Raw genomic sequence first — 222141 nt, 5'->3', positions numbered from 1 at the left:
GCCCTGCCGAACCGCGGCGTCCAGTTTCCCTTGAAAAAGGCCCAGATCATCACCGCCAGCAGCGGCAGGCTGTAGAGCGGATCGATGATGAAGATCGATCCGGCGCCGACGGGGTCGGGAAAGACCGGCCAGAAGATTCTTGTGCCGTAGACCGTCAGGGCGTCGATGATGGCGTGGGTCACGAAGATCAGGTAGACGGCCAGGTAGGTCCGCAGCCGCTGCTCGCGCAGGCCCTCGAACAGCCGCAGCAGCGCTTCGCCGATGACCGGCGTCGCCAGCGCCTGGACGAAAAACGAGTGCGTGGCGCCGCGGTGCAGGGTGAAGGCATCGATGGGGTCGTCGAAGGGGTAGAGCACGTCCAGGTCGGGCAGGGTGCCCAGCAGGCCGCCGGCGATGGCGGCCTTGCGCGGGCCGATGCGCGGCCCCAGCAGGGCGGCGCCGACACCGGCGCCCAGCGCGAATTGGGTGAGGGAATCCATGGGGTCGGGTGGGCTTCCGGGTGGTGGCAGGGACGTCCTTGGGTGGTTCCGGCGGCAAAGCCGGAGGCCCTGCATTGATCGCCCTCAAAGACATATAGCGCGGTCCCTGCCATTGTCACGGCTGAACTGCCGGTCCTTTCGGGGCCGCCCCTGCCTGTTTCGACAGCGGCCCGGCGGGCCTGATAGAACGATACCGGAGCGTGAACCCCGTTACAGTCAGTTATGGGAGAACAAGATGCCTGAAGCCAGCAAGACGACCGCAAGCTGCCTCTGCGGCGCGGTGAAGATCACGGTGAGCGGAGACCCCAAGGAGGTCGGCGCCTGCCACTGCACCATGTGCCGGCGCTGGGGCGGCGGCCCGGGCATCGCCGTCTATGTGGGCAAGGACCCGCTCACCATCGAGGGCGAGGACAACGTGGGCGTCTACCGCTCCTCCGACTGGGCGGAGCGGGGCTTCTGCAAGACCTGCGGCAGCAACCTCTTCTACCGCGTCGTCGAGTCGGGCGACCACTACCTCTACGCCGGCCTCTTCGACGAGCAGGACGACTTCGAGATGACAACTCAGGTCTTCATCGACGAAAAGCCCGGCTACTACGCCTTCGCCAACGAGACCAAGAACATGACCGGCCCCGAGATCTTCGCCATGTTCGCCCCGCAGGCGGAGCAGCCGTAGGGTCGGCAGACCGGAACGCGCAGCGTCCTCGCTGCTTTCTCTTTTCGTCATACTCGGGCTTGACCCGAGTATCCATGATGGTGGCCGTCCGGGTTTCGCCGGGAGGGGTTCCAGCGAACGGTCCAGTGGACCCTCGGGTCAAGCCCGAGGGTGACACTGTGGCGGAGTGGCGGCGGCGCGTACCCCCTCACCCAGCTTCGGCTAGGTTCGCTGCGCTCACCAAGCCTGCACAACCCTCTCCCACCAGGGGAGAGGGGTCTCTTGAAGGGGAGAGGCATCCCGTTACGACGTTGCCGTTCGTTTCCCTCTCCCCTGGTGGGAGAGGGAGGGGCCCACGCAGTGGGAGGGTGAGGGGGAGCCACCTCCATCGATGTCAACGGCCCCGCAAAGAAAACGCCCGGTCCTCGTTATGAGGGCCGGGCGTTTGCGTTCTTGGGACGGGCGGTTGCCTGTCAGTGCTGGCGGTCAGTGCAGCTTGGCGCCGAGGTCCCTGATGGCCTGGTCGACCATGGCCTGGTCGCGGCCGGGGTCGACGTTCTCGGAGAGCAGCTTGGCCGTCGCGGTCATGGCGATGTCCACCGCCTGGCTGCGCACTTCCTGCAGCGCCTGGGTCTCGGCCTGGGCGATCTTGTCCAGGGCCGCCTTCTCGCGGCGCGCCAGCACGGCCTTCAGCTCTTCGCTGGCCTGGTTGCGCAGCAGTTCGGCCTCGTGCTTGGCGTTGGCCAGCATTTCCTCGGCCTCCTTGGCGGCGTCGCGCTGCTTGCGCTTGTACTCGGCCAGGGTCTTCTGCGCGTCCTCGCGCAGGCGCTGGGCCTCGTCCAGTTCCGCCTTGATGCGCTCGGCACGGGAGTCGAGCCCGGCCAGGATCGGCTTGCCGGCCTTCCAGGCGATCAGCCCCATGAAGAGGACAAAGGCGACCGCGACCCAGAATGTCGGATCCTGGAACATCAGTGCGCGCCCCCTTTGGTCTGGTCTCCCATCACCTGGCCGACCACGCGGGTGACCTCCTGCTCGCCGGCCTTGACGCCGATCAGCTTCTCCGTGGCGGCGACCACCACCTCGGAGACCGTGCCCTCCAGGCTCGCCAGCGCGGCGGACTTGGCCGCGGCGATGCGCGCTTCGGCCTCCTCCGTCTGGCTGTTGAGCCTGGCGGCCAGCGCCTGGGTTTCCCGCTCGGCCTCTTCTTTCAGGGCGTCGTGGGCGGCCCGCAGCTCTTCATGGGCCGAGGCCTGGGCGTCGGCGCGCATCTTCTCGTACTCCGCCAGGATGGCTTCGGCCTCTTCTTTCAGGGCCGTCGCCTTCTTCAGGTCGTCGTCGAGCTTGCGTTGCCGGGCCTCCAGCACCTCGCCGATGCGCGGCAGGGCGACCCGCCAGATCACCAGGTAGAGGATGGAGAAGGTCAGCACCAGCCAGAACAGCTGGGTCGGCCAGACGGAAGGATCGAGTTGGGGCATGGCCCGCGTCCTCTCTCAAACGGTTCTGCAGGGCTTCGGGAGAAGCGCCCCGGGAAACCCCCGGGAAGCGCTCCGCCGTCGGCCTGTTAGCCGAAGAGAATCAGCAGTGCGATGACCAGGGCGAAGAGCGCGATGGCTTCCACCAGGGCGAAGCCCAGCATGGTCATGGTGAAGACTTCACCGCGGGCGGCCGGGTTGCGGCCGACGGCAACGATGAAGGAGGAGAAGATGCTGCCGATGCCGACACCTGCGCCGATAACGCCGATCACGGCGAGGCCGGCGCCGATCATTTTGGCGGCTTCAAGTTCCATTGATAAAGCTCCCTTTGAGGTAAACCGAAAACGGATGGTGGATGGGGCGGCTGCCGGTCTGCTGGTCCCCGGGATCAGTGCAGATGCAGCGCGTCGTTGATGTAGAGGCAGGTCAGAATGGCGAAGACATAGGCCTGCAGGAAGGCGATGAGGATCTCCAGGCCGGTCAGCGCCACGACCAGCGCGAAGGGCAGGATGCCGAACACGCCCATTACGCCGATGAAGCCGGCGATCACCTTCAGCAGGGTATGGCCGGCCAGCATGTTGGCGAACAGACGGACCGAAAGGCTGATCGGGCGCGAGAGGTAGGAGATCACCTCGATCGGGATCAGCAGCGGCCACATCGCCACCGGCGCGCCCGGCGGCACGAAGAAGGAGAAGAAGTGCAGCCCGTGCTTGGCGATGGCCAGGATGGTGACGCCGGTGAAGACGGTGATGGCCAGGGCGAAGGTGACGATGATGTGGCTGGTGAAGGTGAAGCTGTAGGGCACCATGCCCAGCATGTTGCCCACCAGGATGAACATGAAGAGGGTGAAGATGATCGGGAAGTAGCGCCGGCCCTCCGACCCCACGGTCTCCGATATCAGTCCGGCGATGAACTCGTAGGAGAGCTCCGCCAGGCTCTGCATGCGGCCCGGCACCAGGGCGCCGCGGCGCATGCCGAGGATCAGAAAGGCCGAGATCAGCACGACCGCGATCACCATCATCAGCGATGAATTGGTGAAGTCCAGGGTACCGATTTCTCCGGGGTCGCGGGCGGGGAAAATGCCCTTGATCTCGAACTGCTCCAGGGGGCTGTGCGCGCCGCCTTCCGCCATGACTTAACCCTTATCCGTCCTTGTCCCGCTCTTCGTCGGGGTTTTGCCCAATCCCGGACTCGGTTGGCTCGCTTTTCTTGCGGTATCCGACCTGTCCCCCCAGGCCCCCGACAATCCTGAAAACGTTCATAAATCCCGCGGCGGCGCCGAGCACGAAAAACAGCAGCAGAAACCAGGGTTTGGTTCCCAGCCACCGATCGAGGAAGTATCCGATCGCCACGCCGACTATCAGCGCCGCGACGATCTCCACCCCGATCCGCATTGCAAAGGCCAGTCCTTGTCCGCGCTCGCGCGGGTCCGGCTCTGCACTGCGCCGCTTGGCTTTCGCCGCACGGAGTTTCTCGTCCAGCTGTTCGAGGGATGGCGGGGGAGAGTCGTCTTGCATGCGCGCTTTCGTCCCACTCGCCGGGTGACCGTTCTCCCCAAGAATTGATGGAGGTCTGAGCTGAATTCGCGCGCACAGTATGAAGACTCCTCCCCCCTGTCAAGGCGAAGAGAACCCACGATTCTCCTGGCCTCCGGCGGTCTTTCCAGCCGTCCGCAAGCGCCCTGCGGCGGGCGTGGAAAACCGTCTCTTGCCGCTGGCTTCCGCCCCTGGATTCCGCCCCTGGATTCTGCCTGTGGATTCCGCCCGGGGAGTCCACCCTCGGACTCTGCTCCTGGCCCGGGCCCCGGCCCCGGCCTGGCGGAGCGGCCGGATGCGCGCCGCAGCATCAACCACAGGGCGCATGGACACCCTGCCGGCTGCTGCCCGCCCGCTAGCTGCCCGCCCATCGGGGGGCAAGCGCGCGCGGCCCGGTCCTGCCGCGGTGGCCCGGCGCCAGTGGCCCGGCGCCAGTGGCCCGGTGCCAGTGGCCCGGTGCCCTGGGGGCCTTGGATTCCGCCGCAGACAAGCAGTCCCTAATCAGGGTTGTAGGTATTCTAAACGTATCAATTATCAATTGTTTAGGGAGTTTCTTGTAGAGGTAGCACAGCCTGAAAGGATGCTCTCGTCTCTGCCATGTCACGTACTCTGTCCAAGCCATTGGCCTTAGGCCTCGTCTTCGCGGCCCAGTTCGGCATCTTCGTCCTGCTGGCCGTGATGTCCTATGAGCGCACGATAGAGCAGGAGCGGCTGCGCCTGACGGTGGATGCCCGGGCGACGGCGGAGCAAATCGCCTATGCGATGCGGCTTGTCGATTCAGAGCTCGACCATCTGGAAGAACTGGTCGAGCAGAACCCCACTTGGACGGAGGAGCTCACCCCGGACGCTTTGACCGTCCTGGGGCGTACGGCGGAATCGGGAGAGCATGTCACGGGGGCCGCGCTGGCGGATCGCTTCGGGATCGTCCGGGGCCTGGTCACCGCAGGCGGCGGCACCAAGGTCAGCGGCCTCGATATCTCCGACCGTTCTTACTTCATCGCGCAGCGGGACGGCTTGGCCCAGGGTTCCTTTCTCAGCGAACCGATCGTCAGCCGGGTGCGCGGCGAGTGGATCCTTGTGGTTTCACGCCGCCTTTCCGCCGCCGACGGCAGCTTCCAGGGCATCGTGATGATATCGGTGAAGCCGTCTTACTTCGCCCAGAAGTTCGCGCTGTTGGGCGATTTTCCCATCACCCGCCGCGTGCTCATGAACGGTGGCGAGCTTGTCGCCATCAGTCGGCCCGGCAGCGAAGGCGAAGCGGCGGCGGAGGGGGAAACGCCGCCACGCCTCGATCGGGCCTACCTGGGCAGGACCGGGGTGTTTTGGGAAGCGGGCACCAAGGGCCGTTACGTTCTGACGGCTTCTGTCCCGGTGGTTGGCTGGTCCCTGACCGCCGCCGCCTCGATGAACATGGGCGCCATCCTGTCTGATTGGAGGTCGAACGTCGCGGGCAAAGGCATAGCGCAGCTGCTGTCGTTGCTGGCGATGGTGGTGCTGATTCTTCTTGTCTACCGGCAACAGGATCGCGGCATACGCTTGGAGCGCCGCTTCCGGTCGCTGATCGAGGACGCCATCGACGGTGTCATCATCCACGACCGCGGCCAGGTACTCTTCGCCAACGACGCCGGGGCTCAGGTTCTCGGTCTCGAACACGGGACGGAGCTGCGCGGCCGCGCTCTTGCGGATTTCATGCCCGAGGCAAGCCAGGCCCCGGCGCGCACGCGCTGGCGCCACGTTCAGGAAAGCGGCGAACCGGAGACAACGCGCCAGTTCGCCATGCGGCGTGTCGACGGCAGGCTCATTTACATCGATGTCTTATCACAGGCTGTCGATTGGGGTGGCAAGAGCGCGGTGCGCGCCTCGCTCAACGAAGTCACAGAGCAGGTGCTGCTGGCCGAGCGCGACAAAAGGCGGGCGGCGGTGCTGGCGGCGGTCAACGATGCGCATTCGATCTATCTCAACCAGACCCGCAACCGGGCTGCCTTCGAAGAGCTTCTGGAGAAGATCCTGGATCTCAGCGGCGCCGACTACGGCATGATCGCGGAAAAAATGCAGGACGAGGGAGACATGCCCTACCTCAAGACGCTGGCGATCTCCAACATCGCCTGGGATGAGGAAACCCGCCTCTGGTACGAGAGTTCGGCCAGGGGCGGCATGGAGTTCCGCAACATCGACAACCTGCGCGGCGAACCCTTGCGGACGGGCAAGGTGCTGATCGCCAACGACCCCAAACGCCATCCTGCTTCGACCGGCATTCCCTGCGGCCATCTGGCCATGGACAACCTGATGATCCTGCCCCTGGCCCTGGAAGACGAAATCCTGGGCGAGGTGGCTCTGGCCAACCGGGACGGCGGCTTCGACAGGAACCTCGCCGACGAACTGGGGCCGATCGTGCAGGCAATCACCCGGATTGTCTCCGATTATCGCTCCGTGCGTCTGCGCGAGGCGGCGGAGCGGGCCTCCCGGTCCAAGTCGGAGTTTCTGGCGCACATGAGCCACGAACTGCGCACGCCGCTGTCGGGCGTGATCGCCAACCTCGAACTCCTCAGCGGCACGCAACTCGAGCGCGAGCAGGCCGACCTCGTGGAAGCCTCGATGAGCGGCGGCAAGGCCTTGCTGGGCATTATCGGCAATACCCTCGACTTCTCGAAGATCGAAGCCGACGAGCTCGTGCTCGACATGACGGCCTTCGATCCGGCCGTCCTGATGCGGGAAGTCCAGTCGATTTTCGCGGCGGCAGCGCTTGAAAAGGGGCTTCATATCTCGGCCACCATCGATCCGCAGGTGCCGCGGGAGGTGATGGCCGACGAGAAACGGCTTCACCAGGTCCTGGCCAATCTTGTCGGCAACGCCATCAAGTTCACTGACCGCGGCCGCGTGGAGATGAGCCTCTCGGCACAGCGGATCGGTGGCGATCGGGTCCAGCTGCGGTTCTCGGTAGATGACATGGGCATCGGGTTCGATCCGGATAAGGCCGAGACCCTGTTCAAGCCCTACGGTCAGGAAAGCCACTCAACAACCCGTTTCTTCGGTGGTACGGGTCTGGGCCTGACGATCGCGCAGCGGCTCGTCGGCCTGCATGGAGGCACCATCGATTGCAGGTCGCGTCCGGGCTGGGGCAGCAGCTTCGTCGTCTCTCTTCCGGCAAGGGTTGCGGATTGGGGATGCCCGCAAGTCGCGCCGCTGCAGGGGCACAGCCTGACCTTCCTCTTTCCAAACGAGCCCCCCGGCAGTGCGCTTGTCTCGGAACTTCGGGATGCAGGGGCCGACGTGCGGATCATGGCCGCGCCTGCGGGCCTCGGCGACGGACCGTCAGGTGGCGATGCGGGCAAGCGAACGCTGCTGATCGATTGGGACTCCGCCGAAGGTATGGACGTCGGCGCCGTGCTGGCGCGCTACGGCGAGGACTTCGAGCGGATCTATGCGGCTGTTTCCTGCGACGATCCGGACTACCGGCGTCAGGCGTTGTTTCACCCTTTGCTGCGGTTGCTGGACAAGCCGTTGAGCGCCGTGAACGTCTCCCACGCGGTTTCAGGCGAACGGTACAGATTCGACGACCGCGGCTTTGAGCCCGCGTTTCCGGCGGATGAGAGCTACCAGGTCTTCGCGCGGGGGCAGGTGCCTAAGATCCTGGTGGTCGAAGATCAGCCGATGAACCAGCTTGTTCTGCGCCGGCAGCTGCGGCGCCTCGGCGCAGACTGCGATCTGGCCGAGCATGGCGCGGAGGCCCTGGACCTGCTCGACCGGGGCTCCTACGACCTCATCATCACGGATTGCTCCATGCCTGTCATGGACGGCTTCGAACTGAGCCGCGCGGTCCGCGCGCTGGAGGACGCGGGCCGCCCGCGCAGCGCCATCATCGCGCTCACCGCCAATGCCGTCACCGGCGACGCGCAGCGCTGCTACGACGCTGGGATGGATGCCTATCTGTCCAAGCCGGTCGGCCTCTCCGAGCTGTCGCGGGCGTTGGAGCAGTGGTGGCATCCCTCCCTCAAGGAAGACACGCTGCCGGCCCCTGCCGCATCGCCGGAGTCCTCCGAAGAGAAGCAGCCGCCGATCGACCGCCAGGGTCTCGCGGAGCTGATCGGCGAGGACGACGAGGACACCATCAACGCCCTGATCGCCGATTTCTTCGACAACTGGCAGGCGGCGCTCTTTGCGCTGCATGAGCCCTGGTCGAGCCGGGATGCAGTGCGCTTGCGCGCCGCCGCCCATGCGGCCAAGGGAACCGCGCGCTATGGCATGGCACCGCTGCTGGCGGCGACCTGCGAGACCCTGGAGAAGCAGGCCGAAGACGGCGATTGGGACGGTCTGCGCAACCTCATCGAAACACTGGAGGCGGAGACGGACCGTCTTCAGACCTTCCTGCGTAACCAAGGACAGATAAGCGATGTCGAACGCCAAAGCGCCTAAGTCGGTCCTGGTCGCCGACGACCAGGCCTTCGTCCGCAACCTCATGGTGCGCATGCTCAACGACCTGGGCTATGCGACGCAGACCGCCAGCAACGGCAAAGAAGCGATCATGGCGCTCGACTTCGTCAACGGCGCCCTGATCCTCGACCATCAGATGGGCGGCATGACCGGTCTGGAAATCCTCCACGCCGTGCGCACCGGGGAGACGCCGCTGGAGCGGGACTTTCCGATCCTGATGCTCACCGGGCATGCGGAGTCCGACCTGGTGATGCGGGCTAGCGCCCTCGACGTCTCGGCCTTTCTCTCCAAGCCGGTTTCCAAGGCCAAGCTGGGCGAGCGCATGAGCTATGCCATGCAGCGAACGCTGGTGCTGAAGCCTTCCGTGGAGTACGCCGCGATCAAGGTTCTCAAGACCGACGGCGAGGCCGCGGACGCGGATCACGACCCCGCGAAGCGCCTGAAAGAGATGCTGGAGTCGACCTCTGCCGTGGCGGTCGAAGGCCCGACGCAGCAACTGCATTACACCCTCGTCGAACCGGGCATGGTTGTCGTCGAAAACTTCTACAGCGCCGGCGGCACGCTGCTGCTGGAGGCGGGCACCGAACTGACCGTGGAACTGATCGACCAGATCGCCATCAAATGCGCCGCGAACACCGACATTGCCGTCATCTCGGTCGCCCAGGGGCGCCCGCGCGGCTGAGGCGGAGTTGCCGGGTCTGGTTCAGGCGCTTTCGCGCAGGCTTTCCGCCGCCTGCAGGTCGACGGAGACAAGCTGGCTGATGCCGCGTTCGGCCATGGTCACGCCGAACAGGCGGTCAACCCGGGCCATGGTCATGCGGTGATGGGTGATCACCAGGAAGCGGGTTTCCGTCGCCTTGGTCAGTTCGTCGACCAGGCTGCAGAAACGGTCGACGTTGGCGTCGTCCAGCGGGGCGTCGACCTCGTCCAGCACGCAGATCGGCGCCGGATTGGTCAGGAACACCGCGAACAGCAGAGCCAAGGCGGTCAGGGCCTGCTCGCCGCCGGACAGCAGTGACATCACCTGCAGGCGCTTGCCCGGGGGGCTCGCCATGATCTCCAGGCCGGCGGCCAGCGGGTCCTCCGACTCGGTGAGCTTCAGATGCGCCCGGCCGCCGCCGAAGAGGCGGACGAAAAGCTCCGAGAAGTGGCTGTTGACGGCTTCGAAGGCCGCCACCAGCCGTTCGCGGCCTTCGCGGTTGAGGCTGGCGATGCCCTGGCGCAGGCGGCTGATGGCGGCGATCAGGTCGCTGCGCTCCGACTGCATGCCGACGATCTGCTCGTCCAGCTCGCGCGCCTCCGCCTCGGCGCGCAGGTTCACCGCGCCCAGGTTCTCGCGCTCGCGGATCAGGCGGGCCAGCTTGGTTTCCACCTCTTCGCGCGGCGGCAGCTCCTTGTCCGGATCGACCTCGGCCACGGCCAGGGCCTGATCCAGGGCGCAGTTGAGCTTTTCGCGCACCTTCTCGACCACCGTGTCCAGGCTCTGGCGGCCCTGGGAGACCGCGCCTTCGCAGCGGATACGGTTTTCCCGCGCATTGGTCAGGCGCGCCTCTTCGGCCTTCAGGGCCTTGTCGGCGGCGCTCAAGCGATTTTCACCTTCGGCCAGCGCATCGGCGGCGCTGCGGCGGCGCGCTTCGGCCTCCTCGATCAGCGCGGCCAGGGCCTCGCGCCGCTCGGCCAGCGCCAGCGGAATGGCCGCCAGGGTCTCGATTTCGCTTTCGGTGGCGCCGCGCCGGGCTTCCAGGTCGGCCAGATGGGCCTTCGCCTCTTCGGCGCGCCGCTGCCAGGACTGGCGCTCGGTGGCGATATCCTGTAGCCGCCGGCCGCGCGCCTCGGCCTCGCGCTTCAGCTGGTTCAAGCGGCCCTGGCGTTCGACCAGGGCATCGCGCGCCGCGCTCAGGGCCTCGCGCAGATCGTCGGCCCGCTGGTGTTCCAGGTTGAGGTCGGGCAGGCCCGCTTCCTCGCCGCGCGCCTGGGTCAGGGCGCTTTCAGTTTCCGCCTCGTCGGCCTGCAGGCGTTCCACGCTCTCGTCGAGAGCCGCCAGGCGTGAGGCGACGGCACTCGCCTTGCCGGCGAGGTCGGCGTGATGCTGGCGGGCTGCGTTGACGCTGTCGAAGGCTTCGGCTTCACGCTCGCGCGCGGCCTTCTCCGCCGCGGCGGCCTGTTCGACCGCGGTTTCCAGGCTGCCGTGGTCCGCCGCCGCGCGGGCGGTTTCGCGCTCGACGCCGTCCAGCTCGCCGCGCAGCTCGGCCAGGCGGTTGCGCTGGGCCATCCGCTGGGCGGCGGCGGTCGGCGCGTCGGCCTTGGCCGTGAAGCCGTCCCAGCGCCAGAGATCGCCCTCCCTGGTCACCAGGCGCTGGCCCGGCTGAAGGGCGCCTTGCAGGCGCATACCGTCTTCGGCTGAGGCGACGACACCGATCTGTGACAGCCGGCGGTCGAGGGCGGCCGGCCCCTTGACACTCTCGGAAAGCGGCCGGGCGCCCGGCGGCAGGGCGGGCGCTGCGGCCAGCGGGGCCAGCTGCTGCCAATGCACCGGCGCGGCCTCGTCGGCGGAGAAGGTGAGATCGTCGCCGAGGGCGGCGCCCAGGGCGGCCTCAAACCCCGGCGTCACGGAGACCGCATCGACGACCGGCGGCCACATGTCCGTCTCCGTCGGCTCCAAAAGGGCGGTCAAGGCGGAGATTTCCGCCTCCAGCTTTGCCTGGGCGGCCTCGCGCTCCCGCAGCCCCTGACGGGACTCGGCCTCCGCCGTGCGCGCGGCGGCGGTCGTTTCCGCCGCGGCGGCGCTGGCCGCGCGGCACGCGGTGAGGGCGGCTTCCGCCTCGGCAAGGCGGGCCTCGGCGGCGGCGAGAACCTGCGGGTCGATGGTTTCGTCCTGCAGGCTGCGGCGCTGCGCCAGGGCTTCTTCGCTTTGTCCGCGCAGGCGCTGCAGGCGTTGCGCCAGTTCCTCGCAGCGTCTCTGCAGGGCTGCAGCCCGGGCTTCGTCCTGGGCGATCTTGCTGGTCACCGCGCCCAGCATCCGCTCCTGCTCGCCGGCTTTCTCGGCGGCCTCGGCGCAGTCGCCTTCGGCGGTGGCCAGGGCTTCGCGTTCACCCTCGGCGGCGCGGGTCAGGGTCTCACGCTCGCTGTCCAGGCGCTCCTGCGCGGCCTCGGCATCTCCGGCCAGGGCCCCGGCGCGGCTTTGGTCGCCCTGAAGCTGGGCCAGACGCTCTTCGGCACGGCCCTTTGCCTCGACGGCCTGGGCCTCTTCCTTGTCCAGGGTGTCGCGGTCGACGGTCAGCCGGTGCAGGGCCGCCGCGGCCTCCGCCTCGCGTTCGCGCAGCGGCGGCAGGGCGGCGGCGGCCTCGGCCTGTTCGCTGGCCCGCGCGGCGGTCTCCTGGGTCACCTCCGCCACCGTGCGCTCCGCCGCCTCATAGGCGGTTTCGGCGGCGGCCAGGGCCTCCTTGGCCTCCATGCCCTCCAGGTGCAGCACGATGGCTTCGGAGCGGCGGATGTGTTCGTTCACGTTGCGGTAGCGGGTGGCCTGGCGCGCCTGCTTCTTCAATCCCTGGAGCTGGGTCTCCAGGGTTGCGATCACATCGTCCAGCCGCTCCAGATTGGTCTCCGCCGCCCGCAGGCGCAGCTCCGCCTCGTGACGGCGCGAATGCAGCCCGGTGATCCCCGCCGCTTCCTCAAGCAGCGACCGGCGGTCCGACGGCTTGGCATTGATGAGGGCGCCGATGCGCCCCTGGCTGACCAGAGCGGTGGAATGGGCGCCGGTCGCGGAGTCGGCGAACAGGAGCTGCACATCGCGGGCGCGCACCTCCTTGCCGTTGACCCGGTAGGTCGAGCCTTCGCCGCGGTCGATCTGGCGCGTGACCTCGATGTCCTCGAAGTCGTTGAACATGGCCGGCGCCTTGCGCTCGGCATTGTTCAGATAGAGCGTGACGTCGGCGACATTGCGCGACGGCCGGTTGGCGCTGCCGGCGAAGATGACGTCGTCCATCTCCTTGCCGCGCATGCTCTTGGGCGAGGTCTCGCCCATCGCCCAGCGCAGCGCCTCCACAAGGTTGGACTTGCCGCAGCCGTTCGGACCGACGACGCCGGTCACACCCGGTTCGATCACCAGCTCGGTGGCATCGACAAAAGACTTAAACCCGCTCAAGCGAAGCTTGGTGAACTGCACCACGCGCGGCTATTCCCCCTTTGCCGTCGAACCAGAAATCATACGCCCCCCTGCAAGCCGCCGCGCCGCCTCCGCTATCCGATCACGCTCTTCCCACCGCGCCCTGGACTCAGGCGTCCGGAGCGAACTGGGTCAGCACGGCAGCGAACTCGTCGTAACTGCGGGCGCCGATGACGCGCTGTCCGTTGATCACAAAGCTTGGAGTCGAGGCAACCTCGTAGGTGTCGCGACCGTCTCTTTGAACTTCGAGAATGCGGGTGATCGTCGTCTCATCGACGATGCAGGCCTGGAAGGCTTCGGGGCTGAGACCCGCCAGCGCCGCGAACTGCTGCAAAGCGCCGATCGGATCCTGGCTGCGGCTCCACTGCGGCTGATTGTTGAACAGCACGTCGAGGAAGCCGAAGAAGCCATCGCCTTCGATGCAGTTGGCCGCGGCTGCGGCGCGCAGCGCCAGCTGATCGAGCGGGTAGTGCCGGTAGACCAGGCGCGCCTTGCCGGTGTCGATCCAGTCGGTCTTCACCTGGGGCAGGGTGCCGCGATGGAAACTGGCGCAGTGGGGGCAGGTCAGTGAGGAGTATTCCAGGATGGTGATGGGCGCGTCTGGCGCACCGAGAATACGATCATCCTCGAACAGCTGCATGTCGCCGGCGGCCGCCAACTGCGGAGCCGGCGTATCCGCGGCGCCCTGCGGGCCGCCTTCCGGCCGCTGGACCAGTGCGTAGGCGCCGCCGACGCTGACGCCGAGGGCCACGGCCCCCATTCCGATCAGTATGTTCCGTCTCTTCATGGTTTTACCTACCATATGTTGTGCATGCTAGTGGGCCATCTGCGATTCCACAAGCGCCCATTTACCCCGGATTACCGGGCTTTGGCAGGGCTTCGCCAGGTCTCCCAGACCTGAGGGATGTGGGCTCCGAAAGACGCGTTTTTAAGCCCTTTCCGGCCTTCGGTCATGCTTTTGTCGGACTGCGCGGCCAAGCCGTTCAAGGGCTTCGCGCAGTTCGGGATCGTCAATGCGGGCGAGCTTATCCACAAGACCCTTGTCGGGCGGCGGCGGGGTGGCGGCGGGCCGAACCTCGCTGAGGCGCGCGGCCTGGGGCAGGGGGCCCTGCTGCAGCGTCAGCCGCTCGACCGCGCGGTAGCCGAAGAAGCCGTTCACCCGCTCCAGAAGCAGCGTTTCCAGGTGCTGGATCTCCAGGGCCCAGCCGGGAGCCACCCTTAGCGTCAATTCACCCTCCCGCGTTTCGCCCGGACGGCGAAACCGCAGCCGCCGGGGGCGGCAGTGGCGGGAAAGGTCGGCCCCGACAATGGCCGGCCACTGGCGGGCGAGTTCCGCCCCGCTGAGGCCGCGGCGGGCAAAGGCGCGCTTGGTCACGGCCGGCAGATCGCTGGCCAGGGCGCGCAAGCCGCTGCGGCGCTTGCGATCCGCGCCGCGGCCCTCTGCCTGCTGCCGCCGGCCCTTGCGGTTGGGATCCTGGGGGCCGGTGCGGGTCTGGCCATTAGGGGTCTGGCCTTTGGGGGTCTGGGAGGTCGCCTTGGCCATTGTCGCGGTGACAAAACCTCGCTTTGCCGTGTTGCGGCGGCTCAGTATATGAAGAGACCGACTATAGAGACCTTTATGCCCTCTGTCGCATCTTCTCCGGCTTCGGCGCCCGCTGCGGACGCCGTTCATGCCACCCTGCTGACGTGGTACGACCGCCACGCGCGGCGTCTCCCCTGGCGTTCGCCGCCGGGCGCCGCCGCGCCGGACCCCTATCACGTTTGGTTGAGCGAGATCATGCTGCAGCAGACCACGGTCGCCGCGGTCGCGCCCTACTATGCCGACTTTCTCGCCCGCTGGCCTGATGTCGAGGCCCTGGCCGCAGCGCCCCTGGACGCGGTCCTCACGGCCTGGGCCGGGCTCGGCTACTACGCCCGGGCGCGCAACCTGCACCGCTGCGCCCAGGTGGTGGCTGGCGACCTCGGCGGGCGCTTTCCCGACAGCGAGGCCGAGCTGCGCCGCCTGCCGGGGATCGGTGTCTATACGGCCGCCGCCATTGCGGCCATCGCCTTTGGCCGGCGGGCGGTGGTGGTCGACGGCAATGTCGAGCGTGTGGTCGCCCGTCTGTTTCAGGTCGAAACCCCGCTGCCGACAGCGAAGCCGGAACTGAAAGCCCTGGCCGACCGCATCACGCCCGATCAGCGCGCCGGCGACTTCGCCCAGGCTATGATGGACCTTGGTGCCACCGTCTGCCTGCCCCGCCAGCCCAAGTGCCTGCTCTGTCCGCTGGAGGAGCGGTGCCAGGGGCGGGCGGCCGGTGTCGCGCCGGACCTGCCGCGCAAGCTGGCCAAGGCGCCGAAGCCGACCCGCCATGCGGTGGCCTTCTGGATTACCGGGGCGGACGGGGCGCTGCTGCTGCGCCGGCGGCCTGAGAAGGGCCTGCTCGGCGGCATGATGGAGGTGCCCTCGACCCCCTGGCGCGAAGGCGCATGGGACGCCGCGGCGGCCGGGGCGGCCGCGCCGCTCCAGGCCGACTGGCGGGTGCTGCCCGGCATCGTGCGCCACACCTTCACCCACTTTCATTTCGAGGTGACGGTCTGGGCCGCCAGGGTGGACGAGGCGGGCGCTCCCGAAGTGGCCGGCCGCTGGGTCGGACTTGACGCCCTGGATGGCGAGGCGCTGCCCACGGTGATGCGCAAGATCATCGCCCACGGCATGAAGCAGACAGCGACCAGCCCGTCAGGCGACAGCGATGGCTGATCGGCCGGAGGGCGCGGCCTCCGACACAGCCGACGCCGACGGCCCCCTGCGCCGGGAGGCGAAAGGGCTGCTGCTGGGTTTCGTCGGGGTCGCCATCTTCAGCCTCACCCTGCCGGCAACCCGCATTGCCGTGGTCGACTTCACGCCCGTCATGATCGGGCTCGGCCGTGCCATCCTGGCCGCCGCAGTGGCGGCGACCATCCTGCTGGCGACGCACCAGCGGCTACCGCGGCGCGGCGAGTGGCGCAGCCTCGTCGTCGTCGCGCTGGGCGTTGTGCTCGGCTTCCCGCTGCTCTCGGCCTGGGCGATGCAGACCGTGCCCGCCGCCCACGGCGGCGTGGTCCTCGGCATCCTGCCGCTGGCCACTACCCTGGCGGCGGCGGTGCTGCTGCGCGAGCGGCCCTCGGCGGCCTTCTGGCTGGTTGCCCTTGTCGGCGGCGGCGCGGTGGTCGCCTTTTCCCTGCTGCGCGGCGGCGGCAGCATCGGGCCCGGCCATCTGGCGCTGCTCGCCTCGGTGGCCTGCGCGGCCATCGGCTATGCGGAGGGCGCGCGCCTGACCAGGACCCTGGGCGGCTGGCAGGTGATCTGCTGGGCGCTGGTGATCGCCGCGCCCTTCCTGGCGGTCCCGGTCGGCCTGTCCTTGGCCGAGCACGGCATGCAGGGCTCGCCGGCCAGTTGGGGCGCTTTCCTCTACGTCGCCCTGTTCAGCCAGCTCCTGGGGTTCTTCGCCTGGAACCGGGGCCTTGCCATCGGCGGCGTCTCCCGGGTCAGCCAGGTCCAGTTGCTGCAGACCTTCCTCACCATCTTCGCGTCGGCGGTCCTGCTCGGCGAGGCGGTGGACGCAATCACCCTGGGCTTCGCTGTCTTCGTGGTCGCCAGCGTCGCCCTCGGCCGGCGCATGCCGGTGAGATAACGGGCCGGTGCCGTCACAGCCAGAAACACCCTAATTGGAGGCGCCGCGGGCCTCGATGGGCCAGAGCGCCACCAGGGCATCGCCGCGGATGCAGTGGTAGAAGTCGAAGAGGTTGATGGTGGTGTCGCAGTGCGGGACCTGCAGGCCGATCAGGTCGCCGACCGCCGGCTTCGCACCGCCCGGGCCCAGGGTGAGCTGGCCGAACTCGTCGCCTGAGATCGCGTAGCGCGTACCCGCCGCGGCGCCGAAGACCACCTCCGGCAGCGGCCCGTCGGTGGAGAGTGTCTTGGAGCCGGCATCGATGGTGACGAAGTCCGCGTGGCTGGCACTGATCACCCGGCTGTAGACGAAGAGCCCGGCCGTGAAGGGCGCCACGTCCGCACCGGCCAGGTCCACCGCGCCGTACTGCACGTCCGAGACGATGTAGGAGCCGGCCTGCAGATCGGTCAGCAGTCCGGCCTCGTGATCGAAGGCGTGGCTGCCGGTGCCGCCGCCGGTGACGATGGGGCAGGGGTGGCCGGCGTTCTCCAGAGTATCGCGCACCTCCGCCAGCGCCTGCAGCGCGGCATGGGAGGCGCGGCGGCGTTCCTCGAAACCGGCAACATGCTGCAGGTGCCCGGCGTAACCCTGCAGGCCCCGAAGCGTGAGCCGCGGATGCGCGGCAATGGCCTCCGCCAGCGCCAGGGCGCTTTGTGCGCCTGCAACGCCGGTGCGGTGTTGTCCGATGTCGACGTCGATCAGAAGATCGAGGTTCTGCGCCCGGGCATCGGCGGCTTCACCCAGGTCGTGCAGATTTCCCGGGTCGTCGACCACCGCCAGCAGCTCCGCGCAGCGCGGCTGCAGATCCAAGAGGCGGGCGATGCGCCGGGCGCCGGTGACCGGCGAGGTGAGCAGCAGGCGATCGAGCCCGCCGGCGGCCAGCGCTTCCGCCTCGGCCAGCTTGGCGCAGCACAGCCCGACGGCACCCTGATCCATCTGGCGCCTGCCGATGGCCACCGACTTGTGGGTCTTGGCGTGGGGCCTGAGGCCGATGCCCTGCGCCTTGGTGATGGCCGCCATGGCCGCGATGTTGCCTTCCAGCGCGTCGAGGTCCAGCACCAGCGCCGGCGTGGTGATCTCCAGGCGGCTGCCCGGGCGGGCAATGAGGTCCTGGTCGTTAGGGGCCTGGGTCATGCGGGTCCTTGCAGAATCCGGGAAGCCCAAGCTTACCGCGAGTTCGAGCGCTGGTACAAAGCCCCCCACTCCGGCCCACTCCATCCCACTCCATCACAGAAAAAATGGGCGGTCCTTTCGGACCGCCCAGGAGGCAAGCTTCAAGAGGGAAGCTTCGGGAGGAACTCAATTCGTGGGGCGGCTCGGTGCAGGGCGGGCCTTGGGGATGCGCTTCTGCTTAAGCGGCAGCACCTTCACGTTGCCCTGTGGCGCCAGCACGACCACGCCATCGCAGTCGAAGGGGACTTCCACGGTCGTGTTGTAGACGTTGTTCTTCTCGTTCTGCTCGGCGACCTGGTTCTTCGGGTCGATCTTCACCACCACCTTGTTGGTGCCTTCGTTCAGGCGCAGATCATAGTTGACCCACTTGTCCTGGCCCTTCTTCAAGGAAACGGTCTTGGTGGCCCGCAGTTTTCCGTCGTCGAAGACCTGAACCTTGAAGGTGCCGCTGTCGGCCTGGCCGATGTTCATCAGGCGCACCTTGGACGGGATCACGCACTCGTCCTTGTTGCGTCCGACCTGTGTCTTCTTTACGTGACCCGGCCGCACGGTCTGAACCTGGTTCCAAAGGCTGTGATCGCCACCGATGTAGGTGCCCAGCGAAGTCGACATCAGGTCGGGTTTGCCCAGTTCGGCGACGAAGACCTGGACGGCTGTTTCGTCGCGGGACTGCCTCTGGCCCGGCCTGGCCTGCAGCGGCAGCTGCGGCTTCTGGCCGACGCCGGGCTGGGGCAGTTGGGTGTAGCTGGTCTGGGTGCCGTTGTTGGCCTCGTTGGCCTCCACGGCTGCGTTGCCGGCATCGGCAGTGACGCTGAAGATGTAGGTGCCTTCCGGCCAGACCATGTCGTCCCAGACGCTCAGAACGTGATTGTAGCTTTCACCAGGGGCCAGTTCCGGCACTTCGATGGTCGCGTGGTAGGGATAGGCCGGGTTCTCGTAGATGCCGAGGTCCGGGGCGTCCGGGCAGCCGCCGCCGCCGGCCTTGCCGAGCTTGTCGCAGCTGATGATCAGCTGGCTGGCCGGTGCCGGGCTGGCGCCGACATTCTGTACGCCGACGTTGGCGGACATCGGGGCGGTCACGATGGGGACCAGGTCGGGTTGGGCGGCGGCGTGGCCGACCCCGACGACGGTCAGGGCGGCGATCAGGCTGACAGAGGCCAGAAGGCCCTGGACGCGGTACTTAGGCACGGTTCTCTCCTGCGAGAAAGGGTCAGATTGACCATTGGTCGCAGGGACTACGCAAATAGTTCAAACAGCCTTGCACGGCTGCAGAGGAGGATCAGCTGCGCGAGGCTGCCAGGTGCACCCCGAGCGCCACCAGAATGGAGCCGCCGATGGCCCGCACCACCCGCTGGCCGGCGGCGCTTTTGCGCACCAGCCCCACCATGGTGGAGGTGGCGGCCACGGTGATGAAATCGACCGTCGAGAAGGCCACGTTCACGAAGGTGCCGAGGATCAGCAACTGGACCCAGAGCGGCCAGGCGGCGGCGGGATCGACGAACAGCGGCAGGAAGGCGATGAAGAACAGCGCCGCCTTGGGGTTCAGCACCTCGACCAGCATGGACTGCGCGAAGGCGCGCCGGGCGTTGCGCTGGGTCACTGTCGGTAGGTCTTCGGTCTGCGGCTTGCGGAAGAAGGAGATGCCGAGCCAGATGAGATAGAGCGCCCCGGCGATCTTCACCGCGAGATAGGCCTCCGGCACGTAGCGGAAGACGGCGGAGAGGCCGGCCGCCGCGGCGATCACGTGCACATAGCCGCCGACATGGATACCAAGCGCTGCCATGGCGCCGCCCCGCCGCCCGCGCGCCATGGTCTGGGCGGCGGTGTAGAGGATGGCCGGGCCCGGCATCACCGCGAAGAGCAGTGTCGCCGCGAAGAAGGGGAGGAGCAGATCGAAGGCGGGCATGGGCGTTCCTTTCGCTGTGCAGCCTAGCAGATTGCCCGCGCTGTCTCACCCCGTGAAACGTCGTCGAAACACGATGGCCCTTGGTGTGGACAATGCCGATGATAATGATGTCGGCTCTTTGTCGAACAGCCGTGACTGCGGATTCTGCATCCAAGCGAAGAGAGGGGGCATGCGTCAACACCTCGGCCTGATCGCGCTGCTGGTGCGCGACTACGACGAAGCGATCGGCTTTTACGTCGGTAAGCTCGGCTTTGATCTGATCGAGGACAGCGATCAGGGTGGCGGCAGGCGCTGGGTCGTGGTCTCGCCGCCCGGGGCGAAGGAGACGCGGCTCCTGCTGGCACAGGCCGCGGGCGGATCGCAGATTGAAAGGGTCGGCGATCAGACCGGCGGGCGCGTCTTCCTGTTCCTGATGACCGATGACTTCGAGCGTGACCACCGGGCCATGCAGGCGGCCGGCGTGGTCTTCCTGGAGGCGCCGCGGCGCGAGACCTACGGCAGGGTGGCGGTCTTCGAAGACCTCTACGGCAACCGTTGGGACCTGCTGCAGCCGAGCGACCCTTAGGCGGCCTCAGCCAAGCCGCGCCTTCAGCTTGTCGATGGCGCCGCCCCAGCCCCAGCTGACCAGTTCCGAATAGCTCGGGTTCAGTCCGTCCTGGGTGAGGACGATCTCCGACTGGTCGCCGTGGCTGATGAACTCGACGGTCACCGGCGTCGGGGCGATCTGCGGTTCCACCTCCGGCGGCAGGTCTTTCGTGCAATGCTCCGTGATCTCGAAGACCAGCCGGGTCGGCGGGGAGATCTCCCGGTACACCCCGGTGATGCGGCTGGCCTCCCCGTCCTCGGCGGTCATCTCGATTTCGAAGCGTCCGCCGGGATGCAGTTCCATCACCAGGACCTCGCTGCGAAAGCCTTCCGGCCCCCACCACTCGGCCAGCATCTCCGGGTCGGTCCAGGCGGCGAAGAGTTCTTCGACGCTGGCGTTGAAACGGTAACGCAGAACGACGCTGCGAAGATCTTCCGCAACTGCTTGGCTCATCGCTTCTTTCTCCTCTGTACCGCCTTGTCGAGGCGTTGCAGCTTGCCGGCCCACATGCGGCGGTAGCGCTCCATCCAGTGATCGATCTCCGCGAGCGTTTCCGCGCGCAGGGCGCAGAGCCGGCGCTGGCCGTCCCGCCGCCTTTCGATCAGAGCGGCCTGCTCCAGCACGTTCAGGTGCCGCGAGACGGCGGACTGGGTAATGGGGAAGTGGTCGACCAGCTCGCCCACCGAGTGTTCCCGATCGGCCAGCAGGTCCAGGATCGTGCGCCGTGTCGGGTCGGACAGGGCCGCGAAGGTTGCATCCAACATACATCACCTATTGATCATATGTTGATTAAAAGATATCAAAGAGCGAGTTGGTTGTAAAGAGACCAGAGGAGACCTGACCGTGAAACTCTACAATGCTGCGGCGGCGAGCCCGCGCCGGGTGCGCATCTTTCTGGCGGAGAAGGGTATGGACCTGCCGCGCGTCGATCTGAGTCTCGATGCCGAGGGCACCCGCGGCGAAGCGCTCCGGAAGAAGAACAGCCTGGGCGAGGTTCCGGTCCTGGAACTCGACGACGGCACGATCATCTGCGAGTCTCAGGCGATCTGCCGTTACCTTGAATCCTTGCAGCCCGAACCGAACCTCTTCGGGGAGGGTGCGGTCGAGCAGGCCCTGGTCTACATGTGGGACCGCCGCATGGAGCTGGAGATTCTGACTCCCCTCAGCCTGATCGCGCGCCACAGCTTCGATTTCTTCAAGGACAAGCTGACCCAGGTGCCGGCCATTGTCGAGGCGCAGCGCCGTGACCTGCCGGCCAAGCTGGCCTGGCTGGACAGCGCACTGGCCGACGGCCGACCCTTTGTTACCGGAGAGCGCTTCACCGTCGCCGACATCACCGGCATGACGGCGCTGTTCCTGTCCGACTTCGTGAAGGTGCCGATTCCGGAGGGCCTGGATCATCTCAGACGGTGGAACGACGCCCTGCGCGCCCGGCCCAGTTGGAGCGCCTAGACCGGCGGGCGAGAAAGGAACGAGGGCCCGGCGTTGTAACTGCCAGGCCCTCGCAAGAAGCGCAGCTGCTTGCTCTCGATCAGAGACCCGTGCGCTTGGGCAGCGGGACGTAGAGGTGGACGTGGGTCCGGGTGGAGAACTCACCCGGTTCATGACCGTAGGTCCGCCCGTCGCTGTGCCAGGCGATGGCCAGTTCCGCGATCAGCTGCTCGCCGCTCAACTGCAGGCAGGGGGTGATCGCCTTCTTGAAACGGGCGTCGCCCGAGGCATCGGCGACGAAAACGTTCTCCGATCCGTCGCGCGCGCCGAAGGGCAGATCATAGGTACCGATGAAGGGTTCGGTCGGCGGCCAGACGAAGAAGTCGTGCCACATGGTGTAGACGCCGTTGGGCACCAGGCTCTCGAAGGAGACGTCGAGCAGGCCCTTGCCGTTCTCGCAGGTATAGGTGCCCTGGCCCTTGGCGGCGAACCACTGGCCGAGGGTAATGCCCAGCGGTTTGCCCTTGGGCCAGGGGCCGATGTTGTCGGTCTGCAGTGGCGTGTGGTCGACCGGCACGGCGGGGGCGTAGAGCGGCGCATCCATGTTGCGGGTGGCGCCGTTGGGCCGCCAGACCTCGCCGCTGCCGGGCACCTTCTCGTAGAACACGTCCTGCTCGGCCAGTTCTTCGTCGATGTGGAAGATGAAGGTGAGCGACATGTACTCCTTCACATCGAAAACGGTGTCCTTGGCGGCGACCTGCTGGGCTGTCTGCGGGGCCGGGCTGCCGGACTCCGCCGTGGCCGCGACGGGCAGCAGGGCGGCTGTTGCGGCGAGGGACCAAAGGAAACGGCTTGTCATTCTCTCTCTCCAGTCAAAATGGCTTTGGATCAAAGCGTGGAGCGGCGACTGGGCTGCGGGGTGAGCCCGCTGGGCAGGGACTCCGGAATGAGGTGGGAGAGGTCGGCGGCGGCGGGATCGGTGAGCGCCTCCAGAAAGGCGACCAGCGCGGCGACTTCGGCATCGCTCAAGGCCAGCGGCGTCAGTTCGTTGGCCGCGGCGATCCGCCCGCGCAGCTTGTCGGAGCGCTGGACCCAGACATCGCGCAGCAGATAGTCCGCCCGCCGGGCCGGATTCAGGGGGCGGAAGATCAGTTGTGATCCGCGCCCGGTCTGCTCGATCACCTCGCCCAGCGGCGGCAGGGCCGCCGCGTCGGCTGCATAGGCGGCCAGTGCGGCCTCGGGATCGAGGTGGTGGCGGATCACGGCCTCCAGGCTGTCATAGGCGCCGGCATGGCCCCAGGGGCCGGTCAGCGCGACGTTGCGCAGCGAGGGCGTGCGGAAACGGAAGAGGTCGGCGCGCTCGAAGGTTACGCGGTAGCGCCCCTCGTCCTCCAGCCTGTCGGCGAAACCCGAGGCGCGCCAATAGGCCGTGTCGCTGCCATGGCCCTTGCCCGGGCCGATCTGCGGCATGGCGATGGCGTGGAAACCCTGGTCGGTCAGCAGCGGGCCTGCGTGGCAGGCCACGCAGTGCGCCTTGCCGTAGAACAGGGTCATGCCGGCCTGCGCCGCCGGGCTCAGGTGGTCCGCCCTGCCGCTCTCCAGCACGCGGTCGAAGGGGCTGTTCTGGGAGCGGAAGGCGCTGGCCTGAAAGGCGGCGAGCGCGCGGGCGGCCTGGACGAAGGTGATGTCCTCGGCCCCGCGCACCTCTACGAAGGCGGCGGTGAAGTGCGCCACGTAGCCGGGTATCTCGCGCAGGCGCCGGGCGAGCAGGTCCCAGGCGCCGCCGGGCCCCGCGAGGCGGTCTTCGGCCACCGCCGTCGCCACCGGGTTCTCGCCTTTGTGTCCGGCCATCTCGATGGCGGAAGTGACCGGGAACATGGCCTGGGCGGCCAGCAGGCTGTCGAGGCCGGCGGGCAGCTGCTCGCGCGCCGGGCTCCAGAAGCCGCTTTCGAAGGTGCCTGCCGGGTCGGGCTCCAGCCGCCCGTCGTGGAACATCGCACCATACTCCCGGGCGCCGATGTTATAGAGCGGTTGGGCGTTGCGCGGCACCCGTCCGGTCACGCCCTCCCGGTTGCGCCGCGCCGTGCCGCGGCCCTGGGCGCCTTCGCCAAGAGAAAGGGCCACCGCGTCCCCCGTGCCGTGGGCTGGGTCGTGGCAGCTGGCGCAGGAGATGTTGCGGTTGCCGCTGAGGATCGGGTCGAAGAACAGCAGGCGGCCGAGTTCCACCTGTGCCGGCGCGGGCTTTCCGTCAAATAGGAAGTCGCTGTCTTGGAGCGGTTCGGGCAGGCTGCCGGAGCTGGCCGGTGCGCTTGTCAGGAGAAGGAAAACACAGGCGAGAGCCTCGGCGAAGCGGCGAACTTCGGCGCGACAGGTCATGGTCGGTCTTTCTCACGAGGTTGTGCCGCCATCTACGGCATCGGGCGGCCGGGGGTTTCACACTGCGGCGGTTGTTTGCGGCGATGACTTGCGGCGATGGTCGATGAAGCGCAGCCTTCTGAAGACTCAGCAGTTGCGCACCAGAAGCAGCGCGTCTCCGTCGGCGTAGTGCAGGCTGGGATGGGGCACCAGAGGCCGCCGCGCGATCTCGCGGTAGCCGCGGCGGCGGTAAAACGCCAGGGCCCCCGTGTTGCGTTCGAAACAGATCAGCGAGACGCGCGGCAGACTCTTGGCGCGGGCCAGTTCCTCCACGCAGTCCATCAGCTCCGCGCCGATGCCCGCGCTCCGGTAGCCCTCCTCGACCGCCAGGCCGGAGAGGTAGAGCGAGCCCGGGTCTTCCAGCTCCGCGTAAGGGCGCAGCACGGGGTCTTCTTCCCCGACGGGTCCGGGATCGGCGTCCATGGGAAAGGCATGGGCCATGCCGACGACGATCCCGCCGGCCAGGGCGAGCAGGCAGTTCTCGTAGGAAAATGCCGTGCCGCTGCGCGCGTAGCGGGCAGCCCCGATCTCCTCCAAGTCCACTTCCTCCGGATTGAGGTCCGGCACGTCGATCCGGCTCCAGATGTAGGTGGCCAGACCGTCGGAGGAGATGAGGAAGAGGCGCGCGATCGCACGCGCCTCCTCCGCCTTCGCCCAGCGGATGTCGAGATCGGCGCGGGAGGGTTGCGGCAACGCTCCCTTGGCGGTGTCGCCGGATTGCATGGTTTGCTCCCGTCAGAGGCCGGCCGCGGCCTAGGCGGCCTGCTCGCCGCCGGAACCGCCGGCCCGGGCGCGCTCCAGGAAGCCGCGGTTGACCGGGCTGTGGGGCTTCAAGGCCAGCCGTTCGTTGGCCAGCGCCGTCGCGACGTCCCGGAAGTCACCACGCAGGGCTGCCTCGGTCAGGGTCCAGTCGATCACGTCGCGCTGCGCGTGGCTGCCCCCGAAACGGTTGGCGATGTAGCGCGCGCCGTGCAGGCGCTCGACGGCGGTCTCGTAGTCGCCGCGCCGGAAGGCCGTGAAGCCCTCCACCAGCGCAAGCCCCGTGGTCCTGGCCCAGCCGCTGGTTTCTGCTGCCGGGTCGGCCGCGTTGCGCAAAGCATCCGTGATCCGGCTCACGTCGGTTTCGCGGCCGGCGCCCAGATAGGCCATGACCGCATGCCAGTCGTTGAAGGCATAGAGCCGCCCGTCGGCATGCTGGTCCCAGGCGGTGGCGACCTCGTTCCAGCGTTCGCCCACGTCGTGGCCGGCCAACTGCAGCCGCCACAGCAGCGCCGAGGCATCCACCAGATCGAGCGCGACGGCGCTGCGCTCCTCACGGATCGGGCCGTCGTAGAGGGCGAAGACCTGGTCGACCTGGCCGAGGTCGAGGTGGTAGAGCGCGCGGTGCCACCAGTTGTGAACCTTGAAGAAATTGTCGTCGCCCGACCAGTGGGGCTCGCGGGCGATCATCCAGCCGATGCCGTCCTCGGCCCGGCCCTGCATCTCCATCACATGGGCGACGGCATGATGGGCCCAGCAGTCGAGCGGCTGCAGTTCGACGGCCTTGCGGCCCATCTCTTCGGCGCGGGCATAATCACCGCTTTCCTCGAGCCCGAAAGCATACATCCCCAGCACGATGGAATAGCCGGGCACCTCCGGCGACCACTGGGGCAGGGTGCGGGCGATACGGTCGCGCATGTCGCGCGCGTTGGCGCGGTAGAAGTCCATAAGATGGCCCGACTGCAGGGCCACGAGGTCGCGGGGGTAGCGCAGGAGGTGATGGTCCAGGGCGACAGCCGCCGCCGTCCAGTTGCCCTGCAGCAGCAGATCCAGGGCGTCGAGGTGGGAGGCTTCGCGCTCGTTCAGGGAGCGTTTCTTGACCTCGGCCACGATGTCGCGCGCCTCTGCCGTGGCTTCCGGCTCGGTCGCGAGACCGTAGAGGTGCGCCTTCAGGATGCGCGCCATGGCGAAGTCCGGCGCCTGCGCGATGGCTTCGTCGACAAGGGCGATGGGATCGCCGCGGTAGATGTTGAAGGCCTCGACGGCCTGCTCATAGAGCGTGAGGGCCGCCGGCGTGGCGCCGGAAAGCGTGTTTCCCTGGCGGTCGCTGGACATGCGTGATCTCCTTTTTCGGCTGACGCCAAACTCATAAAACAATACGCGCGCCGGGGGTGGCGCGGTGTCGATTATTTTTCAGCGGCGGCAGGGACCTTGCGGCGGAGAGCCCCCTATACCCGGTAGGGCGTGAGGGGCCGCCTCACGATGTGAGGGCGGGCGCATTTTCCTGAAGCCCGGCTTGCGCTATGCTCGTAGATAAGGCCGCTGATCAGACGAAAAGACCGAGACATGACCGGCCCAATGCCCGGCGCCACGACCGGCCCCAACTCAGGCCAGAATCCAAGCCAACCCCCTGTCCTGGCTGTGCTTCCCTTTCAGGTTGCGGGCACCGACCCCGCGGCCGACCCGCTGGCGCAGGGCCTGCTGGAAGACATCTGCGGCGAACTCACGCGCTTCCGCAGCCTGCAGGTCATCTCCTGGATGTCGGGCTTGGCCGTGGCCGGCCTCTCCGACCGGGAGGCCGGGGCGCGCCTGGGGGCCAGCCGCCTGCTGCGCGGCAGCCTGCGGCGCGCCGGCGGGCGGCTGCGGGTGACCGCGGCTCTGGTGGACTGCGGTGGCGGCCGCCAGCTCTGGAGCGAGCAGTACGACTTCTCGGCCGGCGATGTCTTCGCCATTCAGGACGAGGTCGTGGCCCGCATCGCCGCCACGCTGTCCACGCGGCTGGAGGAGACGGCGCGCGACGATCTGCGGCGCAAGCCGACGGACTCCCTGGCCGCCTACGAGCTCACCCTGCGGGGCCTCGCCCTGCTGCGGCAGGGCAGCCCCAGCGCGGACGAAGAAGCCCGCGGCCTTTTCGAGCGCGCCATCGATCTGGACCCGCACTACGCCCGCGCCCATGCGGGCATTTCGCTCTCCTGGTTCAACGAGTGGAGCTGCCATTTCTGGGAGCGCTTCGAGGAGAACGGCCAGCGTGCCTACACCCATGCCCACCGCGCCCTGGAGATCGACGACCGCGACGCGCTTTTGCACGTCGTCATCGGCAAGGTCCTGAACTACCGGCGGGAGTTCGACCGCGCCGCCTGGTACTTCGACCGCGCCCTTGCACTCTGCCCGAACGACGCCGACATGCTGATCGAGATGTCGATCGGCGAGGCCTTCCTGGGCCGGCCCGAGCTTGGCGCCGATCATGCGGAGCGGGCCCTGCGCCTCAATCCCTGTCATCCGAACCATTACTTCGCCTACGCCGCCATTGCCCATGCTGCTGCCGGCAACCACGAGCGGGCCGCCGCCCTGGCTGCGGCCATCGACGGCTTTCCCATCGTCGATGTGCCTGCCTTTGTGGCCATCGCCTATGCCAATCTCGGCCGAATGGAAGAGGGACGGGCGATGCTGGCGGTCTACGAGCGGGAGTACCGCGACTGGATCAACGGCGGGCGCGAACCCCTGCCGGGCGAGGCCTGCCGTTGGCTGCTGACGGTCAATCCCTACCGCCGCGCCGAGGACCGCGCGGTTCTGGCCGAGGGTTTTCGCCTGCTGGACGATGCCTGTGGGAAAGCGTCCGAGGCTGCGGCCTCCGATGCCGTCTTGGCGAGCCATCCCGAACCGACGGAAGCGGCGGCGCTGGTGCCGGAAGCGGGGCAATGGCGTTTGGCGTTTGGCGGACAGACGGTGCGGCTGCCCGACCTCAAGGGGCTGCACGACATCCGCCGCCTGCTGGAGCGTCCGGGGACCGAGGTGCACTGCCTCGATCTGGCCGAACGCGGGGACGAGCACTTCGCCGGCGATGCGGCGCTCGACGAGCCGGCCCGCCGGGCGCTCAAGGCGCGCATCCGCGACCTGCAGGAAGACCTGGCCGAGGCGGAGGACCGCAACGACCCGCTGCAGGCCGAACGGCTGCGCGGCGACATCGACGAACTGGTCGATACCCTGGCCAAGGCCCTGGGCCTGGGCGGGCGCAGCCGCCGCCTCGGCAGCCTGGCCGAACGGGCGCGCACCACCGTCACCTGGCGCATCCGCCACGCCCTGCGCAAGGTCGAGGCCGCCCACCCGGCCCTCGGCCGCCACCTCGCCAACAGCCTGCGCACCGGCACCTTCTGCGCCTACCGCCCGGAACGGGCGATCGCCTGGCAGCTCTCAGACAGTCGGGAAGCTGGGGAAACGCGGCCGCCCGCCCGCTTAGGCGCCGCGACCTAGAGCGGACCGAGGTTCAGTTCAGCGTCTTGCCGAGATTGGCGCGCAGTTTCTGGCGCAGCACGTCGATGGAGACGGGCTTGCCCTCCGCTTTCACATGCCAGAACGACCAGCCGTTGCAGGAGGGGGCGCCCTGCAGGTGGGCGCCGACCTGGTGGATCGAGCCTTTGAAGTCGCTGGTGATGAGGGTGCCGTCGGCGCGGACCTTGGCGCGCCAGCGCTTGTCGGGCCCGTGCAGCACGGTGCCCGGCTCCAGCAGACCGTGTTCGATCAGCCAGCCGAAGGGGATGCGCGGCTCCTGGCGTTTGGCCGGCGTCTCCACCAGCTCCAGGTCCTTCACCGGCTGCACCTGGGCGATGCGCTGCTCGGCCAGCTTCACATAGCCCGGATCGCGTTCCAGCCCGATGAAGCGGCGGCCCAGCTTCTTGGCGACGGCGCCGGTGGTGCCGCTGCCGAAGAAGGGATCGAGGACCACCTCGCCCGGCTTGGTGGCGGCCATGATGACGCGGTGGAGCAGGGCTTCGGGCTTCTGGGTCGGGTGCCCCTTCTCGCCCTGGTCGTTCTTCAGCCGCTCGCCGCCGCTGCAGATCGGGATCAGCCAGTCGCTGCGCATCTGCAGGTCGTCGTTCAGCCGCTTCATGGCGTCGTAGTTGAAGGTGTAGCGTGTGTCCTTGTCCTTGGCCGCCCAGATCAGGGTCTCGTGCGCGTTGGTGAAGCGCCGGCCGCGGAAGTTCGGCATGGGGTTGGACTTGCGCCAGACCACGTCGTTGAGGATCCAGTAGTCCAGGTCCTGCAGCGCCGTGCCGACGCGGAAGATGTTGTGGTAGCTGCCGATCACCCAGAGGGTGCCGCTGTCCTTCAGCACGCGGCGCGCGGCGCGCAGCCAGCGGCGGGTGAAGTCGTCGTAGGCGGCGAAGCTGTCGAACTGGTCCCAGGCGTCGTCCACAGCGTCGACGCGCGTATTGTTGGGCCGGTAGAGCTCGCCGTCGAGCTGGAGGTTATAGGGCGGGTCGGCGAAAACCATGTCCACCGAGGCTTCGGCCATCTCCTCCATCAACGCGATGCAGTCGCCCTGCTTGACGACATCTTTCTGCACGCCGGTCGGTCCCCCCTCTCTTGCGCGAAAGCGGGCATCCTGAGTCACCCGGCGACTCGCGTCAAGAGTCTTTGGGACTCAAGATGTTAGGGCTGATTGTTAAGAAACCCCGGTTATTTCGATTGTCGGACGATTGCCTCGCGGATCGGGCGAAAGGAGCGGCGATGCTGCGGTGTGACGCCCAGGCTGGCGATGCCCTGGCGGTGCTCGGCGGTGCCGTAGCCCTGGTTGCGCTCCCAGCCGTAGCCGGGGTGGGCGCGGGCGAGGGCGGCCATGGTGCGGTCGCGGCTGACCTTGGCGACGATCGAGGCCGCGGCGATGGAGAGCGAGCGGGAATCGCCCTTCACCACGGTGCGCAGGGGGCAGGGCAGGTCGGGCTTCTGGTTGCCGTCGACCAGGGCGGCATCGGCCCTCAGCGGCAGCGCCGCCGCCGCGCGCCGCATGGCCAGCAGCGAGGCCCGGAGGATGTTCAGGCAGTCGATCTCCTCGACGCTGGCCTCGCCGGTTGCGACGGCGCCGACATCCGGCGGCAGCGCCAGCAGCGCATCGAAGAGGGTTTCGCGCGCCCGCGCCGTCAGCTTCTTGGAATCGTCCAGGCCCTCTTGCAGGCCTGCGGGCAGGGCATCGCGGCGCAGCCAGACCGCGGCGGCCACCACCGGCCCGGCCCAGGGGCCGCGGCCGGCCTCGTCCAGGCCGATCACCCGCGGGCCGTGGCCGGGATCATCCGGGCGCAGTTCTTCGCTGATCTGGTGTTCGAGGGAGAAGTCCGGCACGGGAGGCAGGGGGTCCGGCAGGGTTGAGACGATGGCCGTCGCCCCGGTTTACGGTCAGTCCGCTTCCGCCGCGCCGGGATTGAGGGGCGGTGCGGGGCTGCGCCGGGGCGGGGCCGACACCGCGCTATCATGGTCGCTGCCGGCATCCGGCGCCAGGGGCTTTTGATCGCGCCGGGAGGCCTCGGCCGTCTCCGGCAGCAGCGGCTTGGCGGCGAGCCGCAGCCAGTCGCCGATGCGCCCGCCGATCCGGCCGCCGGAACGGCCGAGGGCCATCGCCTCCGGCCCCAGGGTGAGGCGCAGGGTCTCGCGGCCGGAGGTGATGCCGAGCAGGGCGATGCGGTGCAGCCGCCGCGCCGCCTCCAGCCAGATGGGGCTGCCGATCAGCGACAGCACGGTGACCGCCACCAGCAGGCGGTGTTCTTCCGGCGAGATCACGCCGGCGGTCAGGCCGAGGGCGGCGAGGATGAAGGAGAACTCGCCGAGCTGGGCAAGCATCACGCCGGAGAGAAAGGCGCGCGGCCAGGTCTCCCCCATGGCGCGGATGACGACGATGTTGAGGGCCGTCTTCAGGATCGCCACGAAGGTGACGATGAGGACCACGGTGCCGAGGTTCTCCCAGATGTAACCGAGATCCATCAGCAGACCGATGGTGAGGAAGAAGACCATCAGCAGGACGCTCTGGATCGGCGCAGTGTAGTGCATCATCACCCGCCGGCTGGTGGAGTTGCCGATCACCAGTCCGGCCAGGAAAGCGCCGTAGGAGGCGGAGAGTTCCATCAGGCCGGCCAGCGCCGCGGCGCCGAAGCAGAAGGCGAGACCCGCCAGCGGTGTCAGGTCGACATTGCGGCCGACGCTCTTGGCAAAGGGCAGGCGCAGGCGCCGGCCGCGACCCAGGTAGACCAGCAGGATTGCCAGGAAGGCGATGGAGAGAACGAGCTTGATCAGCGTCCCGGCGCCGATCGACGCGTTGCCGCCGGTAAAGGTGCTGACCACCAGCATCATCGGGATCACCGCCAGGTCCTGGGCGATCAGGATGCCGATGGTGACGTTGCCGACACGGGTGCCTTTCTCGCCGATCTCCTCCAGCATCTTGATGGCGATGGCGGTGGAGGAGAGGGCGACGACGAAGCCCAGCACCACCGTCAGGCCGATGGGCCAGTCGAGGTAGAAGCCGAGCAGCGACATGGCGAGGACGCCGACGGCGATCTGGAAGAGCGTGGTCATCAGCGCGATGCGCCAGACCGCCTTCAGGCTGCGCAGCTGCAGCTCCATGCCGATGAAGAACAGCAGCATGAGCACGCCCAGTTCGGCGAGCAGCTGAACCTGGTCGCGATTTTCCACGAGGCCCAGGCCGGAAGGGCCGAGGGCGGCGCCGGCCAGGATGTAGCCCAGCAGGATCGGCTGCCGGAAGGAACGGACGACCAGCCCGCAGCACAGCGCGGCGACCACCACGATCGCCAGCTCGGTGATGCTGCTGGTATGACCCTCCATGACCGGTCTCTGATCTCGCCAATTCGCCGCCTTGGGCCGCCGCAGGCCGCCTCCTTCCTGTTTAGCAGGGCGCTGCTTTCAAAAGGGTGAAGGCGGGCCGCGGCGTTCGCCTTGGCGTCCTGGACCGGCAGGCAGGGTTCCGCGGCGGCGAGATGCCGGGTCTTTGCGCTAAAAGCTAAAGGGCCAAAAGCTAAAGGAACGAGAGCTGACGCTTGTCGGCCTTGGGCTTGGCGGGGGGCGGCTCGAACTGGCTGCAGTCCAGGTCGCCGAGGCCCCTGTGCCTGAAGCCCCCGCGATTGAGGCCCAGGCGGCGCTCGGCCCGGCTGAAACGCTGGGCCAGCAGGTCGGCATAAACTCCGCTGCCGCGCTGGCGCAGGCCGAATTCCGGCTGATAGAGGGCGCCGTCGCGGGTCTCCCGCACCAGCTTCAAGACCTTGGATTTGCGGTCCGGGAAGTGCGCCTCCAGCCACTCGGCAAAGAGGTCCTTGATCTCCAGGGGCAGGCGCAGCAGCACATAGCCCGCCGTGGTGGCGCCGGCCCGCGCGGCTGCTTCGAGCAGCGCTTCCAGTTCGTGGTCGTTGATGGCCGGGATCATCGGCGCGGTCAGCACGCCGGCCGGCACGCCGGCGGCGTTGAGGGTGCGCAGCGCCTGCAGGCGCCGCTCCGGCGTCGGCGCGCGCGGCTCCATCACCCGGCTCAGCTTGCGGTCCAGGGTGGTGACCGAGATCATCACCCGCACCAGCCGCGCCTGCGCCATCGGCGCCAGTATGTCGAGATCGCGCAGGATCAGGTTGGACTTGGTGACGATGGTGAAGGGGTGGCGGGTGTCGCGCAGCACCTCCAGGATCTGGCGGGTGATCTTCAGGCGCTTCTCGATGGGCTGGTAGGGATCGGTGTTGGTGCCCAGCCCTATGGGTTCGGGCTTGTAGTTCTTGCGCGCCAGCTCCGCCCGCAGGAGGCTCGCCGCCTCCGGCTTGGCCAGCAGCTTGGTCTCGAAATCGAGCCCGGGCGAATAGCCCAGCCAGGCATGGCTCGGGCGCGCAAAGCAGTAGATGCAGCCGTGCTCGCAGCCCCGGTAGGGGTTGATGGAGCGATCGAAGGGCACGTCGGGCGAGGTGTTGCGGGCGATGATCGTGCGCGTCGCATCCCAGGTCACCTCGGTCGGGCGCGGCGGCGGATCGGCCCCGAAACCGGGCTCGCCGAAGCCGCTGCTGCCGGGGTCCTGACCCCAGCCGTCGTCGATGGCGACGCGGGTGAAGGGCTCGTAGCGCCCGCTGGCATTGCTGACGGCGCCACGGCCCTTGCGTGGTTTATCGGGGATCAGATCAACCATGTGCAAAGGGTAGCGCTGTGATGAGAACAAAGCAAGAACAAACTAGTGTTCCGACAGCACCTCCGTCAGGACGCCGGGGGTCTGCCACTCGCCCCGCATCCGCGCCAGAATCTGCGGCGAAAGGTAGAGCGCGACGCGCCCGGCGACATGGGCGATGAGCGCGGGATCGCTGTTTTCGGCGGACCAATCCTCGGTGCTTTCCGCTTCCGCCTTGTCGGCGGTACGGGCCCGGGCGTGCAGCACCTGCCACTTGGCGCACCAGGTAATGGCGCGCAGAAAGAGGAGCCGGCGCAGCGGCAGCAGCCAGGGGCGCAGCCGCTCCGCCCAGGCGGCACCGCAGAGCTCGCCGGCGACCGCCAGATAGCGGGCATAGAAGGCGGCGACGTCGCCGATCTCCAGCTCCGCCGAGGTCGCGACGTCCCAGGTGGTCGAGGAATAGACGCTGGCGTGGGCGAGATCGATGCCCGGCGCGCCGTAGAGCGCCTTTTCCAGGTCGACGATGATGGCCTTGCCGTCCCGGTCGATCAGGAAGTTGCCGGGGTGGGTGTCGGTCAGCACCAGCGCGCGAGGCTGCGGCACGCCGGACTCCGCCACCCGCGCCGCATAGCCGTGCGCCCAGTTCAGTTCCTCCGCGATGGCCCGGGCGCTCTCAGGGGTGAGACCCGCCTCCGGCAGGAAGGCGGCCTGGGCTTCGATCTCGGCCAGGGCGCCGGAGACCGCGTCGCGGTGGTCGGCCAGCGGCGCCCGGGCGCCCTCCGGCGGCAGCGGCAGGCTGTGCACCCGGGCCATGGCTTCGGCCAGGGCCGGCAGATCATCCGGCAGGCGCGGCGGGCGACCGTCGATATGCTCCACCGCCAGCGCCCCCATGGGCAGGCCCTCCTGAGGGGCCAGCACGCCGAACAGCCGGGGTCCGCGGGCGCTGGCCGCGACCCGTTCGAAGCAGGCGGCCTGATAGTCCAGATTGTCCGCGGCGTTGAAGGCGAACTGGCTTTGCCGCGGCACCCGCAGCAGGACGGCCCGGCCCTTGAGGCGCAGGCCCGCGACCGTCACGTGGTCGTGTGCCAGGCCGGTGGTCGGCATCACTGCGAGCTGTTCCCGTGCGACGCCGGCAAAGGCCGGCAGCGCCGTCAGGCCGCACAGGATAGCATCGAGATCGGGTCCGTCAGGCAGCGCCGGCTCCGGGTTCGGGAAAGACGCCGCGACGGCTAGCACGGGCGGTGCCGCGCCGCCAAGCCTGCGGCGGCTTCGATCACGAAAACTTGGTCCGTTCCGGGTCTTTCCCCTGTGGCCGCTGTGTTCGGCGTCCGGGGCGCCGTGCTAAGTCTTGGCCATGCGCCGCCCGCTACTCTCCGTGGTCATCCCGACGCTCGACACTGCCGCTGGGCTGGGACCTTGCCTTGCTGCGCTGGCGGAAGCGCGCAATGCGGGTCTGCCGGTGGAGGTCGTTATCGCCGCCGCGGGCGACGCCACGGCCAGCCGGGTTCTTGCCGCGCGAGCGGATGCCAGTGTCATCGAGACGCCGCGTGGCCGCGGCTCCCAACTCCGCGCCGGGGCCGAGGCAGCAGTGGGCGACTGGCTGCTCTTCCTGCACGCCGACACGGTGTTGCAGCCCGGCTGGACGGCCGAGGCTGCCGCCTTCATGGCCGCCGAAAACGCGGGGGAGCGGGCCGCCTGCTTCCGCTTCGCCCTGGACGACACCGCCCCGCAGGCGCGGCGCATCGAGCGTTTGGCCAACTGGCGCAGCCGGCGTCTCGCCTTGCCCTACGGCGACCAGGGCCTGCTGATCGCCCGCGCGCTTTACGACCGGCTCGGCGGTTTTCGCCCGCTGCCGCTGATGGAGGATGTGGATCTGGTGCGGCGGCTGGTCCGGCGGCAGGGGCGCAGCGGCCTTGTGATGCTGCACTCCGCCGCCGTAACCTCCGCAGTGCGCTATCGCAGCGGCGGATGGCTGCTGCGGCCTTTGCGCAACCTCTCGATCCTCGCGCTCTACTTCGCTGGAACACCGCCGCGCGTGCTGGCGCGGCTCTACGGTTAGGGAAGCGGGCGGGGTGTTGCAGAACCATCTTGTCGTCATGGCCCGTGCGCCGCGCCTGGGCACGGTGAAGCGGCGTCTCGCGCGCGACCTCGGCGCCGCCGCCGCGCTGCGCTTCTACCGCAGCCACACCGGCGGCCTGCTGCGCCGCCTGTCGTCCGATCCGCGCTGGCGCCTCTGGCTCGCGGTGACGCCGGACAGTGCCGTGCGCGACGGCAGAGGGCTCTGGTCCTTCGACGGCACCCTGGTGGCCCAGGGCGGTGGCGATCTCGGCCGGCGCATGGCCCGGCTGTTCGAGGACCTGCCGCCCGGCCCGCTGGTGCTGGTGGGCAGCGACATCCCCGGCATCCGCCGGGACCACATCGCCACCGCCTTTCGTGCCCTGGGGGCCAACGACTGGGTCTTCGGCCCGGCGGCGGACGGCGGCTACTGGCTGGTCGGCGCCCGCCGCCGGCCGCGCATCGTGACGCCCTTCGGGGGCGTGCGCTGGTCCAACGCCGCAACCCTGAACGATACGCTGGCCAATCTCACGGGCTGCGACGTCGCCTTCGTCGAGACGCTGCGCGACGTCGACACGGCATCGGATCTCGACGCCTTGATCCGCTAAGCGGCGCGGTAGCGGTCCAGCCAGTGGGCGTAAGGCGCCGGCAGGGTCCAGGCCGGCTTTTCGACGCCAAGGGCGCGGGCGGCGTCATAGGGCCAGTGCGGATTCTCCAGCAGCCTGCGGCCCAGCATCACGAGATCCACCTGGCCGTCGCGGATCAGGGCATCGGCCTGCTCCGGATCGCTGATGTACCAGCTTGTTGCGGTGGGGATATCCGCTTCGCGCCGCACCCGTTCGGCGATGGGCGCCATGAACGCGGGCCCCCAGGGGATCTTGGCGTCGGGCGTGTTGAAACCCAGGCTGACGTCGACCAGATCCAGGCCCAGCGCGGAGAGGCGCCGCACCAGTTCGATGGATTCCTCCAGGGTCTCTTCGCGGCCGTCGAACTCGATCACGCCGAGGCGCGCCGTCAGCGGCAGGTTTTCCGGCCAGACCTTGCGCACCGCGGCAAAGGTTTCGATGAGAAAGCGGCTGCGGTTCTCGAAACTGCCGCCGTAGTCGTCGTTGCGCCGGTTGGCGTGGGGCGAGAAGAAGGACTGGGCCAGGTAGCCGTGGGCGAAATGCAGTTCCAGCCACTCGAAGCCCGCCTGCTGCGCGCGCTCGGCGGTGGCGGCAAAGTCGCTCTGGACTTTCGCGATGTCGTCCTCGGTCATGGCCTGTGGCCTGCGCGGCAGATTGGCGCCATAGGGAATGGCGGAGGGGCCGAGCGGCGTCCAGGCGCGGGGGTCGTCGGCGGGCAGGTGGTCATCGCCCTCCCAGGGGCGGTTGGCGCTGGCCTTGCGGCCGGCATGGGCGATCTGGATGCCCGGCACCGCGCCGGCGGCCTTGATGGCGCGCACCGCCGGTGCGAAGGCCGCGGCCTGATCGTCGGTCCAAAGACCGGCACAGCCCGGGGTGATGCGGCCTTCCGGCGAAACCGCGGTGGCCTCGGCGATCACCAGCCCGGCGCCGCCGCGCGCCAGCCCGGCCAGATGGGCGTGATGCCATGCGTTGACCACGCCGTCCTCCGCCGAGTACTGGCACATGGGCGAGACGGCGATGCGGTTGCGCAGGGTTGTGTCCTTGAGAGTAAGAGGCGTGAACAGCGACGACATGGGGGACCCCTTGTTGCCTGCGCGCTTCAGGGAGCCGGGGCGCTGGCGCCGGCTTGCGCGGTCAGGCGGTTGGACCATATAAAGATCAGATGTTCGCTTGTTCGATAAATTTCGAACAAGCGAACAGATAGGTGCTCAAATCAGAGGTTCAAGGCATGAGGGCCCAGCGCCATCCAAAGCCGCAGGATATCGAACTGACGCGCGTGCTCTATGCGCTCAGCGATCCGGTGCGTCTTGATGTCGTGCGCCAGCTCGACCGCGAGGGCGAGGCGACCTGTGCGGCGCTCGATTGCGGCCGGCCCAAGTCCAGCATGTCGCACCATTTCCGCGTGTTGCGGGAGTCCGGCGTGATCCGCACCCGCACCGACGGCACCGCGCATATGAACGAACTGCGCCGCGCCGACCTCGACCGGTTGTTTCCCGGCCTGCTGCAGGCGGTGCTGAGCACGTCAAACGGTTGAGGAGAGGCGCGCAGACCCGGATCTGCGCTAGCGGAAGGTCGCGATCTCGTCCAGGGACTTCTTGCGCTTGGCGTGCCTGGGCACGGTGGCGTCTTCCGTGGCATGCCCGGCCACCAGGATCATGTAGGGTTTTTCGTTCTCCGGCCGGCCGCAGATCTCGTTCAGGAAGCGCATCGGATTGGGCGTGTGGGTCAGGGTCGCCAACCCGGCGCAATGCAGGGCGGTGATCAGCATGCCGGTGGCGATGCCCACCGATTCGTTGATGTAGTAGTTCTTGACGATCTTGCGGTCGGCGGAGACGCCGTAGCGCTCGGCGAAGATCACGATCAGCCAGGGCGCGGTCTCGAGGAAGGGCTTCTCGTCGTCGGTGCCGAGCGGTGCCAGGGCGGCCAGCCAGTCGTCGCCCGCCTTGCCGTCGTAGAAGGCGCGCTCCTCGGCCTCCGCCGCCTTGCGGATGCGGTGCTTGATGTCGGGATCGCTGACGGCGACGAAGTGCCAGGGCTGGCGGTTGGCGCCGCTGGGCGCACGTCCGGCGGCCAGGATGCAGCTCTCGATTACCATGCGTGGCACCGGTGTCGGGGCGAAGTCGCGGATCGAATGGCGGGTCTTCACCTCCTCCAGGAACTTCGCGGCGCGTTCGGCCATCTCCACGTCGGTGAAGCTGCGGCGGTCGGGCAGGGGAATGGCCTCGTAGGCTGCAGTGACCAGCCCGGCGTCGCTGGTGCCGGCGCCGTTGCCCGTGCCGTCGTTCATGGTGCCGTCGTTCATGACTGTCTCCTCCAGTCGCGCGCCTGCCCTGCGCGTACCCCAGGGGAGAGTAAAGCCTCTCGCCCCCGGCTTTCAAAGCGGAAAGGCGAATGCGCGCGCAATCGTGTTGCGCAGCAGGGTCGGTTGCTTGGGGGTTCCCGGGCCCTAGGGGCGCCGCGGGGCGCCGCGATCAGCTCGCCGCCTTCAGGTGCTCCTTCAGGCGCGGCATCAGTTCGACGAGGTTGCAGGGCCTGTGGCGGGAGTCGAGCTGGTATTTCAGAATCTCCTCCCAGCCGTCCTTGCAGGCCGAGGGGGAGCCGGGCAGGGCGAAGAGATAGGTGCCGTCGGCGACGCCGCCGATGGCGCGGCTCTGGATTGTCGAGGTGCCGACCTTCTGATAGCTGATCCAGCGGAACAGCTCGCCGAAGCCCTCGATCTCCTTCTCCATGACTTGCTTGAAGGCCTCCGGCGTGACGTCGCGGCCGGTGACGCCGGTGCCGCCGGTGGTGATCACCACGTCCACCGTCGGGTCCGCGACATGCTTGCGCAGGGCGGCGATGATCTTGTCGCCGTCGTCGGTGACGATCTCGCGGGCCGCCAGACTGTGGCCGTCGGCGATGAGCATCTCCTGCAGCCGCTGTCCCGACTTGTCGTCCGCCAGCGTGCGGCTGTCGGAGATCGTCAGGACGGCGATGTTGACTGGCAGGAAGGGCAGGCTTTCGTCAATTCTGGCCATGTTGCGCGACCTCGGCACGGGTTCCGTCCAAGGCTACGTAATGCGGCCAGTCGCCGCCTGCAAGACGTTCCAGCGAGGGCGCGGGCTGGCCCAGGCGCTGGCGGTAGATCCAGAGGTTGGTCAGAACCCGCTCGATGAACAGCCGGGTCTCCCGCGACGGCAGGGCCTCGATGAACAGCAGCGGGTCGTCGCCGGCCTTCATGTGGCGCTGCCACTTGCCCAGGTTGCCGGGCCCGCCGTTGTAGGCGGTGGTCAGCCGGAAGAGGTCGCCCTGCACCCGCTCGTGGCGCAGCAGATAGGCGATGTAGCGCTGGCCGAGTTCCATGTTCAGGCTGGGCTCGAAAAGCTCGTTGCGCCCCTTCTTGCCGCGATAGCGGCGGTCCCGGGCCATGTAGCTGGCGGTGCGCGGCATCAGCTGCATCAGGCCGCGGGCACCGTCCGGGCTCTTGGCCCGGGTGTTGAATCCGGATTCCTGGCGCATCAGGGCGTAGATCAGGGCGCGGTCGACCTGGAAGCCGCTTTCCGGCTGCCAGGGCGGGATCGGATAGAGCGCGGCGTCCAGGGCGCCGGGGGTCGCCCGGTTGTCGCCCAGGCGGGCCAGTCGGGTGCCCATGCGAAAGGCCAGCGACGGCATGCGCGCATGCTGGGCCAGCGCCAGCAGCGCCTGGCTCATGCGCGGGTCGTTCCAGGACCCGGCCTTCACCAATTCGCGCTCGGCGGCCTCGCGGTCGCCGACCTGCATCAGCGCCAGGGCGCGGCTGCCGACCCGGTTGTTCTTCAGCAGCGCCGCCATCTGCGGGTCCATGCGGTGGGAGCCGAAGTCGAACTCGATCGGCATGCCCAGCGCGCGGCGCGCCAGCAGGCCGTAGAAGGTATGGGGGTAGAGCGCGGCGCGCTGCAGCAGCGGGCTGATGCGCTCCGGCCGCTGCAGGCGCAGGTGCGCGCGCGCGGCCCAGTAGGCGCCGGCGGCGATGTTCCAGCCGGCGGCGCGGTCGGTCTGCCCCAGGACCTCGAAGAAGCCGGCGGCCGCTTCCAGTTCACCGAGACGCCAGGCGGCAAGTCCCGCGGTCCAGTTGATCATCGGCGCGGCGCGGCCCGAGCGCTTGGCGGCGGGCGCCGCCAGGGCGTAAGCCCGCTCCGGCCTGCCGTAGTAGAACCAGCCGGCTGCGACCCGGGCGCGGGCCTGATCCAGTTCCACCTGGTCCAGCAGCTTCTGCGTGGATTGTCTGTTCAGCAGGTCTTCGGTCACGGTGAAGCGCTGGCGCAGCACGTTGCGGCGCACCTGGCGCTTGATCTTGGCGACCCGGCTGCGGGTGGCCTTGCTGCGCTTGCGCGGCGAGACATACTCGCTGCTGGCGCGCTTGGACGAAGAGAGAATGCCCCTTCCCGGCGTGATCGGCGGCTGCGGGCGGCGATAGTTCGCCGGGCGCCGCTTCAGGGCCAGCTTATAGATGCGCGGGGCCTGAGGATGGTCGGCATAGTCGTCCATCCAGGCCTTCAGTTCCTTGTAGCGGGAGCGGTAGGCCGTGGGATGCAGATAGCGCTGCGCCAGGACGTGGCCCATCAGCAGGCGGCTGTCGAGGGCGGCGATCAGAGCGTCCGCTTCCTTCCAGCGGCCCTTTTCCTGCACGGCGAAGATGCGGCGGTAGCGCTCGGCATCGGCGGGCGAGAGCACCGCCGGCAGGCCGTCCGGCCCGGGCAGGATGCCGCCAGGCAGCGCCGCGGAATTGCCGGAAAGCCCGGCGCCGTTGTCCGGTTGCAGGTCGCCCGGCTGCAGCACCTGTGCCTGTGCGGCGATGCCGCCTGCCAGGGTGCCGGCAAGTGCGCCGGCTGCGAAGGTGCCGGCGAGGCGCAAGCGAGACCGCGCCGCGCCGGCCTTTGCGCGGGCGATCAGACGGGTGATCGAAAAGAAGACCCGCGCCCCGGAAAACTGGGCGCGGACCTGGCTCCTGGACTGCACTACCTCTCCCGGTGTTCTCATGGCCCCGGTGTTCTGTGAAGGTTAATGAAGCGCTAAAAAGACTGCAACCGCCGTGGCCTTCAGAAAGCCACAGGGCAGGTTAAATCCGCGTTAAGCTTTGCGGCCGTTCGGGCCGGCTACTGAGGCGCGGAGGCAGCGGGGTCGGGCTGTCAGGGCTCTTTGGGTTCGGGGGGGTCTTGGGATTCCGGGGATTCCGGGGGCTCCGAGGGCTCCGGGGTCAGCCCTGCCCGCGTCATCGCCTCGCGAAAGGCGAGCAGATCGCGCCAGGCTTCGCGCTTCTGGGCCGGCTGGCGCAGCAGATAGGCCGGGTGCAGGGTCGGCAGGGCGGGAATCGGATCATCGAGGCGGGGATGGCGATAGTCGTCCCAGCGCCCGCGCAGCTTGAGGATGCCCTGGCTGCGGTTCAGCAGGGTCTTGGCCGACATGCCGCCGGTCAGAAGCAGCAGCTTCGGTTCCAGCAGCTCGACCTGACGCTCCAGAAAGGGCAGGCAGACCGCAATCTCCGCCGGCGTGGGGTTGCGGTTCCCCGGCGGGCGCCAGAACAGGAGGTTGGTGATGAAGACCTGGCTGCGGTCCAGGCCGATGGCTGTCAGCATACGGTCGAGCAACTGGCCGGCCGGTCCGACGAAGGGCTTGCCCTGGCGGTCTTCCTGGCCGCCCGGGGCCTCGCCGATGATCATGATCTTCGCGTCGGGATTGCCGTCGTAGAGGCAGAGCTGGGTGGCCGTCGCCTTCAGCGGGCAGCCGTCGAAACCTTCCAGCGCCTGGCGGATCTCCTCGATCGAAGTGGCGGCCAGGGCAAGGCGCTGGGCGTCCGCCTGGGTTTCACTGGCGGGTGTCAGGTTGGTCGGTCGGCGGCTGCGCGGCGGCGCTGCCGGCGCGTCGCCGAGGCCCGGTAGGCCCGGTGAGGCCGGCTGTCCCGATGCCGCTTCCGCTTTGGTTGCTCGCGGTTTTGCTGCTGCCGACGCCTGGCGCGGGCGCGGAGGTTCGGGGAGTTGGGTGCGGTCCAGCGCGGCCTCGCCGACAGCCTCGTCGGCGCCGGCCTCGATCAGCCACTGGAGTGCGGCCAGGGCCTCGGCTTGGCTGGACGCTGGGTTTGCCATGGGGCCAAGCTAACAGAACCGCCCCTTGGCCAGAAAGCCCGCAATGCCAGCGGTGAGCGGTGTCCCAGTCTGCTGGTGTCCCAGTCTGCTGGTGTCCCAGTGTGGCGGTGTCCCGGTGTGGCGGTGTTCCGGTCTAGCGGTAGAGCGGCGAGACGAAGAGCACGAGCATGGCGTTGCCCATCAGCACGCTGGCAATCATGAACACCAGCAGCGTGTAGCGATGGACGTTGGCCTCGCGGGACGACTTCACGGCGCGAATCGCCTTGGCGTAGCTGGACAGGTGCGCCCCGATCTCGCGCAGCTTCCTGCGCTCGGTGTTCTGCCAGGCCTGATAGAGCGCCATGGAGTAGATGACGCCACCGCTGCAGAGAAAGCTGAGGGCGATGATGAGGTTGCTCAGCAGCGGCTTCTGTGCGGCGAACTGGGAGAGCCCGATCAGGGCGACGAAAACCACCAGAATGGCCCCCAGGGATTTCCACTGCTGGGTCTTGGCAAATCGAATGACCTCCACGGACTCCGCATAGAGCATGCGCATCTCCGCGTGGGTCAGATCGTCGAGCTCGCTGGGGACGTTCTCCGGGCGCTCGTCGAGGTCGGATCTTGCAAAGTCTTGCACGGCCATGGTTTTTCTTCTCCTGGCCGCTGAGAATGCAGAGGATTGGTAAATCCTCCGTAAAGCCGGGGTTTCCGGGGCCGGGAACGGCGGAAACGGGCGAAAAAGCGGCGTCTCTGCCGCGCGCGGAGAGGGGTCGGCTTCTGTACTCTGGCGGCCTAGATCTATAGGACGGTACAAAACCGTGCGTCAGTCACGGCAGTTGAGGAGTGAGGGATCTTGGAACGCGAGTTCATGGAATACGATGTGGTCATCGTCGGGGCTGGCCCGGCGGGGCTGTCAGCCGCCATCCGCCTGCGTCAGATGGCGCAGGAGAGCGGCAAAGAGGTCACCGTCTGTGTGCTCGAGAAAGGTTCCGAGGTCGGGGCGCATATTCTCTCCGGCGCGGTGCTGGAGCCGCGCGCCCTCAACGAGCTGATCCCCGACTGGAAAGACAAGGGCGCCCCCCTGAACGCGCCGGTCGGCGACGAGAAGTTCATGCTGCTCAGGGAAAAGGGCAGCCTCTCGCTGCCGGTCTGGATGCTGCCCGGCCAGATGCACAATCACGGCAACTACGTGGTTTCGCTGGGCAACGTCTGCCGCTGGCTGGCCGAGCAGGCGGAGGCCCTGGGCGCCGAGATCTATCCGGGCTTCGCCGCCGCCGAGGTGCTCTATCACGACGACGGCCGGGTGAAGGGCGTGGCCACCGGCGACATGGGCATCGGTCGCGACGGCGCGCAGAAAGCCTCCTACCAGCAGGGCATGGAACTGCATGGCCGCTACGTCTTCTTCGGCGAGGGCTGCCGCGGCTCGCTCACCCGGCATCTGGAGCAGCGTTTCGGCCTGCGGGACGACGCGGACCCGCAGACCTATGGCATCGGCATCAAGGAACTCTGGCAGCTCGACCCGGCCAAGCATAAGACCGGCACGGTCATTCACACCGCCGGCTGGCCGATGAACACCACCACCTGGGGCGGCTCCTTCATCTATCACCTGGAGGACAACCAGGCCTATGTCGGCTATGTGGTCGGCCTCGACTACGACAACCCGCATCTCTCGCCGTTTGAGGAGATGCAGCGCTTCAAGACCCATCCGGCGATCCGACCCATGCTGGAGGGCGGCAAACGTGTCGCCTACGGCGCCAGGGCGCTGAACGAGGGCGGACTGCAGTCCTTGCCCAAGCTCACCTTTCCGGGCGGCCTGTTGATCGGCTGCGGCGCCGGATTCCTCAACGTGCCCAAGATCAAGGGCAGCCACAACGCCATGAAGACCGGCATGCTGGCGGCCGAGGCCGCCTTCGAGGCGCTGACCGGGGAAGGCGAGGCCCCGGCGGAGCTGGAGGCTTTCACCCGGAAGGTCGAAGGGTCATGGGTCCACGAGGAACTCCACAAGGCCCGCAACTTCCGCCCGTCCTTCACGAAATGGGGGCTCTACGGATCGATGCTCTACGGCGCTCTCGATCTGAAGCTTCTGGGCGGCCGCGCGCCCTGGACCTTCCGCCACGGCCATGCCGACCACGAGAGCCTGAAGCCGGCGGCGGAGATGCCGAAGATCGACTATCCGAAACCGGACGGCGTTATCACCTTCGACCGCCTCTCGTCGGTCTTCATCTCCAATACCAACCACGAGGAAGACCAGCCGGTTCATCTGACGCTGAAAGACGAAGCCGTGCCGGTGGAGCACAACCTGAAGCTCTACGACGAGCCGGCCCAGCGGTACTGTCCCGCCGGGGTCTACGAGATCCTGCGCGACGACGACGGCGGCAATCCGCGCTTGCAGATCAACGCGCAGAACTGCGTGCACTGCAAGACCTGCGACATCAAGGACCCGACCCAGAACATCGTCTGGGTGACGCCGGAGGGCGGCGGCGGGCCGAACTATCCGAACATGTGACAGCCGCGGCCTGCCGGCTCCGGCCGATGTCGCCCGACGTCAGGTTCTCCGGCGTGAGGCTTGCTAGCGTAAGGCTTACCGGCGGGAGGCTTGCCGGCGCCTGAAACAGGGAGGTAATCCCTCCGTTCCCTTGCGGGCCGCCCTCTGCGGCCCATGTTTTTTCAACAGGTGTGCTCGCAAAGGCGTGACAGCCGCCCTAAAGCTCGCCGTTGTGACCCCCAGGCGGCCTCAGGTAGACTGGCCCCCAAGCGAACCCGAGCGCGCCCCCGAGCGCCCCCACGAGCGCCCCCCGAGGGACTGGGGGACTGAACCGCCAGGAGACTGCTTTGTCACAGACACGTACGTATGGAAGGCGCGGCTATGAAAGGCGCGGCTTCTGGGCCCGCACGGTCGTGGCTGTGCTGGCGGCCACCCTGGTTCCCGCCGCCTGCGCCGCGGACGGCCCGCTGCGTCAGGCGGATCTCTCGCCGCAGCTCGCCGCCAACACGCTGCCGCAGAGCGCGAACGCTTCGGGCGGATCTTCTCCCTACGGCTCCTATCTGGCCGGCCTTGTCGCGCGCCGTGACGGCGATCTCCAGTCGGCGGCGGACTACATGGTTCAGGCGCTGCGCTTCGATCCCGACAATCCGGCGGTGCTGCTGCCGGCCCTCGAACTGGCGGCCGCGACGGGCCGCCAGGAAGAGGCGGCGGGCCTGGCGCAGCGCGTCGCCGCCCTGCAGCCCCAGAACTCGGTCGCCAACCTGATCCTCGCCGTAGAGGCTGCGCGGGCCGGCGACCTGCAAAAAGCCGACGAGATCCTGGACGGCCAGGCTGAGCGGGGCATCAGCCAGATCGTCGTGCCGATGCTGCGGGCCTGGATCCAGGCTGGGGCGGGCGATCCGGACGGCGCGCTGGAAACCCTCTCGGTGTTGCAGCGCGAGCGCGGCTTTGCGGTGCTGCACGGCCTGCATGCGGCGCTCATCAACGAGGTTTCCGGGCGCAGCGAGGCGGCCTCGGCGGCCTACGAACAGCTTTTGACCGACGCCAGCCGGCCGACCCTGCGTCTGGCCTGGCTGGCCGGCAGCTTTTTTGAGCGCCACGGCCAGCGGGAGCGTGCAGCGGCGGTTTACCGTGAGTTCCTGACCGAAAACCCCGGCTCCGACATTCTCTCGCCGAGGCTGGAAACGGTGGAGCAGGGCGGCACCAATGCGGTCGAGGTGGCGCAGGCCACCGACGGCATGGCCGAGGTGATGTTCAATATCGCCAGCCTTCTGAGCCAGGAATCCGTCGGTGACGCCGCCCTCATCCATCTCCATCAGGGCCTGGCGCTGCGCCGCGATTTCATCCTGGCGCAGGTGCTGCTCGGCGAGATCCTGCAGAGCCAGGGCCGCAGCGAAGACGCCATTACCGCCTACCGCGCCGTCCCCGAAGGCTCGCCCTTTTCCTGGATCGTGCGGCTGCGCGTTGCCGACGAACTGCAACGGATGGATCGGATCGAGCGTGCCTTGCAGGAACTCGATACCCTGGCGGCGGAGCGGCCTGACCGTTTCGAGCCGCTGATGCGCAAGGGCAACGTCCTGCGCGCGGAGGAGCGTTTCGAGGAGGCGGTGGTCGCCTATGACGCCGCGGTGGAGCGGCTGCCGGAGATCCTGCCGCGCCACTGGTCGCTGCTCTACTTCCGCGGCATCGCGCTGGAACGCTCCGACCAGTGGGAGCGGGCGGAGGCCGATTTTCTGAACGCCCTCGGTCTGCAGCCCGAACAGCCCTATGTCATGAATTACCTGGCTTATTCCTGGGTGGAGCAGAAGCAGAACCTGGAAGAGGCGGAAGAAATGCTGGTGCGGGCCGTCAAGCTGCGCCCGCGCGATGGGTACATCGTTGACAGCCTGGGCTGGGTCTATTACCGGCTGGGCCGCTTCGAGGAGGCTGTGACGCAGTTGGAGCGCGCGGTCGAGTTGCGGCCCCAGGACCCCGTCATCAACGATCACCTGGGCGACGCGCTCTGGCGTGTCGGGCGCGAGATCGAGGCGCGGTTCCAGTGGAAACGGGCGCTCAGCCTGGAGCCTGAAGAAGACCAGATCCCGATCATCGAAAAGAAGATCAAAGAGGGTATGGAGGTTCTGCCGCAGGACATCTAGCGCGGCCCTCAAATCCTGGCTTTCGCCTCCCTATGACGGCGGCGCGTTCGGGCGGATTGCTGTGAAACCGATTGAAACCAAGGCCGAACCGCACGGTCCGCTGCTGGCGGCCGAGACCGCCTGGGCCAAGGTCAACCTCTCCCTGCAGGTGACCGGGCGGCGCCGTGACGGCTACCACGAACTCAGCAGCCTCGTGGTCTTCGCCGAGACAGGCGACCGCCTCGCGATTTTCGACGCCGGGGCGCCGGGTCTTACGATCGAGGGCCCCTTTGCGGCAGCGCTCGACGCCGGCGAAGACAATCTGGTGCGCCGCGCGGCGCGCGGCTTCTCTGCGCTGGCCGGCATTCCCGACCGCTTCGCCATTGTTCTCACCAAGACCCTGCCTGTGGCTGCCGGCATCGGCGGCGGCTCGGCGGATGCGGCGGCGGTGCTGCGCGGCCTCGCGCGGGTTGCCGCAGAGATGCCGGAGTGTGAGATGCCGGCGTGTGAAATGCCGGAGGCTGAAGCTCTGCACGGTCTGGCGCTGGAACTGGGCGCCGACGTCCCGGTCTGTCTGACGGCGCGGCCGGTGATGATGGCGGGGATTGGCGAGGTCCTGGACCCGCTGGGCCCCCTGCCGCCGCTCGCCATGGTGCTGGCCAATCCCGGCGTGCCGCTCTCCACCGCCGCGGTTTTCAGCCGCCGCGACGGCCCCTTTTCCCCGGCCGATCCCACGCCGCCGCCGGCGGACCTGGAGGGGCTGCTGTCGTGGTTGGCCCGCCGCGGCAACGACCTGGAAGGTCCGGCCCGCGCGCTCTGCCCCGAGGTCACGCAGGTTCTGGATGCGCTTGCCGCAACCGCCGGCTGCCGCCTGGCCCGGATGTCCGGCAGCGGGGCGACCTGCTTCGCGCTTTACGAGAGCCCGGCGCAGGCGGAGGCCGCCGCCCGGGCGCTGAAAGCCCGCACAGACTGGTGGATCGTTGCTACCGCTTTGCGGAACGAGAGAGCGTCAGCCGCCGCCGTAGAGTGACGCGACGGCGCGCAGGTCTTGGAGCAGCGCCGGACTGGCCTGGCCGTCGACGGTGAGGCCGGCCATTTCCTGATAGCTGCGAATGGCATCTTCGAGGGCAGCGCCTTCCTGGGCCCCGCGGCCCGGCTCCAGGCCGATGGCGCGCAGCAGATCGCCGATCTCCCGCATTTCTGCGGCGGTCAGTGCCGCGGTCTCGCCCGGTGCGCCCGTCCTGCTCTGGTTTGGGCTGGTCTGGTTCGCGCCTACCCCATCTGAAGTTGCGCCCTCCGAAACTGCGCTCTCTGGGGTTCCTCCGTTTGCGGAGGGGCGGCTGGCGATATCGTATCCGGCTTGCGGGTCCGGGCTCGGCATGGTTGCGATCCACCAGGCGAGGCCGATGCCCGCCAGCGCGATGCCCAGCAGCAGCAGGGGGTTCGAGCGCTGGCCGGAGCGCTCGATCAGCGGCCCGTGGCTCTGGGGTGCGATGGCCGGCTTTGTACCGCCCAGCGGGATCGGCTGTGTCTTGCCGTCGCCGGGCGAGGTCTTGCCTGCCGGTGCCCCGCCTTTGACCTGGGACTGTTTGCCGTCGGCCTTCGGCGTCTGGCCGGACTTCGCTGCGGGGTCCGCCTTGGTCTTGGCGTCGGGCTTTGTCGTGGCCGCTTTCTCGCCCGCCGGTTTTTCGCCTGCCGTGTTCGGCGCCGCCGGTTTCGGGGCTGCCGGTTTCGGGGCTGCCGGTTTCGGGGCTGCCGCGGCAGTCGCCTTGCTGCTGACGGGTCCCTTGCCGGGTCCCTTGCCGTTGCCTGCCTTGGCCGTAGGCGGCGTGTCGGTCGCGGGAGGGTTTTCGCCGGCAAAGCTGGAGAAGGTCGTCCCTTCGGCCTTTGCCGGGCTTTTCTGTGGACCGCTGGACTTCAGAGTACCGGCGGAGGGCCCGGAAAACCGCAGGCCCGAGCTCACCGGTCCGGAGCTCGCCGGCTTCGGCGGCGGCGGCGCGACAATGGGCCGGTTGCTGCCGAAGGTCACCGTGGCCGGGTCTGGCGCCTGCGCCGCGCGGCCCGCGCCCTTGCCGGTGTCGTTGCCGGTGTCCGGGGACTTCGCTGCCGAAGACTTAGGTGCCGAAGACTTAGGTGCCGGAGACTTGGCCGGCTTGGGTTTGGCCGCCTTCGGTTTGGCCGTCTTCGCTTTGGCTGCCGCAGCGGGCTTGGCTGTTTCGGGTTCTCCGGTTGCCGGGCCGGTCGCTGGGCCAGCCGCTGGGCCGGCCGCTGCACTGTCGGAAGCCGCGGTGGTCTCGGCCCCGGCGGCCGTCTGCGGCTGCGCCGCCTTGCTGCCGGCTGCTGTGTCGCGTGCCGGGGCGCTGCCGCGTGCGCCCGCGGCCGCGCCGCCCCGGCTGCGGCTCTGCCCAGCGGTCTTGGAGGCCGCCTGCTTCCCGCCGGCGGCCGCGCGCGTCTTACGGGGCGCCCGCTTTGTCGCGGGCGCCTTGCGCGGTTTTGGGCTCGCCTTTTCGGTCTGGTCGCTCATGCTCTCTTGCAGGTCGACGGCTTTCCGTCTTATGGCTTTGCGCTCGGACCCTGCGCCAGGCGCAGGGATTCCGAGGTCCGATAGAACGTTATGGGGCAGCCGTGGTTAACGGAGCCCTAATTCGAAGTCCTTAAAAAACCTCGATTTTTGCCTGTCCGAGCGTTGTCAAAGCGGCCCGGCGGCGTCTATAAGCGGGGATTGCTACAGGGGCGCAAAGTCTTCAGAAATGGCTGACTCTCGGTCTGATTGGCTGGCGGCCTGGATCGGCTGGGTCTGCGGCCGGGCCGGGATTGTTGTCCTAGCGGCCCTGGTGTCGGCCGCCGGCCTGCTCTGGTATGCGGCCGCCAATCTGACCATCAACACCTCCACCACCGACATGCTCTCGGCGGAACTGCCGTTCCGGCAGAACAATGTGGCGGTCGATGCCGCCTTTCCCCAGCGCAGCGGCACCCTGATCGTCGTCGTCGAGGGGGCCGACAGCGCGGCGGCGGCCCGGGCGGCCCGACGCCTGGCGCTGGCGCTGAAAGAGCAGCCCGGGCGCTTCGAGGACGTTTTCGACCTGGAAGGCGACCCGTTTTTCCGCCGCAACGGCCTGCTGTATCTCCCGCAGGCCGAACTGGAGGCCCAGGCCGACCGTCTGGCCGCCGCGCAGCCGCTGCTGGCGGCTCTCTTGGCCGATCCCTCGCTGCGCGGCCTGCAGGACCTGCTCACCAACGCTTTGGAGAGCGGCGACAGCCCGGTTGCCAGCCTGGAGCCACTGCTGAACCGCCTGGCGGCGGTGGCCGAGGCCCTGCCCGCCGATCCGCAGACGCGGCTGTCCTGGGCGGCGCTGCTGCAGGACCGGGCGGAGACCGCGGCCGGCCGTCGGCTTTTCCTGATCGTCAAGCCGCGCGCCGACTTCGCCACCCTGACGCCGGTCGCCGGCGCGGTGGCGGCGATCGAAGCCACCGTCGCGGAGCTCGGCCTGGCCGGGGCTTCCGGCCTTCGCATCCGCATGACCGGCGAGCCGCTGATGCTGCAGGACGAACTGGAATCGGTGCGCAGCGGCATCGGCTTTGTCGGGCTGCTGTCGGCGGTTCTGGTCGCCTGCGTCCTCTTCGTCGGCCTGCGAACCTGGCGGATGGTGGCGCCGATCCTGCTGACACTGGTGGTCGGGCTGTGCTGGACCGCCGGGTATGCGGCGCTGGCGGTGGGACAGCTCAACCTGATCTCCGTGGCCTTCGCGGTGCTCTTCATCGGCCTCAGCGTCGACTTCGGCATCCACTTCGCCCTGCGCTACCGCGAAGTGCTGGGACTGGCTGAGAACGCGGACGTGACTGCGGCGCTGCGGCGCAGCGGCGCCCTCATCGGCCGGCCCCTGCTGCTCTGCGGTCTTTCCTCGGCCATCGCCTTCTTTGCTTTTCTGCCGACGGCCTATCGCGGCCTTTCGGAACTGGGGCTGATCGCTGGCGGCGGCATGTTCATCGCCCTCTTCGCCAATCTCACGGTGCTGCCGGCGCTGCTGCGCCTCTGGCCTGTGCGGGCGCGGCCACTGCGGCGCACCCCGGTGGCGGCGCTGGGGGGCTGGATCCACGATCAGGCCGGGCGCCGCGCGCCGCTGCTGCTCAGCCTCGGCCTCGTGCTGGCCGTCGCCTCGGTGTCGGCGCTGCCCCGGGCGGCCTTCGACGACGATCCCCTGAACCTGCGCGACCCGCAGTCGCCCTCCGTCGCCACCCTGCTCGATCTGCTCGCCGACGACCGGCTGGAGCCCTACGAGGCCGAGGTCTTGGCGCCGGATCTGACCGCAGCCGAGGCGCTGGCGACGCAGCTTGAAGCCCTGCCGGAGGTGGCGGCCGCTGTCAGCCTCGCCGACTTCGTGCCGGCGGGGCAGGACGACAAGCTCGCGGTGATCGACGAGATGGCGCTGTTCCTGGCGCCGCTCTTTCTGCCCCTGGAGCCGGCGCCGCCGCTGGATGCCGCCACCCGCCGACAGGCCGTGGCGGACCTGAGCGCCAGTCTCGCGGCGGCCCCCGCGGCGCTGGCCGCCTCTGCCACCCGCCTGCGCGCGGCGCTGGAGCCCCTGACCGCCGGCGACGATAACGGCGACGAAGAAGCCTTGGAACGCCTGGAGCACGCCTGGCTTGCCGGTTTCGGGCCGCAGATGGACCGCCTTGCGGAAGCGCTGGAGGCCGGGCCCGTGGATCTGGCCGACCTCCCCGCCGGCCTCTCTGCCCGCTATCTGGCCGCCGACGGCCGCGCCCTGGTCGACGTCCGCCCGCGCGACGACCTGCGCGACCCGGCGGCGCGCGCGCGCTTCGTCGATGCGGTGCAGGCAGTGGTGCCCACCGTGTCGGGCCCGCCGGTCACCATCGTCGCCGCCGGGCGCGCGGTGATCGAGGCCTTTGCCCAGGCGAGCCTGCTGGCGCTGGCGGTGATCGCGCTTTTGCTTGTGGCCGTGCTGCGTTCCCTCCTCGATGCGCTGATGGTCCTGCTGCCGCTGCTGCTGGCCGCGGCCATGACCGTGGCCGCCGGCGTGGTGCTGGACCTGCCCTTCAACTTCGCCAACGTCATCGTCCTGCCGCTGCTGCTGGGCCTCGGCGTCGACAGCGGCATCCATTCGGTGATGCGCGCCCGCGAGGAACGCCGCAAGCGGGCGGGGATCGCCGGTGCGGGCGCCGCCCCGGCGGCAGAGGGGGCAGAGGGCAGGGGCCTCAACTCGACACCGCGGGCGATCCTCCTGAGCGCGCTCACCACCCTGGCCTCCTTCGGCGCCCTCGGGCTCTCCGACCATCCGGGCACCGCCAGCATGGGCATGCTGCTGACCCTGGCCATCGCCATCACCCTGTTCTGCGTGTTGCTGCTGCTGCCGGCCCTGCTGGCCGTCACCGAGGGCCGCCGGAAGGGCTAGGCCGAAGGCCATTGCGGCCCAAGACCATTGCGAGGGCACCGCCGCGGCGCTAAGTTGCCGCCCGCCTGCCGCCGTTTCGGCGGCCATGATCAGGCGTCGTGTTGGGGCGTAGCCAAGTGGTAAGGCACCGGTTTTTGGTACCGGCATTCGCAGGTTCGAATCCTGCCGCCCCAGCCAGCCTTTCCAGCCACTCCAAGACCCTTCCGCCATGACCGTCTCTTTTTATTCGCGCAGCGATGCTTTCGGTGCGTTCTCCAACTTCGCCTCCTACGGCGTGGAGATGGACGGTCTCTGGTGGCCGACGGTGGAGCACTACTTCCAGGCCCAGAAGTTCGAAGATCCCGCCTACCGTGAGCGCATCCGCGGCTGCCATTCACCCAAGCAGGCCGCCGAACTCGGGCGCAGCCGCAAGCTGCCGCTGCGCACGGATTGGGACGCGGTGAAGGACGGCGTTATGCGGGCGGCTGTGTTGAAGAAGTTCCAGACCCACGAGGCGCTTGCCGAAATGCTGCTCTCAACCGGTGAGGACGTCATCGTCGAGAATGCGCCCGGCGACTACTACTGGGGCTGCGGCAAGGACGGATCGGGATTGAACCGGCTCGGCGAGATCCTGATGGAAACCCGCGCGCTCATCCGCGCTTCGGTGGCTCCGGCGCGTGAGGGGCGATGAGCTTCTCGCGCAGGAAGCGCACGGTGCGGTTCCAGGCGAGGGTGGCGGCGGCGGGGTCGTACTGTGCCGGTCGGTCGGTCTCGAAGAAAGAATGGCCGACGTGGTCGTAGACCTCGAAGGAAACGTCGCAGCCGGTGTTCTTCAGCTTTGATTCCAGGGCGCGGATTTCCGCCAGCGGCGTCAGCACGTCGGTCTTGCCGAAGTGGCCGAGGAAGGCGGCGCGGCTGCGGCGGTATTGGCCGCGCTGCAGGCCGTAGAAGATGACGCTGGCGCCGACATCCGCGGGCATGGCCTCGGCCAAAGCGAGAGCCCAGCGGCAACCCAGCGAAACACCGAGGGTCGCCATGGGTTTGTCGCCGGTCTCCGGATAGGCCTGCAGGTGTTTGGCGGCGCCGGCCAGACGCCGGCCGACAAAGTCGTCGTCCAGCGCGTCGCGCAGACGCCGCGCCTCGATGGCCGTGCGCGCCGTGGCGCCGTCGAAGTAGTCCGGCGCCAGGGCGACGAAGCCCATCGCGGCCAGCCGCTGGCAGAGCGCGCCGTAGAAGGGGGTCAGCCCCCACCAGGAATGCAGCACCATCACGCCCGGTCCGCGGCCGGACTTCGGGACCGCCAGATAGGCGCCCAGCGAGTCCGGGCCGATCACGATCTTGACCGGGCCGTCCAATACCTTGCTCAGCGACCAGTCCCTCCAACGCGGCCGGGACCTGCAGGGATCGTTTGTCGGAGATCTTCTCGACGTCCCCTCGGGACGACGGCTGTCTCGTTGGTCGTTGCGGGTGCCCGGCGGAAGCTCCCCCAAGGCGTCTATGGTGCCGGATTTGGCTTAGGGAAAGGTGAATACCCGGGCCTGATTGAAGTCCTGTCCAGGGCGATTCGCCCTAGCTTCGCACCCGATATTTGCCGGGTATTTGCCGAACTCTCTAGCCGGTAATGCCGAAGGCAAAGACCACCGCGACACCCAAAGGAAAAGCACACAACCGCAGCCACAAGGCATCGCCGGCACCGATCAACGCGCGGCTGATTAACCACAGGCCGAGGCCGATCTTCAGCAATGCCGCGAGCGCGAGGAGCAGATCGGTGTCGGGCGCGATGAGGGCCGGGTTGGCGACGAAGGCGAGCGGTACGAGGTAGAGCCCGAGGCCGAGGCGCATGGCATTGCCCGCCACCGGCAGCCAGGGCGTCTTGGCCATGCCGGCGGCGATGAAGACGGTGCCGCAGACCGGCGGCGTGATGGTCGACAACAGCGCGTACCAGAAAACGAAGAGGTGCGCCTGCAGCGCCGGCAGACCCAGTTCCTGCAGCGCCGGTCCGGCGACCGAGACGCAGATCACGTAAGCTGCCGTGGTCGGCACCTCCATGCCGAGGATGAGGCAGGCCAGCGCCGTCAGCAGCAGCGCGCCCCAGAGGTTGCCGCCGGACAATCCGACGATGACCGAGGTGACCTTGACACCGAGGCCGGTCAGGTTCAGCACGCCGATGACGATCCCCGCGCAGAGGATGATGGCGGCGATGGTGGCGATCTGGCCGGCGGCGTTGACGCAGGCGGTCTCGAAGCGCCGCAGGAAGGCGCTGGGGGAAACGCTGCCGCTGCGGTCGGTGATCAGCAAGGCCGCGGCGGCGAAGATGGCAAGGCCGGCGGCGAACTGCGGCGTGTAGCCGGTGGCGAAGAGCACCACCAGCAGCAGGCCGAAGGGGACGAGAAAAAAGGGCACGGTGCGCAGCAGCGTATCGCGGCCGGGCAGCTGGTCGCGCGCCAGGCCCTTCAGGCCGTAGGCACGGGCGAAGCGGTCGACGCCGCACCAGGCGGCCCAGAAGAACAGCAGCGCCGGCAGGATCGCGGCAGCCATGATCGCCGTGTAGGGCAGGCGCAGCAGCTCCACCATGATGAAGGCGCCGGCGCCCATCAGTGGTGGCATGATCTGGCCGCCGCTGGAGGCGACCGCCTCCACCGCCGCGGCGAAGGAGGGCGGATAGCCTAGGCGCTTCATGGCCGGCAGGGTGATGGCCCCGGTGGAGGCGACGTTGGCCGAGGCGGAGCCGGAGATCGACCCGAAGAAGGCGGAGGACAGCACCGAGACCTTGGCCGCCCCCGCCCTGAACCGTCCGGCCAGGCGGGTGGCCAGGGCCATGAAGCCGGCGCCGCCCTCTCCGGCGCCGACGAACGCGCCCAGGATGACGAAGACCGCCACCACGTTCACCGAGACCCCGGTGAGCGATCCCCAGAGCCCGCCTTCGGCGATCACCAGGGTGCCGAGGAAGGAGTTGGCGGGGATGCCGGGATGGCCGAACTCGCCGGGCAGGTGCTGGCCGAAAAGCCCGTAGGCGAGCGCGATGACGGCGACCAGCGGCAGCGCCAGCTTGATGGCCCGGCGCGCCATCTCCAGCACCACCACCAGCAGCACCCCGGCGAGGACGAACTGCCAGGGCCCGCGCAGACTGCCGTACTGTTCGTCGAGCCTGTCGAGGTCGGCGATGATGTAGGAGCAGGCGATGAGACCTGCGAGGCAGAGCAGCCGGCCGCTCCAGCGCTGAAACACACCCCTGGGTTCCGCCGCCAGGAAGACCCAGGGCAGGGCCAGCATGAGATGCAGGGGACGGCTGACCAGGTTCGGGATCAGTCCGGCGAAGATCAGCCAGAGGTGGAAGCCGACGGAGACGAGGGCGAGGAGTGAGAAGAAACCGCGCCGGACACCCGTGGCTTCGACACTGTCCGGTCCGGCTGCCGCCTCACCGCCTCGCACGCTCCCCTCTTGGGCGTTCTGCGCGCCCAATCTGAACTCTATCGCTTCCGGTCTACATCATCTGGGCCGCTTGCGGCAAGCCGCGCAGCCCAGGCCGGGTCGCCAAACCGCATGACCAGTCCGGCTCACTGCGCACTGTCATGGCTGAGCAGCCCGGCTTCCTCGTAGTAGCGCAGAGCCCCCGGGTGCAGCTCCGCGCCCAGGGTCGACAGCATGTCCGCTGTGACCCCGTTCCACCAGGGATTGGCCGCAGCCATCTTGTCCTTGCCTTCCCAGAAGGTCTTGGTCAGCAGGTAGGCCGTGTCGTCGTCCATCGCCGTGGTGGTGTAGGCGGCCACCGGCAGCGAGGTGGTGGTCACGTCGTAGTCGATGCCCGGGTAGGTGCCGGCGGGGATCACCAGCCGGGTGCGCTTCGTCGCGGCAAGCTGCTCCTCGGACATGGAGAGCAGGCGGATCTCCGTGCCCGCCGCCGCTTCCAGCACGTTGGGCGCGGGGTAGGAACCGGCGGTGGCGAAGCCGTCCACCTGGCCGTTCTTCAGCGCCGGCACGGCGGCGTTCAGTTCCACGTCCACCAGCTTCACCTGGTCCTTCAGGCCGAAGAGTTCGAAGTTCTTGGCCGCCTCGCGGGCGCCGAAGCTGCCCTTGCCGATGATGAAGTCCTTGCCCGCCAGCGCGGCGAAGCCGTCGATGCCGGCATCGGCGCGCACGACGTAGTGCATGGTCAGCGAGGGGATGGCGAAGAGGCCGCGGATCTTCTCGAAGGCCGGGTCCTTGGGCTCGAACATGCGCTGGCCGGAAAGCGCCAGCTTCACCAGCCCCGGCGGGGTGGTGAAGACGTAGTTGCCGCTGCGGTTGGTGGCCTCCTTCACGTTCTGGACCGAGCCCTGGCTCTCCTCCACGGTGACGATGATCTCGCCGCCGCTGCCCGCCTTCATCGCCTCGGCGATCTGCACCGCCATCTGGTAGTAGGAGGAGGTCGACTTGGCCGATTTGTAGGTGACGCGGGTCTCTGCGGTGGCCGATGTGGCAAGGCCGGCGGCGCCGAGGCCCGACACCACTGCGGCAGCCGCCAGCGCGGCGGTAAAGGTTCTGCGGATCATGGATGCGGCTCCCTTTGGTTCCCGGTTTCCGGCGCTGCCCGCCGGGCCGGGTTGGTGATTGGCGCAGAGCCTGCCGCAAACCCACGGAACGGGCAAGCCAGCTCGCATTTTGTCATATGTAAGAAAAATCTTTCATATAAAATATTTGCTGTATAGATTAGCGCGCATGGGACGGACAGCAATGAGGCGCACGCCGCTGCGGCGGATGAGGGAGCGGGTCACCGGCGACGACATGCTCGCGGTGCTGAATGCCTTGGCCAACCCGCACCGGCTGCGCGTGCTTGCCGCGCTCCAGGCGGAGGGACGCAGCTACGTCAGCCAGTTGGCGCGGCGCATCGGCATCAGCCGGCCGCTCTTGCATCTTCATCTGCAGAAGCTGGAGGCGGCCGGTCTGGTGACCAGCGCCTTTGAGGTCTCCGAGGACGGCAAGGCGCTGAAGTTCTTCACCGTGGCGGACTTCAGCCTGACGCTCAGCCCCGCCGTCCTGGCGGAAGCGGCGGCGACACTCACGGTTCGGGATCCGAAACCAAACGAGCAAAGCAATTGAACCCGCAGGAGGAGTTGCAGACATGGTAGAAGCAGACATGGCAGAGCACGCAGGGACGTTCTTCCTTCTTTCCACTCTCACCCTGGTGACGATTCTTTCCATCTTCAGCATGAAGTACTTCTCGGCTGCGCGCCGGGCACGGCTGCGCGGCGCCAATGACGAGGCCTATCGCGCCCTGGCGGAAAAGGCGGCGGCGGCGCAGGCCGCGAGCGCCACCGCGCTCGCCGGCCTGGAGGCCGATCTCTCCGAGATGAAGGCCCGGGTCGCGGCGATGGAAAGGGTGCTGAAAGAGGTGGAGTAAGCCCTGCGGCCGCGCTGCTACACGGAGCGGTGCGGACGGCGCGGCGCCTTCAGATAATGGCGTGGCGGACCTTGGCGGAGACCCACTCGCTGACCGCCACCGTCGCCAGGATGACCAGCAGGATCAGCGAAACCTGGGTCCATGCAAGGCTGTTGATCGAGGAACTGAGCTGCAGGCCGATGCCGCCAGCGCCGACCAGGCCGAGCACCGTCGACTCGCGGATGTTGATGTCCCAGCGAAAGACCGCGATACCGGCGAAGGCGGGCAGGATCTGCGGCACGATGCCGTAGGCGAGGCGCTGCGGCCCGCTGGCGCCGGTGGCCGTGATGGCTTCCACCTGGGTCTCGTCGATCTCCTCGATGGCCTCGTAAAGCAGCTTGGCGCAGAAGCCGATGGAGCGCAGCCCGATGGCGATGACACCGGCGAAGACGCCGGGGCCGATGATCGCCACCAGCATCAGCGCCCAGATCAGCGAGTTGATCGAGCGCGAGGAGACGATGATGAAGAGCGCCACGGAGCGCACCAGGGGGTGCGGGCTGGTGTTGCTGGCCGCGCAAAAGGCGATGGGAAAGGCCACCACCAGGGCGATGAGGGTGCCCAGGGTTGCGATGTTGATGGTGTCCCAGACCGGCAGCCAGAGCTCTTCCATGTAAGACCACTTGGGCGGGACCATGCGCTCGGCCATATCGGCGGCCTGGGTGGGGGCATCGGCGACGAAGAACCAGATCGTCTTCTCGGAAATCAGCTGCCAGGAGTAGACGACGATGGCGATGCCGATCAGCCAGGCAAACCAGCGGCCCCACTGCTGCGGCGTGGTGCGGCGTCTCCAGACCGGGCGGCCGTTCTGTTCGCGTACCGGCATGCTACTGCACCCAGCGCCGGAGATAGCCGGAGAGATATTCCAGCACCATCACGATCCCGATGATCACCAGCAGGATCGCCGCGGCCGAGTCGAACTCGTAGCGGTCGAAAGCGGTGAGCAGGGTTGCGCCGATGCCGCCGCCGCCGACGATTCCGACCACGGCGGATTCGCGGAAGTTGATGTCGAGGCGGTACATCGACAGCCCGATCATGCGGGGCATCACCTGGGGCTGGACGGCGTAGTTGATCCACTGGAACCAGGAGGCGCCGGTCGCCTTGATGGCCTCGGCCTGGCCGGGATCCATGTTCTCGATGTCCTCGGCCAGCAGCTTGGCGAAGAAGCCGACGGTGGCGATGGAGAGCGCAAGGAAGCCGGCGAAGGGTCCGAAGCCGAACAGCTTTACGGCAAAGATCGCCAGGATCACCTCGGGGAAGGTGCGCGAAACCGCGACGATGCCGCGGCAGAACAGGTAGACCGGCATGGGCGCAAGGTTCTTCGCCGCACCCAGCCCGACGGGCACGGAAAGCGCGATGCCGGCGACGGTGGCGATGACCGTCATCCAGATCGATTCGAGAATGCCGTCGAGGATGGAATCCCAGCGGGTGACGAAGTCGGGCGGGAAGAAGGCTCCGAGGAAGGCGGCGCCGCGCGGCAACCCCTCCATGACTCGGTTCCAGTTGACCTCCATGGTGCCGAGCGCCAGCGCCAGATAGACTGCCGCGCCCAGCCAGAGGCCGCGGCGCAGCCAGGCCGAGGCGATCAGCGGTGGTTTTTTCCAGCTGCGCGGATAGGCGGGGCTGAAGTCGCTCACGCCTGGGCCCCCGCTTTGGCCGCTGCTTCGGCCCCTGCTTCGGCGGACTCGTCTTCCTCTTCGACCTTTTCGATGGTGGCTTCCCAGTCCTCCTCTCCGTAGATCCGGGTCAGCACCTCGCTGGTCAGGCCGGTCGGCGGGCCGTCGTAGACGATCTCACCCAGCTGCAGGCCGACGATGCGCTGCCCGAACATCTGGGCCAGCATAACGTCGTGGATGTTGATGATGGCGGCCAGCCCGCGCTCGGCACAGAGCTCGCAGACCAGCCGCATGATCTGCCGCGAGGTCTTGGGGTCGAGGCTGGCGGTCGGTTCGTCGACCAACAGCAGGTCGGGGTTCTGAATGAGGGCGCGGGCGATGCCGACCCGCTGGCGCTGGCCGCCGGAAAGCTCGTCCGCGCGCTTGTCGGCCATGTGCATCAGGCCGACCCGGTCGAGCAGCCGGAAGGCCTCGGCCACGTCATCGGGCGGGAACTTGCGGAACCAGCTGCGCCAGAAGCCGACGTATCCGAGGCGTCCGGACAGCACGTTCTCCATCACCGTCAGCCGTTCGACCAGGGCGTATTCCTGGAAGATCATGCCCATGCGCCGGCGCAGGCGGCGCAGCTCCATCGCGCCGACGGCGGCGACGTTGACGTCGTTCAGATAGACCGCGCCCGACGTCGGCTCCACCAGGCGGTTGATGCAGCGGATCAGGGTCGACTTGCCGGCCCCCGAAGGGCCGATCAGGGCCAGCACCTGACCCTTGGGAATCTCGAGATCGACACCCTTCAGGGCGTGATCGCCGGTTTTGTAGCGCTTCACAAGGCTTTCAAGACGCAGCATTGCACTCTCGACTGGTCGAAAAGAAACGGGAAGCGGGCTCGTTTGAACCCGCTTCCCCGATCATCTTCCGTTCACTTGCAGTCGTAGGAAACGCCGTTGGCCGCGTCGATCTTGCGGATCACGTTCCAGTCGGACTTGTGATGGATCGAAACGAAGCGTGCTTCCTTCTGGAATTCGGCCTGCAGGTCAGAGCCTTCCCAGTCGAAGGAGAAGAAGGCTTCCTTGATCCTGGCGACCACCACGGGATGCAGGTTGTGGGCGTGGCCGTAACCGGTGGTCGGGAAGGTCTGCGACTTGTAGACCGTGCGATAGGCCGCGGAGTCTACGGCATCGCGGTCGATCATGCGCTTGAGGACCGAGTTCGCCACGGCTGCGGCTTCATAGTCCTTGTTGGCAACGCCCAGGATCGAGTTGTCGTGCTTGCCGGAAAAGGTGGTCTCGAAGTCTTTCTCCGCCTCCAGGCCGAATTCGCTCTTGAGGATGGCCGAAGGGGCCTTGAAGCCGGAATTGGAGGTCGGCGAGGTGAAGGCCAGGGTCCGGCCCTTCAGGTCGCCCGGCGCCTGGATGTCGCTGTCGGCCGGCACGATGATTTCCATCTCGTAGCCGAAGGAGCCGTCGGCCGAGGCCATCATCGCAAAGGGCACGAAGCCGGCGCAGGAAACGGCGACCGGGTTGCCGCCGGTGTTCACGCCGGCGACGTGCAGGCGGCCCGAACGCATCGCTTCGTACTGTGCGGCATAGGACTGAACCGGGAAGAAAACGACGTCCTTGCCCGTGACCTCAGACATATGCTGGATGAAGCCGTCCCAGACCTTGGCATAGACCGCCGGGTCTTCGACCGGGGTATAGGAGAAGATGATGGTGTCAGGGTCGACCCAATCGGCCGGGTCGCTCGGCAGGTCGGCCGTCAGGTTGAAGTCGCGGTCGCAATAACGCTCATCGAGCGTGCCGCGGTGGCAGTCTTCTGCGGCCTGGGCCTGTGGCGCAAACGCCACCAGGCCCAAAACAAGGGCCAACGAAGCAACGAACTTCATACTTTTCCTCCCTCTCAGCGCCTCGGCAGAGCTTTGCCGCCAAACGGCGGGCTCCGCGCTTTGTGACAAATTTATGGGCGCTAAGCTCTCAGATCGGCACGAGATCGCCAAGCAGAAACTGACGGCCTGCGGGGCTCTGCCGGGCGAGGGTCTTGGCGCTTGCAGTTTGTTGCGGATGGGCCGATATCAGGGCGGGCAGAAGACCTTGGAATTTGGGGACTTCAGGAAGAGCCGATGACGTCACTACAGGGCCGCTCGGCGGCGGCGCGCCGGTCCATGTCCAAGGCGCTGTTCTGGGCGGTCGGGCGCTATCGCCGGCTGGAAGCGGTGCGGCTGGGCCGCATCCTGCAGGACCAGGGCCAGGGCTCCTTCGGCTGGTCGATCCTGCTCTTCGCCATGATCAACATGCTGCCGCTGCCCCTCGGCTCCAACGTCATCACCGCGCTGCCGCTGCTCCTGCTCACCGGACAAATGGCCCTCGGCTTTCCCTACGTGCGCCTGCCCGCCTTCATCAGCCGGCGGCGGGTGCCGCGGCGCGCCTTTCAGCGCGTCATCCTGCGCTTCAAGCCGCTGTTTCGACGGATCGAAAGGGTGATTCGCCCGCGCCTGCCGCAGTTCTTTACAGCCAAGGCCGAGCGGTTGATCGGCGGACTGCTGTTCGTGGTCTCGGCGGCGCTTTTCCTGCCGATCCCTTTCAGCGGACTGTTCTCCGCCGCCGCGCTGGCGGTCTCCGCCATGGCGCTGATCGAACGAGACGGCGTGGTCATGATCGTCGGTCTCGTCATGGGCGTCGTCGCGATCGTGGTGACGGTCACCGCAGCGACGGCCATCGTCATCGGCGCCAACAGCTTCATCTGAGGCGCGGGAGTCGCTTCCCCCTCACCCTCCCGCTAGCGCGGGCCCCTCCCTCTCCCACGAGGGGAGAGGGACTCACAAGCAGCGATCTCGCTGTTCTCCCTCTCCCCAGCGGGGAGAGGGTCGGGGTGAGGGGGACTCGTGTATGCGAACCGGCCGACCGCTCAGCTTACCGCTTCGATGTCGAGGTACTTCACGCCGTCGGGTGTCGGCACTTCGACACCGTCGCCGGCGCTCTTGCCCATCAGGGCGCGGGCGACGGGCGAGCCGATGGAGATTTCGCCGCGGGCCATGTCGGCCTCGTCGTAGCCGACGATGTGCACGGTCTGGCTGCGGTCGTCCTCGTCGATGTAGGTGACGGTGGAGCCGAAGCGCACCTTGCCGCTCGCCGTCTGCTGTTCCGGGCGCACCACCACGGCGTTCTCCAAGCGGCGGCCGAGCCAGGAGGCCCGGCGGTCGATCTGGCGCAGGCGCTGCTTGTTGTAGATGTAGTCGCCGTTCTCGCTGCGGTCTCCGTTGCCGGCGGCCCAGGCAACGATGCCGCAGACCTCATGGCGTTCCGCCTGCAGCCGTTTCAGTTCCGCCTGAAAACGCTCGAAGCCTTCGGGGGTGATGAGGGTGCGGAGGTCTGCTGCCATGGCGTTCAGGCCAAGCCGTGTTCAGGGTGTTTGACTGCGACAAAGACTACGTCACCGGTGGCTGGAGCGCGAGCGCTTTGCCTGCCGTCGCTGCTTTCAGTGCTCCCTGTTCCCGCGCTCAGCGGCCGGCGCCGGGAGGAATGTCGGACAGCGGGCAGTACTGGATGTTGGTCGGCGGGAAGGCCGTCGCGGTCAGGTCGAGGCTGCAGGCCTTTTCATAGCTTGTCGCCCCCAGGATCACCGATACGCCGCCGGTGTCGGAGCGCAGCGGCAGCATCAGGCGCTCGACGCGCGAAACCGCCTCGCCCTCTGCCAGCACGACCTCGCCTTCGGCGCGGACGATCTGGTTGTGATCCAACACCGCCTCCCAACGCGGCCGGAACATGTCGAGCGCCTGCGGGCTGAACAGGGACGCGGTGTCGGTGCCGCGTTGAATGCCGCCGTGCATCTCGGTAATGGCCTGGCCGGCCAGGCGATAGCGGTAGTGACCGTCGTCATGACGCTCCATCAGCCAGACCATGCTCAGGCTGTCCTGGAACTTGGTCGGATCGACGGCGCAGCGGCAGGGCACCGGGTCGTCCTGACGCAGGGCGAGCCAATGCCGGATCATGTCTTGAAATCGCGGGTCGGTGAACGCCGCCATCAGCTGGTGGAGGTCCAGTTCGCTCCACAAGCTGTTACCACCCCTCATGTACTGCACCCCACCCATTCAATCCAAACGCGAAGCTTCGGCGAAGGCTGTTAAGACGGGGTTAAACGACATGCTTCCGGGGGCCGGGCGGCGTTGAGCCCGCTGCGGCTTTGGTCGGTCGAAGCTGGAGAGCTGCTCGGCGCGGTTACTCTGCGGCGGCGGGTCCGGCCAGTGGAACGCGGCCCACCATCACCTCATCGCCGGGGCGCGGATCGTGCGGCACGTTGAGCGCCAGCAGCAGGGAGCCGGCGGCCAGCGCCGCGCCGGTCAGGAAGACCGCCGGCGGTGAGATCAGCCAGAGGAAGCCGTAGGCCGCCGGCAGGAACACGGCGGCGATGTGGTTGATGGTGAAGCTCACACCGGCGGTCGCGGCGATGTCGGCCGGGTCGGCGATCTTCTGGAAGTAGGTCTTGATGGCGATGGCCAGCGCAAAGAACAGGTGGTCGAGCACGTAGAGCCCGGCGGCGACCGTCGCGCTCTCGACGAAGGCATAGGCGGTGAAGACGCCGATCAGGCCGAGGTATTCGAAGATCAGCGCCTTGCGTTCGCCGATGCGGCCGATCAGGCGGCCGATCTTGGGCGCCAGCCAGACGTTGACCGCGGCATTCACGAGGAACAACAGCGCGATGGCGCCGACGTCGAAGCCGAACTTCTCCACCATCAGGAAGCCGGCGAAGACGATGAAGATCTGCCGCCGCGCGCCGGAAAGGAAGGTGAGGGCGTAGTAGAGCCAGTAGCGCTTTCTGAGGATCAGCGTCTTGTGCTGCTCCACCTGTTGGGGGAAGGACGGAAAGGCGAGCCAGGCGAAAACGGCAACGGCTGCCGTGGCGCCGCCGCCGATCAGGTAGATCCAGAAATAGTCGAGCGCCAGGATGTCGCTGGTCAGCCAGATCAGCCCGAAGACGATGATGGAGGCGAAGGAGCCCACGGCGATGATGCGGCCCAGGGTTTCCGGCGCCTTTTTCTTGTCGATCCACTGCAGCGACAGGGAGACCTGCAGGGTCTCGTAGTAGTGATAGCCCACCGACATGATGACGGTGGTGATGTAGAGCCCGATCACCGTGGGAAAGGCGCCGGTGATGGCGGTGCCGAGCCCCAGCAGCAGCAGCGCGATATAGGCCAGGCGCTGCTCGCGGATCAGCAGCAGCAGGAAGACCACGCCGAAGGCGAGGAAGCCGGGAACCTCGCGCAGCGACTGCAGGATGCCCATCTCGGCCCCGGTGAAGGCCGCCCGCTCGATGGCGAAGTTGTTCAGCAGCGCCTGCCAGGTGGCGAAGCTCAAGGGCACCGCGGCGGCCATCAGCAGCAGCAGCACCTCCGGCCGGCGCCAGCTGGACATCGGCGGTGCGGAACGGAAACCCAGCCGGGATTGCGAGAACTCGGTCATGGGGCCCATTTCTAGGCTGTACCTGCCTGCCCGTCTCGCTGTATTATGACAGTCGATGACGGAAAACAGACAAACTCCCAAGGCGGAGCCCTGGCGCATCCGGCCCAGCGACCCGCCGGCCGATCATCCGGCCGATCATCCGGCCGATCATCCGGGCGGTCATCCGGGCGAGCTGGAGGATGCGGCGCGGCCCATTGCTCCCCTGGCGCGCGACTACCCCGGGCCCAGCCGGCGGCACTGGCACCACCACCGCCGCGGCCAGCTGGTTTACGCCTCTTCCGGCGTCATGACGGTGCAGACGGCGGCGGGGACCTGGGTGGTCGCGCCGGAGCAGGCGGTCTGGGTTCCGCCGGGGGTCGAACACCAGGTCAGCCATAGCCAGACCATTGCCATGCGCACGCTTTACGTCGACCCCGCGGTGGCGCAGGAGTTGCCCGGGCAGTGCTGCGTGGTGGCGGTGCCGCCGCTCCTGCGGGCACTGATCCTGCGGGCCATCGAGATCGGCCTGGACTATGGGCCCGAAGGGCCGGGGGCGCGCATCATGGCCGTCATTCTCGACGAACTGCGGGGCCTGGAGGCCGAACCCCTGCACCTGCCGCAGCCGCGCGACCCGCGCCTGCTGAAGGTGACGGCGGCCTTGATCGACGATCCCGCCGACGGGCGGCCGCTGGGCGCCTGGGCAAAGGACGCCGGCGCCAGCGAGCGCACGCTGGCGCGCCTCTTCGTGAAGGAGACGGGCCTCACCTTCGGCGAGTGGCGCGAACGCCTGCGCCTCACCACCGCCGTCGCCCGCCTGGCCGAGGGCGCGGCGGTGACGGCGGTCGCCCTCGACCTCGGCTACCAGAGCCCCAGCGCCTTCATCGCCATGTTCCGCCGCTCCCTGGGCGAGACGCCGGGGCGTTATCTGCGGCAGGCGGGGGAGAGAGAGGTTAGGAGTCCCGGTTCGCTGCAGGCTGAAAGAGCTTGCGGATCGGTGTCTGCGACTGTCAGGATCGCCTGACAGCCGCTTTCCTCCATGAAGCGGACAAGCCAGCGCTCACTAAACTCATGGTCACCAAGGTTCCGATCATATACATCGCCGGGAGCGGCCACAGCGGTAGCACTTTGCTCGACTTGCTTTTGGGTTCGCACTCTCAGATCGAAAGCGTCGGCGAGGTTTACAAGTACTTAGATCCTCAGCGGCGCATGAGGATCCTGCGCTGCACCTGCGGGGCGACCATCGACGAATGTGCTTACTGGCAGTCAGTGCAGCAGGCTGCAACATCGGATGGCGAAGACGCCCTCTCAGCCGCTGATCGAAGCCATCGCGCCTTGGTGGCAGTGCTGCGGGTCAGTGGGAAGCGTTTAATCTGCGACAGTTCAAAGACGCTGGAACAGTTGGCAGTCTATGCGGAGCATCCCGATCTCTTCGATCTGCAGATCCTGCATCTGGTCAGGGACGGTCGTGGCACAGCGTTCAGCATGAATCGCAAGTGGCTTCGCATGCTCGCCCAGCACGGCAGCGCCGAGCACGCAAAGTCCACAATTCGCGCCCGAAGCAAGAACCCCATGGTCTACGGCTATTACGTCTCGATAGTGCGCTGGTTGAGACTCAATCTGAGGATCGCACACCGATTTGCCGCTCATCCCGGCTATCATGCCATCCGCTATGAGGATCTCGCTGACAATCCGCAGCTAGGCCTTCAGGCGATCATGGACCGACTCAACTTGCCTTTTGAAGCGTCGCAGCTTGATTTCGCGCGCCAACAGCACCACAACGTTGGCGGCAATAGCATGCGCGTCCGTAGTGACAGCACCGTGAAGAAGGACACCGAGTACCAAGAGCGGCTCTCCCCCCTGCGGTGGGGTTTCGGAACCCTTCTGGGACTGCCATTACTGCTCAAGTACGGTTACCGACTGCGTCGCACCCTGCCGTCTCCTTGACGTGCGCAGGCCGCACGGGATAGGCACAATTCAGTAGGTGGCCCAGAAAGCGGGCCCAGCAAAGCGACCCAGTGAACCGGCAGTGTGTTTACGGAAGGGTTCGGTATTCAGCGGGCCAAAACCGACGCTGGGCTGCTGCGGCGTTACCTACTGAAGAGGCGATAGATCAGCGTGACCAGCAGGAAGAGAAGCAGGCGGGCGAGCGCCACAGCCAGCAGGGCGACGACCACAAGCTGCTAGGGCTCCAGGCTCTAGAAGACCTGCACGTCGGGATCGAACCAAGGTCGCGCGGAGGCCGGAGGAACGGCGGTGGCAAGGCGCATAGCTTATGTGGCGGTAAGGCCGAGGGATGGGCGCAAGGAGTTCCTCCCAGTGATTCCTGTGCGGTGGCGCGGCGGAAAGGCTTCGAAGGGAAGCCCTTCATCTCCTCGAACAGGTTCAATCGTCCGGATATCGCGGCTTTCTAGAGGTGTCCGCAACGGCCCCAAGGCTGTCCGGTTGACGGCGCCTGCGCAGAAAACCATCGGGCATCGGGTCCATGTTTCACCCCCTCCCCCGGCCTCCCCCATCAAAGGGGGGCGAGGAGGCTGGAAGATTAGGGGGTCAGTGTGCGTTGGCGGGATGAAAAAAGCCGAGCGTTCTATCGATCTTCTAACTCCTTCTGCAGATTCTCGGGCAAAGCCTTCCAGACGATGTCTTAGTACATGGCCCGAACCTCCGGGTAGACGCGCTCCGCAAATGAGCGAATGCGGTCGGCGTCGTCCAGATGCGTGGGTTGATGAAAGAAATCGTTCAGTTCTTCAAGCAGCAGATAGAGCCGTTTCAATTCGTCGTGGTTCATTGTCCGTCCTTATGGCGTCTCCATCGCCTCGCCGTCGCTGGTGAATTTCGGCAGGGCGTCGTCGAGGTCGTAGTAGTCGCCCTTTTCGTCGACGAAGATGTGGGAGGCGAGGGTGAGGCCGGTGGGCGCGTCCAGGCAGCCGAGATTGAAGCTCAACTCGTCGCCATCGTCGCTGGCCCAGAACAGTGCGGAGCCGCAGTCGCCGCAGAAGCCGCGCTTGGCCTTGGCGGAGGAGCGGTACCACTTGAGGCCCCGGTCCTCCAGGAAGGTCACCGCGTCGCGCGGGGCTTCGGCGGCCACGACATAGTGGCCGCTCTGGCGGCGGCACTGCGTGCAGTGACAGGCATGGGGTTCGGTGACGGCACCGGCAATCTCGAAACGCACGGCGCCACAGAGGCATTGGCCTCTCAGAGTTTGGATCTTCCGGGTTTGGACCTTCTCGGTTTGATCTGCTTCGGCCATCACGCGGTCTCCTGGGTTGAGCCGCCAAGCAGCGGCAACAGGGCGGGCGGTGGTTGCGGGCCGGCGTCGCCGCGGTGCAGTTCGTATTCCACGCCGGGGCCGAGGGGATAGGTCACGGCGCGGCGAAAGCGCATGCCCAGGCGCCGCAGGACGGCGATGGAGGCGGTGTTGGGCGCATCGGCGCCGGCGAAGACGCACTCGATAGCGGGGCTTTCGAAGGCACGGCTGACGGCGGTCCAGGCCATGCGTCCGGCAAGGCCGCGGCCCCAGAGTGCCGGGTCCAGCAGGTAGCTGACCTCAGCCTCCCGCGCGGCCAGGTTCGGCTCCAGCCAGACCGCGCCGCCCGCGGCCCGGCCGGGTTGTTCCAGCATCCACAGGCCCAGGCCGCTGGCCGCTTCGTTGGCGATGAAGAGCGCCAGCCGCTCGGCGAGCAAAGGGCGCTCCGGCGCCGCGCCGTCGAACATGAAGCGGTAGACCTCCGGCTTGGCGGTCAGCGCCAGCAGGCCGTCGAGGTCTTCCATGCTGGCGGGCCGCAGTCGCCAGTCTGTCGCCGCCGTCACGCCAGGCTTGTTTTCGACGGCTTCGCTCATGCTGCCATGCTATCGCCTCAGTTCACTGGTTCGCTAACCTAGCATCCGGGGAATGCGGAAGTGGAAGAGATGATGCGCCTTTTTCGAACGCCGATAGCCATTGCTGTCATGGTGGTGGCAGGCTGGTGGCACTCTTTGGTTCTTGCGGATGAGGAGTTGCGGCTACCGGAAGACAAGACCATCTGCTCGCCCAGCGGAGTCTACTGCGCCGGCATGAGCGTGATCGACCGGCGAACCACCGTCTTTAAGCATGGTCGGCCATCGTGGTCCATGGATCGGTGGTTCCCCGATGCCTACCTGGCGGACGATGGCGACCATCTGATTGTCGGTCACGGCGGGTTAGGACTGGTACCGGTGCGCTTTCATCCCTCGACGACGATTCTGACCTTTTGGCGCCGCGGGGAGCTCGTGCGAAAGGTCCCCTTGACGGAAATCGTCGAGGATCTTTCCCGTCTTCCGCTTACGGGGGGCCATCGCCGGTGGGGTCGCACGCTTGGCTTCGACGACCAAGGCCGTTTCCTGGTTCAGACGGTGGAAGACCGGGTTCTGGCATTTGACGTCAAAGATGGCAGTCTGGTTGATACTTGGCCGAGCCCCCGTCACAGGAATTGACCTGCGGCGTACCCACCTTCATTTCTGGGGAACGGCGTCACTGGGAGAATGCAGTCATGGCCTTCGCCATCAAGACCCTCGACCACGTGGTGGTCTGCGTCAGCGACATGGAGCGCGCGCTGAAGTTCTATACCGAGGTCCTCGGCTGCAGCGAGGAACGGCGTGTCGAGTCCATCGGCCTGGTGCAGCTGCGCGCCGGCGCTTCGCTCATCGATCTCCTGCAGACTGATGACGGAGCGGAAGGGGACCTGCCGGCAGGCCGTAACATGGACCACTTCTGTGTGCGCATCGAGCCCTTCGACCCGCCCAGCCTGCGCAGCCATCTGCAGAGCCACGGCATCGATGTCGGCGAAGTGGTGGAGCGCTACGGCGCCGAGGGCAGCGGCCCCTCCCTCTACATCCAGGACCCCGACGGCAACACGATTGAGTTGAAGGGGCCGCCGGGGGTGGAGTGACCTTAAGGGTCCGGCTCGAATGTTGAGCAATCGTCTGACGACAGCCGTTTGTACGGATCTTCTTTGTCTAAGATCGCATTGCCAAGCCGCTTCGAGTGCCAGATCCGACCAGCAGCTTTTGGTGAGGTATTGCGAAAGAAGGCGCCCAGCTTCACCACTGTTTCCCAGGAATAGCAAAGCTGAGAAACGCGTTCGAACGAGCCATCGGGATTTGAGACTCGAAGGTGATATCTGTCTTTGTAAGCCTCCATCATGGTTGGCTCGTCCACGATTCGGTTAGCCGCGATAAACTCTATCGAACATATGTCCGACGGCATTTCTTTACGCATCAAGAAAGCTTCTTCGCCAGACGGGCTCACATCCTCTTCTGGCGCTTCGGGTGCGTCTTCGTCTTTGTAAACGATCCAAGTCTCGTGATCGTGTGTGCTGTAAACAAAGAAGGCCTTCACTGTCTTGTCCTCAACCGTGGCGCTGCGGGAGGCGCTAAGCAGCTTTCCGCCCGACCAGCACATAGCTCAGCGGGAGTTGATGCGGCTGGTTTTCCATATGGGCGCGGGTGCCGATGTTGTGGGGGAACTCCTCGAAGTCCTCGATGGCGAAGCCGGCGCGCACCAGGCCCATGATCACATCGCTCATCTTGTGGAAGATCCAGTAATTGGGCCTGGCCGCGTAGTCCTGTTGGGCCCAGTAGTCGAGACCGTTGTCGCTGCGGTAGGGCTCCGAACGGAAGTAGGACTCGTCGGGCTGCGGCGGACCGCCGGTATCGCGGTCGTCATACATGTTGAGGATCGGATGGTCCTCGTAGATGAACAGCCGCCCGCCGGGTTTCAGAATACGCCGCGCGCTGGCGAAGAAGGCCGCCAGGTCCGGCTGCCAGCCGAAAACGCCGATGGTCACCACCGCGAGATCGAAGCGCCCGTCGTAGTCCGCCGGGATCGCGTTGATGTCGGTCTGCACGAAGTCCGCTGCGATGCCGCCGGCGGCGGCCAGCTCGCGGCCCTGCGCCAGGAACTCTTCGGCGAAGTCGAAGCCGGTGACGCCGGCGGCGCCCAGGTTCTTGATCGACAGCGCCTCGCGCCCGTTGTTGCAGCAGAGCTGCGCGACCGTCTTGCCCTCCAGGCCGATGGTCTTAAGCCGCTCCGTCATCACATCGTCGAGCATGGAAAAGCCAGGCTCGGCGAAACCCTTCAGCAGCGCCTTGTACTGGTCGTGCTCGCGGTGGTGGCCGGCGGCCTCGTTCCAGGAGTCGCGGTTGGCGGCGACGATCTCGTCGTTTGTGGGGGGCTTGGGGGGCGTCAGGGACATGTCAGCAACCTTTATGTCAGGCGGCGTATTTCTCTGGGCAAGCGGCTGTTACGGATGAATCATCGGCCTCTCGCCAGAGGTCAAGCAACGCGAAGAAGCAGGAGGCGCGCCGTGGCATCCTTTCAGAAAATCTACGATCGTGCCGCCAAGCGCAAGGGTGGGGCGGCGGCGCTCGAGAAACTGGTCGCCGATGCCAAGCCCAAGAGCAAGGCGGCGCTGAAGAAGCTGGGCGACGACCGCTATCTCGCGGAGATGACCAAGCGCATTTTTCAGGCGGGCTTCGTCTGGCGTGTGGTCGAGCAGAAATGGCCGGACTTCGAGGCCGCCTTCCAGGGCTTCCATCCCGGGCGCATGGCGCTGCTCTCCGACGAGGACCTGGACGCGCTGGGCCGCGACACCCGCATCATCCGCCATGCGGCGAAGATCGCCGCAGTGCGCCACAATGCCATCTTCGTGACCGACCTGGCGAAGGAGCACGGCTCGGCCGCCGCCTTCTTTGCCGACTGGCCGTCGGAGGACATCGTCAGCCTCTGGGCGGTGCTGAAGAAGCGCGGCGCGCGCCTGGGCGGCTATACCGGGCCTTACTTCCTGCGCTTCATGGGCAAGGACAGCTTCCTGCTGTCGCCGGATGTCTCCGCCGCCTTGGTCAAGGCCAAGGTGGTCGACAAGCCCCCGACCGGCAAGGCCGACCTCGCCAAGGCGCAGGCCGCCTTCAACGCCTGGAAGGAGGAGACCGGTCGCCCGCTGACCCAGCTCAGCCGCATCCTCGCCTGTTCCATCGACGCCCCGCGGGAAAGGTAGGCTTCGCTGCGCGGAAAACACTCGAACATCGAGTGTGTGGCTCAGCCCCCTCCCGGCCTCCCCCCATCAAGGGGGGAGGGGACTCTCTAAGCCGCCGCAATGATTACCCCCTCCCCCTTAGACGGGGGAGGGTTGGGGTGGGGGTGACAGCCTTCCGGCTGCGAGCCGTTCGGCGCCGTGCTTTCGCTGTCTCGGCCCTGGCGAAACCCTTGCCTTCTTGCCGGATCAGAAACTCAATGGTGGCTCAGCGTTGCGGCAGGCGGCCTTCCAGGAGGTCGCGGTGGCCCTGGAAGGCTGTGGCCATGAAATCCATGAAGGCGCGCACGCGCGCGGTGGCGCGCAGGTCTTCGTGGGTCAGGATCCAGATGTCCCAGGCCGGCTCCGGCAGGCCGGGCGGGACGCGGCGCAGGTCGGGCTCGGTATCGCCCATGAAGCAGGGCAGCATGGCCAGGCCCATGCCGGCCTTGGCCGCTGCGAGCTGCACCAGGGCGTTGTTCAGGCGGCCGCGCACCGGGGCGTTGGGGTAGGCACTGTCGCGCACCCAGCGCGGGTGGCGGCTGCGGTCGTCCCAGCCGATCCAGGCGACGCTCTCCGGCTCGCGCTCGATGTCGTGGCGTTCCAGGTAATCGCGCGAAGCATAGGTGGCGCGGGCATAGGTGATGATCTTGCGGCCGACCAGCGGCTCCGGCGGGTCGCGGGTGATGCGGATCGCCACGTCCGCCTCGCGCCGGCGCAGATCGAAAGGGGTATAGGAGATCGCCACTTCCAGGTTGATGTCCGGATAGTCCTCGCCAAAGGCCACCAGGTCCGGCATCAGCAGCTTGGCCGCCAGCAGGTCGGGCATGGTGACGCGCAGGCCGCCGCGCAGCCGGGCATCCTGGCCCAGCACCCGCCGCTCCAGGCCGTTCACGCTGTCTTCCAGACGCCGGGCGGTCTGCAGCATGTCCTCGCCGAAGGGCGTCAGGACATAGCCGTCGGGCAGGCGTTCGAAGAGGCGCACGCCGAGGTCCTGCTCGAAGGCGTCGATGCGCCGCGAGATGGTGGAGTGGCTGACGCCCAGGTCGGCTGCGGCGCCGCGCACCGACTTCTCGCGCGCAACAGCCAGGAAGATGCGCAGGTTGTCCCAGTTCATCGACACTCGCCTCAACCTAAAGCCGCAGCATGACTGTTCGCGGACTCTTTCATTCCCGGTGCGAATCTGCACCGCCCCGCCGCAGATGTCGACCTTTCAATCGCTGAGGTGAATGGCATATGCAAGGGAAGTGACGCTGAGCGACTCCGCGCTCCGCGCCGCCCAGAAGACGGGACCCGAAGACAGAACCCGAAGACCGGACTGGGAGGCCGATCTGTGAAACGCAGAACCGAGAATGCGGGGCCGGCGCCGGGCGTGAGGGCATTACTGGCTGCGTCATCGACCGCGTCATTGAACTGTCTTCCAGACGACACAGAGAGACGGCACCGCCAGCGCTACCGTTGCGCCCGCTGCCGGATCTCCGGCGGGCGGCCTGCGTTGGGAACAAGCGCGCGCCCGCGGCGTCTCACCAGAGAGCGATAGCAGAGAGGCTTCACCATGCAGCAGGCAGTACGCATCGCACTGCACGAGAGGGCGTCGCCCGAGACCGCAGCCGACAGCCCTGCCGATAAGTCGCGTGCGCGTCTGCGCGACGGCTTTGAATCGGTCCGGGCCCGCAGCCTGGCGCTGGCCGCGCCGCTGTCGCCGGAGGACATGACCGCCCAGTCGATGGAAGACGCCAGTCCCACAAAGTGGCATCTGGCCCATACGAGCTGGTTCTTCGAGACCTTCATCCTGAAAGACTTCGCGCCCGGCTATCGCGTGTTCCACGACGGCTACGGTTTTCTCTTCAACTCCTACTACGAGGCGGTGGGCGCACGCCATGCCCGGCCGCGCCGCGGCCTGCTGACCCGGCCCGCGGTGGCCGAGGTGATGGATTACCGGCGCCACGTCGATGACGCGATGCTGGCGGTGATCGATGCGGTGGACGACGGGACCTGGCAGCGTATCGCGCCGCTGCTGGAACTGGGCCTGCATCACGAGATGCAGCATCAGGAACTGCTGCTGACCGACATCCTGCACCTGCTGGCGCAGAACCCGCTGGCACCGGCCTATCGGGACGCCGCGCCGGCGGCACCAGCCCAGACGGCATCCCTGCGCTGGTGCGACTGCGACGGCGGCGTGGTTGAGATCGGCCACGATGGCGAGGGCTTCGCCTTTGACTGCGAAGGCCCGCGGCACCAGACCCTGTTGCAGCCCTTCGCCCTGGCCTCCCGCCTCGTCACCAACGGCGAGTGGCTCGCCTTCATGGCCGACGGCGGCTATGCGAAACCCGGGCTCTGGCTTTCCGACGGCTGGGCGCGCTGTCAGGCGGAGGGCTGGCAGGCCCCGCTCTACTGGCAACCGCTGGACGGTGGAGATCGCGAAGGCGGCGGTGACGGCACCTGGGCGTCGATGAGCCTTGCGGGTCTGCAGCCGGTCGATCCGGCCGCGCCGGTCTGCCATGTCAGCCTTTACGAGGCCGACGCCTTTGCCCGCTGGGCCGGGGCGCGCCTGCCGATGGAGGCGGAACTGGAGACCGCGCTTGAAGGCTCTGTTCGCGAAACCCGCTCTCTCACCGGAAACCTGTTGAGCAGCGGCGCCTTGAAGCCGTTGCCGGCCGCGGAAGCGGGCGAAGCAGCGTCTCCGGCGCAGCTGGTCGGCGACGTCTGGGAGTGGACGCAGAGCCCCTACGCGCCCTATCCCGGCTTCCGCGCGCCCGAAGGCGCGGTCGGGGAGTACAACGGCAAGTTCATGTGCAACCAGTTCGTGCTGCGCGGCGGTTCCTGCGTGACGCCGGATGCGCAGTTGCGCCTCAGCTATCGCAATTTCTTCTATCCCCATCAGCGCTGGCAGTTCACCGGCCTGAGACTCGCAAAGGACACCTGATGACCGCACCCTCAGATCCGGTCCTGGAGGCCGAAAGCGATGCCGCTTCGGTGGACCGGGCCATGCTGGACGAGGTGCTCGACGGGCTGACGGCGCCGCGCAAGACCATCGCCAGCAAGTTCTTCTACGATGCCCGGGGATCGCAGCTCTTCGATGCCATCACCGAGCTGGAGGAGTACTACCTGACCCGGGCGGAGACGGCGGTACTGCAGCAGCAGGCGGCGGAGCTTGCCGCACGCATCGGACCGGGCGCGACCCTGGTCGAGTTCGGCAGCGGTTCTTCGGTGAAGACGCGCATCCTGCTCGACGCGCTGTCCGGGCTCAGCGCCTACGTGCCCATCGATATCTCCGGCGACCATCTCGACGCCGCGGCCAAGCGGCTCGCGGCGGACTACGGCCTGCCGGTCATTCCGCTCCACGCAGACTACCACGCGCCGCTGGTGCTGCCGCCGCAGGTGCCGCGCGACACCCTGGTCGGCTTTTTTCCCGGCTCCACCATCGGCAACTTCGAACCGGAGGAGGCGGTGGCCTTCCTGACCCGGCTGCGCAGTTTTCTCGGCGATGGCGCCCGGCTGCTCATCGGCGCGGACCTGCAGAAGGACCCGGCCCGCCTTGAGGTGGCCTACGACGATGCCAAGGGCGTCACCGCCGCGTTCAACCTGAACCTCCTGGAGCGCTTCAACCGCGAACTCGGCGGCGACTTCGATCTTGAGGCTTTTCGCCACGAGGCGCACTACGACGTCGATCTCGGGCGCATCGAGATGCATCTGGTCAGTCTGCGCGATCAGACGGTGACGCTCGGCGGCCGGCGCATCGCTTTCGCGGCCGGCGAGACCATCCACACCGAGAACTCCTATAAGTACACCCTCGAGTCCTTCGCCGCCCTGGCCCGGCGCAGCGGCTGGCGCGGCGAGGCATCCTGGACCGATCCGGAAAACCTCTTCAGCGTCCACCTGCTGATCGCGGATTAGACTTCAAACCAAGTGACTTGGTGCTGCGAGGGGGTCACCCCCCTCCCGACCTCCCCCCATCAAGGGGGGAGGGGTGTTTTGGCTGTGAAGGCAGATTTGCGCATCGCCTCCGATGCAGCCAGCGCTGCTGATTCCCCCTCCCCCTTGATGGGGGAGGGATGGGGTGGGGGTGAGGGTGCGCTCGATACGCGCCCGCTTATGCGAGATCGTCTTACGTGTTGAAGTGCCAGTGCACCGGCGGGCGGCCCATGACGTCGGTGCGGAAGAAGGCGATGCGCTCGCCCAGCAGGCAGCCGAGGAAGGCAGTGCGCAGGTCGCGGCCGCCGAAGGCCAGGCTGGAGATATTGCGAAGCTTGCGGCTCTTGATCTGATCGAGATGGTGCCGGTCCATGGTGCCGGCCTGAAAGGCCTTTTCCACCGCTTCCAGGTGCGCCGGGTCGCAGTCCTCCAGGATCAGTTCCTGGCTGCCGTCCGGCGCCACGCGGATCACCCGGTTGCTGACGATGGAAGTGATCCAGAGGTGGTCTTCCATATCGAAGGCCAGGCCGTCCGGGAAGGTGCCGGGGCCGAACTCGGTCACCACCTCCTTGTCGTGCAGCGTGCCGTGTTCGCCGATGCGAAAGCGGCTGAGCCGGCGCGCGAAGGTCTCGTTCACGTAAAGCCAGGTGCCGCGGCTGTCGATCTGCACCTCGTTGGTGTAGCCCAGGCCGTCGGCGACGATGCGCGAGCCCTTGCCGTCGATCATCACGATGAAGCCGTCGTCCACATCCGGGCGGTAGCCCAGCGCCCGCGGACTGCGCCTTGTGGAGACCGTCACCCAGACCCGGCCGCGGTCGTCGATCATGACGAAGTTGGTGGCCGGCAGGTCGACCCCGTCGACCCGGCGCAGGACGTCGCTGAGGGTGCCGTCGCGGTCGAGGCGGAAGACGCCGCCCGAGTCGTCCAGGTTGGCGATGAGGAAGGAGCCGTCCTGCTGCAGGGCGATGCCGTTGGGCTTGATGGCCTCGGCGCCGCCCTCTGCCTGAAACAGCTGATGCGGGCCGAAGGCGCGGGACTTGGCCACACCGCCGCGCCAGTCGGCGCTGTAGATGTCGCCGTTGGAGGTGCAGACCAGGCATTCCGGGCGCACGAGGCCGGAACCGATCAGGGTCACGTCGTCAAGGGACAGCGCCGCTTGGCTTTCGGGCAAGGCTTCCTCCTGTCAAAGCGCGGCGAACCTACTATAGTTTCGCCGGCTTCGCCCAGCCCGAAGAAAGGCCCAAGCGTGGCCTCGGGATTTGGCGGCGAAGCCGGGGTCAAAATGGAAGGAGCGACCTGTGCCCGAAGCGGAGGAGGTGCTGGGCTTTTGGTTCGCCGAGGGCTGCGACAAGCAGTGGTTCGCCGGCGGTGCGGCCTTTGACGCGGCGGTGAAGGCGGCCCTCGGGCCGGCCTTCGAAGCGGCCCGGGCCGGCGCCCTGGGACCTTGGCGGGACACGGCCAGGGGCTGCCTTGCGCTCTGCATCCTCTTCGACCAGTACCCGCGCAACGTCTTCCGCGGAAGTCCGCAGGCCTTTGCCTGGGACGCTGCGGCCCTGGACGTGACGCGCCATGCCCTGGCGCAGGGCTTCGACGCCGCGTTGACCCAGACCGAACGCCTTTTCCTCTATCTGCCGCTGGAACACAGCGAAAGCCTGAGCGATCAGAAGGACTGCCTGCGGCTGGTCGCAGCCCTCGACGAGAACCCGGAGTGGCTCGACTACGCCGCCGCGCACCACGACATCATCGACCGCTTCGGCCGCTTCCCCCACCGCAACGACGTACTGGGCCGGCCCACCACCGAGGAAGAGCATGCCTTCCTCAAGGAGCCGGGGTCTTCCTTTTGACGGCCTCCCCCAATTGCTGACTGCACACCTGATGTGAGTCCGCCCCTCCAACAGGCCCAGGGCGGTCGGCCTTGGGCCTTACGGCACCAGCCAGGAGGTCTGCAGTCTGTCCGCCTCGTCCCAGGCGAAGGTCGCCCGGCGGTGGCCATAGGGGGTGAGGTAGAGCCAGTCCATTTGCCGGACCGTGCAGACCACCACGGCGAAGTTGCCCTTACCGGGCCTGCTTTCCTCGTCGCTCGGCGCGCGGTCTTCCAGGGCCGCCGGCAGCCCGGAGGTCGGCCAGGCCCAGGGCAGCCCCGGCGGGCCGGAGACCATGTAGTCGCGTCGGCGGTGCGGCGGCACCTCCGCCCAGGCCGCCTCGGCAAGGGCGTCGCCGCAGTGAATGCGCGCCGTCGCCTGTATGCGGATCTGGGTGTCGTCAGAGTGCGAGAAGAACAGCAGCGCGACGCGGGGGTCGGCCTCGATCTCGCCGACCTTGTGACTGCGCAGGTCGGTATAGAAGCTGACTTCGCGGGCTTCGCGATCCGCCCCCCGCAGGACAACCGTGCGCAGGCTGCAGCCGTGGGGGCCGCCGCCGGTTGCCAGGGCCGCCGTGCGAAAGTCGTGCTGCGGCTGTCGGGCGCCGTCCATCAGCATTGCCCAGCATTCGCAGAGCACGGCGCTGAGCCGCGGCTCCTCGTCGGTGCCCCAGAGGTCGAGTCTTTCTATGGCCAAGGCGGACACCTCATAGCGATCTGGCGGGCGACGTCTGGCCGAGCGGCCGCGGGAGCCGGCTGACAGAGCCAGCTTAATCTGCTCTCTTCGATTAGAAAATGCTTTCCTGTGCGCCGGACCGGGGCCGCCACAGCGCTGTCTGCGCTGGATCATGGGCAGGCAAACGGCGCAGGTGTAGGACGGGGCGGGCGAAAGGAGAGGCCCGGAGAGACCCGGATAGAACCAGAGAGACAACGTGCGCATCGCGACCTTCAACCTGGAATCGCTGGACTTGGTGCCCGGAGGCGACGGAGCGCTGGAGCGCCGTATCGCAGTTCTCGCGCCGCAGCTCGATGCACTCGACGCCGATGTCCTCTGCCTGCAGGAGGTGAACGCCCAGAAGACCGCCGCGTCGGACAGGGGCGCGGCAGAGCCCGGAGCGCCGCGGCCGAAGCGCCAGCCGATGGCGCTGCGCCGGCTTCTGGCCGCGACGCGTCATCGCGACGACCATCTCGTCACCACCCATTCGCTTTCGGGCGACGGACCGGCCGATGTCCACAACCTGGCCGTTGTCAGCCGCTATCCTGTGCTGGAGCAGCGCGAACTGCGCAACGACCTGGTGCCGCCCCAGCCCTACCACGCGGTGACCGCGGTTCCGGACGCCAGCGCCGATCTGACCCTGACCTGGGACCGGCCGCTTCTGCACTGCCGCCTGCAGGTGCCCGGGCCGGCACCGCTGCATGTGATCAACCTTCACCTGCGCTCGCCCCTGGCCGCCCCCATTCCCGGCCGCAAGACGGCGCCCTTCGTCTGGTCGTCGTTGGCCGGCTGGGCGGAAGGCTACTTCGCCGCCACCATCAAGCGCAGCGGCCAGGCGCTCGAGGCACGGCTGCTGGTGGAGGCGGTCTTCGACGAAGAGCCGCAGGCGTTGATCGCCGTTTGCGGCGACCTCAACGCCGATGCCGAGGAAACGCCGGGGCGCATCCTGCGTGGCACGGTCGAAGACAGCGGCAATCCGGATCTGGCTGGGCGCGTGCTGCATCCGCTGGAAGACAGCCTGCCGCAGGATCAGCGCTTCACCGTGCTGCACGATGGCCGGCGGCTGACGCTCGATCACATCCTGGCTTCGCCCGCCCTGAAACGCGGCTTCCGCGACATTGCGGTGTTGAACGCCACACTGCCCGACGAACAGACCATGGCCCCCGACGACCCGCGCTCCAACCACGCCCCCCTGGTGGCGGCGTTCGATCTTTGACCGTCGGCAGCGCTTCGTAAGGCACAACTCCGGATATGCGCGCGATCAGGCTTCTCCGGATGTTGCTGCCTTTCTCTTGCTTTCGCTCTTCAATTGCCTGGAAACCGGGCAGACCTCTTGAACGAAGCCACTCAATGTATTGACCAGGTTGTCCTGCACCAGGTGATAGTGAACGTACTGGCCCTTCTTCTCGGCGCGAATCAATCCCGCATTCTGCAGGATGCGAAGATGTTTCGAGACAGAAGGAGCTGACATATCGAAGCGATCCACGATTTCGCCTGCCGTCATTTCCGACGCAGACAAATACGCGAGTATCTTGCGCCTCACGGCTGAAGACAGGGCCTGGAACACGTCATCCATGAAAACCTCTTCGCCAAATAATTAGTCATTTGACTAATTAGCTAATTTTGTTATGATCCATCGTTAGCTAAGTAGCTAATTAGGAAAATAGCACAGAAGAGAGGGGGTTCTCAATGGTTGTCGCCACGTACGCCATCTATGTTTCCTTGAGCTTGGTCATCACGGTTTGGGTGGGCCGCACGCTCAACAAGAACGGACGGGTGTTCCTCGTACAGAACTTTTCGGGCAACGAGGAACTCGCTGATTCAATCAATCATCTTCTGCTCGTCGGTTTCTACTTGGTGAACTTCGGTTTTGTGACGCTCGCGTTGAGATACGGCACCAAGCCTGTCGACGTAGTTACCGCTGTGGAATCGTTGAGCACGAAAGTCGGCTTGGTGATCGTCGTCCTGGGGGCGATGCACTTCTTCAACATGTACGTCTTGACGCGGTTCCGTAACTCCAAGCTGTTCCGCGCGATTGATCGCAGCGACTCGGGCGAACCCGCGAACGCAGACGCGTGATCAATCGAAAGGTCAGGGTTTACTGTCTTGCCCTCTCCCCCAAGATCTTTGCGAAAGAGGGGGAGAGGGAAGGGCCCGCGCCAAGACAGAAAATGGGGCGGCAGGGTGAGGGGGCGGACCTATGCCGCCGCCTTGAACCTCTCCCGGTCGTGCGGCGCCGCGTAATCGATCGCCGGGCCCTTGGGGACGATGCCGGTCGGATTGATGGTCGTGTGGCTGCCGTAGTAGTGCTGCTTGATGTGGAAGAGATCCACCGTCTCGGCGACGCCGGGGACCTGGTAGAGGTCGCGGAGGTAGTTGGAGAGGTTGGGGTAGTCCGCGATGCGCCGGAGGTTGCACTTGAAGTGGCCGTGATAGACCGGGTCGAAGCGCAGCAGCGTGGTGAAGAGGCGCCAGTCGGCCTCGGTCAGGCGCTCGCCGACCAGATAGCGCTGGCCTGATAGGCGCGCCTCCAGATCGTCCAGCGTCGAAAACAGCGCATCGAAGGCTTCTTCGTAGGCCGTCTGCGAGGTGGCGAAGCCGCACTTGTAGACGCCGTTGTTCACGTGGTCGTAGACCGTGGCGTTGACGGCGTCGATCTCACCGCGCAGGTCAGCGGGGTAGAGGTCCAGGGTCGATCCGGTGAGGCCGTCGAAGGCGCTGTTGAACATGCGGATGATCTCGGAGGACTCGTTGCTGACGATGGTCTGGCGCAGCCTGTCCCAGAGCACCGGCACCGTCACCCGCCCGGTATAGGCCGGGTCGGCCTTGGTGTAGATCTCGTGCATGTGGCTGGCACCATTCAGCGGATCGCCGGTGGCGCCGGGGCCGGTCTCGAAGGTCCAGCCCTCGCTGCCCATGTGCCAGTGCACCACCGAGACGGGGATGATCTCCTCCAGCCCCTTCAGTTGGCGCAGGATCAGGGTGCGGTGCGCCCAGGGGCAGGCGAGGGAAACGTAGAGGTGGTAGCGCCCGGCCTCCGCCTGGAAGCCGCCCTCGCCGCTGGGGCCGGCAGTGCCGTCGGCGGTCACCCAGTTGCGAAAGGCGCTTTCCTTGCGCTTGAAGCGCCCGCCGCTCGATTTCGTGTCGTACCAGCGGTCCTGCCAGACGCCATCCACCAGAAGTCCCATGGCTCCGCTCCTTCCTGCGTTCTCTCGTATCTCAAAACTGTGTCGTCAGGCGACGTCGGCCAGCAGAATCTCCGCGTCTTCCTTGGCGGTGATGACGACCTCGTCCAGATCGCTGACCACCACGCCGTCGCGCGGACCGGCCTCCGCGTCGTTGACGGTGATGCGGCCCGTCGCCGGCACCAGGTAGAGATGGCGGCCTGCGTCCAGGCGGTGGGTCACCGACTGCCCGGCCTTCAGGGTCGCGCCCAGGATGGCGGCATCCTGATGGATCGGCAGGGCGCCTTCATGCTCCGGCCGGCCGGAGGCCAGCGGCACCAGCTCGCCGGCCCGCTCGCCCTTCGGGAAGCTGCGCGTTTCCCAGCGCGGCTCCACGCCTTGAACCGCAGGCTCGATCCAGATCTGAAAGATCTTGGTCGGGTCCTCCTCCTGGTTGAACTCGGCGTGCATGATGCCGGTGCCGGCAGACATGACCTGAATGTCCCCGGCCTCGGTGCGGCCCTTGTTGCCCAGGTGGTCCTGATGGGTGATGGCGCCTTCGCGCACGTAGGTGATGATCTCCATGTCCCGGTGGCCGTGCATGTCGAAACCGGTGCCCGGACGGATGGTATCGTCGTTCCAGACGCGCAGGCTGCCGACGCCCATCTGCGCCGGGTCGTAGTAACCGGCGAAGCTGAAGTGATAGCGGGCCGCCAGCCACTCGTTGTGGAACTGGCCGAGGCCGTCGAAGGGTTTGATCTCAATCATCGCTCTTGTCCCGAAAAAGGGGCGCGGCAGGCGGGCCGCGCCCGGTGAACCTCGTGTTATTTGGCGAGCTTGGCCGCGATCTCCGCCACGTGGCGGCCCTGGAAGCGGGCCATGCCCAGCTCCTTCTCGCTGACCTGGCGGCTGCCGTCGCCCGCGGCGATGGTCGTCGCGCCGTAGGGCGAGCCACCGGCAATCTCGTCCAGGGTCATCTGGTCCTGGCAGCTGTAGGGGAGGCCGACGATGACCATGCCCTGATGCAGCAGGGTGGTGTGGAAGGAGGTGATCGTCGTCTCCTGCCCGCCGTGCTGGGTGGCGGTGGAGGCGAAGACACTGCCGACCTTGCCGATCAGCGCGCCCTTCATCCACAGCCCGCCGGTCTGATCGAGGAAGTTGCGCATCTGCGCGGCCATGTTGCCGAAGCGCGTCGGCGTGCCGAAGATGATGGCGTCATAGTCGGCCAGTTCGTTCGGCTCGGCGATGGGGGCGGCCTGGTCCAGCTTGACCCCGGCGTTCTTGGCCACCTCTTCGGGCATCAGCTCGGGAACCCGCTTGACCGTAACCTCGACGCCCTCGACCTCGCGCGCGCCCTCGGCCACGGCACCGGCCATCGTTTCCACATGTCCATAGCTGCTGTAGTAGAGCACGAGTACCTTGGTCATCTTCGCCTGTCCCTTGATTCGTTTGTGTTCCTGTGTGTTTCGGCGGCTCTTGCGCCGCGCGATGGACCATAGCTAAGGCGTTCTCTTTAGGATAATAATACTGTGTTACGGAACATGATTGTTTCCAGGGAGAAACAGTGCCATGCCTCGTCTGGATGCCATGGAGGTCTTTGCCGAGGTCGTTGAGGCGGAAGGCTTTTCAGCGGCGGCGCGCAGCCTCGGGATCAGCAAATCCGCGGTCTCCAAGCAGATCGGCCGGCTGGAGGATCGCCTCGGCGTGCGGTTGCTGAACCGGACCACGCGGCGCCTGTCTTTGACCGAGGCGGGCGCCACCTTCTACGAGGCCAGCCGGCGGGTGCTGGACGAGGCCGAGGCGGCGGAGACGGCGGTCAGCAATCTGGCCGAGGCGCCGCATGGCCTGCTCAAGCTGAACGCGCCGATGTCCTTCGGCTTTCTCCACCTCGCCAGGGCGATCCCGGAGTTTCATGCCCGCTATCCGCAGATCGTCGTCGACGCGGTGATGAACGACCGTTTCGTCGACCTGATCGAGGAGGGCTACGACCTGGCCATCCGCATCGGCGGCCTCAGGGACTCCAGCCTCATCGCCCGGCGCCTGGCGCCCAGCCGCGCGCTGCTCTGCGCCAGCCCGGACTACCTGGCGCGCCGCGGCGAACCGCGCCAGCCGGCGGAGCTGGCCGAGCACGACTGCCTGATCTACTCCAACGTCGACCAGCGCGATCTCTGGCGTTTCCAGGGGCCGCGCGGGCCGCTGCGGGTCAAGGTGAAGGGGCCCTTCCTGGCCAACAACGGCGATGCGCTCTGCAGCGCCGCCCTGGCGGGCATGGGCATCGCCCTGCTGCCCAGCTTCATCGTCAGCCCGCACCTGCTGAGCGGCCGCCTGGTGCCGGTGATGTGCGGCTTTCCGCTGGGCGAGCAGGGCATCTATGCGGTCTATCCCCATCACCGCAACCTTTCGGTCAAGGTGCGCGCCTTCGTCGACTTCCTGATCGAGCGCTTCGGCCCGGAGCCCTATTGGGACCAGGGCCTGGAAGCGGTCCTGCGCCCCCCGGGGTAAGTCCGCCCGACACGGCAACACTGGCATCCTTTAGCGAACTGTGATAAGGCAACCGCCCAGTGTCGCCTGGAACGCCTTGGATTCGCGCTGCGAAGGCAAGGACTTGGCGGCAAGACCTTGAAGGAAGGGACGATCCCTTGAGGACCCAGGAGAGACTGCGACGACGACGTTGAGCCCCCGCGCCTTGCGCGCGCCCTCACGCCTGCAGTTTCCCTGCGCCGCTCCCCCCGACACGACGGGGCCGGCCATCCTGGACAAGAGATCATGACCTTCACCCTGGTGCCCGAGCGGCCCGACGACGCCGCCCTCAATACCCCGCTTCTCGACCGGACCTTCGGCTTCGACCGGACCAAGCGCACGGTCTATCGCCTGCGTGCGGGCATCGAGCCTGTGGCCGAGCTCTGCTTCTCCGCCGTCGCCGAGGACGGCGGGCTGCTGGGCTCGATCCGCTACTGGCCGATCCGCATCGACGAAACGCCGGCCATTCTGCTTGGGCCACTGGCCGTGGAGCCGGCGCAGCAGGGCCGCGGCATCGGCCGCGCCCTGGTCGCCCACAGTCTGGAGGCCGCGGGCGACAGGGGGCACGGCATCTGCGTGGTGGTCGGCGATCCGGTCTACTACGGCGCCTTCGGCTTTTCCTCCGCGGCGGCGGCGGGCCTTTCTCTGCCCGGCCCGGTGGAGCCGGAGCGCTTTCAGGTGAAGGCTCTCCTGGCCGGCGCGCTGGAAGAGGTCTACGGGGTCATCGCCCGTGCCGGCAAAGCCAGGACGTCTTCGCGGAGGCGTCTTCGCCGCTCCGTCGCCTGACGGTTAGCGGTTTGGGTACGGCTAGCTGTTGAGGCGCCAGATGGCGATGTTCAGGGCGGCCGCGTAGCCGAGCCAGAGAATGTAGGGCAGGAACAGCCAGCCCGCGGCGCGCAGGACAGAGGCGAAGGAAAGGGTCGTCGCCACCACCGCGCCGATCAGGGCGGCCAGGACGAAAACCCCCAGCAGCGGGCTCTGCAGGCCGAAGAAGGCGAAGGACCAGGCGATGTTCAGGCCGAGCTGAAGGAAGAACAGGGTCAGCGGCAGGCCCAGTTCGCCCCGCTCCGCGTGTTTCCAGACCAGCCAGGCGGCAATCCCGATGGCCAGGAAGATCAGCGACCAGGCGACGGGGAAGACGATGTTGGGCGGCGTCCAGTCCGGCTTCACCAGCGTTGGATACCAGATCTCCAGCGCCGGCGCGGTGATCATCGCGCCGAGCCGCCCGACGAGCAGGCAGAGGATAACGAAGACGAGCAGCATGATAGGGCTCGTCAACGGAGCGATTCGCCTGTGGCGTTGCATGATGGCTTCTAGCTAGCGCCCTTCGCGTTGCCACGCAAGGACCGCGGTGCCCAATGCAACCAGAAGCACAAGCAGGGCGGGCAGCAGGGGAATCTGCAGGACGCCGGTGACGACATAGCCGTCGCCGCGCTTCACGCCGATCCAGTTGCGCCCGAAACGGTCGCGGGTGGCGCTGACCTTGCGCAGTTCCGGCAGGTCCTGGCCGGCGAGGCGGCGCACGGTGCCGCCGCTCTCGCGGGTGAGCGGTTCCACCAGGGCGCCCGAGGAACGCGGATCGCGCAGCTCCAACGGGTTCAGCGGCCCGGCGGCGGCCAGTGTGGTCAGCGTGCCGTCGCTGATCTGGTAGAGCCCGTCCTCCTCGACCGCCATCAAAGCGCCGGCCCGGCCCGGCCCGTCGGGCGTCAGGGTCAGGCTGCGCTGCTCGCCCGACGGCAGGGTCACGGTGATGCCGGGCAGTTCCTCGGCCAGGGAGCGGCGGGTGATCTGCAGCTGACCGCCGCGCACCCGGGCGCGCAGGTCTTCCTCCTCCAGGTCCGGCTCCTTCATCAGCCAGTGGGAGATCCGGCGCAGCAGCTCGGCCTGGGGGCCGCCGCCCTCGAAGCCGCGCGACCAGAGCCACATGTGATCGCTCATCAACTGGGCGACACGGCCTTCGCCGACCCGGTCCAGCAGCAGCAGCGGGCGCTCTTCCACGCCCTGCATCACAATGGCGCCGCGATTGCGGTCGGCGTCGATCTGACGGAACCAGCGGCCCCAGGGCGGTGCCTCCGCCGCTTCTGTGCCGTCCGTGAGCGTGCCGCCATCGATGAGGGTGCCGTCCAGGCCGGCCGTCACCGGGTGGCGTTGGCCCAGGTCCGTCACCTCGGGATAGAAGCCGCCCTCGAAGATCTGTCCGGTGGGCTCGCCCGGCAGCACGCGCCCCAAGGGCGTGCGGTAGAGCGACAGCGGGGTCGCGAAAGTGGGGCCCACCGCCTCGAAAAGGGCGCCGCCCTTTTCGACGTAATCGGCGACGTTCTCCAGATAGATGCTCGGCAGCACGCCGCGGCGGCGGTAGCGGTCGAAGATGATGAGGTCGAATTCATCGAGCTTGATCTCGAAGAGTTCGCGGGTGGGAAAGGCGATCAGCGACAGTTCGCGGATCGGCGTACCGTCCTGCTTCTCCGGCGGCCGCAGGATGGTGAAGTGCACCAGATCGACCGAGGGATCGGACTTCAGGATATTGCGCCATGCCCGCTCGCCGGCATGGGGTTCGCCGGAGACCAGCAGCACCCGCAGGCGGTCGCGCACCCCGTTCACCACCAGGGCGGCGCGGTTGTTGGCCAGGGTCAGCTCTTCCGGACCGGGCGAGACCTCGATCTCCAGAACGCTGGGCCCGCGGTGATCGAGCTCGAAGGGGATCTCCTGCTCGACACCGACGCGCACATCGACGTTCTGGGTGATCTCGCCGTCCTGACGCAGGATGACCCGTCCGCTGCCGCCGGGCCGCACGTCATCCTCGTCAGCATCGCCGATCAGGTCGTCGACCCGGACCTTGACCGTCAGCTGGTCGCCGACGATTCCGAAGCTGGGCGCCTGGGTCACCATCAGGCGCCGGTCGCCTTCGTCTTCCTCGCCGCTCAGCAGCAGGTGGACGGGCGCTTCGATCCCCAGGCTCTCCACGGTTTCCGGCAGGTCGTGGATCTGCCCGTCGCTGACCAGGATGATGCCGGCGATGCGCTGGCGCGGCACCTTCGCGAGGGCCTGGCGCAGCGGGGCGAAGAGGCGGGTGCCCGCGTCCTCAAGATTGCTGCGCTCGGCCCCGGCGCGCACCAGCCGCACCTCGGTATCGGGCAGCAGGGCGAGTTCTTCCAGCAGGTGATCGACCGCCGCCTCGGTCTGGCTGCGCCGCTCGCCGATGGCCTGGCTGCTGCTTTCGTCGGCGACCACGAAGACGACGTCGCTCAATGGGTCGCGCTGCTCTTCCACGAGGGAGGGATTGGCCAGCGCGAGCAGGAGTACGGCAAAGGCCGTGCCCCGCCAGAAGACGCCGGAGGCACGCCGCCAGAGGGCGAGCGCCAGCAGCACGACGGCAATGGCGGCGAGCACGGCGAGCACGGCGACCGGGATCAGCGGCGCCCATTGCAGGGAAAGCGCGCTCACTGGCCAAGCCTTTCAAGAATGAAGGGGATATGCACCTGGTCGGCCTTGTAGTTCCCGGTCAGCGCGTACATCACCAGGTTGACCCCGAAGCGGTAGGCCATTTCGCGCTGGCGCGGGCCGCCTGGGACGACGGCGTTCATCGGCCGGCCGAGACGATTGACCGCCCAGGCGCCGGCCCAGTCGTTGCTGCCGATCAGCACAGAGGCGACGCCGTCGTTGATGTTCTCGCTCTGGGCTTCGAGCCACAGCGTCCCGCCGGTGAAGCGGCCGGGAAAGTCCTCCATCAGGTAGAACGACTTGCGCAGCACGTGGTCGGCGGGCACCGGCTCCAGCTGCGGAATCGAAATCCCGCGGGTCAGGCGCTGCAGGTCGCGCGTGCCCTGGCTGCTGGCGCCGAAGAGCTGCATCCCGCTGCTCGCTTCGCGCAGGTCGAAGAGGATGGTGCCGCCGTTGGCTAGGTAGCGGTTGACCTCTTCCACCGCCACGGAATCGAGATCGGGCTGCTCGGCGGTCACCGGCCAGTAGATCAGCGGAAAGAAGGAGAGGTCGTCGCGGCCGAGGACGATGCCGAGCGGCTGGCCGGCTTCCACCGAGGTGCGCAGCTCGAGCACGCGGGTCAAGCCGGCAAGGCCGGCGCGGCTGATCTCGTCAATGGAGGAACTGCCGGTCTGGATGAAGGCCAGGCGGGTCGTCAGGGTCGCTTCCAGCGCCCGCGCGTCGTCACCGGCAACGCTCTGGGCCAAAGCGGGCGGACCTGCTGCCGCGGTGGCCAGGGCGATCATCAGAACCGCGGCGGTGCCGGCGGCGGCCGGCCGGCCCGGCAAGGGCAGCAGACCGCGCAGTGCCAGGGAGATCAGCAGGTCGGCCAGCGCCAGGATCAGCGCCGCCGCCAGCAGCCAGGGCTTCAGGTCGGTCTCCGGGCTTTCGTGATAGAGCCCCTCGGTAGCGCCGCTCGGCAGTGCGCCCAGCGGCTCCAGCGCGGTCACGCTGGCGCTCATGTTGTGGGCCTGGCGCAGGCTGTCGTTGCCGTAATAGCCGGGCGGCTGCTGGGCGGTGATCACCGGCGGCCGGCCCTCTTCGGGTTCGATGGCCAGGACGGCCGCGGACGGCAGGCCGAGGCTGCCGAAGCCGTCCATCACTTCGATCGGGGGCAGGGCCTGACCGCTGGCGCTGCCGCTGATGCCCTGGCTCACCGCCATGACACTGCGCAGCATGTCGACGAAGAGCCCCGAGATCGGCAGGTTGGACCAGTCGGTGTTGGCGGTGGTGTGGAACAGCACCACCCACCCTTCGCCGCGGCGGTCGGCGGTCACCAGGGGCGTCCCGTCGGCCAGCCGTGCCCAGGTCTTTTCGGCGAGGTCGAGCGACGGTTCGGCCAAAACCTGGCGGCGGATCAGCACATCGTCCGGCAGGTCCAGTTCGGCAAAGGGGCTGTTGCCCGCGAAGGGCGCCAGTTGGGCCGGCGTATCCCAGGTGAGGGCGCCGCCCAGGACCCTGTCGCCGCCGCGCAGGCGCACCGGCAGCAGGTCGCTCTGCTGTTCCGCTCCCGCGGCCTCTGCAGACTGGGAGACGATGCGCGGTCCGGCGAAGCGCAGCAGCAGGCCGCCCCGGCCGACCCAGTCGCTGATCGCCGCGCGGTCGGTTTCGCTGAGACTGACCGCGTCGGGCACGACCATCACCGCAAGCTGACGCTGCAGCAGCGTTTCCACGCGGCCCTGGCGCAGTTCCGTGAAAGGCTCCAGCGCGCGGGCAAGAAAGTAGGTTTCACTGAGCAGAGGCTGGCTTTCCTGGCTGCCCGCGTCGACAAGGCCGACGGGCCGCCGCCGCCAGCGTTCGTCGAGCAGAGCCACGGCGCCGGCGGTGGTCTCTCCTTCGATGGCGATGCGGGCGATGCGGTTGCGCATTTCCGTCGGCAGGTCAAAGAGCGCCCGCGCCTCCGTCTCGCCGGGGGCGAACAGCAGCGGAGCCTTCACCAGGATCCGCCCGTCGGCGGCAAGCCCCAGAGCCTCCGCCCGTCCGGGGCCGCTGGCATCGGCCCGCAGGGCGCGGGCCACCAGGTCGACTCCCTCGGTTTCCGGCGGCAGCATCAGGTGGGGCAGACCGGCACCTTCTTCGCGCAGCACATGCAGGCTGCCCAGCCGCTGCAGGGCTTCGGCCAGCGCCCTGGCGTCGTCGTCGCCAAGCCCGTCGGACAGCCAGACCACGGGCGAGGAGCCTTCGCCGGCGAAGTTGTCCAGCGCTTCAAGCGCCGCCGCCCGGTCGCTCGGCCAGGGCTTCGGGCGCATGCCCTGCAGGACGCGCCGGGCCTCGGCGGCGGGCAGCAGGTTGGAAACCGAGGGCGGATCGCCCTGGGCATCGGGGGCGGTGGTGAGAATGGCGGCCGCGCGGCCCTCGCGTTCGGCCTGGGCGAGAAGGTTGCCGCCGATGATCTGGCGGGCCTGCCAGAAACGGGCGGACGACCAACCGTCGTCGACCACCAGCAGCATCGGGCCGCTGCCGGAAAGCTGGGCCGCCGGGTTGAGCAGCGGCTGCGCCAGACCGAGGATGATCAGCGCGGCGATCAGCAGGCGCAGGAGCAGCAGCCACCAAGGCGTGCGCGCCGGGGTTTCCTCCGGAACGCGGAGACCGATCAGCAGCCGGATGGCGGGAAACGACAGCCGCCGCGGTGCCGGCGGCGTCAGCCGCAGCAGCAGCCAGAGGACCGGGAGACCGAGCAGCGCCAGCAGCAGCCAGGGCTGGGCAAAGGCGAGCAGGCCGAGGTTCATCATGGCGCCGCCCTCACACCGGGACCTGGGACAGGGTGGTATAGAGACGCAGCAGCGCCGACTGCGGCGGCTGGTCGCTGTGATGGAAATCGCAGCCCCAGCCGAGGGCGCGGGTGATGTCGCGCAACCCCTCGCGATGCCGGGCCAGGCGTTTGGCGTAGCTGTCGCGCACCGATTCGACCCGCGACACCAGCCAGGGCGCCTCCTCTTCCAATCCTTCGAAGTTGACCCGGCCCTCGTAGGGCAGGCTTTCCTCGGCCGGATCGAGCACCTGCAGAACCGTGCCCCTGAGGCCGCTTTCGCCGTAGTAGCGCAGCGCCCGGTCGATCTTTTCCAGCGGCGCCAGGAAGTCGCCGATCAGAACGATCTGGGCGCTGCGGGGAAGCGGAACCGCCGGCGGCAGTTCCTCCTCCGAGAGGTCCTGCTTCTCCAGCATCAGCGCAATGCGCGAGAGGGTCGCCCGGCTGTTGGAGGGGCGGATGCCGGAGCCGAGCAGCGCCACGTGTTCGCCGCCGCGCATCAGCAGCACCGAGAGGGCCAGCGCCAGCAGGTCGCTGCGCTCCCGCTTGGACGGATGATTGCGGTCGGAGGTCCAGGACATGGAGCGCGAGGTATCACGCCAGATCCAGACCGACTGGGCCGCCTCCCACTCCATCTCGCGCACGAAGACCATGTCGGATTTGGCCGACTGGCGCCAATCGATGGACTGCGGCTGATCGCCCATGTCGTAGTGGCGGAACTGCCAGAAGGTCTCGCCCTGACCGACCCGACGGCGGCCGTGCACGCCCTGGGCCACGGTCGAGGCAACCCGTTCGGCGGCAACGAGAAGCGGCGGCAGGGTCGCCGCCAGTTGCTCGGCGCGATGCCGCAGCGGGAGCGTTGCGCTCATGCGCGCTTAACGACCCCGCGCGTTGTCCCTAGGTCCCGTCTGCGTACGTCCCGTCTGTGCGGCCCGGTCAAGCCCATGGTCGTCCTTTGTCGATCAGCCATAAGGGGCGGTCAGGTGTGCGATGATGTGATCCAGCGTCACGCCGTCCGCACGGGCGGCGAAGCTGAGGGCCATGCGGTGCCGCAGCACCGGGCCGGCCAGGTGGACGACGTCTTCCACCGAGGGCGAGAACCGCCCGTCGATGAGCGCCCGCGCCCTGACGGCGAGCATCAGGGCCTGGCTGGCGCGCGGCCCGGGGCCCCAGGCGACCTGGCTGCGGACCTCTTCCAGGTCGCTGGTCACGGGCCGGCCGTTGCGCACGATCGCGAGAATGGCCTCGACCACGCTTTCGCCCACCGGCACGCGGCGGACCAGGCGCTGCACTTCCATCAGTTCCTCGGCGTTCATGACCGCCTGGGCGTCGGCCTGCTCGGGGCCGGTGGTCTCCAGCAGGATGCGGCGTTCCGCCTCCAGTTCCGGGTAGCTGACGTCGATCTCCAGCAGGAAGCGGTCCAACTGGGCCTCCGGCAGGGGATAGGTGCCCTCCTGCTCCAGGGGATTCTGGGTCGCGAGCACGTGGAAGGGCCGGGGCAGGTCGTGGCCGTGACCGGCCACGGTGATCCGGTGCTCCTGCATCGCCTGCAGCAGGGCCGACTGGGTCCGCGGGCTCGCCCGGTTGATCTCGTCGGCCATGAGGAGCTGACAGAACACCGGGCCCGGAATGAAACGGAAGGCGCGGCGCCCCGATTCGCTCTCCTCCAGCACCTCGGAGCCCAGGATATCCGCGGGCATCAGGTCAGGCGTGCACTGCACGCGCTTGTCCTCCAGCCCGAAAACGGCCCCCAGCGTCTCCACCAGGCGCGTTTTCGCCAGGCCGGGGACGCCGATGAGCAGGGCATGGCCGCCCGCCAGCAGCGTGATAAGGGTTTGATCGACGACCTCCTGTTGGCCGAAAATGACCTGGCCGATGCTCTCGCGCACCCGCGTCAGTTTTTCGCCCAGCTCCTCGATATGTTCCGCCAGCGCGGCGGAATCGGCGGGGGGCTGGCCTGGAACATGCTGGTCGGGGGCCTGCTGGGTCGGGGCCTGTTGGGTCGGAGTTGTCGTCACGTGGCAGCGTCTCCCAACGGTAAGATGGGTTCAGGCGGGCTCTGGCCCAAGCGCTGAATGGAGAAGCACTGGGCAAGGCCGGCCGCTGATCTCTTAACGTTAAGGATAAGGCTTTCGATGCCCGCTGACCAGTCGCCAGGCGCCGAAGTGTTCGCTGAAGGGGGGGAATTCGACATTCGAATCGCCCGCGACGGCACCTGGTTTCATAAGGGTTCGGTGATTCATCGCAAGCCCCTGGTGCGGCTCTTCGCTTCGGTCCTGCGGCGCGACGGCGAGGGCTGCTACTGGCTGCAGACACCGGTCGAAAAGGGCCGCATCACGGTCGAGGATGTGCCCTTCGTGGCGGTTGAACTTTCCGTGAAAGGCCGGGGACAGCGCCAGAGCCTGCGGTTTCGCACGAATCTGGACGACTGGGTGGAGGCCGGTGCGGCTCATCCGCTGCGGGTTGCGGCGGGCCGGGCGGGGGCTGGCGACGACGCCCGGCGCGGCGATGAAAGGAGCGGGCCGAGGCCCTATATAGAGGTAAGGGACGGGCTTGAGGCGCGCATTCTGCGCCCGGTCTATTATGAGCTTGCCGAGCTGGCGGTTGCTGCCCCCGCGCAAGAGAACCTACCGCCGGACTGCTTGGGCGTTTGGAGCGGCGGGCTGTTCTTCCCGCTGGGAAGCGCGGTCTGAGGCGCCTTGCGGGCGTGAAGGGACAAGTGGTGTGAGATTGGCGGCGTGAGATTGGACGACATCCTGCTGCGTCTGGCCGACCTGCCGGAACCGTCCCGGCGGGGGGCGCCGGAGTCGCCGGCCGCCAGGGCCGCGCCGCGCGGCGATCACGATCTCAATCCTGATCTTTACGATCCCGCCAGCCCGCTGCGCGACGCGGCGGTCCTCGTGCCCATCGTCAACCGCGGGGACGAACTGACCATCATTCTGACCCGCCGCAGCAAGGATCTGCCGGACCATCCCGGCCAGATCAGCTTTCCCGGCGGCCGCATCGACCCCGGCGATGCCGGCCCGGAGGCTGCCGCCCTGCGCGAAGCCGAAGAGGAAGTCGGGCTCAGCCGGGACCGGGTGAGCCTGGCGGGCCGCCTGGACAGCTATGTGGTGCGCACCGGCTATTGCGTTATTCCCGTCATCGGTCTGGTCACGCCACCGCTGACCCTGCAGGCGGAGGCGGGGGAGGTGGACGAGATCTTCGAGGTGCCGCTGACGTTCTTTCTGGATCGCGCCAACCGCCAGACCCACAGCCGCGTGTTCCATGGTAAGACCCGCTACTTCTACGCCTATCCCTTTGGCGACTACTTCATCTGGGGCGCCACCGCGGGAATGCTTTCCAACCTTGTCGAGGTCCTGGAGGACCGGGATTTGCTGAGCTCATGATTCGTATCTTTCTGGTCGTCATCCTGCCCCTGCTGGCGCCTTTCATCGTCTATGGGCTCTATGTCTGGTGGGCGCGCCGACAGCGCGCCGCCGCTGCCGGCGAGGGCGGGGCGGTGCCGGGCGAAGAGCCCGTGCCCTGGCTGTGGATGGCGCTTGCCGGCGCGGTGCTGATGACGGCGTCCCTGCTGCTCGTCGGCTTCGATCGCGGCGTGGCCCCCGGCACGAAAGTCTTGCCGCCGGCCTTTGTCGATGGCGAAGTGGTGCCGGCCCATCCCGCCGACTAGACCGGCGGCGCCGTCAGGGGCCGCGTTTAGGGTGATGAGGGGCCGCGGGGCCAAAGCAATATGTCTCAGCCGGAACGGCTGGAAATCCAGGACTGGATGGTCGCAGCGGAGACGCGCCGGGTCGTCGCCGCCCTGACCGCGGGCGGCGGCGAGGTGCGCTTCGTCGGCGGCTGCGTACGCGATGCGCTGGCCGGGCGTCCCGTCAACGACGTCGACATCGCCACGCCGGACACGCCGGAAACCGTAATGTCCCTGCTGCGCGACGCCGGCATCAAGGTCATTCCGACCGGCCTGGACCACGGCACGGTGACCGCCGTGGCCGGCCACAAGCCCTTTGAGATCACGACCCTGCGCGAGGACGTGGAAACCGACGGGCGGCGGGCGGTGGTCGCCTTCACCGACGACTGGATGGCCGACGCCTCGCGCCGGGACCTGACCTTCAACGCCATGTCCTGCAGTCCCGACGGGCATCTTTTCGATCCCTTCGGGGGACGCGCGGACCTGGCCGCCGGACGGGTGCGCTTCGTCGGCGACGCCCGCGCGCGGATCGAGGAGGACTATCTGCGCCTGCTGCGGTTCTTCCGTTTTCACGCCCACTACGGTCGTGTCAGGCCGGAGGAAGCGCTGCTGGATGCCATGACGGCGCTGGCGCCGCGCCTGTGCAACCTCTCCGGCGAACGGCTGCGTGTGGAATTCCTGAAGCTGCTCGCCGCGCGCGATCCGCTGCCGGCGCTGGCGCTGATGCGCGACCACGCCATCCTTCAGGCGTTCCTCCCGGAAGCCGGCGAACTGGCGACGCTGGAGCGTCTGCTGACCCAGGGCGAGGTCGGCCACGACGATCCCATCATGCGTCTGGCCGCCCTGTTGCCGGCGCAGCGCCCGCCCGCCACCGCGGTGGCCGGGCGGCTGCGTTTTTCGAGTGCCCAGACCGAGAAGCTGGAGCGCCTGGCCGATCCGGCGCCGCCCTTGAAGGCGGCGCGACGCGGCCTCGACCCGGCGGGCGCGCCGGAAGAGGTCCGCGCCGCCCTGCGCGGCGCGCTCTACCGGGCCGGGGCCGCCGCGGTGGCCGACGACTTGGTTTTGCAGGCGGCAAGAGACAACAGTGACGTGGACCGGCTGCAGGCGGCGCTCGGCCAGGTGGTGACCTGGACGCCGCGGCGCTTTCCCTTGAGCGGCAGCGACGTGCTGGCGCTCGGGATCGAAGCCGGCCCGCGCGTCGGCGATCTGTTGGGTGCCGTCGAGGACTGGTGGATCGGGCGCGACTTCGAGCCCGACCGCAAGGCCTGCCTCGTCGAACTCGAGAGGCGTGCCGGTAAGGGGGCCGCTTAGGGCCAGGCCGCTTCGGGGGGCAGGCTCATGAGAATGGCCTCGACGTTGCCGCCGGTCTGCAGGCCGAACTTGGTGCCGCGGTCGTAGAGCAGGTTGAATTCGGCGTAGCGGCCGCGGCGGAACAGCTGGTGGCGGCGCTGATCGTCGCTCCAGGGCGCGCGCATGTGGCGGCGCACAAGCTGGGGATAGATCTCCAGGAAGGCGCTGCCGACGTCCCGGGTAAAGGCGAAGTCCTTCTCCCAGTCGCCGCTGTCGATGTAGTCGTAGAAGATGCCACCGACCCCGCGCGCCTCGCCGCGGTGGGGGATGAAGAAGTACTCGTCGCACCACTTCTTGAAGCGCGGATAATAGTCGGCGTCGTGGCGGTCGCAGGCGGTCTTGAAGGCGGCATGGAAGTCGGCGGTGTCGCTGTCGTCGGGAAACATCGGGTTGAGGTCGCTGCCGCCGCCGAACCAGCTCTTCGTCGTGACGATGTGGCGGGTGTTCATGTGCACCGCCGGCACCAGGGGCGACTGCATGTGGGCGACCAGCGAGATGCCGCTGGCCCAGAAGCGCGGATCTTCCTCGGCCCCGGGGATCTGCTTGGCGAACTCCGGTGAGAAGCTGCCGAAGACCGTGGAGACGTTCACGCCGACCTTCTCGAAGACCCGGCCGCGCATCAGCGCCATGACCCCGCCGCCGCCATCCGGCCGGTCCCAGGCCTTGCGCTCGAAACGGCCGGGCGCATGCTCCGCGAAGCGCTCCGCGTTGGGGCCGTCGATCTCGTCCTCCAGGGCCTCGAAGGCGGCGCAGATCCGGTCGCGCAGGTCCTCGAACCAGGCCTTCGCCTGCTGCTTGCGGTCTTCGATCGGATCGCTCATCGGCCGGCTGCTCCCCCCAAGTCCAACAAATGCCCGGAGTTAAGTCTGGTTCCCCATCCCCGGGAAGCCGCCAGGAAAGCCATCTGTCTGCCGCAGGGCTTCGCCCAGGGCCATCGCGCCGGCCAGGGCAACATTCAACGAGCGCGTCTCCGGGCGCAAGGGGATCACCAGTCTGGCTGTGGCGGCTTCGTGAACGGCGTCCGGAACCCCGGCCGACTCGCGCCCCAGCAAAAGGCTGTCGCCCCCTTCGTATTTGAAATCGGTGTAGGCGGTGCCGCCCCGGGTCGTCAAGAGCAGCAACCGCCCGTTAAGGTGTTGTTGATAGGCTTCCCAAGAGCTGTGACGGCGGAGCTCCGCCTGGTCATGGTAGTCCAGCCCGGCGCGGCGCAGGCGCCTGTCGTCGAACAGAAACCCGCAGGGTTCGATGATATCCAGGGGCACGCCCAGACAGGCGGTAAGGCGAATCAGGGCGCCGGTGTTCTGTGGAATGTCCGGCTGGAAGAGGGCGAGGCGCATAGGACGGTGGAATTGCAGCTTCGGATGGTTCGAGGATCTGGTGAGGCCCTGATGAATCCGGAGGGAGTCCCGGGCCCAGGGGCCGCATTCTGGGGCTTTGCGTTCCCATGGAAATTACTCTATATCGGGCGCGGTAAGCGAGCGATGGGGGCCCCGCGCTGCGGCAGCATGCCGCATGTCTGATGCTCCCTGACAGGATAAGTTCGTATGGTGCGGTGCGTTCGGCCCGTGGTGTCTTGCTACTTGGGCCCCTGGCTGACAGGCCGCAATCAGTGGGATCTCTAGGGGAAGACGTATGGCTGACTCCGCCACACCTGCCCAGGTCGAAACGGGCGAAACGCGGCGTGATTTTCTCTACCTTGCAGCTGGTGCGATGGGCGTGGTCGGGGCCGGTGCGGTCGCTTGGCCGCTGATCGATTCGATGAATCCTTCCGCCGAGGTGCTGGCGCTCTCGTCCACCGAGGTCGATCTTTCGCCGATCGCCGAAGGCCAGCGCATCACGATCACCTGGCGCGGCAGCCCGGTCTTCATCGACCATCGCACGCCGGACCAGATCGCCCAGGCCGAGGACGTGGCGGTCGCCACCCTGCCGGATCCCGAGAGTGACGCGGACCGGGTCCTGCGGTCCGAATGGCTGGTGGTGATCGGTGTCTGCACCCATCTCGGCTGCGTGCCGCTGGGGCAGAAGACGGGCCAGAACCGCGGCGAATTCGGCGGCTGGTTCTGCCCCTGCCATGGGTCCCACTACGACACCTCCGGGCGCATTCGCAGAGGCCCGGCGCCGACCAACCTGCCGGTGCCGCCCTACGAGTTCACGGACGACTCGACCATCGTGATCGGCTAGGGGGAGACCACGTCATGAGCGGCTTTCAGACCAACAATACGGTGATCAAGTGGATCGAGCATCGCATGCCGATCTTCTCGTTCCTGGACCACTCCGTGGGCTCCGGATACCCCTCGCCGAAGAACCTCAGCTACTTCTGGAATTTCGGGTCCCTGGCCGGCATCACCCTGGTGATCATGATCATCACCGGCATCCTGCTGGCGATGCAGTACACGGCCCATGTCGATCACGCTTTCGAGTCGGTCGAGCGCATCATGCGCGACGTGAACTACGGCTGGCTGATTCGCTACATCCACATGAACGGCGCACACTTTTTCTTCATCGTGGTCTATATCCACATTTTCCGCGGCCTCTACTACGGCTCCTATAAAGCGCCCCGCGAACTGCTATGGATGCTCGGCGTCGTCATCCTGCTGCTGATGATGGCCACCGCCTTCATGGGCTATGTGCTGCCCTGGGGCCAGATGAGCTTCTGGGGCGCCAAGGTCATCACCAACCTGTTCTCCGCCATCCCGTTCTTCGGCGATAGCATCGTGGTGTGGCTCTGGGGCGGCTTCTCGGTCGACAACCCGACGCTCAACCGCTTTTTCGCCCTCCACTATCTGCTGCCTTTCGTGATCGTCGGCGTGGTGATCCTGCACATCTGGGCTCTGCACCGCTTCGGCTCCAACAACCCGATCGGCATCGACACCAAGGGGCCGCAGGACACCATTCCCTTCCATCCGTACTACACGGTGAAGGACGCCTTCGGTCTGGGCGCCTTCCTGGTCGTTTTCTCGGCGGTGGTGTTCTACCTGCCGAACTACATGGGGCACGCGGACAACTACATTCCCGCCAACCCGCTGTCGACGCCGGCGCATATCGTGCCCGAGTGGTACTTCCTGCCGTTCTACGCGATCCTGCGCGCCATCACCTTCGACGTCGGCATCCCCTTTACCGGCGTGGTCATCATCGAGGCCAAGCTTGGCGGCGTGATCGCCATGTTCGGGTCCATCGCGTTGCTCTTCGTGCTGCCCTGGCTCGACCGTTCGCCGGTGCGCAGCGGGCGCTTCCGGCCGATCTTCCGCCTCTTCTTCGTGCTGCTGCTGATCGACGTGGTGCTGCTGGGCTTTGCCGGCGCCAAGCCGGCGGAGGGCCTCTGGCTGCTGATCGCTCAGGTGTCGACGGCCTACTACTTCCTCCACTTCCTGGTCGTGTTGCCGCTGCTCAGTGTCTTCGAGACGCCCAAGCCGCTGCCGACTTCGATCAGCGAGCCTGTTCTGAAGGGCGGCGGCGGCGCTATGGCCGGGGCCCCCGCCAAGCCGATGGAGAAAGCCTGATGCGCAAGGGTATGATTTTTGGTCTGGCGGCGCTGGCCGCTGCCGCCGGTGCGACCGTCGCGGCGCCCGGCACCGCCCGCGCAGCCGGCGAAGGCATTCCCCTGCCCAGTTTTGAATGGTCTTTCGACGGCATCTTCGGAACCTACGACCGGGCCTCCGTACAGCGCGGTCTTCAGGTCTATCGGGCTGTCTGCGCCGGCTGCCACAGCATGGACTACATCGCCTTCCGCAATCTCGTCGAGCTCGGCTACTCCGAGGACGAGATCAAGGCCATGGCGGCGGAGGCCATCGTCATTGACGGCCCGAACGACGAGGGCGAGATGTTCGAACGGGCGGGCCTGCCCTTCGACTACTTCCCGGCCCCGTTCCCGAACGACAGGGCGGCGGCCTTCGCCAACAACGGCGCGCTGCCGCCGGACCTCTCGCTGATGGCCAAGGCCCGTGCGAACGGTCCGGACTATCTGCTGGCGCTGATGGGGCACGGCTACGAGGATCAGGTCTCCGACGAAACCCTGCAGGAGATCTTCGCGCTCGAAACCGAGAACCGGCAGGTGCAGTACGAGGCCGCTCTCGAGAACTACGAGGCCATGCTGGCGGTTTATGAAGACCGGGTCGAGGCCGGCGAAGAGGCAACCCGTCCGACGCCGCCGGAAGAGCCGCAGCCGGTCGAGAGCATCGAGGATCTCGGCCTTTCCGAGGGCTTGAGCTTCAATGCCTACTTCCCGGGCTACGGCATTGCCATGGCGATGCCGCTGTTCGACGACGGTGTCGAATATGCCGACGGGACGCCGGCGACGGTGGAGCAGATGGCCACCGACGTCGCCAACTTCCTGATGTGGACGGCGGAGCCGAAGCTGGAGGAGCGCAAGGGCATGGGTATCAAGGTCATCCTCTTCCTCCTCGTCTTCACCGGCATCCTCTACGCCGCAAAGCGCAAGGTCTGGGCCGACGTGCACTAATCTGTCGCCGATCTTCTGAAGCAAAAGGGCCGCCCGCCTCTGGGCGGCCCTTTTTTGTATCGGCGGATCGTCCGCGGTTTCGGGTTGGTGGTCGCTGGTTCTTGGCAAGCCGGCGGGCGTCCAGTACATGGGAACCCTCAAGAAGGCACCGGGCGCTCGGGCGCCGCCGGGACCGCAAGGGGCGACCTGCCCGCAAGCAAGGAAAGGAACAGACCATGGCGCAGTCCGGGCCGGGAGCGGGCCTGCCGCCGGTGATCGGGATTATCGGCGGCAGCGGCATCTACGAGATCGACGGCCTGCAGAACGCCGAATGGCGCCGGATGATCTCCTCCTTCGGCGAGCCTTCGGACGCGCTGCTGTTCGGGGAGCTGGACGGCCAGCGCCTGGTTTTCCTGCCGCGCCACGGCCGCGGCCACAAGGTGCCGCCGACGGACCTGAACTTCCGCGCCAACATCGACGCCATGAAGCGGGCCGGGGTGACGGAGATCCTGTCGTTGAGTGCCGTGGGATCGCTGCGCGAGGACCTGCCGCCGGGGCATTTCGTGATCATCGACCAGTTCATCGACCGCACCTTCGCCCGGCAGAAGAGCTTTTTCGGGCCGGGCATGGTGGCCCATGTGTCCATGGCCGAGCCGGTCTGCGGGCGCCTGGGCGATCACCTGGAGGCGGCGGCCGGCGAGCTGGATCTGCCCAGGCACCGCGGCGGCACCTACATGGTGATGGAAGGCCCGCAGTTCTCGACCCGGGCCGAATCCGAACTCTACCGCTCCTGGGGCTGCGACGTCATCGGGATGACCAACATGCCGGAGGCCAAGCTCGCCCGGGAGGCCGAAATTTGCTACGCGACGGTCGCCATGGTGACCGACTATGACTGCTGGCACGACGGGCATGACGCCGTCACGGTCGACCAGGTGGTGCAGACGCTGCTGGCCAATGCCGACAAGGCGCGGGCGCTGATCAAGCAGGTGGTGCCGAAGCTGGCCGGCCGCAGCGCGCTCTGCGACCGTGGCTGCCACCGTGCTCTCGACGCGGCGGTGATCACCCGGGAGGAGGCGCGCGATCCGGAAGTCATGGCCCGTCTGGATGCCGTTGCAGGTCGGGTTCTGTAACGGCAGGACGGAGCCGCTAGAATAGGAAAGCCGAATCGGGGCGGCTCGACGGACCTGTCTGAAGGGAGGGCGCAGAGCCGATGAAGCTGGTGGTCACTGACCGGGGCGTTGAGGCGGCCCGGCCGATCCGCGGGATCGATCATGTTCTGGTCGGCGTGCGCGGCCTGGAAGCGGCGCACGATGCCTATCAGCGCCTGGGGTTCACGCTGTCGCCGCGCGGCCGCCATATCGGCTGGGGCACCGCCAACTACTGCGTGATGTTCCGCGACGACTACATCGAGCTGCTGGGCATCATCGACCCCAGCCAGTTCACCAACAACCTGAACCGCTTCCTGGAATCCCGCGAAGGGCTGCTGGGGCTGGCCTTCGCCAGCGACGACGTTTCCCTTGCCGCCCGCGCGCTCAGCCGGGCCGGGATTCAGCCCGGCGACATGCGCGATCTGAAGCGCATTCTGGAGGACCCCGACGGCGAGGTCTGGCCGCGCTTCAAGCTGCTGCATCTGCCGCCGGAGGCGACCCCGGGCACCTCGGCCTTCGTCTGTCAGCATCTGACGCCGGAACTGGTCTGGCAGAACGGCTGGACCGAGCACGCCAACGGCGCCACCGGCCTGATCGCCATGACCTCGGTGGTGAAGGACCCCTCGGCCCTGGCCATTCCCTATGCCGAGCTCTTCGGCTTCGACCGGGTGCGCGCCGGCGACGGCGTGGTGGAGGTGGACTGCCTGGGAACCTGGCTGCGCTTTACCACGCCGGACATGCTGGCGCTGCTGCACCCCGGGCTGGCCGGCGCTCCGCGGCTGCCGACGCCCTGGCTGGCGGCCCTGCGCATTGCGGTCGACGACCTGGCGCGCACGGCAACGGTGCTCGAACGCGCCGGCCTGCCGGTCCACTGGGACGGCAAGCAGGTGCTGCGCCTGCCGCCCCATGTTGCCTGCGGAGTGTTGCTGGAGTTCGCGGAGCCAGTTTGAAGGCCCTGCTGAACGGCTCTATTTGACTGCAGCGTCGGTGAAGTTGCCGAGGGCGCCGCTGATCCGCTTGAAGACCTCATCCCGGTCAGCGATGGCGTGACGCCCGGCGAGGTAGGCCGGATCGTTGTAGGCGAGGTAGACATCGCCGGCGGCATCCTCGTAGGCGAGGGCCTTCTGCGGCAGGTCCAGGCCGATGGTCTGGCCGCTCTGCATCAGCGGGGTGCCCAGCTTGGGATTGCCGAAGACCAGCAGCATCGTCGGCCTCAGTTCCAGCCCGGCCTTCTGGGCGCCGGCCTGATGGTCGACCCTGGCGAAGATCGTCAGCCCCTTTTCCTTAAGGATCGCCTCCAGCCGGTCGATGGTCGCGGCAACCGAGTGGTTGCTTTTCTTCACCACGGTTCCCTCTGCCGCCGCGCCAGAGGCGGCTGTTCCGGAGCTGGCAAAAGCGAAGGTGGTGGCGAGCAGGGTCAGGGCAAGGCAGAGCGCATGCAGCTTGGACACGGAAGAGGCTCCCTCGTTGATCGGCGGAATGGGGTCTGTGATTCATCGTTCGGGCGGCAAGGTAGCCCGCTGAAGACAGCCCGGGGGGTCACATCCTTGTGTTCCCGCTTGTGTTCACGCTCGTGTTCCCCGGGCCGGCGGGCTGTGTCTTCTTAGGGGCCTCCGGCCCTGACGGTTGGGGACCTTCGGTCCGGTCGGCGTTCTCGGTGGGCGGGCGGACGATCCGGTCGGCCAGGCGTTCCACCACGGCGCGGGCGTCGTGGCGCTTGCCGCCTTCGGGCGGCGCGCCGGAATAGGGCTCGATGGTCAGGACGGCGCGGTAGGTGGTTGATTCCCGCTCGATCGGCGTCAACGGACGATAGCTGTAATAGCGGTAGCGCCGTGAAAAGCCGGAGTAGGCCCAGGGATCGTGGCTCCAGTCCCGGGTCACCGTGGTCAGCTGTTCGACCAGCGTGTCGTGCACGACGAAGGCCTCGGCCTCCAGTTCCAGGGTCAGTTCCGCGGCGCGGAACAGGGCATAGGCTTCCGCCTGCTCGCGTGCGGTGACGCGGTTGCCCTGAAAGGAAACCCGGTAGAGCCCCTTGGGCAGGGTTTCGTCGGTATAGCCGTCACGGCTTTCCTTGGGGGCATAGAGGCTGGGCTGCGGGCCCGCACAGGCGGACAGCAGGACGGCGGCGACCAGAAGGATGGCGTGACGCGCCATCTGCCAAAGATGGGCGTGTGCCGCTTTCTTGGCAAGCCGTCCCTCCGGGATGGGGGGGCGCGATCATCGATGACTCCGATCAATCGCCGCTCTATCAACCGCAGTTTGGGCGCCAATATCCATGGGCCCGGCAACCGTAGGCCCGGCGCGTTTACGCTGCGGACCAGGCCCGGCCAAGGCTCCTCTGGGCTTTGAAAAAGCCCTCCGGCGCCTCCGGCCACGGTCCGCAGCGTCGGCTCTGCCGGGACCCGCACCACGCGCGCGGCAGACCCGTTCTTCAGATCCCGCTTTTCAAACAACGGCGGCAGAGGGCACGGCCGCGTCGATCAGCGTTTCCGCCGCCTTCAGCGCCTGGGTGGCCGCGCCGCTGTCGCCGCAGACCTGTGCCTGGACCGTCGCGCCGTCGAACAGCAGCTGCAGTTGCCAGGCCAGGGCCGCGGGGTCCGCCGCGCCTGTTTCCCGCGCAAGACCTTCCAGGAAGGCGCGCAGCAGCCGCTTGTGTTCGGCCGCCAGGGCGTGGATGGGGTCGCGGGCATCGGGGTAGTCGGCGGCCGCCTTGGTGAAAAGGCAGCCGTTGAAGGCCGGTTCCTCAACCCAGCGGGCCAGATCCTCGAAAACCGCCAGCAGGCGTTCGCGGGCGGTGCCGCGATGCGCCGCGATTTCCCGGGCGAGCTGCGCCCTTGTCTGCTCGTCGGCGCGCCTCAGGGAGGCCAGGATCAGCTCGTCCTTGGACTTGAAGTGGTTGTAGAGCGTCATCTTGGCGACCCCGGCCGCGGCCAGGATGGTGTCGATCCCGGTGGCGCGAAAGCCGTGCTGGGAAAACAGCCGGGTCGCGGTGTCGATCAGATGCTCGCGTCTGCTGGTGGCCATCAGGATACCCGATACGGTTAGACAGGTCTGTCTGGATATTGTGGGTGCGCGCAGCGGGTCAAGGCAGATCGGTTGGCAATTAAGAGTAAATTCCTCTTGTTGAGGCCCGGTATTTCTCACGCGTCTGTGAAGATTCGCCATCTTGATATACAGACAGGTCTGTCTATTTGTGAAGGACCGCAGCGTTTCGCGGCGGTCTCGAAACGAAACACCCGTGATGACAGCCGCCCCGCCGGCGCAAGGCCCGCGCGGCGGCACCACCGAACGCCCGGTCCGGCCCCCCGTCCGGGGCCGCCGAGCCGGGCCGAAAGGAGCAAGGACCATGGCACGCATAGCACCTGTTGATCCCGCCGCCGCCGAGGGCAAGACCAAGACCCTCTTCGAGGCCGTCGAAAAGAAATTGGGCGTGGTGCCCAATCTGCTGCGCACCCTCGGGGCGTCGCCGGCGGCTCTGGAGGCCTATCTTGGCTTCAGCCAGGCGTTGGGCGGGGCCGGTCTGGACGCCAAGACCCGGGAGTCCATCGCGCTGACCGTGGCCGGCGTGAACGGCTGCGACTACTGCGCTTCCGCCCACACCGCCATCGGCGGCAGCCTCGGCATTGGCAGCGAGGAACTGGCCGAAAACCTGGCCGGCCGCTCGGGCGATGCCAAGCTGGCTGCGGCCCTGGACTTCGCCGCGGCGGTGACCCGCAAGCGCGGGTTGGTCGGCGACGAGGATCTGGCCGCCCTCAAGCAGGCGGGTCATGATGACGCCGCAGCTGTCGAGATCGTGGTCACCGTGGCCTTGAACCTGCTGACCAACTACGTGAACCATGTGGCGGAGACCGAGATCGATTTCCCCAAGGTATCGACCGAGGCCGCCAGCGCCGCCGCCTGAGGCCGGCCGCCGGGTCGGGATCCCGGCCGCAGGCTTCGCCTCCAGCGCCTGCGGCCGGCTCCGGCCTCAAGGAGAAGAAAAAATGCAAGACCTGACCCCAAAACGAAGCCAAGAGAGCGACGTGGATGCCCTGGTCTGCCTGCTTCAGGGCTATGAACTCTACGGCAATATGAGCGCGCCGCCGGACTGCCTGGAGCGCCTCGCCACCGCACGGGCTGCGCGCCGCCGGGGCGGTCCATGAAGAAGGGCGGTCCATGAAGAAGGGCGATCCATGAAACGGGGCGGATCATGAAGCGGGGCGGATCATGAAGCGGGTCAGCGACGTTGCTTTCAGCGATGCCGTCAAGGCGGAGCAGGCGCGCCGCGGCTCCCGCGCCGGCTATGCCCGCATGGCGGAGAAGCAGGACTGGCGCGACCGGGTCATGCCGGACCTCACCGCCTTTATCGCCGAGCGGGATTCCTTCTATTTCGCCACCGCCAGCGCCGCCGGCCAGCCCTACATCCAGCACCGCGGCGGACCCAAGGGCTTCCTGAAGGTGATCGACGACAGGACCCTGGGCTTCGCCGACTTCGGCGGCAACAAGCAGTACATCACCCTGGGCAACCTCTCGGAAAACGAGCAGGCGCACATCTTCCTGATGGACTATGCCGGCCGCCAGCGCGTGAAGCTCTGGGGCCGCGCCCGCGTGATCGAAGACGATCCGGACCTGCTCGGCCGTCTGGCCGACCCGGGCGCCGCAGGCCGGCCGGAGCGGGTGATCCTCTTCGAGATCGCCGCCTGGGACATCAACTGTCCGCAGCACATCACGCCGCGCTACTCCGAGGACCTGATCGCGCTGGCCGTCGACAAGCTGCGCCAGCGCATCGCGGAGTTGGAAGCGGAAGTTGCCCGGCTGAAGGACAGCGGCAGCTAGCCCAATAACGGCGCCAGGAATTCCAGACTGCGCTGCCGCGCCAGGGCGGCGCTCTCGGCGTGGTAGGAACCGCGCAGGTCGCAGTTGAAGCCGTGGCCGGCGGGGTAGGTGAAGAAGGGGCAGTTCGGATGGGCGTCGCGGACCGCGCGGGCCTGGCCCAGCGGAATCCCCGCGTCCTCCTCGCCGAAGTGGAACATCACCGGGCAGGCGGGTTTCTCGTCCCGGAACTCATGGATGTGGCCGCCGTAGTAGCAGACGGCGGCTGCGGGCGAGAGGCGGCAGGCGGCCAGCCAGGCGACGGAGCCGCCCCAGCAATATCCGATGATGCCGGCCTTGCCCGCTTCTGCCGCAAGACCCATCGCGGCCGCGACGTCATGCATCGTCGCTTCCCAGGACACCTGCGGGCGCAACGCCCGGCCTTCGGCGACGTCGTCGGCCTCGTAGCCCAGTTCGATGCCCGGGCGGACGCGGTCGAAGAGGGCAGGGGCCACAGCCATGTAACCCTCGGCTGCGAAGCCTTCGGCCACGGCGCGGATATGGGCGTTGACCCCGAAGATCTCCTGCAAGATGACGAGGCCGCCCTTCGCCGAGCCCTCGGGCCGGGCGACGTAGGCGGCCAGTTCGTGGCCGTCGGCAGCGGTCAATGAAACCTGTTCACCCATGTCTCTCTCCCATTGTGGCCACCGGCAACGCTGCAAGCCGGTCAGGTCCTGTTCCAGACATCCCTTAGAAAGACGGGAAGGTCGTTGGCCGGCGGCTTGGCCGGCACCTGATACATCATGTCGCTGACGAAGCCGCGGTGATAGGTCCCGTGGTTGACGACATGCAGCAGGATTTCCTGCCGCGTCATGGCGCCCTCGCCGCCGTCGACGAAAGTGAAGGCAACGGTTTCTGAAAGCGCATCTTCGCCGATGGCATCGGAGAGGTCGATGTACCAGCGGTCCATCTGCTGCGTGGCCTCCCGGAGGTCCGCGAGGGCCGGCGCGGTCTCGGTGTTTCTCGCCGTGTAGCCGTGCTTGTGGCCCTCCAGATGCGCCTTGAAGATGTCGTCGACCACATAGACGTGGTTGAGCGTCATGAGCATGGTCTTGAAGAGGGTCTGCCGTTCTTTGGTGACCTCCGCCGCCGGCAGGGCGGACACCGCCCCGAAGATGAGGTCGTTGGCCCAGGCCTTGTAGCGGGTCAGCATCTGCAGATGGCTTGTCCGGCCCGGCGGCTTCGTCTGGTAGATCGCCAACGCTCTGCTCCTTCGACGGGCTTAAGGATCGCTGCCTGCGTCGGACCTTTGTCGCAGATCCCCTATCGGGCGTTCACACGTTGAAGCGGAAGTGAAAGACGTCGCCGTCGGCGGCGACGTAGTCCTTGCCCTCGGCGCGCATCTTGCCGGCTTCCTTGGCGCCCTGCTCGCCGTTACAGGCGATGAAGTCGTCGTAGGCGATGGTCTCGGCGCGGATGAAGCCGCGCTCGAAGTCGGTATGGATGACGCCCGCGGCCTGTGGCGCGCGGCTGTGGCGCTTGACGGTCCAGGCGCGCGCTTCCTTCGGGCCGACGGTGAAGAAGGTGACGAGGTCGAGCAATTCATAGCCGGCGCGGATGATGCGGGCCAGGCCGGTTTCCTCCAGGCCGAGGCTCTCCAGGAACTCGCGCTTCTCCTCCGGGTCTTCCAGGGCCGCCACCTCCGCCTCGATGGCGGCGGAGACCACGACGCAGGCACCGCCCTCCGCCGCCGCGCGCTCGGCCACGCGGTTGGAGTGGGCGTTGCCGGTGGCGGCGTTTTCCTCTTCCACGTTGGCCGCATAGAGCACCGGCTTTGCGGTGAGCAGCTGCAGCTGGCGGAAGGCCGGCTGCTGGTCGTCGGTGATGGCGACGCTGCGGGCCGGCTTGCCGTCCTGCAGGGCGGCGATGACCGGCTCCAGCACGGCCAGGCGCTCTTTGGCTTCCTTGTCGTTGCCACGGGCCCGCTTTACGGCGGCGTCGCGCTGCTTTTCGGCCGACTCCAGATCGGCCAGCAGCAACTCGGTCTCCACCGTCTCGGCGTCGCGGATCGGGTCGACCGAGCCGTCGACATGGGTGACCTCGCCTTCGAAGCAGCGCAGCACATGGACGATGGCGTCGACCTCGCGGATGTTGGCGAGAAACTGATTGCCCAGGCCTTCGCCCTTGGAGGCACCGCGCACCAGGCCGGCGATGTCGACGAACTCCAGGTAGGTGGGAATGACCTTGGCCGACTTGCCGATCTCCGCCAGGCGGTCGAGGCGGGGGTCCGGCACCGGCACGCGCCCGACGTTGGGCTCGATGGTGCAGAAGGGATAGTTCGCGGCCTCGGCGGCAGCGGTCTCGGTCAGCGCGTTGAAGAGGGTCGACTTGCCGACGTTGGGCAGGCCGACGATACCGCAATTGAATCCCATGGGTCAGCCGGTCTCTGTGGAAGGGGTTTTGTCGCCCGTGTCTGGGCCCGTGTCTCGGCCCGTGTCTGGGCCCGTATCTGGGTTCTTGTCTGGGTTCTGGCCTTGGGGCTCGGCGGGGTCACGGCGCGGCGCTGCCGTGTGCTCTTCTTTGGGCGGGCGCTCTTCTTTGGGTGGGCGCTCTTTTTTAGGGGGCCGCGGGTTGATGGCCTCGGCCACCTTGGTCATGAAGTGGGGCGCATCGCCGCGGGCGAGCGTCGGCATCTCCGCCGCCACGGCGTCCAGCAGTTTTTCCAGCCAGGGCTGGTCCGCCTTGGCGAAGTCGCTGAGGACATGGCCATGCACCCGCTCCTTGTCGCCGGGATGACCGACGCCCAGGCGCACGCGCCAGAACTCCTTGCCGATGTGGGATTCCAGGCTGCGGATGCCGTTGTGGCCGCCGCTGCCGCCGCCGCATTTGACCCTCAGCTTGCCGGGCGCCAGGTCGATCTCGTCATAGAGCACGATGACGTCTTCCGGCTCCAGCTTGAAGAAACGCAGGGCTTCGCCGACCGCGCGGCCGGACTCGTTCATGTAGGTCTGCGGCTTCATCGCCAGCACCTTGTCGCCGGCCATCCGGCCTTCGGCGGTCTCCGCCTGGAAGCGCTTGCGCCAGGGCGAAAAGCCGTAGCGGCGGACGATCTCGTCCACCGCCATAAATCCGATGTTGTGCCGGTTCTGCGCATAGCGGGGGCCCGGATTGCCGAGCCCGACAAGCAGCAGCATGCGGGCCTCCCGTGGCCTTGGGCGGCGGCCCCGATGGCTTCGGAGCCGCCGGGAGCAGGCTTAGCTTTCGCCGCCCTCGCCCTCGCCCGTGGCTTCTGCCGGCGCCTCGGCCTCGCCGGCGGCTTCGCCTTCCGCCTCGGCAGCCGCTTCGGCGGCTTCGTCCTTCACCACGGTCGGCGCGGCGATGGTGGCGATGGTGAAGTCGCGGTCGGTGATGGTCGGCTCGACGCCGTCCGGCAGACTGACCATGGAGATGTGCACGCCATCGCCGATCTGCAGGCCCGCGAGATCGATCTCGATCTGCTGGGGAATGGCGTCGGCGCGGCAGGTCAGCTCGACCTCGTAGCGCACCACGTTCAGCACGCCGCCGCCGACCAGACCGGGGGACTGGTCTTCGTTCAGGAAGGTGACGGGCACCTGGACGGTCACCGTCGTGGCGGCGGAGACGCGCAGGAAGTCGACGTGGACCGGCTGGTCGGTCACCGGGTCGAACTGCACGTCACGCGGCAGCACGCGCTCGGACGCGCTGCCCACCTTGATGTTGAACAGGGTCGAAAAGAAGCCGCCGCTGTGCAGCAGCTTGTTCAGCTGCCGGTGTTCCAGGGCAATCATGATGGGGTCTTTTTTGGCACCATAGATCACGCCCGGCACCTGGCCGGCGCGACGTGCTGCCCGGGCTGGCCCCTTCCCGGCCCGTTCCCGCGCGCTGGCGGGAAGCTCGACAATCTCAGACATTGCTGTCTCTCCTTACACAAAGCCTCCCGCGGGAGGCACGAAGGGCAGAGACGAAGAAGGCTCTGCCCGCTTGTCCGACCCGGCCTCCAGGGGTGCCGGCGTCGGATGACTTAAATCCTGTTCTGCCGGGCGCTACATTGCCGGCACATCGAAGAGGCTCGAGACCGAGCGCTCGTCGCTGATCCGCTGCATCGCATCGCCGATCAGCGGGGCGATGGAGATCTGGCGGATGTTCTGGGCCACCCGCACGGCCTCGGTCGCCTGAATGCTGTCGGTCATGACCAGCTCCTCCAGCGGCGAGGAACTGACCCGCGCGACCGCGCCGCCCGACAGCACCCCGTGGGTGACATAGGCCGAAACGGCGGTGGCCCCGGCTGCCTTCAGCGCCACCGCGGCGTTGCAGAGGGTCCCGGCCGAATCGACGATATCGTCCAACAGGATGCAGCGCCGGCCCTTCACGTCGCCGATGATGTTCATCACCTCGGAAACCCCGGCACGTTCGCGGCGCTTATCGATGATTGCAAGGTCGGCGTCAAGCGGTTTGGCGATGGCCCGGGCCCGCACCACGCCGCCGACATCGGGGGAGACGATGGTCAGATTGCCCTTCCCGTTGCGCTCCAGGATGTCCTTGGTGAACACCGGGGTCGAGAAGAGGTTGTCGGTGGGAATGTCGAAAAAGCCCTGAATCTGGCCCGCGTGAAGCTCCAGCGTCAGGACCCGGTCGGCCCCGGCGGAGGTGATGAGGTTGGCCACCAGTTTGGCCGAGATGGGGGTGCGGCTGCCGGTCTTGCGGTCCTGGCGGGCATAGCCGAAGTAGGGCAGAACCGCCGTGATGCGCCGCGCCGAGGCGCGCTTCAGCGCGTCCATGGCCACCAGCAGTTCCATCAGGTTGTCGTTGGCCGGGTAGGAGGTGGACTGGATGATGAAGACATCCTGGCCGCGCACGTTCTCGTGGATCTCGACGAAGATCTCCATGTCCGAGAAGCGGCGCACGCTCGCCTTGGTCAGCTCGAGATTCAGGAAAGCGGAAATCGCCTCGGCCAGGGGCCGATTGCTGTTCCCGGTCAGAATTTTCATCGCTACACCCCTAGCTGGGCCTTGGCACTGCGCGGATCTGCGGGCAGGGAAGAGAGGACGCCGGCAAGAAGGCTCATCCGGAGATTTCCCCTGGCTTTCCCCCTTGTCCCGATCGGTCTCTCCGGCCCGGGCGGCGGGACCATATCAATGCACCTGGGGCCTGTAAACGTCCTTGGATGGACAAATTGTGACAGAGCTGCAGGGGCGCCGGGGAACGCCGGGGAAGCCCCGGAACCGGGGCGCTTCAGCCAGCCCGGCGCAGGCCCGGATCCAGGCCCGGGCCCACGCCCGGACCCAGGCCCAGGCCCAGTCCCAGATCCGGGCGCCGCGCCGCGCTCACATGAAGAAGCAGCTGGCCAGCAGACCCAGCACCAGGAACATCACGAAGATGGTCATATGGGGCATAGGGGCGTCCTTGCTCGGTTCTCTGCCGCCGAAACCCGGCGCCTGGCGGGGCTGCACCCTAGCGGTGCTCCAGGTCCAGGCCGGACTTGGAGAGCGGCTCCGCGCCGCCCTCTGTCACAAGATTTGTGCGGCCCAGGGTCATGGCAACCCCGGCCTCGGAGTTGAAGATGATCATATGGCAGAACACCACCATGCCCGGAACGAAAACCGCCGGGTTGCCGTGGTAGAGCATGGGCCAGTCCATCCAGGTCGGCGCGAAGGTGGTTCCCAGCGAATAGCCGCAGGCGTTCAGGCGGTGGGCGGCGTAGCCCGCCGCGTCCATCACTGCGCCGTGGGCGTCGAAGGCCTCGCCGAAGGTGTTGCCGGGCTTGAGGCGCTCTTCCACCGCCAGCAGCGCGTCGCGGGCGACGGCATGCATTTCCCGGTGCAGGGGCAGCGGTTCGCCGATGGGCAGGGTGCGCATCATGGCGGCGTGGTAGTGGCGGTAGGTGCCGGCCCATTCCAGGGTCAGCTGGTCTTGCGGGTCGAGGTGGCGGCGCCCCGTGTGGTAGCGGCAGAGCAGCGCCTGGGGGCCGGAGCCGATGATGAACTCGTTGCCCGGGTCGTCGCCGCCGCCTGAAAAGATGGCCCCGTGCATGGCGGCCAGGATATCGCCTTCGAAGGCGCCGGGGCCGGCGGTGTCCAGGGCCGCCTGCCAGGCGGCATCGGCCAGTTCCGCGGCCCTGCGGGCATAGGCGATTTCCTGGGGGCTTTTCACCGCCCGCAGCCGGGTCACCAGGTCCGAGGCGTCGGTGAGGCTGCAGAAGCCGTCCAGCGCGGCGTCCAGGCGCTTGCCGTTGGCGGCGGTCAGGCCGTAGGCCTCGTACTCCACACCCAGGCGCCGGCCGGCGCAGCCGGCCTCCTCCAGGATCGCGCGCAGCTCCCGGAAGGGCGCGGCCTCCGGATGGTCGACCCAGACGCGGATGTCCTCGATGGTGGAGGTGTGCTGCGCCTGGCGCAGGTCCGGCGCGCGGGTCAGCAGGACGTTGCGCCCGTCGGCGCCCAGGTAGAGACACTGGGCGAAGCAGTAGCCGAAGGTGTCGTAACCGGTCAGGTAATACATGGATTCCTGGCGGAACATCAGCAGGCCGTCCAGGCCGTTGTCGGCCAGCAGGCGGCAGGTTCTGGCCCGGCGCTCGGCCAGCTCCTCCTCGGAGAAGTGCAGGGGCATCGCTCTCGACTTTCGGGGGATGGGCTTTCGGGGAATGGAGCTTTCGGGAAGGGGCTTCGCGGGATCAGGATTCCAGATAGATGGCGGAGAGGCCGCGGCCGTAGTCCGGCTCCTTGCGCAGGCAGGCGCGGCGATAGCTGAAGAAGCGGCCGTCTTCGGCGCAGGTATCGCAGGGCAGGGTCTGGATGGCCGTCAGGCCCGCCCCGGCAAGACGGCGGGCCACATAGCCCTTGAGGTCGAAGTGGAAGTGTCCGCTGCGCTGGCCGGGACAGAAGAAATCGGCGTTGCGGCTGTCCTGCTCCAGAAAGGGTCTGGGGAATTCGGGGCCGACTTCGTAGGAGCGCTGGGAGATCGCCGGGCCGATGCCTGCCAGGACCGCGGCGGGTCGCGCGCCCAGCGCCGCCATGGCGGCGACGGTCGCCTCCAGCACGCCGGTCAGCGCGCCCTTCCAGCCGGCGTGGGCGGCGCCGATCACCCCGGCCTCAGGATCGGCCAGCAGCACCGGCACGCAGTCGGCGGTGAGGATGCCCAGCGCCACACCGCGTTGGCGGGTCACCATGGCGTCGGCCCTGGGGGCGTCCTCGCGCCGCCAGGGCTCCCGCACCTCAACCACGTCGGGGGAGTGGACCTGATAGGCGGTCACCAGGCGGGCGTCCTCCAGGTCGATCCGCGCCATGGCGCGGCGGCGGTTCTCCGTCACGTGTTCCGCTGCGTCGCCGGATCCGTAGCCGCAGTTCAGGCTGGCGAAAAGGCCCTCGCTCACCCCGCCGTTGCGCGAGAAAAAGCCGTGGCGCACCGTGGCGGTGTCGTTGAGTGCTGCAACCGTCAACATGGCGGGAACTCTAGCCTCGTCTCGCGCCCGGCGATAGGGGGCTCACGCCCTGCCCGCGCCCGCATCAGGAAAGCCCGCGGGCGTGCCCAGGGCGGGCGCGGCCAGGGCCAGGGCCTTGAACAGGCTGCCCATCTGACCGGGCGCCGCCAGCCTGTGTCGTGCGGCCTCGATCTCCCGGGCCTTGGCCGGCGCGGTGGCGGCCAGGGCCGCGGCGCGGGCATCCAGCCCCAGCGCCTCCAGGAAGACGCCCTGTTCCACGGGGCCGAAGGCCGCCGCCCCCTTGGCCGCGGCGGCCTCGGCGAGGCTTTCGAAGTCGACATGGGCGGTCAGGTCGGCGCTGCCCGGGTCGGCCAGCACATCGGCGCGGCGGTGCCGGCGCAGGGCCTGCAGCGTGGCGCCCGCGGTGGAGGCGGCGGGGCCGTAGTCGACGATCAGCGCCGCGCCGCCCTGCTGTGCCAGCCGCTCGCCCAGGTAGGCCGCGAGATTGAGGCCCTGGGGGCAGAGCTCGACGAGGCTGCCGCCCGCCGCCCCGCGCAGGCCCGGCGGGATCAGCGCCGCGTTGAGCGGGCTGGGCGGGGCCAGGGCCATGGCCAGGCCGCCCTCGCCGTCCGCCACCACGACCCGCTCCGCCCAGCCGCCGGCGGTCTGCTCGAACTGGCGCACCGGGAGGGCGTCGAAGAACTCGTTGGCGATCAGCAGCAGTGGCCCGTCGGGCAGTTCCGCCAGGGAGTCGATCCAGGTGACCCGATGGCCGGTCAGCGCCTCTTTCTGGCGCCGCCGCAGCGCCGGACTGACCTCCACCAGATGGACCTGCAGCGCTTCCGAAAACCCGGGCAGGGCGCGTGCGGCCCGCAGCGCGTCGGCCATCAAGCTGCCGCGTCCCGGTCCCAGTTCCACCAGCAGGCAGGGGTCGGGGCTGCCCAGGCGCTGCCAGGTGTCGGCGCACCACAGGCCGATCAGTTCCCCGAACATCTGGCTGATCTCCGGCGCCGTGACGAAGTCGCCGCCTTCGGCGCGCGGCGCGCCGAAGGGGTCGCCGGACATATAGTATCCGTAGCGCGGATGGGTCAGGCAGAGCGCCATATAGTCGGCCAGGCTGAGGGGGCCCTGGCGCTCGATCCGCGTCAGCAGTTCGTCCAGGAGAGACATCGCAGGATGGCGGATCAGGCGCGGCGCCGCAGCGCCCAGACCGTGACGATCAGGCCGACCAGGAACATGGGCAGCGACAGCACCTGTCCCATGGTGATGCCCTGGACGATGAAGCCCAGGAAGGCATCGGGCTCGCGGTAGATCTCCGCCACGCTGCGGGTCACGGCGTAGCCCATCATGAAGACGCCGGAGATCAGCCCCGTACGCTGCAGCGCGCCGCGGCGCACCATCAGGTAGAGCACGATGAAGAGCAGCAGGCCCTCCAGCAGCGCCTCGTAGATCTGGCTCGGATGGCGCGCGATGGGCCCGGCCTCGGGATGGGGGAAGATCATGGCCCAGGGCACGGTCTCGGGATCGGCGGCACGCCCGAAGAGTTCCCCGTTGATGAAGTTGGCGATGCGCCCGAGGAACAGGCCGATGGGCGTGGCGGCGCCGACGATGTCGGAGAGGGTGAAATAGCTGACGCCGCGGCTGCGCGTGAACAGCAGGATCGCCGCCAGAACCCCCAGCATGCCGCCGTGAAAGCTCATGCCGCCCTGCCATATGATGAGGATCTCCAGCGGGTTCTGCAGATAGTGGCCGGGCTTGTAAAACAGCACGTAGCCGAGCCGCCCGCCCAGCACCACGCCCAGTGTCGCCCACAGAAGGAAGTCGTCGAAGTCGACCGGCTTCAGGCGGTTGGGCGGCAGCTTGGTCATCCAGCGGCAGTAGACCCAGGCGAGGATGAGGCCGGCGATGTAGGCCATCGCGTACCAGCGCACATCGAAGATCCAGATGCTGAAGGCGACCGGATCGAAGTTCGGGTGCTGCAGAACCAGAAAAGTCGGGGTCAGGGTTTCGGCCATGGAGCCTCAGAGATAGGGATCGGGCTTCTGGAGATAGTCCTTCACGTAGCGCGCCACCCCGTCCTCCAGTTCGGTGAAGGGCCTGTCGTAGCCGGCGGCGCGCAGGCGCGCCATCTGCGCTTCGGTGAAGTACTGATACTTTTCGCGGATCTCCTCGGGCGTTGGCACGTAGCGGATGTTCTCGGGCCGCTCCATGGCGGAGAAGACGGCGCGTGCGAGATCGGCAAAGCTGCGTGCCTTGCCGGTGCCGACATTGAAGAGGCCGCTGACGCCGGGGCTGTCCAGCAGCCAGAGCATCACCGATACACAATCGCCGACCCAGATGAAGTCGCGCAGCTGGCCGCCGTCGGGATAGTCCGGGTTGTGCGACTGGAAGAGGCGGGCCGGCTCGCCGCGGCTGAGCTGGCTGAAGAGGTGCCAGGCGACGCTGGCCTGGCCGCCCTTGTGATACTCGTTGGGGCCGTAGACGTTGAAGAACTTCAGGCCCGCCCACTGCGGCGGGGCCGGGGCGTCGTCGGCCAGGCGGCGCTGGACCCAGCGGTCGAAGAGGTGCTTGCTCCAGCCGTAGCCGTTCAGCGGCCGGAGCTGCGCCAGATAGGCGCTCTCGGCGCTGTCGTCGAAGCCTTCCGCGCCGTCGCCGTAGGTCGCCGCCGAGGAGGCGTAGATCAGCGGGATCTCCTCGCGCGTGCAGTGATCCCAGAACACCTTGGAGAGCCGGAAGTTGTTGGCCATCAGGGCATCGCCGTCGGTCTCGGTCGTCGCGGAGATGGCGCCCATGTGGAAGACCGCGCTCAGCCGCCCCTCGGCCCAGCGCAGGAAGTCCGGCAGCTCCTCCGGCGGGATGACGTCCTCGATCGCGTGGTGCGCCAGGTTGCGCCACTTGTCGTCCTGGCCCAGGCGGTCGCAGACCACCACCGGCTGGCCCCGTTCCGCCAGAGCGGCGACGAGGTTGGAGCCGATGAAGCCGGCGCCGCCGGTGACGAGAAGCATGGGCAGGCAGGTCCCTTTATCGAACGATCGGCCCGCTGCGGGCGCCGCTCCTTATAGGTGGCGGAGCAAAGCCGGGGCAAGCCCGGTCTCGGCCGGAGTGTCGCCGACACTCAACCGGGCCGCTACATCCTGGCGGCCGGAAGGCGGGCTGCGGACTGGCGTTGGGCGTCGCGCTCCCCCGGCGGCAGGGGCACGAGGCCGAGGCGCAGCAGATAACCGTTGTCGCCTGCTGCGGTCTCGCCGGAGACTTCGGCAGCGTAGTCGGCGAGGCCGGGAATCACGCCGACATGTTCGCGTTTCACGTAGAGATAAACGGGCTCGGCCGGGCCGTAGCGGCCATCGGCGATGGTCTCGGGGCCTGGGATGACGCCGTCGATGGCGACGGCCTGCAGGCGCGCGCTGTTCCTGTAGGCAAAGGTGAAGCCGAAGATGCCCAGCGCATCCGGGTTGCGCTCCAGTTGCGACAGGGTCTGCGGATCGTCGGCAGGGACTTCTGCGAACACGCCGTCGGCGCGCAGCGGCGGGCGGCCGCCGGGGTTGCGCGACCCGGCGCCCGCAGCCATGACCAGACGGTCGAAGCTGGCGCGCTGGGCGCTCGTCGGCGGCGGGCCGAAGACCGCGATCGGGGTGACCGGCAGCGCAAAGTCGATGTCGCTCCACAGCCGGTAGGGATTGTCCGACGGCCCCCCGTCCAGCGGCACCTGCGCCGCCAGCGCCCGGAACAGCTGCCTGCGCGTCAGCGCCAGGGCCGCGCCGCGCCGCGCCTTTGCGACCACCACGGCGCGGTGGCCGATCTTGATCTCGGCAACGCTGATGCCTTTGCTGCGGCAGCGCTGGTGCTCGCTCGATGTCATGCGCCGCTCGGCGGTGGCGATATCGGGATGCTCCGGCCCCTTGCCGGCGCAGAACAGCGCAAAGCCCCTGGCGGTGCCGTTGGTCTCGACCACCGGCGTCGGCAGGTCGGTCCTCAGGTGAAAGGCCTCCGCTGCGGCCACCGCCAGCGGGAAGACCACCTCGGAGCCGACGACCCGCAGGCGCTCGCGCTCGGCCGCGGCGGCGGCGCAGGCCGTGGCGAGCAGAAGCACGCCGGCCAGCGCCCCGCACCGCAATCCCCGATGGTCGATCATGCTGCCATGCCCCCTTGAAGCCCTGGCCGGCGATTCGCCGGCGGCAAAAGTGAACCCTCTCAGGTATCGCAAGGCAAGGCCGCGACTGCGGCGCAAGGCCGCGGCGGGGCCGGTCCGGTTGAAGCTGCCGGAAAGGCAGGCCATAGTGGCGCGGAAGCCTTGACTTGCGCTGCACCATAGGGGGGCGCCGCCATGCAAAGCGAAAACAAGATCCTCGACGACTTCGCCCGTCTGGCCAGCAGCGCCATGGGTGTGGCCGCCGGCATGCGCGGCGAGGTCGAGGCGCGCCTGCGCGAACAGATGGAGCGGCTGCTCTCCCAAATGGATGTGGTTCCGCGCGAGGAGTTCGACGCCATAAAGGCGGTCGCCATTGCCGCGCGCGAGGAGCAGGAGGCGCTGACCGCAAAGCTGGCGGCGCTGGAAGCGCGCCTCGCGGCCCTGGAAGGCGGCAAGGCGCCGGCGAGGAAGCCGGCCAAGAAGGCTGCCTCCCAGACCGCTGCCCAGAAAGAGTCCGAACCGAAAGAGTCGGACTGAAGAGGCGGTGCGAAGCGCCGTCGCCGGGCTCTGACTCCAACCTCTTTATCTCGTCCACAGCTTTCTTGGCCGCGGCGCTGCGTCGCGGAAATTCCCTTGTTGCACAGCGGAATCGAATGAGGCACGCTACATGTAGTAGCGGCGGCGTCGCAGTATTCCATATGTCGGGGCGATTGAGGCGCTGGAGCCCTGCCACTGCCAACCGAAGAGGCTGCGTCGACATGGTAGAACTCGTTCAGGATTCCCACCAGCCGATCAACCCCCTCGACCTTCTCGAAGAGCTCGGCAGCGCCAATGACTGGACCTGCGACCGCCACAGCGAGTCCGAGCTTCTGATCGAAATGTCCGGTCATTGGTGCGAGTACCATATGTATTCCGTCTGGCAGGCCCAGGTGAGCTCGATGTTCTTCTCCTGCCATTTCGACCTCAAAGTCCCCAGAGCCCAGCAAAAGGAAATCTGCGCCCTTCTGGCCCGCGCCAACGAGCGGCTCTGGCTCGGCCACTTCGACCTTATGGCTGAAGAGGGCGCCCTGATGTACCGTCATACCATTCCCCTGCGCGGCCTTTCCGGCGCCTCCCTGGAGCAGTTGGAGGATCTGGTCGAGGCGGCGCTGATGGAATGCGACCGGATCTATCCGGCGCTGCAGATGGTGATCTGGGGCGGCTCGACGGTTGACGAAGCGCTGGACGCGGCCTTGATGGAGACCGTCGGCGAAGCCTAAACGACGCGGGCGCCGGTCCGTCGCCGGTTCGCCCACCGGTCCGCCCCCAACGCGAGGTGCAGGAGCGATCTTATGAAACTGGCCGGTCCGCTGCTGCTGGTCGGCTGTGGCAAGATGGGCGGCGCCCTTCTGGAAGGCTGGCTGGGCCAGGGTCTCGACCCGGACCTGGTCTGGATCGTCGAGCCCCATCAGGACTCTCTGCAGGCCTATCTGGCGCGTGGCGCCCATCTGGTCGCCGGTCCGGCAGAGCTGCCGGCGGGCCTCCAGCCGGCGCTCATGGTCTTCGCCGTCAAACCGCAGATGCTGGCCGATGCTCTGCCGGCCTACCGCGCTTTCGCGGACAAGGGGGCAGCGGCGCTGTCCATCGCCGCCGGCTGGCGCGTCGCCGCCTTTGAAGAGGTGCTGGGCGCCGAAACCCCCATCGTCCGCGCCATGCCCAATACCCCGGCGGCGGTCGGCCGGGGCATGACCGTGCTCTGCGCCAATGCCCGCTGCGACCGGGACCTGCGCGACCTGGCCGCGGACCTGCTGATGGCCGTCGGCGCGGTTGCCTGGATCGACGACGAGGGCCTGATGGACGCGGTGACCGCGGTCTCCGGCGGCGGCCCGGCCTACGTCTTCCTGCTCATCGAATGCCTGGCGGAGGCCGGCGTCGAGGCGGGCCTGCCCGCCGACCTCGCCATGCAGCTCGCCCGCGTGACCGTGGCCGGCGCCGGCGCCCTGGTCGACCAGTCCACCGAGCCCGCCGCCACCCTGCGCCAGAACGTCACCTCGCCCGGCGGCACCACCCAGGAGGCGCTCAGGGTGCTGATGGCTGAAGACGGCCTGCAGCCGTTGCTCACCAAGGCCATCGCCGCCGCCACGGCGCGCAGCCGGGAGCTGGGCTAGACAGGTCCAGTTACCCCGGCGGCAGTCTTCTGACCAATTTTGGTGTATGTTCGCCATTCCAATTCGCGCATAAGAAGTGCCTGGGAATGGACGAAGCTGGCTGTCGAGCGTTTTGGCGGGAGATGAAGGAACAGGTTCGGTGTTTCCGGAAGGAAGACCGCAACCGTATCGTCTTTGGTGCGCGGCGGCGTCGTTTCGCCTGGATTCTAGGACGCCCTCTCGGTGGCCATGACTACAGGACTCTCCCTGTCGTCCCGGACCAAACGCTGCTTGATTTCGAGCGCAAATCCAGGGTCGCTCTGCCGCCGTCCTACAGGACGTATCTGCAAGTGTTCGGAGCCGGGGGGGCCGGACCGAACTACGGAGTAGAGGATTTCAACAGGTATGTGCGCGATCGCGATTTTTCGGCACCGTTTCCGCACACCGAGTCGTTGCCCGAAGATCACCGCGAGCTGCCGACGTATAACGCTGAGTTGGGGTTCCCAGGTCTTGCATATATCAGCGATCTCGGCTGCGGTTGCGAAGCTTTGCTCGAAATGAATGGCCCGCAGCCAGGTACGGTGTGGCACGAAACCGAGGAGGGCTTCCTCAAACAGAGCGACTTTGCCGACTACTACAGAGAATGGGCAAGGCGCACCCGCCGAAGCATCGACAGCCACGCGACCCTGCGGTTCTTCGCTAGGAAGACTGACCAAAGGGGACGTTATCCGGGTCTCAAGCTCAATGAGATTCTGGATGCTGTCAGTTGCGAACACCACACTTCGGAGGGCTGGAGCTTCCTCAATGTTCCCGAGGGTGAGATTTGGGTGAGGTTCCATGGAATTCCCGGGAAGGTGGTGGTGGATGAAGGGGGCGCGGTCAAGCGCATCGATCTCAAATAGGGCCACGCTTTGAATTCCGGTGCTGCGGCGCCATGTATGACTTATGAAGAAACCTCTGGTGACAACCCGGCGTGCGGTGCTGGGCGGCCTGGCGGCCCTGCCGTTTGCCAGTTCTCTTGTGCGTTCTCCGGCAGCGCGCGCCAACGGGATTGCGACCCGGCCCATCCCGGCCAGCGGCGAGCCTCTGCCCGTCATCGGCATGGGCACCTGGATCACTTTCAACGTCGGTAGCGACCAGGGCCTGCGCGATGCGCGCAGCGAGGTGCTGCAGGCTTTCTTCGATGCCGGCGGCGGCATGATCGACTCCTCGCCGATGTACGGCTCCGCCGAGGCGGTGATCGGCCACGGCCTCGAACGCACCGGCCAGCCGTCCGGGCTGTTCTCCGCGACCAAGGTCTGGACCTGGGGCCAGTCGGACGGAGTCGAGCAGATGGCGGAATCGCGCCGCCTCTGGGGCGTCGAGCGGTTCGACCTGCTGCAGATCCACAACCTGCTTGCCTGGGAGGACCACCTGGAGACCCTGCGCGCCATGAAGGCCGAGGGACGGGTGCGCTACATCGGCATCACCACCTCCCACGGCCGCCGCCACGGCGACTTCGAGGCGATCATGCGCGCGGAGGACATCGACTTCGTCCAGTTCACCTACAACGTGGTGGACCGGGAGGCCGAGCAGCGCCTGCTGCCGCTATCCGCCGAGCGCGGCCTGGCGGTCATCGTCAACCGGCCCTTCCGCCGCGGCGCCCTCTTCGACCGCTATGCCGCCAAGCCGCTGCCGGGCTGGGCGGCGGAGATCGACTGCGCCAACTGGGCCCAGGTCTTCCTGAAGTTCATCGTCTCCCACCCGGCGGTCACCTGTGCGATCCCCGCGACGTCGCGGGTCGACCACATGGCGGAGAACATGGGGGCGCTGCACGGCCGCCTGCCGGACGCCGCGCTGCGCACCCGCATGGCGGCTGACATCGAAGCGCTCTAGGGCCGCGCGCCGGTGCTGGCCTTCGACGCGGAGGTGCTGGCGGCGCTCTTCGCCCAGATCAACCTTGCGCTCTGGCCCTGGCAGATCGCCTTTCTGGCGGCGGCCCTCGCTGTGCTCGGTCTTGCCGCCTCCGGCCGACGTCCTGCAGGCCGCGCCATCGGGGCGATCCTGACGGCCGGCTGGCTCGCCTGCGGCCTGATCTTCCACCTCCATTACTTCGCCCAGCTCAGCTTCACCGCGCCGGCCTTCGGCGCGCTGTTCCTGGCGCAGGCCGCGCTGCTGGCCTGGAGCCTGGTGCTGCGCGGCGGTACGGCCTTCGCGGTGGGCCGCGGTGCGGCGGCAGGCCTCGGCTTCGCGCTCCTGGCCGCGGCGCTGCTGCTGCCGCTTCTGCAGGCCCTGCTGGGTGAAAGCTTGGAGACGGCACGGATCGTCGGCCTGGCGCCGGGCCCCACGGCGGTCTTCACCCTCGGTGTCCTGCTGCTGAGCGCCGGGCGCTGCCCGCTGCACCTCATGGTTCTGCCGCTGGTCTGGACGGTGATTGCCGGCGCCACGGCCTGGGAGCTGGGAATGCCGGCCGATCTGGCGCAGCCGGTTCTCGGCGCTGCGGCGCTGGCTGCAGGGGTACTCCACAATCGCAGGATCGCCCGCAACCCTGCTTAAGTCGCGTCGCGGTCGAAGCCTCTGTCGATGACCCGCTCCAGCAGGACACGGAGCTGCGCCATGCCGTCCTCACCCAGCCCCTCGGCCATGCGCGCCTCGATCTGCCGCTTGATCCGCGCGCCGTCCCTGAGGGCGGCCTTGCCCTTGGCCGTGTAGTGGATGACCTTGGCCCTGCGGTCTGCCGGGTCCGGTCGGCGGACGACGACCCCGGCGGCTTCCAGATCGTCCACCAACTGCTGCACGGCCTGCTTGGTGAGGCCGGAGCGTTCCACGAGGTCGCGCTGACGCGTGCCCTCGGGACTGAGGAAGGCCGTGATGTTGCTCTGGGCGCGGCCATACCATCCGTGCCCCGCCGCCTGCATGGCGGTGATGAAGGCCTCCTTCCACAGAAAGGCCGCCTGCCACAGCGGCCAGCCGATGTGATCGGGCTTCAGCCCCGTGTCGTCCGCTTCGCTCAAGTCGGCGTCCTCTGCTTTTAGTCAAGATACTTGACTACATGAGTGTCGAAGGATATGGTCAAGCATCTTGACTAAAAGCGCAAGGGCTGACGATGCCATGGTTCGACCGACGCCGCTTTCTTGCCGGAGCCGCCGCTGCGGCGGCGGCCCCGGGTCTGACAGGCTCCGCCATGGCTGAGTCCCTGACGCTGGCACGCCAGCGGGGCGAATGGCGCAGTCTCTTCCGTGGCGGCATGCTGTTCCGCTGGCGCCACGACAGCGAGGCCTTGCTGGGGGAGGTGAGCGCGGCGACCGCCGGCTGGATGGCCGTCGGTTTCAACGATACCGACAGTCTCAAAGGCACCTGCTTCGTCATGGCGCAGCTTTCCCGGCCACCGACGCGCGTGGAACTGCGCCGTGCCCTGGTGCCCGACCATATCCGCATCGACGATCCGGGCGTGCGGGAGGGCTTGCAGGTCCGCCGCCGCAGCTATGCCACGGGGCGGTCCCAGCTCGACTTTCGCCTGTTGCACCGCGTCGGGAACCTTCTCGGGATGAACCTTTCCCCCGGCGCTGCGACCTATCTGATGCTGGCCTGGAGCCGCTCGCCCGATTTCGGCCATCACTCGGCGTTCCGCGACCAACGGGGCGTCGTGCTCTAGACCGCTGTTCACCGCCGCAGTCTCCGCAAACCCCGCTTCCCGGCTTCTCACGGCCGGGGGAAAGGAAGCCTGCGCCTTGAAAACCCCGACCCACTTCCTGATCGGACAGGGCTGTGCCGCCGCTTTCGGCTGGGGCGGCGCCCTGCGTCGGGCCTGCGTGATCGGGGCGGTGGTGCCGGACATTCCGGTCGTCGCCGTCTGGTCGGTGATCGCCGCGCGGGTGACCTGGCAGAACGGCGGCTACGCACAGGGCCAGGTCAAAGCCGGGATGGATGCGCTCTACTTCTCGGACTCGGTCATGATCGCGCTGCACAACCTGCTGCACGCGCCGCTCAGCCTTTTCGGCCTGACGCTCCTGGCATGCCTGCTGTTGTGCCGGGCGCCGGTCTGCCGGCGGATCTGCCTGGCCTTTCTCGCCGGCGCCGCCACCCATGCGCTGGCGGACATCGTCAGCCACGTCACCGACGGCCCCCTGCTGCTGTGGCCGCTCGATCGCAGCCTGCGCCTCACCGGACCTGTCAGTCACTGGGACCCGGCCTTTGGCGGCCACTGGATCACGGCCCTTGAGCTGGGAACTGCCGCGGCTTTCGGCGTCTATGCCCTTGCGGCACGCTGGCGCCGGCGCGCTGGCCGGGCGGCGGCGACCGCCTAGAGCGGAACGGGAGGTGACGGCCTTGCCGGAGGCGGTCCAGCACTCCGGCGGGTCTGCTTCAGGCGGCGTTTTCCCGGTCTTTCAGTCGGTGGTAAAGGCAGCCGGTGTAAAGGGCCAGGAAGTAGACCGTCAGCAGTTCGCGCAGCTCGGTGAAGCGAAGGTTGTAGCCTTCGCCCTCGTTCAGGTCGGTCAGTACCAGTCCGCGGTCGAAGATCCAGACGAGAAAAAACAGAACCGCCGTGGTGCGGACGGCGGGGGTCGGCCAAAGCCACGGCCAGTGACCGTTGAAACTGGCGGTCTGCAGGCGCCGCAGGCCCGGGATCAGCGGGACCAGCACGCCGGAAATCACCACCGCGGCGCCGAGGATGGATTTCGGCAGACGGTCGATGGACTGGTGCAGGTTGTGGAAGTTGGTCTCCTGCTGCCGGTTGGCCTGGATGAACCATTCCGATGACTCCCAGCCGACAAGATGCTGGCCCCAGCTCATCTCCTCGCCGACGATATAGACAAAGCCCAGGGCGAACAGGATCGCGTAGGGGCCGAACCAGGGTTTCGGGCAGGCTGCGCGCAGGCGGAAGTTCTGCAGCGCCAGAAAAAACCCGACGATGGCAACGAGGACGGTCGCATGCTCGATCATGCCGCGCTCGGTCACCATCCAGGTCTGGAAGAAGGAAAACCGCTCGCCGATCGCCAGACTGGCGAAGGGTGTCACTGCCAGTATGGTCGGGATGACGACGGAATAAACATGGTTGATCTCACCGCCCTGGAAGTAGGCGGCCGCGGTCGTCTGAGTGGCCATGGCGCTGCTTTTCTTCGATTCCCCCTGCGAAGACGTCTCCCTCCCGCCAGCCGGAGCATCTGCGTAGTGTGATGACCATGAGCGCCGCCGGTTCCCATGACGCGGGGAAACGGGGCTCTGGCCTGAACGCTCTTGCAGACCTAGGCTGACAAGGAGATGACACTTTTTAGTAACACGAGGGCCGCCCCCGGGGCAAACACGCGCGGCGCGATCCTCGGGCGTAGTCCGGGGCGGTTCGGGCCAGTGGGCGGTTCGGGCCAGTGGGCGGTTCGGGCCAGGGAGCGGTTTTGGCCAGGGGGAAAACAAGGGATGTGGCGACATGGCTGAGGGGGAATTGAAGGAAAGCGCCCGACGCGTTCTGACCGCGCTCGAAGCCTTTGGTCTGGACGTTCGGGTGCGGGAGTTCCCGGCCTCGACGCGCAGCGCCGAAGATGCCGCTGCCGCCATCGGCTGTTCGGTGGCGCAGATTGCCAAGTCGCTGATCTTTCGCGCGGAGCAAAGCAACACGCCCGTGCTGGTTCTGGCGAGCGGGGCCAACCGGGTCGACGAGCGCGCCGTCGGCCGCCTTTTGGGCGAAGCCATCGTGCGCGCCAAGCCGGATTTCGTGCGCGAGGTCACGGGCTTTGCCATCGGCGGCGTCCCGCCGGTCGGGCACCGGCGCAAGCCGGCCACGCTGATCGACCGCGACCTCATGGCCCTGGAGGAGATCTGGGCCGCGGCCGGCACCCCCAACGCCGTCTTCGCGCTGACCCCCGAAGCGCTCCGCCGCATCACCGACGGGACCGTCGCCGACATCAGGCAGGCGTGAAGGACAGGAGAGGCGGGTAAGCCAATGCGATTCTGCGGCAGGTGGCCGCAGCACGGCATCCGGGCCAAGGTATCTGGACCCGGGCTTCCCGCGGCAGGTCTCAATGCCTAAGATGCCAGCGTGGATTCAGGAGTCCCAAGGGGTTGAGACGCCAGAGGAGCGGAAATCATGGTCAAGAAAGCCGACATCCCCAAACACATCATCGACACCGCTTTTGCGCTGGCGGCGGAACGCGGCTGGCGCGATCTGTCTCTGGCGGAGATCGCCGAGGCGGCCAAGGTGCCGCTGTCCACCCTCTATCCCTTGTTTCCCTCGAAACAGGCGATCATTCGGGGCTTCGCCGACCAGGTCGATGCGACCGTGATGGCCGAGGAAGACCCGGAGCGCAGCGAGGCGCCGGCGCGCGACCGCCTGTTCGATGTGCTGATGCGCCGCTTCGAGGCGATGCAGCCGCAACGCGAGGCGATCGGCGCCATCCTGCAGGACCAGATGCGTGACCCCCTGTCGCTCTTCTGCGGGCTTTCCCGCTTCAAGCGGTCCATGGCCGCCATGCTGGAGGTCGCGGGCTTCTCCACCAGCGGCCTGCGGGGGATGATTCGGATCGAGGGCATCTCGGCCGTCTATCTGGCCACCCTCAGGGTCTGGCTGCGCGACGAAAGCGAGGACATGGCCAAGACCATGGCGGCCCTCGACAAGCAACTGCGCCGTATCGACGATCTGGCCAGCCGCATGGGCGGGCGCATGGCCGGGCGGGGTGCGGGCCAGGCCGCCTAGAGCGGATCAGGGCCTGATGGAATCGCCAAGAGCGATCCAGCCAGCCCTGAGCCGCTCCAACTCCTGCAAATAGAGCGGATACCTGCCAGGGCCCTCGGCCGTTCCCGCCCGCCCCGCCGGAACGCCTCCGCGCCTGCTTTCGCTGCGCCTGCTAGCAGCGCAGAGGCTAGGATTTCTGCCGATTTTACGCGATTTTTGTGCAGTGCAAAAAAATCGCTTGACCCTCCGGTTGCAGCCTCTTATATCAGCGTCACCACAGGTATTGTGCGGTGCAACATTGAGGCGGGCAGTCCCCGCACAAATCGAGGAGTTCGAGTGATGGCTGTTTCTGGTAACCCTTTTCTGAACGGTGAGTTCGCCAAGTTCGACTTTGCGTCCCTGATGGATCCCAGCAAGCTTGCGGAGCAGTGGGAGAAGATCGATTTCACCGCCGTTCCGGAGCAGTTCAAGGTCCCCGGTGTCGACGCCCAGGCTCTGGTGCAGGCGCAGAAGCGCAACATCGAAGCCGTGGCCTCTGCCAACAAGGTTGCCCTGGAAGGCGCCCAGGCGGTGGTCCGCCGTCAGGCCGAGATCCTGCGCCAGTCCATCGAGGAAGCCTCCAAGGCTTTCAGCGAGCTGAACGCCGCCGGCACCCCGCAGGACAAGCTGGCCAAGCAGGCCGAGCTGATGAAGCAGGCTTACGAAGCCTCTCTCGCCAACCTGCGTGAGCTGACCGAGATGGCGACCAAGTCCAACGGCGAAGCCGCCGAGCTGCTGACCTCCCGCGTCAGCGAGAGCTTCGGTGAGTTCACCAGCGAAGTGAAGAAGACCGCGAAGAAGAAGTAAGTCTCGCGGACGCTTTTTCCGAAAGCCTCCAAGAAGGGCCGTCTCCGGACGGCCCTTTTGCTTTGCTGGGCCAGCGGGGCTTCCGGCCGGGCTTAAGCCTGCTGGCTGCTGCGTTCCGGCTCCAGGGGAGCGCCGAGGCGCCGGCCATGCCGGACGATGGCCTGGGCTTCTGTGAGCCGCGCAATCTCCCAATCCTGAAGGGCTTCGGGCAGCGGTGCCGGCCGGGCGGCCAGCGCCTGCGCCAGAGCAAACGCGTCTCCCGCCGCCTTGTCGATGCCGCGTGCCGTATGAGGCCTGACCACAGCGGCTGCATCGCCGATCAGGGCGACCCGCCCATAGAGCAGGCGCGGCGCCTCGAGGTCGTGGATGGCCTGGATGAAGGGCTCCGGCGTTGCGGCTACCGCCTCGGCAAAGGCCGGCGGCAGAAGGCTGGCCGCGGCGGCCCGCATCTCTGCGGCGACCGCCAGGTCCAGCCTGTCCGGAGTCATGGAAATCCTGTGGCGGTGACCGTTGCGGTCCGTCAGCAGCCGGTCCAGCGGCGCACCGGCCGGGGCCTGCCGGTACCAGACCCAGTTGTAGCGCCGGGCGCCGGGTTCCGTGGCTCCGTCGGCGCCGGGCACCAGGTAGCCCAGGATGTGCGAGCCGTCCAGGCGATAGAACGCAAAGCGTCCGGCGAGGTCACGATGGGCCTCCGCCCCCAGCGCGGATTCGGGAATCAGGCCGCGCCAGGCGACGTAGCCGGCATAGCGGGGCGCCACCCCGGGCGCGACGGCGTCCCGCACTGCGGAGAGTGTGCCGTCAGCGCCGATCAGCAGGTCGCCCTCCGCGCTGCTGCCGTCCGCGAAGTCCAGCCGCACGTCCTTATGGTTCTGGGCCAGCCCGGTCACCGCGTGGCCTAGATGATAGTGCGCCTCGGGAAAGCGCTCCCGCAGGGCCCGGTAGATCCGGTCCCAGGCATGCTGGGTCTGGTGGCTGCGATCCCGGTCGATGAAGCGGCCCTGCCGGTCCAGGGTCACCCGCTCGAAAGCGGTCACGCCAAGAGGCTCGACCGGCGCGATCCCGAGCGCACGCAGGGCACGCACCAGATCGGCCTGCTCGACCAGGCCGGCGCCCTGGCTCTCCAGGCTCCGGGATGAACGCTCGAAGATGTCGACGCTCCAACCCTGTTGCCGCAGCAGGGTGCCGGCGAAGAGTCCCGCCAGGGAACCGCCGGCGATGAGGGCGCGGCGTTTCGAGGCCGTGGATGGCGGCGTCGAAAGGCGTTTGGGGGTTATGGGCATGGAGCGGTCTCCTTGCTGTGGGCCTTTGACTGCCCCGGAAGATCGCCCTTGTCATCGATAATTATAATACCGAGAATACGGGAAGTATCGTTGCGTTCTATGCAAAGCCAGGATCCGTTGGATCAACTCGCCTCTATGAAAGCCTTCGTTTCTGTCGTCGAGGCCGGCGGTTTCGCCCCGGCCGCGCGGCGCATGGGGCTCGCCACCTCTTCGGTGACCCGCCAGGTCGACGCCCTGGAAGCCAAGCTGTCGGTCCGGCTGCTGAACCGCTCGACCCGCAAGGTGACCCTGACCGATGCCGGGCGGGGCTACCACGAGAAGGCCGTGCGCCTGCTGGGGGACCTGGAAGAGGCCGACCGCTCGGTCGCCGGCGGCGACCAGCCGCATGGGGTTTTGCGGGTCAGCGCGCCGCTGGCTTTCGGGCGCCTGCATCTGACGCCGGTCCTGAGCGCCTATCTCGAGGCCTGTCCCGGAGTGCGGCTGGACCTTCTGTTCACCGACGCCCTGACCGATCTGGTGGCCCTGAATATCGATGTTGCCATTCGCCTGGGCGGGCTGGAGGACGGCGGTCTCATTGCGCGCAGACTGGCCGGTCACCGGCGCCTCGTCTGCGCCAGCCCTGCCTATCTGCAGCGGGCCGGGCGCCCGGAGACGCCCCGTGACCTGGCCGACCACAGCTGTCTGACCTTCGCCTACGGGCCGGGCCGCGACATCTGGCGCTTCCAGGAGGGTGCCGGAGGGGGGCCCCGAGGGGACGCCGGGCCCGAAGCGGTCGAGCTGGAGGCCCGGGTGCGGGCCAACAGTTCAGAGACCCTGGTCCAACTCGCGCTCTCCGGCCTTGGGTTTGTCATGATGCCGACCTGGCTGGTCGGCGCGGAGGTGGCTGCGGGCAGGCTGGTCCCCGTCCTGACCGAATGGCAGGCCAATCCGGGCGCCATGGAGACTGGCATTCATGCCGTCTATCTGGAAAACCGACGTGGTGTGCCGAAGGTCCGCAGCTTCATCGACTTTCTGCTCGCGCAGTGGCAGCCACAGCCACCCTGGGAGCGCGGACTCGAGATCTGATCGTGCGCGTTGGCCACGCACCCTCGCCGAGCCGGCTGCCGGCAAGCCATCCGGGGCTGATCTCTTGCCCGGCGCCCGGCGCCGGTGATAGCGTCGCCCGCGCCGCCCCGCCGACTGCTCCCCGCGAACTCCCGAGCCGATCATGACCGAGACCGCCCCCATCACTTTCGACGACTTTCTCCAGGTCGACGTGCGCGTCGGCACCATTGTGGATGCGCAGCCCTTTCCCGAGGCGCGGCGCCCGGCGATCAAGCTCTGGGTGGACTTCGGCGCGCCTCTCGGCGTGAAGAAGACCTCGGCCCAGATCACCGTCCACTATGCGGTCGAGGACCTGGTCGGCAAGCAGGTGGCGGCGGTGGTGAACTTTCCGCCCAAGCAGATCGGCAAGTTCATGTCGGAGATCCTGGTTCTCGGCTTTCCCGACGATGCGGGCGAGGTGGTGCTGGTGACCGCCGACAAACCGGTGCCCAACGGCGGACGCCTCTACTGACCCGAACCGCTTCCCGCTGCCGTCACGGCGCGCAAGCCTGGGAGGCTTCGCCCACGCCGAGGTATTGATCGCGCCGGGTGGTGTCGAAGGCATGGCTGCTGATGGCGCAGGCGCGGGCCATGCTCAGGCTGTTCCAGAACAGCACCCGGCCGTCGTCGCCGCTGGTGGCAAAGCGCTGGCCGTCCGGATGGACCGCCACCCGCCAGCTGGCGCCCTCGTGGCCCGGCCGGGCCTCCGCCAGGCGCCGGCCCGTCGGGACGTCCCAGAGGTGCAACTGCCCGCTGCGGTCGGTGACCACCAGGGTTACGCCGTCGGCAAGATAGGCCAGATCGGTCGCACCGCCGGTGTGGCCGGTCAAGATGCCGAGGTTGGCACCGGTCTCGACGTCCCAGAGCGTCACCACCTCGTCGCTGGAGGCTGCGGCAAGGCTGCGCCCGTCCGGGCTGAAGGCGAGGCTCCAGATCACATCGTCCTCGGCCTGGAATTCCCGCCGCAGGCTGGCGTCGTCCAGGTCCCAGAGTCGGATGCCTCCGTCGGTCGCAGCCACCGCCAGCAAGCTCTCGTCGGGAGCCAGCGCGGCGCGGGTCACCGCACCGCCGTCATAGTCCAGAACTGTCTCGCGTGTGCCCTCCGCGACGTCCCAGAGGCTGATGCCGCCGTCGCTGGCCGCGATCAGCCGCTGGCCGCCGGCCGCAAAGGCGAGCGACCAGACCGCACCCTGATCGCCCTTCAGCAGGCTGTGCTGGCTGCCGCTCTCAAGGTCCCAGAGCCGCACCTCCCCGCTGCGGTCTCCGGCCGCCAGCAGGCCTCCGTCCGGTGCGAAGGACAGCGCCCAGACCTGGTGGCGATGGCCGGTCAGGACCTGGGCGTTTCCAGGCGCCTGCGGGTCCCAGACCGTGATCACGCCACTGTCGTCTCCGGCCGCCAGCAGGCGCCCGTCGGCGCTGACCGCCAGCCCCTTGGCCGCCGCACCCGGCACCCGCTGCGCGCTGGCCAGGGGCTGGTCGATCCCCATCTGCCAGAGACGCACAAGCTGATCGCGGCCGAGGGTCGCCAGGCGGTGGCCGTCGCGGCTGACCTCGATGTCGATGATGCCGCGGCTGTGCCCGCTGGGCGTCGAGGCGATAGGTTCGTTGCGGATCGGCTGCCAGAGATGCAGGGCGCCGTCGCCCCCGCCGCCGAACAGGGTCTCTCCGTCAGGGGCAAAGGCCACTTCGTTGATCGCTCCGGCGCCGGCGAAAGCCTGGCCGATGATTCTGCCTCCGGGGTAGTCGACCAGCATCGAGGTGGAGTCGCTGCTGGCGGTGGCGAAGCGGTCGCCCTGCGGACTGAAGGCCAGGCTCCAGACGTCGCTGGTATGCGCGCTGCGGATCGGCTCGAAGACGAACTCCGCCGACGGCAGCGCCCAGGCGAAGATGTCGCCGGCCCCGGTCCCTGCGACCAGCCCCTTGCCGTCGGGGGTGAAGCGGACGCTCAGGAAATCACTGGCGCGATCGATCAGCGGTGCGCGCGGCGGGGCACCCTCCGCCATGTCCCCCTTCGGCACGTCCCCCTTCGGCACGTCCCAGAGCCGGACGCTGCCGTCTTCACCGGCGGCGGCGAGACGATCTCCCGCAGGGTCGACCCTTACGCCCCAGACGATGTCCTGCGACTGGGCGATGGTGCGCGCCTGGCCGCCCAGGCCGTCCCCCACAGCCCGGATGTGGACGGCACCGTCGTCGCCGGCGGAGACCAGGTGGCGCGCGTCGGGCGTGAAATGAAGATCCTGGATGCCGCCGCTGTGGCCTTGCAGACTGGGGCCGACAGGCCGGCGCATGGCGACGTCGATGATCTCTATGGTGCCGTCGCGCCGGCCGGTGGCCAGCAGCGTCCCGTCCGGCGTCATGGCAATCGCCAGGGCATCGCCGGCGGGGACGGGGCTGCCGACGAGAAAGGGGCCGTCGCCGGTGAGAGCATCGCGCGCGGCGATCATGGAGGCGCGGGCGTCGAAGCCCGAGGGGCCCGGCCCGGAGCGGGCGACCGCCTCGGCGGCGAGGGCCAGGGCCAGCAGCGGATCGGCTTCGACCAGGCCGTTGGCGGCGGCGCCCAGTGCCCCGGCGAAGCGTTCGGTCGCTTCGGCGGTGGCGCGCTCGGCCCGCTCCTCGTTCTCCTGGGCTTCGCGCAGAGCCAGAAAGGCGACGACCGAGGCGGCTGAGGCGCCGACCGCGAGAAACGACAGCATCGACACCGCCACGCGGCGCGTGCGCCGCTGCCGCCGCCGCCGCTCGGTGGCAGCGGTAACCGCTTCGGCCTTGGCCCGGGCCGAGGCATCGATGAAGGCGCGGTCGAGTTCTCCCGGCAGGTCGGGCCGCTTGGCCGCCCAGTCCTGCGCTGCCAGCAGGGGGGTGCCGCGGTACAGCAGGTCGGCATCGCGGCCGGCGGTGTCCCACTCCGCCGCGGCGCGGGCGAGGCGCTGGCGCGTGCGCAGGTCGTCGCGGCTTTCCTCGATCCAGTCGCGCAGCCGCGGCCAGGTGCGGAGCAGCGCTTCGTGGGCGATCTGGACGTTCTGAGCGTCGACGGTCAGCAGCCTGGCCTCGGTCAGGCGCTCAACGACACGCTGCAGCACCTTCGGCGTACTGTCGTGTTCGATCTCCCCGCGCGCCAGGATGCGGCGGGTGTCAGGCGTCTCTTCACCGGGCGTGACCAGACGCAGAAAGAGACGCCGCGTGGCATCGCGCTCCGCATTGCCGAAACTGCTTTGATAGGTGGCCTCGGCGGTCTGGCTGATCGCTCCCGCGACGCCGCCGGCTTCCCGATATCCGGCCACCGTCAGGCGGTTGCCCTGGCGGCGCAGCCAGGTTTCCACCAGCGCGTGGGCGACCAGCGGCAGGGAACCGGCTTCCTCGCCCGCTTCTTCGATGATCGCCTCGATCAGGTTGCGCTCGACGTAGAGGCCGGCGCGGCGCGCCGGTTCACTGATGGCGCGGCGCAATTCGGACCGGGTCATCGGGCCGACCAGGACCTGGTTCCCGGAGATGCGCTCGGCAAGCCAGGGCACCTCGGCGCAGGCCGCGTAGAAATCGGCCCGCACGGCGATCACCACCCGGACGCTGCTGTCGGCCGGATCGGTCATGGCCGAGAGGGCGCCGATAAAGGCTTGGCGTTGGCTTTCCGGCGCCAGGGTGAAGAGTTCCTCGAACTGATCGATGCACAGCAGGACCGGCGTATCGGTCTCGTCGCTGCGCCCCAGATGCCGGGCGAGGCCGGGTCGCGCCAGCAGGTCGGCCACCGGAATGGCGGTCTTGCCGGCGGGCAGGGCGCTGGTGAGGGCGTAGTGCAGCTCCGTCAGCGGATCACGGCCCGGCGTCATCAGGATGGCGCGCCAGGTATCGCTGCCGAGCAGGGCGCCGGCCTTCAGCGCCGGCACCAGACCGGCGCGCACGAGGGAGGACTTGCCGCTGCCCGAGGGACCGCCCACTACGAGCACCCGCTCCAACTGTATCCGTCGCACCAGTTCGTCGACCAGAGCCTCGCGGCCGAAGAAGGTGCCGGCGTCTTCCGGCTGATAAGCCGCCAGGCCCTTGTAGGGGCAGGCCGTGTCGCGGCCGCCGGCGTCAGGCACGATGCGGGTCGGGATCTCGTCTTCGGCCTCGGCAACCAGTCGGGCCAGGACGTCGTGGATTGCCGCGCGCCAGCTTTCGATGCCGGTGAAGCGCGCCGCAGGATCCAGAGCCATGCCCTGTTCGATCACCGGGTGCCACTCTGCGGGCAGGGACGGCAGGTGACTTGCAACCACCTCGGCATGGGGCGGCCGCTGGCCCGTCAGAACGTGCCACAACAGGGCGGTCGCCGAATAGATGTCGACAGCCGGCAGCACATCGCCGACGCCGTCGCGCTGCTCCGGCGCTTCGTAAAGCGGGGTGCCGCCGACAATGGTCGCCAGCGGTCCGTGCCTGACGAGATCTTTGGCGATGCCGAGGTCGCCGACCAGAACGCGCTCGTCGGCGGCGACGAGCTGATGCGGCAGAGCCTGCGGCGTATGATGCTCGTTCACCAGCGTCGCATCCGCTTCGACCGGCGCGCGCCGCGCAAGCTGAAACAGGATGTTGGCCGGCTTGACGTCCCGGTGCACCAGCCCGGCCTCGTGGACCGCTGCCAGGCCGTCCGCCAGGGCGTCCACCAGCACTGTGAGTTCCCGCGGGTCCGGGCTGGTGCCGTCGTCCGGGCGGATACGTTGCGCCAGCGTGCCGCGGTCGGCGAAGTCCATCACGAAGTAGGGTCGGCCGTCGTTCAGGCGCCCGACGTCATGGACCGTCACCACCTGGGCCGAGCGAACCCGCCGCAGGAGGCGGGCCTCCTCAACGAAGCGCGACTGCAGGGCTTCGTCCTCGGCGAGGTTGGGATGAAGGATCTTGACCGCTACGGACGATTCAAGCTCTTCATCCCAAGCCCGCACGACTGTCGCGAAGCCGCCCTTTGCAATCTCATCGCAAACCCTGTAGCGGCCGACGTAGCTGGGCAGCGTCATCGGCAGGTCTACAGATGGTCACGCACGTCCACGCAGTGATAGGACTTGGCATCGAGAATGTCGTGGTTCCTATCGGCGGCCGTCACGCAGAGCGTGTGGGCGCCGTTGCGCGCGCCGATCGATACCGCGCTTTGCGTGGTGTAGGCCGGGTAGGCGTCGGTCGGGTGCCAGTCGCCCTGCTTCACGCCGTAGGTGGGCTCGGCGTTGTTGCTGACCTGCTCGACCGTATAGCTTTCGCCCCACCAGATATGGATGTGGTTCTTCGACAGATCGGGCATGAAGTTGGCATCGAAGGTCACGGCCAGTTCCGTCCCCGCCTTCGCGACGGCTGCGATCTTCACCACGCAGCCGTCGACCGGACAGGCATTGGGCATATTCGACTGGGCGAGCGCCGTTACCGCCAGACCGAGGGTCGCGCCGCCAAGCGCGGCACAGAGTCCCGACGCAAAGATGTTCGACAATTTCATTGGACCGCCTCCGCAAGTGATGGAAATCACCCTGCCCCAATGCCGTCAGGGTTCGCCCAAGGGCTGCGGGAGTCAAGGCCCCTGCCATGACACCTTGGTGGCGCGGGCGAGTTATTCCGGGGTATTGCCCGCTGTCATTGCGGGCCGCCCGCCCACTGCAGGCGGCGGCAGGGGTGGTTGGGCTGCGGCGGTCTCGGAAGGGATCAGGTGATGTTGAAGCGTTGAAGCACGTCGGCCAGGTCGTCGCCGAACTGGGCGCCGCGGCGGATCAGCCCGACGTTCATCGGCAGCGACTTCAGATCCGGGTGATCCGGATCGAGGCTCGTCAGGAGCGCGATGGGAATGGAACGGGTCGACGGCATGGCGGAAAGGGCGCAGGCCAGATCGACGCCGCTGAGCCGCGGCATCACCTGCGCGGTGATCACCAGGTCGGGCTTGGTTTCCAGGATCAGTTCCAGCGCCTCGATCGGGTTGGTGACGCTGGTCACCCGGTAGCCGCAGGCGGCCAGCTCGCGGCCCACCACCTTGGCGGCGGCGCGCTGCGGGATGATGACCGTCACGTCCTTGTCGGTGATCTCCACGTCATCGACGTTGAAGGCGCTTTGCTGCGGCAGAGCGTGCAGCACCTCGGAGACGTTCTCCGCGTCCACGGCCTCACCGTCCAGCAGGCTGCCGATGCGGTCTGCGAAGGCGATCAGGTCGTTGGCGTGACGCTCTTCGACCGCTTCGATCTCGCTCAGGTACTCGTCCAGGCGGTGGGTCAGCGGACCGAAGCCGACGAGGTTCACGGCGCGGGCCTTCATGCGCAGGTTGGCCGACTCCATGGCCAGGGTTCGCGCCGCCTCGCGGGGATCCAGAACGCCGTTCTTGACCTGCTGAACACGCAGTTCCAGGTTCGACACCAGGTCGCGGGCCTCGTCAAGGGCCTCGCTCTCGACTTGCGAGTCGACTGCTTCTTCGGAAATCAACGCATTCGTCGGGCTCATCGGTCACTCCGTCCGGGCATGGTTCCTGCGGCCGGCAGCATAGAGATCCAGTGGTTAAGGCTGTCTAAAAACGCCGTTGCTGGCGCAAATTCCCCTAGGTGGGCAGCCAGATCCGGGCACGCAGGCCGCCGCCTGGCGCTTCCGCCAGCACCAGATCCCCGCCGTGGCTGCGGGCGACGTCCCGGGCGATGGTCAGGCCCAGGCCGACCCCGCCGGTGGTCGGGTTGCGTGACTGCTCCAACCGGAAGAAGGGTTTGAAGACGTCTTCATAACGCTCAGCGGGAATGCCCGGTCCGTCATCGTCGATGATGACTTCCACCACGGTCTTGCGGCGGCCGGCGCGGACCGAGACCTGCTGGCCGTAACGCCGGGCGTTGCCGATCAGGTTGGTCAGGCAGCGGCGCATGGCCTCGCGGCGCAGCGGCAGGGCGATCTCCTGTTCCAGATGGAGGTCGATGGTGCCGCCGTCGCGCGACATCTGGCCGACGACGTCACGCAGCAGCGCGCAGAGGTCCGTCGTGACCGGCGCCTCCTTGCCTTCACCGCGCGCGAAGGCGAGGTAGCCCTCGACCATGTGTTCCATCTCGGTCACATCGGACTGCAGCTCCTCGACGCCGGCGGCATCGTTCAGCATGGCAAGCTGAAGTTTCATGCGGGTGAGCGGTGTGCGCAGGTCGTGGCTGACGCCGGCCAGCATCTCGGTGCGCTGCTGCACCTGGCGGTTCAGGCGGTCGCGCATGTTGATGAAAGCGACGGCGGCCTGGCGCACCTCGGTGGCGCCTTCGGGTTTGAACTGCGACACCTCCCGCCCCTTGCCGAAGGCCTCCGCGGCGTTCGCCAGGCGGCGTATGGGCTTGACCTGATTGCGCATGAAGATCAAGGCGACGCCGAACAGCAGAATGGAGCTGCCGATGGTCCAGAAGATGAAGAGGTAGGTGGTGGAGGAGAAAAGACGCTCATCGCTCACCAGAACGCGCAGGACGCCTTCGTTCATCTGCACCATGATCTCGACGCGCTCGTCAAGGCTGCGGGTGTCGACCACGAAAGGCCGGCGCAGCCGCTCCTCCAAAGCAAGCTGAAGGCGGGCGTCGACGATGCCGCGGATGACGATGTCGTCGGGAACGAGCAACTCGGCGCCTTCGCTGAGCGACAGTTCCAGGCGCATGGTGCCGCTGGCCAGGCTGAAGACCTGTACAAGGTCGTCGTTGGTCTCGGCGCGGTCGATCAGCCGCACCACGGCCGCGACATCGCCGGCGAGTCCCTGGGCCAAGCGCTTGGTGATGGTGTCGTAGTGGCGGTCGTAGAAGATCCAGGTGGTGATCACCTGAAGCAGGATCAGCGGCGTGACGATGATCAGGAGCGAACGGCCGAGCAGCGACCGCGGCAGGAAGCGCCGGATCGGTCCCGGACCGCCCTGCGGATAGAGCGGGTTCAGCACGCTGCTGCCGGTTGCCTCCATCCCGGGCTCGGTCCGGGGCTCGATCCTGGCTTCGCTGCCGGCCTCCGCGTTGCGGGCCTCGGGCGCATCGCTGGCTGCGTCGCTCTTCATGGCGTCACTCGACATCAATCGGTCATCAGCACGTAGCCGGTGCCCCGGACGGTCTGCAGATAGCGCGGGAACTTCGGATCGCTCTCGATCTTGCGCCGCAGCCGCGTGACCTGCACGTCGATGGTGCGCGCGTTGCCGCTGACCTGGCTTTCATCGGAGAGAACCTGGCGGGTGATGGGCTCGCCCGCGTGCCGCGCCAGCGCCTTCAGGAGCGACGTCTCGGCGGTGGTGAGACGCACGTAGATGCCGGCCCGGGTGAGTTCCTCGCGGTCCAGGTCGAAACTGAACTCGCCGAAGGTGATGGCCGAGGAGGTCTTGGGAGGGGCCGTCGGCACACGGCGCAGGATGGCGTTCACGCGCAGCACCAGTTCGCGCGGCTCGAAAGGTTTGGGCAGATAGTCGTCGGCGCCGGACTCGAAGCCGGCGATACGGTCCTCGGTCTCGTTCATGGCGGTCAACAGCAGGATCGGGACGCTGCTTTCCCGGCGCAGGGTCTGGGTCATCTCCAGGCCGGTCTCGCCGGGCATCATGATGTCGAGCACCAGCAGGTCGAAGGCAAAGGAGGCCAGCTTGGCCCGCGCGTCGGCGGCATCGACGGCCGTCGTCACACGAAAGCCCTGTTCGCTGAGGTAGCGCTGCAGCAGGTCGCGCAGCCGCGTATCGTCATCGACGACCAGGATGTGGGCGGGCTCGCTGGCGGAGGCTGTCATAGGTCAAAGTATAGGTTGTGCGGGCGTTCACGCCTAGCGCCGGACAAGTCTGGCGGGGCCAAGCCCTGCAGGGCCAAGCTTTGGTGGGCCAAGATGTGCGGGGGCCAAGCCTAACGCCGGGCGGGCTGCTTGGCGGCCGGCGGCTCCGGCCGCTCGAAGCGGGCGCGGTCCGGCTCGTCGATGATGTTGGTCAGCACGGTGCGAAAACCCTCCACCGCCGCGGCCCCGGCCTTGCGGTAGGCCCGCGCGATCCGCACCCGCTGGCGCTCGCTCAGCTTGCCTTCCAGTTCGCGGCCCTTGTCCGTCAGCTCCAGCAGCCGCTGGCGCCGGTCGCGCAGGCCCGGGCGCTGGGTGATGAAGCCCTCGCGCACCAGCTGGCCCAGCACCCGGGACAGCGACTGCTTGGTGATCCTCAGGATCGCCAGAAGCTCGGAAACCGTGATGCCGGGGTGGCGTCCGACGAAGTAGATCACCCGGTGGTGGGCCCGCCCGAAGCCGTAGTCCACCAGGATCTGGTCCGGCTCTCCGGTGAAGTCGCGATAGGCGAAAAACAGCAGCTCCATCGCCTGGCGCAGCTCCTCCTCGCGCAGGAAGAGAGGGTTGGGTCCGCCTTTTACGTCAGCCATGTTGACATATCTGCCTAATCTTGTTACATCTGGGACATCAGAATTGATAAAAAGTATCAATTCGAGACTATCTGATGAATAAAATCTCTGTTTGGTGAGTAATACTGACTGATTTTCCGGGCGGATTGAAGGCCGCCGCGCGGTTTCTGTCGAGCATTATGTCCGTGATCTACGCCGAAGCGTTCCATGCAAAAGGGGACCGGCAAAATGAGGATCATCTACTGGGGGTTTGGGGGTTAGCCATGCGGGCGGCAAGGGCCGGATAGAGCCGGATCGCCTGCCGCAGCTGCCCGGGAACGCAAACGAGCCGCCTTGAGAGCGGCCGAGTTTTAAGGACCAAGAGAGCGATGTCCATACTTCCCTTCGACGACCGTGACGGCGTCATCTGGTACAACGGCGAGATGCTGCCCTGGCGCGATGCCAAGGTCCACGTCCTGAGCCATGGGCTGCATTACGGCAGCTGCGTGTTCGAGGGCGAGCGCTCCTACGCCGGGCGCATCTTCAAGATGGAGGAGCACCATCAGCGCCTGCTGGACTCCGGCACGCTGCTGGGCTTCGAGATCCCCTACAGCCGCGAAGAGATCGATGCCGCCTCCATGGCGGTGCTGGAGGCCAACGGCATCGTCGACGGCTATGTCCGCCCGGTGGCCTGGCGCGGCAGCGAGATGATGGCGGTCTCCGCCCAGCACACCAAGATTCATGTCGCCGTCGCCGCCTGGCAGTGGCCGGCCTACTTCACGCCGGAAGCGCGCCTCAAGGGCATCCGCATGGCCTGGGCCGAGTGGCGCCGCCCGGCGCCGGAGACCGCGCCCTGCAAGTCCAAGGCCGCCGGCCTCTACATGATCTGCACGCTCTCCAAGCATGCCGCCGAGGCCAAGGGCTATGCCGACGCGTTGATGCTGGACCACCGCGGCCAGATCGCCGAGGCGACCGGCGCCAACGTCTTCCTGGTGCAGGACGGCAAGCTGCACACGCCGATCCCCGACTGTTTCCTGGACGGCATCACCCGGCGCACCGTCATCGAGCTGGCCAAGCGCCGCGGCTACGAGGTGATCGAGCGGGTGCTGATGCCGGAGGAGCTGGACCGCACGCAGGAGGTCTTCCTCACCGGCACCGCCGTCGAGGTCACCCCGGTCTCGGAGATCGAGGGCCGCCACTTCACCCCGGGCGAGATCACCCGCAACCTGATGACCGACTACGACGCGCTGGTGCGCCAGCACGCCGCGGCCAAGGTGGCGTAGTATGTTTTTTCGCGACTGACGTCGCGGCGGGTCCAGCCCGCTCCCCCTCCCGGCCACCCAACGCCAGTATCCTATGGGTGGCCGGGAGGGGGAGCGGGCCGGTGCCGACCAACAAGAAAATGGCCGGGCGGCACCGACAAGGGGCCGCCCGGTTTTCTTTTTGTGGAAAGGAGAACGCAGATGTCCCGCGCCTTTGTAAAAGAGGACGATGCCGGCGCGCCGGAGGAACGGGTCGATCTGCCGATCTCCGAGCACCCCAATCTGGTAACGCCTGCCGGGCTTCAGATGCTGCGCGACAAATGCCAGGAGTACGAAACCGAGCGCGCGAAACTGAAAGAGCATGATGACGAACTTGCCGCCCAGTCCCACTTGCCGCGGGTCGAACAGGAGGTCCGCTATTGGGAGGAACGCCTGCGCAGCGCCATCCCGGTCGACCTCGCCGGACAGCCGCGCGACAGCGTCGCCTTCGGCGCCGTGGTGACGGTGGAGGACGAGGCAGGCGAACACCACGTCTATCAGATCGTCGGCGAGGACGAGGCCGATCCGCAGGCCGGCAAGGTCAGCTACGTTTCGCCGCTCGCGCGCGCTTTGGACGGTGCCGCCGTCGGCGACCTCATCACCTGGAAACGCCCGGCCGGCGACCAGGAGCTGGAGGTGGTGGTGATTGGGTATGAAGAGTAGAATCTGAGAACATGCCGCGTGCCCCACAAGACGCTCTTTCGGCTTCCTACCCCTTCGGCTTCCGGCTGGGCCAAGATTAAGGTGAAGACCTCACCCTGAGGAGCTTGCAGAGCAAGCGTCTCGAAGGGTGGGCCGCTGCTCCAATTCACTGGAATTGTTATGGCCGCCTTCGTCTATATCTTGCGCTGTGCAGACGGCAGCTACTATGTCGGCTCGACGCGCAAGTCACTCGAAGAGCGCGTGGTCGAGCATAGTAACGGCCTGCTTGGAGGCTATACCCGGTCGCGTAGGCCCGTTGTCTTGGTGTGGTCGCAGAGTTTCGAGCGGATCACCGATGCCATCGCTATGGAGCGGCGTGTGAAAGGCTGGCGGCGGGAAAAGAAAGAGGCGTTGATCAGAGGCGACACCGCCGCCCTTCCTGATCTCGCCGCGCGGCGACGACGATAGTCTTCCGTGCGGTGACTTCATGCTTCGAGACGAGCCTGCGGCCCTCCTCAGCATGAGGACTTAGGTTGGGCTTTCTGATAACGCGCTAACCGCGGATCGCTTATCGAAGTCCAGTACTTGCTTCGTCAGAGAAACAGTCCGTCCTGTGCAGTCGTCATAGCCCTTTGCTTTGGAACGAGCCTCCGGCCCTCGCTCTACACCCCTGGACCGCGCTCCAGGTAGGTGTTGAGGACGATGTAGGACTGGGTGCGGATCATGCCGGGGACCTGGTAGAGGCGATGGAGGATGTCCTCCAGCGCCTTCGTGCTCTCGCAGCGCACCTTCAGGATGACGCAGGTGTCGCCGGCCACGGCGTGGATCTCCTCGACCCGGGAGTCGTCCTGGATCGCCATCAGTTCCGGCGACTTGCCCCAGCCCTCGGTATCCATGTGGATGAAGGCGCAGAGCGGACGGCCGACCGCGGCGCCGTCGAGGCGCGCCACCGTACCGGTGATGGCGCCGGCCTTCTTCAGCTTCTTCACCCGCTCGTGCACGGCCGGCGCCGAGAGGTGCAGCTGCTCCCCCATGTCCTTGTAGGAGAGGGTGGCATCCTCGGCCAGCAGGCCTAACAGTTTTCGGTCCATCGCGTCCATCGGATGACCTTATCAGGTTCGGCACAGAACGCCATTCGTATTTTCTTGAATGGGGTTAATTCCGCTTTGAGCCGAATGACGTTCGGCTATCTATAGACCCTCGTCCAACAGCGAACGACGGAGGGGACCATGGCGGAGACGACCCTGGGCGCGGGAGGCGCGAGGTTCACCGGCGCCCAGAGCCGCTATCTGGCCTGCCTGATGCTGGGCATCACCGTGGTCGGCATCCAGGCGCTGATGGTGGCGCCGATGCTGACCGACATGGCGCGGGACCTGGGGGTCGGGCCGGCGGCCATCGGCCGGGCCCACGGCGCCTATGGCGCCGGCGTCGCCCTGGCGGCGCTGGCCGCGGCGCCGCGCCTCGATCTCTGGCCGCGGCGCCCGACCCTGATCGCCGCCATGCTGGCCCTGGGGGCGGCGCTGCTCGCGGCGGCCCTGGCGGCCGACGGGTGGATACTCACCGCGGCGTTGGGCGCCTGCGGCCTGGCGGCGGGGGTGATCCTGCCCTCGGTCTATGCGCTGGCCGGCGACCTCTCGCCCGAGGCCCTGCGGGCGCGCGCCGTCGGGCGGGTCATCACCGGCTGGTCGCTGGCCCTGGTGCTGGGGGTGCCGCTGGCCGCCCTGCTGTCCGACCAGCTCGGCTGGCGTGGCGCTTTTGGCGTGCTGGCCGGCCTGGCGGCGCTCTCGGCGTTCAGTTTTCTCAGCCTGCCGCGGCGCGGCGCCGACCAGGCCAACGCCGGCGCCGGCTACCGCCGGGCTCTGAGCCAGCCGGGCGTCCTCCGCCTGCTGCTGGTGACGCTGGCCTATATGATCGCCTTCTACGGCACCTATACATTCCTCAGCGATCACCTGCGCGGGCTGCACGACGCGGGCGCCGGCCTCGGCGGGCTGGTTGCGCTGGCCTACGGCCTCGGCTTCGGCGCGGCCATGGTTTTCGACGGCCTGCTCGACCGCCTCGGTCCCTGGCGGGTCGCGGCGCCGGTCTTCGTCCTGCTGGCCCTGCTCTACCTGGCCCAGCCCTGGGCCGCCGCCGTCGGGCCAACGGCAATCCTGCTGCTGTCGGGGCTCTGGGGCGTGCTCAACCACATCGGCCTCAACATCATCGTCTCGCAGCTCTCGGGCGGCCCGGAGCAGACACGCGGCGCGGTCATGGGCCTCTACAGCGGCGTCACCTACATCGCCCACTTCCTGGCCGGCGCCGCCATGGGCCTGGTCTACGCCGACTTCGGCTTTACGGTGCTCGCGGTTGTCGCCGCCTGCTGGCTGGCGCTGGCGGCGGTTCTGACGCTGGGGCGGTCAGAGCGCAGCTAGCCGCCCATCCTTCGAGACGCCCCTGTGGGGCTCCTCAGGATGAGGGTAGGGTAAAGCCTCACCCTGAGGAGCTTGCGGAGCAAGCGTCTCGAAGGGTGGGCAGCCGCTCCAGCGCGATAGGCTCCGTATGTCCGCCTTTGTCTACATTCTGCGTTGCGCCGACGGCAGCTACTACGTGGGCTCCACGCGCAAGTCGCTTGAGGAACGGATCGCGAGCATATTGATGGATCGCTTCGCGGTTACACGCGGCCGCGCCGTCCCGTCGTTCTGGAGTGGTCGCAGGCGTTCGAGCGGATCACGGATGCGGTCGCTATGGAGCGGCGCCTGAAAGGCTGGCGGCGCGAGAAGAAGGAAGCCTTGATCAAGGGCGATTTCGGCGTCCTTTCTGATCTCGCTTCACGCCGGAAGCGCTAGACACTCGTGCGGCTGCTTCATCCTTCGAGACGGGCCTTCGGCCCTTCTCAGGATGAGGAAGAGTGGAAACCTCACCCTGAGGAGCGGACCGAAGGACCGCGTCTCGAAGGGTGTGAAGCGAACGGAGGCAGGCCGTCCGGCGCGGAAGCCAAGCAGGAAGGTTACACCCTGGGCAAGTTCCCGATGCCGCCTGAGAGCCCACCAGCGCTCCCATAGGGTGTCTCGAAAAGGTCCAGCGTGTTTTCTTCGATGTGAACGAGGCTGGAGACGACGAGGCTGCGGCCCACGTCCGACACGATGACGGTTATCTGTTTTTGGTCGAGAAACTCATCGTGCACCCGTAGCCGGGCGCGCTCTTCCTCGGTCGGCTCATCAAGACTGACTTCGCCGAGATAGACTCCCAGCTCGACGTACCTGACGTTGACGAACCAGAGATCGATGTTGGTGGTTTCCCGAACATCGATGCTGCTGCGGATCAGCAGGTGGCTGTGGCTTGCGAGGTAGTGCCATAGCTTAAACCTGCGGCCCTGAAGAAGTGATGTGTCCAGCTTCTTGGACGCTTCACTCCGCCGCATCCGGATCCCGCTTCACCCAGCGTGCAGCGGCGGCATCGTCGCTGGAGCGGGCGTCGACCCAGAGAGCACCCTGGTCGGTTTCCTCCAGCTTCCAGAAGGGGGCCTTGGTCTTCAGCCAGTCCATGAGGAACTGGCAGGCCTCGAAGGCGGCCTCGCGGTGGGCCGAAGCGGCGGCCACCAGGACGATCTGATCGCCGGGCTCCAGGCGCCCGTAGCGGTGGATGATGAGGCTCGCCTCCAGCGGCCAGCGCGCCTGCGCTTCGGCCTCGATCTCGGCCAGCATCTTCTCGGTCATGGCCGGGTAATGCTCCAGGGTCATGGCGCTGACGCCGCTGCCGCCGGCCATATCCCGCACCAGGCCGACGAAGACGGCGAGCCCGCCGATGGCGGTGTTGCCGTCGGTCAGCTTGGCCAGCTCTGAGCCGACGTCGAAGTCCTGCTCCTGAACCTTTATCACCTCTAACCTCCCGTCACCGGCGGGAAGAGCGCGACCTCGTCATTGGGGCCGACCGGGTCGCCGGGCTTGGCGAAGGACTGGTTCACCGCCACGCGGATGGCCTCGCGGTCGGACAGCGCGTCGGCGAATTCCGGCCCGCGGCCTTCCAGCCAGGTCAGCAGCTCGGCCACGGTGGCGACGCCCTCCGGCGGCGTCACCTCCTCTTCGGAGAGGCCCGTCTTGGTCTTCACCCAGGCGAAATACAGCAGCTTCACGGTCGTCCTCTTCCTTTTGCCGCACCCTTCGAGACGGTGCGTTCCGCACCTCCTCAGGGTGAGGCTCTCTGTCCAGGCTCCCGCCTCATCCTGAGGAGCTTGCGCCCGCAAGCGTCTCGAAGGATGAGAGGCCTCGATAGAGACATGGGTCACTTAGTATATAGGTTATTGCGCCACTTCGCTGAAGGGCAGGAACTCCACCATCGCGCCCGCCTCCAGGCGGGTCAAGTCCTCGGGCAGCTCCACCAGGCCGTCGGCGGCGACCAGGGAGGAGAGGATGCCGGCGCCGTCGCGCGGGAACTTCTCGGCGGTGAGCGCACCGGAGGGGTCGCCGACGAGCCGCGCGCGCACCCACTCCCGCCGGTCCTTCTTTTTCTTGTGGTCGAAGCCGGCGCGCACCCGGAAGGTATGCGGCGGCGCGTCCTGGCCGCCCATCAGGCGGAGGATGAGGGGGCGCACGACGGTCAGGAAGGTCACCACCACGGCGACGGGGTTGCCCGGCAGGCCGACGAAGGGCACGCGGCCCACCTGGCCGAGGGCGATGGGCCGGCCCGGCTTCACGGCGAGGCGCCAGAGATGCAGTTGGCCCAGCGCCTCGACGGCTGATTTCACGTGGTCCTCCTCGCCGACCGAGACGCCGCCGGAGGTGACGATGAGGTCGTGCCTTCCCCCTGCGCCGTCCAGGGCATCGCGCACGGTATCGAGCCGGTCGGGCAGGATGCCGAGGTCGTCGACCGCACATCCGAGCCCGGTGAGCAGCGCGTGGATGGTATAGCGGTTGGAATCGTAGATCGCGCCGGGGCCGAGGGCGTCGCCCGGCTCCCGCAACTCGTCGCCGGTGGAAAACAGCGCCACCTTCAGGCGGGTGGAGACCAGCAGGTCCTGCCGCCCGACGGCGGCGGCCTGGCCGACGTCCTGGGGGCGCAGGCGCTGGCCGGCGTGGAGCACGGTCGCGCCTTCGGACACGTCCTCGCCGGCCTCACGGGCGTTGGCGCCGCGCTTGATGCCCGGGCGGATCACGACGGTCTCGCCCTCCAGCGTGCAGTCCTCCTGCATCATCACGGTCTCGGGGCCGCCATCCTCGCCGGCCGGCATGCGCGCGCCGGTGAAGATGCGCACGGCCGTGCCACGCCGGGCTGCGGGCAGGTCCTGCTGACCGGCGGTGATGCGCCCGGCGACCGGCAGGCGGGTCTCCTGCTCCGGGTCCAGGTCGGCGTGGTAGACCGCATAGCCGTCGACGGCGGAGTTTGGGGCCGGCGGAATGTTCACCGGCGAGACCACGTCCTCCGCCAGGATGCGCCCCAGCGCTTCGGTCAGGGGCACGCGCTCGCTGTCGGTGACGGCGGTAATACGCTCGGTCAGCAGCCGGCGTGCCTCTTCCACCCGCATCAGCGGGCCGCCCTGGGCAAAGCAGTCGTCGGTGAGCTGGGCCATGGGTGTTACTGGGCCGCCGTCTGTTCGGCGAGGCCGCAGTGGTCGATGATGAAGTCGGCGATGGCCTCGATGTCGTTGAGGTCGAGGCGGGGCACCGGCAGGCCGGGCAGCTCCGCGTCGGCGGCGACGGCGACCACCTTGGGGTCGTCGGGCTGGATCAGCGGCTTGCCGTGGGCGGGGCGGTGGATCTCGATCTTCTCGTGGCCTTCCTTTTTCCAGCCCTCGATGATCAAGAGGTCGACCGGGCTCATGTGTGTCATCAGGGCCGTGCTGTCCGGCTCCGCCTCCTCACGCAGCTCGTGCATCAGGGCCCAGCGCTTGCCGGAGCCGATCATCACCTCGGTCGCCCCGGCGGCGCGGTGTTGGTAGGAGTCCTTGCCGGGCTTGTCGACATCGAAAGCATGGTGGGCGTGCTTCATGGTCGAGACCCTGAGGCCGCGGCCCACCAGCACCGGGATCAGCTGGGTGACCACCGTGGTCTTGCCGCTGCCGCTCCAGCCGGCGAAACCGATGACTTTCATAGATCCGTGCCTTTCATCGGCTCTTGCTTTCCTCGCCGACCATGTGTTTCAGACCGCGTGCAAGATAGTCGTAGCCGGTGATCGCGGTCAGCACACCGGCAATCCAGAGCCCCGCTTCGCCGATGAACTGCACGGGGATCACCGCCGGGCCGGCGTCGCCGACGATGAGGAAGCCGAGGGCAATCATCTGGATGGTCGTCTTCCACTTGGCCAACGCGGTGACCGGAACCGAAACCTTGATCTCCGCCAGATACTCGCGCAGGCCGGAGACCAGGATCTCGCGCGCCAGGATGATGATCGCCGGTATGACGAGCAGACCGGCGATCTGTTGCGTCGCCACCAGCATGACGATGAGCGAGGCCACCAGCAGCTTGTCGGCGATGGGGTCGAGGAAGCGGCCCAGCGGCGAAACCTCGTTCCTGTGGCGGGCCAGATAGCCGTCGAAGTAGTCGGTGATGCAGGCGAGGATATAGCCGGCCAGCGCCAGCCAGCGCAGCAGCGGCGTGTCGAAATATATCAGGATCAGCAGCAGCGGGATGGCTGCGATCCGCGAAAGCGTCAACAGATTGGGCAGGCTGGTCAGCATGACCGCCGGTCTTCCTTCCTAATCTCGTACGGCGCCGGGAACAGCGCTCCGGAACTGCTGCAACGACCCCTCTTTGTAGCACAGCGGCGCCGGGCCACCCACTGCGTGAAATGTTCACGCAAGGCCCTGCGCCATCAGCCCTCCCGGTGGAAATGGTCGTAGATCTTGCGCGCCACGGTCTTGCTGATGCCTTCCACCGCTTCCAGATCGGTCAGGCCGGCGCGGGCCACGGCCTTGGCCGCGCCGAAATGCAGCAACAGGGCCTTTTTGCGCTTGGCGCCGATGCCCGGCACCTCGTCAAGCACCGAGCGCAGCCGCGCCTTCGAGCGTCCGGCCCGGTGGCTGCCGATGGCGAAGCGGTGCGCCTCGTCGCGCAGACGCTGGATGAAGTAGAGCAGGGGGTCGCGCGGCTGCAGCATGAAGGAGGCCTTGCCGGGAACGAAGATGCGCTCGCGCCCGGCGTCGCGGTCCGGTCCCTTGGCCACCGCAGCGATCGGCAGGTCGCCGAGGCCGAGATCGGCCAGCACCTCCCGGCCGCTGTTGAGCTGCCCCTGGCCGCCGTCCAGCAGCACGAGGTCGGGCCAGGTCCCGCCGCTGCGTTCCGGGTCTTCCTTCAGGGCGCGCTTGAAGCGACGGGTCAGGACCTCGCGCATCATGGCGTAGTCGTCGCCGGCGGCGGTCCCCGGGTCCTTGATGCGGAACTTGCGGTAGGCGTTCTTGACGAAACCCTCCGGTCCGGCCACCACCATGCCGCCGTAGGGCTCGCTGCCCTGGATATGGCTGTTGTCGTAGATTTCGATACGCTCGGGCGTGCCGTCCAGGGCGAAGACCTCGGCCAGCTTCTCCAGCAGACGGCGCTGGCTGCTGCTCTCCGCCAGGCGGCGGGCCAGGGCCTCGCGGGCGTTGTGCAGGGCGTTGTCGATCAGCTTGCGCTTGGCGCCCCGCTGCGGGCGCAGGATCTCGATCTTGCGGTCCGCCTTCATCGACAGCGCTTCGGTGAGCAGGTCTTCTTCGTCCAGGCGGTGGCTGACCAGGATGGTCTTGGGTACCGGCTTGTTCTCGTAGAACTGGGCGAGGAAGGCCCCCAGCACCTCGCCGATGCCCAGGCTCTTGTCGTGGCTGGGGAAATAGGCGCGGTTGCCGTAGTTGCGCCCGGCGCGGAAGAAGAAGACCTGCAGGCAGATCTGCCCGCCCTCCTCGTGGGCGGCGATGACGTCGGCATTGTCGACGCCTTCGATATTGATGTCCTGGTGCGACTGAATGTGGGCGAGGGCGCGGATGCGGTCGCGGTAGGTGGCGGCGGATTCGAAGTCCAGGTTCTCCGCCGCCGACTCCATGGCGGCGGCAAGCTGCTGCTGCACCTCCTGCGATCGGCCGGTCAGGAACTCGCGCGCCTGACGCACCAGGTCCTGGTAGTCGGCCGCCGAGATGCGCTCGACGCAGGGGGCCGAGCAGCGCTTGATCTGATACATCAGGCAGGGCCTTGTGCGTGCCGCGTAGACCGCATCGGAACAGGAGCGCAGAAGAAAGGCGCGCTCCAAAGCCGTGATCGTGCGGTTCACCGCACCGGCCGACGCGAAAGGACCGAAGTAGTCGCCCTCGCGGTTCTGGGCGCCGCGGTGCTTGGTGATCTGCGGTACCGCGTGATCGTCGGTCAGCAGGATATAGGGGAACGACTTGTCGTCGCGCAGCAGCACGTTGTAGCGCGGCATGAAGCGCTTGATGAGGTTGCTTTCCAGCAGCAGCGCTTCGACTTCGGTGTGGGTCTCCACCACCTCCATGGCCACGGTCTCGGCGACCATGCGCTGCAGGCGCCGGGGCAGCTTGCCAATCTGCGTGTAAGCCGTGACGCGGCGTTTCAGGTTGCGGGCCTTGCCGACATAGAGCGCATCGCCGCGCCGGTTCATCATGCGGTAGACGCCGGAACTGGCGGTCAGGGTCTTCACCGTTTCGGCGATCACGGCGACGCCGCGCGCCAGACCCTGGCCAAGGATGTCGTCTTCCGGCGTTTCGGCAAAGCCTGGTGTGGCCGCCTCACCCTCTGCCGCAGGCTGCGGCAGATAGGGCTCTGCGGGGTCCTCCTCCATGCCCATGGCGGAGCGCTTGCCACCGATGGAGGGGTCGCTCAGGCGGCGCTTCGGGGGTCTGGCCATTGCGAATCAATTGGTTAGGCTGAGGTCGTCGGCAAGGAGAAAACCAACACCCGGGCCTCTGGTCAATGCTCCCGAGGCCCTGGGGATTCTATCCACGGAAGCTGTGGATAAAACTGTGATTATCTAAGGTGGCCAGAAGTCGAGGCTTAGGGATTTCTACACTTTTATTAATATGCTTAAATTTTAGGCAAATGATATCAATCCATTGATTTATAATGTAAAAAAACAAGTCAAGAATAAAGTAAACGGCTCTGCCCCAAAAAAGTCATCCTACACGAAGGGGGTAATCCAACCTCCACGGAACCTGTGTAAAACTGACACCTCACGGGAGCCGGGATTGGCTTCTAGTGCAAGGGTTTAGCGGCCGGGCCCCTTGGTCGAAAGGTCTTAACGGCGGCGTTCGATCTCGATGCCGATGCCGCCGATATCGGCGTAGCGATCCAGCTTCTCGATTCTGATCCGGGCTTCCAACACCTGCGGAAAGCCGAAACAGATGGCGGCGAGGTCCTCGGCCAGGGTTTCCAGCAGCCGCACGCCGCCCGCCACGCAGCGCCGGCGAATGGCCTCGGCCAGCACACCGTAATCGAGCACCTCGTTGATGTTGTCGTGCTTGGGCGGCAGCGGTTCGACAAGCAGTTCCAGGTTCACGCGCAAACGCTGGCGGCGGGTACGCTCCTCGTCGCTGACCCCGATGCTGCAGGACACGGTCAGATCGCGGATCACAACGCGCTGGGCGACAATCTCAGGCTGGGTGCTCGCGGGCTGGGCGCTTGCGGATTGCGGCTCCGCCGGAGCTTTGGACATGCTGCTCATGACATCAGTATCGGCCTTTGCCGTTTTGCGGGCCAGCCCGGCGTTACCCCTGCATCACCCCGGCGCCACGACGGATACGGCCTGGCGCAGTCCGCTTTCGTTGCTCAGCGGTTCGGCCACCGCCGGCTTCTGCGGCTCGAACTGAATCCAGATGAAGGCGACGTAAAGGGCAATGAATATGCCACCTGACACGCGGCCCATTTTCTTTCCGATCAGCATGACCGGCACGGCAATCAGGGTCGCCGCCGCCAGGATCCAGATGTCGAAACCCAGGACCTCCGGCGAGACCGCAACCGGCGTCAGGATGAAGAGCGAGCCGAGGATGAGCAGGAGGTTGAAGATGTTGGACCCCAGCACGTTGCCCAGCGCCACCTCGGTATGGCCCCTGGCCGCGGCGACGATCGCGGTCGCCAGTTCCGGCAGCGAAGTGCCGAAGGCCACCAGGGTCAGGCCGATGACCGACTCCGACACCCCTGCGGCGCGGGCGATCTGCAGGGCGCCACGCACCAGCAGCTCCGAGCCGGCGGCCAGGGCGACGATGCCGCCGATGACCAGCACAAGAGCCACCCAGGTCGACCGGGGTGCGGCGCCGGCTTCCTCGATCGCCTCGAGCCCGGTGTCCGCGTCGTTGCCGCCCTTCAGCTCCGCGCGATAGCTGGCCCAGAGATAGGCGACCAGCAGGGCAATCATGATGACGCCGTGCACCAGGCTCATGGTGCCCATGAAGGCGAGCGCCATGAAAACCGCCGTGGCCCCCACCATGACCGCAATGTCGCGGAGCAGACGCTTGGGCTCCTTGAGGATCGGGCAGAGCAGCGCGGAGACGCCAAGGATCAGCAGGATGTTGGCGATGTTCGAGCCGACGACGTTGCCGACGCCAATGTCGGTGGAGCCCTGAATGCCGGCGGTCAGAGTCACCACCAGCTCCGGCATCGATGTGGCGAAGGCGACCACCGTCAGGCCGATCAGAAGGGGGGAGAGGCCGAAGCGCAGCGACAGGCCGACGGCGCCGCGCAGCAGCACCTCCCCACCGATGAACAACAGCACCAATCCGCCACCAGCCTGCAAGAATGCTATCGCTGTCATATCCGGAACTGATTCTCGGGCTGGTTAAGGAGGACGGGTGGTGATCGGTTGGCCGAGTCTGAAGGGAAGGTCCGGCCGCGGCGGCCCGCACAATGGCTGAGCTGCCCTTAAATGTCGATTGTTCTTGCGTATTTCAATCGGTTCTATGGCCGCCATGCGGAAATCTGCTGCCCGCAGGCGACTTTCCCGGCGGAATCCCGGTGTTCGAGGCCGGGAGGGCCGCTCTAGCCCGCCGCGCCGGCGGCTGGAACCAGCTTTAGCGCTGCCGAATTCATGCAATACCGCAGGCCCGTCGGGGGCGGGCCGTCCTCGAAGACGTGACCGAGGTGGGCATCGCAGCGCGCGCAAAGCACCTCCGTCCGTCTCATCCAGAGGCTGCGGTCTTCACGGGTTGCAACCGCCGCGGGATCTGCCGGCGCGTAAAACGACGGCCATCCCGTACCCGAATCGAACTTCGTCTTGGACTCGAAGAGCACGCCGTCACAACAGATGCAGTGGTAGCGGCCCGGGATCTTGCAGTCGTGATAGGCCCCGCTGAAGGCCCGCTCGGTCCCCGCCATGCGGGTCACATAGTACTGTTCGCGGGTCAGCATCTCGCGCCACTCGCGATCGCTTTTTTCGATCTTCGCCGACATCGCCCGGTCTCCCACGCTGGCTGCCCTGCTCCAATCAGGCGTCTTCTCGGACAAGGATGGTACGCCCTGGCGGGCTGACTTCAAAGCTTGGGCGGGGCGGCTTTGCGACTGCGGCCGGGCTGGAGAGCGCTCTTACCGAGAACGCGCCTTAGCGGGCAGTGGGGGAGCGGCCAGTGGGGGAGCGGGCAGTGCGGGCGATGCGCAGGATGGTTTCGTGCAGGGCGGAGAGAAAGGCCGAGCGGTCGCGCGGGGAGAAGGGCCGCGGGCCGCCGGTCACCTGGCCGGCCTCGCGCAGTTCGGCCATCAGATTGCGGGTGGCGAGCTGCATGCCGATGGAGCGCTCGGAAAAGGCCTTGCCGTTGTGGCCCAGGACCGCGGCGCCGGCCGTCACGCAGCGACTGGCCAGCGGCACGTCGGCGGTGATTACGACGTCGCCCGGACCGGCCCGTTCGGCGATCCAGTCGTCGGCGGCATCGAAACCTCCGTCCACCACCACGCGCTTGATCAGAGGATGGACCGGCAGGGCGATGATGTCGTTGGCCACCACCTGCACGGTCCAGCCGTGCCGCTCCGCGACCTTGTAGATCTCCTGCTTCACCGGGCAGGCATCGGCGTCGACGTAGATTGTTCCCGGGATGGTGCCAGGGGTGGTGCTGTCTGACGGGGTCTGTGACATGGAAGGTTGGGCTATGGCAGGTTGGGCTATGGGAGGTTGGGCCGGTTAAGAAGTCTTTCTGCAACAGGATATCATAGGCCGCCGGCGCCGGGCCTTGAACCTGTGACTTCGCCGGCGCGACTGACCCGGGACGCCCATTAGCAGAGAGGGCGGTCGGTAGTTCCGAGCGAGAGGATCCGGGAGATCATGCCCGAACATCAGGTACTCCTGCGCAAGATCGCCATTCTGGCCAGCGGTCTGGCGATCGCCTACAGCCTTCTCGCCGTCGACCTTCTGTTCCTTGCGGCGGCCGGGCCGGGCGCGCTGTTCTACGCCGCCCTCGCGATGCTGGCCGGCCTCGGCTTCTATGCGGCGGGCTGGGTGTTCGGGGTTGTCGAGGCCCTGACCAGCACGGCGGCGGGGGAGTTCCTCCCGCTGATGCTCCTGATCTGGGTGCTGGCGATCGCGGCGATGGTTGTCCTGCTGCCGCTGGCCCTGCTGGTTCTGGTCGTACGGTACCGGCGCGCCCGTCGCCGCTTTCTGATGGCTGGAGACGAAAGCGACGGTCCAGCCTGACCCGTTCCAGCGCCGACGGATTACCGGCGCCTTCCCCCGGAGCGCCCGCGATACTTGCCCTTGCGGGATTTGCTGGCGGCTCCGGCCTTGGCGATGCGGTCGGCGAAGCCGGCTCCACTGCCGTCGCCGCTGGCTGAGCCCGGTTTGTCGAGGCCCAGTTCCTGGTCCTGCAGGCGCTTGATCTCGTCGCGCAGGCGCGCGGCCTCCTCGAACTCCAGGTCGGCGGCGGCCTCGCGCATGCGCTTTTCCAGGTCTTCGATGTAGGCGCGCAGGTTGTGGCCCACCATGTGCTTGGTTTTCTCGTCGCCGGTCTTCACCGTGACGTGGTCGCTCTCGTAGACGCTCTCCAGGATGTCGGCGATCTGCTTCTTGACCGATTCCGGGGTGATGCCGTTGGCCTCGTTGTAGCCCTGCTGCTTCTCGCGGCGGCGGTTGGTTTCCTCCAGCGCCGCGGTCAGGCTGTCGGTCATCTTGTCGGCGTAGAGAATGACGCGGCCGTCGACGTTGCGCGCCGCCCGCCCGATGGTCTGGATCAGCGAGGTGGTGGAGCGCAGGTAGCCCTCCTTGTCGGCATCGAGGATGCAGACCAGGGCGCATTCGGGAATGTCCAGCCCCTCGCGCAGCAGGTTGATGCCCACCAGCACGTCGAAGACGCCGAGGCGCAGATCGCGGATGATCTCGATGCGCTCAAGGGTGTCCACGTCGGAGTGGATGTAGCGCACCTTCAATCCGGCCTCGTGGAGGTATTCGGTGAGGTCCTCGGCCATGCGCTTGGTGAGGGTGGTCACCAGCACCCGATTGCCCGCCGAAGCCATGGCCTTGCATTCGCCGATCAGGTCGTCGACCTGGCTCTCGGTGGGGCGGACGATGCAGACCGGGTCGATGAGGCCGGTCGGGCGGATCACCTGTTCGACGAAGACGCCGCCGGTCTGCTTCAGTTCCCAGGGGCCGGGGGTGGCCGAGACGTAGACCGTCTGCGGGCGCATCTGTTCCCACTCCTCGAACTTCAGCGGCCGGTTGTCGATGCACGACGGCAGGCGGAAGCCGTATTCGGCGAGCGTGGACTTGCGCGAATAGTCCCCGCGGAACATGCCGTTCAACTGGCCGACGGTGACGTGGCTCTCGTCGACGAAGAGCAGCGCGTCCTCCGGCAGGTATTCGAAGAGGGTCGGTGGCGGCTCGCCCGGATTGCGCCCGGTGAGATAGCGCGAGTAGTTCTCGATCCCGGCGCAGGAGCCGGTGGCCTCGATCATCTCCAGATCGAAGGTGGTGCGCTGCTCCAGGCGCTGGGCTTCCAGCAGCTTGCCCTGCTGGTTGAACAGCTCGAGCTGGATCTTCAGGTCTTCCTTGATCTGCTTGGCGGCCTGCTGAAGGGTCGGGCGCGGCGTCACGTAGTGGCTGTTGGCGTAGACCTTCACCGACTCCAGGCTGTCGGTCTTGTCGCCGGTCAGCGGGTCGAACTCGTGGATCGTCTCGACCTCGTCGCCGAAGAGGGTGAGGCGCCAGGCGCGGTCCTCGTAGTGGGCCGGAAAGATGTCCAGGGTGTCGCCGCGCACGCGGAAGGTGCCGCGGTGGAAGTTGCCGTCGTTGCGCTTGTACTGCAGCTCCACCAGCTTCTTCAGCAGCTCGGCGCGGCGGATCTCCTGTCCGGCCTTCACCTCGACGATCATGGTGGCATAGGTCTCCGGCGAGCCGATGCCGTAGATGCAGGAGACCGAGGCGACGATCACCACGTCGCGGCGCTCGAACAGCGCGCGGGTGGCGGAGTGGCGCATGCGGTCGATCTGCTCGTTGATCGAGCTTTCCTTCTCGATATAGGTGTCGCTGCGCGGGACGTAGGCTTCCGGCTGGTAGTAGTCGTAGTAGGAGACGAAGTACTCCACCGAGTTGTTCGGGAAGAAGGACTTCATCTCCGCATAGAGCTGGGCCGCCAGGGTCTTGTTGGGCGCCAGCACCAGGGAGGGGCGCTGCAGCTCGGCGATGATGTGGGCGGCGGTGAAGGTCTTGCCGGAGCCGGTGACCCCCAGCAGAACCTGGTCGCGTTCCCCCTCGCGCAGGCCGCCGGTCAGCTCGGCGATGGCCTGCGGCTGGTCGCCCGCCGGCACGAAATCGGAATCGATCCTGAAGGGCGTCCCGGCGGTAACGTCCGCCGGCTTGGCCGGGAAGGGGGTGAGGACGGAATTCGGCATGGTCTCTTTTTTGCTCGTCTGGGTGTTCGGTTAAAGCGCGTGGCTCAGCGCACGGATCAATTCCTCTTCGTCGACATCCTCCCATTTGAGCGTAGCCATGAGGTTGTCAATCTGTAGGCGCAGGAATTCCCGATGCTCCGCAGGATAGGTGTGCCTGAACTTGACGAAACGCTCGCCGATGACGAAGAGCTGCAGCTCTGAGAACAACTCTCGCTCCTCGCCGAAAAACTGCGCTTTGAAGCGGTAGGTCGCGGACAGACCGCCGACCGGACCCGAATCCTGATGGACCTTGACGGTCGCACGGTCCTCGACCCAACGGCCGCCGGGGTAGCGGGAAATCTGCGCTTTTACAGTGGCGAACTCCAGCTCCAGATTTGCCGCCGCATCGCCGATGCGATTGTAGACCGGATAGAAGTAAATCGTCGAACCGGAACGATACCCCGGTTCGGCCGAGTTATAGCCGACGGAGACGTCCTCCAGGCCGGCCGAGTAGGCGAAGATGCGGTGCCGTTCGAAGATCCCGATCGAGATGGGGAAGCGCGCACTGTCCCCAACGCCGTTGATTTCTCTCGGCTGGTAGTTCTGGGCATGACCGGCTGGGCTGCCGACGGCCATGGCGAACCCAGCAAACAGCGAGATCACAAGCGCCCGCTGTGTCTGTCTCAACATCCTTGGTTCCCTGTCTTGCTCGAGCCCGAGCTCCGGTTTCTATGACCCAACTATGCCCGCTGCAGTGCCCTTCAGCCAGAGGGCTCAGCGGCAGCTCCTGCCAGCAGTCTGTCAGGAGAGTCGGGAGCCTGGCAGGAGCCCGCGCCCGGCCTCTTGACCGCCGCGTTCCAATCTCGTATATTCAACCAGATGGTTGAATATACTGAAGAGCGTCTGGACCGCACCTTTTCCGCCCTCGCCGACCCGACCCGGCGGGCCATTCTGGCCCGGCTGATGGCGGGGGAGGCGCGGGTGACGGAGATTGCCGAGCCCTTCGACATGTCTCTGAACGCCGTCTCAAAGCACGTGGCCGTTCTGGAGCGGGCGGGGCTGGTGAAGCGCGACGTGCAGGGCCGGGTGCATCAGCTTTCCTTCGAAGGCGCCCCGATCCTGGAGGCGGCGCGCTGGATGGAAGAAACCCGGCGCTTCTGGGAAGCCCGGCTGGACGCCCTGGACGCTTTCCTCAAGCGGCAGAAAACCCGGGACAACTCCCCCCACGGATCTGATGGAAAGGAACGAAAGTCATGAGCGATGCGCTGAGCAGCGAGAGCGTGGCGCCGGCCGCGGCCTTCGGGACTGCGCCGACGGTCAGGATCACCCGCGTCTACGAGGCCACGCCCCAGGCGGTCTTCGATGCCTGGACCAAGCCCGAACAGTTGAGCCAGTGGCTCTGCCCCTTCGACCTGCACGTCGCCGATGCCGCTGTGGACCTGAGAGTGGGCGGTGCCTACCACGTCCTGATGCGCGGCGAGGACGACCACGAGCACCACGGCGTCTTCGAGATCATCGATCCGCCGGGCCGGCTGGTGATGTCCTGGGCCGGCGGCGGCCTGAAGGGCGTCGAAAGCCGCCTGACCATCGGCATCGAGGAGGCCGAGACCGCCGACGGCAAGCCGGGCGCGCGCATGACCCTGATCCATGAGCGTTTCCCCGATGCCGAGACCTCCGGCAACTACGAGGGCGGCTGGAACAGCGCCTTCGACAAGCTGGAAGCGGCGCTGAAGCGCTGAACGAGGCCTTTGCGACACAGCAATGGGAGAAGGACGATGGTGGAGACGGCCTTGAGCAAGCCGGTGGTGCGCCTGACCCGCAGGCTCGATGCCAGCCCGGAACTGGTCTTCGACGCCTGGACCGATCCGCAGATGGTGCGCCAGTGGCTGGTGCCGGGGGAGATGGTCATGGCCGCCCTGGAACTCGACCTGCGCGTCGGCGGGCGCTTCGACTTCGTCATGACGGGCGAGGAAACCTATGCCCACAAGTGTGTCTACAGGGAGATCGAGCGGCCGCGGCGGCTGGTCTTCACCTGGTCCTCCTCGGCGACCGCGGGCAGGGACACCCTGGTCACCGTGGAGATCGAACCGCTGGGTGAGGGCTCGGAACTGACCCTGACCCACGAAGGCTTCGCCGATCAGGCCATGGCTGCGCTGCACAACGGCGGCTGGACGGCCTGCTTCGAGAAGCTGGTGCCTTTCGTGGAGGATTAAGATGCCCGAGACGCAATACAACCCGATGCAAGACGCCCTGGCGCGCATGGCGGCGCGCTCACCGGTTCTGCTGCCCCATGCCAGCGCCGAGCAGCGCCGGCTGCGCAGGGAACTTATGGACGCCGAGGTGGCGCTGAAGGAGCAGCGCGAGAAGGTGGCCGCATTGCGCCGGCGCCTGCCTCAAGGCACGCCGCTGGAGACCGACTACGTCTTCAGGGAAGGGCCGGCGGATCTCTCCCGCAACGCGCCCGCCGAGATGACGGACGCGAGGCTGAGCGACCTCTTCGCCCTGGGCAAGGAGAACCTCATCCTCATTCACTTCATGTTCGGCGCGGCGGCGGAAAACCCCTGTCCCATGTGCACCATGTGGGCCGACGGCTACGATGCGGTGGCCGAGCACGTAAGCCAGCGGGCCGCGCTGGTGCTGGTCGCGAAGGCGGAGATCGGCAGGCTGCGGGCCTTTGCCGCGGCGCGGGGCTGGAATCATCTGCGTCTGCTGTCGAGCCACGACACCAGCTTCAACGCCGACTTCGGCATGGAGGACGATTTCGGCCAATGGCCGGGCGTCTCGGTGTTCCGCAAGGGCGAGGACGGCCGCGTCTATCACTTCTACACCGGCTCGGCGCCCATCGGTGCGGACCTCGCCCGCGGCATCGATCTGATGTCGCCGGTCTGGCACCTCTTCGACCTGCTGCCGGAGGGCCGCGGCGACTGGTTCCCCAGCCTGCGCTACGACTGACGCCTGGTTCCATTCCAGCCGCCGCCCATCAAGGGAGGCGGCGTGCGGAAGGCGCGGCGCAGAGCCGCCGCGCTCTGCTCTTCGGGGGGAGCGGCCGGCGGTTGAGGGTTCCGCCCGGGCGCGAGGGCCGGCGTGGCGGGGCCGCCGGTCGGCCGGACAGGGTCGGGCCGCAACCACAGCGGATGCGGCCGGGTCGGGATGGATGCCATCGGTGTCTTCCGTTTCTAAATCACTGGTCCTGACGCAGGGGCGCCTAAAGCAGGGGCGCAAAGAGCAGCAGCGCGGCGCCGAGGCCGACACCCATCAGGGCAAGGACGAAAAGCCGCGCCGACCAGCGGCGCAGACGGCTGCCGCGGTCCAGCGGTCCCGGCTTGTGCTGGGTCATGAGCGTGGGGTCAAAGAGCATGGGCTGAGGGTACCTTTCCTGGTTCAATTCCCCCGGTTGTGGTTTCTCCCCCGTTGAAGTCAGCGTGTTCCGCCGCAGCGGTTTCGGCTGCCGCTGCACCGAAAGCTTCCCCGTCCATGGCCTCGGCGGTGACCGCATAGCGCAGCGGCCCGCCCGGTGCGACGGCGTCGAAGGGATAGCAGGTGACCAGCGTCAGCAGGTGCCGGTCCCGGCCGGGCCGCAGGATCACCTCCTGGCGCACGTCGAGAACGGCGTGGCCCCGCACGCGGTAGTCCCGCCAGGCGCCGCTGCGGTCCTGCAGGCGGAAGCGGCTGCCGGGCTCCAGGTGGCGCAGGAAGGCGAAGTGGGTGTCGCGGTGGCCGCCGAGCACGTCGTGGTTCAGGCGCTCCGTGCCGGCGACCCAGCCGGGTCCGAAGGCCAGCGTGCGCCCGGAGGCGCCCGCCAGCACGAAGAGGTCGATGTCCCGTGCCGGCACCTGCAGGCGGGCCACCGGCCAGGTGTCGGCCCAGGGCCAGGGCTTGACGGCCCCGGGCTTGGCGGTGGCCGATCCGGCCAGGGTCTGGGTCCAGGCGCGCTCCATCAGGTGCTGGGCGAGCCAGGCCTTGCCGTGGATCAGGGCGGCCCCGCCGAGCTGCCAGAGGCCGAGGCCGACCAGCAGCAGGGCGAGGCCGCAGAAAGCCTGCCTGGCTTTCGAAGCGCTAAGCAACCTGGACCGCCTTGCGCCGGCGCAGGACGAGCAGCAGCAGGAGGCCGGCGGTCAGGGCGAGGCCGCCGAAGAGGGCCATGCGCTCCGCCGGGGTGGCGCCCTGCGGCAGCATGATCGGCTGGCCGTCCCTGGCAGCCTCGGCCTGCTGCAGCAGCGGCGCCGGCAGCGCAAAGCTGCGCATTGCCTTCGTTTGGGCTGCATCCATCAGGGGTGCCTGCGTGCCGGGCACTTGCATGGCGGGCACTTGCATGGGGGGTGCCTGGAGGCGGGCCGGGTCGGCTCCGGCTTCCGCCTCGGCGCTGCCGAAGACATGCTCGGCGCTCCAGCCCTCGGGCAGGTTGCGGGCGATCTCCTCGCTCTGGAGGCTCTCGTCTTCGGGCCGCGCGCGTTCCTCGTCGATCGCCACCAGGCTGGTGTAGCGCGTGACCAGACCGTGCTCCAGGGCCAGGGCCAGGGCGTCGGCGCGCACGGCGGCGCTGTCGACCCCCGGCGTGTCGTAGAAGCGGTCCTCGATGGCGACCAGCTTGGCCCGGGCCCAGAGGCTGGCGGTGCCCGGCGCCGCGGTCAGGGTCTCGAGCGGGAGGCGCTGCTGCCAGGGGCCGTCCGATCCGGTCCCGGTGATCAGCATCTGGCCTTCCAGCTCTTCCAGGGGAACGCCTTCCAGGCGGGCGCTGAAGGTCACCGGCTCCCCTTCGTAAAGATCGGGCAGGGGGCCGGGGTAGGCCTCGACGCGCTTGCCCGCGGCGATCGGCCAGCCGACGCGGATGTCGGTGAGGGCCGGGTTCTCCAGCTTGGCGAAGAGCGCTTCCATGCGCGTGGCCACCTCCTCCAGGTCGCCGATGTGGGTGAAGCTGCCGCGGCCCAACTCGGCCGACTTGCGCATGAAGTAGCTGTTGGGGGCGGAGCCGATGCCGATGGTGAAGAGGCGGCTGTCCCCCAATTGCTCGGCGACCACCTTGAAGAGTTCGTGCTCGTTGCCGACGGCGCCGTCGGTCAGGAAGACGATCTGGCTGAGGTAGCCGTCGGCGGTGCCGCCGGTCAGCGCGAAGTCCAGCGCCGGCGCCATCTCGGTGCCGCCCTCGGCCTCCAGCGCGCTGACGTAGTGAAAGGCGCGCGAGACGTTGGCGACGGAGGCCACCATCGGCCGGCGGTAGAGCGCGTTGGTGACGCTGTTGAACTGAACGACGTTGAAGCGGTCTTCGGGGTTGAGGCTTTTCAGGGCGGCGATGACGGCGGCCTTGGCCTGATCCAGGGAGTCGCCGTGCATGGAGCCGGAGGTGTCGATGACGAAGACCAGTTCGCGCGGGAAGGGGGCGGGCACCGGCTCGGTGTTTGTCCAGGTGGGCTCCGGCGGCACCATCATCACCAGCAGGTGGGTGTCGGCGCCGACCTGCTCGGCGAAGACGGCGGCCTGGGGTGCCGCGCTGGGGGTCGGCTGCCACTCGAGCACGAAGTCGCGGTCCGCCGGCACGCTGCCGTCACGCAGGTCGATCCGCTGGCGGCCGTTCTCCAGGGTTTCGATGATCACCGGGTGATAGAGACTCTTCACGTTCTGTAACGGGACGCCCGCATCCAGGGTGATGGCCAGCGACAGCGGGTTGCGCTTCCCGCCGGTCTCGACCGGCCCGAAGAGGTCGCGGGCTTCCGCGTCTCGCGGCGGGTTGACGGCTGGGGTGGGGGTGACGGGAGCCGAGGGCGACTCGACCACCGCGTCTGGTGCCGGGCTGTAGCGCGGCGCCACCACCATGGGAAAGCGCAGCGCGAAGACGCCGTTCTCGTAGGCGACGGCGTCCTGATAGCCGATCTCGATGGCGATGCTTTCGCCCGGCCCGATGTTGGCCACCGAGGTGACGAAGACGTTGGGCCGCTCGCCGCTGACCAGGCTGGCGCGCTGGCCGTTCTCGGCGGCGGCCTGATAGGCACGCTCGGCCTCGGCCTTTTCCATGATGCGGCCTTGCACCTTGCGGTCGCCGATGGTCATGGTCAGGCGGTCGACGGCGGAGCGTTCGGGCAGCGGGTAGACGTAGATGCCTTCCAGCCAGCGGTCGCTGGGATTGTGAAAGACCTGCCGCACGGTGACCCGGTTCACCAGGCCGTTCACCGTCATGCTGACGTCGCTCTGAAGCACCGGTGCCTCCAGTCCAGTCTGGCCGTCGCCGGAGCGGAAGAAGAGTCCGTTGGGCAGGTCCTGACCCGCTTCGGCGCCATAGGCGGCGGGCAGGCCGCGCAGGGCGAAGCTCAGGATCAGGATGGCGATGGCAAAGCCCAGCGTGCCGCTCACCACGAAGACCGAGCGCAGGCAGGCGCGGATCATCTGTGGCGGGATCAGGCTGGCCGGCCGGTAAGGCAGCATGTCGTGACGCATCATGGTCGTCCCCCAGGTCTCTCTCTCGTCCCTTGGACCGCCGCCGGTCCGAAGCTTCACTCACTTCGTCGGGCCGAAGCCCCAATCCGTTCTATTGGCAGCGATCCAATCTGTTCGCGGGCCTGCTCATCGGGCGTGAGGCGGCGGTTTTTCCAGGACGCCAGTGGGCCAGGGGACCGTGGCGAGAGCGGACCGAGATTGGGGCGATTCCGTGGTGGCTTGTGACCGATTAAGGCGCCGATCCCCCCGTCTATCTCCCGTCTATCGCCCGTCCATCCCTGGTGTGGCGGGCGGGCGGTGGGGCCCGCCGCAACCCAGCCTCCCGGCTTTGCCGGTTGCCAGCCCGACGGGGCCGGGACTAAGTTGGCGTTTCAGACGTTGTCCTGGCGAGAACCGCCCCTCATCGCCACTCATCTTTGCGGGAGAACTACCGATGTCCGTGATCGCGGAGCGTTTGTCGCGAATCAAGCCCTCGCCCACCATTGCCGTCTCCACGAAGGCGCGTGAACTGAAAGCCGCGGGCAAGGACGTCATCGGCCTGGGCGCCGGCGAACCGGACTTCGATACCCCCGACAACATCAAGGCGGCGGCGGTTGCCGCTATCAACGCGGGCGATACCAAATACACCGCCGTCGACGGCACGCCGGCGCTGAAGGAAGCGATTGCCGCCAAGTTCAAGCGCGAGAACGGGCTGGACTACGGCCCGGCCGAGATCACCGTCGGCACCGGTGGCAAGCAGGTGCTCTACAACGCCTTCCAGGCCACCGTGAACCCGGGCGACGAGGTCATCATTCCGGCGCCCTACTGGGTGTCCTACCCGGACATGGTGCTGCTGGCCGAGGGCGAGCCGGTGATCGTGTCCTGCGGCGCTAATCAGAACTTCAAGCTGCAGCCGGAGGCGCTGGAGGCAGCGATCACGCCCAAGACCCGCTGGCTGATCCTCAACAGCCCCTCCAACCCGACCGGCGCGGCCTATTCCCGCGCGGAGATGAAGGCGCTGACCGACGTGCTGATGCGCCATCCCCAGGTCTGGGTGCTGACGGACGACATGTACGAACACCTGGTCTACGACGACTTCGAGTTCGTGACCCCGGCCCAGGTGGAGCCGGGCCTGAAGGACCGCACCCTCACCATGAACGGCGTCTCCAAGGCCTATGCCATGACCGGCTGGCGCATCGGCTATGCCGGCGGCCCCCAGCCGCTGATCAAGGCGATTGCAAAGGTGCAGTCGCAGTCGACCTCCAATCCCTCGTCGATCAGCCAGGCGGCGGCGGTGGAGGCGCTCAACGGCACGCAGGATTTCATCCCGGAGCGGGCCGAGGTCTTCAAGCAGCGCCGCGATCTCGTCGTCTCCATGCTGAACGACTGCCCGGGCCTGCACTGCCACAAGCCGGAGGGCGCCTTCTACGTCTATCCCTCCTGCGCCGGCTGCATCGGCAAGAAGACGCCCGACGGCAAGGTCCTCGAGACCGACGAGGATTTCGTCACCTATCTGCTGGAATCGGTCGGTGTCGCGGCGGTGCACGGCGCGGCCTTCGGCCTCTCGCCCCACTTCCGGGTCTCCTACGCCACCTCGACCGAGGCGCTGGAGGAGGCCTGCAAGCGCATCAAGACGGCCTGCGAAGCGCTTGCTGACTGAATCCGGGCCGACTGAACCCGGAACGATTAGCGCCGCCATGGGCGGCTGACGCGGAAGGGGGCGCAGTGCCGCAGGACGCCCTGCTGGACGATTACGACGGGCTCGGCCTCGCCGAGCTGATCCGCCGTGGCGAGGTCGCCGCCGCCGAGGTGTTGGAGGCGGCGATCGCCCGCATCGAGGCGCGCGACCCCGCCGTCAACGCCGTGGTGCACCGCTTCTACGACGCGGCACGGGCGGAGCTGGCCGAGGGCGGCTGGGACGGCCCCTTCGCCGGCCTGCCCTTTCTGCTGAAGGACCTCTACACCTTCCGGCGCGGGCGGCCCTGTGGCAACGGCAGCCGCTGGTGCGCCGACTACCGCGCGCCCTTCGACGACCCCATGGTGGCGCGCTGGCGCGCGGCGGGGCTGGTCGTCGTCGGCAAGTCCGCCACCTCGGAGTTCGGCCTCAACGTCAGCACCGAGACGGCGCAGCATGGCGCGACCCGCAACCCCTGGAACCTGGACACCTCCTCGGGCGGGTCCAGCGGCGGGGCCGGTGCGGCGGTGGCGGCAGGCATGGTGCCGATTGCCCATGCCTCCGACGGCGGCGGATCGATCCGCATCCCGGCCTCCTGCTGCGGGCTCTTCGGGCTGAAGCCCAGCCGCGGGCGCAACGTCACCAATGACGCCTGGGCGGGGATGACGGCTTTTCATGCCGTGACGCGCTCGGTGCGCGATTCCGCCGCGCTTCTGGATGCCACCTGCGGCCCGCCCGCCTACCATCCCTACAGCCTGCCGAAGCCCGAGCGGCCCTTTCTGGAGGCGGTGGGGTCCGATCCCGGCCGGCTGCGCATCGCCTGGCACCAGCAGACTCCGGAGGACGTGCCGGTCCATCCGGACTGCACGGCGGCGCTTGCAAAGGCCGCGGCGCTGGCCGCCGAGCTCGGCCACGAGGTCGTGGAGGCGGCGCCGGACATCGACTATGTCGCCCTGCGCCAGGCCATGACCGTCATCGTCGGCGCCAACATGGCTGATGCCCTGGGCCCCGGCAATCCGCTCTGGCCCGAGGGCGCAACCGAGCAGGACCTGGAGATCGTCACCTGGCGCTTCGTCGAACGGGGCAACGGGATCGCGGCCAGGGACTATCTGCGCGCCCAGCAGGTGGTGCGCTCCGTCGGTGAGCGCCTTGCCGCCTTCCTTAGCGCGTATGACATCGTCCTGTCGCCCACCATGGCGCAGCCGCCGCCGCGCCTCGGCACCATCGACACGCTGCGCGACGACTTCGACGGTTTCATCCGCGCCGTCCAGCCCTACGTCGCCTTTACCCAGATGTTCAACATGTCCGGCCAGCCGGCGGCCTCGCTGCCGCTGCACTGGTCTGAGGAAGGCTTGCCCATCGGCGTGCAGGTCGCCGCGCCGGTTGGCGAAGAGGCGCGCCTCTTCGCCCTGGCCGCCCAGTTCGAGGCGGCTTGTCCGTGGTTTGGCAGGAGGCCGCCGGGCTAAGGTTCGGCCTGCGCAAGTCCGGATCGGTGATGGGAGACGCGATGTACAAGCTTTACTGGGCCGAGAACACCGGGGCCTTCGCGCCCGAAGTGGTTATGGCCCTGGCTGGAACGCCCTACGAGCGGGTGCTTGTCGACTGGGATGCCAAGGAGCATTGGGGCGCGGAGTTTCGCCGCCTGAATCCCATGGGTCAGGTGCCGGTCATGATCCTGCCGGACGGACAGGTCATGACGGAATCGGCGGCCATGGTCCTGCACATCGCCGACAGCACGCCGGAGGCGCGTCTGGCACCGCCGCCCGGCAGCCTCGAGCGGGCGGCCTTTGACCGCTGGCTGTTCTTTATGGCGGTCAACCTCTACGGCGCCGATCTGCGCTACTACTACCCCAAGCGCTTTACGGCAGAGGAAGCCGGGATCGCCGGCGTGAAGCAGGCCGCGGCGGAGGAACTCGAGCGCCTCTTCGCGGTTCTGGACGATCCGCTGACCCCCGGCCCCTTTTTCGGTGGCGAGCGCCTCTCGGCGCTCGATCCCTACCTGCTCATGCTCACCGACTGGTATCCCCCGGCGCAAAGCCGCCCGGCGATTGCCCGGCTGCGCACGGCCCTCCTCGCGGAACCGGGGGTCAAGGCGATCTGGGACCGCTATCAGAAACCGGGTGCCTGATCCGGCGCCCTGTCGGAAACCGGGTCCGGGATTCGTCTAGGATAAGAGAGCGGACAGCCAGAAGGGGGACGGATCCATGCTGTATACGCTGTTGATCTATCAGGCCGAGGAAGAGGTCGAGGCATTGAGTGCCGCCGAGGAGGAAGCAGCCCTGGCGGAGCACCGCAAGCTGCACGAGGTCACACGCGGCAACGGCGCGTTCGTGGCCGCCAGCCGGCTGGTGCCGAGCGGCGCAGCCACCACGGTGCGCCGGAAAGACGGCGAGGTTCGGCTGATCGACGGGCCCTTTGCCGAAACCAAGGAGCAGCTTCTGGGCCTCTACATCCTCGACTGCGCCAGCCTGGAAGAAGCCACCGGCTATGCGAAGATGCTGCCCAGTGTGCCCACCGGCTGCATCGAGGTGCGTCCGATCATGTATATGTCGGATCCGCCCGAGAAGCGGTAGCAGCCCCGAGACCGGGCCCGAAGCAGGCCCGGCGCGCGAGGAGGGGGAATGGCATCAGCTCAGGCGATCGCGTCAGCCGAGGAGATCGCGGCGGCCCTGAAGGTGGCACGACCCAAGGCCCTGGCGACCCTCATCCGTCTGCTCGGCGGCCTCGACCCGGCCGAAGACGCCTTGCAGGAGGCCCTGGCGCGGGCGCTGGAGGTCTGGCCGGCGCGGGGCCTGCCCGACAATCCCTCCGCCTGGCTGATCCAGACCGGGCGCAACAAGGCCATCGACCAGATCCGCCGCCGCTCCCTGGAATCCGCGTACTGCCGGGCCGAACGCCAGCTTGCTCCCGGCGGCCCGCCGGACCTGGACCTCAGCGCCGACGTGCTGCGCCTGCATCTGCGCGACGACCTGCTGCGGCTGATCTTCACCTGCTGCCATCCGAGCCTCGGCGAGGACCTGCAGATCGCGCTCACCCTGAAGACCGTTGCCGGGCTTTCGGTGGAGGAGATTGGACGCGCCTTCCTGGTGCAGCCGAGCGCCATGCAGCAGCGTCTGCTGCGCGCCAAGCGTCGCCTGGCCGAGGAGGGTGTGCCCTACGAGGTGCCCGATGCCCGTGATCTGCCGGCGCGTCTGGGGGCCGTCCTCTCGGTGGTCTACCTGATTTTCAACGAAGGCTACAAGGCGCACCGGGCGCCCGAATTGGTGCGCCGGGACCTCTGCCTGGAGGCCCTGCGCCTGGCGCGCCTGCTGAAGCGCCTTTACGGCGGCGAGTCCGAAGTGAGCGGCCTGCTGGCACTCATCCTGCTGCAGCATTCGCGCCGCGATGCGCGGCTGGACGGCGCCGGCGACATCGTGGCGCTGGACGAGCAGGACCGCAGCCTCTGGGACCGCCAGATGATCGTCGAAGGTCAGGCGCTGGTGGAGCAGGCGCTGCGCCGCAAGCGGCCCGGACCGTACCAGATCCAGGCCGCCATCGCCGCTCTCCACGCCGAGGCGGAGACGGCCGCGGCGACGGACTGGGCGCAGATCGCCGAGCTCTACGGGATTCTGGAGCGCTATCAGGGTGGGCCGGTGGTGCGCCTCAACCGCGCCGTCGCCATCGCCAAGGCGGGCGACCTTGCCGCCGGCCTAGCCATGCTGGACGCGCTCTCGGGCCAGCCGGAACTGCAGCGCTATCATCACTTCCATGCGGCCCGGGCCGCGTTGCTGGCCGAGGCCGGCGACGCCCCGGCGGCGCTCGAGCGCTACGAGGCCGCCCTCGGCCTCGCTGTCAATCCCGCCGAGCAGGCCTACCTGCGTCGGCGGATCGGCGAACTGCGGAAGGCCTGATCCGGAGCCGGCGGCCGGGACCACCCGGCTTCAGTGTGCTGGAGAGGCAGTGGCAAAGATCATCCCCGCATCGATAGCTCCCCCGGAATGAACGCGAAGGGCGATCCACCGACGCCTCTAAGGGGATTAAACAAATGATAAGAAGCATTTGAATACATTGCGTAGCGATCTGAAGAAGAAATGTTTTCTGCGGTACGGAGAGAGTGGGAGTTATGAAACCCTTGTTTTTCATGAACAATGTCAAGCTGACGACCAAGACGATGGTGCTGACGATTGTCTTGATCGTGCTGGCGGCTGCGGCCTGTGCGACGGCGGCCGTCTTTGCCATCCAGGCGGAGATCCGCAACCAGGTCGTCGACCGCCAGGCTTCGAGCCTGCGCATCGCCGCTGACATCTTCGCGGAGCGCTACCCGCAGCTGCAAGTCACCCGCCAGGGCCCGCAGGTTCGGCGGATGGCCATCGACGGTATCCCGGACTTTCCCGATCACGCGATGATCGATCGCATCGGCGATCTGACCGGCGAGACGGCGACCGTCTTCGTCTGGGAAGACGAAAGCCGGGACTTCTGGCGCCGCACGACCAACATCAAGAAGGACGACGGCAGCCGCGCGATCGGGACGCCGCTGGGCCAGAAGGGCGCGGTCTATCCGGTCGTCACCAAGGGCGAGACCTTCAGTGGTGAAGCAGTGATTCTCGGCAAGGCCTACTACACCATCTATCAGCCGATCTTCTCCCCCGGAGGTGACGTGATCGGCATCCTCTATGCCGGGGTGCTGAAGTCCAACGTGAACGCGGTGCTCGACTCCCTGACCAGCAAGCTGGCAATCACGGCGGCCATCGCCATCGTCGTCACGGCTCTGATCGCTTTCGCCGCCTTCCGCATGCTGCTGCGCCCGCTGCCGCGGCTGGCGGAGGTGATGAATCGCCTGGCGCAGGACGACACCGCCGTGGAGGTCGCCTATCAGCGGCAGGGCGACGAGATCGGCGATATGGCGCGCGCCGTTCAGGTGTTCAAAGAGAATGCCCTGGAGAAGCGCCGCCTGGAGGACGAACGCCATCAGCAGGAAGCGCGCGCGGCGTCGGAGAAGCGCGAGGCGATGGGCGCCCTGGCGAACGAGTTCGAGCAGTCGGTGGCCGGCAAGGTCACCAGCGTGCTGGACGCGGCCAGCAACATCGATGCCGCCACCCGCCAGGTGCGGGAACTGGCAACCGAGACCAGCGAGAAAAGCGCCCTGGTTTCCGGCGCCGCCGAAGGGGCGAGCGGCAACGTGGACAGCGTCGCGGCGGCCTCTGAAGAGATGTCCGCGTCGATCGGCGAGATCGCCCGGCGCGCCAGCGAGTCGGCGAAGATCGCCTCGGGCGCGGTGCAGGAGGCGGAGTCGACCAACCAGACGGTTCAGTCCCTCGACACCGCCGCCCAGAAGATCGGCGACGTCGTGAAGCTGATCAACGAGATTGCCGAGCAGACCAACCTGCTGGCGCTGAACGCCACCATCGAGGCGGCCCGCGCCGGCGACGCCGGCAAGGGCTTTGCGGTGGTGGCCAACGAGGTCAAGACCCTGGCCTCGCAGACCACCAAGGCAACGGAAGAGATCTCCGGCCAGATCAACGCCATGCAGCAGGCGACCTCGGAAGCGGTTTCGGCCATCGCCGGCATTCGCGACGTCATCGGCCAGGTCAACGAGTCCACCACGGCAATCGCCTCGGCGGTGGAGGAGCAGAATGCCGCGACCCAGGAGATCGGCCGCAACGTCGAGTCGGCGGCGGGCGATACCGCCAAGGTCTCCTCGACCATCGTCGAGGTGCGCGGCGCGTCCGAGCAGACCATGACCGCGCTGCAGCAGGCCGTCGCGGCGATCGAGGGCCTGAACGGCGATGCCAAGGATCTGAAGCAGCAGGTCGCCGCCTTCCTGGGCAAGGTGCGTCAGAGCGCCTGACCCGGGCAGCGCTTTTCTGAGGTATCAAAGGGGGCGGCCTGCCTGGCCGCCCCTCTTTCTTTGCCTGACGTCTCTGGCCTTGCGCGACATTTCTGGCGGATTTCCGCGGCGATGCTGTCGGGTTCCACGCTGCCGCTTCGTCTAAGATCGAGGGGCCGGCACCCGCGCTGCGCCCGGACGACGAATGAAGCGAAAAACAGGAGCGGAACGATGAGCGATGCCTTCCAGACCCATGGCGCCTTCAGCTGGTGCGAGTTGCAGACCGACGATGCGGAGAAGGCCAAGGCCTTCTATCGCGATGTCGTCGGCTGGGAGACCGAGGCGATGGAGATGGCCGACGGCGGCACCTATACCGTGCTGATGGCCGGCGGCCAGCACGTCGGCGGCATCCTGCAGCGTCCGCCGGAGATGGCCGAGCTGCCGGTGCGCTGGGCCAGTTTCATCACGGTGGACGACGTCGACAAGCGGGCCGCGGCGGCGACCGCCGGCGGCGCGGAACTGCTGGGCGAGCCCTTCGACGTACCGGGCGTCGGCCGGATCGTCACCCTGAAGGACCCCTTGGGCGCCCTCATCAGCCTGATCACCTACGAGAAAAAGGACTGAGGCCGGGCAGACCTGCGGCTTGGAGCGGCGAGGCTGTCACCCCCACCCCAACCCTCCCCCGTCAAGGGGGAGGGGGCTCTTGTCCAAAGCCGCCTTGAGTATTCCCCTCCCCCCTTGATGGGGGGAGGTCGGGAGGGGGGTGAGCCATAGGCCGGATGCTTGCCGGCTAAGGCGCCTATCAGGAAAGGTCGGAACCGGGGCCGATAAGTGCGGTGCGGCGCCCGCCTAGGCGGCCAGGCGGGCGTCGAGGCCGGCTTGCGGGTCGAGGCCGAGCATCAGGTTGAGGTTCTGCACTGCTGCGCCGGAAGCGCCCTTGCCGAGGTTGTCGAGCACCGCGGCCAGCACGGCCTGATCGCCCGCGGCATTGCCGAACACGTAAAGCCGCATGGCGTTGGTGCCGTTCAGGCCTTCGGGATCGAGATCTTCCAGGCTGGCGCTTTCCGCTGCGGGGGCGACGGAGACGAAGTCCTGGCCGGCATAGTGGCGCGCCAGAAGGTCGCGCAGGTCGTCCGCCGCCGGGCGCCCGGGCAGCGCCCAGAGCTGCAGCGGCACCTGCACCAGCATGCCCTTGTAGTAGTTGCCCACCGCCGGCACGAAGAGGGGGGTGTGATCCAGCAGGCCGTGCTGCTGCATCTCCGGCAGGTGCTTGTGGGCGAGGCCCAGGGCATAGGCGCGGTAGGCCTTGTCCAGGTGGTCGGGCGCCTGGGCGTCCTCGTAGCGCCGGATCAGCCCTTTGCCGCCGCCGCTGTAGCCGGAGACCGCGTTCACGGTGACGGGAAAGTCGGCCGGCAGCAGCCCGGCGCTGACCAGCGGCCGGATCAGGGCGATGGCCCCGGTCGGATAGCAGCCGGGATTGCTGACCCGCTTGGAGGCACCGACGGCGGCCTGCTGATCCTTGTCCATCTCCGGAAAGCCGTAGGTCCAGTCCGGATCGGTGCGGTGGGCGGTGCTGGCGTCGATCACCCGCACCTCCGGGTTTTCGATCAGGCTGACCGCCTGGCGCGCCGCCGCGTCCGGCAGGCAGAGGACGGCCAGATCGGCGTCGTTCAGCGCCCGGGCGCGCGCGGCGGTGTCCTTGCGCTCGGCTTCGGCCAGGCGGATCAGGCTGACATCGTCGCGGGCCTCCAGGCGCGCGCGGATCTGCAGCCCCGTCGTGCCTGCCTCGCCGTCGATGAATACCCGCGCCGTCATGATCCTCTGGCCTTTCCGCCGTCGCTGTCTGAATACAAAAAGCGCCGATCCCTAGGAGGAACGGCGTAACCCACAAAAGTTAACACCGGACCAAGAAGAATCCAAGGTGCCGGATTGCTGCGGACTTCCCGGGCATGCGCCGCCGGGTTCGGGGCCTACTCTGGGACCTATTCCGGGATCTACTCGGGGCCTACTCCGGGGCCTACCCCGTGTTTTTTGTTGCCAGCGGCGGGCGATCTTTGAAACCATAGGCCTACATAGCGGTCGTAAAGACCCCGTGCCCTTTTGTTTAAGGGCCCAACCACTTGAGGACAGTTCGCCCCAGGCTCGCCATGGGGAAACTCATGGTCCCATCCCGCCGGGGGCGACGGGGAGGAACCATGACGTCAAGATCGGTATCGTCGGCGCGCTGCGCCGCTCTCGTGGGACCCTACACCAGCGGCAAGACGACGCTGCTGGAAGCCCTTCTTCTGCATGCCGGTGCCATCCATCGCAAAGGCTCGGTCGTCGACGGCAACAGTGTCGGCGACTCGGCGCCGGAGGCGCGGGCCCGACAGATGACGACGGAGCCCAATTTCGCCCACTGCGAATACCTGGGCGAACGCTGGTCGTTCATAGACTGCCCCGGCTCGATCGAGCTGATCCAGGACAACCACACCGCCCTGATGGGCGTCGACATCGCCGTGGTCGTGGCGCCGCCGGAACCGGAGCGCAGCCTGATCCTGGCGCCGATTTTCAAGTTTCTCGACGACCATCAGATCCCGCACATCCTTTTCGTCAACAAGATGGACAAGGCGGCAGTGCGGGTGCGCGACGTGCTGGAATCGCTGCAGGCGGTCTCCGCCAAGCCGCTGGTGCTGCGCCAGGTCCCGATCCGTGACGGCGAGGAGGTGACCGGCTTCATCGATCTGGTGAGCGAACGCGCATGGCGCTACAACCTGAACAAACAGTCCGACCTCATCGAAATGCCCGATCAGGTGAAGGACCGTGAGCAGGAAGCCCGCCAGGAGATGCTGGAATCCCTGGCGGACTTCGACGACGGCCTTCTGGAACAGCTTCTGGAAGACAAGGTTCCGGCGTCCGACGACATCTACGAGCAGCTGAGCAAAGACCTCGCCGACGATCTCATCGTGCCGGTGCTCTTCGGTTCGGCGGAATTGGGGCACGGCATCACCCGCCTGATGAAGGCACTGCGCCACGAGTGCCCGGAGCCGGCTGTGACCGCGGCGCGCCTCGGCGTTCCGGAAGGCGAGGGGCTGGCGGCCAGCGTGATCCGCAGCTTCCACCAGTCCCATACCGGCAAGATGTCCGTCGCGCGGATCTGGCGCGGTTCCCTGAAGGACGGCGAGACCCTGGGCGACGACCGGGTCTCCGGGCTTTACCGCCTGATGGGCGGCGAGCACCAGAAGATCGAGCGCGGCGAGGCCGGCGAACTGGTCGCCCTGGGGCGCATGGAGTCGGTGGCGACCGGTGATCTGCTGACCGCCGAGGGGCGCAATCCCGACGCCGGGCTTCTGTGGCCGGAAACGCCGCAGCCGGTCTTTGCGCTCGCCATCTCGCCCCACAACCGCCAGGACGAAGTGAAACTCACCGCTTCCATCGGCCGCCTGGTCGAGGAGGACGCCTCCCTGGTGATGGAGCACAATGCCGACACCAATCAGATGCTTTTGCGCGGCCAGGGCGACATTCATTTGAAGCTGGCGGTGGAGCGGTTGAAGAATCGCTACAACGTGGAGGTCGATGCCGAAAGGCCGCAGACGGCTTACAAAGAGACGATCCGCAGGGCCACCAAGCAGCATTCGCGTTTCAAGCGCCAGACCGGCGGCCACGGGCAGTTCGGCGACGTGCACGTCGAGATCCGGCCGCTGCCGCGCGGCGAGGGCTTCGAGTTCGTCGACAAGGTGGTCGGCGGATCGGTGCCGCGCCAGTACATCGGCGCGGTGGAGCATGGCACCAAGGAATACCTGGATCGCGGCCCGCTCGGCTTTCCGGTGGTGGATGTCTCGGTGACCCTCTACGACGGCCAGCACCATTCGGTCGATTCCTCCGACCAGGCCTTCAAGACCGTCGGGCGCATGGCCATGGCCGAGGGCATGCCGAACTGCGAACCGGTGCTGCTGGAGCCGATCTACGAGGTGACGATCTCCGTGCCCAACGAGTTCACCAACAAGGTGCACTCCCTGGTCAGCGGGCGACGCGGCCAGATCCTGGGCTTCGAGATGCGCGCCGGCTGGAAGGGCTGGGACGACCTGAAGTGCCACCTGCCGGAGGCCGAACTGCAGGACTTGATTATTGAGCTGCGCTCCCTCACCGTTGGGGTCGGCAGTTTCGACTGGCGCTTCGACCACTTGCAGGAGTTGACCGGCCGGCTGGCCGACCAGGTGATTTCCCAGCGTCAGGGCGGCGCGGCGTAGTGCCCTGAACGGCTGGTTTTCCAGGCATAGGCCCAGGGGTGGGCAATGCGGGCGTTTCCAGGTAGGAAACGCCCTTTGCCGGTCTCTGTCATAGTTTTGGAATAATTCCAAAAAGACTTGTAACCAGCGGCAAAAATACTATATTTCTCTAGGAAAGACGAACCGCCTTAAGGCGGCTTGACGGAGAGAGGACGAGAGAGATGGAGATCAATACCGGCATTCCCGCTGACGACCGCAAGGCCATTGCCGAGGGTCTGTCCCATGTCCTGGCGGACACCTACACCCTCTACCTGAAAACCCACGGATTCCACTGGAACGTGACGGGGCCGATGTTCCAGACCCTGCACACCATGTTCGAGGAAGAGTACACCGAGCTCTGGGCGGCCCTGGACGAAGTAGCCGAACGCATCCGCGCCCTGGGCGAGCCGGCGCCGGGCAGCTATGCGGCCTTTGCCAAGCTGACCTCCATCGAAGAAGAGCCGGGCGTGCCGGAGGCCAAGGAGATGATCCGCCAGCTCGTGGCCGGGCATGAGGCCGTGGCCAAGACCGCGCGCTCTGTCTTCCCCGCCGCCGAGGCCGGCAACGACGAGGTCACCGCAGACCTGCTGACCCAGCGCATGACCGTGCACGAGAAGACCGCCTGGATGCTGCGCTCCCTGCTCGACTGAGCGGTCTCCCCGCCAAAGGTTTAATTTCCTATTTCTGTTCTGCCGCGCGGCCCTGCCCCCGTCTCCAGAGGGCGGGGCGCTCGCATTTTGTTGACTTGTCCGGCCGCGGGCCGCGGGCTACCTCCAGAAGTGTCGCCCGTTATTGTCGCCATAGTCGGTTGAAGGGGCCCGTTTCAGGCCCCCGAGGGAAGGGAATCGCATGCTGATTCGGATCAAGCGCGGCTGGGAACTGCCGGAGTCCCAGGCCACACCGGAAGATGTCTTCCTCAAGCGCCGCAGCCTGTTGAAGGCCGCCGCCGCCGGGCCGCTGCTGTTGGGGGCCGGCGGGCTGCTGGCCGCCTGCGACGAAGCGCCGAACCAGGTGGCCGAGGCCGCCGAAGATCCAAAGCCGGTGGAAGATCCCTCCGCCGGCCTCTATCCGGTGGAGCGCAACGAGCGCTACGTCCTCGACCGGCCGATCACCGACGAGACGCTGGCCACGACCTACAACAACTATTACGAGTTCGGGTCGTCAAAGAACATCTGGCAGAAGGCCCAGGCTCTGCCGATCCGCCCCTGGACGGTGGCCATCGACGGCATGGTGGAAACCCCGATGCAGATCGGCATCGACGACCTGCTGGCCAGGATGCCGCTGGAGGAACGCCTCTACCGCCACCGCTGCGTGGAGGCCTGGTCCATGGCGGTGCCCTACAGCGGCTTTCCCATGAAGGCGCTTGTGGATCTGGCGCGGCCGCTGTCGTCGGCGCGCTATGTGCGCATGGAAACCTTCCTCGACCGCGATACGGCCTCCGGCCAGAACGCGGCCTGGTACCCCTGGCCCTATGTCGAGGGCCTGACCATGGCCGAGGCGACCCACGAACTGGCCTTCATCGCCACCGGGCTCTACGGCAAGCCGATCCCCAAGCAGAACGGCGCCCCGCTGCGCCTCGCCGTGCCCTGGAAGTACGGCTTCAAGCACATCAAGGGCATCGTGCGCTTCGAGTTCACCGACGAGCGTCCCGTGTCGTTCTGGGAGGAGATCCAGGGCGGCGAATACGGCTTCTGGGCCAACGTGAACCCGGAGGTGCCCCATCCGCGCTGGAGCCAGGCCACCGAACGGGTGCTGGGCGTCGACGAGCGGGTGCCGACCCTGCTCTACAACGGCTACGGCGAATTCGTCGCCGACCTCTACAAGGACATGGATCCGAAAGCAGAGCGGCTGTTCATGTAGCGGTGCGCCGCCGGTCGGCGGCCACAGTGTCCGGTCAAGGGTACCAGCGCGGAAAGCATCGGATATCGGGTCTGTGGCTCACCCCCCTCCCGACCTCCCCCCATCAAGGGGGGAGGGGATTCTCTTAGGCCGCTGCCATGACGTCCCCCTCCCCCTTGGATGGGGGAGGGATGGGGTGGGGGTGACACCCCTTCCGCTGCAAGCCGTTCGCCGCTGCTCTATCGCATTCCCGGCCTGCGCCGCTTGGCGCGCCTCAACCCCAAAAGAAAAAAGCCGGGCCTCGAGGGCCCGGCAAGTTGAACAGGGAGGCTTCACGTCTGGGAGACGTAGGACCTCGGGGCAGGGAGGGAGCCCTGCGGTGAGGCCCTTCTCCGAGCGGGGGGCGCTCGGAACTGAGTGCCGGCGGGAGGGTGCCGGGAACTCGGGGATGCTGCGTCGCAACATCCGATGATTTGAAAATAGGCTTTTGAGGTTATTTTACTACAGACATATGGGCAGTGGTGATATGCGGACGCTGCATACCTTGTTAAATAACTGAAACATCGCGAAAAAAAGGCAGCGCCGGCATGCCCTTAGCCGTCTATTCCGCTGCGTTGCGAGGTCGCGTTAAAGGTTTCAGAACTTCGATTCTGCAACTTTTCGGAGCAGAAAATCCCGAAACACGGAGATCCGCTTAGACCGCCTCATCTCTTCGGCATAGACGAAATAGGCGTCGAACTGGGGCCCCGTGAGCTCCGGCAGGATCTCCACGAGATCGGCGTTGCTGGAGCTCATGTACTCCGGCAGGGCGCCGATTCCAGCCCCGGACTGCACCGCCTTCATCACCCCGTAGACGTTGTTGACCGTCATGGTGGGGCGGCGCAGCTTGCCCTCCTTGTAGCCGACCCGGAGCAGCCAGTTCACATCCGGCACCGGCGGGCGCACGTCCTCGCCGTAGACCACGATGCGGTGGTCGTCCAGCTCCTCGGCGGTCTGCGGCACGCCGTGCTTCTTGATGTAGCTGGCGGCGGCGTAGATGTGCATCTGCACCGTCATCAGGTGGCGCTGGATCAGGTCGGCCTGGCGCGGCGGCGAGAAGCGCACGGCAAGGTCGGCCTCGCGCATCGACAGGTCGACCTCCCGGTCGAGCAGCAGCAGGTGGCACTCGATCTCCGGGTAAACGTCGAGGAACTCGTGCATGCGCGGGGCCAGCCACTGGGAGCCGAAGGCCACCGTGGTGGTGATCTTCAGGGGCCCCTTGGGGCGGTCCTTGCTCTCGGTGAGCTGGGCCTCGGTCATCGCCAGCTTGCCGAAGACCTCGTGCGCCGTGCGGTACAGCAGCTCGCCCTGCTCGGTGAGGATCAGGCCGCGGGCATGGCGGTGGAACAGCGGCACCTTCAGGCTGTCTTCCAGGGCCGAGATCTGGCGGCTCACCGCCGACTGGCTGAGGTTCAACAGCTCGCCGGCATGGGTGAAGCTGCCCGCCTCCGCCACCGCGTGGAAGATGCGCAGCTTGTCCCAATCCATGATGGTGGCGCCGAGACCCCGCTTCTGGGGCAGGCCAACATCGTCCAGCAAGAGTGCCTCCCATGGCTAAGGGCAGACCGCCGGGTCGGCGGGCCTGCCGGGATGATGGGTTCAGAGGCCCTGGTCTAAGGGCCGGCGCGGTTCGGGTGAATCGCTCTTTAGTATAGGTCTAAGTATAGGCCAGACGGCCGCCCCGCGCTATTCCGCCGCTTCGGTCGCCGAATCTTCCATTTCCGCCAGATACTTCTCGGCTTCCAGGGCGGCCATGCAGCCCATCCCGGCGGCGGTGACCGCCTGGCGGAAAACCTTGTCGACGCAGTCGCCGGCGGCGAAGACGCCGGGCACGGAGGTGCCGGTGGCACCGCTCTCCGACAGCAGATAGCCTTCGTCGTCCATCGCCAGCCTGTCCTTGAAGACCGACGTGGCCGGGTCGTGGCCGATGGCGACGAAGACACCCTCGCAGGCCAGTTCGCTGAGCGCCCCGGTCTTGGTGTCGCGCAGGCGCACCGCTTCCACCCCGTCCATCGGCCCGTCGCCGCCCAGGATGTCGTCCACCACGGCGTTCCAGCGCAGCTCGATCTTGGGATTGCGGAACAGGCGGTCCTGGCCGATTTTCTCGGCGCGCAGGGCATCGCGGCGATGCACCAGCGTGACCTTGGAGCAGATATTGGAGAGGTAGAGCGCCTCTTCCACGGCGGTGTTGCCGCCGCCGACCACCACGACCTCCTTGTCGCGGTAGAAAAAGCCGTCGCAGGTGGCGCAGGCGGAAACGCCGCGGCCGTTGAACTTCTGCTCCCCGGCGATGCCCAGCCAGCGCGCCTGGGCGCCGGTGGCGACGATCACCGCGTCGGCGGTATAGGTGGTGCCGCTGTCGCCCTTCAGCACGAAGGGGCGGCGGGTGAAGTCGACCTCGGTGACGATGTCGGAGATCAGCTCCGTGCCGACATGCTCGGCCTGCTTCTGCATCTGCTCCATCAGCCAGGGGCCCTGGATCACGTCGGCGAATCCCGGATAGTTCTCCACGTCGGTGGTGATGGTCATCTGGCCACCCGGCTGCAGGCCGTGCACCAGAACCGGGCTCAGATTGGCGCGGGCGGTGTAGATCGCCGCCGTCAGCCCGGCGGCGCCGGAGCCGATGATGAGGACTTTCGCATGCCGAGGCTGGCTCTGGCTGGTCTGCGCCATTTCTGGGGACTCCTGACTGGGGTGTACTCAAAACATAGAGGCCGGCCGGGGGTGCTGCAAGGTGGCGGAAATCCAAAGCTGGGGACGAATTCCGCTGGCTTGCCGGCTGGCTTGCCGGCTGGCTTGCCGGCTGGCTTGACAGGGGCGCCGCGGCCCGGGATCTTGGCGCCCACCCCGCCGCGCCACGCCCCTTTTTGAGAGTGATCGATGTCCTTTTCCATCAGAGAGGCCCTGCCGGGGGACCGGGAGCGTCTGGTCGATCTCATGCAGCAGCTCAACCGCAGCGAAAACGCCATCGAAGACAACCGGCGCACCGACCGGGCGGGCGCCGAGGACAGCCTGCAGGCGGCCGAGGACCAGGTCGCGAAGACCGAGGGTTTCATCCTGGTCGCAGAGGTCGACGGGACGGTCGCGGGCTTCCTGACCCTGACCTTCGAGGAAGGCCCAGTCTACCTGAAGCCGGAGGCACGGCCCTATGCCCACATCGGCGACCTCGCGGTGGATGAGGGGCTGCGCCGGCGCGGCATCGGCCGGGCGCTGATGACGGCGGCCGAAGCGGCGGCGGCAGAGCGCGGGTACCGCGAACTGGTGATCGGCGTGCTCCACGGCAACGAAGCCGCGGAGGCCGCCTACAGGACCCAGGGTTACCGCGATATCGGCCTCAACCTGATCAAGCGCCTTTAGGCGCTGCAGGCGAAGACCTTCTGGCGTTCCAGCGCGGCGCTGCGGTGGGGGTAGACGCTGCGGTAGTCGGCGTCCTCGTGCAACGCCAGCAGAGCCTTGCTGTCCGGATAGGTCCCGACGACCACCAGATCCCAATCCTCCTCGGCGCCCATCAGGGCGGACTCGAAGGGGGCCAGCAGCAGGAAGCGACCGCCGACCTTCTCCAGCGTCGGTCCGCTGACCGCGGCGTAGCGGTCGAAGGCCTCCTTGCCGCTGGAAGTGTTGGTGTTCGCCGCTTCCGTACCCTCAGCATAGGCCGCCCGGGCACGCAGCTTGAAGAAGTTGACGACGGTGACGGGCCGGTCTGCCGGGCGCTCGAGCAGTCTGCGCCACTGGGCCCGGGTCGGGGCCGTACCGTCCGCGCCGTCGCCGTACCAGGCGACCAGCCGGTCCAGGCGGGCCTCTATGGTCTCTAAGGTATCGATGTTTGCATTGCCGGTCATGCCTGACTCCTTGTAATTTGACGCGCGTAAAATATCGGATTTTTTACACGTGTCAAAAATAAAGAAGCCGGCAAAGACAAAGCGCCCGGCGAAGACAAGGGGCCCAGCGAAGACAAGGGGCCCAGCGAAGACTGGCCGCTCGCAGCGCAGCCGCGCCGAGATCCTGGATGCCGCCTGGGATCTCATCGCCGCGCGCGGCGCCGATGTCTCCCTCGCAGAGATCGCCGAGACCGTCGGCATGACCCGGCAGTCGATCTACGTGCACTTCGGCTCGCGCGGCGGCCTGCTGGTGGCGCTGGCGCGGCGCGCCGACGAGCGGGAAGACATCTTCGCCAGGTTCGATGCCGCGCTGGCGATCCCTGATCCGGCGGAACGGCTCGACCGCTACGTGAAAGCCTGGCTGGTCTTCGTACCCAAGATCCATCCCTTGGCCTCAGACCTCATTCGCCTCAGGGTCACCGACCCGGACGCCGAGCGCGCCTGGAGCGACCGCATGGCCGATCTGCTGGACTGCTTCAGGGCGCTGGCGGCGAGCCTGGCGCGCGACGGCGCCCTGGCACCGGGCTGGACGGCAGCACGCGCCGCCGACTACCTCTGGGCCGCCTGCTCGGTGCAGGCCTGGGCCCTGCTGGTCTGCGAGCGCGGCTGGAGTCCCGCTGCCGCCTCCAAGACCATCCGTGCGTCGCTGGCGCGGGTGTTGCTGGCCTAGCTGGTGTGGGCCTGTTCGCCCTCGACCCTGCGGATCAGGTATTCCAGGATGAGGCTGAGTTCGTTCTGGCAAGGGGAGTCGCCTTCGCCGATCTCGCCATACTTCTTGAAGTCGGACACCGTAAACTCGCACTCAATCTCGTTGTACCAGATCACCCGCTTGCCGAAGAGACCGATGGCCCAGAACGTTGGTGCTCCCGAACCGTAGCCCGGTGCGGTCCATCGTTTCGGCTCGATCTTGACGACCGCCCACATGCGCTCGGCCTTGGGGCGTAGGTCCGCTTCCTCCTTCAGAAGGATGTCGTAGAGGTGCGCTTCTGAGAGAGGAGGAACCGTCATCGCTTAAGCTCAACAAGGTCGTCAGATTTCGGGTCGCAGCATTGCCACACTCTAGAGCCAATGCCGCCGCAATCACAGGTGCATGATGGCGAAGGCAGTCAGCGATTTCCGTTGAGGCCAGTGGAGAAGTCCATGCTGCGGCGGTCCTTGTTTGTGTGTGCGGTGTTTCTTGGCGTGGCCATTCTCGTGGCTGCCGGTGCCTTGTTCGCGTTCCTGCCGCTTTGCTCGGAGAGCGTCATTCAGGAGGCGGTCTCTCCAGACGGCCGCTATCGGGCCCAGGTTTCTGAGGGAGGCTGCGGCGTCACTACCGGTGTGACGACCTACATCACAGTCGAGCGGAGCTTCAATACCCTGCTCGCGAAAGAAGCCGATGTGCTGATTGCCGAAGGAGATCGCGTGAGCCTGGATGCGCGCATCCGTTGGACCGGACCGCGACGGCTTGTCATCTCCTGGAACGGCTCGGAGCAAGTCTTTCTATACGAAAGCAAGGCATTGGGTGTCAGTGTCGATTATGCCGACCGCTAAAACCCGAACATGTGGTCGAAGGAGAAGGCCTTCTCGCCGTTGGTGAGGCCGTGGTAGCCGAAGAGGCGGCAGGTCATGTCGCGGATGATGACGTAGCCTTCCGGCCCGGCGGCCTCCAGGTCTGATGCCGAGAAGTAGTCCGCCGGCCGCCACAGCAGGGAACCGCCGCAGGCGATGCGCACCTCGTGCTCGGCGATCAGCCCGCCGTTGCGGTCGTGCAGCATCAGGTTCGTACGGCTTTTCTCGTGCCAGGGCGTGGAGGCCGGATAGATCAGGTGGCAGAGCGGCTCGTAGGGCTTCGGCCCGAAGGAGAGGAACAGCCGCGTGGAGAGCCCCGGCGCCCGCCCGGCGTAGGACTGGGGCTCGTTCCTGTAGGTCATCACCGTGTTGAAGACATGGGCGCCGAAGGAGGTCTCGGCGATGTGGCCGGAGGCCTTGTCCTCGTAGCGGAAGAGGCCGTGCAGCCAGCCGTCGGCCTCGCCGCCCTCGGCGAAGTCGTAGATCAACTCCATGTGGCCCCAATCAAGGTCCTGGCCGTCCAGCATCCCCGCGACGTCGATCATGGTGGCGTGGCCGCGCGGCAGCTTGCCGAGGCGCTTCGTGCCGATCTCCCGCCCCTCCGGGTCGTAGGCCAGCAGCGCCAGGGGCAGGTTGTCCTGGCAGGTCGACATCGGCGTCGGCAGGGCGATGGAGCGGAAGCGATCCCGCGGCAGGATCGGCGCCGGCAGGATGAAGCCCTTGCCTAGCAGGTTCGCCAGCTCCGGGATGCGCGGGTCTGGCTTCAGGTCGACGCGCTCCACATTGGCGTGGGCGATGCGGCTGCGCGGCGGCGTCATGGCGCCGTTGGCGACGACTTCGTAGCGGGGTCTGACGAAGTGCTTGCCGGCCTGCACTTCGATCTGCTGCGGCCAGCGCGCCTCGGGCAACAGCGCTGCCGTGTCGATGGCGCGGGTGCCGAAGGGCGGGATCTCTTCCTCCAGCCAGGCGACGGTGTCGTCGCCCATGAGGTTCAGGCCGACGCTGCCGGCGGGCACCGGCGCCGGGTGGCTGTTCTGCACCCAGAGCAGCACCTGCTCGCCGTCCTTGGGGGCCGGCAGGCCGCCGTAGAGATCGGCGGGCCAGGAGTTGGCGTCGTGGGTGCAGGACAGCACCGCGTCGCTGTCGCCGTAGGTGTCGAGGGCGTACTTCACGATGTCATGCCCGGCGATGCCGCAGACGTGCAGGAAGAGGCTGCCGGTGAAGGCCTCCAGCCCGAAGCGCGCGCGCACCGCCTGCGAGTCGATCACCACGCTGGCGTTGGCGCCGGGCAGCGGGTCCTGCCACTCGGCCAGGGTTTCGCCGGCCTCGTCCATCAGCAGGCACCAGGCGCTGGGCGCCTTGGCGCCGTAGGCCGACCAGTAGTTGGCGGTGGCGAGGCGCGTGTGGTGGCCGCCGCCCTCGCGGAAGAACACCAGGTTGGTGGCGAAGTTCAGCCCATCCAGGTAGTTGCGGGTGTTGGTCAGCATCTCCGCCGGCAAGCGCAGGGCATCCAGGCTCACCACCTCCGCGCCCTCCGGCAGCAGGTGGCGGATGTGGGCGATCAGCCGCTCCGCATCGAAGGCGGTGACCAGCACCTTGGCGGCCGTGCTGCCCGGCAGGTCGGTCACCGGTTGGGCCTGGCGGCCGAGGATGTCGCTGCCGATCTCCTCCAGGTCCTGCACGTAGACCGCCTGGATGTCGAGGCCGGCGAGGTCGTAGATCTCGGCGAAAGCCCTGGCGAAACCCAGGGGATCGTAGACCGCCAGCGGCGTACCCTGAAGCTCGTTCAGCAGGGCGCGCGCCTTGCGCGCCGCCAGGGGATGACCGATCGCCTTGAAGAAGGCGTTGCCGCCTTTGGCGTTGCTGAAGGTTTCGATGTTGAGCGCCATGGGGAGCGTACTTTCTTCTCGACGGGTCTCGAAAGGCCGGGGCGTCAGATTGGGCGTCAGGTGCCGAAGCGCAGCACCCGTTTGGTCCAGGCGGAAAAGGCGTGGCGGCCGAGTTCGCGCTTCAGCACGCTCTCGTCCGTCAGCCAGTTGAGCTGGATGGAGCGGCGCTGACCGACGAAGGGCTTATGGCCGTGGTAGGCGTTCTCCGAACAGCGGAAGCAGACCAGGGTGCCGGCCCGGGGCGGCACCTCGGCGGCATAGTCTTCCAGGTCGTCCGGCCGGTTCAGCATGCGCAGCCGTCCGCCGTCGGACTCCCAGGCGCTGTTCAGGTAGATCAGCGCGGTCACCAGCTTGGTCTTGGAGTCGGTGTGGATCTGGCCGTCCTTGGCGCGCGACTGGCCGCGCAGGGTGACCATCGTGGGCCGCCCGCTCAGGTCGATCCCGAACTTCCCGGCGAAGGCCGCCGTGACGGCCGGGCCCTGAAGCTCGGCCAGGAGGGCGGTGAAGCGCGGACCGCAGGTCAGGCTCTGGGCGGGAAAGCTGCCGCCCTTGGTGATCTCCGGGAAGTCCTGCTCGATGGCCGGCAGCGCTTCGGGCCTGAGGAACTCCGGCACAATGACAAAGTCGAAGGGCTCGCGGCGCAGCGGCGTGGCTGCGAAACGCTCGAGATCGAGCGGCGATGAGTCCCTCTGTTCGGCGGCGGGGCTGGCCACGTTGCAATTCCGTGAAAGCGGCTGTTGGCCTTACTTAAAGGCAGCGGCCGGAAAGATCAATTGAGCCAGGTCAAAGCTCCCCGAAATCCCGCCCGGGGCCCCGGCGATCGGTTTGCGGCGCCGGCCTTCAGGCGCTCTGCGGCACCGCGCGCCTGTGGCGGTCGATCAGGCGCTGGCGGATTTCGGCGGCGATGCGCTGGGTTTCCGCAAGAGGCTCATAGTCCCAAGTTTGCAGGTCTCCGTCGAAGGGGCGGGTGATGCCGGCAGCCCGGAGGGAGCCGTGGAAGCGGCTGAACTTGGCCGAGCCGCCCTCCAGTTGCACCACCTGGACCGGTTTCCCGGTGCTGGAGGCCTCGGAGACCATGTTGACCGAGTCGCCGGTGACGATGATGTGGTCCGCCAGGCCGAGAATGGCGAAATAGGGGTTCTCGCCCTCGCCGTCCCAGATGTCGGCGGGCAGGCCGGCCAGCCCCTTGCGCAGGATCGCTTCGTTTCTGGCGCCGGTGCGCCTGGAGGGCGTGATCATCAGGCCGCAGCCCTGCTCCCGCGCCAGGCGGGCGAGCTGCTCGGTGAGCTGCGTCATGATCGCAGAGGTCATGCGGAAGACCTTGTTGTCGCCGCCGATGAGCACACCGATGCGCGGGCGCGGCAGGGCATCGTAGCGCGCGGCGAAGGCGGCGCCGGCTTCCTTCAGGCGTTCCGGCGTCACCCGGCCCAAGGCACCGCGGGTCGAGAGCACGTTGGGCGCAGTCAGCAGGTCGTGGTCGGGGGTCACCACCAGATCGACGCAGGCGGGGTCGATCACCGGGTTCTGCACCTGGACCGTGAAACTGCGGCCGCCGGAAATCGCGCGCATGTCGCGGCTCAGGGGCACCGTCTGGCGGCCGCTGGCGATCCAGAGGTCGGGCCAGGGCGGGCTCAGGCGGTCACCCTTGGGCCCCAGGGTGGCCAGCGGGTCGCGAATCATGCCCGGCGCCATCCAGCGCCAGGGCTTGGTCACCTGGATGCGTTTCACCACGGGTGGGAGGCCGATGGCTTCGGCGAGCCCAAGGCATTGAATCTCCATGCCCGCCTTGCCGTCGGTCACCACCCAGCAGGTGAGGCCGTCGAGGGCGGAGTCCGAAGCGTCTCTGCCCGCTGCGGCGGTGGTCTGGAGCTTGGGATCGTCTGATCGGGCCATTGCGGCGCGACTATGGGCGGGTGTTCGGTGCGGTGCAAGAGGGTCCCGCGGGAGAATTCGCCTGGAGGGCCGCCGCGCGCGCCAAGGGCGGCCGCACCGGTCTGCGCGGCACACCAGCACCCCTTTTGCCTGCGGTCCCGTAACGCCCGTCCAAGGTTTTGCACAACCCATTGGGGTTGCGCGGCTTCCGGGCCTCGGTAATATTGTTGCGCGCAATGTTTGCAGGGCTGCGCGATCTTATAAGAAACCGGGTCGAGGGCCGTGTCGTCGGCCCCGGGGGCTGGAACCGAAGGGTGAGGGTTATATGCGTCGGGTCAAGTTGGACCGAATCGATCTCCAGATACTGCAGGACCTGCAGGAGGACGGCCGCATCACCAATGTGGAGCTGGCCCGCCGCGCAGGCATTTCCGCACCGCCCTGTCTGCGCCGCGTGCGCGCGCTGGAGGAGGCGGGTTTCATCCGCGGCTACCACGCCGAGTTGCAGGCCGAGGCCCTGGGCTTCGAGGTGACCTTTTTTGCGCTGGTCGGCCTGGACAGCCAGTCGGACGCGGTGCTGACCGAGTTCGAAAGCCTGGTCGGCGGCTGGTCGGAGGTGCGCGAGTGCCACATGGCCCGCGGCCCGGATGACTTCGTGCTGCGCCTGGTCGCGCGCAACACCGCGCACGAGAACGAACTGACCCAGCGCCTGACCTCCGTGCCTCACGTGGTCACAGTGAAGACCATTCAGGTGATCCGCACCGCCAAGGCGACGCCCGGCGTGCCCATCGACGTGAACCAGGGCCTGGAGCCGGCAGCCGACTGACGCAGGGCCCAGCGCCCCGGAGGCGGCGGCGACGGGATGGCGGTTGGGAGACGGCGGTGAAAAGCGAACTCGACTACATTCCGGCGCAAGGGGAAAGCCTGCGCCTTGTCGAAATCACCGTCGACAATTACCTGGCAATCCTGCGCCTGAAGGTGACCGAGGAACAGCGGCAGTTCGTCGCCGGCAACGCGGTCTCCCTGGTCCAGGGCCACTACCACGACACTGCCTGGTTCCGCGCCGTCTACGAGTGCGACCAGCCGGTCGGCTTCGTGATGCTGCACGATCCCCGCTGCGAGCCTGCCGAAACAGTGGGCGATGCTCCTGACTCGGACTTCGATCCGGAAGGCAAGATCGCGGACGACAGCCTCTTCATCTGGCGGCTGATGATCGCCGACGGGCATCAGGGCCGCGGGCTCGGCCGCCGGGTCATCGCGATCCTGGCGGAGCTCGCCCGGCGCAACGGCTTCTCGCGCCTCTGCCTGAGCTACGTCGAGGGGGAGGGCGGTCCGGGCCCCTTCTACGAGGCCTGCGGCTTCCAGCGCAGCGGCCGCCTCATCGACGACGAGATCGAAGCCTGCCTCGATCTCAGCGTCGACGGTTCGTAAAGCGGCGCTCAGCAGCGCGGCCGCTCAGACGTATTGGACTTTCAGGATTTCGTAGGCCTTGGAGCCGGCGGGGGTCATGACCTCGACGGAATCGCCCACTTCCTTGCCAATAAGCGCACGGGCCAGCGGTGCGGTGATGGCCAGGCGGCCTGCCTTCACGTCGGCCTCCATCTCGCCCACCAGCTGGTAGGCGGTCTCGGCGTCGGTGTCCTCGTCCACCAGGGTCACGGTGGCGCCGAACTTGACCGTGTCGCCGTCCAGCGAGGCCACGTCGATGACCTCGGCCCGGGCGATCTTGTCCTCGAGCTCGGCCACGCGGCCCTCGATAAAGCTCTGGCGCTCGCGCGCGGCATGGTATTCGGCGTTCTCGGAAAGGTCGCCGTGCTCGCGTGCTTCGGCAATCGCGCGGATGACTTCCGGCCGCGCGGTTGTTTTCAAGTAACGCAGCTCTTCTTCAAGGCTGGAATAGCCTTGCGCCGTCATGGGTACTTTGTCGCTCATGGGAGCAAACCTGATGCTTCCTAATTGCCAAGAGAACAAGTGTGCCTGATTTGGCGGGGCTGTAAAGTCTACAGCACAACTACGAAGATCTAAAATAGGATTGCAGCGGAGCGACTGCAAGATCAGCCGAACGCATGGCCTCAATGGCCTGAACCGCTGCTTTCGCGCCGTCTGAGGTAGTACTGTAGGGTATCGAATTGGTTAACGCGGTGCGCCTGAGCTCGAAGGAGTCGGCGATCGCCTTGGCATCTTCGGTGGTATTGAAGACGAGCTGAACCTGGCCGGACTTCATGGCATCGACGATGTGCGGGCGGCCCTCCCGCACCTTTTTCACGGTCTCGACGTCAAGCCCCTGTTCGGCAAGGTATTTGGCCGTGCCGCCGGTGGCCATGATGCGGAAGCCGAGCTTGGCGATGGCATGGGCGACCGGGGCGAAGACCGCCTTGTCGCCGTCCTTCACGGAGATGAAAACCGTGCCGCTGTCGGGCAGGGTGACGCCGGCGCCCAACTGCGCCTTTAAGAAGGCGCGGGCGAAATCGCTGTCCAGGCCCATGACCTCGCCGGTCGAGCGCATCTCCGGGCCCAGCATGACGTCGACGCCGGGGAAGCGCGCAAAGGGGAAGACCGCTTCCTTCACGGCAATGTGGCCGTTCCCGCTCTTCTTGAGGTCGAAGTCCTTCAGCTTCTCGCCGGCCATGAGGCGCGCGGCGATCTTGGCGATGGGCAGGCCGGTCGCCTTGGCGACGAAGGGCACCGTGCGGCTGGCCCGGGGATTGACCTCCAGGATGTAGATGTCCTCGTCCTGCACGGCGAACTGCACGTTCATCAGGCCGACGACGTTGAGCGCTCGGGCAAGCTGCTTGGTCTGGCGGCCGATCTCCTCCACCAGGGCCGGGGCCAGGGTGTGGGGCGGCAGGGAGCAGGCCGAATCGCCGGAGTGGATGCCGGCCTCCTCTATGTGCTCCATGACACCGGCGATGAAGACTTCCTCGCCGTCGGCCAGCGCATCCACGTCAACCTCGATGGCGTCGCGCAGGTAGCTGTCGATCAGCACCGGGTTGCGGCCGGAGACCTTCACCGCGGTGGCGATGTAGCGCTCAAGCTGCGCCTGCTCGTGGACGATCTCCATGGCCCGCCCGCCCAGCACGTAGGAGGGGCGGATCAGCACCGGGTAGCCGATGCGCTCGGCCACTGCGAGGGCTTCTTCGCGCGTCGTCGCGGTGCCGTTGGGCGGCTGGCGCAGGCCGAGGTCACTGAGCAGGGTCTGGAACCGTCGCCGGTCCTCGGCCAGGTCGATGGCATCGGCGGCGGTGCCGAGGATCGGAATGCCGGCGGCCTCCAGCGCGTAGGAGAGTTTCAGCGGCGTCTGCCCGCCGAGCTGCACGATGACGCCTTTCAGGTCGCCGCGGCTCTGTTCGGTGCGGGCGATGGCGATCACGTCTTCGGCGGTCAGGGGTTCGAAGTAGAGCCGGTCGGAGGTGTCGTAATCCGTCGACACGGTTTCCGGATTGCAGTTGACCATGATGGTTTCGTAGCCGGCCTCGCTCAGCGCATAGGCGGCATGGACGCAGCAGTAGTCGAACTCGATGCCCTGACCGATGCGGTTGGGCCCGCCGCCCAGGATCATGACCTTGCGGCGGTCGCTGGGGTCGGCCTCGCAGGCCGGCGGGCGCCCGCCCTCGGGGCCTTCGTGGCCGTCCTCGTAGGTCGCATACATGTAGGGCGTGACCGAGGGGAACTCCCCGGCGCAGGTGTCGATGCGCTTGTAGACGGGGCTGATCGACAGGCCGCGGCGCCGGGCGGCGACGGCCTCTTCCTCGCTGCCCGCCAACTCGGCGAGGCGGGCATCGGAAAAGCCCATCTTCTTCAGCGCCAGCCAGGTCGCGCGGTCCTGCGGCAGGCCGTTTTCGCGGACGCCGTCCTCGGCATCGACGATGGCCTTCACCTGACGCAGGAACCAGGGGTCATAGTGGGTGGTCTCCAGGATCTCCACCAGCGTCAGGCCGTGGCGGAAGGCCTGGGCGATGGTGAGCAGGCGGTCGGGCCGCGGCGCGCCCAGCGCGGTGCGGATGGCGTCGCGGTCGACCTGGCCGTCGCTGTCCAGCGCGCCGGGGATTTCCACCTCGTTGAGACCGGTAAGGCCGGTCTCCATGGAGCGCAGGGCCTTCTGCAGGGACTCGGCGAAGCAGCGGCCGATGGCCATGGCCTCGCCCACCGACTTCATGGAGGTGGTGAGCAGCGGCTCGGCGCCGGGAAACTTCTCGAAGGTGAAGCGCGGCATCTTGGTGACGACATAGTCGATGGTCGGCTCGAAGGAGGCCGGCGTCACCTTGGTGATGTCGTTGTCCAGTTCGTCCAGCGTATAGCCGACCGCCAGCTTGGCGGCGATCTTGGCGATGGGAAAGCCGGTCGCCTTGGACGCTAGCGCCGATGAGCGCGAGACGCGCGGGTTCATCTCGATGATGACCAACTCGCCGTCCTCGGGGTTGACCGCGAACTGCACGTTGGAACCGCCGGTGTCGACGCCGATCTCCCGCAGCACGGCGATCGAGGCGTCGCGCAGGATCTGGTACTCCTTGTCGGTCAGGGTCAGCGCCGGCGCCACGGTAACGGAGTCGCCGGTGTGCACGCCCATGGGATCGACGTTCTCGATGGAGCAGATGATGATGCAGTTGTCCGCACAGTCGCGGACCACCTCCATCTCGTACTCCTTCCAGCCCAGCACCGACTGTTCGATCAGCACCTCGCTGGTGGGCGAGGCGCGCAGGCCGCCGCGCACGATCTCCTCGAAGTCGTCCGGGTTGTAGGCGATGCCGCCGCCGGTGCCGCCGAGGGTGAAGGAGGGCCGGATGATCGCCGGCAGGCCGATGTCCTCCAGCGCCGTCATGGCGTCCTCGTAGCTGTTCACCAGGCGCGAGCGCGGCGACTTCAGGCCGATCTTGTCCATTGCTTCGCGGAAGCGCTGGCGGTCCTCCGCCTTGTCGATGACGTCGCCCTTGGCGCCGATCATCTCGACGCCGAACTTTTCCAGCGTGCCGTCGCGCTCCAGCGCCAGGCCGGTGTTGAGCGCCGTCTGGCCGCCCATGGTGGGCAGCAGGGCGTCCGGGCGTTCGCGCTCGATCACCTTGGCCACCATCGCCGGCGTGATCGGCTCCACGTAGGTGGCGTCGGCCAGGTCCGGGTCGGTCATGATGGTGGCGGGGTTGGAGTTCACCAGGATCACCCGGTAGCCCTCCTCCTTCAGCGCCTTGCAGGCCTGCGCCCCGGAGTAGTCGAACTCGCAGGCCTGGCCGATGACGATCGGCCCGGCCCCGATGATCAGGATGGACTGGATATCACTGCGCTTGGGCATGCTTGGTCTTGGCGGCTTTCTCTGACTCGATCAGATCGACGAAGCGCTGGAAGAGGTAGTGGCTGTCCTGCGGACCGGGGGAGGCCTCCGGATGGTACTGCACGGAGAAGACCGGACGCCCGGCGACCCTGAGCCCCTCATTGGAGCGGTCGAAGAGGGAGACGTGGCTTTCCTCGACGCCGGCGGGCAGGCTTTCGGCCAGCACGCGGAAGCCGTGGTTCTGGCTGGTGATCTCCACCCGCCCGGTCTCCAGGTCCTTCACCGGGTGGTTGGCGCCGCGGTGGCCGAGATGCATTTTCTCGGTCTTCGCCCCCAGCGCCAGCGCCAGGATCTGGTGGCCCAGGCAGATGCCGAAGATCGGCAGGCCGGTTTCCATCAGAGTCTGGATGGTGGGCACGGCGTAGACGCCGGTCGCAGCCGGATCGCCCGGCCCGTTGGAGAGAAAAATCCCATCGGGCTGGTGGTTCAGGATGTCTTCCGCCGTCGCATCGGCCGGCACCACCGTGACATCGCAGCCGAGGCTCGCCAGACAGCGCAGGATGTTGCGCTTGGCGCCGAAATCGACGGCGACAACCTTGTGGCGCGGTTCGGCCAGGCTGCCGTAGCCCTGGCCGATGGCCCAGCGTGTTTCCGACCAGCGGTAGGTCTGCCGGCAGCTCACCTCGGCGGCCAGGTCCATGCCCTCCAGGCCTGCCCAGGCCGCCGCTTCGCCGCGCAGCGCCGACAGGTCCGGCGCCCGGACTCCATCGCCCTGGGCGCCCTCGCCGTAGTGCACGATGCAGCCCTTGGGGGCGCCGATGTCGCGGATGCGCGCGGTGATCGCCCGGGTATCGACCCCCGCCAGCCCAGCGAGGTTGTGGGACTTCAGCCAGGCGTCCAGGTGCTGGGCCGCGCGCCAGTTGGAGGGGTCGGTGATCTCCGCGCGCAGCACCAGCCCGCGCACCGCCGGGGTGGTGGTCTCGATGTCTTCGGGGTTGGCGCCGACGTTGCCGATGTGGGGAAAGGTGAAGGTGATGATCTGTCCGGCGTAGGAGGGATCGGTGGCGATCTCCTGATAGCCGGTCATCGAGGTGTTGAAGCAGACCTCGCCCACCGCGTGGCCGCTGGCCCCCAGGCCGCGGCCGCGAAACATCGTGCCGTCGGCCAGGATCAGGGCGGCTTCACCCCGCACGAGATTGGGCACGAGATCGGGCGCAGGAAGCGGCGGCCCGTCCTCGGCGGACGGGTTGGAAGCGGTCGGGGCGTCGTTCATGAAGCGGATCCTAGAACGCAGGCGATGAGATGTTTAGCGGCAACGGGCCGCCAGGAAAAGCCCCCCTGGCACCACGGTCAGGAAAAAGTCCATAATCTATATATTTCAATTAGTTAAGTCATCATAAGGTGTTTTGCCAAATTGGGGTAATTGGGCTAACCTCCCGCGCCTTGCGAGGGAAAGGGAAGACCATCCATGTTGCGCACTCGTCTGAACGACGCTTTGAAGGACGCCATGAAAGCCAAGGAGGCCGAGGCCACCTCGACCCTGCGCTTGATCCTGGCGGCCCTGAAAGACCGCGACATCGCCGAGCGCGGCAAGGGTAACGGCGAGGGGGTTGGCGACGAGGCGATCCTGGAGATGCTGCAGAAGATGGTCCGGCAGCGTCACGATTCCATCGAGATGTACACCAAGGGCGGACGCGACGATCTGGCCAAGCGGGAAGCCGAGGAAATCGGGGTCATCGAGCGCTTTCTGCCCAAGCAGATGGACGAGATGGACATGCGCGCCGCCATCGAGGGTGTGATCTCCGAGCTTTCCGCCTCCAGCGTCAAGGACATGGGCCGGGTCATGGGCACCCTGAAGGAGCGCTATCCCGGCCGCATGGACTTCGGCAAGGCCAGCGGCATCGTCAAGGAAGCCCTCGTCTGACCCCTCGTTTGACTCCGGGTCCGATCCAGCCCGTTTTCCGCAAGGCGCGGGACAGCGACGCGCCGGCCTGCGCCGAAATCTACCGCGACGCCCGCCGGGCCGCCTTCCACTGGGAGGATCGGGACTACGCTTTGGAGGAGTTCGCCGGCTCCACCTATGGCGAGGCGCTCTGGGTGGCCGAGGCCGGCGGCCCGGACACGGGCCTGGACGGAAACACGGACGGCAGCGCCGGGGTTCTTGCCTTTGCCTCGGTCTGGCGGGCCCCCGAGTACTGGTTTCTCCACAATCTCTTCGTCGCGCCGGCCTGGCAGGGCCGGGGCATCGGCTCGGCCCTGCTGAGCGAAGTGCTGGCGGCCATCGGCCGTCCGGTGGAGTTGAAAACCGACACGCCCAACACCGGCGCGCGGCGGCTCTACGAGCGCTTCGGATTCGCGGTGGTGGAGGAAGGCACGGCCGCACCGACCCCCTGGTTCAAGATGCGCCTGGAATGAAGTGGCGGCGACCCATAGCGAAGCCCGACCATCCTGTACTATCCCCGTTTTTCAACCGGAAACTCACAGGATTTCCACTGGGTTGGCGCCGATCCATCCAGACCGTTGTGGCCCGCGAAGCGTTTCACGGCAGTGCGGTGGAGCGGATCTGCTGATAGTCTGTGCGACCGGCGGGTTGGACTGAGCGGCGGTTGAATGCCGTTTGGCTGCCGGAAAAACCCTGAGCCGAGACAGACCTGAGTCGCTTTCGCCGATGGCCTTTCCGCCGGATTTCCTGGACGAGCTGCGCAACCGCATCACCCTGTCGGAGGTGATCGGGCGGCGGGTGAAGCTGGTGAAGCGGGGCCGCGAGCACAGCGGGCTCTGTCCCTTTCACAACGAGAAAACACCCTCCTTCACGGTCAGTGACGACAAGGGCTTCTACCACTGCTTCGGCTGCGGGGCGCATGGCAGCGCCTTCGACTTCGTCATGAACACCGAGGGCCTGAGCTTCCCGGAAACCGTGGAGCGGCTGGCGGGTTTGGCCGGCATGGCGGTGCCCCAGCAGGACCCGCAGGACCGCGCCCGGGCGGAGAAGCGCGCCGGCCTGCTGGATGTGCTGGAGGCGGCGGCGGTCTGGTTTCAGGAGCAGCTTGCCGGCAGCGCCGGGGCGGAGGCGCGCGACTATCTGGCCGGGCGCGGCCTGGCGCCCCAGACGGTGGCGGCCTTTCGCCTGGGTTTCGCGCCGCGGGAGCGCGGCGCGCTGGCCCGGGCGCTCCGGGCGCGCGGGATCGCAGTGGAGCAGTTGATCGAGGCCGGGCTGGTGAAGCGCGACGAGGGCGCCCCCGCCACCGAAGAAGCGCTGCGGGATTACTTCTTCCACCGCGTCATCTTCCCCATCACCGACCGGCGGGGGCGGGTGATCGCCTTCGGCGGCCGGGCCCTGGGGGACTCCAAGGCCAAGTACCTGAATTCCCCGGAAACCCCGTTGTTCCACAAGGGCCGGGAGCTCTACAACCTGGCCCGCGCCCGCAAGGCGGCGCACGACAGCGGCGAGGTGCTGGTGGCGGAGGGCTACATGGACGTCATCGCCCTGGCCGAGGGCGGCTTTCCGGCGGCGGTGGCGCCGCTGGGCACCGCCATCACCGAGGATCAGATCGCCGCCCTCTGGCGCCTGGCGCCGGAGCCGACGCTCTGTTTCGACGGCGATGCGGCGGGCCAGCGCGCCGCCTTCCGCGCCGCCGAGCGCGCCATGCCGCTGCTGAAACCGGGGAAAAGCCTGCGTTTCGCCCTGCTGCCGGCGGGGGAGGACCCGGACAGTCTGCTGCGCAACCGCGGCGCCCAGGCTCTGCGCGGGGTGCTGGATGCCGCCCTGCCGCTGGCCGATCTGGTCTGGCGCAAGGCGGTCGAGGGCCGGCCCGCCGACACGCCGGAGCGCCGGGCCGCCATCCGCGCCGCGCTGCGCGAGCAGGTAGGGGCGATCCGCGACCCGGACCTGCGCGAGGACTACCGCGCGGAGATGGACCGCCGCTACGGCGAGGTCTTTAACCCGGGCGCCGGGCGCCAGGGTAGGAGTGGAGAACGATTTTCCCAGGGTTTCCGCGGCGGACGCGGGGGCAAGGCCCGGTTCGGCGGTGGCCGCGGCTGGCCGGTGGACCCCTATCCGCCGGCCCGGCGCCGTTCGGCCAGCGAGGTGCCGGCGCCCAACCGCACGGAAGAACTGCTCCTTGCCGCGCTGATCAATCACAACAAATTATTAACCGAGTTGGTTGAGGATCTGGCAGGTCTGGACTTCGCTGACCGCGATCTCGATGGCTTACGGCAGGCTTTGATCGACTGTATCGCCGGCAATACGGACCTTGACAGTGAAGGTGTGAAATGCCACCTCTCAGAACTGGGGTTTTCGGGGCTTTTGGCCACGCTTTTGGCCCCGGAGCGTTATGTGCATGGCAGGTTTGCCCGACCCGACGCCTCGGAAGAGGTGGCGCGGCAATCCGTTATGCACATTTTGGGGGTTATGCGTGAGCGCCGGCTCGGTCCTCTGGTTGTCGAGGAGGCCAATGCGCTTGCGAAGGATATGGCGGAGGAACAGCTGAAACGTATGCAGGCTGCTCAGAAAATCCGCGACCAAGAAGAGGGCCGCAAAGTGGACCTGGATCGTTTCGAGGCCCTGTCCGAGCGATCCGTGCATAAGGCGGACTCTTGAACCAAGACGACTGAAACAAGACCACCTCCGGCTGGCGGGATCTGGGCCCCCGCGCAGGCCGCCGAACACTGTGGTCAAGGCATCTGAGGTAGTGGGCTGAATGGCGACGAAGGCGAACGAGAACGCTGAAGCGACGGAATCGCGCGAGGAATCCTCCGACGGACCCCTGATGGACTCCATGTCCGCAGCCGTCAAGAAGATGATCGCGAAGGCAAAGGAGCGCGGCTACGTCACCTACGACGAGCTGAACGCGGTCCTGCCGCCGGATCAAATGTCCTCCGAGCAGATCGAGGACACCATGTCCCTGCTTTCCGAGATGGGCATCACCGTCATCGAGAGCGAGGAACAGGAAGAGGCGGCCGCCGATGACGACGCCAAGGAAGGCACCGCCACCGCCACCGGCAATCTGAACGACGACGACATCGGCCGCACCGACGATCCGGTGCGCATGTACCTGCGGGAGATGGGCTCGGTCGAGCTGCTGTCCCGCGAGGGCGAGATCGCCATCGCCAAGCGCATCGAGGCCGGCCGCGAGAAAATGATCGGCGGCATCTGCGAAAGCCCGCTGACGATCCGCGCGTTGCTGGTCTGGCGCGAGGCGCTGATCGAGGGGCGTATTCTGCTGCGTGACATCATCGATCTGGATGCGACCTACGGCGGCGGGCCGACCGAAGACGCCATGAACCAGGCGGTCGCCGAGATCGCCGAGATGGAAGACGAGCCCGAAGCCAAGCCCCAGGAGAAGTCGGGGGAAAAGTCCGGGGAGAAGTCCGACGACAAGGACGCGAAGGACGAAAAGGCGGCCAAGGGCAAGAAGGTCGGCAAGAACGGCGCCACGCCCGCCTCCGAGGAGGAGGACGAGGAAGCCGAGGCCAAGGGCGAAGGTGAGGGCGAGGACGAGGACGACGACGAGGAGGAGGAGAACTCCATCTCCCTCGCCGCCATGGAAGCAGCGCTGTTGCCCCAGGTGCTCGACACCCTCGACGACATTGCCAAGACCTGGAAGAAGATCACCAAGGTCCAGGAGCGCCGCCTGACCGCCTTCCAGAAGGGCGAGAAGACCACGCCCCAGACCGAGCGGCGTTACGAGAAGCTGCAGCAGGAACTGGTCGAGCTGATGGAGGGCGTGCACTTCAACAATGCGCGCATCGAACAGCTTGTCGACCATCTCTACGGCCTCAACCGCCGCCTGCTCGGCTTCGAAGGCAAGATGCTGCGCATGGCCGAGCGCTGCGGCGTGAAGCGCCAGGACTTCCTGGACCACTACTTCGGGCGTGAGCTCGACCCGCGCTGGGTCAGCCGGGTGAAGCGCCTGACCGGCAAGGGCTGGTCGAAGTTCGCCGAGCGCTACGGCGACGACGTCAAGAAGATCCGCAAGGAAGTGGCGGAAGTCGCCGCCGAGAGCGAACTGCCGATCAACGAATTCCGCCGCATCGTCAAGACGGTGCAGACCGGCGAGAAGGAGGCCAGCAAGGCCAAGACCGAGATGGTCGAGGCCAACCTGCGCCTGGTGATCTCCATCGCCAAGAAGTACACCAACCGCGGCCTGCAGTTCCTCGACCTCATTCAGGAAGGCAACATCGGCCTGATGAAGGCGGTCGACAAGTTCGAGTACCGCCGCGGCTACAAGTTCTCGACCTACGCCACCTGGTGGATCCGCCAGGCGATCACCCGCTCGATTGCCGACCAGGCGCGCACCATCCGTATTCCGGTGCACATGATCGAGACCATCAACAAGCTGGTGCGCACCAGCCGCCAGATGCTGCACGAGATCGGCCGCGAGCCGACGCCGGAGGAACTGGCCGAGCGGCTGGTCATGCCGCTGGAGAAGGTGCGCAAGGTGCTCAAGATCGCCAAGGAGCCGATCTCCCTGGAGACGCCCATCGGCGACGAGGAAGACAGCCACCTCGGCGACTTCATCGAGGACAAGAACGCGGTCATCCCGCTGGACGCGGCGATCCAGTCCAACCTGCGCGAGACCACGACGCGGGTGCTGGCCAGCCTGACGCCGCGCGAGGAGCGCGTGCTGCGCATGCGCTTCGGCATCGGCATGAACACCGACCACACTTTGGAAGAGGTGGGTCAGCAGTTCTCCGTCACGCGCGAGCGCATCCGCCAGATCGAGGCCAAGGCGCTGAGGAAGCTGAAGCACCCGAGCCGCTCGCGGAAGCTGCGGTCCTTCCTGGATACATGACCGGATCGTGACGCGACGATGACAAGGGCCGCTCCCCGGGGCGGCCCTTTTTCTTACGGATTCCTTGGTCTTTTGCGGTGCCTCTAACCCTGCTGGGCGATGGCTGCGCTGCACAACCTGTGGTATCGTCCCGGCCTTACTCGGGGGAGACTACGGGCAGGGGCACCGCGGCCATGCGCATCACCATCGGCACCTTCAACCTGAACAATCTGTTCTCGCGCTACAACTTCTCGGGACAGGTCGAGGCCATCAAGAAGAACGACACCGGCGTCAGTTCCAAGGTCACCTACAAGTTCACCGAGGGCGACGTCTACCGCCTGCGCACCTTCAAGGGCCGTCTCGTCAAGACCAAGGACAAGGACGACCGGGCGACGATCGCCGCGCGGGTCAAGGCGATGGACGTCGACGTCCTGGCGGTGCAGGAGGTCGAGAACATCGACATCCTGAAGACCTTCAATCACCAGGACCTCGGCAGCCTCTATCCCTACTACACGCTGATCGAAGGCAACGATCCGCGGCTGATCGACGTCGGGCTGCTTTCCAAGTATCCCCTGGGGCAGGTGACGAGCTGGCACCAGGCGGTGCATGCAGAAGATCCGGACGAGCCGATCTTCGGGCGCGACCTTTTGCAGGTAGAGGTGCTGAACCCGACACGCCGGCGTACCCTCTTCACGGTCTTCAACACCCATCTGAAAAGCCACTTCGTCGACTTCCGCGACGACCCGGTCGCCGGCAAGCAGAAGAACGACACGCGCCGCCGCCGCCAGGCGGAGACCGTCAGGCGGATCATCGAAGACCAGACCCGCCCCAACAGCCGCTACATCCTGACCGGTGACATGAACGACCCGCCGGAGGCCGCACCCCTGGCCGCCTTCGCCAACTCCGACCTCGGCCTCGTCAATGCGCTCGCGGCGCCGACGGAGACCCGGCCGCCCAAGGCCGATACGCCGATGCCGCCGGGCCCCGCCTGGACGCACCGCTTCAAGCCTTCGGGAAAGCCCGCCGAGTATCACCTCTACGACCACATCTGGCTCAGCCCCTCGCTGGCGCCGCGCCAGACCCTGGCGATGATCGACCGCCGCACCAAGCACGGCGGCGACGGCAGCGACCACGATCCCGCCTGGATCGAGTTGGACCTCTAACCGGCTGGCGAAAGTTGCGCGCCGCCGCATGCTTCGAGACGCTCGCTGTGCTCGCTCCTCAGCATGAGGCGAGAGCTTGGGTTATGCGTCCCTCATCCTGAGGAGCGTGCCGGAGGCACGCGTCTCGAAGGATGGGCAAGCGACGGGTCGGCGGTTCCACTGCTCCGAAAGCGTGCTGCCCTTTTTCGTTGCCTGGGTGCGCGGACTCGCTAGCCTGCGGCCATGGAGTTCGTTTTTCTCGGCACCGGCTGTCCGGTGGTCTCGACGGAGCGCTACGGGCCGGCGCAAGTCGTCCTCGCAGGCGACGCAAAGGTTCTGGTCGATTGCGGGTCCGGCGTGACCCAGCGCCTGCTCGCCGCCGGCGTGCCGGGGCGCGATCTCGACGCGCTGCTGCTGACCCACCTGCACTCCGATCATCTGGTCGACCTCTTCCAACTCATCGTCTCTTCCTGGCACCAGGGGCGCGACCGGCCGCTGCCGGTCTACGGGCCGCCGGGCACACGCCGCTACGTCGAAGGCCTGATGGCGCTCTGGGACCCGGAGCTGACCCAGCGCATCGCCCATGAGAAACGGCCTTCGACCGCGGCCCTGGAGATCGACGTGACGGAGATCGCGGCGGGCCAGGTGCTGAGCTTCGGCGGGCTGGCGGTCGCGGTCGTGGAGGTGGACCACAAGCCGGTGCGCCATGCCTTCGGCTTCGTGTTCGAGGCCGGTGGAAAGCGTCTGGCGCTCTCCGGTGACACGCGCTATTGCCCGGCGCTGATCAAGGCCGCCCGCGGCGCCGACCTGCTGGTCCACGAGGTCTTCGTCCACCGCGAGATGCCGGTGGTCGAGGGTGTGCGCTCCGCCGAGACCGTGGCCAACGTGGCCGGCTATCACACCCTCTCCAGCGAGGTCGGCAAGATCGCGGCGGAGGCCGGGGTCGCCTGCCTGGCCCTGACCCACTTCGTGCCGCCTGCCGCCGACCGTGACAAGTTGCTCGACGAGGTGCGCGCCGACTATGCCGGGCCGATCCTGCTGGGCGAGGATCTGATGCGGGTCGATCTGTCGCGGCGGCGCGTCAGCCACGCCGGCGCGGTCATGGGCCTCGGCGCGCCGGCCGGGCGAAGTCCTTGATTTATCTGCCTCCGCACCAAAATTTACAGAAGACACTTTTTCTTCACCCGTGCCAGTCTGGCAGACTCCGATGACGATTCAGCGAACATCCCTTGAGGACGTCGACCGCGATGTCCTGGCCAGGGCCATGGCGATCCAGCACTGGCTGATCGGTGAGGCGCGTTTCCTCGACAATCCCGACGACACCGTGAACGGCTTCGTCAGCCGCCTGATCGAAGCCGGTGTGCCGCTGGACCGCATGACCAGCGCCATCCCGACCCTCTACGCGGTGCGCCAGGGACTCGGCCGCAACTGGACGCGCGAAGGGGGGATTCAGGTGCTGGAGTTTCCCTGGGGCAATGACGATCTCTATGAGGCCAGTCCCTACTTCGAGGCGCACCGTACCCGTGACTGGGTGATCTTCCGCCTCGACGAGATTGACGATGCGGCTTACGGCATCGTCCCGGAGCTCCGCGCGGAGGGGTACACCCACTACATCTGCGTGCCCGTCTTCTTTCGCGACGGCACCGAAGGGGGGCTGACCTTCGCCACCCGTCACCCCCAGGGCTTCAGTCCCTCGGACCTCGCGCTGCTGCGCGCGATCGAGGACTCCATGGCCATCGTCCTCGATCTCAACCGCGTCTGGATCCTGCTGCACGAAACCCTGCGCATGTACGTGGGCGAGGAACCGCAGGCGCGTATTCTCTCCGGGCAGGTGCGGCGCGGCGATATCGTGCCCATGCGCGCCGCGATCATCTTCGCCGATATGCGCGGGTTCACCGCGCTCTCATCCACCATGACGGCGGAGGGGACGGTGGACCTGCTGAACCGCTACTTCGATTGTGTCGTGCCGCCGGTGGAAGAGGGCGGCGGAGAGGTGCTGAAGTACATCGGCGACGGCGTGCTGGCGATCTACGGGGCGGGCGAGGACGATGCGGCCGCCTGCGCCAAGGCCTTGTCCGCGGCCAAGGCGATCCTGGAACGGGTCGAGGCAGAGCGCGCAGAAACCGCCGAAGACCGGCGCTTCGACATCAAGATCGCGCTTCATTTCGGCGAGGTCGCTTACGGCAACATCGGCTCCGGCGCCAGGCTCGACTACACCGTCGTCGGCAGCGGTGTGAACCTGGCGAGTCGCCTGGCGGACCTCGCCGGCAACCTGGGGCACAAGCTGCTGGTCTCGGCCGACTTCGCCGGGCACCTGCCGGACTGTGCCTTCAAGAACCATGGTGAGCACAGCCTGCGCGGTGTCGCCACGCCCCAAACCGTCTTCGAACCGGATCTCTAGCCTGGACCTCTAACCCAATCTTCAGCCCTCGGCCAGCACCTCGACGCGGACTTTGGTGAGGCCCTCGTCGACGAAGCCGAGCGCCTCGGCAGCGGCCAGGGAGAGGTCGATGATGCGCGGTTTGATGAAGGGGCCGCGGTCGTTGATGGTCACCACGATGGAGCGCTGGTTGGACTCGTTGGTCACGCGGACCCGGGTTCCGAAAGGCAGGCTGCGGTGCGCCGCGGTCATGGCGTTCATGTCGAAGCGGCTGCCGCTGGCCGTCAGCCGTCCGTGAAAGCGTTTGCCATACCAGGAGGCGAGGCCGCTGAAGGTCTCGGTCACCCGTTCGGCGGCCCCGATGTCCGGATCGTCCGGCTCAGGCGGCAGAGCTGCGAGAGCGGCGCCTGGCCGTGCCGGGCGGGCCGCCGGTGAAGCGCGCAAAGCTGCCCGGCCGGCGGATGGTTCGTCCGCCGGCGCAGGCGTGGCCGCCTGTCCCTCCACAGGCTGGTTCTCTGTATGCCGCTTTTCCGTGGGGCCGGTCGCCGCGCAGCCGCTCAGCACGCCGAGTACGAGCAGCACGGCCAGTCCGTTACGCGACGGCATGAGGGATTCGTCTGCGCGCGATGAGCGGGCGATGGGCGTTCGGCGCCTTCAGGGGCGGCGTCGGCCTATTCCCAGAACGGCTTGCCCAGATCGATGGTGTCTTCGTCGGTCAGGGCACCGGTCAGGCCGCCCGCCGCGGCGCCGATCAGGGCGCCTTCAACGATGGTGAGGCCGGTCACGGCACCGACCACGGCACCGGCGCCCGCGCCGATGCCAGCGCCACTCAGGCCGCGGTCGCCGGTCGAGGACCCGCAAGCAGAAAGTGCAAGAGCTGCGGCGGTCATAAGGATAGGTAGGCGAATCATAAGGTTCTCCTCAATACAGCGCTTCAATTCCCGCAGAGTCCCGACTGCCCCGCGAGAGATATAGGGAGTCTGGACTCTGCACAGCTATGTCAAAACTGTGCCCTGACAACGCTTTTGGGAGACCTTCTATTCCCCCCGCGTATAGAATTCTTGCGTAGGGCCCGATTGTGACTTGCCCCGCGCGCTCCGTTAACTCGGATGCCTTGACTTGTGAAGGCCAGGAGCTAGGTTTGCGCGCAGGGATTTGGGACATCGGGTCTTGGTGGAAGAACAATAAGGGCCGCGTCGTCGGCCTGTTGGAGTGTTGGGGGAAATTCGTTTCTTGCAGCCTGCCGTCAGTGCCCGCCGGTCCGGCGGGGTCAGCCACATGATTTATGATCGGATGCCGGGGTGCTTCGGCGTCCCTTCGGGTGCTGAGCGGTGCGGGCGTCGATCCCAGGGCCCGGATCGATCAGGCCCGGAGCGCTCAAGCCAGGATCGATCAGGCCCGGCGCGCTCAAGCCAGGGTCGCTCGAGAGGATCTGCGATGGCTGCCCGCCTCGCGGTGCTCGGCCTCCTCGGGCTCCTTTCCGCCTGCGTCACGGCGAAGCCGCCGGGTGGTCCCGACGGGTCCCCGCCTGTCCCGGCCGCATCCGCCGCTGCCCAGGCGCAGACGGCGGGGGAGACGGCGGGGGGCCTGCCGCAGGCCCACGGCGAGCGCCGGAGCGTCGCCCCTGCCTACACGCCGGCGGTCGGCAGGCCTGCCGACGAACCCCTGATTCAGGCGAGTCTGATCGGCCTGTCGAAGCTGCCGCTGCCGACCCGGCCGCGCCCGGCCATCGTCTCGGCGGGCCGCCACCTGGAATGCGTTCCCTATGCGCGCAAGCTTTCGGGCATCCAGATCCGCGGCGATGCCTGGACGTGGTGGGCCAAAGCCACCGGCCGGTATGAGCGCGGCGCGGCGCCGCAGCCCGGAGCGGTCATGGTCTGGAGCAAGACCAAGCGGCTGCGCCAGGGGCATCTGGCCTACATCGTTGCGGTTCTGAACGAGCGCGAGGTGCTGGTGCATCAGTCCAACTGGTTGAACCGCGGCCGCATCCACCGCTATACGCCGGTGCGCGACGTCTCCAAGAACAACGACTGGTCGGTGGTACAGGTCTGGTACACCCCGGGCCAGCGCTACGGCAGCGGGCGTTTCCCGATCTACGGCTTCATCTATCCGAACGACCCGGACGACGTCCAACTGCTGCAGGCGGCGAACTGAAGTCCGCCGGCAGGCAGCCCCGGTCGTCGCCCCGGCCTTCGTCTGCTTCGTCTGGGGCGGACCGGCAATTCACTTGATCTATGGGCTTGCAGGGGCACAATGGCGCCGGGCCCGTAGTTCAGCGGTTAGAACCCACCGCTCATAACGGTGTTGTCGCAGGTTCGAATCCTGCCGGGCCCACCATCCTGCCGACCGCCCGGCCCTTCCGACCTCCTGGCCCTTTTGATCTCATGATCGCCTGACCGCAGCCGGTGACGCGCCCTTGGCGGCGCGATTTCAGTTGGCTGCCTACCGCTTTCGGGGTGCGATTCGCGTCTGGCGCTACTCCCTTCGAGACGACACAACGCTGCGGTTACAGAACTGAAACGATAAAGGGGCTGAAATCCGCTTCGGGTTTTGCTAGAACACCGCCCGAGCGGAAGCTCCTGAGGTTTTGGTGGAGGAACCTGGGGCTGCTTTGCGAGGCGACAGCCTTGCTCCGTCATCATGCTACGACCGTGAGGACTGGAATGAGCAACACCGAATTCTTCCACGCAAGCCATATCCCCTGCGACCCCCTTATCCAAAGACCACGCGTCCCGAGACGACGCGCCCGGAGTCCCCGGGTCGGAAGACTCGGCGCCGCCGCGCACGCGCGTGCCGTCGGCTGGGGATGTCTTGCTCTGAGCTGAGTGCCCGGGTGACGCTGCGCCGCCTTTGATGGCTTTGCGCACAGTCTGACACGGCCACACCCCGACATAGTCTTGCTTTCAGCAGGCGGCGTCTTCGCTGAAGACCAAGCGCTGGCTGCTGCCGGTCCCCGAGATCGGCGGCCCGGCACTGACGGGGCCACGCCGCTGCGGACAGCACCGAAAGGGCAGTGACGGCCAGGTCTGTTGTGCCGCTCGATGGCACGAACCGACGTACCGGATTGCAGCGCTCACCCGCCACTTATCGCACCCACTCAACGCGCGCTGCCGCCACGGCGGCGGCGGCCGAGAGGGTTTCCCTGAAGTGACCGTTCTTTTTGTTTTTTCAGAATGTTATCGCAACCCAAGCATAGGAGATCGAGGTATTATGTTTCGCAAATTGAGCCTTGTCGCTGCCGTCTCTGTTGTCGGAATGTCTTTTGCTGGTGGGCTGACCACCGAGGCCCAGGCCCAGGATAAGGAAGTGGTGGTCCCCGAGATCGAGTGGGACACGGCGCTGAAGAAGTTCCAGGTCGACAGCGACAAGTTCATCGGCCAGCGCTTCTCGGTTGCCTGCCCGCCCCATTCGGTGCGCGACACCATGGAGCAGGTCTACGGCACCGACGCCTATCCCAGCGACAACGCGATCTGCGTCGCCGCCCTGCATGCCGGCAAGATCACCACCGAAGACGGCGGCCAGGTCATGATCCAGCTCAACCCCGGCCTGGAGGCCTACACCGGCAGCAGCCGCAACGGCGTCGACAGCGCCAGCCTGCCGGGCACCCAGCGCTCCATGGTCTTCGTCGATGCCGAGAGCGCGGCGGCGGCCGACGAGGCGCGCCAGGACTACATCCCGCGCCTGAAGTGGGATGCCAAGTTCACCGGCACCGGGCTGGCCAACAAGGACCTCAAGGGCCAGGTGATGACCTTCAACTGCCCGGCCGCGCCCGGCGACCTGCGCATGCGCCGCGTCGTCGGCACCGACTCCTACGCCTTCAACTCCATCGTCTGCCTGGCCGCGGTCCATGCCGGCAAGATCACCACGGCTGAAGGCGGCCTGGTCAACGTGCAGATCGACCCGGGCATGAAGAAGCTGGTCGGTTCCATCCGCAACGGCGTCGAGACCAAGAACGGCGGCGGCGGCCACACCACCATCTCCTTCGTCGACGCACCGCTGCGCGCAACCGCTGCGCCGCTCCAGAACTGATGTCGGCGTAACGCGTGAGGCTGGCGGCGGCGGGTCCCCCGGGTCCGCCGCCGCTTCCGTCCTTCCAGCGGCGCCCTTTCCGCGCCGCGCCGCCGGCCATGCCTTCCGAAATCAAAGAGGACGCGCAATGAGAGTGTACACACAGCGGGCCGTTGCCATCGCCGCGGTCATGCTTGCGGTCTGCAGCCCAACCCTTGCCGCTGCCGCGCCGGGAGCGGGTGGTTGCGCCGAAGCTGCAGACACGTCCTGCGCGGAACTGCTGCTGGCTGACGCTCTTGCCGCCGCAAGCTCGGTGGAAGACGAAGCTCTGCGCGGGCAGGCGCTGCTTGACGTGGCTTTCGCCCAGGCCAAGGCCGGCGCGTTCGATACGGCTCTCGCCACCGCGAGGACGATCAGTTCCGGCGACACCCGCGGCTTTGCCATGCAGCTCGTTGTCTCCGAGCAGGCCAAAGCCGGCTTCTTCGCCGAAGCCTTCGCTGCCGCCCGGACCATCGAAACACCGGAACACCGGGATGCGGCCCTTTTTGATATTGCCAACCATCAGGCCATGGCGGGCCTTTACGAGGCGGTCCGCGCCAGCGCCGCGGCCGTCGAAAGGCCCGGCGCCCGATCGATGTTGCTGTCGCACATCGCGATGATCCAGGCGCGTGCCGGCGACTACGCCGCGGCGCGTGCCAGTGCCGCTGCGGCAGACCGCGAAGAGGCGTTGGACGAAGTCCGCGACCACATCGCCCGGGCGCAGGCGCAGGCCGGTGATTTCGACGCGGCCCTGAGAACTGCGGATACCATTGAGCTGGCGCCGCGTCGTGCCAGTACCATGGGCTTCATTGTCATTGCCCAGACCGAAGCCGGCGCGATTGCGGAGGCCGTTGCCACGGCTGCACGCATCGGCAGCCCCGTCGGGCGCGGCTCGGCGCTGATGTTTATCGCGGCGGCGCAGAGCAAGGCCGGTGACTTCGCGGAGGCGTTGGACACAGCGGGCCGCATCGAGTTTCCGCATACCCGGGCGCGCACGCGGTGGCGCATTGCTTTGGATCTCGCCGATTCCGGTCAGCTCGACCGTGCCCTGGAGACCGCGCGCAGCATCGAAACAGTCGACGAGCGTGCCGATACGCTGCGCCAGCTCGCAGCGGAAGAGGCCGGGCGCGGCGGGCAGCGCGTGCGGGCGTTGTTCCTGGAGACTGTCGCCGTCGCCGGAAGCATTGAGGACCAGCGCACGCGGGACTTTCTGCTCAGCCAGGTGATCGTGTCGCAGTCCGCCAGCGGCTACGCCGATCTTGCGCTGGCGACGGCCGCCATGATCGCGGAGGGTCCCACACGCGATGAAGCGCTGAGGGCCGTGGCCGACGGCCAGCTGGAGGACGGTGATCCCCGGGCGGCCCTCGTGACGGCCCGCAGCATCGCCTATCCCGAAACGCGCGCGCAGACCTTGGTCGACATTGCAAAGAAGCGCGCTGCGGCTGGCGAGAAAGAAGCGGCGGCGCAGGTCTTCTCGGAAGTGCGTGCGCTGGCCGAGGAACTGAGCGCAGACCCGTCGGAGGCCTGGATGGCCGACCGGCTGCGCAGCAACCTGGCGGAAAGCCAGGTGGAATCGGGTTTCGCGGAGGCCGGGCTTGCCGAGCTCGAACGTATCGGCGACGGCGCGCTGCGCGCCCGCGCGGCTGCCTACGTCGCCCGGCTGCAGGCCCAGGATGGCGATCTTCAGGCGGCTTTTGCCACGGCGCGCGGGCTTGGCGACCCCAATGCACGCTACGAGGCGCTTTGGTCCATCGCCATGGCGCTGGCCAAGGGCGGCAATTTCACCGGCATGTCCGCAGCGGTTCGCGAAGTCGGCGACGGCGCGCTGCGCGCACGCCTGCTGGCAATGATCGTCATTGAACTCGTTGCACGGTGAGGGCGACACCATCGTTGCGGCCACGTCGGACCGGCCAGCTCGAGGAGCAGTGATGACACAGCACAGACGGATACCCTGCCCTCTTGGGATTCTGACAGCAGCCGTCCTTGCGGCAGACATGGGAAGCGCGGCCTCGGCGGCGAACTTGCGCGCTTGTTTCGCGGCGCCGCAGCCGGCCTGTGCGGAAACCTTTCTCTCCGAGGCGTTGGATGCTCTTGAGGGCGTCGGCGAAGAGGGTCAGCCCGGCCTCGTTCTGCAGAGCATTGCCCAGGGTTATGCCGCCATCGGCGCCTACGATCGGGCGCGTGCGGTGCTGCTCCGACTTGATGATCCGGGACAGCGTGACTTCTGGCTGACGCGCTTGGTCGAGGCGCAGTCCGCGGGCGGCGATCCGGAGGGCGCCGTGGAAACCGCCGGGCGGATTGAAAACCCCCAGCAGCGGATTTCGGCGCTGGTGCAGGCGGGGTCCGAGGCAGGCGCGGGCGTGGCACTCCGGGCAGCCAAGGCCACCCTTCGAGAGATCGAGGATACCGGCAGCCGCTTGTGGATGCTGAACCTTATCGCCATGGCGGAGGCGGCCTCCGGCGATTTCGAGAGTGCCCGCGAGACGGCCCTTTCGATTCAAGAACCGTCGGTGCGCGCCGCTGCCCTGGGTGCCATCGCCGGTTCCATAGCCGATGCCGGTGACTTTGAAACGGCCCTGGCTCTGGCGGAAATGATTCCAGAAAGCGAGCAGCGCGACGGCTTTCTGCACCATATCGCCGCCCGGCAAGCCCAGCTGGCGACAACGGACGAGGCGCTTGCCACCGCCGGGCGCGTCGCCAACCCGCAGTCCCGCAGTCTTGCCCTGGCCTTTGTCGCAATGGGCGCGGCGGAAAGAGGCGCATCGGATGAGGCTCTGGCGGTTGCGGGGAAGATCGACGATGCCGGGCTGCGCAACCAGGCTTTCGCTGTTGTTGCTGGCCGGCTGGCGGTGGAAGGTGCGAACGAGGCTGCCTGGGCAGCCGCCGGCCGTATCGAGGATCCGCTGCGCCGCGCCTTGGCGTTTGTCGACATGGGCTTGGTGGCGGCCAGCGAGGGCGCCGATGCCTTTGCCGCCCAGGCGGCCTTTGAGGAGGCACTCCGCCTCGCGCAGTCCGTACAAGAGCCCGAACGGAAAGCCATGGCCCTGGTGCGGATCGCCGGCGCACAGTCTCAGTTCGCAGATCGCCAGGCGGCGCTGGCGATTGCCCGGAGCATCGAGATCGAAGACCAGCGCGACGCGGCGCTCGGCCAGGTGTCGACGCAGCAGATCACGGCGGGAGCGCTCGGTGCGGCCCTCGCCACTGTTGAGGAGATCGCCGATGCAAGGCGTCGTGCCGAGTTTCTGGGGCAGCTCGCGGTGGCTCACGCCAAGGCAGGTGGGCGGGAAGAAGCGCAGGCGATCTTCGCCCGGGCTCGGCTGATGGCGGACGAAAGTCCGCGCGGGCATGAAAGGGATCATGACCTGAACGCCCTTGCCCTTCAGCAGGCCGAAGCCGGCCTTTACGCCGCTGCCTTGGAAACCGCCCGGGCGGCCGAGGGCGAGGAGGTCCGCGACATGGCGGTGGCCGGTGTCATTGCCGAACTGGCGGTTGCCGGCGACATCGCCGCGCTGACTGCAAACCTTGCCGAGATCGCCTCGGCGGAGCAGCGGGCCGTTGCCTGGGATCGCGCCCTGCATGGCATCACCGTGGCGGAGAACCTGGAGGCGGCCGTTGCCATGGCCCAGGCTGCGCCGGACGCCCGGTCGCGCGCCCTGGCCCTGGGTACCGCGGCCCTGTTGTTGGTGCCCACGCCCACACTCGCGCCCACACTCACGCCCACCGCCAAGTAGGCGTGCCGGCCCATGATGCATCGTTGGGGTTCCCCGGCCCGCAGCCCAGCGCAAGCAAAGGAGCATTTACATGGACAGCCGCAGGCTTTTGCAGGGTGGATCGATTGTCTCCGCCCTTGCTTTCGCTGCCTTCCTGGCATGGCAGGCTCCGCAGGCCGATGACGTGATGACCGACCCGCAAGAGCTGGCGGCCTGCATCAGCGACCCACAGCCTGCCTGCACAGCGGTCCTCTTCGCGGAGGCACAGGCTCTTGCGACCGCCATCCAAAACCGTGAGAACCGCGAGGCGGCCCTCCTCACCGTTGTTGCCGCGCGGCTCGCGACCGAAGACTACGAAGGCGCCCGCTCCGCCGCGTTGGCGCTGAGGGCAGGCGGGCAACGCGACTTCGAAATCGCCAAGATCGCGGGTGCTCAGGCACTGGCCGGTGATCTGGCCGGCGCCCGCGAGACGGCGCAGGGTCTGACGGATGGTCAAGCAAGGGCGGCCGCCGCAAGCAGTATCATCGAAGCGCGGGCCGCCGCCGGCGATATGGAGGGCGCGCTGGCAGAGGCGGAGGCAATTGCTGAGCCTGAACTGCGCGCGACGGCGCTGCGCGGGATTGTCATTGCCCAGCTTTCCGCCGGCGACCTGAAACAGGCCCTGGCACTTTCCGAGCGCTTGGGCAACGCTGCGCTCAGTGCCGAGGCCTCGCGCCTCGTTGGCATGGCGCAGGCCGATGGCGGTGACTTTACTGCCGCTCTGGCGACGGCGGCTGCGGTCGACGACCTGGGGCAACGCGACTTCCTTTACCGCTACATAGCGCGCAGCCAGGCCGATCGCGGCGCGATCGAAGATGCGCGCAGCACGGCTGGTTTGTTGGACGAGCCCAACGCGCAGGCCTCCGCGCTGGGGCACGTCGCAGTGGCCGAGGCCAGGACCGGCGACATTACGGCGGCGCTTGCGACGGCGCGCGGCATTGCGGCCGCCGCACATCAGAACTGGGCGCTGACCCGCATCGCCTCAATGCAGGGGCAGGCGGGGGACACCGCTGGCGCGCTCTCCACCATCCGGCTGGTGGATGACGGCTGCAGCCGCGCCGAGGCTTTGCGCGGCCTCGCTCTCATGCTGACAGCGGAAGGCGCCGAGGACTCCGCCCGGGCGGTCTTTGACGAAGCGGTCGCGGGGGCAGACTGCAACGGCGATGCCCGCACCGCCGACATGACCCTGAACCGCATCGTCGCGGCGCAGGCGGAAGCAGGTTATGTCGATTTGGCCCGCGCGACCGCGCAACGCATTGACGATCCGATGGTCAATGACGCGGCTCTCAACATCATCGCCACCACCCTGGCGCAGTCGGGTGAGGCGGAGGCAGCCCTTGCAACGGCCCGGCAGCTCAAGAACGACGACCTTCGCCGGAGCCTGCTGCGCCACATTGCGGGGCTGCGCGCCCAGGCCGGCGACGCTGCGACGGCAGAGGCGCTGTTCCAAGAGATCCGCGCGCAGGCGGACTCGCTGGAAGCGGTGGCGCGCGACAATCTGCTGCTCAATCTCTCCGGAAGCGAGGCGCGGGCCGGGTTTTTCGCCGCAGCGCTGACGAACGTCGAAGACATCGGGAACGCCGCGATGCGCGCCTCTGCGCAAACGACCCTGGCCCGTTTCCAGGCCGGGAGCGGCGACCTGCGCGGGGCCCTGGCGGTTGCCTCGTCCATCGCCGATGAACGCCTGCGCGCCGCCACCATAGGCGATGTCGTGGTTGCGGGCGCGAAGGCGGGTGACGCAGAGGCGGCCCTGGCGACACTCCATCTGCTTGAGGATCCGGCCGCAAAGGTGGCAGTGCTCAGCTTCACTGCCGAGGCGCTCCACTTCGCTGCCGAGCCGGAGCAGCCATGACGGGCCCGGCCTGCGGAACGGCCTTTCGGCAGCCGGGCCTTCTTCTGCTTGCGCTTGTCATCTGCCTTGGCGCAGGCCCGGCGGCTGGCCGCAGTGCGCCGCCCGACTGCTTTCTGCAACCGGAGCGGCATTGCATCGAGACACTGCGCAGTCTGGTGGAGGCTTCGGTGCGCGAGATCGAAGATGGGAGGCGCAGGCTCTGGGTCCAGGGCCAGCTGGCCATGGCGCTGGCCGATTTCGGCGAGATGACCGCTGCGCTCGATGCCGCCGCGGCGATCCTAGATAACAATGAGCGCGCCAAGGCACTGCGCTTTATTGCCTGGGAGCAGGTGGACCGGCGTGACGTTGAAGGGGCCTTGGCGACGGTCCGCAGAATCGAAAATCCGAACCTCCGGGACGACGTACTGCGCTCGATTGCCGCTTCCCAGGCCAGTCTCGGCAACCTGGGTGCCGCCCTGGCGACCGCAGAGACCATCGGGGCCGACTACGCCCGGGACTACGCCTTGGCGGACATCGCCCACGGCCGGGCCGGGAACGACGATCTGCAGGGCGCCTTTACGATCATCGGCGGCATCAAGCGGCCCGGCCTTCGTGCCGCGGTCATCTCGGACCTTGCAGTCTTGCGGGTGAGAGCCGGCGAGGTAGAGGCGGCTCTGGCCGCGGTCAGACGCATCGAAGACGAGGAAGCCAGGGTCGCTGCGCTCGGGCGGATGGCCGAGCTTGTGCTGGCGGACGGGAATCGGGACCGGACCCTTGCGATCCTGACGGAAGCCTCTGCACTTGCCCAGGGGATCGACGATCCCGCGCAGCTTGATTCAGCCTTGCTGACGGTTGTTGTTGGCAAGACAGGAGCCGGATTTCCCGTCAGCGCCTTTGCCGATGCCATTCTGATCGGCGACCCGGAGCAGTCTGCGCGCGGCTTCATTCACATCGCCGCTGCGCATGCCCGGTTGGGCGACGCAGAGGCTGCACTCGAGTCTTTCGACGTCGTTCTGGAAAGCGCGGACCTTGTCGCCGAAGAGCGGCAAGGGGATCTGATCCGCGTGCGCCTGGCCATTGCCGAGGCTGCAGAAGGCTACGCCGAAAGGGCGTTCAAGACGGTTGCGGGCATCGCCAATGCGGGCGTACGGGACAACGGTCTCTACGAGGTGACGGCGACCCTGGCGAATGCCGGTGAACTCGAAGATGCCAAAGCCGTAGCGGCGCGGATCGGCAGTGCGGCGACGCGGGCCGAGGCTCTTATGCTGGTCGCGCGGGCGGCTGCCAAAGATGGCGAAAGCGGGCGCGCCCGCGCGCTGCTGCACGAGGCCGTCGCGACGGCCCGACAGCACGCCGATGAAAAGCGTCGCGCCGGCGTTCTGCTGCGCATGGTAGAGGCGCAGGTTGCGACGGCGTTGATCGCCGATGCTCTGGCAACAGCACGGGGGATTGAATCCGGCCGCCACCGGGCGCCGGCGTTGGAGTCGGTCGCCAGCCATCTCTCCGCCGTCGGCGATCATGACGCGGCGCGGCGCCTGTTGGCCGAGGCGCAGAGCGCCGTTTCGGACCTGCCGGATGCCGAAGATCGCTTCGATGCCCTGCACGGCGTTGCGTCCATGCAGGCCCGTGCCGGCTACGCCGACATGGCGGTGGCCACGGCGGAAACCATCTCAGATGGTGACCATCAGGCCTTCGCCTTGGGGGCTGTTGCCGCAGTGCAGCTCCGCGGGAAAGACTTTGTCGGCGCCCGCGCGACGGTTCTGCGCATTCGCGACGAGGCCGCGCGCCGGGAAGTGCTGATCCGGGTCGCCCTGGGCCTGATGGAACACATTCTGACGGAGGCCGATTCCGAGCAGTAACGCGCGCGCCAAGTGGCGCCGCTTACGGAACGAGGTCCAGCTCCATCCAGACGGGCCGGTGATCGGAGCCGTTGGCCGCTTCGTCGATCCAGCAGCGGCGCACCCGCGCGGCGAGGCTTCCGGACACGAAGATGTGGTCAATGCGGGCCGGATGGTTCGGGTGGCTCGAGGCGTCACTGCGGCCGTTGCCGGCGATGTCCCAGGCATCGACCAGCCCCTCCGGGCTGTACAGGCGGCCGTAGCGTCCGGCATCGGGGCCGAGGAAGCGGTCGTACTCGACGGAATCGGGTTCGAAGTTCAGGTCGCCGGCCAGTACGATCTCCCGCGGCATGGGCAGTGGCCCGCCTTCGGTCCAGCCGGCCTCGGGGTTTGGATGAGACCCGCACCAGGCGCCACCCTCCGCCGGCGCGCGCTCGAGGATCGCCAGGATGGCGTCGATCTGCGGCAGGCGTGTGGCGCTGCAGAGATGACTCAGGTGCACGGAGTAAAAGCGGACCGGGGATCCGGCCGCCGGCGCGATGACGGCTTCCAGAAGGCCTTGCTGAATGCTGTGCTGGTTCAGCAGCGCGCGCTTCGGCAGTGGAAAGTTGCGCGACGAGAGGATCGGCGTGCGCGAGAGGATCATGGTGCCGAACTGGCGGCGGCGGTTCACCAGTCCACTGCCGTTGGCGCGGTAGCTGGCGTCGACATCCAGGTTGGCGCCGTAGACCCAGTGGTAGTCGCCGAGGAGGCGGGCCAGCTCTTCCGCCTGGTCGACCATGCCGGATCGCTGCCAGAAGCGCTCCACCTCCTGCAGGGCGATGACGTCGGCACCATCGACCTCGCGGGCGATGCGCGCCAGGTCGAAACGCCCGTCCTCGCCCAGTCCGTACTGGATGTTGTAGGTGACGACTCTCATGGCAGGCTCACGGTAACGGCAAGGGCTTCGTGGTCCGAGATCGCATCGCCCTGGCGGTCGACCGCCGCGACGATGGCGGGTTCTGTGGCGACAAGGCCGCGGGTGAAAAACCAGTCGATCTTGATGTGCGGCGGTGCCGGCGTTCCGTCCGGGCGGGTGCGGGTTGTCGGCGCGGCCTCCAGGTTGCAGGCTGTCCAGTCATAGCCGTGGGCGCGCGCCACCTCGAAGAGTGGCTCGAAGGCCTCGGGGCGGAGAAAGCGGCCCGGCGTTTCCTCCGCGAGGCGCCGGCGCAGGCTGTGGTAGTCGGGATCGCTCCGCTCCAGGGTATTGGTGTTGAAGTCGCCGCCGATGATCACCGGCGCCCCCGGCGCGTAGGCCTCGATGGCGTCCAGCAGAATGCCCATCTGCTCCGCGCGATGTGCCGGGCCGGAGTGACTTTCGAAGTGCACGGCCGCCAGGGTGATCGGCGTTCGGTCCAGGTCCAGCGTCGCCAGCACGGCCATGCGCCCGCCGATCCGCACCTCTCCCTTGAAGCGCTTCTGCCACCAGGTGCCGCTGCTTTCCAGCCGCAGCAGGGCGGGGCGCCGCAGGGAATGGGGGGACAGCAGGCCGCCGCCATGCAGTCCGCGGGCATTGTCCTCGCCGCCGTGCCAGACCCGTTCGCGTTCGTCGCCCAGCGACATCTCGATGAACTCGACCGCAAAGACGTAGCCCTGATCCAGGTAGTCCGCCAGATCGCGCAGCGTGTGGCGCTGCCCCGAGCGGGCCATGCCGAGGTCGAGTTCGGTGAGCAGACAAACATCGGGCTTCACGCGGCGCAGCAGTTCGCCCGAGTCCTCGACATACTTGCCCCGCTCAACGTTCCAGGAGACGACACGCAGGCTTTGCGTCGGGGGGCTGATGGCTGCCGGCTCCCGCACCTCGAGCTGGCGCAGCAACGGCCAGGCCTCGAAGAGCGCCGCGTGTTCGCGCGGGTCCGGCGGCAGCGCGAGATAACTGTTGCGGGTGGCGAGGTCGGGACCACGCAGTTCGGAAACGCAATCGAAGGACAAGAGCCCGGCGGCGCGCCGGTCATCCAGCGAAAAGGCAAGCTCCTCGTCAGGCATGCTGGCGCTGATCCATGATGTTGTGGCTTGCTGGCGAATCTGCGCGGACCTCCGCAATGCGCCGTTCGCTTACGGCGTCAAACAATAGGCTGTCATCCGCCGAGAACCGCAGGTGGACCGCCGTGCCGACATCGTGGCTGGGTACCGCATTGCCTTCGAGCATCCGCAGCTCGCCGAGCGGTGTGTCGACGCGGTAGAGCACTTCGCGGCCCATGGGCTCGATGCCTTCGATGCGGCCCGGCAGACCGTTCTCGGCGAAAACGAGATGTTCCGGGCGCAGACCGAGAACGACGTCGCCTTCCGCCTGCCCTGCCAGGACCATTTGGGCCTCGCCGACGGCCAGGCTTCCACCGGAGGCGCGGCCGGGCAGCAGGTTGATCGGTGGAGCGCCGATGAACGAGGCGACGAAGAGGCTGTCAGGGCGGCGGTAGAGATCCTCCGGGGTGCCGATCTGCTCGACCCGGCCCTTCGACATGCAGATGATGCGGTCGGCCATGGTGGTTGCCTCGATCTGGTCGTGGGTGACCAGGATCGTGGTGATGGCGGTGCGCTGCTGCAGGGCGCGGATCTCGGTGCGCATGGAAAGCCGCAGCGTCGCATCGAGGTTGGAGAGCGGCTCGTCCAGCAAGAGCAACTGCGGGGTTTTGACCAGCGCCCGGGCCAGGGCCACGCGCTGCTGCTGGCCGCCGGAAAGCTGGCTGGGGCGGCGGTCGAGCAGCTCCTCCACCTGCACCAGCCGCGCGGTTTCCCCGACCAGCGCCGCCGCCCTGTCCTTGGGGATGTCCTTGAATTTCAGGGGAAAGCCGATGTTGTCCCGAACCGTCATATGCGGATAGAGCGCGTAGGACTGGAAGACGATGCCGACGTTGCGGTCCTTGGCCTCGACCTCGTTGACGAGGTGGCCGTCGAAGGTCATCTCGCCGCCGCTGGGCGCATAGATGCCCGCCAGCATGAACAGCGTCGTCGACTTGCCGCAGCCCGAAGGGCCGAGGATGGCGACGAACTCTCCGTCGTCGATGGTCAGATCGGTAGGCTCCACGGCGACCACGTCGCCCCAGGCCTTGGTGATGCTGTTGAGTTCGATCCGTGCCATGGCGCGGTTATCCCTTCACGCCGCCGATGTTGAGCTGGGTCAGGTACTTCTGGAAGAAAAGATAGAGGAAGAGGCTGGGCAGAACGTAGAAAACCCCGACCGCGGCGACGATGCCGTAGTCCACGCCCATGATGTCGTCGGCGACCCAGAACAGATAGAGGCTCATCATCCAGTTGGATTTCTCGATGAGCAGGGTGCGCACGAAGACATATTCCTCCCAGCCCTTGATGAAGGAAAAGACGGCGATTGCGATCAGCCCGACCCGCACCTGCGGCAGCACCACCTGGAAGAAGGCCTGGCGGCGCGAGGCGCCGTCGGCCATGGCGCTCATCTCGATGTCCCAGGGCACGGCATCGAAGAAGCCCTTCATGATGAAGATGGAGAACGGCAGCTCCAGGGTGACGATCACCAGCAGCACACCGAAGATGGTATCGATCAGACCCGCCCAGTACATGATCAGGAAGATCGGAATGATCAGGGTCATCGCCGGGAAGGCGTGCAGCACCAGAAGGCTCTGCAGGAAGCTGGCGCGGCCGGGAAAGGAGAATCGCGAGAGGTAGTAGCCTGCGAAGGTGGAGACGGTGGAAACGATGACCGTCTGGCTGAGCGCCAGGATCAGGGAATTGCCGAAGGCCGACCAGACGCTGGGAAACTGCGTCCCGACACCGGTCGAGACCTGGCGCGAGGGCAGCTCGGCGACGATGTCGCGCACCCAGAAGAAGCGGTAGTTGTCGAGGTGGAGCTGCGGGCCCACCAGCACCGCAATCAGGACGCAGGTCAGCGCGGCGATCCCGAGGCTGCCCCAGGTCTTGGTGCGCGGCGAGGCGGCAAAGCTGCGCACCAGCGCGACGGCGATGACGGCGGGGATCAGGATGGAGACCGCCTGCCAGAGAATGGTCGAGGCGACGCCGCCGCTCTTGGCGGAGAAGGAGATCGCGACCATCCAGAAGTAGGGCAGCAGTACCGGCAGGCTGGTGGCGACCAGAAAGGCGATCAAAGCGCTCTGGGAGATCCGGCGCCGGCGCCGGGCACGGCGCGCCAGGTCGTCCCAGTCCGTCTGCGAAAGTGCGCTCGCCACCGCCATGTCACTGCACCCTCATGTCACCGGACTTCATGTCACTGGACCTCGATACGCGGCTGCTGCAGCAGGCGCTTCATGTCCATGAAGCGCCACATCAGAAGCGCTGCGGCGATGCCGATCACCACCAGGACCAGCGCCAGAGCCGCGCCGTAGGCGTACTGCCCGTTCTCGAAGGCGCGCTGGTAGACGTAGAGCGCATAGACGGTGGTGTCGAAGAAGGGGCCGCCGTTGGTGATCAGCCAGATGTATTCGAAGCTGACCAGCAGCGAGAGGGTCTGGTAGACGGTGATGAAGGACAGCGGCCAGCGGATCGCCGGCAGGATGACGTGCCAGACGATATGCAGTCCGCCCGCACCGTCGGCGCGCGCGGCGTAGAACAGGTGCTCGGGGATCGAACGGATCGCCGAGGTGAAGATGATCATCCCCATGGAGGCGCCGATGAAGCCGTTGGCCAGCACGATCAGCATCAGCGGATGATCGTTCATCATGTCGTAGACTTCGAAGCCGAAAGCGCCGTTGATGAACTGGTTGAGCAGGCCGCGCTCGGTCGGGTCGACCACCCAGGCCCAGAGCAGGGCATAGACCACCGAGGGGCTCATCCGCGGCAGCAGCCAGACGGCGCGGAAGAAGCTGCCGACCCTGTCGGGGATGGCGGTGGTGGTGAGCGCCAGCACCAGGCCGAAGGTGACGTTGAAGACCGCAAGGGTGCAGAACACGTAGATGAGCGTCAGCCCCAGCGCTGCCGACAACCGCCGGTCGCCGCCCAGCATGCGCTCGAAGTTCTTGGTCGTGAACTCGGTAACGCGCAGGGTCTGGCCCATGTCGGTGAAGGCGATGGTAATGTCGACGATCACCGGCAGGACAAAAAAGAGCGCGAGAAGAACCAGCGCGGGCCCGAGGAAGAGGACGAAGTTCGCCGTCTGGCGGGCGCGCTGGGAGGCGGCGAAGCCGGGGGCGGGTGCGAAGCTGGCCATTGCTGGAGGACGAAACGACGGGGCGGATCGCACCGGCCGGGAGAACCCGCGGCCGGTGCGCAGTCCTGAAACCGCCCGTCAGCTTCCGCCGACGATGATCACGTCGTCGCCGAGTTCGGCCTGCAGTTCCTCGACCACGAAGGCCGCGCCGTCCTCGGGCGAGATCCGGCCGGTCTCGACCCCCTGGATGCCCTTGTAGACGATCGCGTTGTAGGGGCCGATCTTCTCGTGGTTGGGCATGAAGGTCGCATAGGGCAGCAACCGCGCGCCGGCGCGGAGCGCCCAACCGTCCTCGACGAACTCGGGCATGGCGGCCTGGCCGAACTTGATCGGCGTGTGGCCGCTGGAGACCGCATGCTTGGTGTTGGGCACGTGCTGGGAGGCCAGCGCCACCAGCATGGCCGCCAGTTCCTTGTGCTCCGATTCTTCGCTGACCACGTAGATGATCGGATGCGAGAGGTTGGCGGGCCGTCCGCCCTGCTTCTCTGCCGGGCTGTGCAGCCAGCCCAGCTCGGTGAAGTAGGTTTCCTCGGTCAGGTTCATGATCTTGAGCTGATGCGGCACATTCCAGATGCCGTGGAACTTCATGAAGCTCTCGCGCCCGCGGAAGGCCTGGTGCACGGAATCCCATGACCAGGAGGTCATGTTCTCCGGCAGGGCGCCCTTGTCGACGGCGTACTTCAGCCAGGTGAAGAAGTTGGCGAGCTTGGCCTCGTCCATCTTCAGCTTGCCGGAGGCAGGGTCCGAAAGCTCGATGCCGAAGGAGGCCATCAGCATCTGAAAGTCGGGACCGACATTGGGGCGGTGCACGAAGCCGTACTTGGCGGCGCCCTTCTCAACCACTTCGGCGGCCAGATCAGCCAGATCGTAGAGGGTGAACTGGCCCTCCTCGACGGCGGCCGGCAGGCCTTCGATGAAGTCTTCCGACTTGCCGATCTTGCGCAGCATCTCCTTGTTGTAGAAGAACATGCGGATCTCGGAGTCCTGCGGGATGCCGTAGCGCTGGCCCTTGTAGGTCACCGATTCCCAGAGCACCGGGATCATGTCGCTGTAGAAATCCGGGTTGGCCGCGATGTGCTGTTCCATGTTCATCGCATAGCCGGCCTCCACGAAAGCGCCGATCCATTCGTGCGCTGCGACGTAGATGTCCGGGCCCTTGTCGGCGGCGAAGGCTTTCATCACGTCCAGGGCGTCGGCGTCGAAGCCCTTGGCGTTGTTCTCGTGAACCTCGACGGTCACCTTGATGTCGCTGCCGGCGGCGGCCAGCATGTTGTTCAGGGTCTGGGCGGCCCCGACGATGTTGCCCGCGCGCATCGGCCCGGAGCGGTCGGCGCGGGACCACAGCTTGATGGTGACCTCTTCGGCCATGGCCTCGACGGCGGTGAAGCCCGTCGGCAGTGCCACGGCGGCGGCAAGCAACGCGATCTTGGTCGACTTGATGAGTTTCATCCTTCACACCCCCCTCTCGTGGGTCGTTCCTGCGGCACAGAATGGCTCGAGGGATGCCCGGCCTCCGCCGCACGGCGCCTGATGCGGCAGCCGAGGGCAGCAACGGTCATTTACCTCTCCATGAGGTCACTCTACGGGTGAAGGCATCCCTGCGTATGAACCTTTTATTATTTCATTTTGAATTAATTAATATACTTGATCGCCCGTAGGCCTTCCACTAGATTTCTGCCTTCGATTCTTGATCGCTTTATCAAGGACTTGTTGCACTGGGATGCCTGTTTCGTGAACGTCGGCACCAATCTCGAACAGGCGAAGGACTACAACCGGCGGGTCATCTTCAACGCGGTGCGCCAGCATGGGCCCACGACACGGGCCGAACTGGCGCGCATGACCGGCCTCACGGCCCAGACCATCTCCTCCATTACCGCTGCCCTGCGCGAACAGGGGCTCATCCGCCTCGGCGAGCGGCGCAAGGGGTTTCGCGGCCAGCCGGCCGTGGAGATCGAGGTCGATCCGGACGGCGGCTGCGCCGTCGGGCTGAACCTGGACCGCGACAGCATGACCATGGCGCTGGTGGACCTGACCGGCACAGTGCGCCAGCGCCTGACACGCAAGCTGGATTATCCGACCCCGGATCAGGCGCGCGACCTGGTGGGCGGGGAACTCGATCGCCTGGTGGCACCCCTCGGGGTGCTGCGGGATCGGATTCTGGGGATGGGCGTCGCCTTCCCGGGCCGTTTCCGGCGCGGCGAGGCCGGAATCCACGCGCCCACCAACTTCTCCGCCTGGCACGGACTGGACGTCCGCGCGCTGCTGTCGGAGGTGACGGGGCTGGAAACCTGGGTCGAAAACGACGGCAACGCCGCGGCCCTGGGCGAGTTGCTCTATGGCGCCGGGCACGGGTGGAAGTCGTTTTTCCTGCTCTACATCGGCGCCGGGGTCGGCGGCGGGCTGATCGTCAACGGCCAGCCCTTTCGCGGCGCCTCGCGCAACGTCGCCGAGGCGAGCCGCCTGCCGCTTCCCACCGGAACCAAGGAGTTTTCCGCCGGCGGGCGGCTGACCCACGTTGTCTCGATGTACAACCTGATGCGCCGCCTGCAGGCCGCGGGCCTGTCCGTCGAGGGCCCGGAGTCCCTGACGGCGCTGTTCCGGCGGGGCGAACCGGAACTGCTCAACTGGCTGGACGAGGGGGCGGAAGCCCTGGGCTTCGCCCTGACCTCGGTGCAGTTCCTGCTCGATCCGGACGCCATCGTCCTCGGCGGGCGACTGCCGGACATCCTCCTCGACGAACTTCTGACCAGAACCCGCTGGCACCTGGAGGGCTGGTTCAACGGCCAGCCCAACCCGCCACGGCTGGTGAAGTCGCGCCTGGCCGGGGATGCCACGGTCCTGGGGGCGGCGGCGTTGCCACTCCACGCGCGCCTCGCGCCCTCGCCGGAGACCGTCTGGATCAAGACGGGTGCCGCCGGGTCCTGACGCGACCCGCGATAGGGCGGCGTGAACGGCGGCCGCGGTAGCCCGCCCCGACCGGCTTGACCTCGAACGTCGACCGGGTAGACTGCATTCGTCCTTTTCATATTGATAAGAAGCTTAGCAGTGCAGACAGAGCACACCGTTCTCCTGGTCTCCGCAGATGCCGATTTTCTTGCGACGGCGACGGAGGCCCTGGGCGCGGATCAGGACTACCGGCTGATCCACTGCCGCAGCGAACAGGAGGCGGCAGCGCGGCTGAACGAACTGCAGGCGCACCTGATCATTTGCGACGCCGATCTGATCGGCGACGAGTCCGCCAATGTGCTGGTCAGCGCGCGGATCTCCCATCCTCACGTGGCGCGCCTGCTGTTCGGCTCCACCGCGGCGGCGGAGCGCTGTGCCGGGATTGCCCGGCGTGCGGCCAGCTATCTCTATGTCATGAAGCCGGTGCCGCGTGACCTCATTCGCCTCCTGGCCAAGCGGGCGCTGGAACTCAGCGAGCTGTCCCGCCGCCACCGCGTGCTGTCGCGCGAACTGAAGATCTCCATGGACGACGACATCTTCGCGCAGCGCGAGGAGTTCTCCGTGAAGGGCGGCTGGTCCCAGTTCGAGAAGCTGGTTTACGTCAGCGCGAAAATGGCCGAGCTCTGCGCCGAGGCCAGGCAGGCCGCCCAGACTGAACTGCCGGTGCTGATCCAGGGCGAGACCGGCACCGGCAAGGAACTGCTGGCCCGGGCCATCCATTTCAATTCCAAGCGTATGAACTCGCCGATGCATGTGCAGAACTGCGGCGGCATGTCCGACGACACCCTGCACTCCGAGCTCTTCGGTCATCTGCGCGGCGCCTTTACCGGCGCCGTTTCGGACCGTCTCGGTCTGTTCCGGGCCGCCGACGGCGGTACGATCTTCCTGGACGAGATTTCCGAAATCTCGCCGAGCTTTCAGGTCAGCCTGCTGCGCTTTCTCCAGGAGGGAGAGGTCAAGCCGCTGGGCGCCGACCGCCTCTACCATGCCGACGTGCGGGTTATCGCGGCCAGCAATCGGCCCTTGGAGAAGCTGGTGGAGAAGGGGGAGTTCCGCCGCGATCTCTATTACCGGCTGAAGGGATTCGAGCTGCACATTCCGGCGCTGCGCGAACGGCCGGAGGATATCCCGGTGCTCACCGAGTTCTTTGTCGAGAAGTATGCCGGCGTCGTCGGGCGCCGCGTTGTCGGCGTCACCAAGGACGTGCTCGCCAAGCTCGAGGCCTACGCTTTTCCCGGCAACGTGCGGGAGCTCGAGACGGAGATCCGGCGCATGGTGGCCGTCGCCGAGCAGGGTGGCTACATCGCCGCCCGCCACCTCTCGCCGGTGTTCGACCGGGTGACGGTGCGCAGGGACGACGCCTTCGACCTGCCCGCCGACGGCAGCAGCCTGAAACAGATGGTCGAGACGCTGGAGAAGCGGGCGGTCACCGCTTCGCTGCAGCGCCATCACTGGAATCAGAGCCGCGCGGCCGATGAACTGGGGCTGTCGCGAGTCGGTCTCGCCAACAAGATCAAGCGCTACGGTCTGCAGAACGCCTGAAGGCTGGGTGAGAAGGGGGGCAGCCGGTGAGCGAGGATGATCCACGTGTCGTGCGCTTTCCCTTCTCCCGCCTGCGTCCGGGCGGGAGCGAGCCGGCGAGGGACCTGGGCCTTACACCGCTGTCGCGGCAGATCGACGGCAGCGGCCGCAGCGCCAAGGGCCACTGGTGCAGCCGCTGCAAGGGGATCTGGTGGAGCTACTTCCTCGAGTCCGAATGCCCGGTCTGCGGCAACCGCCACGGCTGACTCCTGAAGCGCCGCGCAGCCAAAAAAGACCATCCCGACTGCAAAGCAGCTTTTCAGCGCTGCCAGCAAAGTTTCTTTGCACTTGCCCGCGATGCATCAGCGCCCGCTTGTTGATGCGCCGCGGTAGCGGTTTGATTTCTCGCGCAAAGCATCGCGAAGAACAGCTTGGCATATCCCTTGCTTAACCAAGCCTTAAGGGTCTGCGACGGCCCGCAGTGAAAAAACGCCGCGCGCAAAGGTCGGCGTCCGGCGGTACGGCGAAGCACGGGAGGAGAAGAATGGCCAATCTGTTGTGGCTCCAGGGCGGGGCCTGTTCCGGCAATACCATGTCGTTTCTCAACGCCGAGGAACCCAGCGCCTGTGACCTGGTGACCGACTTCGGCATCAACGTTCTCTGGCAGCCCTCGCTGGGTCTGGAACTCGGCGACGATGTGAAGGCCATCCTGGAGAAGTGCATCTCCGGCGAAATCCAGCTCGACATCTTCGTCTTCGAAGGCACGGTGGTGAACGCCCCGGACGGCACCGGCGAGTGGAACCGCTTCTGCGGCCGCGCGATGAAGGAATGGGTGAAGGAGCTTTCCGCCGCCGCCCAGTTCGTCGTCGCCATCGGCGACTGCGCGACCTGGGGCGGTATTCCGGCCACCGCGCCGAACCCCTCCGAAAGCCAGGGCCTGCAGTTCCTCAAACGCGAACACGGCGGCGCTCTTGGGGCCGGCTTCACCTCCAAGGCCGGCCTGCCGGTCATCAATATTCCCGGCTGCCCGGCCCATCCCGACTGGGTCACGCAGATCCTGGTTGCCGTCGCCACCGGGCGCGCCGGCGACCTCTCGCTCGACGAGTTCCAGCGGCCCAAGACCTTCTTCTCCAGCTTCACCCAGACCGGCTGCACCCGGAACATGCACTTTGCCTACAAGGTCTCGGCCACCGCTTTCGGCCAGCGCAAGGGCTGCCTGTTCTATGACCTCGGCTGCCGCGGCCCGATGACCCACAGCCCCTGCAACCGCATTCTCTGGAACCGGGTGTCGTCCAAGACCCGGGCGGGCATGCCCTGCCTCGGCTGCACCGAACCGGAGTTCCCCTTCTTCGATCTTGCCCCCGGCACGGTCTTCAAGACCCAGACGGTCATGGGCGTGCCCAAGGACCTGCCCGCCGGCGTCGACAAGAAGGGCTACGTGAAACTCACTGCCGCAGCGAAGGGCGCCGCCCCGGCCTGGGCCGAAGAAGACATCTTCGTCGTCTGAAGAACGACATCTGGGAGGACTTACTATGTCTGCAGCCGTTCAAACCCTGGATATCTCGCCGGTCGGGCGGGTCGAAGGCGACCTGGATGTCCGCGTCGACATCGAAAACGGCGTCGTCACCAACGCCTGGACCCATGCGGAGCTGTTCCGCGGTTTCGAGGTGATTCTGCGCGACAAGGACCCGCAGGCGGGCCTGGTCGTCACGCCGCGCGCCTGCGGCATCTGCGGCGCCTCGCACCTCACCTGTGCGGCCTGGGCGCTTGATACCGCCTGGGGCACCACGGTGCCGCGCAACGCCATCCTGGCGCGCAACCTCGGCCAGTTGGTTGAATCGCTCCAGTCGCTGCCGCGCCACCATTACGGCCTCTTCATGATCGA

The 222141-nt window shown here is 67.4% G+C and carries 219 protein-coding genes and 2 tRNA genes (2 of these 221 cut by a window edge); 101 read left to right on the top strand and 120 right to left on the bottom strand.

From position 1 onward, the window contains the following. Positions 1-479 carry the 5' end (the start) of a metal-dependent hydrolase gene (locus tag ACO06P_RS10620; RefSeq protein WP_420345215.1) on the bottom strand. Its footprint begins 610 nt before the window's first position, so 479 of the gene's 1089 nt are visible here — the first part of the coding sequence; the start codon lies at positions 477-479; its stop codon lies beyond the left edge, outside the window. A gap of 235 nt (positions 480-714) precedes the next feature. Between ACO06P_RS10620 and ACO06P_RS10615 the strand changes: the two genes are divergently transcribed. Next, on the top strand, positions 715-1152 hold the full coding sequence (locus ACO06P_RS10615) for a GFA family protein (protein ID WP_420345214.1): 438 nt from the start codon (positions 715-717) through the stop codon (positions 1150-1152). Between the two features lie 465 nt (positions 1153-1617). On the opposite strand, the gene ACO06P_RS10610 is transcribed toward ACO06P_RS10615, so the two are convergent. The 5 genes from ACO06P_RS10610 to ACO06P_RS10590 all read right to left on the bottom strand — a co-directional run bounded on the left by ACO06P_RS10610 (position 1618) and on the right by ACO06P_RS10590 (position 4120). Continuing rightward, the gene (locus ACO06P_RS10610) at positions 1618-2100 is read right to left on the bottom strand and encodes a F0F1 ATP synthase subunit B (RefSeq protein ID WP_420345213.1); all 483 of its coding nucleotides are present in this window, start codon (positions 2098-2100) and stop codon (positions 1618-1620) included. Further along, the gene (locus tag ACO06P_RS10605) at positions 2100-2606 is read right to left on the bottom strand and encodes a F0F1 ATP synthase subunit B' (RefSeq protein WP_420345212.1); all 507 of its coding nucleotides are present in this window, start codon (positions 2604-2606) and stop codon (positions 2100-2102) included. The genes ACO06P_RS10610 and ACO06P_RS10605 overlap by 1 nt, the downstream gene beginning before the upstream one ends. A gap of 86 nt (positions 2607-2692) precedes the next feature. After that, complete coding sequence (locus tag ACO06P_RS10600; protein WP_299394562.1) at positions 2693-2917, bottom strand: ATP F0F1 synthase subunit C; 225 nt, start codon at positions 2915-2917, stop codon at positions 2693-2695. A 74-nt stretch (positions 2918-2991) separates the two neighbouring features. Continuing rightward, a complete protein-coding gene (locus tag ACO06P_RS10595; protein WP_299394559.1) occupies positions 2992-3735 on the bottom strand; it encodes a F0F1 ATP synthase subunit A in 744 nt (247 codons plus the stop codon). 10 nt (positions 3736-3745) lie between these two features. Further along, a complete protein-coding gene (locus ACO06P_RS10590; protein ID WP_420345211.1) occupies positions 3746-4120 on the bottom strand; it encodes an AtpZ/AtpI family protein in 375 nt (124 codons plus the stop codon). A gap of 615 nt (positions 4121-4735) precedes the next feature. Between ACO06P_RS10590 and ACO06P_RS10585 the strand changes: the two genes are divergently transcribed. Together ACO06P_RS10585 and ACO06P_RS10580 are read left to right on the top strand one after the other, a co-directional pair. Beyond that, positions 4736-8551: an ATP-binding protein gene (locus ACO06P_RS10585; RefSeq protein WP_420345210.1), complete on the top strand. Its 3816-nt coding sequence runs from the start codon at positions 4736-4738 to the stop codon at positions 8549-8551. Further along, positions 8529-9251 carry a response regulator gene (locus ACO06P_RS10580; protein WP_420345209.1) on the top strand — a complete coding sequence of 241 codons (723 nt, stop codon included), beginning with the start codon at positions 8529-8531 and terminating at the stop codon, positions 9249-9251. Before ACO06P_RS10585 ends, ACO06P_RS10580 begins: the two co-directional genes overlap by 23 nt. Before the next feature lie 21 nt (positions 9252-9272). Here the strand turns inward: ACO06P_RS10580 and smc are convergent, their stop codons facing one another. From smc to ACO06P_RS10565, 3 genes are all read right to left on the bottom strand, one after another. Continuing rightward, on the bottom strand, positions 9273-12737 hold the full coding sequence (smc, locus tag ACO06P_RS10575; RefSeq protein WP_420345208.1) for a chromosome segregation protein SMC: 3465 nt from the start codon (positions 12735-12737) through the stop codon (positions 9273-9275). Positions 12738-12843: 106 nt separating this feature from the next. Beyond that, positions 12844-13521, bottom strand: coding sequence for a DsbA family protein (locus ACO06P_RS10570; RefSeq protein WP_420345207.1), 678 nt, complete (start codon positions 13519-13521; stop codon positions 12844-12846). 141 nt (positions 13522-13662) lie between these two features. Continuing rightward, positions 13663-14277, bottom strand: a complete 615-nt coding sequence (locus ACO06P_RS10565) for a DUF721 domain-containing protein (protein ID WP_420345206.1) — start codon at positions 14275-14277, stop codon at positions 13663-13665. 75 nt (positions 14278-14352) lie between these two features. On the opposite strand from ACO06P_RS10565, the gene mutY reads away from it, so the two are divergent. Together mutY and ACO06P_RS10555 are read left to right on the top strand one after the other, a co-directional pair. Next, a complete protein-coding gene (gene mutY, locus ACO06P_RS10560; RefSeq protein ID WP_420345205.1) occupies positions 14353-15474 on the top strand; it encodes an A/G-specific adenine glycosylase in 1122 nt (373 codons plus the stop codon). Continuing rightward, complete coding sequence (locus tag ACO06P_RS10555; protein WP_420345204.1) at positions 15467-16387, top strand: DMT family transporter; 921 nt, start codon at positions 15467-15469, stop codon at positions 16385-16387. The genes mutY and ACO06P_RS10555 overlap by 8 nt, the downstream gene beginning before the upstream one ends. 30 nt (positions 16388-16417) lie before the next feature. Here the strand turns inward: ACO06P_RS10555 and ACO06P_RS10550 are convergent, their stop codons facing one another. The 3 genes from ACO06P_RS10550 to ACO06P_RS10540 all read right to left on the bottom strand — a co-directional run bounded on the left by ACO06P_RS10550 (position 16418) and on the right by ACO06P_RS10540 (position 19505). Beyond that, complete coding sequence (locus ACO06P_RS10550) at positions 16418-17560, bottom strand: DSD1 family PLP-dependent enzyme (protein ID WP_420345203.1); 1143 nt, start codon at positions 17558-17560, stop codon at positions 16418-16420. Between the two features lie 165 nt (positions 17561-17725). Continuing rightward, entirely contained in the window at positions 17726-18787 is a 1062-nt protein-coding gene (locus ACO06P_RS10545; RefSeq protein ID WP_420345202.1) for a CARDB domain-containing protein, read from the bottom strand. 91 nt (positions 18788-18878) lie between these two features. Continuing rightward, positions 18879-19505 carry a LysE family translocator gene (locus tag ACO06P_RS10540; protein WP_420345201.1) on the bottom strand — a complete coding sequence of 209 codons (627 nt, stop codon included), beginning with the start codon at positions 19503-19505 and terminating at the stop codon, positions 18879-18881. A gap of 169 nt (positions 19506-19674) precedes the next feature. Between ACO06P_RS10540 and ACO06P_RS10535 the strand changes: the two genes are divergently transcribed. Continuing rightward, complete coding sequence (locus ACO06P_RS10535; protein WP_420345200.1) at positions 19675-20070, top strand: VOC family protein; 396 nt, start codon at positions 19675-19677, stop codon at positions 20068-20070. Between the two features lie 6 nt (positions 20071-20076). Here the strand turns inward: ACO06P_RS10535 and ACO06P_RS10530 are convergent, their stop codons facing one another. Continuing rightward, entirely contained in the window at positions 20077-20544 is a 468-nt protein-coding gene (locus ACO06P_RS10530) for an SRPBCC family protein (RefSeq protein ID WP_420345199.1), read from the bottom strand. Further along, positions 20541-20855: an ArsR/SmtB family transcription factor gene (locus ACO06P_RS10525; protein ID WP_420345198.1), complete on the bottom strand. Its 315-nt coding sequence runs from the start codon at positions 20853-20855 to the stop codon at positions 20541-20543. Before ACO06P_RS10525 ends, ACO06P_RS10530 begins: the two co-directional genes overlap by 4 nt. A 79-nt stretch (positions 20856-20934) precedes the next feature. On the opposite strand from ACO06P_RS10525, the gene ACO06P_RS10520 reads away from it, so the two are divergent. Next, the gene (locus ACO06P_RS10520; RefSeq protein ID WP_420345197.1) at positions 20935-21543 is read left to right on the top strand and encodes a glutathione S-transferase family protein; all 609 of its coding nucleotides are present in this window, start codon (positions 20935-20937) and stop codon (positions 21541-21543) included. Between the two features lie 79 nt (positions 21544-21622). Here ACO06P_RS10520 and ACO06P_RS10515 read toward each other — a convergent pair whose 3' ends face one another. The 4 genes from ACO06P_RS10515 to ACO06P_RS10500 form a co-directional block, all read right to left on the bottom strand. Further along, on the bottom strand, positions 21623-22381 hold the full coding sequence (locus ACO06P_RS10515) for a hypothetical protein (protein ID WP_420345196.1): 759 nt from the start codon (positions 22379-22381) through the stop codon (positions 21623-21625). Positions 22382-22410: 29 nt separating this feature from the next. Then, positions 22411-23898 (bottom strand): cytochrome-c peroxidase, encoded by a 1488-nt coding sequence (locus ACO06P_RS10510; RefSeq protein ID WP_420345195.1) that lies wholly within the window; start codon positions 23896-23898, stop codon positions 22411-22413. Positions 23899-24024: 126 nt separating this feature from the next. Beyond that, a complete protein-coding gene (locus ACO06P_RS10505; protein ID WP_420345194.1) occupies positions 24025-24660 on the bottom strand; it encodes a GNAT family N-acetyltransferase in 636 nt (211 codons plus the stop codon). Positions 24661-24690: 30 nt separating this feature from the next. Continuing rightward, positions 24691-26031 (bottom strand): tetratricopeptide repeat protein, encoded by a 1341-nt coding sequence (locus ACO06P_RS10500; RefSeq protein WP_420345193.1) that lies wholly within the window; start codon positions 26029-26031, stop codon positions 24691-24693. Between the two features lie 231 nt (positions 26032-26262). Between ACO06P_RS10500 and ACO06P_RS10495 the strand changes: the two genes are divergently transcribed. Further along, positions 26263-28167 carry a tetratricopeptide repeat protein gene (locus tag ACO06P_RS10495; protein WP_420345192.1) on the top strand — a complete coding sequence of 635 codons (1905 nt, stop codon included), beginning with the start codon at positions 26263-26265 and terminating at the stop codon, positions 28165-28167. A 13-nt stretch (positions 28168-28180) separates the two neighbouring features. On the opposite strand, the gene ACO06P_RS10490 is transcribed toward ACO06P_RS10495, so the two are convergent. From ACO06P_RS10490 to ACO06P_RS10470, 5 genes are all read right to left on the bottom strand, one after another. After that, positions 28181-29218, bottom strand: a complete 1038-nt coding sequence (locus ACO06P_RS10490; RefSeq protein ID WP_420349620.1) for a site-specific DNA-methyltransferase — start codon at positions 29216-29218, stop codon at positions 28181-28183. A 155-nt stretch (positions 29219-29373) separates the two neighbouring features. After that, a complete protein-coding gene (locus ACO06P_RS10485; protein WP_420345191.1) occupies positions 29374-30033 on the bottom strand; it encodes a ribonuclease HII in 660 nt (219 codons plus the stop codon). Positions 30034-30087: 54 nt separating this feature from the next. Then, positions 30088-31524: a cation:proton antiporter gene (locus ACO06P_RS10480; protein ID WP_420345190.1), complete on the bottom strand. Its 1437-nt coding sequence runs from the start codon at positions 31522-31524 to the stop codon at positions 30088-30090. Between the two features lie 190 nt (positions 31525-31714). Next, positions 31715-32857: a PA0069 family radical SAM protein gene (locus tag ACO06P_RS10475; protein WP_420345189.1), complete on the bottom strand. Its 1143-nt coding sequence runs from the start codon at positions 32855-32857 to the stop codon at positions 31715-31717. 42 nt (positions 32858-32899) lie between these two features. Continuing rightward, positions 32900-34069, bottom strand: coding sequence for a phosphotransferase family protein (locus ACO06P_RS10470; protein ID WP_420345188.1), 1170 nt, complete (start codon positions 34067-34069; stop codon positions 32900-32902). A gap of 118 nt (positions 34070-34187) precedes the next feature. On the opposite strand from ACO06P_RS10470, the gene ACO06P_RS10465 reads away from it, so the two are divergent. After that, complete coding sequence (locus tag ACO06P_RS10465; protein WP_420345187.1) at positions 34188-34892, top strand: TIGR04283 family arsenosugar biosynthesis glycosyltransferase; 705 nt, start codon at positions 34188-34190, stop codon at positions 34890-34892. Between the two features lie 13 nt (positions 34893-34905). Beyond that, the gene (locus ACO06P_RS10460; RefSeq protein ID WP_420345186.1) at positions 34906-35496 is read left to right on the top strand and encodes a TIGR04282 family arsenosugar biosynthesis glycosyltransferase; all 591 of its coding nucleotides are present in this window, start codon (positions 34906-34908) and stop codon (positions 35494-35496) included. Here the strand turns inward: ACO06P_RS10460 and ACO06P_RS10455 are convergent. Continuing rightward, positions 35493-36587, bottom strand: coding sequence for an NADH:flavin oxidoreductase/NADH oxidase (locus ACO06P_RS10455; RefSeq protein ID WP_420345185.1), 1095 nt, complete (start codon positions 36585-36587; stop codon positions 35493-35495). The genes ACO06P_RS10460 and ACO06P_RS10455 overlap by 4 nt on opposite strands. Positions 36588-36742: 155 nt before the next feature. Here ACO06P_RS10455 and ACO06P_RS10450 point away from each other — a divergent pair, with 155 nt between their 5' ends. Further along, positions 36743-37048, top strand: coding sequence for an ArsR/SmtB family transcription factor (locus ACO06P_RS10450; RefSeq protein WP_420345184.1), 306 nt, complete (start codon positions 36743-36745; stop codon positions 37046-37048). A gap of 27 nt (positions 37049-37075) precedes the next feature. On the opposite strand, the gene ACO06P_RS10445 is transcribed toward ACO06P_RS10450, so the two are convergent. The 5 genes from ACO06P_RS10445 to ACO06P_RS10425 all read right to left on the bottom strand — a co-directional run bounded on the left by ACO06P_RS10445 (position 37076) and on the right by ACO06P_RS10425 (position 42237). Then, positions 37076-37816 carry a nitroreductase family protein gene (locus ACO06P_RS10445; RefSeq protein ID WP_420345183.1) on the bottom strand — a complete coding sequence of 247 codons (741 nt, stop codon included), beginning with the start codon at positions 37814-37816 and terminating at the stop codon, positions 37076-37078. 169 nt (positions 37817-37985) lie between these two features. Beyond that, positions 37986-38531 (bottom strand): molybdenum cofactor biosynthesis protein B, encoded by a 546-nt coding sequence (moaB, locus tag ACO06P_RS10440; protein ID WP_420345182.1) that lies wholly within the window; start codon positions 38529-38531, stop codon positions 37986-37988. Beyond that, positions 38518-40512, bottom strand: coding sequence for a lytic transglycosylase domain-containing protein (locus tag ACO06P_RS10435; RefSeq protein ID WP_421935181.1), 1995 nt, complete (start codon positions 40510-40512; stop codon positions 38518-38520). Before ACO06P_RS10435 ends, moaB begins: the two co-directional genes overlap by 14 nt. 149 nt (positions 40513-40661) lie before the next feature. Next, positions 40662-41615: a uracil-DNA glycosylase family protein gene (locus tag ACO06P_RS10430; protein WP_420345180.1), complete on the bottom strand. Its 954-nt coding sequence runs from the start codon at positions 41613-41615 to the stop codon at positions 40662-40664. 133 nt (positions 41616-41748) lie between these two features. After that, complete coding sequence (locus ACO06P_RS10425; protein WP_420345179.1) at positions 41749-42237, bottom strand: hypothetical protein; 489 nt, start codon at positions 42235-42237, stop codon at positions 41749-41751. A 210-nt stretch (positions 42238-42447) separates the two neighbouring features. Here ACO06P_RS10425 and ACO06P_RS10420 point away from each other — a divergent pair, with 210 nt between their 5' ends. The 3 genes from ACO06P_RS10420 to ACO06P_RS10410 all read left to right on the top strand — a co-directional run bounded on the left by ACO06P_RS10420 (position 42448) and on the right by ACO06P_RS10410 (position 47226). Continuing rightward, positions 42448-44100, top strand: a complete 1653-nt coding sequence (locus tag ACO06P_RS10420; protein ID WP_420345178.1) for an electron transfer flavoprotein-ubiquinone oxidoreductase — start codon at positions 42448-42450, stop codon at positions 44098-44100. 326 nt (positions 44101-44426) lie between these two features. Next, a complete protein-coding gene (locus ACO06P_RS10415; protein WP_420345177.1) occupies positions 44427-46217 on the top strand; it encodes a tetratricopeptide repeat protein in 1791 nt (596 codons plus the stop codon). Positions 46218-46287: 70 nt separating this feature from the next. Next, positions 46288-47226 carry a 4-(cytidine 5'-diphospho)-2-C-methyl-D-erythritol kinase gene (locus ACO06P_RS10410; protein WP_420349619.1) on the top strand — a complete coding sequence of 313 codons (939 nt, stop codon included), beginning with the start codon at positions 46288-46290 and terminating at the stop codon, positions 47224-47226. Here the strand turns inward: ACO06P_RS10410 and ACO06P_RS10405 are convergent. Further along, positions 47206-48720: a peptidoglycan-binding domain-containing protein gene (locus tag ACO06P_RS10405; RefSeq protein ID WP_420345176.1), complete on the bottom strand. Its 1515-nt coding sequence runs from the start codon at positions 48718-48720 to the stop codon at positions 47206-47208. The genes ACO06P_RS10410 and ACO06P_RS10405 overlap by 21 nt on opposite strands. Before the next feature lie 226 nt (positions 48721-48946). On the opposite strand from ACO06P_RS10405, the gene ACO06P_RS10400 reads away from it, so the two are divergent. From ACO06P_RS10400 to ACO06P_RS10390, 3 genes are all read left to right on the top strand, one after another. Further along, the gene (locus ACO06P_RS10400) at positions 48947-51607 is read left to right on the top strand and encodes an MMPL family transporter (RefSeq protein WP_420345175.1); all 2661 of its coding nucleotides are present in this window, start codon (positions 48947-48949) and stop codon (positions 51605-51607) included. A 102-nt stretch (positions 51608-51709) separates the two neighbouring features. Beyond that, positions 51710-51784, top strand: a tRNA-Gln gene (locus tag ACO06P_RS10395). A gap of 31 nt (positions 51785-51815) precedes the next feature. Further along, complete coding sequence (locus ACO06P_RS10390) at positions 51816-52277, top strand: NADAR family protein (RefSeq protein WP_420345174.1); 462 nt, start codon at positions 51816-51818, stop codon at positions 52275-52277. Here the strand turns inward: ACO06P_RS10390 and ACO06P_RS10385 are convergent. The 3 genes from ACO06P_RS10385 to ACO06P_RS10375 all read right to left on the bottom strand — a co-directional run bounded on the left by ACO06P_RS10385 (position 52237) and on the right by ACO06P_RS10375 (position 56118). After that, on the bottom strand, positions 52237-52941 hold the full coding sequence (locus ACO06P_RS10385) for a dienelactone hydrolase family protein (protein WP_420345173.1): 705 nt from the start codon (positions 52939-52941) through the stop codon (positions 52237-52239). The genes ACO06P_RS10390 and ACO06P_RS10385 overlap by 41 nt on opposite strands. A gap of 256 nt (positions 52942-53197) precedes the next feature. Then, on the bottom strand, positions 53198-55018 hold the full coding sequence (locus ACO06P_RS10380; RefSeq protein WP_420345172.1) for a TRAP transporter permease: 1821 nt from the start codon (positions 55016-55018) through the stop codon (positions 53198-53200). 125 nt (positions 55019-55143) lie between these two features. Continuing rightward, positions 55144-56118, bottom strand: coding sequence for a TAXI family TRAP transporter solute-binding subunit (locus tag ACO06P_RS10375; protein WP_420345171.1), 975 nt, complete (start codon positions 56116-56118; stop codon positions 55144-55146). A 181-nt stretch (positions 56119-56299) separates the two neighbouring features. On the opposite strand from ACO06P_RS10375, the gene ACO06P_RS10370 reads away from it, so the two are divergent. Beyond that, the gene (locus ACO06P_RS10370) at positions 56300-56665 is read left to right on the top strand and encodes an ArsR/SmtB family transcription factor (RefSeq protein WP_420345170.1); all 366 of its coding nucleotides are present in this window, start codon (positions 56300-56302) and stop codon (positions 56663-56665) included. A 22-nt stretch (positions 56666-56687) separates the two neighbouring features. Then, a complete protein-coding gene (locus tag ACO06P_RS10365) occupies positions 56688-56966 on the top strand; it encodes a hypothetical protein (RefSeq protein ID WP_420345169.1) in 279 nt (92 codons plus the stop codon). A 49-nt stretch (positions 56967-57015) separates the two neighbouring features. On the opposite strand, the gene phnE (ACO06P_RS10360) is transcribed toward ACO06P_RS10365, so the two are convergent. From phnE (ACO06P_RS10360) to phnD, 4 genes are all read right to left on the bottom strand, one after another. Next, entirely contained in the window at positions 57016-57828 is an 813-nt protein-coding gene (gene phnE / locus ACO06P_RS10360) for a phosphonate ABC transporter, permease protein PhnE (protein ID WP_420345168.1), read from the bottom strand. Position 57829: 1 nt separating this feature from the next. Then, positions 57830-58639, bottom strand: a complete 810-nt coding sequence (gene phnE, locus ACO06P_RS10355) for a phosphonate ABC transporter, permease protein PhnE (RefSeq protein WP_420345167.1) — start codon at positions 58637-58639, stop codon at positions 57830-57832. After that, positions 58636-59463 (bottom strand): phosphonate ABC transporter ATP-binding protein, encoded by an 828-nt coding sequence (gene phnC, locus ACO06P_RS10350; protein WP_420345166.1) that lies wholly within the window; start codon positions 59461-59463, stop codon positions 58636-58638. The genes phnE (ACO06P_RS10355) and phnC overlap by 4 nt, the downstream gene beginning before the upstream one ends. Before the next feature lie 71 nt (positions 59464-59534). Beyond that, the gene (gene phnD, locus ACO06P_RS10345) at positions 59535-60497 is read right to left on the bottom strand and encodes a phosphate/phosphite/phosphonate ABC transporter substrate-binding protein (protein WP_420345165.1); all 963 of its coding nucleotides are present in this window, start codon (positions 60495-60497) and stop codon (positions 59535-59537) included. A 234-nt stretch (positions 60498-60731) separates the two neighbouring features. Here phnD and ACO06P_RS10340 point away from each other — a divergent pair, with 234 nt between their 5' ends. After that, complete coding sequence (locus ACO06P_RS10340) at positions 60732-61355, top strand: exopolysaccharide biosynthesis protein (protein ID WP_420345164.1); 624 nt, start codon at positions 60732-60734, stop codon at positions 61353-61355. Between the two features lie 161 nt (positions 61356-61516). Here ACO06P_RS10340 and ACO06P_RS10335 read toward each other — a convergent pair whose 3' ends face one another. From ACO06P_RS10335 to ACO06P_RS10325, 3 genes are all read right to left on the bottom strand, one after another. Then, positions 61517-61990, bottom strand: coding sequence for a GreA/GreB family elongation factor (locus tag ACO06P_RS10335; protein WP_420345163.1), 474 nt, complete (start codon positions 61988-61990; stop codon positions 61517-61519). A 118-nt stretch (positions 61991-62108) separates the two neighbouring features. Continuing rightward, complete coding sequence (locus tag ACO06P_RS10330) at positions 62109-62681, bottom strand: PAS domain-containing protein (protein WP_420345162.1); 573 nt, start codon at positions 62679-62681, stop codon at positions 62109-62111. A gap of 145 nt (positions 62682-62826) precedes the next feature. After that, a complete protein-coding gene (locus ACO06P_RS10325) occupies positions 62827-64068 on the bottom strand; it encodes an MFS transporter (RefSeq protein ID WP_420345161.1) in 1242 nt (413 codons plus the stop codon). Between the two features lie 55 nt (positions 64069-64123). On the opposite strand from ACO06P_RS10325, the gene ACO06P_RS10320 reads away from it, so the two are divergent. Both ACO06P_RS10320 and ACO06P_RS10315 read left to right on the top strand, forming a co-directional pair. After that, positions 64124-65068 (top strand): AraC family transcriptional regulator, encoded by a 945-nt coding sequence (locus ACO06P_RS10320; protein ID WP_420345160.1) that lies wholly within the window; start codon positions 64124-64126, stop codon positions 65066-65068. Next, positions 65032-65991 carry a sulfotransferase family protein gene (locus ACO06P_RS10315; protein ID WP_420345159.1) on the top strand — a complete coding sequence of 320 codons (960 nt, stop codon included), beginning with the start codon at positions 65032-65034 and terminating at the stop codon, positions 65989-65991. The genes ACO06P_RS10320 and ACO06P_RS10315 overlap by 37 nt, the downstream gene beginning before the upstream one ends. Positions 65992-66688: 697 nt before the next feature. Here the strand turns inward: ACO06P_RS10315 and ACO06P_RS10310 are convergent. The 3 genes from ACO06P_RS10310 to ACO06P_RS10300 are packed head-to-tail and all read right to left on the bottom strand — an operon-like array spanning position 66689 to position 67884. Continuing rightward, entirely contained in the window at positions 66689-66832 is a 144-nt protein-coding gene (locus tag ACO06P_RS10310; RefSeq protein ID WP_420345158.1) for a hypothetical protein, read from the bottom strand. Between the two features lie 9 nt (positions 66833-66841). Beyond that, positions 66842-67294, bottom strand: coding sequence for a GFA family protein (locus ACO06P_RS10305; protein ID WP_420345157.1), 453 nt, complete (start codon positions 67292-67294; stop codon positions 66842-66844). Next, on the bottom strand, positions 67294-67884 hold the full coding sequence (locus ACO06P_RS10300) for a GNAT family N-acetyltransferase (RefSeq protein WP_420345156.1): 591 nt from the start codon (positions 67882-67884) through the stop codon (positions 67294-67296). The genes ACO06P_RS10305 and ACO06P_RS10300 overlap by 1 nt, the downstream gene beginning before the upstream one ends. Positions 67885-67944: 60 nt before the next feature. On the opposite strand from ACO06P_RS10300, the gene ACO06P_RS10295 reads away from it, so the two are divergent. Together ACO06P_RS10295 and ACO06P_RS10290 are read left to right on the top strand one after the other, a co-directional pair. After that, the gene (locus tag ACO06P_RS10295; protein ID WP_420345155.1) at positions 67945-68496 is read left to right on the top strand and encodes a hypothetical protein; all 552 of its coding nucleotides are present in this window, start codon (positions 67945-67947) and stop codon (positions 68494-68496) included. Between the two features lie 56 nt (positions 68497-68552). Next, a complete protein-coding gene (locus ACO06P_RS10290; protein ID WP_420345154.1) occupies positions 68553-68951 on the top strand; it encodes a VOC family protein in 399 nt (132 codons plus the stop codon). Positions 68952-68953: 2 nt separating this feature from the next. Here the strand turns inward: ACO06P_RS10290 and ACO06P_RS10285 are convergent, their stop codons facing one another. Both ACO06P_RS10285 and ACO06P_RS10280 read right to left on the bottom strand, forming a co-directional pair. After that, the gene (locus ACO06P_RS10285) at positions 68954-69400 is read right to left on the bottom strand and encodes a hypothetical protein (protein WP_420345153.1); all 447 of its coding nucleotides are present in this window, start codon (positions 69398-69400) and stop codon (positions 68954-68956) included. A 34-nt stretch (positions 69401-69434) separates the two neighbouring features. Next, a complete protein-coding gene (locus ACO06P_RS10280) occupies positions 69435-70256 on the bottom strand; it encodes a class I SAM-dependent methyltransferase (protein WP_420345152.1) in 822 nt (273 codons plus the stop codon). Between the two features lie 111 nt (positions 70257-70367). Between ACO06P_RS10280 and ACO06P_RS10275 the strand changes: the two genes are divergently transcribed. After that, positions 70368-71057 carry a DNA-3-methyladenine glycosylase I gene (locus ACO06P_RS10275; RefSeq protein WP_420345151.1) on the top strand — a complete coding sequence of 230 codons (690 nt, stop codon included), beginning with the start codon at positions 70368-70370 and terminating at the stop codon, positions 71055-71057. Between the two features lie 244 nt (positions 71058-71301). On the opposite strand, the gene ACO06P_RS10270 is transcribed toward ACO06P_RS10275, so the two are convergent. Further along, on the bottom strand, positions 71302-72189 hold the full coding sequence (locus tag ACO06P_RS10270; protein ID WP_420345150.1) for a LysR family transcriptional regulator: 888 nt from the start codon (positions 72187-72189) through the stop codon (positions 71302-71304). Positions 72190-72627: 438 nt separating this feature from the next. Here ACO06P_RS10270 and egtB point away from each other — a divergent pair, with 438 nt between their 5' ends. Further along, on the top strand, positions 72628-73998 hold the full coding sequence (gene egtB / locus ACO06P_RS10265; protein ID WP_420345149.1) for an ergothioneine biosynthesis protein EgtB: 1371 nt from the start codon (positions 72628-72630) through the stop codon (positions 73996-73998). After that, positions 73998-74969 (top strand): L-histidine N(alpha)-methyltransferase, encoded by a 972-nt coding sequence (gene egtD, locus ACO06P_RS10260; RefSeq protein WP_420345148.1) that lies wholly within the window; start codon positions 73998-74000, stop codon positions 74967-74969. Before egtB ends, egtD begins: the two co-directional genes overlap by 1 nt. 211 nt (positions 74970-75180) lie before the next feature. On the opposite strand, the gene ACO06P_RS10255 is transcribed toward egtD, so the two are convergent. Continuing rightward, positions 75181-76158, bottom strand: coding sequence for an SMP-30/gluconolactonase/LRE family protein (locus tag ACO06P_RS10255; protein ID WP_420345147.1), 978 nt, complete (start codon positions 76156-76158; stop codon positions 75181-75183). Between the two features lie 127 nt (positions 76159-76285). Between ACO06P_RS10255 and ACO06P_RS10250 the strand changes: the two genes are divergently transcribed. Then, positions 76286-76831 (top strand): DUF924 family protein, encoded by a 546-nt coding sequence (locus ACO06P_RS10250; protein WP_420345146.1) that lies wholly within the window; start codon positions 76286-76288, stop codon positions 76829-76831. Positions 76832-76909: 78 nt separating this feature from the next. Here ACO06P_RS10250 and ACO06P_RS10245 read toward each other — a convergent pair whose 3' ends face one another. After that, a complete protein-coding gene (locus ACO06P_RS10245) occupies positions 76910-77545 on the bottom strand; it encodes a pyridoxamine 5'-phosphate oxidase family protein (RefSeq protein ID WP_420345145.1) in 636 nt (211 codons plus the stop codon). Positions 77546-77780: 235 nt separating this feature from the next. On the opposite strand from ACO06P_RS10245, the gene ACO06P_RS10240 reads away from it, so the two are divergent. After that, positions 77781-78779, top strand: a complete 999-nt coding sequence (locus ACO06P_RS10240; protein WP_420345144.1) for an endonuclease/exonuclease/phosphatase family protein — start codon at positions 77781-77783, stop codon at positions 78777-78779. Positions 78780-78824: 45 nt separating this feature from the next. Here the strand turns inward: ACO06P_RS10240 and ACO06P_RS10235 are convergent, their stop codons facing one another. Next, on the bottom strand, positions 78825-79139 hold the full coding sequence (locus tag ACO06P_RS10235) for a metalloregulator ArsR/SmtB family transcription factor (protein ID WP_420345143.1): 315 nt from the start codon (positions 79137-79139) through the stop codon (positions 78825-78827). 113 nt (positions 79140-79252) lie between these two features. On the opposite strand from ACO06P_RS10235, the gene ACO06P_RS10230 reads away from it, so the two are divergent. Further along, positions 79253-79642 carry a hypothetical protein gene (locus ACO06P_RS10230; protein WP_420345142.1) on the top strand — a complete coding sequence of 130 codons (390 nt, stop codon included), beginning with the start codon at positions 79253-79255 and terminating at the stop codon, positions 79640-79642. Positions 79643-79761: 119 nt separating this feature from the next. Here ACO06P_RS10230 and ACO06P_RS10225 read toward each other — a convergent pair whose 3' ends face one another. The 3 genes from ACO06P_RS10225 to wrbA are packed head-to-tail and all read right to left on the bottom strand — an operon-like array spanning position 79762 to position 82154. Then, positions 79762-80751, bottom strand: a complete 990-nt coding sequence (locus ACO06P_RS10225) for a glutathione S-transferase family protein (RefSeq protein ID WP_420345141.1) — start codon at positions 80749-80751, stop codon at positions 79762-79764. Between the two features lie 45 nt (positions 80752-80796). Beyond that, positions 80797-81495, bottom strand: coding sequence for a pirin family protein (locus ACO06P_RS10220; RefSeq protein WP_420345140.1), 699 nt, complete (start codon positions 81493-81495; stop codon positions 80797-80799). 56 nt (positions 81496-81551) lie between these two features. Beyond that, on the bottom strand, positions 81552-82154 hold the full coding sequence (gene wrbA / locus ACO06P_RS10215) for an NAD(P)H:quinone oxidoreductase (RefSeq protein WP_420345139.1): 603 nt from the start codon (positions 82152-82154) through the stop codon (positions 81552-81554). A gap of 142 nt (positions 82155-82296) precedes the next feature. Between wrbA and ACO06P_RS10210 the strand changes: the two genes are divergently transcribed. Next, positions 82297-83229: a LysR family transcriptional regulator gene (locus ACO06P_RS10210; RefSeq protein ID WP_420345138.1), complete on the top strand. Its 933-nt coding sequence runs from the start codon at positions 82297-82299 to the stop codon at positions 83227-83229. Positions 83230-83493: 264 nt separating this feature from the next. Next, complete coding sequence (locus ACO06P_RS10205) at positions 83494-84033, top strand: GNAT family N-acetyltransferase (protein ID WP_420345137.1); 540 nt, start codon at positions 83494-83496, stop codon at positions 84031-84033. Between the two features lie 21 nt (positions 84034-84054). Here ACO06P_RS10205 and ACO06P_RS10200 read toward each other — a convergent pair whose 3' ends face one another. From ACO06P_RS10200 to ACO06P_RS10180, 5 genes are all read right to left on the bottom strand, one after another. Next, entirely contained in the window at positions 84055-84510 is a 456-nt protein-coding gene (locus ACO06P_RS10200) for a TspO/MBR family protein (RefSeq protein ID WP_420345136.1), read from the bottom strand. A gap of 54 nt (positions 84511-84564) precedes the next feature. Next, entirely contained in the window at positions 84565-86691 is a 2127-nt protein-coding gene (locus ACO06P_RS10195) for a hypothetical protein (RefSeq protein ID WP_420345135.1), read from the bottom strand. After that, the gene (locus ACO06P_RS10190; protein WP_420345134.1) at positions 86688-89459 is read right to left on the bottom strand and encodes a DUF4159 domain-containing protein; all 2772 of its coding nucleotides are present in this window, start codon (positions 89457-89459) and stop codon (positions 86688-86690) included. Before ACO06P_RS10190 ends, ACO06P_RS10195 begins: the two co-directional genes overlap by 4 nt. Positions 89460-89469: 10 nt before the next feature. Next, a complete protein-coding gene (locus tag ACO06P_RS10185; RefSeq protein WP_420345133.1) occupies positions 89470-90345 on the bottom strand; it encodes a DUF58 domain-containing protein in 876 nt (291 codons plus the stop codon). Between the two features lie 93 nt (positions 90346-90438). Then, a complete protein-coding gene (locus tag ACO06P_RS10180; RefSeq protein ID WP_420349618.1) occupies positions 90439-91407 on the bottom strand; it encodes an AAA family ATPase in 969 nt (322 codons plus the stop codon). Between the two features lie 204 nt (positions 91408-91611). Between ACO06P_RS10180 and ACO06P_RS10175 the strand changes: the two genes are divergently transcribed. From ACO06P_RS10175 to ACO06P_RS10160, 4 genes are read left to right on the top strand one after another with little or no spacing between them, the layout of a single operon-like run. After that, positions 91612-92169 carry a DUF1285 domain-containing protein gene (locus ACO06P_RS10175; protein ID WP_420345132.1) on the top strand — a complete coding sequence of 186 codons (558 nt, stop codon included), beginning with the start codon at positions 91612-91614 and terminating at the stop codon, positions 92167-92169. Between the two features lie 45 nt (positions 92170-92214). Continuing rightward, positions 92215-92865, top strand: a complete 651-nt coding sequence (locus tag ACO06P_RS10170) for a CoA pyrophosphatase (protein WP_420345131.1) — start codon at positions 92215-92217, stop codon at positions 92863-92865. Further along, positions 92862-93149: a hypothetical protein gene (locus tag ACO06P_RS10165; protein WP_420345130.1), complete on the top strand. Its 288-nt coding sequence runs from the start codon at positions 92862-92864 to the stop codon at positions 93147-93149. The genes ACO06P_RS10170 and ACO06P_RS10165 overlap by 4 nt, the downstream gene beginning before the upstream one ends. A gap of 60 nt (positions 93150-93209) precedes the next feature. Beyond that, positions 93210-94478 (top strand): CCA tRNA nucleotidyltransferase, encoded by a 1269-nt coding sequence (locus ACO06P_RS10160; protein WP_420345129.1) that lies wholly within the window; start codon positions 93210-93212, stop codon positions 94476-94478. On the opposite strand, the gene hemF is transcribed toward ACO06P_RS10160, so the two are convergent. Both hemF and ACO06P_RS10150 read right to left on the bottom strand, forming a co-directional pair. Beyond that, the gene (gene hemF, locus ACO06P_RS10155) at positions 94475-95338 is read right to left on the bottom strand and encodes an oxygen-dependent coproporphyrinogen oxidase (protein ID WP_420345128.1); all 864 of its coding nucleotides are present in this window, start codon (positions 95336-95338) and stop codon (positions 94475-94477) included. The two genes, ACO06P_RS10160 and hemF, sit on opposite strands and share 4 nt — an antisense overlap. Positions 95339-95377: 39 nt before the next feature. Beyond that, positions 95378-95854 carry a tRNA (cytidine(34)-2'-O)-methyltransferase gene (locus ACO06P_RS10150; protein ID WP_420345127.1) on the bottom strand — a complete coding sequence of 159 codons (477 nt, stop codon included), beginning with the start codon at positions 95852-95854 and terminating at the stop codon, positions 95378-95380. A 295-nt stretch (positions 95855-96149) separates the two neighbouring features. Between ACO06P_RS10150 and petA the strand changes: the two genes are divergently transcribed. The 5 genes from petA to ACO06P_RS10125 all read left to right on the top strand — a co-directional run bounded on the left by petA (position 96150) and on the right by ACO06P_RS10125 (position 101053). After that, positions 96150-96698, top strand: a complete 549-nt coding sequence (gene petA, locus ACO06P_RS10145; protein WP_420345126.1) for a ubiquinol-cytochrome c reductase iron-sulfur subunit — start codon at positions 96150-96152, stop codon at positions 96696-96698. 14 nt (positions 96699-96712) lie between these two features. Continuing rightward, positions 96713-98017 carry a cytochrome b gene (locus ACO06P_RS10140; RefSeq protein ID WP_420345125.1) on the top strand — a complete coding sequence of 435 codons (1305 nt, stop codon included), beginning with the start codon at positions 96713-96715 and terminating at the stop codon, positions 98015-98017. Continuing rightward, entirely contained in the window at positions 98017-98976 is a 960-nt protein-coding gene (locus ACO06P_RS10135) for a cytochrome c1 (protein WP_420345124.1), read from the top strand. The genes ACO06P_RS10140 and ACO06P_RS10135 overlap by 1 nt, the downstream gene beginning before the upstream one ends. Before the next feature lie 215 nt (positions 98977-99191). After that, entirely contained in the window at positions 99192-100085 is an 894-nt protein-coding gene (locus tag ACO06P_RS10130) for an S-methyl-5'-thioadenosine phosphorylase (protein ID WP_420345123.1), read from the top strand. Positions 100086-100165: 80 nt separating this feature from the next. Next, positions 100166-101053 (top strand): VOC family protein, encoded by an 888-nt coding sequence (locus ACO06P_RS10125; RefSeq protein ID WP_420345122.1) that lies wholly within the window; start codon positions 100166-100168, stop codon positions 101051-101053. An 18-nt stretch (positions 101054-101071) separates the two neighbouring features. Here ACO06P_RS10125 and ACO06P_RS10120 read toward each other — a convergent pair whose 3' ends face one another. The 3 genes from ACO06P_RS10120 to ACO06P_RS10110 all read right to left on the bottom strand — a co-directional run bounded on the left by ACO06P_RS10120 (position 101072) and on the right by ACO06P_RS10110 (position 103127). Continuing rightward, a complete protein-coding gene (locus ACO06P_RS10120; protein ID WP_420345121.1) occupies positions 101072-101554 on the bottom strand; it encodes a DUF302 domain-containing protein in 483 nt (160 codons plus the stop codon). An 88-nt stretch (positions 101555-101642) separates the two neighbouring features. Then, positions 101643-102257, bottom strand: a complete 615-nt coding sequence (locus ACO06P_RS10115) for a CC0125/CC1285 family lipoprotein (protein WP_420345120.1) — start codon at positions 102255-102257, stop codon at positions 101643-101645. 291 nt (positions 102258-102548) lie between these two features. After that, on the bottom strand, positions 102549-103127 hold the full coding sequence (locus tag ACO06P_RS10110) for a TetR/AcrR family transcriptional regulator (RefSeq protein WP_420345119.1): 579 nt from the start codon (positions 103125-103127) through the stop codon (positions 102549-102551). A 322-nt stretch (positions 103128-103449) separates the two neighbouring features. On the opposite strand from ACO06P_RS10110, the gene ACO06P_RS10105 reads away from it, so the two are divergent. The 3 genes from ACO06P_RS10105 (at position 103450) to ACO06P_RS10095 (ending at position 104918) form a co-directional block, all read left to right on the top strand. Next, on the top strand, positions 103450-104004 hold the full coding sequence (locus ACO06P_RS10105) for a carboxymuconolactone decarboxylase family protein (protein ID WP_420345118.1): 555 nt from the start codon (positions 103450-103452) through the stop codon (positions 104002-104004). A gap of 82 nt (positions 104005-104086) precedes the next feature. Beyond that, on the top strand, positions 104087-104245 hold the full coding sequence (locus ACO06P_RS10100) for a hypothetical protein (RefSeq protein WP_420345117.1): 159 nt from the start codon (positions 104087-104089) through the stop codon (positions 104243-104245). A gap of 64 nt (positions 104246-104309) precedes the next feature. Beyond that, positions 104310-104918, top strand: a complete 609-nt coding sequence (locus ACO06P_RS10095; protein WP_420345116.1) for a DUF1192 family protein — start codon at positions 104310-104312, stop codon at positions 104916-104918. Here ACO06P_RS10095 and ACO06P_RS10090 read toward each other — a convergent pair. The 13 genes from ACO06P_RS10090 to ACO06P_RS10030 all read right to left on the bottom strand — a co-directional run bounded on the left by ACO06P_RS10090 (position 104915) and on the right by ACO06P_RS10030 (position 116458). After that, positions 104915-105580, bottom strand: a complete 666-nt coding sequence (locus ACO06P_RS10090; protein WP_420345115.1) for a dienelactone hydrolase family protein — start codon at positions 105578-105580, stop codon at positions 104915-104917. The two genes, ACO06P_RS10095 and ACO06P_RS10090, sit on opposite strands and share 4 nt — an antisense overlap. A 41-nt stretch (positions 105581-105621) precedes the next feature. After that, positions 105622-106155: a DinB family protein gene (locus tag ACO06P_RS10085; protein ID WP_420345114.1), complete on the bottom strand. Its 534-nt coding sequence runs from the start codon at positions 106153-106155 to the stop codon at positions 105622-105624. A gap of 73 nt (positions 106156-106228) precedes the next feature. Next, the gene (gene ychF / locus ACO06P_RS10080) at positions 106229-107326 is read right to left on the bottom strand and encodes a redox-regulated ATPase YchF (protein WP_420345113.1); all 1098 of its coding nucleotides are present in this window, start codon (positions 107324-107326) and stop codon (positions 106229-106231) included. A 3-nt stretch (positions 107327-107329) separates the two neighbouring features. Next, positions 107330-108088 carry an aminoacyl-tRNA hydrolase gene (pth, locus tag ACO06P_RS10075; protein WP_420345112.1) on the bottom strand — a complete coding sequence of 253 codons (759 nt, stop codon included), beginning with the start codon at positions 108086-108088 and terminating at the stop codon, positions 107330-107332. A 60-nt stretch (positions 108089-108148) separates the two neighbouring features. Further along, positions 108149-108823 (bottom strand): 50S ribosomal protein L25/general stress protein Ctc, encoded by a 675-nt coding sequence (locus tag ACO06P_RS10070; protein ID WP_420345111.1) that lies wholly within the window; start codon positions 108821-108823, stop codon positions 108149-108151. 132 nt (positions 108824-108955) lie between these two features. Further along, a complete protein-coding gene (locus ACO06P_RS10065; protein WP_420345110.1) occupies positions 108956-109900 on the bottom strand; it encodes a ribose-phosphate pyrophosphokinase in 945 nt (314 codons plus the stop codon). Positions 109901-110236: 336 nt separating this feature from the next. Beyond that, on the bottom strand, positions 110237-110362 hold the full coding sequence (locus tag ACO06P_RS10060) for a hypothetical protein (RefSeq protein ID WP_420345109.1): 126 nt from the start codon (positions 110360-110362) through the stop codon (positions 110237-110239). A gap of 1 nt (position 110363) precedes the next feature. Further along, positions 110364-111515: a M24 family metallopeptidase gene (locus ACO06P_RS10055; RefSeq protein WP_420345108.1), complete on the bottom strand. Its 1152-nt coding sequence runs from the start codon at positions 111513-111515 to the stop codon at positions 110364-110366. A 64-nt stretch (positions 111516-111579) separates the two neighbouring features. Beyond that, on the bottom strand, positions 111580-112347 hold the full coding sequence (gene pgeF, locus ACO06P_RS10050) for a peptidoglycan editing factor PgeF (RefSeq protein ID WP_421935180.1): 768 nt from the start codon (positions 112345-112347) through the stop codon (positions 111580-111582). Between the two features lie 42 nt (positions 112348-112389). Continuing rightward, the gene (locus ACO06P_RS10045; RefSeq protein ID WP_420345105.1) at positions 112390-113496 is read right to left on the bottom strand and encodes a class I SAM-dependent methyltransferase; all 1107 of its coding nucleotides are present in this window, start codon (positions 113494-113496) and stop codon (positions 112390-112392) included. A 14-nt stretch (positions 113497-113510) separates the two neighbouring features. Next, complete coding sequence (gene lgt, locus ACO06P_RS10040; RefSeq protein ID WP_420345104.1) at positions 113511-114341, bottom strand: prolipoprotein diacylglyceryl transferase; 831 nt, start codon at positions 114339-114341, stop codon at positions 113511-113513. A gap of 6 nt (positions 114342-114347) precedes the next feature. Next, positions 114348-115331 carry an ADP-glyceromanno-heptose 6-epimerase gene (gene rfaD, locus ACO06P_RS10035; RefSeq protein WP_420345103.1) on the bottom strand — a complete coding sequence of 328 codons (984 nt, stop codon included), beginning with the start codon at positions 115329-115331 and terminating at the stop codon, positions 114348-114350. Positions 115332-115453: 122 nt separating this feature from the next. After that, the gene (locus tag ACO06P_RS10030; RefSeq protein WP_420345102.1) at positions 115454-116458 is read right to left on the bottom strand and encodes a substrate-binding domain-containing protein; all 1005 of its coding nucleotides are present in this window, start codon (positions 116456-116458) and stop codon (positions 115454-115456) included. 192 nt (positions 116459-116650) lie between these two features. Between ACO06P_RS10030 and ACO06P_RS10025 the strand changes: the two genes are divergently transcribed. The 6 genes from ACO06P_RS10025 to ACO06P_RS10000 all read left to right on the top strand — a co-directional run bounded on the left by ACO06P_RS10025 (position 116651) and on the right by ACO06P_RS10000 (position 121116). Further along, on the top strand, positions 116651-116992 hold the full coding sequence (locus tag ACO06P_RS10025; protein ID WP_420345101.1) for an accessory factor UbiK family protein: 342 nt from the start codon (positions 116651-116653) through the stop codon (positions 116990-116992). A gap of 221 nt (positions 116993-117213) precedes the next feature. Further along, complete coding sequence (locus tag ACO06P_RS10020) at positions 117214-117714, top strand: YbjN domain-containing protein (RefSeq protein WP_421935179.1); 501 nt, start codon at positions 117214-117216, stop codon at positions 117712-117714. A 72-nt stretch (positions 117715-117786) separates the two neighbouring features. Further along, entirely contained in the window at positions 117787-118602 is an 816-nt protein-coding gene (proC, locus tag ACO06P_RS10015; protein ID WP_420345100.1) for a pyrroline-5-carboxylate reductase, read from the top strand. Between the two features lie 86 nt (positions 118603-118688). Further along, positions 118689-119483: an SMI1/KNR4 family protein gene (locus ACO06P_RS10010; RefSeq protein ID WP_420345099.1), complete on the top strand. Its 795-nt coding sequence runs from the start codon at positions 118689-118691 to the stop codon at positions 119481-119483. Between the two features lie 58 nt (positions 119484-119541). Continuing rightward, a complete protein-coding gene (locus ACO06P_RS10005) occupies positions 119542-120456 on the top strand; it encodes an aldo/keto reductase (protein WP_420345098.1) in 915 nt (304 codons plus the stop codon). 12 nt (positions 120457-120468) lie between these two features. Beyond that, entirely contained in the window at positions 120469-121116 is a 648-nt protein-coding gene (locus ACO06P_RS10000; RefSeq protein ID WP_420345097.1) for a DUF6064 family protein, read from the top strand. Here ACO06P_RS10000 and ACO06P_RS09995 read toward each other — a convergent pair. Further along, a complete protein-coding gene (locus ACO06P_RS09995) occupies positions 121113-121574 on the bottom strand; it encodes a MarR family winged helix-turn-helix transcriptional regulator (protein ID WP_420345096.1) in 462 nt (153 codons plus the stop codon). The genes ACO06P_RS10000 and ACO06P_RS09995 overlap by 4 nt on opposite strands. 170 nt (positions 121575-121744) lie before the next feature. Here ACO06P_RS09995 and ACO06P_RS09990 point away from each other — a divergent pair, with 170 nt between their 5' ends. Both ACO06P_RS09990 and ACO06P_RS09985 read left to right on the top strand, forming a co-directional pair. Beyond that, positions 121745-122215, top strand: a complete 471-nt coding sequence (locus ACO06P_RS09990) for a hypothetical protein (RefSeq protein WP_420345095.1) — start codon at positions 121745-121747, stop codon at positions 122213-122215. Positions 122216-122291: 76 nt separating this feature from the next. After that, positions 122292-122867 (top strand): metal-dependent hydrolase, encoded by a 576-nt coding sequence (locus ACO06P_RS09985; RefSeq protein ID WP_420345094.1) that lies wholly within the window; start codon positions 122292-122294, stop codon positions 122865-122867. A gap of 58 nt (positions 122868-122925) precedes the next feature. Here the strand turns inward: ACO06P_RS09985 and ACO06P_RS09980 are convergent, their stop codons facing one another. Further along, entirely contained in the window at positions 122926-123666 is a 741-nt protein-coding gene (locus tag ACO06P_RS09980) for a hypothetical protein (RefSeq protein ID WP_420345093.1), read from the bottom strand. Positions 123667-123985: 319 nt separating this feature from the next. Here ACO06P_RS09980 and ACO06P_RS09975 point away from each other — a divergent pair, with 319 nt between their 5' ends. The 3 genes from ACO06P_RS09975 (at position 123986) to ACO06P_RS09965 (ending at position 126073) form a co-directional block, all read left to right on the top strand. Continuing rightward, on the top strand, positions 123986-124474 hold the full coding sequence (locus tag ACO06P_RS09975; protein WP_420345092.1) for a YbaK/EbsC family protein: 489 nt from the start codon (positions 123986-123988) through the stop codon (positions 124472-124474). Positions 124475-124642: 168 nt separating this feature from the next. Further along, a complete protein-coding gene (locus ACO06P_RS09970; protein ID WP_420345091.1) occupies positions 124643-125248 on the top strand; it encodes a TetR family transcriptional regulator in 606 nt (201 codons plus the stop codon). Between the two features lie 318 nt (positions 125249-125566). After that, complete coding sequence (locus tag ACO06P_RS09965; RefSeq protein ID WP_299397695.1) at positions 125567-126073, top strand: phasin family protein; 507 nt, start codon at positions 125567-125569, stop codon at positions 126071-126073. A gap of 92 nt (positions 126074-126165) precedes the next feature. Here the strand turns inward: ACO06P_RS09965 and ACO06P_RS09960 are convergent, their stop codons facing one another. Continuing rightward, positions 126166-127353: an FAD-dependent monooxygenase gene (locus ACO06P_RS09960; protein ID WP_420345090.1), complete on the bottom strand. Its 1188-nt coding sequence runs from the start codon at positions 127351-127353 to the stop codon at positions 126166-126168. A 135-nt stretch (positions 127354-127488) separates the two neighbouring features. Between ACO06P_RS09960 and ACO06P_RS09955 the strand changes: the two genes are divergently transcribed. Both ACO06P_RS09955 and ACO06P_RS09950 read left to right on the top strand, forming a co-directional pair. Further along, entirely contained in the window at positions 127489-128418 is a 930-nt protein-coding gene (locus ACO06P_RS09955; protein ID WP_420345089.1) for a LysR family transcriptional regulator, read from the top strand. Between the two features lie 142 nt (positions 128419-128560). Beyond that, positions 128561-128908 carry a tRNA-binding protein gene (locus ACO06P_RS09950; protein WP_420345088.1) on the top strand — a complete coding sequence of 116 codons (348 nt, stop codon included), beginning with the start codon at positions 128561-128563 and terminating at the stop codon, positions 128906-128908. Between the two features lie 22 nt (positions 128909-128930). On the opposite strand, the gene ACO06P_RS09945 is transcribed toward ACO06P_RS09950, so the two are convergent. The 6 genes from ACO06P_RS09945 to ACO06P_RS09920 form a co-directional block, all read right to left on the bottom strand. Next, positions 128931-133415 (bottom strand): protein kinase domain-containing protein, encoded by a 4485-nt coding sequence (locus tag ACO06P_RS09945; RefSeq protein WP_420345087.1) that lies wholly within the window; start codon positions 133413-133415, stop codon positions 128931-128933. 8 nt (positions 133416-133423) lie between these two features. Continuing rightward, entirely contained in the window at positions 133424-133882 is a 459-nt protein-coding gene (locus ACO06P_RS09940; RefSeq protein WP_420345086.1) for a hypothetical protein, read from the bottom strand. A gap of 203 nt (positions 133883-134085) precedes the next feature. Then, positions 134086-134868 (bottom strand): response regulator, encoded by a 783-nt coding sequence (locus tag ACO06P_RS09935; RefSeq protein WP_420345085.1) that lies wholly within the window; start codon positions 134866-134868, stop codon positions 134086-134088. 94 nt (positions 134869-134962) lie between these two features. Further along, positions 134963-136417: an ATP-binding protein gene (locus ACO06P_RS09930; protein ID WP_420345084.1), complete on the bottom strand. Its 1455-nt coding sequence runs from the start codon at positions 136415-136417 to the stop codon at positions 134963-134965. 14 nt (positions 136418-136431) lie between these two features. Then, positions 136432-137127, bottom strand: coding sequence for a response regulator (locus tag ACO06P_RS09925; RefSeq protein ID WP_420345083.1), 696 nt, complete (start codon positions 137125-137127; stop codon positions 136432-136434). A 110-nt stretch (positions 137128-137237) separates the two neighbouring features. Next, entirely contained in the window at positions 137238-137753 is a 516-nt protein-coding gene (locus ACO06P_RS09920) for a MarR family winged helix-turn-helix transcriptional regulator (RefSeq protein WP_420345082.1), read from the bottom strand. Positions 137754-138100: 347 nt separating this feature from the next. On the opposite strand from ACO06P_RS09920, the gene ACO06P_RS09915 reads away from it, so the two are divergent. The 3 genes from ACO06P_RS09915 to ACO06P_RS09905 all read left to right on the top strand — a co-directional run bounded on the left by ACO06P_RS09915 (position 138101) and on the right by ACO06P_RS09905 (position 140122). Then, entirely contained in the window at positions 138101-138994 is an 894-nt protein-coding gene (locus tag ACO06P_RS09915) for a branched-chain amino acid aminotransferase (protein ID WP_420345081.1), read from the top strand. A 180-nt stretch (positions 138995-139174) separates the two neighbouring features. Further along, positions 139175-139675 carry a GreA/GreB family elongation factor gene (locus ACO06P_RS09910; protein ID WP_420345080.1) on the top strand — a complete coding sequence of 167 codons (501 nt, stop codon included), beginning with the start codon at positions 139175-139177 and terminating at the stop codon, positions 139673-139675. 159 nt (positions 139676-139834) lie between these two features. Further along, positions 139835-140122, top strand: coding sequence for a GIY-YIG nuclease family protein (locus ACO06P_RS09905; RefSeq protein WP_420345079.1), 288 nt, complete (start codon positions 139835-139837; stop codon positions 140120-140122). 194 nt (positions 140123-140316) lie between these two features. Here ACO06P_RS09905 and ACO06P_RS09900 read toward each other — a convergent pair whose 3' ends face one another. Beyond that, positions 140317-140745, bottom strand: coding sequence for an Lrp/AsnC family transcriptional regulator (locus ACO06P_RS09900; RefSeq protein WP_420345078.1), 429 nt, complete (start codon positions 140743-140745; stop codon positions 140317-140319). A gap of 138 nt (positions 140746-140883) precedes the next feature. Between ACO06P_RS09900 and ACO06P_RS09895 the strand changes: the two genes are divergently transcribed. Both ACO06P_RS09895 and ACO06P_RS09890 read left to right on the top strand, forming a co-directional pair. Beyond that, on the top strand, positions 140884-142065 hold the full coding sequence (locus ACO06P_RS09895) for an MFS transporter (protein WP_421935178.1): 1182 nt from the start codon (positions 140884-140886) through the stop codon (positions 142063-142065). A gap of 127 nt (positions 142066-142192) precedes the next feature. After that, complete coding sequence (locus ACO06P_RS09890; protein WP_421935177.1) at positions 142193-142393, top strand: GIY-YIG nuclease family protein; 201 nt, start codon at positions 142193-142195, stop codon at positions 142391-142393. 247 nt (positions 142394-142640) lie between these two features. Here the strand turns inward: ACO06P_RS09890 and ACO06P_RS09885 are convergent, their stop codons facing one another. The 11 genes from ACO06P_RS09885 to ACO06P_RS09835 form a co-directional block, all read right to left on the bottom strand. Next, positions 142641-143054, bottom strand: a complete 414-nt coding sequence (locus ACO06P_RS09885; protein ID WP_420349949.1) for a hypothetical protein — start codon at positions 143052-143054, stop codon at positions 142641-142643. Beyond that, positions 143041-143511, bottom strand: a complete 471-nt coding sequence (locus ACO06P_RS09880) for a molybdenum cofactor biosynthesis protein MoaE (protein ID WP_420349948.1) — start codon at positions 143509-143511, stop codon at positions 143041-143043. The genes ACO06P_RS09885 and ACO06P_RS09880 overlap by 14 nt, the downstream gene beginning before the upstream one ends. Positions 143512-143513: 2 nt before the next feature. Next, complete coding sequence (gene moaD, locus ACO06P_RS09875; protein ID WP_420349947.1) at positions 143514-143765, bottom strand: molybdopterin converting factor subunit 1; 252 nt, start codon at positions 143763-143765, stop codon at positions 143514-143516. A gap of 165 nt (positions 143766-143930) precedes the next feature. Beyond that, positions 143931-145199, bottom strand: a complete 1269-nt coding sequence (gene glp, locus ACO06P_RS09870; RefSeq protein ID WP_420349946.1) for a gephyrin-like molybdotransferase Glp — start codon at positions 145197-145199, stop codon at positions 143931-143933. Positions 145200-145204: 5 nt separating this feature from the next. Continuing rightward, the gene (gene mobB / locus ACO06P_RS09865; protein WP_420349945.1) at positions 145205-145720 is read right to left on the bottom strand and encodes a molybdopterin-guanine dinucleotide biosynthesis protein B; all 516 of its coding nucleotides are present in this window, start codon (positions 145718-145720) and stop codon (positions 145205-145207) included. 13 nt (positions 145721-145733) lie between these two features. After that, entirely contained in the window at positions 145734-146306 is a 573-nt protein-coding gene (gene pgsA / locus ACO06P_RS09860) for a CDP-diacylglycerol--glycerol-3-phosphate 3-phosphatidyltransferase (RefSeq protein WP_420349944.1), read from the bottom strand. A 134-nt stretch (positions 146307-146440) separates the two neighbouring features. Continuing rightward, the gene (gene uvrC, locus ACO06P_RS09855) at positions 146441-148393 is read right to left on the bottom strand and encodes an excinuclease ABC subunit UvrC (protein ID WP_420349953.1); all 1953 of its coding nucleotides are present in this window, start codon (positions 148391-148393) and stop codon (positions 146441-146443) included. Positions 148394-148846: 453 nt separating this feature from the next. After that, positions 148847-149272: a dihydroneopterin aldolase gene (locus ACO06P_RS09850; protein WP_420349943.1), complete on the bottom strand. Its 426-nt coding sequence runs from the start codon at positions 149270-149272 to the stop codon at positions 148847-148849. 54 nt (positions 149273-149326) lie between these two features. Further along, entirely contained in the window at positions 149327-150358 is a 1032-nt protein-coding gene (locus ACO06P_RS09845) for a calcium/sodium antiporter (protein ID WP_420349942.1), read from the bottom strand. Positions 150359-150582: 224 nt separating this feature from the next. Further along, a complete protein-coding gene (gene msrB / locus ACO06P_RS09840; RefSeq protein ID WP_420349941.1) occupies positions 150583-150993 on the bottom strand; it encodes a peptide-methionine (R)-S-oxide reductase MsrB in 411 nt (136 codons plus the stop codon). Positions 150994-151141: 148 nt separating this feature from the next. Next, positions 151142-151669, bottom strand: coding sequence for a YaiI/YqxD family protein (locus ACO06P_RS09835; protein ID WP_420349940.1), 528 nt, complete (start codon positions 151667-151669; stop codon positions 151142-151144). 186 nt (positions 151670-151855) lie between these two features. On the opposite strand from ACO06P_RS09835, the gene ACO06P_RS09830 reads away from it, so the two are divergent. Further along, positions 151856-152224: a hypothetical protein gene (locus ACO06P_RS09830; RefSeq protein WP_420349939.1), complete on the top strand. Its 369-nt coding sequence runs from the start codon at positions 151856-151858 to the stop codon at positions 152222-152224. 20 nt (positions 152225-152244) lie between these two features. On the opposite strand, the gene uvrB is transcribed toward ACO06P_RS09830, so the two are convergent. Both uvrB and ACO06P_RS09820 read right to left on the bottom strand, forming a co-directional pair. Next, positions 152245-154413, bottom strand: a complete 2169-nt coding sequence (uvrB, locus tag ACO06P_RS09825; RefSeq protein WP_420349938.1) for an excinuclease ABC subunit UvrB — start codon at positions 154411-154413, stop codon at positions 152245-152247. A gap of 30 nt (positions 154414-154443) precedes the next feature. Then, complete coding sequence (locus ACO06P_RS09820; protein WP_420349937.1) at positions 154444-155055, bottom strand: hypothetical protein; 612 nt, start codon at positions 155053-155055, stop codon at positions 154444-154446. A 216-nt stretch (positions 155056-155271) separates the two neighbouring features. Here ACO06P_RS09820 and ACO06P_RS09815 point away from each other — a divergent pair, with 216 nt between their 5' ends. Genes ACO06P_RS09815 through ACO06P_RS09800 form a run of 4 tightly spaced genes read left to right on the top strand, consistent with a single transcriptional unit; the run spans position 155272 to position 157344 of the window. Further along, on the top strand, positions 155272-155649 hold the full coding sequence (locus ACO06P_RS09815) for an ArsR/SmtB family transcription factor (protein ID WP_420349936.1): 378 nt from the start codon (positions 155272-155274) through the stop codon (positions 155647-155649). Then, on the top strand, positions 155646-156131 hold the full coding sequence (locus ACO06P_RS09810; protein ID WP_420349935.1) for an SRPBCC family protein: 486 nt from the start codon (positions 155646-155648) through the stop codon (positions 156129-156131). The genes ACO06P_RS09815 and ACO06P_RS09810 overlap by 4 nt, the downstream gene beginning before the upstream one ends. Before the next feature lie 36 nt (positions 156132-156167). After that, positions 156168-156605: an SRPBCC family protein gene (locus ACO06P_RS09805; RefSeq protein ID WP_420349934.1), complete on the top strand. Its 438-nt coding sequence runs from the start codon at positions 156168-156170 to the stop codon at positions 156603-156605. A 1-nt stretch (position 156606) separates the two neighbouring features. Then, the gene (locus ACO06P_RS09800; RefSeq protein WP_420349933.1) at positions 156607-157344 is read left to right on the top strand and encodes a DUF899 family protein; all 738 of its coding nucleotides are present in this window, start codon (positions 156607-156609) and stop codon (positions 157342-157344) included. A gap of 253 nt (positions 157345-157597) precedes the next feature. Here the strand turns inward: ACO06P_RS09800 and ACO06P_RS09795 are convergent, their stop codons facing one another. Genes ACO06P_RS09795 through ACO06P_RS09785 form a run of 3 tightly spaced genes read right to left on the bottom strand, consistent with a single transcriptional unit; the run spans position 157598 to position 160824 of the window. Further along, positions 157598-157750, bottom strand: coding sequence for a hypothetical protein (locus tag ACO06P_RS09795; protein WP_420349932.1), 153 nt, complete (start codon positions 157748-157750; stop codon positions 157598-157600). Then, positions 157740-158456, bottom strand: coding sequence for a class GN sortase (locus ACO06P_RS09790; RefSeq protein WP_420349931.1), 717 nt, complete (start codon positions 158454-158456; stop codon positions 157740-157742). The genes ACO06P_RS09795 and ACO06P_RS09790 overlap by 11 nt, the downstream gene beginning before the upstream one ends. Continuing rightward, positions 158449-160824, bottom strand: coding sequence for a marine proteobacterial sortase target protein (locus tag ACO06P_RS09785; RefSeq protein WP_420349930.1), 2376 nt, complete (start codon positions 160822-160824; stop codon positions 158449-158451). Before ACO06P_RS09785 ends, ACO06P_RS09790 begins: the two co-directional genes overlap by 8 nt. 430 nt (positions 160825-161254) lie before the next feature. Between ACO06P_RS09785 and ACO06P_RS09780 the strand changes: the two genes are divergently transcribed. The 7 genes from ACO06P_RS09780 (at position 161255) to ACO06P_RS09750 (ending at position 168905) form a co-directional block, all read left to right on the top strand. Beyond that, on the top strand, positions 161255-162460 hold the full coding sequence (locus ACO06P_RS09780; RefSeq protein ID WP_420349929.1) for an aspartate transaminase: 1206 nt from the start codon (positions 161255-161257) through the stop codon (positions 162458-162460). A 65-nt stretch (positions 162461-162525) separates the two neighbouring features. Next, positions 162526-163941 (top strand): amidase, encoded by a 1416-nt coding sequence (locus ACO06P_RS09775; RefSeq protein ID WP_420349928.1) that lies wholly within the window; start codon positions 162526-162528, stop codon positions 163939-163941. After that, a complete protein-coding gene (locus ACO06P_RS09770; protein WP_420349927.1) occupies positions 163914-164603 on the top strand; it encodes a glutathione S-transferase family protein in 690 nt (229 codons plus the stop codon). The genes ACO06P_RS09775 and ACO06P_RS09770 overlap by 28 nt, the downstream gene beginning before the upstream one ends. Before the next feature lie 76 nt (positions 164604-164679). After that, complete coding sequence (locus ACO06P_RS09765) at positions 164680-165048, top strand: YciI family protein (protein ID WP_420349926.1); 369 nt, start codon at positions 164680-164682, stop codon at positions 165046-165048. Positions 165049-165096: 48 nt separating this feature from the next. After that, complete coding sequence (locus tag ACO06P_RS09760; protein WP_420349925.1) at positions 165097-166365, top strand: RNA polymerase sigma factor; 1269 nt, start codon at positions 165097-165099, stop codon at positions 166363-166365. 212 nt (positions 166366-166577) lie between these two features. Beyond that, positions 166578-168302 (top strand): methyl-accepting chemotaxis protein, encoded by a 1725-nt coding sequence (locus tag ACO06P_RS09755; RefSeq protein WP_420349924.1) that lies wholly within the window; start codon positions 166578-166580, stop codon positions 168300-168302. Between the two features lie 210 nt (positions 168303-168512). Beyond that, positions 168513-168905, top strand: a complete 393-nt coding sequence (locus ACO06P_RS09750; RefSeq protein WP_420349923.1) for a VOC family protein — start codon at positions 168513-168515, stop codon at positions 168903-168905. Positions 168906-169130: 225 nt separating this feature from the next. Here the strand turns inward: ACO06P_RS09750 and argC are convergent, their stop codons facing one another. Further along, entirely contained in the window at positions 169131-170096 is a 966-nt protein-coding gene (gene argC, locus ACO06P_RS09745; protein WP_420349922.1) for an N-acetyl-gamma-glutamyl-phosphate reductase, read from the bottom strand. A gap of 380 nt (positions 170097-170476) precedes the next feature. On the opposite strand from argC, the gene ACO06P_RS09740 reads away from it, so the two are divergent. From ACO06P_RS09740 to msrP, 3 genes are all read left to right on the top strand, one after another. Beyond that, on the top strand, positions 170477-172510 hold the full coding sequence (locus ACO06P_RS09740) for an elongation factor G (RefSeq protein ID WP_420349921.1): 2034 nt from the start codon (positions 170477-170479) through the stop codon (positions 172508-172510). 200 nt (positions 172511-172710) lie between these two features. Next, positions 172711-173178 (top strand): Dps family protein, encoded by a 468-nt coding sequence (locus ACO06P_RS09735; RefSeq protein ID WP_420349920.1) that lies wholly within the window; start codon positions 172711-172713, stop codon positions 173176-173178. Between the two features lie 199 nt (positions 173179-173377). Then, entirely contained in the window at positions 173378-174388 is a 1011-nt protein-coding gene (msrP, locus tag ACO06P_RS09730; RefSeq protein WP_420349919.1) for a protein-methionine-sulfoxide reductase catalytic subunit MsrP, read from the top strand. Between the two features lie 615 nt (positions 174389-175003). On the opposite strand, the gene ACO06P_RS09725 is transcribed toward msrP, so the two are convergent. Together ACO06P_RS09725 and trxB are read right to left on the bottom strand one after the other, a co-directional pair. Then, complete coding sequence (locus ACO06P_RS09725; RefSeq protein ID WP_299399781.1) at positions 175004-175894, bottom strand: LysR family transcriptional regulator; 891 nt, start codon at positions 175892-175894, stop codon at positions 175004-175006. Between the two features lie 198 nt (positions 175895-176092). After that, positions 176093-177079, bottom strand: coding sequence for a thioredoxin-disulfide reductase (trxB, locus tag ACO06P_RS09720; protein WP_420349918.1), 987 nt, complete (start codon positions 177077-177079; stop codon positions 176093-176095). Positions 177080-177286: 207 nt separating this feature from the next. Between trxB and ACO06P_RS09715 the strand changes: the two genes are divergently transcribed. Further along, positions 177287-177763 carry a GNAT family N-acetyltransferase gene (locus ACO06P_RS09715; protein ID WP_420349917.1) on the top strand — a complete coding sequence of 159 codons (477 nt, stop codon included), beginning with the start codon at positions 177287-177289 and terminating at the stop codon, positions 177761-177763. On the opposite strand, the gene ACO06P_RS09710 is transcribed toward ACO06P_RS09715, so the two are convergent. Continuing rightward, positions 177760-177969: a DUF1330 domain-containing protein gene (locus tag ACO06P_RS09710; RefSeq protein WP_421938200.1), complete on the bottom strand. Its 210-nt coding sequence runs from the start codon at positions 177967-177969 to the stop codon at positions 177760-177762. The genes ACO06P_RS09715 and ACO06P_RS09710 overlap by 4 nt on opposite strands. Positions 177970-178294: 325 nt before the next feature. Between ACO06P_RS09710 and ACO06P_RS09705 the strand changes: the two genes are divergently transcribed. Further along, entirely contained in the window at positions 178295-178954 is a 660-nt protein-coding gene (locus ACO06P_RS09705) for a TetR/AcrR family transcriptional regulator (RefSeq protein ID WP_420349916.1), read from the top strand. Here ACO06P_RS09705 and ACO06P_RS09700 read toward each other — a convergent pair. Beyond that, entirely contained in the window at positions 178951-179292 is a 342-nt protein-coding gene (locus ACO06P_RS09700) for a hypothetical protein (protein ID WP_420349915.1), read from the bottom strand. The genes ACO06P_RS09705 and ACO06P_RS09700 overlap by 4 nt on opposite strands. A 132-nt stretch (positions 179293-179424) precedes the next feature. Here ACO06P_RS09700 and ACO06P_RS09695 point away from each other — a divergent pair, with 132 nt between their 5' ends. Beyond that, positions 179425-179817, top strand: coding sequence for a hypothetical protein (locus ACO06P_RS09695; protein WP_420349914.1), 393 nt, complete (start codon positions 179425-179427; stop codon positions 179815-179817). On the opposite strand, the gene ACO06P_RS09690 is transcribed toward ACO06P_RS09695, so the two are convergent. From ACO06P_RS09690 to ACO06P_RS09680, 3 genes are all read right to left on the bottom strand, one after another. Continuing rightward, a complete protein-coding gene (locus ACO06P_RS09690; RefSeq protein ID WP_420349913.1) occupies positions 179814-181724 on the bottom strand; it encodes a hypothetical protein in 1911 nt (636 codons plus the stop codon). The genes ACO06P_RS09695 and ACO06P_RS09690 overlap by 4 nt on opposite strands. A gap of 56 nt (positions 181725-181780) precedes the next feature. Continuing rightward, entirely contained in the window at positions 181781-182437 is a 657-nt protein-coding gene (locus ACO06P_RS09685) for a 2OG-Fe(II) oxygenase (protein WP_420349912.1), read from the bottom strand. A gap of 127 nt (positions 182438-182564) precedes the next feature. Continuing rightward, the gene (locus tag ACO06P_RS09680; protein ID WP_420349911.1) at positions 182565-183617 is read right to left on the bottom strand and encodes a mitochondrial fission ELM1 family protein; all 1053 of its coding nucleotides are present in this window, start codon (positions 183615-183617) and stop codon (positions 182565-182567) included. 304 nt (positions 183618-183921) lie between these two features. Here ACO06P_RS09680 and ACO06P_RS09675 point away from each other — a divergent pair, with 304 nt between their 5' ends. Further along, positions 183922-184419, top strand: a complete 498-nt coding sequence (locus tag ACO06P_RS09675) for an Lrp/AsnC family transcriptional regulator (RefSeq protein ID WP_420349910.1) — start codon at positions 183922-183924, stop codon at positions 184417-184419. Positions 184420-184475: 56 nt separating this feature from the next. Further along, on the top strand, positions 184476-185024 hold the full coding sequence (locus ACO06P_RS09670; RefSeq protein ID WP_420349909.1) for a GNAT family N-acetyltransferase: 549 nt from the start codon (positions 184476-184478) through the stop codon (positions 185022-185024). Between the two features lie 24 nt (positions 185025-185048). On the opposite strand, the gene greA is transcribed toward ACO06P_RS09670, so the two are convergent. From greA to carA, 3 genes are all read right to left on the bottom strand, one after another. Further along, complete coding sequence (greA, locus tag ACO06P_RS09665; protein ID WP_420349908.1) at positions 185049-185525, bottom strand: transcription elongation factor GreA; 477 nt, start codon at positions 185523-185525, stop codon at positions 185049-185051. A gap of 79 nt (positions 185526-185604) precedes the next feature. Next, the gene (carB, locus tag ACO06P_RS09660; protein WP_420349907.1) at positions 185605-188877 is read right to left on the bottom strand and encodes a carbamoyl-phosphate synthase large subunit; all 3273 of its coding nucleotides are present in this window, start codon (positions 188875-188877) and stop codon (positions 185605-185607) included. Continuing rightward, entirely contained in the window at positions 188861-190009 is a 1149-nt protein-coding gene (gene carA, locus ACO06P_RS09655) for a glutamine-hydrolyzing carbamoyl-phosphate synthase small subunit (RefSeq protein WP_420349951.1), read from the bottom strand. The genes carB and carA overlap by 17 nt, the downstream gene beginning before the upstream one ends. A gap of 315 nt (positions 190010-190324) precedes the next feature. Between carA and ACO06P_RS09650 the strand changes: the two genes are divergently transcribed. The 7 genes from ACO06P_RS09650 to ACO06P_RS09620 all read left to right on the top strand — a co-directional run bounded on the left by ACO06P_RS09650 (position 190325) and on the right by ACO06P_RS09620 (position 199172). After that, the gene (locus ACO06P_RS09650; protein ID WP_420349906.1) at positions 190325-190780 is read left to right on the top strand and encodes a GatB/YqeY domain-containing protein; all 456 of its coding nucleotides are present in this window, start codon (positions 190325-190327) and stop codon (positions 190778-190780) included. Positions 190781-190788: 8 nt separating this feature from the next. Next, positions 190789-191271 (top strand): GNAT family N-acetyltransferase, encoded by a 483-nt coding sequence (locus ACO06P_RS09645; RefSeq protein ID WP_420349905.1) that lies wholly within the window; start codon positions 190789-190791, stop codon positions 191269-191271. 253 nt (positions 191272-191524) lie between these two features. Next, complete coding sequence (gene dnaG, locus ACO06P_RS09640) at positions 191525-193456, top strand: DNA primase (protein ID WP_420349904.1); 1932 nt, start codon at positions 191525-191527, stop codon at positions 193454-193456. Positions 193457-193556: 100 nt separating this feature from the next. Then, the gene (gene rpoD / locus ACO06P_RS09635; protein WP_420349903.1) at positions 193557-195650 is read left to right on the top strand and encodes an RNA polymerase sigma factor RpoD; all 2094 of its coding nucleotides are present in this window, start codon (positions 193557-193559) and stop codon (positions 195648-195650) included. Positions 195651-195823: 173 nt separating this feature from the next. Continuing rightward, positions 195824-196792 (top strand): endonuclease/exonuclease/phosphatase family protein, encoded by a 969-nt coding sequence (locus ACO06P_RS09630; protein ID WP_420349902.1) that lies wholly within the window; start codon positions 195824-195826, stop codon positions 196790-196792. Between the two features lie 222 nt (positions 196793-197014). Beyond that, entirely contained in the window at positions 197015-197908 is an 894-nt protein-coding gene (locus ACO06P_RS09625) for an MBL fold metallo-hydrolase (RefSeq protein WP_420349901.1), read from the top strand. A gap of 70 nt (positions 197909-197978) precedes the next feature. Continuing rightward, a complete protein-coding gene (locus tag ACO06P_RS09620; protein WP_420349900.1) occupies positions 197979-199172 on the top strand; it encodes an adenylate/guanylate cyclase domain-containing protein in 1194 nt (397 codons plus the stop codon). Positions 199173-199193: 21 nt separating this feature from the next. Here ACO06P_RS09620 and ACO06P_RS09615 read toward each other — a convergent pair whose 3' ends face one another. Both ACO06P_RS09615 and ACO06P_RS09610 read right to left on the bottom strand, forming a co-directional pair. After that, entirely contained in the window at positions 199194-199757 is a 564-nt protein-coding gene (locus ACO06P_RS09615; protein WP_420349899.1) for a septal ring lytic transglycosylase RlpA family protein, read from the bottom strand. Positions 199758-199822: 65 nt separating this feature from the next. Further along, positions 199823-200062, bottom strand: coding sequence for a YMGG-like glycine zipper-containing protein (locus ACO06P_RS09610; protein ID WP_420349898.1), 240 nt, complete (start codon positions 200060-200062; stop codon positions 199823-199825). 526 nt (positions 200063-200588) lie between these two features. On the opposite strand from ACO06P_RS09610, the gene ACO06P_RS09605 reads away from it, so the two are divergent. From ACO06P_RS09605 to ACO06P_RS09575, 7 genes are all read left to right on the top strand, one after another. After that, complete coding sequence (locus ACO06P_RS09605) at positions 200589-201305, top strand: CHAP domain-containing protein (protein ID WP_420349897.1); 717 nt, start codon at positions 200589-200591, stop codon at positions 201303-201305. Between the two features lie 107 nt (positions 201306-201412). Continuing rightward, positions 201413-201488, top strand: a tRNA-Ile gene (locus ACO06P_RS09600). A gap of 873 nt (positions 201489-202361) precedes the next feature. After that, positions 202362-203180 carry an LCCL domain-containing protein gene (locus ACO06P_RS09595; RefSeq protein ID WP_420349896.1) on the top strand — a complete coding sequence of 273 codons (819 nt, stop codon included), beginning with the start codon at positions 202362-202364 and terminating at the stop codon, positions 203178-203180. 127 nt (positions 203181-203307) lie between these two features. After that, on the top strand, positions 203308-205074 hold the full coding sequence (locus ACO06P_RS09590) for a hypothetical protein (RefSeq protein WP_420349895.1): 1767 nt from the start codon (positions 203308-203310) through the stop codon (positions 205072-205074). Between the two features lie 145 nt (positions 205075-205219). Continuing rightward, positions 205220-206929 (top strand): hypothetical protein, encoded by a 1710-nt coding sequence (locus ACO06P_RS09585; protein WP_420349894.1) that lies wholly within the window; start codon positions 205220-205222, stop codon positions 206927-206929. 70 nt (positions 206930-206999) lie between these two features. Further along, complete coding sequence (locus ACO06P_RS09580; protein WP_420349893.1) at positions 207000-208799, top strand: hypothetical protein; 1800 nt, start codon at positions 207000-207002, stop codon at positions 208797-208799. Beyond that, positions 208796-210637, top strand: coding sequence for a hypothetical protein (locus ACO06P_RS09575; RefSeq protein WP_420349892.1), 1842 nt, complete (start codon positions 208796-208798; stop codon positions 210635-210637). The genes ACO06P_RS09580 and ACO06P_RS09575 overlap by 4 nt, the downstream gene beginning before the upstream one ends. A 22-nt stretch (positions 210638-210659) precedes the next feature. Here ACO06P_RS09575 and ACO06P_RS09570 read toward each other — a convergent pair whose 3' ends face one another. From ACO06P_RS09570 to ACO06P_RS09545, 6 genes are all read right to left on the bottom strand, one after another. Continuing rightward, positions 210660-211535, bottom strand: a complete 876-nt coding sequence (locus ACO06P_RS09570; protein WP_420349891.1) for an endonuclease/exonuclease/phosphatase family protein — start codon at positions 211533-211535, stop codon at positions 210660-210662. Continuing rightward, a complete protein-coding gene (locus ACO06P_RS09565) occupies positions 211532-212641 on the bottom strand; it encodes an endonuclease/exonuclease/phosphatase family protein (RefSeq protein ID WP_420349890.1) in 1110 nt (369 codons plus the stop codon). The genes ACO06P_RS09570 and ACO06P_RS09565 overlap by 4 nt, the downstream gene beginning before the upstream one ends. Beyond that, positions 212634-213734, bottom strand: coding sequence for an ABC transporter ATP-binding protein (locus ACO06P_RS09560; protein WP_420349889.1), 1101 nt, complete (start codon positions 213732-213734; stop codon positions 212634-212636). The genes ACO06P_RS09565 and ACO06P_RS09560 overlap by 8 nt, the downstream gene beginning before the upstream one ends. A gap of 7 nt (positions 213735-213741) precedes the next feature. Next, positions 213742-214818 (bottom strand): carbohydrate ABC transporter permease, encoded by a 1077-nt coding sequence (locus ACO06P_RS09555; protein ID WP_420349888.1) that lies wholly within the window; start codon positions 214816-214818, stop codon positions 213742-213744. Between the two features lie 32 nt (positions 214819-214850). Further along, the gene (locus ACO06P_RS09550; RefSeq protein ID WP_420349887.1) at positions 214851-215789 is read right to left on the bottom strand and encodes a carbohydrate ABC transporter permease; all 939 of its coding nucleotides are present in this window, start codon (positions 215787-215789) and stop codon (positions 214851-214853) included. A gap of 78 nt (positions 215790-215867) precedes the next feature. Then, positions 215868-217238 carry an ABC transporter substrate-binding protein gene (locus ACO06P_RS09545; RefSeq protein ID WP_420349886.1) on the bottom strand — a complete coding sequence of 457 codons (1371 nt, stop codon included), beginning with the start codon at positions 217236-217238 and terminating at the stop codon, positions 215868-215870. Between the two features lie 282 nt (positions 217239-217520). Between ACO06P_RS09545 and ACO06P_RS09540 the strand changes: the two genes are divergently transcribed. The 5 genes from ACO06P_RS09540 to ACO06P_RS09520 all read left to right on the top strand — a co-directional run. Then, the gene (locus tag ACO06P_RS09540) at positions 217521-218714 is read left to right on the top strand and encodes an ROK family transcriptional regulator (RefSeq protein WP_420349885.1); all 1194 of its coding nucleotides are present in this window, start codon (positions 217521-217523) and stop codon (positions 218712-218714) included. Between the two features lie 120 nt (positions 218715-218834). Then, positions 218835-220277, top strand: coding sequence for a sigma-54 dependent transcriptional regulator (locus ACO06P_RS09535; RefSeq protein ID WP_420349884.1), 1443 nt, complete (start codon positions 218835-218837; stop codon positions 220275-220277). Positions 220278-220303: 26 nt separating this feature from the next. Then, positions 220304-220522: a hypothetical protein gene (locus ACO06P_RS09530; protein ID WP_420349883.1), complete on the top strand. Its 219-nt coding sequence runs from the start codon at positions 220304-220306 to the stop codon at positions 220520-220522. A 278-nt stretch (positions 220523-220800) separates the two neighbouring features. Continuing rightward, positions 220801-221763, top strand: a complete 963-nt coding sequence (locus ACO06P_RS09525; RefSeq protein ID WP_420349882.1) for a HupU protein — start codon at positions 220801-220803, stop codon at positions 221761-221763. A gap of 25 nt (positions 221764-221788) precedes the next feature. Then, positions 221789-222141: the 5' portion of a nickel-dependent hydrogenase large subunit gene (locus tag ACO06P_RS09520; RefSeq protein ID WP_420349881.1), read on the top strand. Its footprint extends 1246 nt past the window's final position; 353 of the gene's 1599 nt are visible here — the first part of the coding sequence; it begins with the start codon at positions 221789-221791; the stop codon falls past the right edge of the window.

Origin of the sequence: Pelagibius sp. (assembly GCF_965227505.1) — a bacterium.
GTDB lineage: Bacteria > Pseudomonadota > Alphaproteobacteria > Kiloniellales > Kiloniellaceae > Pelagibius.
This window is presented reverse-complemented; position numbering and strand designations above follow the sequence as displayed.

What these genes read in the sequence shown, in the direction of transcription:
- ACO06P_RS10095 (WP_420345116.1), top strand. Translation starts at nt 104,310, where the DNA reads ATGAAGCGGGTCAGCGACGTTGCTTTCAGCGATGCCGTCAAGGCGGAG.
- ACO06P_RS10585 (WP_420345210.1), top strand. Translation starts at nt 4,736, where the DNA reads ATGTCACGTACTCTGTCCAAGCCATTGGCCTTAGGCCTCGTCTTCGCG.
- ACO06P_RS09920 (WP_420345082.1), bottom strand. Translation starts at nt 137,753, where the DNA reads ATGGCTGACGTAAAAGGCGGACCCAACCCTCTCTTCCTGCGCGAGGAG.
- ACO06P_RS10375 (WP_420345171.1), bottom strand. Translation starts at nt 56,118, where the DNA reads ATGATCCGCAGAACCTTTACCGCCGCGCTGGCGGCTGCCGCAGTGGTG.
- ACO06P_RS09845 (WP_420349942.1), bottom strand. Translation starts at nt 150,358, where the DNA reads ATGACAGCGATAGCATTCTTGCAGGCTGGTGGCGGATTGGTGCTGTTG.
- ACO06P_RS10455 (WP_420345185.1), bottom strand. Translation starts at nt 36,587, where the DNA reads ATGTCGTCGCTGTTCACGCCTCTTACTCTCAAGGACACAACCCTGCGC.
- ACO06P_RS10150 (WP_420345127.1), bottom strand. Translation starts at nt 95,854, where the DNA reads ATGCGCCTCGCCCTCTTCCAGCCGGACATTCCACAGAACACCGGCGCC.
- ACO06P_RS09620 (WP_420349900.1), top strand. Translation starts at nt 197,979, where the DNA reads ATGACGATTCAGCGAACATCCCTTGAGGACGTCGACCGCGATGTCCTG.
- uvrB (WP_420349938.1), bottom strand. Translation starts at nt 154,413, where the DNA reads ATGCCGAATTCCGTCCTCACCCCCTTCCCGGCCAAGCCGGCGGACGTT.
- ACO06P_RS09930 (WP_420345084.1), bottom strand. Translation starts at nt 136,417, where the DNA reads ATGAAGAGCGACGCAGCCAGCGATGCGCCCGAGGCCCGCAACGCGGAG.
- ACO06P_RS10490 (WP_420349620.1), bottom strand. Translation starts at nt 29,218, where the DNA reads ATGGAGGAGATGGCCGAAGCCTCGGTGGACATGGTTTTCGCCGACCCG.
- ACO06P_RS09805 (WP_420349934.1), top strand. Translation starts at nt 156,168, where the DNA reads ATGGTGGAGACGGCCTTGAGCAAGCCGGTGGTGCGCCTGACCCGCAGG.
- ACO06P_RS09975 (WP_420345092.1), top strand. Translation starts at nt 123,986, where the DNA reads ATGGCTGAGGGGGAATTGAAGGAAAGCGCCCGACGCGTTCTGACCGCG.
- ACO06P_RS09965 (WP_299397695.1), top strand. Translation starts at nt 125,567, where the DNA reads ATGGCTGTTTCTGGTAACCCTTTTCTGAACGGTGAGTTCGCCAAGTTC.
- ACO06P_RS09725 (WP_299399781.1), bottom strand. Translation starts at nt 175,894, where the DNA reads ATGGATTGGGACAAGCTGCGCATCTTCCACGCGGTGGCGGAGGCGGGC.
- ACO06P_RS09695 (WP_420349914.1), top strand. Translation starts at nt 179,425, where the DNA reads ATGCTGCGGCGGTCCTTGTTTGTGTGTGCGGTGTTTCTTGGCGTGGCC.
- ACO06P_RS09900 (WP_420345078.1), bottom strand. Translation starts at nt 140,745, where the DNA reads ATGGACCGAAAACTGTTAGGCCTGCTGGCCGAGGATGCCACCCTCTCC.
- pgsA (WP_420349944.1), bottom strand. Translation starts at nt 146,306, where the DNA reads ATGCTGACCAGCCTGCCCAATCTGTTGACGCTTTCGCGGATCGCAGCC.
- ACO06P_RS10500 (WP_420345193.1), bottom strand. Translation starts at nt 26,031, where the DNA reads ATGTCCAGCGACCGCCAGGGAAACACGCTTTCCGGCGCCACGCCGGCG.
- ACO06P_RS10365 (WP_420345169.1), top strand. Translation starts at nt 56,688, where the DNA reads ATGGTAGAAGCAGACATGGCAGAGCACGCAGGGACGTTCTTCCTTCTT.
- ACO06P_RS09785 (WP_420349930.1), bottom strand. Translation starts at nt 160,824, where the DNA reads ATGATGCGTCACGACATGCTGCCTTACCGGCCGGCCAGCCTGATCCCG.
- ACO06P_RS10425 (WP_420345179.1), bottom strand. Translation starts at nt 42,237, where the DNA reads ATGGCCGTGCAAGACTTTGCAAGATCCGACCTCGACGAGCGCCCGGAG.
- ACO06P_RS10580 (WP_420345209.1), top strand. Translation starts at nt 8,529, where the DNA reads ATGTCGAACGCCAAAGCGCCTAAGTCGGTCCTGGTCGCCGACGACCAG.
- ACO06P_RS10525 (WP_420345198.1), bottom strand. Translation starts at nt 20,855, where the DNA reads ATGTTGGATGCAACCTTCGCGGCCCTGTCCGACCCGACACGGCGCACG.
- lgt (WP_420345104.1), bottom strand. Translation starts at nt 114,341, where the DNA reads ATGGCCGAAACCCTGACCCCGACTTTTCTGGTTCTGCAGCACCCGAAC.
- mobB (WP_420349945.1), bottom strand. Translation starts at nt 145,720, where the DNA reads ATGAAAGTCATCGGTTTCGCCGGCTGGAGCGGCAGCGGCAAGACCACG.
- ACO06P_RS10475 (WP_420345189.1), bottom strand. Translation starts at nt 32,857, where the DNA reads ATGGTTGATCTGATCCCCGATAAACCACGCAAGGGCCGTGGCGCCGTC.
- ACO06P_RS10175 (WP_420345132.1), top strand. Translation starts at nt 91,612, where the DNA reads ATGCCCGCTGACCAGTCGCCAGGCGCCGAAGTGTTCGCTGAAGGGGGG.
- ACO06P_RS10340 (WP_420345164.1), top strand. Translation starts at nt 60,732, where the DNA reads ATGACGTCACTACAGGGCCGCTCGGCGGCGGCGCGCCGGTCCATGTCC.
- ACO06P_RS09570 (WP_420349891.1), bottom strand. Translation starts at nt 211,535, where the DNA reads ATGAGAGTCGTCACCTACAACATCCAGTACGGACTGGGCGAGGACGGG.
- ACO06P_RS09760 (WP_420349925.1), top strand. Translation starts at nt 165,097, where the DNA reads ATGGCATCAGCTCAGGCGATCGCGTCAGCCGAGGAGATCGCGGCGGCC.
- ACO06P_RS09595 (WP_420349896.1), top strand. Translation starts at nt 202,362, where the DNA reads ATGTTTCGCAAATTGAGCCTTGTCGCTGCCGTCTCTGTTGTCGGAATG.
- ACO06P_RS09945 (WP_420345087.1), bottom strand. Translation starts at nt 133,415, where the DNA reads ATGACGCTGCCCAGCTACGTCGGCCGCTACAGGGTTTGCGATGAGATT.
- ACO06P_RS10160 (WP_420345129.1), top strand. Translation starts at nt 93,210, where the DNA reads ATGTCTCAGCCGGAACGGCTGGAAATCCAGGACTGGATGGTCGCAGCG.
- pgeF (WP_421935180.1), bottom strand. Translation starts at nt 112,347, where the DNA reads ATGTTGACGGTTGCAGCACTCAACGACACCGCCACGGTGCGCCACGGC.
- ACO06P_RS10465 (WP_420345187.1), top strand. Translation starts at nt 34,188, where the DNA reads ATGCGCCGCCCGCTACTCTCCGTGGTCATCCCGACGCTCGACACTGCC.
- ACO06P_RS10020 (WP_421935179.1), top strand. Translation starts at nt 117,214, where the DNA reads ATGGTAGAACTCGTTCAGGATTCCCACCAGCCGATCAACCCCCTCGAC.
- ACO06P_RS10305 (WP_420345157.1), bottom strand. Translation starts at nt 67,294, where the DNA reads ATGGCCGAAGCAGATCAAACCGAGAAGGTCCAAACCCGGAAGATCCAA.
- ACO06P_RS09630 (WP_420349902.1), top strand. Translation starts at nt 195,824, where the DNA reads ATGCGCATCACCATCGGCACCTTCAACCTGAACAATCTGTTCTCGCGC.
- ACO06P_RS09550 (WP_420349887.1), bottom strand. Translation starts at nt 215,789, where the DNA reads ATGGCCAGCTTCGCACCCGCCCCCGGCTTCGCCGCCTCCCAGCGCGCC.
- ACO06P_RS10515 (WP_420345196.1), bottom strand. Translation starts at nt 22,381, where the DNA reads ATGACAAGCCGTTTCCTTTGGTCCCTCGCCGCAACAGCCGCCCTGCTG.
- ACO06P_RS10185 (WP_420345133.1), bottom strand. Translation starts at nt 90,345, where the DNA reads ATGAGCGCAACGCTCCCGCTGCGGCATCGCGCCGAGCAACTGGCGGCG.
- glp (WP_420349946.1), bottom strand. Translation starts at nt 145,199, where the DNA reads ATGGCCCAGCTCACCGACGACTGCTTTGCCCAGGGCGGCCCGCTGATG.
- ACO06P_RS10055 (WP_420345108.1), bottom strand. Translation starts at nt 111,515, where the DNA reads ATGCCCCTGCACTTCTCCGAGGAGGAGCTGGCCGAGCGCCGGGCCAGA.
- ACO06P_RS10010 (WP_420345099.1), top strand. Translation starts at nt 118,689, where the DNA reads ATGGACGAAGCTGGCTGTCGAGCGTTTTGGCGGGAGATGAAGGAACAG.
- ACO06P_RS09700 (WP_420349915.1), bottom strand. Translation starts at nt 179,292, where the DNA reads ATGACGGTTCCTCCTCTCTCAGAAGCGCACCTCTACGACATCCTTCTG.
- ACO06P_RS10025 (WP_420345101.1), top strand. Translation starts at nt 116,651, where the DNA reads ATGCAAAGCGAAAACAAGATCCTCGACGACTTCGCCCGTCTGGCCAGC.
- ACO06P_RS10400 (WP_420345175.1), top strand. Translation starts at nt 48,947, where the DNA reads ATGGCTGACTCTCGGTCTGATTGGCTGGCGGCCTGGATCGGCTGGGTC.
- wrbA (WP_420345139.1), bottom strand. Translation starts at nt 82,154, where the DNA reads ATGACCAAGGTACTCGTGCTCTACTACAGCAGCTATGGACATGTGGAA.
- argC (WP_420349922.1), bottom strand. Translation starts at nt 170,096, where the DNA reads ATGACGGCGCGGGTATTCATCGACGGCGAGGCAGGCACGACGGGGCTG.
- ACO06P_RS10610 (WP_420345213.1), bottom strand. Translation starts at nt 2,100, where the DNA reads ATGTTCCAGGATCCGACATTCTGGGTCGCGGTCGCCTTTGTCCTCTTC.
- ACO06P_RS09605 (WP_420349897.1), top strand. Translation starts at nt 200,589, where the DNA reads ATGGCTGCCCGCCTCGCGGTGCTCGGCCTCCTCGGGCTCCTTTCCGCC.
- ACO06P_RS10325 (WP_420345161.1), bottom strand. Translation starts at nt 64,068, where the DNA reads ATGACCGAGTTCTCGCAATCCCGGCTGGGTTTCCGTTCCGCACCGCCG.
- ACO06P_RS10130 (WP_420345123.1), top strand. Translation starts at nt 99,192, where the DNA reads ATGGCGCAGTCCGGGCCGGGAGCGGGCCTGCCGCCGGTGATCGGGATT.
- ACO06P_RS10450 (WP_420345184.1), top strand. Translation starts at nt 36,743, where the DNA reads ATGAGGGCCCAGCGCCATCCAAAGCCGCAGGATATCGAACTGACGCGC.
- ACO06P_RS10595 (WP_299394559.1), bottom strand. Translation starts at nt 3,735, where the DNA reads ATGGCGGAAGGCGGCGCGCACAGCCCCCTGGAGCAGTTCGAGATCAAG.
- ACO06P_RS09885 (WP_420349949.1), bottom strand. Translation starts at nt 143,054, where the DNA reads ATGCGGCGGAGTGAAGCGTCCAAGAAGCTGGACACATCACTTCTTCAG.
- proC (WP_420345100.1), top strand. Translation starts at nt 117,787, where the DNA reads ATGAAACTGGCCGGTCCGCTGCTGCTGGTCGGCTGTGGCAAGATGGGC.
- ACO06P_RS09625 (WP_420349901.1), top strand. Translation starts at nt 197,015, where the DNA reads ATGGAGTTCGTTTTTCTCGGCACCGGCTGTCCGGTGGTCTCGACGGAG.
- ACO06P_RS10370 (WP_420345170.1), top strand. Translation starts at nt 56,300, where the DNA reads ATGAGGCGCACGCCGCTGCGGCGGATGAGGGAGCGGGTCACCGGCGAC.
- ACO06P_RS09680 (WP_420349911.1), bottom strand. Translation starts at nt 183,617, where the DNA reads ATGGCCCGATCAGACGATCCCAAGCTCCAGACCACCGCCGCAGCGGGC.
- ACO06P_RS09740 (WP_420349921.1), top strand. Translation starts at nt 170,477, where the DNA reads ATGACGTCAAGATCGGTATCGTCGGCGCGCTGCGCCGCTCTCGTGGGA.
- ACO06P_RS10115 (WP_420345120.1), bottom strand. Translation starts at nt 102,257, where the DNA reads ATGGCGCGTCACGCCATCCTTCTGGTCGCCGCCGTCCTGCTGTCCGCC.
- ACO06P_RS09960 (WP_420345090.1), bottom strand. Translation starts at nt 127,353, where the DNA reads ATGCCCATAACCCCCAAACGCCTTTCGACGCCGCCATCCACGGCCTCG.
- ACO06P_RS10090 (WP_420345115.1), bottom strand. Translation starts at nt 105,580, where the DNA reads ATGGGTGAACAGGTTTCATTGACCGCTGCCGACGGCCACGAACTGGCC.
- ACO06P_RS09890 (WP_421935177.1), top strand. Translation starts at nt 142,193, where the DNA reads ATGTCCGCCTTTGTCTACATTCTGCGTTGCGCCGACGGCAGCTACTAC.
- ACO06P_RS09955 (WP_420345089.1), top strand. Translation starts at nt 127,489, where the DNA reads ATGAAAGCCTTCGTTTCTGTCGTCGAGGCCGGCGGTTTCGCCCCGGCC.
- ACO06P_RS09610 (WP_420349898.1), bottom strand. Translation starts at nt 200,062, where the DNA reads ATGATTCGCCTACCTATCCTTATGACCGCCGCAGCTCTTGCACTTTCT.
- phnD (WP_420345165.1), bottom strand. Translation starts at nt 60,497, where the DNA reads ATGAAGTTCGTTGCTTCGTTGGCCCTTGTTTTGGGCCTGGTGGCGTTT.
- msrP (WP_420349919.1), top strand. Translation starts at nt 173,378, where the DNA reads ATGCTGATTCGGATCAAGCGCGGCTGGGAACTGCCGGAGTCCCAGGCC.
- ACO06P_RS09735 (WP_420349920.1), top strand. Translation starts at nt 172,711, where the DNA reads ATGGAGATCAATACCGGCATTCCCGCTGACGACCGCAAGGCCATTGCC.
- ACO06P_RS09980 (WP_420345093.1), bottom strand. Translation starts at nt 123,666, where the DNA reads ATGGCCACTCAGACGACCGCGGCCGCCTACTTCCAGGGCGGTGAGATC.
- ACO06P_RS10300 (WP_420345156.1), bottom strand. Translation starts at nt 67,884, where the DNA reads ATGAGCGAAGCCGTCGAAAACAAGCCTGGCGTGACGGCGGCGACAGAC.
- ACO06P_RS10550 (WP_420345203.1), bottom strand. Translation starts at nt 17,560, where the DNA reads ATGACCCAGGCCCCTAACGACCAGGACCTCATTGCCCGCCCGGGCAGC.
- ACO06P_RS10435 (WP_421935181.1), bottom strand. Translation starts at nt 40,512, where the DNA reads ATGAGAACACCGGGAGAGGTAGTGCAGTCCAGGAGCCAGGTCCGCGCC.
- ACO06P_RS10510 (WP_420345195.1), bottom strand. Translation starts at nt 23,898, where the DNA reads ATGACCTGTCGCGCCGAAGTTCGCCGCTTCGCCGAGGCTCTCGCCTGT.
- ACO06P_RS09970 (WP_420345091.1), top strand. Translation starts at nt 124,643, where the DNA reads ATGGTCAAGAAAGCCGACATCCCCAAACACATCATCGACACCGCTTTT.
- ACO06P_RS09795 (WP_420349932.1), bottom strand. Translation starts at nt 157,750, where the DNA reads ATGCTCTTTGACCCCACGCTCATGACCCAGCACAAGCCGGGACCGCTG.
- ACO06P_RS09615 (WP_420349899.1), bottom strand. Translation starts at nt 199,757, where the DNA reads ATGCCGTCGCGTAACGGACTGGCCGTGCTGCTCGTACTCGGCGTGCTG.
- ACO06P_RS10230 (WP_420345142.1), top strand. Translation starts at nt 79,253, where the DNA reads ATGGTTGTCGCCACGTACGCCATCTATGTTTCCTTGAGCTTGGTCATC.
- egtD (WP_420345148.1), top strand. Translation starts at nt 73,998, where the DNA reads ATGACCGCACCCTCAGATCCGGTCCTGGAGGCCGAAAGCGATGCCGCT.
- ACO06P_RS09940 (WP_420345086.1), bottom strand. Translation starts at nt 133,882, where the DNA reads ATGAAATTGTCGAACATCTTTGCGTCGGGACTCTGTGCCGCGCTTGGC.
- pth (WP_420345112.1), bottom strand. Translation starts at nt 108,088, where the DNA reads ATGCTGCTGCTTGTCGGGCTCGGCAATCCGGGCCCCCGCTATGCGCAG.
- ACO06P_RS09575 (WP_420349892.1), top strand. Translation starts at nt 208,796, where the DNA reads ATGACGGGCCCGGCCTGCGGAACGGCCTTTCGGCAGCCGGGCCTTCTT.
- ACO06P_RS09925 (WP_420345083.1), bottom strand. Translation starts at nt 137,127, where the DNA reads ATGACAGCCTCCGCCAGCGAGCCCGCCCACATCCTGGTCGTCGATGAC.
- ACO06P_RS10070 (WP_420345111.1), bottom strand. Translation starts at nt 108,823, where the DNA reads ATGTCTGAGATTGTCGAGCTTCCCGCCAGCGCGCGGGAACGGGCCGGG.
- ACO06P_RS10330 (WP_420345162.1), bottom strand. Translation starts at nt 62,681, where the DNA reads ATGAGGGGTGGTAACAGCTTGTGGAGCGAACTGGACCTCCACCAGCTG.
- ACO06P_RS09765 (WP_420349926.1), top strand. Translation starts at nt 164,680, where the DNA reads ATGCTGTATACGCTGTTGATCTATCAGGCCGAGGAAGAGGTCGAGGCA.
- ACO06P_RS09835 (WP_420349940.1), bottom strand. Translation starts at nt 151,669, where the DNA reads ATGTCACAGACCCCGTCAGACAGCACCACCCCTGGCACCATCCCGGGA.
- ACO06P_RS10480 (WP_420345190.1), bottom strand. Translation starts at nt 31,524, where the DNA reads ATGGAGGGTCATACCAGCAGCATCACCGAGCTGGCGATCGTGGTGGTC.
- ACO06P_RS10205 (WP_420345137.1), top strand. Translation starts at nt 83,494, where the DNA reads ATGACCTTCACCCTGGTGCCCGAGCGGCCCGACGACGCCGCCCTCAAT.
- ACO06P_RS10530 (WP_420345199.1), bottom strand. Translation starts at nt 20,544, where the DNA reads ATGAGCCAAGCAGTTGCGGAAGATCTTCGCAGCGTCGTTCTGCGTTAC.
- ACO06P_RS09950 (WP_420345088.1), top strand. Translation starts at nt 128,561, where the DNA reads ATGACCGAGACCGCCCCCATCACTTTCGACGACTTTCTCCAGGTCGAC.
- ACO06P_RS09990 (WP_420345095.1), top strand. Translation starts at nt 121,745, where the DNA reads ATGGCTGAGTCCCTGACGCTGGCACGCCAGCGGGGCGAATGGCGCAGT.
- ACO06P_RS09780 (WP_420349929.1), top strand. Translation starts at nt 161,255, where the DNA reads ATGTCCGTGATCGCGGAGCGTTTGTCGCGAATCAAGCCCTCGCCCACC.
- ACO06P_RS10210 (WP_420345138.1), top strand. Translation starts at nt 82,297, where the DNA reads ATGCCTCGTCTGGATGCCATGGAGGTCTTTGCCGAGGTCGTTGAGGCG.
- carA (WP_420349951.1), bottom strand. Translation starts at nt 190,009, where the DNA reads ATGTTTCGCGGCCGCGGCCTGGGGGCCAGCGGCCACGCGGTGGGCGAG.
- ACO06P_RS10570 (WP_420345207.1), bottom strand. Translation starts at nt 13,521, where the DNA reads ATGAAGAGACGGAACATACTGATCGGAATGGGGGCCGTGGCCCTCGGC.
- ACO06P_RS10590 (WP_420345211.1), bottom strand. Translation starts at nt 4,120, where the DNA reads ATGCAAGACGACTCTCCCCCGCCATCCCTCGAACAGCTGGACGAGAAA.
- ACO06P_RS09815 (WP_420349936.1), top strand. Translation starts at nt 155,272, where the DNA reads ATGGTTGAATATACTGAAGAGCGTCTGGACCGCACCTTTTCCGCCCTC.
- ACO06P_RS10140 (WP_420345125.1), top strand. Translation starts at nt 96,713, where the DNA reads ATGAGCGGCTTTCAGACCAACAATACGGTGATCAAGTGGATCGAGCAT.
- ACO06P_RS10165 (WP_420345130.1), top strand. Translation starts at nt 92,862, where the DNA reads ATGATTCGTATCTTTCTGGTCGTCATCCTGCCCCTGCTGGCGCCTTTC.
- ACO06P_RS10100 (WP_420345117.1), top strand. Translation starts at nt 104,087, where the DNA reads ATGCAAGACCTGACCCCAAAACGAAGCCAAGAGAGCGACGTGGATGCC.
- ACO06P_RS10615 (WP_420345214.1), top strand. Translation starts at nt 715, where the DNA reads ATGCCTGAAGCCAGCAAGACGACCGCAAGCTGCCTCTGCGGCGCGGTG.
- rfaD (WP_420345103.1), bottom strand. Translation starts at nt 115,331, where the DNA reads ATGCTTCTCGTCACCGGCGGCGCCGGCTTCATCGGCTCCAACCTCGTC.
- ACO06P_RS10030 (WP_420345102.1), bottom strand. Translation starts at nt 116,458, where the DNA reads ATGATCGACCATCGGGGATTGCGGTGCGGGGCGCTGGCCGGCGTGCTT.
- ACO06P_RS10320 (WP_420345160.1), top strand. Translation starts at nt 64,124, where the DNA reads ATGACGGAAAACAGACAAACTCCCAAGGCGGAGCCCTGGCGCATCCGG.
- ACO06P_RS10540 (WP_420345201.1), bottom strand. Translation starts at nt 19,505, where the DNA reads ATGCCCGCCTTCGATCTGCTCCTCCCCTTCTTCGCGGCGACACTGCTC.
- ACO06P_RS10270 (WP_420345150.1), bottom strand. Translation starts at nt 72,189, where the DNA reads ATGAACTGGGACAACCTGCGCATCTTCCTGGCTGTTGCGCGCGAGAAG.
- phnE (WP_420345168.1), bottom strand. Translation starts at nt 57,828, where the DNA reads ATGCCGGTACGCGAACAGAACGGCCGCCCGGTCTGGAGACGCCGCACC.
- ACO06P_RS10535 (WP_420345200.1), top strand. Translation starts at nt 19,675, where the DNA reads ATGCGTCAACACCTCGGCCTGATCGCGCTGCTGGTGCGCGACTACGAC.
- ACO06P_RS10600 (WP_299394562.1), bottom strand. Translation starts at nt 2,917, where the DNA reads ATGGAACTTGAAGCCGCCAAAATGATCGGCGCCGGCCTCGCCGTGATC.
- mutY (WP_420345205.1), top strand. Translation starts at nt 14,353, where the DNA reads ATGCCCTCTGTCGCATCTTCTCCGGCTTCGGCGCCCGCTGCGGACGCC.
- ACO06P_RS09800 (WP_420349933.1), top strand. Translation starts at nt 156,607, where the DNA reads ATGCCCGAGACGCAATACAACCCGATGCAAGACGCCCTGGCGCGCATG.
- ACO06P_RS10125 (WP_420345122.1), top strand. Translation starts at nt 100,166, where the DNA reads ATGAAGCTGGTGGTCACTGACCGGGGCGTTGAGGCGGCCCGGCCGATC.
- ACO06P_RS10310 (WP_420345158.1), bottom strand. Translation starts at nt 66,832, where the DNA reads ATGAACCACGACGAATTGAAACGGCTCTATCTGCTGCTTGAAGAACTG.
- ACO06P_RS10335 (WP_420345163.1), bottom strand. Translation starts at nt 61,990, where the DNA reads ATGGCAGCAGACCTCCGCACCCTCATCACCCCCGAAGGCTTCGAGCGT.
- ACO06P_RS09750 (WP_420349923.1), top strand. Translation starts at nt 168,513, where the DNA reads ATGAGCGATGCCTTCCAGACCCATGGCGCCTTCAGCTGGTGCGAGTTG.
- ACO06P_RS10495 (WP_420345192.1), top strand. Translation starts at nt 26,263, where the DNA reads ATGACCGGCCCAATGCCCGGCGCCACGACCGGCCCCAACTCAGGCCAG.
- ACO06P_RS09830 (WP_420349939.1), top strand. Translation starts at nt 151,856, where the DNA reads ATGCCCGAACATCAGGTACTCCTGCGCAAGATCGCCATTCTGGCCAGC.
- ACO06P_RS09525 (WP_420349882.1), top strand. Translation starts at nt 220,801, where the DNA reads ATGGCCAATCTGTTGTGGCTCCAGGGCGGGGCCTGTTCCGGCAATACC.
- ACO06P_RS10190 (WP_420345134.1), bottom strand. Translation starts at nt 89,459, where the DNA reads ATGATGAACCTCGGCCTGCTCGCCTTTGCCCAGCCCTGGCTGCTGCTG.
- ACO06P_RS09555 (WP_420349888.1), bottom strand. Translation starts at nt 214,818, where the DNA reads ATGGCGGTGGCGAGCGCACTTTCGCAGACGGACTGGGACGACCTGGCG.
- dnaG (WP_420349904.1), top strand. Translation starts at nt 191,525, where the DNA reads ATGGCCTTTCCGCCGGATTTCCTGGACGAGCTGCGCAACCGCATCACC.
- greA (WP_420349908.1), bottom strand. Translation starts at nt 185,525, where the DNA reads ATGAGCGACAAAGTACCCATGACGGCGCAAGGCTATTCCAGCCTTGAA.
- ychF (WP_420345113.1), bottom strand. Translation starts at nt 107,326, where the DNA reads ATGGGATTCAATTGCGGTATCGTCGGCCTGCCCAACGTCGGCAAGTCG.
- ACO06P_RS09910 (WP_420345080.1), top strand. Translation starts at nt 139,175, where the DNA reads ATGTCCCGCGCCTTTGTAAAAGAGGACGATGCCGGCGCGCCGGAGGAA.
- ACO06P_RS10445 (WP_420345183.1), bottom strand. Translation starts at nt 37,816, where the DNA reads ATGAACGACGGCACCATGAACGACGGCACGGGCAACGGCGCCGGCACC.
- ACO06P_RS10390 (WP_420345174.1), top strand. Translation starts at nt 51,816, where the DNA reads ATGACCGTCTCTTTTTATTCGCGCAGCGATGCTTTCGGTGCGTTCTCC.
- rpoD (WP_420349903.1), top strand. Translation starts at nt 193,557, where the DNA reads ATGGCGACGAAGGCGAACGAGAACGCTGAAGCGACGGAATCGCGCGAG.
- msrB (WP_420349941.1), bottom strand. Translation starts at nt 150,993, where the DNA reads ATGTCGGCGAAGATCGAAAAAAGCGATCGCGAGTGGCGCGAGATGCTG.
- ACO06P_RS10045 (WP_420345105.1), bottom strand. Translation starts at nt 113,496, where the DNA reads ATGTCTCTCCTGGACGAACTGCTGACGCGGATCGAGCGCCAGGGCCCC.
- ACO06P_RS09755 (WP_420349924.1), top strand. Translation starts at nt 166,578, where the DNA reads ATGAAACCCTTGTTTTTCATGAACAATGTCAAGCTGACGACCAAGACG.
- phnC (WP_420345166.1), bottom strand. Translation starts at nt 59,463, where the DNA reads ATGCTGCGTCTTGAAAGCCTTGTGAAGCGCTACAAAACCGGCGATCAC.
- ACO06P_RS10505 (WP_420345194.1), bottom strand. Translation starts at nt 24,660, where the DNA reads ATGCAATCCGGCGACACCGCCAAGGGAGCGTTGCCGCAACCCTCCCGC.
- ACO06P_RS10220 (WP_420345140.1), bottom strand. Translation starts at nt 81,495, where the DNA reads ATGATTGAGATCAAACCCTTCGACGGCCTCGGCCAGTTCCACAACGAG.
- ACO06P_RS10405 (WP_420345176.1), bottom strand. Translation starts at nt 48,720, where the DNA reads ATGAGCGACCAGACCGAAAAGGCGAGCCCAAAACCGCGCAAGGCGCCC.
- ACO06P_RS09650 (WP_420349906.1), top strand. Translation starts at nt 190,325, where the DNA reads ATGTTGCGCACTCGTCTGAACGACGCTTTGAAGGACGCCATGAAAGCC.
- ACO06P_RS09935 (WP_420345085.1), bottom strand. Translation starts at nt 134,868, where the DNA reads ATGAGCCCGACGAATGCGTTGATTTCCGAAGAAGCAGTCGACTCGCAA.
- carB (WP_420349907.1), bottom strand. Translation starts at nt 188,877, where the DNA reads ATGCCCAAGCGCAGTGATATCCAGTCCATCCTGATCATCGGGGCCGGG.
- ACO06P_RS09560 (WP_420349889.1), bottom strand. Translation starts at nt 213,734, where the DNA reads ATGGCACGGATCGAACTCAACAGCATCACCAAGGCCTGGGGCGACGTG.
- ACO06P_RS09715 (WP_420349917.1), top strand. Translation starts at nt 177,287, where the DNA reads ATGTCCTTTTCCATCAGAGAGGCCCTGCCGGGGGACCGGGAGCGTCTG.
- ACO06P_RS10555 (WP_420345204.1), top strand. Translation starts at nt 15,467, where the DNA reads ATGGCTGATCGGCCGGAGGGCGCGGCCTCCGACACAGCCGACGCCGAC.
- ACO06P_RS09895 (WP_421935178.1), top strand. Translation starts at nt 140,884, where the DNA reads ATGGCGGAGACGACCCTGGGCGCGGGAGGCGCGAGGTTCACCGGCGCC.
- ACO06P_RS09675 (WP_420349910.1), top strand. Translation starts at nt 183,922, where the DNA reads ATGCGTCGGGTCAAGTTGGACCGAATCGATCTCCAGATACTGCAGGAC.
- ACO06P_RS10235 (WP_420345143.1), bottom strand. Translation starts at nt 79,139, where the DNA reads ATGGATGACGTGTTCCAGGCCCTGTCTTCAGCCGTGAGGCGCAAGATA.
- ACO06P_RS09915 (WP_420345081.1), top strand. Translation starts at nt 138,101, where the DNA reads ATGTCCATACTTCCCTTCGACGACCGTGACGGCGTCATCTGGTACAAC.
- ACO06P_RS09545 (WP_420349886.1), bottom strand. Translation starts at nt 217,238, where the DNA reads ATGAAACTCATCAAGTCGACCAAGATCGCGTTGCTTGCCGCCGCCGTG.
- ACO06P_RS10135 (WP_420345124.1), top strand. Translation starts at nt 98,017, where the DNA reads ATGCGCAAGGGTATGATTTTTGGTCTGGCGGCGCTGGCCGCTGCCGCC.
- ACO06P_RS09565 (WP_420349890.1), bottom strand. Translation starts at nt 212,641, where the DNA reads ATGCCTGACGAGGAGCTTGCCTTTTCGCTGGATGACCGGCGCGCCGCC.
- trxB (WP_420349918.1), bottom strand. Translation starts at nt 177,079, where the DNA reads ATGGCGCAGACCAGCCAGAGCCAGCCTCGGCATGCGAAAGTCCTCATC.
- ACO06P_RS10565 (WP_420345206.1), bottom strand. Translation starts at nt 14,277, where the DNA reads ATGGCCAAGGCGACCTCCCAGACCCCCAAAGGCCAGACCCCTAATGGC.
- ACO06P_RS09590 (WP_420349895.1), top strand. Translation starts at nt 203,308, where the DNA reads ATGAGAGTGTACACACAGCGGGCCGTTGCCATCGCCGCGGTCATGCTT.
- ACO06P_RS10200 (WP_420345136.1), bottom strand. Translation starts at nt 84,510, where the DNA reads ATGCTGCTCGTCTTCGTTATCCTCTGCCTGCTCGTCGGGCGGCTCGGC.
- ACO06P_RS09905 (WP_420345079.1), top strand. Translation starts at nt 139,835, where the DNA reads ATGGCCGCCTTCGTCTATATCTTGCGCTGTGCAGACGGCAGCTACTAT.
- ACO06P_RS10065 (WP_420345110.1), bottom strand. Translation starts at nt 109,900, where the DNA reads ATGAAAATTCTGACCGGGAACAGCAATCGGCCCCTGGCCGAGGCGATT.
- ACO06P_RS10105 (WP_420345118.1), top strand. Translation starts at nt 103,450, where the DNA reads ATGGCACGCATAGCACCTGTTGATCCCGCCGCCGCCGAGGGCAAGACC.
- ACO06P_RS09580 (WP_420349893.1), top strand. Translation starts at nt 207,000, where the DNA reads ATGGACAGCCGCAGGCTTTTGCAGGGTGGATCGATTGTCTCCGCCCTT.
- ACO06P_RS10605 (WP_420345212.1), bottom strand. Translation starts at nt 2,606, where the DNA reads ATGCCCCAACTCGATCCTTCCGTCTGGCCGACCCAGCTGTTCTGGCTG.
- uvrC (WP_420349953.1), bottom strand. Translation starts at nt 148,393, where the DNA reads ATGGAGGAGGACCCCGCAGAGCCCTATCTGCCGCAGCCTGCGGCAGAG.
- ACO06P_RS10225 (WP_420345141.1), bottom strand. Translation starts at nt 80,751, where the DNA reads ATGGGACTTCTGGTGGATGGCGTCTGGCAGGACCGCTGGTACGACACG.
- ACO06P_RS10290 (WP_420345154.1), top strand. Translation starts at nt 68,553, where the DNA reads ATGGCCTTCGCCATCAAGACCCTCGACCACGTGGTGGTCTGCGTCAGC.
- ACO06P_RS10280 (WP_420345152.1), bottom strand. Translation starts at nt 70,256, where the DNA reads ATGTCCCTGACGCCCCCCAAGCCCCCCACAAACGACGAGATCGTCGCC.
- ACO06P_RS09810 (WP_420349935.1), top strand. Translation starts at nt 155,646, where the DNA reads ATGAGCGATGCGCTGAGCAGCGAGAGCGTGGCGCCGGCCGCGGCCTTC.
- ACO06P_RS10430 (WP_420345180.1), bottom strand. Translation starts at nt 41,615, where the DNA reads ATGGCAAACCCAGCGTCCAGCCAAGCCGAGGCCCTGGCCGCACTCCAG.
- ACO06P_RS09850 (WP_420349943.1), bottom strand. Translation starts at nt 149,272, where the DNA reads ATGAGCAGCATGTCCAAAGCTCCGGCGGAGCCGCAATCCGCAAGCGCC.
- moaB (WP_420345182.1), bottom strand. Translation starts at nt 38,531, where the DNA reads ATGGCCAGAATTGACGAAAGCCTGCCCTTCCTGCCAGTCAACATCGCC.
- egtB (WP_420345149.1), top strand. Translation starts at nt 72,628, where the DNA reads ATGCAGCAGGCAGTACGCATCGCACTGCACGAGAGGGCGTCGCCCGAG.
- petA (WP_420345126.1), top strand. Translation starts at nt 96,150, where the DNA reads ATGGCTGACTCCGCCACACCTGCCCAGGTCGAAACGGGCGAAACGCGG.
- ACO06P_RS09690 (WP_420349913.1), bottom strand. Translation starts at nt 181,724, where the DNA reads ATGGCGCTCAACATCGAAACCTTCAGCAACGCCAAAGGCGGCAACGCC.
- ACO06P_RS10110 (WP_420345119.1), bottom strand. Translation starts at nt 103,127, where the DNA reads ATGGCCACCAGCAGACGCGAGCATCTGATCGACACCGCGACCCGGCTG.
- hemF (WP_420345128.1), bottom strand. Translation starts at nt 95,338, where the DNA reads ATGAGCGATCCGATCGAAGACCGCAAGCAGCAGGCGAAGGCCTGGTTC.